Raw genomic sequence first — 191141 nt, 5'->3', positions numbered from 1 at the left:
ATGAAGATTGATGTGCTGCTCGGGCCGCATCCCGAGGTCTATGGCATGCAGGACAAGCGCGCGCAGCTATACGCAGCACCGCGCCGTCACGATGGTTAGCAGAACGTAGCTGCGGCTATTACGGATAGCTTGCGGCCGATAGGCCGGCCTCTGCCGGCTCATATCCTTAACGCCGCCTCACCAATGCACGCGACCGGAAACATTTGGCGGTAGCGTGCAACCTGCGCGGGCTTTTTGCGAGAAACCCATCTAACGCGGCCTTTACCCGAGCTGTGCAAGATCGCCCCCTTTTGAAGGGATCCGGGGCGCGTATTGCAATGCCTGTTGCCGATTTGAAGTCTTACCTCTCCGCCGCAGTGCGGCTGTTCCGCGTGCCGGCCGACAATCCGGACCTGACGCGCGCGCAGTTCGACGCCTTCTCCAAGCAGGTCCCGCTGCTCTACTTCATCCTGATCAGCAACACGATCGCGGTCGCCTATACGTATGTGAACGTGGCGCCGGACTGGCTGACGATGATCGTTCCGAGCGTGCTGACCGCGCTTGCAGCGCTTCGGACGTTCTGGTGGCTGCGCCAGCGTCATCTCGTGCGCAGCGACGCCGACATCCTGCGCAATCTGCGCGCCACCAACTGGATGACATTGCCGATCGGCGCCGGCTTCACGATCTGGTCCTTTGCGCTCTACCCTTACGGCGATCCCTTCGCCAAGAGCCAGGTCGCCTTCTACATGGCGGTGACCGTGATCGGCTGCATCTTCTCTCTGATGCATCTGCGCTCGGCAGCGCTGATCGTCACCCTGGTCGTCGACGTGCCCTATGTGCTGTTCTTCTGGGCTACCGGCGAGCCGACACTGAAAGCGATCGCGGTCAACAATCTGCTCGTCTCCGGCGCGATGGTGACGGTGCTGGTCATCTACTACCGCGACTTCGCCGATCTCGTTGCCAGCCGCAAATCGCTGCTCGCGCAGCAGGCAGCGACGCAAGCGCTCTCCGACGAGAATTTCCGCCTCGCCAATCTCGATTCCCTGACCGAGCTGCCGAACCGCCGCCGTTTCTTCGCCGAGCTGTCGAGCGCCTTTGGCGATGCCGAGCGCCGGGGCGTTCGGGTCGCCGTCGGCATTATCGACCTCGACGGCTTCAAGCCGATCAACGACAATTACGGCCATTCGGTTGGCGACCGTGTCCTGATCGAGGCCGGACGCCGCGTCCGCGAGGTCTGCGAGGGTTTTGGCCCACATCGCGTCGAGTTCGCACGCCTCGGCGGCGACGAGTTTGGTCTCGTAGTGAGCGGCGACCCTGACGATGACGATCTGATGCGGCTCGGTCAGTGCATCGGCGACCAGGTCAAGCTGCCTTATCAGGTCGACACCGCGCACACCGGCCTATCCTGCTCGATCGGCTTTGCGCAATTCCCGGACTCGGCGACGACGGCGGAAGCGCTCTATGAATGTGCGGACTATTCGCTCTATCACGCCAAGCGCCATCTGCGCGGCCGCACCGTGATCTTCTCGAGCGAGCTCGAGGCCGAGATCCGCAGCCGCGGCGTCATCGAAAATCTCTTGCGCACCTCCGATTTCGGCGCCGAGATGGAGCTGGTATTCCAGCCGATCGTCGATGCCATGAGCGAGCACACCGCGGGCTTCGAGGCGCTGGCGCGCTGGCAAAGCCCCCGCCTCGGCTGGGTTTCGCCGGCCGATTTCATTCCGGCCGCCGAGCGCATCGGCCTGATCCGTCCGCTGACGCAGGCGCTTCTGGTTCGCGCGCTGGCGGCCGCGAAGACCTGGCCAGACGATATCCACCTGTCGTTCAACCTCTCGGCCCACGACGTTTGCTCGTCCGAGGGCATCCTGCCGTTGATCACCATCATCGAGAAGAGCGGCGTGCCGCCGCGCCGGATCGATTTCGAGATCACCGAGACCGCCGTCACCTTCGACTTCGTGCGTGCACAGCAATCGATCGCTGCGCTGAAGGCGATGGGCTGCGGCATCTCGCTGGACGATTTCGGCACTGGCTATTCATCATTGAGCCACGTGCACCGCCTGCCGCTCGACAAGATCAAGGTCGATCGCAGCTTCGTCGCCGATATCAACGACAATCCGGTCAGCCACAAGATCATCAAGTCGCTCGCGGGCCTGTGCGACGACATGGAGATCGCCTGCGTCGTCGAGGGCGTCGAGACCCGCGCTCAGCTCGACAGCTTGCGCCGCCTGGGATGTGACTTCATCCAGGGCTATTATTTCGCAAAACCCATGCCGTGCGCCACGATCGACGGCTACCTCGCGAAGGAGCGGCAGCGCCTCCGGGAAACGACGGACGCGGCCAAAGTCGTGGCCTGAGATCGAACTACCTCGCCAGGCTCGGCAGATCGAGCCCGTTGGTGCCGGCACACTCGATCGCAGTCTCGTAGCCCGCGTCCGCATGGCGCATGACGCCGGTCGCCGGGTCGTTCCAGAGCACGCGCTCGATCCGGCGCGCGGCGTCCGGCGTGCCGTCGGCGACGATCACCATGCCGGCATGCTGGGAATAGCCGATGCCGACGCCACCGCCATGATGCAGCGACACCCAGGTCGCGCCGCTGGCGCAGTTCAAGAGAGCGTTGAGCAAGGGCCAGTCGGACACTGCATCCGAGCCATCGCGCATCGCTTCGGTCTCGCGGTTCGGGCTTGCCACCGAGCCGCTGTCGAGATGATCGCGGCCGATCACGACCGGCGCCTTCAGCTCACCACTCGCCACCATTTCGTTAAAGGCAAGACCGAGCCGATGGCGATCACCGAGGCCAACCCAGCAGATCCGCGCGGGCAAGCCCTGGAATTTGATGCGCGCCTTGGCCATGTCGAGCCAATTGTGCAGATGCTTGTCATCAGGCATCAGCTCCTTGACCTTGGCGTCGGTCTTGAAGATATCCTCGGGATCGCCCGAGAGCGCGGCCCAACGGAACGGACCGACACCGCGGCAGAACAAGGGACGGATATAGGCGGGAACGAAGCCCGGGAAATCGAAGGCGTTCTTCAGGCCCATGTCCTGCGCCATCTGACGAATGTTGTTGCCGTAGTCGAGCGTCGGGATTCCCTGCGCGTGGAAATCCAGCATTGCCTGGACGTGCTCAACCATCGAGGTTTTTGAGGCGCGCTCGACCGCCTTGGGATCGGCAGCGCGTTTCGCCTCCCATTCGGCCAGCGTCCAGCCCTTCGGCAGATACCCGTTGATCGGATCATGCGCGCTGGTCTGGTCGGTGACGATGTCGGGCTTGACGCCGCGACGCACCAGTTCGGGAAAGATCTCTGCGGCATTGCCGAGCAGGCCGACCGAGACCGCCTTCTTCGTCTGCGCGGCCTCCGCCATGATCGCGAGCGCTTCATCGAGCGTCGCGGCCTGGCGGTCAAGATAGCCCGTGCGCAGCCGCATCTCGATACGGCTCGGCTGGCATTCGACCGCGAGCATCGAGGCACCGGCCATGGTCGCAGCCAGCGGCTGCGCACCGCCCATGCCGCCGAGACCGGCGGTGAGAATCCATTTGCCGGCAAGGCTGCCGCCATAGTGCCGGCGCCCGACCTCGACAAAAGTCTCGTAGGTGCCCTGCACGATGCCCTGGCTGCCGATATAGATCCAGGAGCCGGCGGTCATCTGGCCATACATCATCAGGCCCTTGCGATCGAGCTCGTTGAAATGGTCGAGCGTGGCCCAATGCGGCACAAGATTGGAATTGGCGATCAGCACGCGCGGCGCATCCGCATGGGTGCGGAAGACGCCGACCGGCTTGCCGGACTGGACCAGCAAGGTCTGGTCGCCTTCGAGCGCGCGAAGCGATGCAACAATCCGGTCAAAGCTTTCCCAGTCGCGCGCGGCGCGGCCGATGCCGCCATAGACCACGAGCTCACTCGGGCGTTCGGCGACTTCCGGATCGAGATTGTTCATGAGCATGCGCAGCGGCGCCTCAGTCAGCCAGCTCTTGGCGCTGATGTCGCTGCCGCGGGGAGCGCGGATGGTGCGGTCGTTGTCCAGTCGGCGATTCATGAAGACCTCTTCGGGCAAGTCTTTTTTCAATCAAGTCTGGTTCAGTCAAGTCTCGGAAACGGATCGGTCGAAAGGGCAGCGATTACCACGGCCGGAAGCGCGTCTGCTTCGATCAACACGGCCGCCTTGGCGAGATCGCCGGCCATGTAGCGGTCGGCGCCGAGCGCGGGCACCTGCTCGCGCAACGCGGCAATGACGGCAACGAGCGGTGCGCTCGTCGCATGCGGGGCGCGCAGGGTGATGCCTTGGGCCGCGACCAGAAGCTCGATGCCAAGGATGGCGGCGAGATTGTCGGCCATATCGGACAGACGCCGCGCGGCATGCGCGGCCATCGAGACGTGGTCTTCCTGGTTGGCGCTGGTCGGCGTCGAGTCGATCGAGCAGGCAGCCGCACGCTGCTTGTTCTCGGCGTAGAGCGCCGCCGCCGTCACCTCGGCGATCATGAAGCCGGAATTGATACCGGGATCGGGCGTCAGGAACGGCGGGAGACCGAAATTCAGCGCGGGATCGACCAGCGTCGCAATGCGCCGCTCGCTGATCGCGCCGATCTCCGACAGCGCCAGCGCAATTGTGTCGGCGGCAAAGGCCACCGGCTCGGCGTGGAAATTGCCGCCGGAAACGATCTCGCTGGTTTCGACCAGAACGAGCGGATTGTCGGTGACGGCGTTGGCCTCAACGATCAACGTACGCGCCGCCTGCATGATCAGGTCGAGCGCAGCGCCCGCGACCTGCGGCTGGCAGCGCAGGCAATAGGGATCCTGCACGCGTTCGTCGCCTTCGAGATGCGACAGCCTGATATCGCTGCCGTCGAGCAGCGCCATCAGCGCTGTGGCCGCTGCAATCTGCCCGGCATGACCGCGCAGCGCCTGGATCTCGGGGCGGAACGGCACCGTCGACGCCATCGCCGCATCGACCGACAGCGCGCCGGTCACGAGCGCGGCGCGGGCCAGGCGAAATGCGCGCAGCACGCCGGAGATGGCATAAGCGGTCGAGAATTGCGTGCCGTTGATCAGCGCGAGCCCCTCCTTGGGGCCGAGCGTCAGCGGCGCGAGGCCGACGGCCGCCAGCGCATCGCTGCCGGACACGGTCTTGCCATCGACGATCGCCTGCCCCTCTCCGATCATCACCGCGGTCATGTGCGCGAGCGGCGCGAGATCGCCGGAAGCGCCGACCGAGCCCTGCTGCGGCACCAGCGGAAAGACGCGCCGCGCCAGCATGGCCTGCAACTGGTCGATTACCTCGCGGCGCACGCCGGAGGCGCCGCGGCCGAGCGAGACGATCTTCAACGCTATCATCAGCCGCACAATCGGCTCTGGCGTTGCCGGGCCAACGCCGCAGCAATGCGAGACGATGAGATTGCGCTGGAGCAACGCGGTCTGATCGGGCGGAATGCGCTTCGACGCCAGTTTCCCAAAGCCGGTATTGATGCCATAGACCGGCGCGTCGGCCTGCGCTGCCTTCGCAACGATCGCCGCAGCCGCTTCGACGCGCGGCCAGAACGAGGGATCAAGCACGACGCATTGCCCCGCAAGCACGCGCGCGAGATCGTCGAGACTGACCGTTCCCGGTTTGACGACGATTGCTGAGCCCCACTCCATCACTGTCCCCTCCACACCCGGCGGTGCAACGGATTGAAGCCGATACGGTAGACGAGCTCGGCGGGCCGCTCGATGTCCCAGATCGCGAGGTCGCACCATTTGCCGGCCTCCAGCGTGCCGGTCTCCCCCAGCAAGCCGAGCGCGCGCGCGCCTTCGCGGGTGACGCCGGCAAGACATTCGGCCACCGTCATCCGGAACAGCGTCGCCCCCATGTTCATGGTAAGCAGCAGCGAGGTCAGCGGCGAGCTGCCAGGGTTGCAGTCGGTCGCGAGCGCCATGGGAACGCCATGCTTGCGGAATGCCTCGACCGGCGGCTTTTGCGTTTCGCGAATGAAGTAGAACGCGCCGGGCAGCAGCACGGCCACCGTCCCGGCCTTCGCCATCGCGGCTGCACCGGCCTCATCAGTATGTTCGAGGTGATCGGCGGAGAGCGCGGAGAATTTTGCGGCGAGCGCCGCGCCGCCAAGATTCGACAATTGGTCGGCGTGGAGCTTGACCGGCAGCCCTAGCCCCTTCGCCGTCTCGAAGACTCTCGCCGTCTGCTCGCCGGAAAACGCAATGCCTTCCATGAAGGCATCGACGGCATCGGCGAGACCGGCCTTCGCTATCGCGGGCAGCATCTCCTTGCAGACGAGATCGATGTAGTGGTCCTTGTCGCCATCGGCCTCCGGCGGCAGCGCATGCGCGCCGAGAAAAGACGTGCGGATCGAAACCGGCCGCTGGCGACCGAGACTGCGGGCGGCCGCGAGCTGCCGCATTTCCGTCTCGGTATCGAGGCCATAGCCGGACTTGATCTCGACCGTGGTCGCGCCCTCGCCGATCAACGCATCGAGCCGCAGCAGCGCGCGCGCGACAAGCTCGTCCTCGCTCGCCTTGCGCGTCGCGGCCACCGTCGAGACGATGCCGCCGCCAGCGCGCGCGATTTCTTCATAGCTCGCGCCCTTCAGGCTCAGCTCGAACTCGTGCGCGCGGTTACCGCCATAGACGAGGTGGGTGTGGCAGTCGACGAGACCGGGCGTGATCCAGCGCCCCTCACAATCGATCCGCTTGATCGCATCCGCATCCGCCGGGAAGTCCGTCTCTGCGCCCGCATAGGCAATGTGGCCGCCGCGCGCGGCAATCACTCCATGCTCGATCTCGCCGAAATCGGAGCGGTCGGCCCGCATCGTGGCGAGCCGGACGTTATGCCAGATCCGGTCGAAGCGCTCTGCCATGCGGATGTCCCTTCGCAGTGGGATGCTTGACTTATATGTCTAGACATATAATCGTAAGGCGGTTCTGTCCAGCCGGCGTGTGATCATGACCCGACTGCATTTCGCCTCCGCGCTCCTGCCCTCGGGCTGGGCCAATGACGTGCAGGTGGTCGTCACCGACGGCGCGATCGCCGAGGTGACATCGGGCGTGGCGCCGGCCGCCGGCGACGAGCGCCATCAAATTGCGCTTCCGGGACTTGCGAGCCTGCACAGCCATGCGTTCCAGCGCGGCATGGCGGGGCTGGCCGAGCTGCGCGGCGACAGTACCGACACGTTCTGGACCTGGCGCGAGACAATGTATCGCTTTGCGCTGGCAATGACGCCGGATGACGTCGCCGCCGTCGCGACACTGCTTTATGTCGAGATGCTGGAGCAGGGTTTTACCCGCGTCGGCGAATTTCATTATCTGCATCACGATCGCGATGGCTCGCCTTACGCCGATCTCGGCGAAATGGCTGCGCGCATTGCCCAGGCGACTGAGGCGTCCGGCATCGCACTGACGCTGCTGCCGAGTTTTTATGCGCACGGCGGCTTCGGCGGCGCAGCGCCACATGACGGCCAGCGACGCTTCACCTGCTCGGTCGATCAGTTTGCTGCGCTGATGAACGCCTCGCGCAAAGCAATCAGCCCATTGCCGGGCGCCAATATCGGAATCGCGCCGCACAGCTTGCGCGCGGTGACCCCGGACGAGCTCACGGCTATCATCCCGCTCGCGGATGGCGGGCCGGTGCATATTCATGCCGCCGAGCAGGTCAAGGAAGTCGAAGACTGCCTGGCCTGGTCGGGGCGGCGGCCGGTGCAGTGGCTTCTGGAGCACGCGCCTGTCGATCAACGCTGGTGCCTCATTCACGCGACCCATACGACGAGCGAGGAAGTCGTCGCGTTCGCAAAGACCGGCGCGGTGGCGGGCCTTTGCCCTATCACCGAGGCAAGCCTCGGCGACGGCATTTTTCCGGCGCGAGAATTTCTCGACGCCGGCGGCCGGTTCGGCGTCGGCACCGATTCCAACGTGCTGATCGGTGTCGCCGACGAGCTGCGTCAGCTCGAATACGGTCAGCGCCTCAAGCATCGCGCGCGTAATGTGCTTTCCAGAGGCGCGGGCGCATCGACGGGGCGCACCCTGTTCGATCACGCGCTTGCGGGCGGCGCGCGGGCGCTGGGACAGCAGATCGTCGGCCTCGCGCCGGGCGCGCGCGCCGACATCGTCACGCTGGACGGCGCGCATCCGTCGCTGGCAGGACGTTCGCGCGATGCCGTCATCGACGGCTGGATCTTTGCCGCCGGCAGCGGCGCGATCGATTGCGTCTGGGCCGGCGGCAACAAGGTGGTCGCGGGCGGCCGGCACAGATTGCGCCAGACCGCACGCGAGCGTTTCAACGCATCGGTGCGGAGGCTTATCGCATGAGCCTCGCCACCGACGCAGCCGAGCCGACGCTCTACAAGCGGATCCGCGCCGACATCGAGAAGCGGATATTGACCGGCGAATGGCCGCCGGGTCACCGCATTCCGTTCGAGCACGAATTGGTGGTACGCTACGGCTGCTCGCGCATGACCGTGAACAAGGCGCTGTCCGAACTCGCACAGGCCGACCTGATCGAGCGGCGGCGGCGCGCCGGCTCGTTCGTGTGCCGGCCGCAGCATCAGTCGGCAGTGCTCAAGATCGCCGACATCCGCGCCGAGATCACCGCACTCGGCCGCAGCTATGGCTACGAGCTGATGCATCGCAAGCTGCGCGCCGCGACTGCCGCCGATCGCGATCGTCTTGGCGTCAAGAAGGCCGGCAAGGTGGTCGCGATCGCCTGCCGCCACAGCGCCGACAACGTGCCCTTTGCCGTCGAGGACAGGCTGATCGATCTGTCGTCCGTGCCGAATGCTGCGACCGCGGATTTCGCGCGCGAGCCGCCGGGCACATGGCTGCTTCATCATGTCCCATGGACAGAGGCCGAGCATACGATCAGCGCCATTGTTGCGGATGATCATGCGGCGGAAGCGCTCGACATCGCCGTCGGCGCGCCCTGCCTCGTGATCGACCGCTATACCTGGCGCGGCGCACGCACGATCACCGCGGTACGGCTGCTTTATCCCGGTGACTCTCACCGCCTTGTCGCCCGATTCAAGGGAGGCTGAGGGAGCAATGTCGGCACAAATCGTGCAACGGTTCGGGCAACGGTCCAGATGGGCCGACAGAGATCAACAGGACATCAATTCATCGATCGGCAAGAGGACGACTATCATGCGTAGTTCGAAAGTATTTGCGACAATCATTGCGCTCGCTGCCTCCACTCCGGTGCTCGCCGACGACGTCAAGGTCGGCGTCGGCATCTCCGGATGGACCGGCTTTGCGCCGCTGACACTCGCGAAGGAGGCTGGCATCTTCAAGAAGAACGGCCTCGACGTCACGATCAAGAAGATCCCGCAGAAGGACCGCCACCTCGCCATCGCCTCGGGCGACGTTCAATGCGCCGCGACGACGGTCGAGACTTGGATCTCCTGGAACGCCAACGGCGTCGCAACCAAGCAGATCTTCCAGCTCGACAAGAGTTTTGGCGCTGATGGCATGGCCGTGCGCATTGACGTCACTGCGATCAAGGAGTTGAAGGGCAAGACCGTCGCAGCGTCTGCGCCGGGCACCTCGCCCTATTTCGCACTGGCCTGGATGCTCAAGAAGAATGGCCTCACGGTGAAGGACGTCACCGTCGTCAATTTGGAGCCGGCAGCAGCGGCGCAGGCCTTCGTCTCCGGCCAGAACGACGCCGCGATGACCTATGAGCCGTATCTGTCGACCGTACGCGCCGCACCCGACAAGGGCAAGATCATCGCGACCACGTTGGACTACCCCATCGTCATGGACACCTTTGGCTGCACGCCAAAATTCCTGAGCGAGAACCCGAAGGCCGCGCAGGCGCTCGCCGACAGCTATTTCGAGGCGCTCGATATGATCGCCAAGGATCAGGCCAAGGCCTACGAGATCATGGGCGCCGACGTGAAGCAGACCGGCGAGGCGTTCGGCAACTCGGCAAAGTATCTGCGCTGGCAGGACAAGGCCGCGAACCAGAAGTTCTTCGCCGGCGATTTCCTGACCTTCAACAAGGAAGCCGCAGATCTCTTGCTCGAGATCGGCATCATCAAGGCCGCGCCGAAGGTCGAGGAGCTCTTCGACGCAAGCTACATCAAGTAACCCTCTCAGGAGCTGCCGGCCCCGTCTCGCGGCGGGGCCGCAGACTTGTCCACTTCCCGGATAGACAGTTTGATGCGCCCCCTGGATTCCGTGACATCGAGGCAGCGCGTGGCTTATGGCCTCGCGTTCTTCGTGCTGTTCGTCGCCCTCTGGTCCTGGGCAACGTTCGGCGGCCATGTGTCGAAGACCTTTCTCGCCAACCCGCTGACCATGGTGCAGGAGGGGTTTGACCTGCTGACAAAGCAGGGCTTCCTGTTCGACATCGGCATGACCGTCTGGCGCGTGGTCGGCGGCTTTGCGTTGGCGGCGATCGTCGCGGTGCCGCTCGGCGTGCTGATGGGGGCTTATAAGCCGGTCGAGGCGTTCCTCGAACCTTTCGTGTCCTTTGCGCGCTATCTGCCGGCGTCCGCATTCATTCCGCTGCTGATCCTGTGGGCCGGCATTGGCGAACTGCAAAAGTTGCTCGTCATCTTCATCGGCTCGGTGTTCCAGGTCATCCTGATGGTCGCCGTGACGGTCGGCGCGACCCGGCGCGATCTGGTGGAAGCGGCCTATACGTTGGGGGCCAGCGACCGCGGCATCATCCGCCGCGTGCTGCTGCCCTCCTCCGCGCCCGAGATCGCGGAGATCCTGCGGCTGGTGCTGGGCTGGGCCTGGACTTATGTCATCGTCGCCGAGCTGATCGGATCGTCCTCCGGCATCGGCCACATGATCACCGACAGCCAGGCGCTGCTCAACACCGGCCAGATCATCTTCGGCATCATCGTGATCGGCCTGATCGGCCTCGTCTCCGACTTCCTGTTCAAGGGCTTCAATGCCTGGCTGTTTCCTTGGAAGCTCGCATGACCACGCTGAAGATAGAGCAGGTCTCTCGAACCTTCCCCGCCCGCCACGGCAACGCGCCGACCAAGGCGCTGGAGCCGACCGATCTTGTCATCGGCAACAACGATTTTGTTACCATCCTCGGCCCCTCCGGCTGCGGCAAGTCCACGCTGCTCCGCATCGTCGCCGGCCTCGATCGTCCGACCGGTGGACGTGTTACGCTCGACGGACGCGGGGTGACCGGACCGGGCGCCGATCGCGGCATGGTGTTCCAGTCCTACACGCTGTTTCCTTGGCTGACCGTGCGCGAGAACATCGCCTTCGGCCTGCGCGAGCGCGGCGTTTCGCAAGACGAGCGGCACAGAATCGCCGATGCCTTCATCCGCCAGGTCGGATTGTCCGGCTTCGAAAACCACTGGCCAAAGCAGCTCTCCGGCGGCATGCAGCAGCGCACCGCCATTGCGCGTGCGCTCGCCAACGATCCCAAGATCCTGCTCCTCGACGAGCCCTTCGGTGCGCTCGACAACCAGACCCGCGCGCTGATGCAGGAGATGCTGCTCGCAATCTGGGAGCGCGACCAGAAGACCGTGCTGTTCGTCACGCACGATATCGAGGAGGCGATCTTCCTCGGCAGCCGCGTCGTCGTGATGAGCGCGCGTCCCGGCCGGATCAAGGCCGAGATCGCGGTGGACCTGCCGCATCCCCGCTCCTACAAGATCAAGACCACGCCCGAATTCGTCCAACTGAAGGAACGGTTGGTCGAGGAGATCCGCACCGAAGCGCTAAAGGTTGCCGAACATGCCTGACTCTCAGCCGCACGCCAATGGCGAGCGCGTTCTCGCCGATCTCAACGCGCTCCGTGCCGTGGGCGCCTACAAGACCGGTGTACACAAGCCGACCTTCTCCGAACCGCACAAGCAGTCGCTGGAGTGGCTGGCACAAAAGCTAGCCGAAGCTGGCCTCATCGCGACGATCGACGGCATTGGTAACGTTTTTGGGAAGAGTGCGAAGGCCGGGCCAAAACTTCTCGCGGGCTCGCATCTGGAGAGCCAGAACTACGCCGGCTGGCTCGATGGCCCGCTCGGCGTCGTCTACGCGCTCGAGGCCGCGCGCGTGCTCAATAACGATCCATTCGTGAAAGGCGCGGTCGAAGTCGCCGCGTGGTGTGACGAGGAAGGTCATTTCGGCAGCTTCCTCGGCTCGCGTTCCTATGTCGGGCAAGTGACCGAGGCCGAGATCGACGCGGCACGCGACCGCACCAATGGCCGCACCATGCGCGACGCACTCGGCGACATGGGGCTCGCCGGACGCGCGCGCATCACCGCCGAGCCGGGACGGCACGTCGGCTATCTGGAGGCGCATATCGAGCAGGGCGACACGCTCGAAAGCGGCAAGCTTGCGATCGGCGTCGTGACCTCCATCGTCGGCATCTGGCAGTACCGCATCAATTTCACCGGCGAGCAGAACCACGCCGGCACCACGCGCATGGCCGTGCGCAAGGATGCAGGCCTCGCGCTGGCCAAGTTCTGCGTGGCCATCGACGAGCGTTTCCCGGCTGCGTGCGGACCGCGCACGGTCTGGACCACCGGCCGCATCACGCTCGATCCGGGCGCGCCGAGCATCATTCCTGGTGGCGCCGAAATGCTGTTTCAGATCCGCGATGAAGATCCTTCCGTCATTGCGCGGCTTGAGGATCTGCTCCGGACCATGGCGGATGAGGTCAACGCGAGGGGCCCTTGCAACGCCTCCGTAGAGAAGCTGCGCACTGGTGCACCTGCGATGATGAACCCCGGCTTTCAGGATGCGATCGAGGCCGCGAGCAAGGCCTTGGCTGGTGGACGGTCCCTCCGTATGCCGAGCGGCGCCGGCCACGATGCGCAGATGCTCGCGAGCATCATGCCCGCAGGCATGCTGTTCGTGCCGTCGATCGGTGGCATCAGCCATCACTGGACCGAGAACACGAACGACGCGGATATCGCGACGGGCGCGCAGGTCTTCGTCGACGCGTGCCGGCGTATCCTCGGCGGTTAGGCGGACCGTCGTCATGGCCGCGAGCGAGTCTTATACCGAGCCGACAACCGGCTATTGGCAGGATCTGACGCCAGAGATTCCCGCACGCTTCTCGGCAACGCCTCCCTACCGCTTCGGCTATCCCGTGGCGCTGCCTTGCGGCCGCATCCTCGTCTTGCCGCTGCGCCGGTTGCCCGACGGCGATCGCGCTGTCGCTTCCCTCATCGCCAACCAGGCCTCAAATCTCGTTGTCGGGGCGCTGGCAGACCATATGGCGACACAGGCGCGCGCACTCGACGCCGCGATCATTGTCGGACTACCAACCCTCGGTCTTGCATTCGCGGCGCTGGTGGCCGAGCGGCTCGGACAGTCGCGCTATGTCCCGCTCGGATATTCGCGCAAATTCTGGTATGATGACGCGCTGTCCGAGCCTGTGACTTCAATCACCAGCCCCGAGGCTGGAAAAAAGTTGCGGCTGGATCCGAACCTGCTGCCCCTGATCGAAGGCCGCCGGGTGGTATTGGTCGATGATGCGATCTCCACCGGCGCGACCGCGATTGCCGCCATACGTCTGTTGCAGACAATCGGCGCCGAAATTGCCGGCATGGTCGTCGCCATGAAGCAAACCAATCGTTGGGAGGCATCTGCCGCGGCGCTTCCGGTTCGCGCGGTCTACGGGTGCCCGCTGTTCCAGCGTAGCGATGCCGGCTGGATGCCGCTGATCGAGACCCAGCCCACCATTCCCTGATTGATCGGGTATCGATCGTCGTCACGGAAGGCGGCGACTGCCGTCACGGCACAGTCAGCGGGGTCGGCGCTTCTATCTGCGCGCGGTGCGGGGATCGTTGAGGGCGAGGCCGGGCCTCGGCCAGTCCACCGCCATCAGCCGACCAGTGCCGGAGAGCGTGATGAAGGCAGTGCGCATGTCGGCGCCGCCGAAGCAGATGTTGGTGCAATAGACCTCGTCGGCTTCGCGGAATTCAAGCAGATCGCCGGCCGGCGAGAACACGCTGATCCCGCCGCGCACGAGCGTGGCGACGCAGATATTGCCGCTCTCCTCGACTGCGAGCGAATCGAAACGCTGATAGCCCGGCAGGCCGTGCAGCAGCCGGCCGCCATTGGGCGACGGCCAGGGCTCCTTTGCGACCTCGCCTTCGCCGACGATCGGGTAGCTCCAGATCCGGCTGGTCTCGGTCTCGGAGACGTAGAGTGTACGCCCATCCGGTGACAGCCCGACGCCGTTCGGCGTCATGATCGGAAAGATCGCCTCGCGGATCATCGAGCCGTCGGTCCGCGCATAGTAGACCGCGCCACGATCCATCAGCCGGCCATAGGTCTTGCCGAGATCGGTGAACCAGAAGCCGCCCTTCTCATCGAAAACGATGTCGTTCGGCCCCTTCAGGTGAACACCACCACAACTGTCGTAGAGGGTCTTGACCGCGCCGGTGTCGAGATCGACCTGCTCGATGCGGCCCGAGGTGTAATCCTCGGCGCGACCGGTCGGACGGACGAAGTTGCTTCTGTCCTTGTGCCAGGAGAAGCCGCCATTGTTGCAGACGTAGCATTTGCCGTCCGGACCCATGGCGGCGCCGTTCGGACCACCGCCAAGATGTGCGATGACCTCTTTCCGGCCGGACGGAAGCACGCGCGTGAGCCGGCCGCCCTCGATCTCGACGACGATGACGCTGCCGTCGGCGAGCGCGATCGGCCCTTCCGGAAACGCCAGCCCGTTCGCAATCTCTCTGCCCTCAAGAGGCATCTCGTCACTCCATGTCCTTATGCCGGCGTCGGCTGACCGGCACCCAGATAGGCTTCCACCACCTCAGCCCGGCTCGCCGCCGTGGCGAGGTCTGCCGCACTGCGATGGCCCACGATGGCGCCATTGCGGACGAAATAGAGCTCGTCGGCCACCTTCATCGTCATGCGGAAATTCTGCTCGACCAGCATGATGGCAAGCCCGGTGTCTTGCTTGATCGCCACCAGCCGCTCGAATACCCGCCGGATCAGCAGCGGCGCCAGTCCCAGCGAGGGCTCGTCGAGCAGAAGCAGCCGCGGCGCGCTCATCAGGCCGCGCCCGATCGCGAGCATCTGCTGCTCGCCGCCGCTCAGCATCCAGGCTGGCGACTTCAGGCGGTTGGCGATCTCCGGGAACAAGTCCAGCATGAGATCACGCCGCTGCCGCTGCATGCGCGCATCGAGAAAGAAGCCGCCAAGCAGGAGATTTTCGGCGACCGTCAGCGAGCCGACGATCTGGCGGCCCTCGGGAACATAGACGATGCCGCGCCGGACGCGCTGCCGCGCCGCGAGCGCGCCGATATCCTCGCCGGCAAAGCGCATCTCGCCGTGTGCCGGCACCAGGCCTGCGATGGCCTTGAGCACCGACGATTTGCCCGCGCCGTTGGCGCCGAGCAGCGCCACCACGCCCTTCTCTGGAACGGCAAGATCAATGTTCTCGACGACGCGCGCCGCACCGTAGCTGACCGAGAGTCCGCGCACGGAAAACAGCTCAGTCATCGGAATCGTCTCCGAGATAGACGCGGATCACGTCCGGATGCGCGCGAATTTCGGCGGGCGTCCCGCTCGCAATCATCTTGCCGAAGTTCAGCACATAGATCTGCTCGCAGAGTTCCATGATCAGGTCCATGTCGTGCTCGACGACGAGGAGCACGAGGTCGGGGCGCATCAGGCGCTTCAGGGCGCGCGTGAGGTCGCGCGTCTCGACCGCATTCAGCCCGGCGGCCGGCTCATCCAGCAGGATCGCTTTGGGCTCGCTGGCGATGGCGCGCGCGATTTCGGCGAGGCGCAACGTTCCCGGCGGCAGGTCCGACGGCTTGTCATGCGCCGCAGATGCGATGCCAAGCTCGTTCAGTGCCGCCATGGCGCGGCGCTCGGCCTCCTGCTGGTCGAGCCGTTGCGACGGTGTCGGCACGAAGGCGCTGAACCAGCCCGACCGCCGCTTCAAGGTGAGGCCGACGAGGACATTTTCGAGCAGCGACAGGTCGGGACACATCGCCAGATTCTGGAAGCTGCGGGTGATGCCGCATGCAGCCCGCTGCGCCGGGCCGAGCCCCTTCAACGACGCGCCAGCGAAGCTGCTGTGGCCGCGCTGGCCGTGGTAAAGCCCGCTCAGGCAGTTGAACAGGCTGGTCTTGCCCGCCCCGTTCGGTCCGATCAGCCCGGTAATCACGCCGGGCCGCAGAATCATCGAGACGTCGCTGAGCACCTGGAGCCCGCCGAAGGCAAGCGAGATGCCTTCCGCGACCAATCCGTCGCTGGAGACGACGTCCGTCATCGCGCTCTCCCGCGCGGCAGGAAGCGGCGCAGATCGCCGGCATTCGCCACCAGCGTCACCACGACGAGTGCCACGCCATAGAGGACCGGAACCCAGTCGCCGGCCTTCGCGAGATAGGTCGGCACCAGCGTGATGAAGGCGCCGCCGACGAGTGCGGCCGACAGCGACAGCCCGTTGAGGCTGACGACCGATCCGACGAGCAGGAAGACGCCGCTGAAAAAGGTGAAGCTGTTGGGCGAGACCGTCGAGGACGCAAAACCCGTCAAGGCGCCAGCGAGCGAGGCGAGCGCCGCGCTCAGCGTGAAGATGGAGACGCGCGCCCAGCTTCTTGTGATCCCCATGGCTTCGGCCGCACGCGGCTGCGCCTGCGCCATCAGCAACGCCAGCCCTTGCGCCGATTTGCGAAAATGCGCCAGCGCCAAGCTGACTGCCACCAGCACGGCGAGCGCGATGTAGTAGTGCTGCAACGCCTTCGAGACGCCGGGGATCAGGTCCTGCGCGATATAGAGGCCTTCGAAGCCACCGGTGAACTTCTCGAAGCCGATCAGGACTTCCGGCAGCGCCAGTGCGAGCGCCATAGTCGCCACCGCCAGATAGATTCCAGACAACCGTCGCGACGGAAATGCGAAGACGAAACCGGCGCCGGCGCCGAGCAATGCCGCCAGCGGCAGGCTCACGGCGATCGAGATACCCAGCCGGTGCTCGACGATCGCGACCGTATAGGCCCCGAGCGCCACGAAGAAGCTGTGCCCGATCGACACCTCGCCGCCATAGCGCACGAGCATGCTTACGGAGAGAACGGCAAGCGCGTTCGCAAAGCACAGCGACAGGCTGTAGAGCAGGAAGCCGCCGGCAAGGAGCGGCAGCAGCAACAGGGCCGCGACCAAGGCCAGCACAGACAGGCGCGCCAAATCGACGTGACCAGCGCGGGCCGGAACTCCGGCCTTGGAGACGTGCGCGAGGTCAGACACGGCCACCGATCGCCCTCTCCAAAAGCCCGTTGGGGAAGAAGTTCAGCGTCAGCAGGATCACGCCGAGCAGGAACGTATTCATGAACTCCGGCGAGACGTAGAACGAGAACATGTTCATGGCGATGCCGACTAGGATGCCGCCGACGGCCGCACCCGGCAGGCTGGAGAAGCCACCGACCACGGCGGCGGTGAAGGCCTGCAACATAAAGGACGGCACCGTCGTCGAGCTCAGGAACGTCGTCGGGACGATCAGCAATGCCGCGACGAGACCGAGGACGGCGCCCGCAAGCCAGGAGAACAGATGAACCGAGCGCAGGTTGAGCCCACAGACTTCGCAGGCGAACGGATTGGTCGACACCGCGCGGAACGCGACACCGAGCTTGGTGCGCTCGATGATCACGTACAGGCCGCCGACGATCGCGAGCGTGACGACAAGGACGGCGAGATCGTAGGAGGAGATGCGGATCGCGCCCAGGCTGAAATTGAAGCGTGGCACCGGCAGGTCGAGATTGACGATGTCGGCGCCGAAGATGAGCTGAACGGCGCCTTGCAGGATCAGCCCGACACCGAGCGTCGCGATCGTGGAGGCCAGATCGGACTTGAACACGATCGGCGCGATCAGGGCATAGCTTGCGACCGCAACCGCGCAGGCAATCCCGAGCGCCAGTGCAACCGCGCTGCCCCAGGACAGGCTCAGCAGACTGCCGCTGGACAAGCCATAAACCACGAAGGCGCCGAGACATGCGAGATTGCCGTGCGAGAAATTCACGACGCGCGAGCTCTTGAACACCATGACGAGACCGAGCGCGCCGACGCCGTAGAGACAGCCGGAGATGATGCCGGACCACAGCAGCGGCAGGATGTCCCTGAAAATTCCCGCCACGCTCACACCTTTGCCTGCCCATCGTCGGGAGCCCCGCCCTTCTCGATGAACTCGATCACGCCGGGGAAGTAGCGCCCCGAGAGCCCCTGCCGGCATGCGGCGTCATAGTAACGGCGCGCGAGCTCGGCGAGGGCCGGACGGACGCCGGTGTCTGCGGCGAGCTGGAGCACATAGTCGAGGTCCTTCAGCACGTATTCCGGCGGAAAGGCCTTTTCCGGAAAATTTCGCGGCAGCATCGCCTTGGTGCCGTGATTGCGCAGCACGAAGCTGTCGCCAGACCCTTTCGACACCGCGCTCAGCAACGTCTCCGGCTTCACGCCCGCGCGTTCGCCGATCACCATCATCTCGGCAAGCGCCAGCGTGTGCTCGAACACTAGCGCATTGTTGACCAGCTTGACGACCTGGCCGCAGCCGACCTCGCCGCAATGGGTTACGTCGGAGCCAATGTAGTGGAGCAGCGGCTTGACCCGCGCGAACACGGCCGCCTCGGCGCCGACCATGATGCTGAGCTCGCCGCGTTGCGCCGCTTCGCGCGTGCGCGCCACCGGCGCATCGGCGAAGTCGAGGCCTTTGGCCCTCAGGCGATCCGCCACGCTACGCGCCAAGGCAACGGGCGTGGTACTGAGATCGACGATCGTCGTCCCCGACCGTGCAGCCTGTGCAATCGCAGCCGAGACCGCTTCGACCTGCGGACCACCGGGCAGCGACAGGAAGATGACCTGGGCCTGTGCGGCGAGCGCCTCAAGTGACGTTGCCGCTTCCGCCTTGGTGTCGGAGAGCGCCGCGAGCGCGGCCGCATCGCGGTCGAGCATCAGCACGCGACCGGGATGTTTCTTCGCCATGTTGCGGCACATCGGACCGCCCATGACGCCAAGCCCGATGAAGCCGATGGTTTCTGCTGTGCTCATGGCGTCAGTCCATCAACATGCCGCCGTTGACGTCGAGCACCGTTCCGGTGATCCAGTTCGACGCCGGCGAGCAGAGGAAGAGAATGCTCTGTGCGATATCCTCGGGCTGGCCGAACCTTCCCAGAGGCACGTTGCCATTCGGCGACGGCGCGGCGCGGTCAGTGACCGTCGCCCACATCGGGGTCTCGACCGGACCGGGCGCAATGATGTTGGCATAGACGCCCTTGCCGGCACCGTTCTTGGCGACCCATTTCATCAGGCCGTGCACGGCCGATTTCGCCGCGACATAGGCCGGCCCCGAAGCGACGCCACCGATCTTGGCCGCGATCGAGCCGAGCGCCACGATCTTGCCGAAGCCACGCTCGGCCATAACGGGATAGAGCTTGCGGACGGGATTGACCGTGCCCATCAGATTGACGGCGAGGATCCTCTCCCACTCTTCGTCGGTCGACTGCGACAGCGGCGTATTGGCAATGTTGCCGGCACAGAGCACGAGAATGTCGATGTTGCCGCGCGCCTTCAGCTCCTCGTCAATCAGCTTCTCGGTGGCCACGCGATCCGTCACGTCGCAGCGACGATAGCTTGCTTTTTCGGGAAACTTGCCGCCATCGGCGACGATGTCGGTGGCAATGACGTCGGCGCCGGCTGCGCAGAAAACCGCAACCACGGCGCGGCCGATACCGCCGGCAGCTCCAGTGATGAGGGCAGTTTGTCCGTCGAGACGCGAGGGCCCGCTCAAGGGCGATCCAGCCATGTCGTATTTTCCTTGTTTTTCTTCGTAGTTAACACGAGCAGCGGGCGACCGCGTCTTGCGGCTACCCGCTGAAAAGTTCGGCTCAAGCCGGCTTGGCGTCGAAGGCCACGGCCGGATAGGGCTTGAAGTCACGCACCATGACGAAGGAGCCCTGCGCTTGCAGGATCGCTTCCTGCCGCGTGCCGCGATGATCGGAGCCGGTGAAGGTCACCTTGCGCGCGCCGCCGACCGAGGCATTGCTCAGCGTGTTGCCGGCCTCGACCAGATTGGCCCGCGTGATCGGCTTGCCGCTGTCGATCAGCGCGCCGAAAATGCTGCCGAACAGCGCGGCATTGCTCCAGCCGTTGAGGCCGAACACGCCGACCGGATCGCTCGGATAGTATTTCGTGACGGCTTCACGATAGGCCTTGATCTCGGGCTCGGCGCTGTCGACCGGAAGCAGCCACGACGAGAAGTAGACGCCGTTCAGGAGATCGCCGGTCAGCTTGTAGGTCGCGGGATCGGCGGTGAAGAAGGGCGCAAACCAGGTCAGCTTGACGCCCTGGCGGTCGGCCGCCTTCAGCGCGGCCGCGAGATTGGCATTGGAGCCGAACAGGATCGCCGCCTGCGCTTCCGAATTGGCGACACGGCGGATATGCGGCGTGAAGTCCGTGGTCTTCACCTCGAACGGAACCGACTCGGCCGCCGTGAGCTTGTTCGCCTCCATGAAGAGATCGAAGCCGCGCTTGGCCGAGCGGCCGAGCTCGTCATTCTCCCATAGCAGCGCGATCTTCTTCAGCTTCAGGTCGTTGACGGCAAACTCGGCATTCGAGGCGGCCGACCAGCCGTAGTCGGGCAGCAGCGGAAAAATATTGGGCTCGGCGAAGAAGGCACTGGCGCCACCGATCGGCCCGATCATCGCAAGGCCGCTTTCCTTCGCAAAGGGAATGACGGCGACGTTGGTTGCCGTCCCCACCGCGGCGACGAGCGCGAAGATGTGGTTGTCCTCGACGAGGCGCCGGACCGCGGCAACGCTGCGCGCGGGATCATAGCCGTCGTCGAGCGTCACATAGTTGATCTTCCAGCCCTTGATGCCGCCGGCCTCGTTGACGCTCTTGAAATAGGCGTCGGCCGCGTGGGTCAGGATGGCATAGAACGGGACGGGTCCCGTGACGGGGGTGAAGCCGCCGATGGTAATGGTCTTGGCGGCAACATCGACGCCGATCTCATCGGCGAGGACCGACGTGCCGGGATAAGCCGATGCCAATGCGGCAGCGCCCGACAGCCTGAGAAAGTCACGCCTCTTCATGGGCCCTCCCCGATATCTGTTCTTATCCATTGATCTTTAGAGGGACGAACTTACAGGGTCAAGAGAAAATGCATTATGCATTATATCGAAACCTACGCGCTTGAGAGGATCAGCTCGGCGCGCCGGATGACGGGTGCATCGATCATCTTGCCGTCGAGCGCCACCGCCCCGCCGCGCGCGCCGTCCGCAGCCTCCATCACACGGCGGGCCCAGGCGACCTCATCGGCGGTCGGCAGGAAGGCATCGTTGACCGGCTTGACCTGGGCCGGATGGATGCAAAGCTTGGCGCCGAAACCGAGCGCCTTGGCTCGACCGACCGCCGCGCCGAAGGCCGCAGGATCCGTCCACGACGTGGTCACGCCGTCGATCGGAGGCGGCAATCCGGCCAGCCGCGACTCCAGGGCGATTTGCAGCCTGACAGGGTCGAGCTCCTGCGTTGTCTCGGTCACGCCGGAATCGATGCCGAAATCGAGGTTGCCGAACGCGAGCTGCGAAACCAGCCCGCTCGCACCTATGCGCCTGAGCTCCGCGTAACCCCTGACTGTTTCGATCAGCGCGATGACATGGCGCGGTCCGTCCAGCGATGCCGCAAGACGCTCGATCGAGGCCGGCTCTGCTTTTGGCAGCATCAGCTTGGCCACGCCGGCGCGGCGCATCATCTCCATGTCGGCGGCAAAAAAAGTGCTGTCTGCGCCGTTCACGCGCACGACCGCGTCGGCCCGCCCGCTCCATTGCGCGACGAAGCCGCGCGCGACTTCCTTCTCGGCCGGTGCCACCGCATCTTCGAGGTCGAGAATGACCTGGTGGGCGCCTGAGGCTGCCGCCTTGTCGAAACGCTCGGGGCGGTTGGCAGGGACGAACAGGAAGGAGCGGGACAAAGAGCTGGACATCCGGCATCAACCTCGATTATGCATAATGCATTATCGTTTGTACTTCTACTCTCCTCCATAGGGCGCGTCTATGGTAGTCGCGGGGCAAATCGGTCACGGGCGGCGGCATTCAATGGAATATCGGACGAAAGAGGAGCAGGTCGCTGACTATCTCCGCGAGGGCATCATCTCGGGGCGACTGCCGCGCGGCGCCCGGCTGAAGCAGACCGAGATCGCGCAGGAACTCAAGATCAGCATCACGCCGGTTCGCGAGGCGCTGAAGCTGCTTGAGGCCGAGGGATATCTCGCAAGCGACTCCTATCGCGGCGCGACCGTGGCGCCGTTCGACGTCGAGGCGTCCACCGAGATCCTGAAGCTGCGGATCACGCTTGAGACCCAGCTGGTCGAAAGCGCCGTGCGTAACATCACCGCGGAGGAGATCGCGGAGCTGCGCCAGCTGGCGCGCCAGTTCGAGGACGCGGCGCTCGCCAACGACAGCACGGCGGCGCGCGGCATCAACTATCGCTTCCACCGGCGCATGTACGATTTCGCGCGGCTGCCGAAAACGTTACATTTCGTGCAGGTGCTGTGGGCGCAATATCCGTTCGACGTCATCAACCGCATCGGCGGCCGGGCGGTGCGCGCCGCCAAGGAGCACAACGAGCTCCTGAAGAGCGTGATCGAGGGCGACGCCGCAGGCGCGATGCTGACGATGCGGCAGCACATCGAGACCGGCTGGACCGAGCTTCGCAACAGCATGCCGGCAACCAGGTCCGAGCCTCCCGTCAAGTCGAAGAGCTCTGAGAAAGAGACGCTATGAAGCCGATGCTGCTCGTCATGGACATGCTGAACGACCTCGTCCACGAGAACGGAGGTGGAGCAAAAAGCTACGTTCCCTTGATGAAGGAGCGTGACGTGCTCGGCCGCACCAAGGCGGTGATCGCGAAAGCGCGCGCGGCCGGCGTGCTGATCGGCTATGTCCGCGTCGGATTTTCGCCCGACTACCGGGAATGCCCGCCCAATTCGCCGATCTTTTCTCGCGCCCGCGGCGCCGGGATGTTCAAGCTCGGCAGCTGGGGCACGGAAGTGCATCCCGACCTCACGCCGGAAGCCGGCGAATTCGACATCGTCAAGCACCGGGTCAGCCCGTTCTACGGCACGTCGCTGGAGCCGATCCTGCGCGCCCACGGCGTGACCGACTTGTTTCTCTCCGGCGTCTCCACCAACGGCGTGGTGCACACCGGCGCGCGCGAGGCCCACGACCGCGACTATGCCTGCACGGTGCTGGAAGACTGCTGCGCCGGCGGAACCACCGACGAGCACGACAGCGCCCTGCGCTGCCTCGGCCGCTTCGCCGCCATCAAGAACAGCGCCGATGTGAGCTTCGGCTGACGGTCTCCCTTCTCCCCCGGGAGGGAAGGCGAACTACGAAAGCCAGCGTGGATTGATCGCCTGCTGATAGGTGACGCCACGCACGGCGTCGCTGAACTTCTGCTCGAACTCCATGTTGTACGCAAATTGCTGCTCCGACAGTGTCGGCGGCACCGCGACGGTCATGCGTTGATCCGACACCGTGTGCTTGATCAGCGCGAGGTCAGTCTGCTGGAAATACCGATCGCGCAGCATCTGGCCGGCCGCATCGGGATCGCTGCGGATCAATTCCGACGCCCTGGTCATGCCGCGGACAAGCGATGCGACGACATCCGGGTTCTTTTCGAGAAAATCCGGCCTGCCGCACAGCACGGTGTAGAGAAAATTCTCGATGCCGGGCACCTCGCCATGCGACGGGCGCGCTGCCCAGACGGCAAGGCCCTCCTCCACCGCCTGGTTGTTCGCGGGTGCTGTGGTGTTGAAGCCGTCGATCTGGCCGGAGCGCAGTGCAAGATACATCTTGTCGAGCTTGACGACCGTGAGGCTCGCATCCTTCTCCGGATCAAGTCCGCCAAGCGACAGCAGATAGCGCCAGATCTTGTCGGTGCCGCTGCCGCGGCCGGAGATCGCGAGCGTCAGGCCCTTCATGCGGGCCATGCGTTCCTTCAGCGGCATCTCCGGTACAAGGCCGATCTTCTCGGCGGTCTTCCGGCTGATCACGGCATCGCTCGCATATTGCGACATCAAGGGAGCGAAGGCGTTGATCTTCTGGCCCTTGGCGACCGCAAGGATCACGTCGCTCATCACCAAGCCGGCGACGTCGACGCTGCCGCCGAGGATCGCCGCCATGCTGTTGGTGCCGCTGCCGGTATCGATCAGCGAGACGTCGAGGCCGGCGTCTCTCATGAATCCGGCCGCCGTCGCCACCAGCAACGGCAGATAGGCGAACGTGTAGCCGCCGATCGCGATCGTGACCGGCTTGCCGCCTGCACCTTGCGACAGGCTTCGCGTGGCCGAGCCGATCAACGCACCTCCGGCAATACCGCCCAGCATCGTGCGACGCGTGATCATGATGTCCTCCCTTGTTTCTTTGTTGTAGTCGCGTCTCCTTCAGCGCCAGCGAAAGATCCAGCTCTCCAATCTTCCGAGCGCTTCGTTCAGCAGGGTGGTCACAACCATCAGCGCAAACAGCGCGGCGAACACGCCGGCGGTATCGAGCTGGCCCGCTGAGTTCTGCGTGAGGTAGCCGATGCCGGCATTGGAGGCCATCATCTCGGCTGCGACCGCGCCGACGAAGCCGTAGGGCAAGCCGAGCTTTAACCCCGTAAACAACCACGGTAGCGCAGACGGGAAGATCACCATGCGCTGGGTCGCGAATTTACCTGCACCCATGGTGCGGAGCGCATCGACCATTTTCAGGTCGACCTCGCGCACACCGCGCAGGGTCGAGAAGAACACCAGGAAGAAGACGCTGATGGCGGCCAGCACGATCTTCGGCGCGAGCCCGATGCCGAACCACATGATGAAGAGCGGCGCGAGCGCGACCTTGGGTACGCCGTAGATCGCCGTGACGAAGGGATCGACGGTGCGATGCAAGGTGTCGTTCGCGCCGACCAGCAGCGCAAACAGAACGCCGGCCGTCGCTCCCAGCACGAATCCGGCAGCGGTTTCCTTGAAGGTGATCAGCAGGTGATAGCCGAGCTGGCCGCTCGCGGTCCATGCCACCAGCGTCCTGAATATGGCGGCTGGGCTGCTCACCCAGAACGGATCAAGCAGCGTTCCCGATGCGGACTGCCAGGCCGTCAGCATGACGACCACGAAGATCGCGCGATAGAGCCACACGCGACCGGATAGACCGAGCGTCGGTTCGGCTTGCGTCTCGGACAGCGCCTGTGTGCTCATGACGGCCGCCTCGCCGGCGGTTCGAGGGCTGTCCAGAGCCGCCGATAATGCTCCTCGAATGCGGGATGGAAGCGCACCTCGTGCACCTCGCGCGGTCGCGGAATGGCGATCGGCTCGTCGAGCCTGATCTGGCAAGGACGCGACGAGAACACCAGGACACGATCGGCGAGCGTGATGGCTTCGACGATGTCGTGGGTCACGAACACCACCGTCTTGCGATGCGCCGACCACAGCTTCAAAAGCTCGGCCTGGAGCGCCAGCTTGAGCTGGGCGTCGAGCGGCCCGAATGGCTCGTCCATCAGCAGCACCGGCGGATCGTAGATCAGCGTGCGGGCCAGCATCGCGCGCTTGCGCATGCCGCCCGAAAGCTGGCTCGGATAGTGCCGCTCAAAGCCTTCGAGGCCGACCTGCGCGATCAGGTCGCGCACGCGCGCAGCGATCTCCGTGCGGCCGATGTTGCGGAGCTCCAGCGGGACGGCGATGTTCTGCTCCACGGTTCGCCATGGCAGCAGACTGTCGTGCTGGGTGAGATAGCCGATCCCGGTATTGACCGCCGCGACCGGCTCGCCTCGGCAGAACACCGCACCAGAGGTCGGCTGATCGAGGCCCGCAAGCAGATTCAGCACCGTCGATTTGCCCGAACCGCTCGGACCGACGATGGCGAGAAATTCGCCGTCCTGGAGCGAGAGGTTCAGACCACGGAGGACCTCGACCTGGCCGGTGCGCGAGGTGAAGGTCTTGCCAACCCCGCGCAGCTCGACAGCGGACCGGCGCTGCGCCTCGCAACTTTGCGCGGAGACAACGGACAGGTGTACCGATCTCATTGCCTGGACCTCCCTTGTATCTTTTTCTTGTTCTTGATCCCGTCTCGATATCGTGTCGTCAGACTTGGGCCGCCGCACGCATCGCGAGCGCCGCGCCGAGACCGCCGGCCCAGAGGTCGAGCGCGCTCCCATCGCCCTTCCCTTCCAGCCTGAACGGCGAACTCACGAACAGCGGCGAGACGCCCCTGAACTCGAAGGATCTGAGCGGCTTTCCGGCATGCCGCTCAGCAAAGCCTTGCAGCAGCGTCGCGGTCAGCGGCCCATGCACGACCAGATCAGGATAGTTCTCCTCCGCTTGCGCGTAGGACTGGTCATAATGGATGCGATGTCCATTCGACGTCAGCGACGAATAGCGAAACAGCAGCACCGTGTCGGGACGAAACTCCTCCGACCAAACCGCGTCAGGCGGAGCCGGCGTGGCCGCAGGTGCTGGCGATCCTGGCGCGGCCGCTTCGCGATAGACGATGTCCTGTTCCTCAGTTACGCAGAGCGTGCCGTCGCAGGCGATGCTGTGGCTGACGGTCACGAACACCAGCTTTCCGGCCCGCCCGGATTTGGCTTCGACCTTCAGAATGGTGCTCTCGCGCACGCCTTCGCCACCGATGGTCAATGGCTTGTGGTAGGTGAGCCGCCCACCGGCCCACATGCGGCGCGGCAGCGACACCGGCGGCAGGAATCCGCCGCGTTTGGGATGTCCGTCCGTTCCCAGCTCGTGACGCGGCATGAACCGGTTGAAGAAGATCCAGTGCCACCCGGCCGGCAAGGTCGCGCCGGCCGCATAGTTTCCCTCGATGCCGAGCGTGGCACCGAGCGCTGCGACACGATCCGGCGCGATCCGCTCGCGGATCGTCTCCTTGCGGCCGACCCAGGCCTGCCAGTCCTCTCCGGCCAGTGCTGCGCTCTCGCTCATGACGGCAACTCCACTTCAAACGGTCAGTAAATCACCTGCTGGTCGATCAGGCTTTGGCGCTCCTCGCAGCTTAAGCCGAGCAGCTCGCCGAACACGTAATCCTCGTCTTCGCCAAGCCGAGGCGTACCGCGCGCCATCCCGGCATCGGACTTCGAGAAGCGGATCGGCACCTTCAGCGCGGCACGCTGATGCCCGGTCGTGTCCTCGACATCGACGACGGTCCCGCGATCACGCAGATGGCGGTCGTGCGCGATGTCCTCCATGTTGCAGGAGATATGTGCGGCGATCCCCGCGGCTTGAAGCATTCGCTCGGCTTCGCCCGCCTCGCATGTCATCGTCCAGTGCTCGATCTCGCCATGCAGCGTCCGCCGGTGCTCGTGGCGGCCCGCGGCAGACTGAAACCGCGGATCGGCCAGCAGATACGGAGCATCGATCAGCCTCACCAGGATCCGCCATTCGTCGTCCGAGCGCACCGCGATGGTCAGCCAGCGATCCTCGTCACGGGTCCGGAACACGCCATGCGGCGCCATCCGCAGATGATCATTGCCGATACGCGCGGGCTCGCCGCCGGAAGCTGCGAACAGCAGCGCCTCACCGACCAGCGAGCAGGCGACCTCGCGTGCGCTCACGTCGACATGGCCGCCACGTCCGGTACGGCGAAGGCGATAGACCGCGGCCACCGCCGCCATTGCCGCATTCATGCCGATGCTGTGGTCCATCACATGCCGCATCTCGACCGGCGGACCATCCTCGTATCCCGTGAGATAGCCGAGCGCGCCCCAGGCGCCGAACAGCGGCGCGTAGCCCGCAAAGTGCGAATCTGGTCCTCTCTGCCCCGACGACGAGACGGACACCATCACCACCGACGGTTTCAGCGCCGCCAGCGCCGCGTAGTCGAGACCGAGCCGCTCCATCACGCCGGGCCGGAAGCTTTCGCAGACGAGATCGCTGACGCCGACCAGCTTCTTGGCCAGTGCGACGCCCCTTGCATCCTTCAGGTTGATGCGCACCGAGAGCTTGTTGGACGCGACCTGGTCGAAGCTCGCAGGTCCCATCCGGCCGTAGACCGGATGCGGCTTGCGGAAGATGTCCGGCCGCGCTGCGCTTTCGATCTTGATGCACTCGGCGCCCAGTTGCGACAGCATGTGCGTGCAGAATGGCCCCGCGGCATGCAGCGTAAAATCGGCGATGCGAACTCCGGCGAGCGGCTTCATGACACCTCCGCGGTGACGGCCGGCTGGTCGCGACGACGCCTGGACGTGAGCAAATGTTGATGTTCGCCGAGCCGCGGCGGCCCGGCCTTCAGCGTCGGTGCCGCGCCATCGACATGGAATGGTGCCGACAACATTGGCAAACGATCCGCACCGGGAATCTCAACCGGCTGGAACAGGTGCCGCGCGCGCTCATGCGCACCGGAAAGCACCTCGGCGGGGCTCGCATATTTTGCCATGGGGACGCCCAGCGTTTGCGCCTGCGCCACGACATCGGCGGTCCGCTGTTCGAGCGCCCAGGCCCGAATAGCACGGTTAATCTCGGCACCGCGGCGGCTCCGCTCCAGCGAGTCCGCAAGCGCGGGATCCTGCATCCAGTCGGGACGCCCCATCAGCTCGACCAGGCCGCGCCATTGCCGCTCCTCGAGCGTCAGGAGCTCGACATAACCGTCGGCGCATTCGAGCACGCCGCCATATTTGAACGAGCGCGTGCGGCGGTGCTCCAGCGAGCCGTCACCAAGACGCTGGAGCGCGAATGCGCCCACGGCGAGCGCGGCATCCTGCACCGAGACGTCGACGCTTTCGGCGCCGCCGTGCTCTCGGCCGATCAGTGCAGACAGCGCTCCGAGCGCAGCGACCACGCCGCCCTGGTATTCGGCGAAGTGACCATAGACCTTCAGCGGCGGACGATCGGGAAAGCGTTCGGCAGCCAGTCCATTGGGCAGCAGGAAGCCCTCGCCGGATGCGTGGATCAGGTTGATCTCCTCGGCCTGCCAGCCGGCCTTCGGTCCGAAGGCGCCGAAGGGCAGCACCGAGACATCGACCAGCTTCGGGTAGCGCGCCCGGAGGCCCTCTTCGTCGAGCTCCAGCCTGATGCGCTCCTCAGGGCGGAGATCGTGAATGACAATTTCAGCCGCCGCCAACAAAGTGGACAACTCGGCCCGCCCGGCCGGCGTTTCGAAATCGCAAGCGACGCTCTTCTTCCCCGCCGCGAGGTAAGCGAACAGCGCGCTGGCCTCGTTGGTTGGAGGAAGCATCGGCGGCTCGTGACGAAGCGGATTGCCATCCCGCGGCTCGACGAGAATCGTCTCGGCGCCGAGCGTGGAGAGAAGACGGCCGGCATAGCCCGCAGCGACCCCGCGCGAGATTTCGACGATGGTCACTCCCGCCAACAGCGGCGCAACAGCCCTGTCCGTCATGGCAACGCTTCCCCTTGTTGTTATGGGCCGACGCCCGGGAGCATAATGTGCATGCTCCCGGATATTCTTTGCGTCCGCTTTAGCGGATCGTCGGCAGCTCGAGATTCAGCCCGGATCCATCGAAGAACACATTGTTTTTCACATCGCGCGACGGCAGCATCACGGTCGCAAGGCCCGGCGTGGTCAGTTCGCCGCGCTGGTTCTCGCCGCGGATGTCGAGATCGACCAGCGCAAAACCGTCCTTGACGTATTTTCTGGCGACCTTGCCCTTGCACCAGGTGGAATCGCCCATCGTGTTGAAGCGCCGCATCTCGGTCCGCACGCGCTTCAGGAAGGCGGCATCGCCCATCCAGTTGGAGACAAGGCTAGCGAGCCAGGACGAGCGTTGCGGGCCGTAATCGTAGGTGCCGGGGACGCCGACCTCCTTCGCCACCGACTCGCGGTGATGTCCGATGCCGGTATATTCGATGCCGCCGCCGGCCTCCGGATTGCGGAAGAAATGGCCGGGATGCTTGACCGCCGATTGCAGCACGATGCCGTGGGTGTGGCCGCGGCCGCAGCCGACCAGGAAGCCCATCGTGTCCATCAGCGAGAGCGGACCGCGCACGATCGGCGGTAACTCGTCGCCTTCGTTGACGTCCTCGAAATAGCGCATCGTGGCGCCGCGGATCCGCTCGTCCTCCTTCAGGATGGCTTCGTCGAGTGCGGCGAATTCATCGGCGGTGTATTCGTAAGGCTTGATGTCCTTGTACTTGCCGGCGTCGCGCGCGGCCTTGCGCTCGTGGCGCGTGCAAGTGCCGAGCGCGCGCGCCACCATCTCACCGCGCTGGTTGGAATAGGTCGCTTCGACATATTGCAGCACGAGGCGGCCGGAGAACTTGCTTTCCTTCTCCTCGATGCCGACAACGCGCTCGATCGCTGTGATGCGGTCACCGGGACGGATATGGCGGAACAGCTCCCAGTCGTTGCCGGCGTAGAAGCCGTGCACACCGGGAAGGCCCCAGCGGGTGCGGCCGATCCAGCCGAACGCCATCGGAAACATCGGATGAGCGACATTCGTGCCGTAACGGCTCTGGCGGCCATGCTCGGCGTCGCGATACAGCGGATTGAGATCGCCGATGCCGTTGCAGAAATTGCGGATGGTGTCTTCCGTTGCGTCCTGGAGATACGGCCCCTCGGGGCGAAGCTGAAGACCGATCATGCCGCGCGCCTGCGCGATCGCCTCGTCGGTGATCTTGCCCTCCGCCGGTGCGTGACCGACCTCTTTTTCCATCACGTCTGCCATTGTCGTCTCCAATCCCTGTACGAGTTGAGGTTTGCTAAGCTGCGGGTTTCATCGCGCGGGCCAGCGCTGTTGCGGCGGCGGAGGCAAGACCGTCCAGGTCGCGCGCGATCACGACGCCGGCGCGATCGAGCGCTGTGACCTTGGCGGACCAGCTCTCGGCGTGGGAGCCGATCATTGCGGCGGCATGCCCCATCTTCTTGCCGGCAGGTGCAGTGCGCCCCACAAGCAGCGCCGCCGAAGGCTTGGCGTCTGGACGTCCCGCATATTCAGCAAGCGCATATTCTTCCGAACCGCCGATCTCGCCGAGATAGATGATGGCGCGTGTCTCCGGATCGTCGTGGAACAGCGCGATCGCCTCCGCCGCGTTGACGCCGCGCACGGGATCGCCGCCGATGCCGATGACGCTGGTTTGGCCGAGGCCGGCCTGCGACAGGCGGAAGCATGCTTCATAGGACAGCGAGCCGCTGCGCGAGATCACGCCGATCGGTCCGGGCCTGTAGCAGAACGACGGCATGAAACCGAGTTTGGCTTTGCCGGGAGAAATCAGGCCCGGCGAGTTCGGGCCGATGAGATACGCGCCATGCGCAAGCGCGGCCGCGCGCATTTCCATCGCGTCCAGCACTGGCAGGCCATCACCGGGATAGGCGATCAGCGGACAACCGGCCTCGACCGTCTCCAGCACCGCATCGAGTGCGACGACGGCCGGCACATAGATCAGTGCGGCGTTAGCGTGCGTCTCGGTCATTGCAGCCGCGACGGAGGAGAACACTGGAACACCCGCGATGGTCTGACCACTGCGCCCGGGCGCCACACCGGCGACGACCTGGGTCTGGCTCTGCGCGAGGTCCTTGACCGAAAACGTTCCGAACTTGCCGGTAATGCCGACGATCAGTATGCGCGCATCGGCATCCAGGAGAATGCTCATCGCCGCACCTCCGCTACTCGCTTCACGATGTCGGCAACAGCCGCCTCCAGCGTGGCGTGGTTCTGATGCCCACCATCGCGAAGGATGGTCGTCGCGAGGTCGCTGCGCGTGCCATTGAGCCGCAAGGTCACCGGCTTTACCGACGTCCGCTTGCCGAGAAGCTCGACCAGGGTCTTGGCCACACGATCGGTGTGCAGTCCGCCGCCGAACATGCTGACGAGAATTCCCTTCACCTTCGGGGCGCGGTCCAGCAGATCGAAGGCGAGCCCGAAGCCCGCAGGCGTCGGATTGCCGCTGACGTCGAGAAAACAGGCGGGCTGCGCACCGGCGCTGTCGATCGCATCCATCGCGGCCATCGTCATGCCGGCCCCGCCCGAGATCAGGCCGATCTCGCCGTCGAGCCAGACCAGCATCAGATTGGCTTCCTCGCACAGCCTGATCCCGCGGTCGGCCTTTTCACGCGTCGTCGCGATCGCCGCGGCGGTCTCCGCCCTGCGGAAGGCCGCGGCCTCGTCGAGGACGATCTTGGCATCGGCCGCGACCAGTGCGCCGCTCTTGGCAACGACCAGCGGGTTGATCTCCACCGTCGTGCATTCGTTCGCCAGCGCGATGTCGAGCAGACGCCGCGCAACGGAGATCACGCGCTCGCGCACCCTGGCGTCGGGCTCGACCGGCTCGAGCAGACCGCGAAACACGTGGGCGCGGAAATTGCGCGCGAGCCCGACAGGGTAGCTTAGCGGTGGTGGCCCGTCCTCGATGTTGACGCCGCCGCGCGGCGAATACAGCACGTTGAAACCGCCGACGCGGCTGTCGATCGCGACCGCAAGATAGAGCTCACGTTCGATCTCGAGCCAGGTCTCGACCAGCACGGATGCCGGCGCCTCGCCGGCAAACCGCATCGCCATGATCGCGCCGAACGCCTCTTCGAGTTCGGCGGCCGAGCTCGCCTTGCGGATGCCGCCGGCCTTGCCGCGGCCGCCCGCGGCGACCTGCGCCTTCACGGCGACGGGAAGATCGATGCGACAGGCCCTGACCTCGTCGAGCGAGCGCAATTCCTGACTTGAAGGTGTGGCGACGGCAGCGGCGCGAAGCAGCACCTTGCCATGGGCTTCAGTGACTAACATAAAATGCATAATGCATTATCAAAATGCAGTGTCAACACGCCTTCCGTCCCAATTCTTAGGGAGCAGGCATCGTATTTTGTCGATTTAGCTGTGGTCGGGACCGAATCCGCTCATTTCGAGTGGAACCGGCACGCTTAATAATGCATTTTATTTGGTGAGTTCGACTCCCCCGCACCGGGATGCCGGAGATGGAGGCCGCCCACAACCGCTGGCTGCCCGGTCACCATTCAGAGCAATCAAGGAGCAGGCACGCGCATCCGCTGCGGCGTGCCTGACGCGAATGGCTAGCTCGCTCGACGTCGCGTTAGAACGACGTGCCGCCGCCGAACCTGAACTCCTGGACGATGTCGTATTTGCCCTTGGTGATCGGCACGGCGTAGTCGAAGCGCAGCGGTCCGAACGGCGAGGCCCAGATCAGGCCGACACCGACCGACGAGCGCACCACGCTGCTGTCGTCATATTGAAGGCCGCAGGTTGGGCAGGCCTTGGTGTTGACCTCGCCTGTCGCCGCCCAGGATGTCGGGCCCTGATAGCCCCAGAGCGAGCCCGCATCGGCATAGACCGCGCCCTTCAGGCCCACTTCCTTGGGCAGGAACCAGAACGGCATCTGCAACTCCATGGACGCGCCCCAGTACTTCGTGCCGCCGAGTGCATCACCGACCGCGCCGTAGCTCGCGTAGGTGATGTCACGCGGACCGATGCCGTTGGATGCGAAGCCACGCACCAGGTTCGGCCCCATCTGGAAATGATCCAGCATGCGTAAATCGTTATCGCCGATCTTGTTGAGAATGCCGCTCTGGAGGTGGATGACACCGACGATCTCGGACACCAGCGGCGTGTAGTACTTGGTGTCGACCGCGGTCTTCAGATTGGTCACGTCGCCGCCGACCCCCGCAAAATCCTGCCTGAAGTCGATCAGCAGGCCGTCGGTCGGGTTCTTGTTGTTGTCGAGCGTATTGTAGTTCAGCGTATAGCCCACTGCCGACGTCAAGGTCGGGCCGTTCGCCAGCTCCTTTCGAACCGGCAGTGTCGATTCGCCGTCGCCGTAGCAGCCGTAACCATAAACGCCCGAATCCGTGGCATTGGTCGGATCCACCCCGCCCAGGATATTCTTGATGTAGGCCGGCGTCGGATTGAAGGCCAGTGAGGTATTGGCCGCGTTGTTGTTACAATTGTTGTAGATGCTGGCGAGCGAGATGCTCTGCTGATAGAGCGAGTAGCGGAGCTGGAGCGAGAGATCTTCTCGCAGCGCGAAGCCGAGACGCGGCGAGAAACCCACCGTCGTCACGCCGTAGCTGGTGTAGCTGTTCGACAATTGCTGGCGCCAGTAGGTGTCGACTCCGAGCGCTATCCGGTAGTCGAGCAAATAAGGCTCGACGAAGGACAGCGATACCCCGCGGGCATATTGGCCGTAGGTCACTGACGCCTTGGCATAGAGTCCCTTGCCGAGAAGGTTGCGCTCGGAGACCGAGACTTCGGCGAGCGCACCGTCGGTCGTGGAGTAGCCGCCCGAGATCGAGAAGTCGCCGGTCGACTTCTCCTCCATCTCGACGATCAGGATCACGCGGTCGCTGGAAGAGCCGGGCTCCGTGGTGATCTTGACGCTCTTGAAGTAATCCAGGTTCTTCAGCCGGCGTTCGGCGCGGTCGACCAGTGCACGATTGTAGGCATCGCCCTCGGAGAGATCGAACTCGCGCCGGATCACATAATCGCGCGTGCGGGTGTTACCGCGGAGATTGATGCGCTCGATATAGGTGCGCGGCCCTTCATCGATGTTGAACACGACGGACACGGTGTGCGCTTCGAAATTGCGATCACCGCTCGGTCGAATCACAGCGAAAGAATAGCCGCGGCGCGAGGCCTCGATCTGCATCTCTTCGGTCGACTTCTCGAGCAATTCGACATTGTAGAGCGAGCCGACATTGACGCGCGAGAAGGTGCGCATCGAGTTTGCATCAAAATTGGCAATGCCGGAGCGGAAATCGACCGTGCCGACGCGATATTGCTGGCCTTCCTCGATCTTGAATGTGACGAGGAAACCTTTCTTGTCCGGATCATATTCAGTCAGCGCGGCCACGATCTGCGCGTCGGCAAAGCCGTTCTTGAGATAGAAGCGGCGGATCAGGTCACGGTCGGCCTCGACCCGGTCCGGATCGTAAATATCATTGTTGCCGAGGAAGGAGAGCAGATTGCTCTCATGCGTCTTGATCACGTCGCGCAGACGCGCGGCCGAGTAGGCGCTGTTGCCGATGAACTCGATCGATTTGACACCGGTCTTCACTCCCTCCTCGACCGTGAAGATGAGATCGACGCGGTTGCTCGGCTGCTCGATGATCTCGGGCGTGACACGCACGTCGTAGCGGCCTGAGCGACGATAGATCTCGGCGATCCGCAATGTGTCGGACTGCACCATCGCCCGCGAGTAGGTGCCGCGCGGCTTGGACTGGACTTCGGCCGAGAGCTGCTCGTCCTTGATCTTCTTGTTGCCCTCGAAGGCAACGCGGCCGATCACGGCGTTTTCCACCACCGACACCACAACGTGGCCGCCGGACCGACTGACCTTCACGTCCTGGAACAGCCCGGTCGCGATCAGCGCCTTGAGACCGTCGTCGATGGCCGCCTTATCGAGCTGCCCGCCGGCCTTGGGCGTGAAATAGGAGCGAACCGTCTCGGCCTCCACGCGGCGGTTGCCTTCAACCACGATCGCTTCCACGGCTTGCGCCGCCGCCGGCTGCGGCAACAGCACCAGGGGAAGTGAAGTTGCAATCGACACGCCACTCACGACGACCGCGACAAGCCAGGCCCGCAAAACCGACATTCCACACCTCAAGAGCACCTGACTGCTCTGAAACGAAACGGCTGTGGCCGTGGTGTGGCTTTGTGATTGCTGTACTGTTTCCGGGGATTGAGTTTGATTGAGCGGGCCGCCTTCGCCCATGCACCGAAAGCGGCATGTACGTCCCGTTTGCGCGATCGGCCAGCAACATCGCGTAAAACATGGCTTGTTTACAGACCGCAAGGTCGATGCGAGAGCGGTCGGCATCAGCCAACGCGCATGGAATGCCGCAATGAACCCGATCGTCACGACCAGACTGGCGCTGATCGCCGTCCTCGCCTCGACCGTAACGTGCAACGCCGACACAACCGGCAAGCACGATCGGCAGCAGACGGCACGTGGGGCAGTCTATGACTACGGCCCACGCGGCCCCAATCACTCGTACCAGTCCGGTCCGCATACGCGCATCTATGTCAGCAAGCGGTCGTGGCTGGACGGCGGGACCGAGGTCCTGCCCGGCGATCGGAAGTTCAGCGACTACGCCTTTCCGCCCGGCACATCGTTCGCCCGCCAGAACAACAATCGGCCGCTCGACCGGCAACCCCTCAGCCCGGCCTCGGACCTCGGCGGATTTGAGCAGAGACTCCCGCTGTCCTGGTGACCGGCTTGCGGCCAGCCTGGCGATCGTTGCAGGCGCGCGACGGCCGGCAATATCTTTTGACATTCAGCAACATTCGGCGGGTTGGAACACGGAGATCGAGCGCAAGCGGAGATCACGCCCTGGGCTGCGGGTATTCGCCATGCGCGCGACTGGAAGGCGCAGCATTTGGTCTTCGCACGAAAACGACTATATGGCGGAGTGGAACATCGACATCACAGGCGGCTTGTCGACGCCTTGACCGCGCGTGCGGCAACGTTCATAGCATTCTTCGCCCCTTTCCCCGGAATTCTCATGCTCTCTGCCGACCGGCCCGCGACACGTCTTGCGACGCGGCTCGCCTTCTTGGTTGCCGGTTTTGGCATCGCCTGCTGGGCGCCGCTGGTGCCATTCGCAAAAGCGCGTCTCGCCGTTGACGACGGCGTCCTCGGATTGCTCCTGCTCAGCCTCGGCATCGGGTCGGTCGTCGCGATGTTCCTGACTGGCGTCCTGAGCGCGCGCTATGGCAGCAAGCCGATCATCATCGCGGGCGGACTCGGTCTCGCTTTCATCCTGCCGCTCTTGGCGATCGCGAGCTCGCCCCTGACACTGGCACTGGCGCTTGCCGCGTTCGGCGCGGCGCTCGGTTCCATCGACGTCGCCATCAACATCCACGCGATCGAGGTGGAACGCGCCGCGAGACGCCCGCTGATGTCGGGCTTCCACGCGCTGTTCAGTATCGGCGGCTTCGCCGGATCCGCCGTGATGACCGCCTTGCTCTCGCTGCAACTGGATGCGTTCGCGTGCACCTTGATCTGTTCGGTCCTGATGCTGCTCGCAACGGTGGCGGCCTGGCCACGCCTGCTTCGTTCGACGCAGACGCCGGAGGGACCACTCTTCGTGCTGCCGCGCGGAACCGTGCTGTTGCTCGCGCTGCTCTGCGCGATCACCTTCCTCGTCGAAGGCGCAATGCTCGACTGGGGCGCGCTGCTCGTCATCGGCGCGGGCCTCGTCTCCGCGGCCCATGGTGGAATCGGCTATATCGTGTTCTCGATCGCGATGACCGTCGGCCGGCTGGCCGGAGATGCCGTCGTTGCCCGCATCGGGGATCGCGCGGCGCTGTTCTGGGGAAGCCTGATTGCAATCGGAGGCTTCATCGTCTTGTTGCTCGCTCCCGTTGCGGCCATCGCCATGACCGGCTTCCTGTTCATCGGCCTCGGGTCATCGAACCTCGTGCCGATCCTGTTCCGGCACGCGGCCACGCAAACTGTGATGCCCGTCGGTCTCGCCGTCGCAGCGATCACGACCGCGGGCTATGCCGGCATCCTCGTCGGTCCCGCCGGCGTCGGATTTGTCGCCCATGTTGCAGGACTCCCAACGGCGTTCTGGATCCTGGCCGCACTCATGGCGCTTGTCACGGTTTCGGCGCGCGTCGTGACGAGAGACCATCGCTAGCAGGTCTAGCTGCGAGAGACTTTTGCGATCAATCATCTGGGCAGCCAGCAGCAGACTGGCTCGGGGGCTAGCTAGCTCGTCAATGCGAGAGCATCGCGCATTTCCGGCACGGGAGACACAACGGCGCCACAGCGAAGAAATCCCTCGATATTGTCCAGAAGGAGCTTGGTCGAGACCGCATGGACTTCCGGCGCGAAGGCCGCAACATGCGGGGTCAGGATCACGTTGCTGAGGTCACGCAGAGCCAACGGAATGGACGGCTCCTCCTCGAAGACATCCAGCGCCGCGCCGGCAATGGTGCCGGACTTCAACGCCGTCACCAGCGCCGAGGTATCGACCAGGCTGCCGCGGCTGACATTCACCAGGAAGCCGTGCGGACCCAGCGCCGACAGAACCTGATCGTCGATGATGTGATAGGTCTCGCTGCCACCCGGCGCTGCCATGATGAGGCAATCGACGTTGTTCGCGAGCTGGAGGACGGACGGGTAGAATGTCCAGGGAAACTCGGCCTTCGCACTTCTGGCGTGATAGCTCACCTCCATGTCGAAAGCCTCCAGCCGTCGCGCAATCCGCTGTCCGATCGCGCCCATCCCGACCAAACCGGCTCGCTTACCGGTCGGAATCGGACGCGGCCCGAGATTTCCCCGCCACAGATCCCGTTTGGCGACGGTATCGAACATGTGCAGGTTGCGCATGATGGCGAGCAGCATGGCGACCGCATGGTCCGCCACCGCGGACGCGTTCGTTCCGGCGCCATGCGTGACGACCACGCCCCGCCGACGCGCAGCCGGAATATCGACATTCTCATATCCGGTCCCGATGCAGCAGATCAGCGACAGGTTCGGCATCATTCGGATGTCGTCCTCCGACGCACCGGCAAGTCCAGTCGTCACCAGGACCTTTGCTCTGGACAGGATTTCATCGCCCGGAGGCGGCCGATCCGACATCATGTCGTGGATGCTGTACTTTCCGTGCAGAGCGTCGCGGAACGCCTGTGCCTCCACCTTGAAGATCACATCGTTCAATCCCACCGGTTCCATTGCTCCTGTCCTGCTGTCATTGGCGCATGGCGACACCATTGGTGCTTCGGCCGCCTCGGTTGATTTGGTTGAATAAGCCCCTGCCCGAAGTGCGCTTACAAAGGCCGCGACGACCGCAACGGCCGCGCCGAGGAAAAGGCAGACCGAGGGCGCGCCATTCGGCCCAAATTCCGTGAGCATGATCGCGACGATGGCCGCCCCGAGCGATTGACCAACCAGCCGCGCCGAATTCAGGCTGCCGCTCGCAGCACCACTCCTGGCCGGAGGCGCTGCGCTGATCAGCGCCCAATTGTTGGGTGACTGAAACAGTCCGAAGCCAACGCCGCACACTGCCATGCTGCACGCGATGCGCAAGGGTGTCGCGCCGATGTCCAGAATGGCCAGCGAAGCGAGGCCAGCGGCAAGGAGCAACAGCCCTCCGGTGCAGAGCTGCGCCGCCGAAAACCGGTTCACCAGATTGCCGGCCACCAAGGCGGTAACAATGACCGCCGCGGGCCACGGCGTGATCAACAGGCCAATAACCGCCGGATCGTGATAGCCGATATGTTCGATGAAGAACGGCAGGACGAGGATCGCCGACATCTGCGCGATGAACGAGCAGATCGAGGTCAGCACCGCCATGCGAAACAGGGGGCGCTTGAACAGGTCGATCGGCAGGAGCGGCGTCGGCTTTTGTCCCTCGCGTTGCAGATAGGCCCACCAGAACACCCCCGTGCCGAGAACCAGGACGGCCAGGAGCCACCAGGACTGTTCGTGACCGAAGCCGTTGAATGTGAACAGCAACAAGCCAAAGGCTGTCGAGTAGAGAAATGCGCCGCCAAGATCGAATGGCCGAGCAAAGACCGGGGTCTGCGGGACCGAATAGAGCGCGACCAGAATGGCGACGATGCCGGTCGGTACGTTCACCGCGAACAGGCCGTGCCAGCCAAAATATTTGATGATCAGCGATCCGACCGGCGCGCCGGCGGTAAAGGCCGAGGCTGCCACGAACGAGTTGATGCCGATGCCCTTGCCAAGCTCATGCTTGGGATAGACGAACCTGATGAGCGCGATGTTGACGCTCAGAATGCCGGCCGCGCCAAGCCCCTGCATGCATCTCGCCAGCATGATGGTCAGGAAACTGTTGGACGCCGCCACGGCAGCCGACGAGATGGTGAAGAGCGCCAATCCGCAGAGATACACGCGGCGATAACCGAAAATCTCGCCGAGATTCGACAGCGGCAGAAGCGTCACTGCGAGCGCGATCTGATAGATGCTCACCAGCCAGATGGCACTGGCCGGCGGGATATTCAGGTCGCGCGCGACTGCGGGCAGCGCGACGTTGACCATGCTGTTGTCAAGGCTGCTCATGGTCACCGCCAGCGTGATCGTGGCGATTGACAGATATCTGAGAGGCGTAGGCACCCCATCGCTGAGGTCCACGCGATTCATCCAACCCGGCGTCACTTGTCTTGTCTTTCGTGTCTCGGCCGTTGCTATCAGGAGTCGAGCACGACCCGCGCGCGGTCGGCGGACCAGCTTGCGATCACGTCAGTCCCGGCGCCGAGGCTAGGGAGCAAGCGCGATGCCACCGTTCCGGACAGGTTGGACAGCAGCGTCGCCCCGTCGCGCATCCTCATGTGCACGTGGGTCGTCTGGCCCTTGAAGACGACGTGCTCGACCGTCGCGATGACCTCGTTCAGGCCGGGTGTCTCGCCGGGCGTGGCAACCCGCAGCATGACCGATTCAGGTCGTATTGAGAGAAGACGCTCGCCGTCGGTCACGCCTGTCTCGGACACGAGCGCTTCAGTTCCACACACCAATCTCATCTTTGTGCCCGTAGTGTCCGCGGCAACGACGGACCCTTGAATGAAGTTGGAAACGCCGATGAAGCTCGCCACGAAACGGCTGACGGGGCTTTCATAGACTTCCTTGGGTGTCCCGACCTGTTCAAGCCGTCCGTCCCGCATCACCACGACCCGATCGGCCATGGTCATCGCCTCTTCCTGATCGTGCGTGACCAGGACAGCGGTAATGCCCAGACGCTTCTGAATCTGCCGAACCTCGAACTGCATGTTCTCCCGCAAATTCTTGTCGAGCGCTCCCATCGGCTCGTCGAGCAGCAGCAGCGCCGGCTCGATCACCACCGCCCTTGCCAGCGCGACCCGCTGCTGCTGGCCGCCGGAGAGCGCCGCGGGAAGCCGGTCGGCATATTCCTTGAGTTGCACCATCGCCAGGGCCGTCTCGACTTTCTCTCGCAATTCGGATTGCCGCAGACGCCGCATCTGCAATCCGAAGGCGACGTTCTGCGCGACCGTCATATGCGGGAACAGGGCATAATTCTGGAACAGCATCCCGATGTTTCGCTTGTGCACGGGCACATGCGTGATGCGGGATCCTCCGATCAGGACTTCGCCTGACGTGGGCTGCACCAATCCTGCGATCATGCGCAAGGTGGTCGTTTTCCCGCACCCGCTCGGTCCGAGCAGCGCCACCAGCTCTCCAGCCGCGATCCGCAGCGTGACATTGTCCACCGCCGTGGACTCGCCAAACGACTTGACCAAACCGGACAGCGCCAGATCCATTGTGGGCGGTCGCATGGCTCAGGCTCCAAAAGTCTGGTTGTATTTCTCGATGATGGCGCCGCGCTGCGGATTGATCTTCTCCCAGTCGAGAAGAATCAGATTCTTGACCCGATCCTCGCCGTAGGGGATCGCCGCGGCGACTTCCTTCTTCAGGTCGACGTTCTTGATCGAAGGAGCCCCGTAAGTTTCCTCCGCCAAAATCTTCTGGACCTCGGGCGACAGCAGGCGATCGATGAAGGCCGCGCCGAGATCCGGCTCCGGCGCGCCCTTGACGAGCGTTACGCAGTTCACACCGGCGAACGATCCCTCCTTCGGGCGCGACTGCACGATGGGCGCACCCTTGAGGATGTAGGGCTGAACGACCTTGGAGAAATCCGGCCCGCCTGCGTCCGCCTGTCCCTGCGCTGCTTGCAGCAGCGCCGCACCGCTCGTGTCATAGACGGTCTGAACGTTGGGCTTCAACTCCGCCATCTTCGCCCATCCCTTGTCCAGCTCGTACTGGGCTTCCAGGATCGGCTTTCCCGTCGCAAGCGAGGCGGCCAAGGCGAGCAACTGCACGCTCTGCGACTGTTTTGGCGTGATCAGCATGAAGCGGCCCTTGAACCGGTCGCTCCACATGTCGGTCCAGCTTTCGATCGGCGGCGACAGCGAGCTCACATACCAGGGCGAAATCTCGGAGATTGCGAAGGCAACGCCATGGTCGTCATTGTAGATGAAGCGCGAGAACGCATTCTGCATGTTCGGGATCTTGTCGCGCGGCAGCTTGTCGATGAGGCCTTCCGCCTTTGCGATCGGGATGCCGAGATCGTCCATCATCATGACGGAGTAGTTGGGATTCGCCTTCTGCGTCCTGAGAATCGCGATGTTGCCGAGCGTCACGTTCTCGGTCTGGAAGACCTTGCAGTCGAAATCTGCCTGGAATTTCGGGATGACCTTTTCCTTGATGACCTGTCCCTGAATGGAGGTGTAGGTCCCGATGAAGAGGCTCTTTCCGGCCGCCCACGCGTTCTTCACGAAAAAATTCGGACTCGCGATACCGACGGCGGCTGCGCCCAGCAGAGTACGACGCGAAACCGGACGGATGATCCTATTTGTCATAACTCATACCCCTTTTGATCAGACACCCATTGCACGCCGAAGTCCGACGATCTTTTCCAGGCCGACGACGGCCAAAATTCCCGTGAGGATCATCAAGCTCGACGTCGCTGCAATCGACGGGTCGAACAGCCTCGTAAGGCTGTCATGCAGATAGACCGGCAACGGCACATATTCGGCGTCGCCGAGCCACATCGAGATCGGATAGTCGTCGAAGGAAATCATGAAGGCGAACAGGCAGCCCGCCGCGATACCCGGGACGAGCTGCGGCACCGTCACCCTCACGAAGGCGCGGACCGGAGATGCGCCCAGCGTCAGTGCGGCTTCTTCGAGGGTCCGATCGACCAGCTCGAGGCTCACCGTGATGGTACGCACCACATAAGGCAGCGTGACCAGGATGTGGCCGATGAGCAGATTGATGCTCGCATCGCGCATCCTGGTCTGCGAGAAAAGTTTGAGAAGGGCGAGGCCGGTGATCAGGATCGGCAGGATCATCGGGGACAGCAGAAGCGTCCGGATCACGCCTGCGCTCGGCACTTTCCATCGATCAAGCGCATAGGCCGCTGGAAGTCCCAGGCACAGCGATATCGTCGTCGCGCCCAAGGCGATCAAGATGCTGACGACGAAGGAATGCCGAAAAGCAGCGTCGGACAGCACCTTCGCGTACCAGGCAAGCGTAAAGCCCTTGGGCGGGAACGTCGCGAAGTTCAATTCCGAAACCGACAGGGCAACGATCACGGCGAGCGGCGCAACGATGAACAACAGAATTGCCATCGCCGCGGTGTAGGTGACGAAGCCGCCTCCGCCGGAGAGCCTGGCGCTCGTCATTTGCGGCCTCCCAGCTGGCCGCGCCGCGTCAACAGCCCGATGATCCAGGTCGATGCCGCATTCGAGCAGAGCGCGATCGCGACCATCACGGAGGCGATGGCCCCGGTCATCGGCCAGTCGAACACCGTCATGGCCTGTTGCTCGAGCAATATTCCGAGCATCGAGGCATTGGTGCCGCCGAGCATTTGTGGCGTCACGAACGACGACGCCGTGAGCGCGAACACGATGGTAACACCGGCCGTGAGTCCCGGCACGCTGAGCGGCAGCGTCACGCGCAAGAACGCTCGCCAGGGCGGCGCACCGAGCATCCGGGCGGCCTCAACGAGAGATGGGTTGATGCGGGCAAGCGACGTGGCGATCGGAAGGACGATCAAAGGCAAGAACACATGGACCGAGGCGATGATCACCGCCCATTCCGTGTACATCAGCTTGATCGTCGCCCGATTCCGGAAGACTAACGCGATCAGCCAGTTCAGCACGCCTGCGCGATTATTGCCGAGCAGCAGCTGCCAACCGTAGCATCGCACGATGACGCTCACCACGAGCGGCGCAACGACCAGGACCATCGTCAACCGGCTCAGCGACGGACGTCCATAGGCGATGACCATAGCAAGCGGGTACGCCAGCACGATCGAGATCAGCGATGTCCATACCGAGATGCTCATCGTTCGCAGGACGACCTTCTGATAGGCGGAGCTGAACAAGAGCCGGTCGTAGTTTGCGAAGGTCACGGGCAGTCCGATATCGCCGGACCCGGATTGCGTCAGAACACTGGCGCTCAACAGCGACAGTGAGGGAATGACGAGGAAAACAAGAAGAAAGCCGAGCGCCGGAAGCAGCAGGATCATCCCGATCGAAACCCGCAGCGCCTGGCGTCCGCGACGCGGCTTGGCGTTCGCCATGCTTTGATCCGCGGTCGACGCCAGCGTCATCGCCTGCGCTCCACCACTTCGGCGACCTGCTGCGCGCGGTTCCGCAATAGCTTCTCCAGGAAATGAATATCGATCCCGCCCCGCACGAAGTCGGCATTCTCAAGCACCACCTGGTGCAGCTCGCTATTGGTGCTGACGCCATCGACCCGGAGCCGGCCGAGCGCGGCCTTGAGGCGTTCGATGCATTGAGCCCTGTCGTCGGCACGAACGATCAGCTTACCAATCAGGGAGTCGTAATAGCTTGGCACGATCGCGCCGGCGCGCATGTGGCTGTCCATGCGGATGCCTTCGCCCGAGGGCACATCCCAGCCCGTGACCGTGCCTGCGGATGGAACGGACTCGAACGGCTGCTCGGCGTTGATGCGGCATTCGATCGCGTGGCCCGCGAAACTGACGTCCTTCTGTCGGATGCCGAGCGTCAGGCCTCCCGCGACCTTGATCTGCTCGCAGACGATATCCACCCCGGTGATCTCTTCGGTCACGGGATGCTCGACCTGGACGCGGGTGTTCATCTCGATGAAGGCGAAGGCGCCGTCCTGATAGAGAAACTCGAAGGTCCCGACACCGCGGTAGCCGAGCTCGCGGCAAACGTCGGCGCACCGCTCTCCCAACTCCGCGATGAGCGCGCGATCAATGCCGACGGCAGGCGCCTCTTCGATGACCTTTTGATGCCGCCGCTGCACGGAGCAGTCGCGCTCGCCAAGCCAGATGCAGTTGCCGAACTCGTCGCAGAGCACCTGGATCTCGATGTGCCGCGGGTGTTCCAGGAATTTTTCGATGTAGAGATTTCCGTCACCGAAGGCTTTTGCGGCAACGACCCGCGTGCTGGTGATCGCGGGCGCCAGTTCAGACTTGCTCCTCACGATGCTGATGCCGCGGCCGCCGCCACCGCCCGCGGCCTTCACGATCACGGGGTAGCCGATCTTGTCGGCGATGGCTTCGCAGGCCGCCATGTCCGCAGGCAAAGCGCCGACGCTGCCGGGAACGCATGGGATTCCGGCGCGCAGCATGGCCTCTTTTGCAGCGATCTTGTCTCCCATCAGCCTGATCGATCGCGAGCTGGGGCCGATCAAGGTCAACCCCGCGGCTTCGACCGCTTCCGCGAAGCCGCCGTTCTCCGACAGGAAGCCGTAGCCGGGGTGGATGGCTTCCGCGCCGGTCGCCTCCGCCGCGAGCAGAATGGCGCCGATGTCCAGATAACTCGCGGCAGCGGGAGCAGGACCGATGCAGACCGCACGGTCGGCGAGCTCCAGATAGCTCGCGCCACGGTCCGCCTCCGAATGGATGGCGACCGTTCTCAAGCCCAACCGCTTGCACGCGCGGATGATGCGCAGCGCGATCTCTCCGCGGTTGGCTATGAGAACGGTCTGGAACCGCATTGCGACGAGCTCCGCTGTCAGTTCGCCAATTCCGTCAAGGGGACGATCTTGCCGCCCCCCTTCTCGACAGTTGCGCGAACTGTCCTGGCAATCTCGAGCGCGCCGGCCGTGTCACTGTGAACGAGCACGCAGGCTGCTTCCATCTTGATGCGCTTGCCCGACATCGCGGTGATCGTGCTGTCGTTCATGAACTGGTCTATGCGCTGCCCGACCGCCGAAAGATCATTGATCAGCGCACCTGGCAGCTTGCGGCTGACGAGGTGACCCTCATCATCGTAGGCCCGGTCGGCGAAAATCTTGCCCACGGTCCTGAGACCGATCTTGCGGGCATATTTCATCGAGCTGCTGTTGGGTTGAAGGGCAACAATCAGGTTCTTGTCGAAGGCGGCAAAGACGTCGAGCATCATCTGGCCGTATTCCGGGTTGCGCTTGGACATGTCGCCGAGCGCGCCGTGAGAGCCGGCATGCGTCACCTCGTAGCCGCCGACCTTTGCGATCGCCACGAGCGCACCAAGCTGATACAGCGCGTGTTTCTGCCAGTCCTTTGGATTCATATCCATTGCGACACGGCCGAAACCGAGCAAGTCGGGCAATCCGGTGTGCGCGCCGAGAGCGACCTTGTTCTCCTTGGCCGCTTCCGTCATCCGCGTCATGATGACGGCATCGCCGGCGTGAAATCCGCAAGCGACATTGGCCGACGAGATCACCTTCATCAGGGCCTCGTCGTCTCCGCTCTTCCAGCGGCCAAAACCCTCGCCCAGGTCGGAATTGAGATCGATCTTCATGATGTTTCACTCCATGGCATCAGACGGCGTTGCCGCGCTTCAGAAGGAACAACGGGCGCGCGTGATCCACCACGTCACCCGGACTGGCCAGCCGCTTCACGATCGCGCCTGCGAATGGCGCGACGACTGGCCGGTAAATCCTGCCGCTCTGAATCAGAGCGACACATTCGCCTTCCCGCTTGGTCTCTCCGACTGCCGCGAGATCTCTCGACATCGCCGGATGTCTCGCAACAAACGTGCCAACTCCCGGCGACACGATCTCGACCAGGTCGGATTCAGCAATTGCAGGGGGCGTCAGTGCGTCACAAGCACCTGCACTGGCGATCGGTTCGAAGGTCCACTTGATGCTCTCGTCAGGGCTCGATAACTCGAACGCGCCGATCCCGTGCCTGCGCAACAGATCGACAATTGCCGTGATCCTGTGCAGCTTCTCGCTCATCGCCCCACCTGCATCCGGCAGTGGCTGCTGAAGCGAGCGAGCTCATTCAGGTACTGCGACACCTGTTGGCGCGCGCGGCTGGCGTCGTCGAGCGACACGACCGAGAAGCGCAGCGTGCGGCCCGGCGTCGACTGCGCCAGACGCCACAAATCCGACTGGAGGATATAAGCGATCTTGGGATATCCGCCCGCAGAGTTTCCATCGGCCAATTGCACGATGGGTTGCCCCGACGGTGGCACCTGAACCACACCCTGAACGATCGCCTGCGAGCGCATCTCGGTCGGGTCTGGTCGTCTCAGAGTGGGGCCCGCGAGCCGGTACCCCATGCGATTGCTCTGCGCCGTGATCGTCCAGGACGCCGTCTTGAATGCCTTGAGCGAAGCGTCATCGAACTGTGGCGCTTCGGATGCGAGGATCACGCGCAGGACGACCTCGTTCTCACCGGCCCAATCGTGCAGATTGGGCGTGAGCGCGGATTCCGGCGGCTCGATGCCGAAGCCGAAGGAGTCACGAAAGCGAAACGCCGCGTGCGGACCCGCTGAAAGAACATCGCCCGCGCTCAAATACCTCCCCGACAGCCCACCAAAAGCATCCCGCATCTGCGTGCTGCGCGAGCCGAGCACCTCCGGCACATCGATGCCTCCGGCGACGCAGAGATAGGTGCGGGCCCCGCGCATGGGCGCGGAGAGTTTCAAGGTCTGCCCCTCCCTCACCGGCAGCACCCACCAGGGCGGGATGGCCTTGTCATCAAGCGTCGCAGCGCAATCAGCGCCTGTCAGCGCAATGGCGGCGTCGCGCTGAAAGCAGATGGTCGCGGGGAACAACTGGAACTCCACGCCCGCCGCGTTCTGCGCATTTCCAAGGGCACGGTTTCCAGCCGCCAGCGCCAGACCATCCATCGCACCGGCGGTGCCGATGCCATAACGCCGGTATCCGAACCGGCCGAGGTCCTGGACCGTGTTGAGCGGAGATGTCTGACGGATCTCGATCATCGTTCGATCCGCTCCACGCGAAAGCGAATGCGATCGCCCAGCGACACGATGCTCATCGGATCGCGCGCGACATCGAACGGCATCGGCGCATCGGGCGCCCGGCCGATGACGTGCCATCCGGTCGGCGAGACGTCCGCACCACTCGGCTTCCTCGGCACACCCAGCATCGCTTGCGCCCCGGCCATCGACACCACACCGCCGACTTTTCTCATCACCGGAACGTTCCGGCGCGGAATGAAGAGACGACGATTGAGCCCGAACAGATATCCGAAACCAGGACCGGTGCCCGGCGCGAAGATCGTGTACTCCGCGTCCGAATGAAGCTTGACGACGTCCTCAATAGCGAGGCCGTGGTAGCGGGCGACGTCAGGCAGATCGAGCCCGCCCTCCCCGCCATAGACGACGCCGATCTCCAGCAACTGCCCTCGGCGTGTCGCACTCCGGCACTCCTTCCAGGCGCGAAGCAGCTTGTCCGCGCTTTCGACCAGGTCGCTTTCATCGGGATCGAGCAGCACCAGCAGGCTGTTCATGCCCGGCTGCGTATCCAGCACGCCCGGCCATTCGAGAACGCGGTCGTTGAGGGCCCAGATCCGTTCCTGCGTCGGCAGCGCCAGATCGCCTTCGGCTTCGAGCAGCAATCCCTGGTCGCCGCAATGCGTGACCCGAGGCTCGGCAAGAATGGCGATCCGGCCGCTCAAGCGGGCTCTCCTGTTGTCCCGATGGGCGCAACGCTCATGAGCGGCTGCCCGACTGAAACGTCCGCCGCGTTTTCGGCGTCAATCCGAATAATCGTCCCATCGATCGGCGAGACGACAGGTATGAACACCTTCATCGCTTCGAGAATGCCGATCTGCTGGTCCTTTGCGACGCTTGAGCCGACTTCGACAAACGGCTTCTCGCCCGGCGCCGACGCACGGTGAAATACGCCATGCATGAACGCCGATACGAGCTCTTCGGTCCTTGTCGGCGCGGGCCGTGGGATGACTGATGTGCTCGATGGCACTGATCCGGGCGCATTTGCCGCGGGCGAGACGATCCCGGGCCCTGCAGCAGCACCTCGGCGAAGCTTCACGCTGACGTCGCCGTCCCTGAACTCGAACTCCGTGGCACCCGACCTGTTGAAGAGATCGATGACGCCTTCGATGAAGCTGATCGATGGAACGGTCATGGCGTGGCCTCTGCTACCTCAGCGCCGAAATCGCCGACGTGATACGGCGGCAGGCCTCTTCCAGCCGCTCGAGCGACGTCGCGATGGATATCCGGAAGTGAGGCGAGAGGCCATAGGCTCCGCCATTGACGACCATGACTTTCGCGTACTCGACCAGGAACTCGGCGACATCCGTGTCGGCGGCAAGCACCTTGCCGTCCGGTGTGCGGCGCCCCAGCAAATCCGCACAGCCGACGAACAGGTAGAAGGCGCCTTGGGGACGGCTGCATGAAAGACCGGGTACCCAGTTCAGCTTCGCGATGACGCGATCGCGACGCGCCTGAAACGCCGCCGACCGCTCCAGGAGAAATTCCTGTGGCCCAGTCAGGGCCGCCACTGCGGCGGCTTGGCTGATCGAGGAGCTGCTGCCCAGGGACTGCGACTGAACACGCCTCATCGACTCGATCAGCTCGGCCGGTCCACCGGCGAACCCGGTTCTCCAGCCCGTCATGGCGTAGGCCTTGGACACGCCGTTGATCGTCAGCGTCCTGTTCTTGAGATCTGGCGCAACGGCCGCGAAGCTGTGGAACTTGAGCCCGTCGAAGATGATGTGCTCATAGATCTCGTCGGTCATGACGTGAAGGCGCGGATGCCGCCTGACCACCTCGGCCAGAGCTTCGAGCTCCTCCCGGCTGTAGATCGCGCCGGTCGGGTTGTTCGGCGTATTGAGGAGAAGCCACTTCGTTCGCGGCGTGATCGCCTTCTCGAGGCTTTCGGCGTCGAGCTTGTAGCCATTGTTGTGCGAGCAGCTGACGACGACCGGCGTGCCGCCGACCAGCACGGTCATGTCGGTATAAGACACCCAGTGAGGCGCCGGCACGATCACTTCGTCGCCGGCATCGAGACTCGCCATCAAGGCGAGGAACACGACGTTCTTCGCGCCCGAGCTCGCAAGGATTTCGTTGGGGGCATATTGGATATTGTTGTCGCGCTCGAACTTCGTCGCGATCGCGCGCTTGAGCTGGACGGTTCCGTCGGACGAGGTGTATCGCGTCTGGCCACCGCGCATTGCTGCGATCGCGGCTTCGATGACATGATCAGGCGTATCGAAATCGGGCTCGCCAGTCGCGAGCGAGATCAGGTCCACGCCTGCCGAGATAAGCTCGCGCGCCTTTCGTGATGCAGCTTCAGAGGCGGATGCTTTGACGCGAGACAGGCGGGCGGCAGTGAGTTGCATAAGACAGCTCCGGAATTCGTCGCCTTTCGAAGGCGCCGATAAGATCTCCCCCGTGCCGTTCCTCACCTCTGACGTCGCGGCCACTTCGTTGTGGCTCGCTATGACGAAATGATGCATCGTTCACGCGCCGGATCGCCAATTTATTCATTCCGTCATGCGATAAGTTCCTGCTAACACCCTGCCCCGATGCGACACATCCGCCTAAAAGAGGATCATCCCCTGCCTAATCTTAGGCACGTGCGCCTATTGACGCTCGTTTCGGAAGGGTTGAGCCTGCGCAAGGCCGCACAGCGTCTGCGACTGAGCCAACCTGCTGTGACGCTTGGACTTCGTGCGCTCGAAGAACACTATGGCGTGCACCTGTTCGAGCGACGCGCCACAGGATTGGTCGAGACGGAGTTTGGCGCTGCTCTGGTCAGACGCGCAGGGCGATGCATCTTTTACCTCACGCGCGCGCTGTCAAAATTCTGCCCGGACCCGGATCGGCCGTCGGTCGCACGCCTCGAACGCTTGCTCAATCTGTTGACGGTGTCACAGGTCCGCGCGCTGACCGCGATGGACGAGTCCGGCGGCTTCCGCAACGCCGCCGAGCACATCGGCTTGAGCGTGCCGTCCGTCCATCGCGCGATCGGCGGCCTTGAAGCTGCCGTCGGCGCCAAGCTGGTGCATCGGCAGAAATACGGCGGCTCACTCAATGATCTCGGCCACGAGATCGCAATCCTGTTCAGCCTGGCGCTGAGAGAGCTTCGCTTCGCCAATGCCGACATGAGTGCCCTCAATGGCCAGCTGCAAGGCACGATTGCGGTTGGTTGCGTTCGTGTCTCGGCATCCGTGCTGCTGCCGGCAACCATCCAGAAATGCGTTCACGCATTTCCCGGCATAAGCTTCGTGGTCGAGCAGGATCATTACGAAGACATGCTCGAGCATTTACGCGCCGGGCGGCTGGATTACCTCTGCACCACGGTGCGACCAGACATCCCGCGCGAGTTCAGGTCCGAAAAGCTGTTCGCGAGCGAGTTGTGCGTCGTCTGCGGACCGGATCATCCATTGGCCCGCGAAACCAACCTCGACGGTAAGACGCTTGCATCATATCCTTGGATCGGAGCCCAACCCGGCACCGGCGCTGCAGCGCGGATGGCGACGATGTTCGAGCTGGAAGGCATGGCTGCGCCGACCGCGGCCGTGACGACGCTGGAATTCTCGCTGGTCCGCTCACTGTTGTTTCAGACGAATTTCCTGGCGCTCACCACCCGCAGTACCCATGGGATCGACGACGCCCTGACGGGCCTCTGTATCCTCCCGAAGGCGGTGCCGAACTCACATCGCGACGTCTGGCTCCTGTCGCGGCGAGATCTGGAGCCAACGGCCATCCAGACGGAGTTCGTGCGGATCCTGCGCGCAACAGTCCACGAGACTCAATTGCAGCCGGCCATCGCCGCTGGCTGAACCATTTTCGCGTCCCGCAATCAACCTTGCCGGATGTACAAAAAAGCCCCGGCGGTTTCCCGCCGGGGCTCTCTGTTAGGTCGTTAGACCGATCTTACCAGTTGCGCTGAGCGCGGAGGATCAGGGCGAGCGAGTCCTGGTCCTTCAGCTCGTAGGTCGCGGTCGGCTTGGCGGTCGTGACGGCCGGGCTGATGCCAACCGTGCCAGCATACTTCTGGTCGAGATGGGTCCAGGAGAGGTCGGCCGAGAACGTCAAGTTCTTGACCGGGGTCCAGCGGGTGACGATACCCGCCTGGCCGATAGCGAAGTCCGGGTTACAGCTGGTCACACCCGCCAGGCCACCGAACACGCCGCCAGCACCGCCAGCGCCGCAGAGGGTGGTCTTGGCCAGCGTACCGAACTGGGCCTGAGCGTAGGCACCGTAGATCGCCGAGTTCCAGTAGGGATCCCAGTTGTGGGTGTAGGCGCCACGGAAGCCCCAGGTCTTGACGGTTTCCTGCGAGCTGCCGGTCACGAACACCGTGTCGGGAGCGTTGGCGAAGCCGAGGCTGCCGTAGGTGCCAGCAGCGCCCGAATTACCGTACAGCGCGTAGGAGCTGCCCGACAGATTCTGGAAGTTGTAGCGGGTCGCACCGTCGGTGTAGACGCCCTGGATGTTGATCGTATCACCCGCGCCGGTCGGGATGTTCTTGATCGAGAGAGCGAGCTGAACCGCCCAACCCCACTTGTCGTCGGGGTGGCCGGTGGTCTCGGTCGCACCGTAGTAGCCGACGTGGTTGTCATGCGCAGCCACCGACGCCTGGAAGAGGCCCCAGGCCTGGTCGACACGCACCGTACCGACGAGGTTCGGCGAACGCGAGCCGCCGATAGCGTTGGTGCCGTACGAGCCGCCGATCATGCCGCCCGCGGTCGCGCCGGTCATGTTGAGGTTGCCGGCCTGATAGTACTGGGTCGCATCTTCAGCCGAGAACGACGCCGTCACGCCCTGGCCGAAGTCAGCGGTGTAGGTGAACTGGACGACACCGGTGACGGTGCCGCTGCCGCCAACGAGGTTGTCGGTGATGTTGCCGGGATAGTTGGTCCAGGGCGCGTCGAACTGCGACACGGCCTTACCCATTGTGAAGCCAGCGAACTGGATGAAGGCGTAGTACACGCCGAGCGAACCGGCCGAGGTGTTGCCGTCGGTGCCGTTAACCGAGCCCGAACCGTTCGAACCGACGAGGCCGGTGCCCGCAGCGTTGAGACCGAGCGTACCGCTGTACTGGGTTCCGCCCGTTCCCGAACCGGTGGGGGTATAGTTGCCGGTCGTCCAGGAGAACACGCCGTCGAAGAAGGTGCGGACCACGCCGTACTCGGTCGCGGTGCGGGTGTCGATGTTGAGGTCTTCACGAGCGCGGAAGGTGTAGTAGTTCATCAGACGGTTGCGAGCACCGGCAGTACCGCCCTGGTTCGGGTTGAAGTCCGAATTGGTGCCCAGATTTGCGTCGGCACGCAGGTAACCACCCAGCTTGATGCAGGTGTCGGTGCCCGGGATGTAGTAGAATCCGGCGCCGTACAGCGAGCAGATCTTCACGTATTCGACCGCCTTGGCCTTCACGGGAAGATCGGCTGCGAACGCCCCGGAGACGGCCATCAGGCCGGCAGCCGAGCCGAGAAAGAGTGTCTTCGTCAACTTCATTAGTAAACCTCCAGGTCGGTTCAGGGGGCTCGCATCCTCGGTGGACGCCGCTTTACCCTCTCAATTTCCGTTCAATTCAGGTCCGCACTCGAGGTCCGGACTGAAACGACAGCGAGGTGCCCCCCCTCCGTCGTGGCTTCACATATAGTTTATAAAAACAATGGCCTCAATTTATTGATTTAGTGAATCGTAAGTTCCGGAGGCGATGTGACTTGAGAGCAACAGCTCACGGCCCGAGGGCCAAAATCAGCACGAATTCAGACGAAAAAAGCCCTCAGGGGGCATCCCGAGGGCTTCTTGGAGGTCTCACATCGCTGTCCATCGACAAGGTCAAGAGCAGCAAGATTGAGTGCGATAAGGCGTAATTTAATCAATTGTTTTTTGCAAGCAATAAATCCTCGGACGATTTCCACCGTTCGGTGTCTACCACTATCGTCGGTGCCCGATATTCGAGACGCCTCCCCAATATCCCATTAAAAGACTCGTCATAAACCAAACAGGGGGCAACATGATCGAGAAGAAACTCGACAGAGCAATTACCGACTTCATCTGGAACGTGGTCGAAATCCACTCTCAGATGGAGGACATCCACACCAGCTGGGCCGGACTGCTGGGCATTACCGAGCCACAATGGTTGATCCTGATGGCGATCACCGAACTGGACGAGGGGCGAGGCGTTGCCGGAACTGACATTGCGCACAAGTTGCGCGTTCACCCCGCCTTTGTGACCAACCAGACCAAGAACCTCGAAAAGAACGGCTTTCTATCGCGGCGACCGGGCGCTGACGACGCGCGCTTCGTCCTGATGTCGCTCACGACGAAGGCGACGGTGGAGATCGAAAAACTGTCCAAGAGAAAGCTCGCCTTGAACTCGACCATGTTCAACGATCTCGACGAGAAAACCTTGGCTGACCTCAACGCCGTCCTTGCAACGATCGCCAAGAACGCCCGATTGGCTGCACGATTATTGGCGCTAGACGTCTCGTAGCTTGAGCCGAGCCCGATTGGCCGGGCAACGCCTCTCACTCAGCTAGAGATAAGTTAGAGGATCGAGCTGACGGGCAGATCCGAGCTTGTCATCGAACCAGTCGAAAACGAAATCATCCACGGCAATAAAATTCTCGACCTCTCCCAGAGGATTCTGGATCGCGTTCGGGACGACAATCGAGCAATGAGCTCCGGATTGCCGGTAGCCGGCTTGCAGTTCGAGTGCGTCCTCCTCACGGACCATCGAGCGACTTCCGACCACCATGAGAATTGGACAAGGTATTGTGCGGGATATCCGCAAGGGGCGTATCGGGCTCCTGTCGGCCCCATGCGAGACGCCGGCTATCCAGCGAACCGACGCTTGACGTCGGTGCGACGCCCAAAGGCCCCCGTCGCACACGGCCGCGGCGATCCTGCGATCGGAAGAGGCGAGGCGAGACGCGTGGCTGGCGCCCGCCCCTTCGCCATAAACAGCGATCCGACTTGAATCGACATCCGGGCGGCCGTCCAAATAGTCCAACCAGCAACCAAGAGCATGCTCGGGCTTGGACGAGCGAAAAGCCGATGCATTGCGACCATCGATGAGCAGGAGCGACACTCTCCGGCAAAGTGCGACCGGAAACAACCGACTCAACATCGAGCTCAGAGTAACTTCCTCGTCGCCGACGCAGATGATCGCAGGGGCGGACGACTCATCGCAAGCAGCCGGCAGAAAAAGCCCCTCAAGCGGTCCTTGATCAAAACAGTCAATTTCCGCGCGCTCGATCGGCTTGGTGAAGCAATCTTCGAGCTTGCTCAGACTGAGGCCGATTTTGTCTGCGAGAACGATGCTTGCAGGATCTTCCGAGTACGACAGGCTTCTTGCGACCTCAAAGGCCGTCAGCGCGCACAGGTACGATTCGCCGACAACATGATCCGGACCAGCCCCGCCCGCGGATTCGGCGAGCAATAGGTAATCGTCCCCTACTCGCGTCCAATCTGATATCCATGATTTCCTCTGCGTCTCACGCACAAGGTCGGTGACCGATAGGCCCTCGAAGAATGCGGACGCACGCTTCCGCAGGCGCGCCAAGCTTCCACCAGCAACGTCAGAGAAGCCATGAGGCCAATATTCACAATCCATCTCCCGCCCCCTAAGCGGCGCAGTTAACGGCTACTCAGGGCTGCGGAATTCGCGTCCTCGACTGGTGTGCCCTTGGTCTGCACTCCAATCAGAGCAATTCCGATGCCAGATCCCCGTCGACTCGAGTAGGTCGTCATTTCCGCTCGCTCCATAGCTGCTACAAGTTGACGCACCCGCAAATGCCGCCACTTCGGTGGCCTTGCTCTCGGCACCGTTTGTCGCGGCCGACGAAAAAATTGAAACACGTTTGATGACAAAGGAAGGCACGACTGCAGTCTGCCGTCATAGCGGATTTTTATGACGCGAGATCGAGTGCCCTTTCTGCTGCATCTTGCGAGTTAGGGCGCCAGCTGCTTCGCCAAGAGCGATTGTTTCATGAGCGTGCTGCCCAAAGAACAAGCCCGAGCTGCGTCCAATCGACGCGCAGCGCAAATGCTGGAGAAATCTGACGGCGACCATCCCACGAACTTCTCGCGGAAGGTACTGCGAAGGAGCGGGAGCCGCATCCTGACCAGCGAGACCAAAATACGACTCTAGGGAGAAGGGTCCGCGATGCGCTCCAGTTTCTGCAAGCAACGTGTCGCGCGGACCACGGCCGGCATATCCTCGTCCGGAAAATTCGTCTTCCAATCGGTGACACCGACCTCGCCGATATAGAGGTCGCCCCTGGAATCCAGCGCGATGCCATGCGGCGCTAGAAATTTTCCGCTTGCTATCCCCGGACCGTCTTCACCGCCGAGCCGCGCGATACGCTTGCCCTTGGCGTCCACGATCGACAGCCGCGGACCGAGATTGGGCACCTTGCGGTTGACGGCCATGGCGGGACCGAGCTCACCGATGACGAAGGTGGGGCTCTTGCCGCCGCAACAACACAGCGCGCACGGCCGGTGCAGGTTGTTCCACTGCGTCTCGTATCTGCCATTGCCATCGAACACCTGCACGCGATGGTTCTCGCGGTCGGCGACGTAGACGAAGCCGTCGGCGTCGGTAGCGATGTTGTGCACGATGTTGAACTGGCCGGGATCAGTGCCAGGGCCGCCCCAACTCTTGATCAGCTTGCCGTCGGGCGTGAACTTGTGGACGCGGGCGTTGCCATAGCCGTCGGAGACGTAGATCTCGCCGTTTGGCGACAGCGCGGTGTGGGTGCAGCGGTGGAAGGGATCACCGTTCATGAACGGCGAGGGCTTCCCGGGGATGCCGATCGTCAGCAGTACTTTGCCATCGGTCGTGCATTTGCGCACGGTGTGGTCGCCATCGTCGGTGCAATAGAGATGATCGTCGGCGTCGATATGGAGGCCATGCGCGCGGGAGAACAGTCCCTCGCCCCAGCTCCGCAGGAAATTGCCCTCGCGGTCGAACACCACCATCGGATGAGCGCCGCGATTGAAGGCGTAAATGCGGTCCTTGCTGTCGACCGCGACGGAGGCGACGTCGGTGAGCTGCCAGCCGTCCGGCAGCTTCACCCAATTGTCGACGACGCGGTAGCGATGATTCCCCGAGCCGAGAATGGCTGCCACCTGATCTCCTATCGTTGCGCGGTCGCGGCGCGTGACCGCTCAGGCGAAGGTGCAGCCCTTGGACTCCAGCACCTTGCCGATGCCAGAGAGCTCGAGAATGTCGCCGCCAGCTTTGAGCGCCTTCATCACGCTGGCTTCCTTCTCCTCGCGCGCGGCCGACTTGACGCAAACGTCGGCAATGTTCTCCTTCGGCACAATCACCACGCCGTCGTCGTCGGCACTCACAATATCGCCAGGACGAACCGCAATGCCGCCGATGACGATCGGCTGATTGATGGTGCCAAGCGTCTCCTTGACGGTGCCCTTCATGCAGAGGCCGTAGGAGAAGACATTGAAGCCGGTGTCGCGCACCGCTGGGCCGTCGCGAACGCCGGCATCCGTGACCAGACCGACGATGCCCTTGGCGACGCAGGCCGTCGACAGCACCTCGCCGAACCCGCCCTGCTCGGGATGATCACCCGCACTCACAACGAGCACGTCACCCGGCTTGGCCAGCGAGATCGCGGTGATGAGCATCATGTTGTCGCCCGGATGGCAGCTGACCGTCAGCGCGGGCCCGCAGGCGCGCATGCCGGAATAGATCGGCTTGATGCGGGAGGTCAGTGCGCCCGATCGCCCCTGCGCTTCGTGCAGGGTGGACGGAGGAAACTGCTTGATACGCTCGACGAGATCTTTGGCAGGCCGATCGAATGTTCTGACAACGTGAACCATGGTCCCTCCGAGGGTCCGCAATCTAAGCTTCACCTGAGATAGTCGACCGTCTCACATCGGAGAATTTCAGATTTTAGGATTGCCGCATCGCGTTTCGTTATGGCTCGTCCTTCGGACCGTCCAGAGGCGATGTTGCGCCACCCGCAGCGATGGCAGCCGAGCCCGGGGGGCAATCGAACTGCCCCCAGTTCTTGACGATGATCTCGAGCAATATCTTGTAGACGGCGAATGCGGCATCGGACAGGGCAACGTTATCCGAAATGCATAGCGACATTTGCTGCGAGGCCGACGGCGCATTGATCCGCCGAATGCAGAGCTCATCCAGGTTCGGCAATGCCTTTGCGATGGAGATGGGCAGCACGGCCGCCCCCACGCCGGCTGCAATCGCCGAAGACAGGGTCGATTGGGAGTGGATCTCGGCGACGATGCGCGGGCGGAGTCCCACCTCGGCGCAGACCCGCTCGACCGTCTGTCGGAGGAAGGATTCCCGATATGGAAGCAGAAGGTCGAATTGAGCGACCTCCTCCGCCGAAACCTCCTCCGGAGGCATCTGCTCCGGGTACATGCTGCGGGGCGCCACAAGATAAAAATACTCGCGCATCAGCGGCTTGTAATCGAGACCCGTCACCGGACGATCGCCGTACAGGACGGCCATATCCATGCTCCCCTTCAGCATCATTTCGCTGAGCATGATCCCCGAGCTGTCGTAGATGTGTGGCACGATGCCGGGATAGCGTTCACGCACCTGCATCAGCAGCGGAGTCGCGAGCAATGCCGCCGAGCTGAGCGGCGCCAGGCCGATCGTGACGTTGCCGGTCAGCTCCGGCTTGTTGTCCAGAATGGTGCGCCGGGCTTCCTCGATCTGCCGCTGGATGGACTTGGCGTAGCGATAGAGGATCCGTCCGGCCTCGGTGGGCTTGACCCCGCGGGCGCTGCGATCGAGCAGCTTGCACTTGAAGTCCGCTTCCAGGCTCGCAATGTGCTGGCTCAAGGCCGGCTGCGCGACGTTCAGCACCTTTGCCGCGCTCGTCATGCTGCCGAGATCCACGACCTTCGTGAATGCCTCCAAACGTTTCGTATCCAATACGGCGCCTCCGGATATCCAGACAGGGAGCAATGCAGCAGCAATAGGCTGAAGCTATGGGATCAGAAGGAAATGTTCTTACCATCTGGAACCCGCAGGGCCTATAGGTAGCTCTGAACACGTCCGTCGCTCGCATCGCAGCCGACGCCATCGAGGGCTGGACGGTAGCAGAGGGAGCCCTGCGGATGGGATTTTCGGACTATCGAACGGCCCTGGTGACCGGTGCGTCCTCGGGGATCGGTGCGGCGACGGTGCGCCGCCTCAGTGCGGAAGGGCTCGAAGTCTACGCCGTGGCGCGCGACGCAGCCCGCTTGAGCGCCCTATCCGCGGAGACCGGATGCCGGCCCTGCGCCGTTGATATCAGCGACCTGGACGCGCTTGCGGCGCTGGCGAAGTCCGCCGAGTTCGACGTCCTGGTCAACAATGCCGGCCAATCCCGACGCGGGAATATCCTGGACACGACGCCGGAGGATGTCGACGCACTCATCGACGTCAATCTGCGTGCGGTGCTGCATCTGACACGGCTCGTCGTGCCGGGCATGGCGCACCGCGACCGCGGCCATATCGTCAACATCTCCTCCATCGCGGGCCACTACGCATTTGCCGGCGGAAACACCGTGTACCATGCCACCAAAGCGGGCATTCACTCGCTGTCGCAGCAATTGCGCGTTGATCTCTTCGGCACCAGGGTTCGCGTCACCGAGATATCACCGGCGCGGGTCGAGACTGAAGTCTTCGGGCGCCTTCTGGGCGACCTCGCCGAAGCCAAGCGCCGCTTCTTTGACGACTATGATGCACTCCAGCCTGAGGACATCGCCAACTCGATCACATTCGCGATCGGATCGCCGGCGCGCATGAATGTCGCGTTCATGGAGGTCTTGCCGACCCAGCAGGTTGTCGGCGGCCTCAATTTCGCACAAAAGGGCCCGCGGCCAGCAGAGTGATGCATGAACGCCCCGAACTCGACGTGCCGTCAACACAGAGCGTGACCGTGGATCTCCCTAAAATCGAACAGCTCGTGGATCTGGTTGCGAGGTCCTCCATCGCGGAACTCGAGCTTACGCAGGATGGAACACGCATCCGCATCCTCAAGCGACCGGATCAGGGAGCGCCCCAGGTCTCGGCACCTCTTGCAAGTGCAGGCAACTCGCAGGCTCCCGCCCTCGATCGCCAGGAAGGCCCTGCTCCCGACGCCCCCGCCTCGGCCATCACAAACATTGTCGTGCCCGCACCGATGCACGGCGTGTTCTACCGGGCAGCGGCGCCGGACGAGCCGCCGCTGGTCGAGGTCGGTGCACGGATCGAGGTCGGGCAGAAGATATGCATCATCGAGGCAATGAAGACCTTCATCGACGTCACAGCCGAAGCGCCGGGCGTCGTGCTTGCGATCCTCGCGGATGACGGTAACGAGATCGAAGCGGGACAAGCCCTGTTTCGGATCGGTCCTGCGGGTCCATCCTGATGTTCGACAAGGTCCTGATCGCCAACCGCGGCGAGATCGCGCTTCGTATCCAGCGCGCCTGTCGGGCCATGGGCCTCAAGACGGTCGTCATTCACTCGGAAGCGGACAACGACGCGCGCTATGTCGCGCTTGCAGACCAGGCACTCTGCATCGGGCCGGCACCGGCGAGCGGCACCTATCTCAACGCGGCGGCGATCCTGCTCGCGGCGGAGGTCAGCGGCGCCCAGGCAATTCACCCGGGCTACGGATTCCTCTCGGAGAGTGCGGAGTTCGCCGAGCGGGTCACGCGCGCCGGCCTCACCTTCATCGGCCCACCGGCGGATTGCATCCGGACCATGGGCGACAAGGTTGCAGCCAAGCGCACGATGCGAACGGCCGGCGTGCCTTGCGTGCCCGGGCCGGACAGCGCCCTGCCGGATGATCCGGCCGAAGTGCGCGCGCTCGCGCGGGACATTGGGTACCCCGTGATCATCAAGGCCGCCGGTGGCGGCGGCGGACGCGGCATGCGGATCGTGCGCAACGAAGACGCACTGGATCAGGCGCTCGCGCTGACGCGTGCGGAGGCGAGCAAGGCCTTCAAGAACGCTGCGGTCTACATCGAGAAATTCCTCGAAAAGCCCCGCCATATCGAGATTCAGGTGCTGTGCGATCAGCACGACAATCATCTCTGGCTCGGCGACCGCGACTGCTCGCTCCAACGCAGAAACCAGAAGGTCGTCGAGGAAGCTCCCGCACCCGGCATCGATCGCGCGCTGATCGAACAGGTGGGCTCAAGCTGCGTCGAAGCCTGCCGGCGGATCGGCTACCGCGGCGCAGGCACTTTCGAATTCCTCTACGAGGACGGGCAATTCTTCTTCATCGAGATGAACACGCGCGTCCAGGTCGAGCACCCCGTCACCGAGATGACGACCGGGATCGACATCGTCAAGGAGCAAATCCGGATCGCACAAGGCGAGCCGCTGCGGATCTCGCAAGCCGACATCGCGCGCGTTGGCCATGCGATCGAGTTTCGCATCAATGCCGAAGACCCCACCACCTTCGCGCCATCGCCCGGCACGGTGACGCGCTGGGACGTTCCCGGCGGGATCGGCATCCGCGTCGATTCCCACATCACCGCCGGTGCCACCGTTTCCCGTCACTATGACTCGCTGATCGGCAAGCTGATCGCCCATGGCAGCACCCGCGATGAAGCCATGGCACGCGCGCGCGTCGCCTTGTCTGAACTGCGCGCCGAAGGCATCCGAACCAATGTGCCGTTGCATCAGGCGATCCTGTCCGATCCGACGTTCTGCCGTGGCGGCTACGACATCCACCATCTCGAGCACTGGATGAGCGCGCGAGTGGCCGCGCAATGACGACGCCGGACCGACCGCGGATCAGCCTGCTCGGAACATCGGCGCTATTGTTCGAGGCCCCCGGCGCGTTCGACCTGCCGCATCAGCGGCGCATCTGGTCGCTGGCGGCCACCGCATCGGCATGGCCGGGAATCCGTGAGGCGATTCCCGGCATCACCAACCTGATGCTGACCTTCGAGACACCTCCCCGCGAGCTTAAGACCCTGATTACCGCCCTCAACGACGGCTGGGACGAGGCAGAAGGCATCGCCATCGGCGGTCGCGAGATCAAGCTGCCTGTCACCTATGGCGGCGAGATCGGATCGTCGCTCAAGTCCGTCGCCGATCATTGCGGCCTGTCAGTGGACGATGTCGTGTCGATCCATGCTGCGCCGCTCTACACGGTGTTCGCGCTGGGCAGCCATCCCGGCTATTGCTACCTCGGCGGCATGGACCCGCGGATCACCATGCCGCGGCGTCAGACGCCGCTGCAACGTTCCGCAGGTGGCTCGGTGTCCATCGGCGGATCACAGACCGGCGTCTCCGCATCACCTGGCCCCAGCGGCTGGCACGCCATCGGGCATACGGACTGGACGTTCTTCGATCCGTCCTGGCCTACACCGGCCGCGCTCGTACCCGGCGATATCATCCGCTTCGAGATCGAACGGGTGATCCGTTGATCGAGATCCTGTCAGTCACGGGTCCGGCCAGCGTCCAGGACCTGGGCCGGTTCGACCAATATCGCTTCGGGGTCGGCACATCGGGCGCGATGGACGACGTCGCCTTGCGCGCCGGCAACATCCTTCTCGGCAATGACGAGAATGCCGCCGGCATCGAAATCCCGATGCTGCCGTTCAAGCTCAGCTTCGGCCGGGACAGGGCCTTCGCGCTGACGGGCGCCGGGGTCGAGGCCGAAATCGCAGGACGCTCGATCCCGCCATGGTGGCGTTCGTACGCCCGCGCCGGAGATGTTCTAACCATCAAGGCGATGTCCCACGGCGCGCGATGCTATCTGACGGTCGGCGGCGGCATCGACGTGCCGATCGTGCTGGGATCGCGCAGCACGCAATTTCGCGGCGAATTCGGCGGTTTGCACGGACGACCGCTCCAGCCCGGCGATATCCTGCCCTGCGCCGCGTCCACCGCGACCATCGGCGAGCTCGGGATCGAGCCGGCCGATCTCACTCTGGCGCGGGCAAACGCATCCACGGACGAGACCATCGTCAGGGTCGTGATCGCGGGCGAATATGACGGATTCGACGGTCCCACGCAGGCGCTGTTCTGGCGTAGCAGCTGGAAGATCACGCCGCAAAGCAACCGCTACGGCTACCGTCTGCAAGGCCCGGCCGTGAAGCCGCGCGTGCCGATCGAGAAGCGCTCTCACGGCATCGTCCCCGGCGTCATCCAGATTCCACCCAACGGGCAACCCATCATCCAGATGCGCGACGCGCAGACGTCCGGCGGCTATCCGAAGATCGCAACCGTGATCAGGGCCGATCTCTGGCGCGTCGGGCAGGCGCGCCTCGGCGGAAAATTGCGGTTCGAGCAAACCGCTTATACCGATGCGCTTGCGGCCGAGGCCGAGATGTCCGCCTATCTCGATCGGCTGAGGACAAATGTGCGTCTTGTCGAGGAGATCAGAGCATGCCGATAGAGCTGACCGATATCGAACGCCTGGCGCAAATCCTCGAAAGGTCCGGCGTCGACGCGATCGAGATCGAGGAGTCGGGACAGTCGCTGAAGCTCGTCATGGATACAGGCGCCCGGATGGCTGCCTCTCCGATGCTGGCTGCTGCGGCCGGCCCAGCCGCAGACCACTCCGTCATTGCCAAGGCCGATGTCGCAGGACATTTCCTTGCGGCTCATCCCTGGCGGGACAAGCCGTTTGTTGCGCCCGGTCAGCGGATCGAGGCCGGCGCAATCGTCGGCCTGGTCAAGATCGGACTGCTCTATGCACCCGTCATTGCGCCGGCCGCTGGCACCGTCGATGCCGTGATCGCAGAGACGGGGGCAATGGTCGGCTACGGCACACCAATTGCGCGCATCCGCCCGCTCGGCAAGATCAGCCCGATCAGTTGAGCAATACGGTTGCGGGCGTGACTTCACCGCCGCCCTGCTCGATCACGCGGCGCACCGTGCCGGCGAGGTTGACCGATCCGGGGGTGTCGCTGTGGATCAGGATCGAGCGCGCCTCGATCTTGATCGACTTGCCTTCGATCGTCTTCACCGTTCCGCTATCAAGGAACCGCTGAACCCGCTCGGCCACGGCCTCGGGCGAGGTGATGACCGAATTGGGAAGCTTGCGGGACACCAGATGGGCATTCTCGTCGTAGGCCCGATCGGCCAGGAACAGCGTCAGGACACGCAGGCCGACCTTGCGCGCGGCCCGCACGATCTCGGCGCCGGGCTGCGAGAACACGATGAAATCGCGATTGATGGTCGCAATCGCACGCGCAACGATTTCGGCCATCTCGGGATCCGCATCCACCATGTTGCCCATCGCTGCATGGAAGCTGACATGGGTCACGCGGTGGCCTGCGTTGGCCGCGATCGCCTGTAACGCGCCGATCTGGTAGACCATGTGCTTCTCGAGCTCGGCGGCATCCATCTGGATCACGCGCCGGCCAAAACCGAGCAGATCCGGCAGGCCCGGATGGGCGCCGACCTCGACCCCCTTCTGCTTCGCCAGCCGGACCATGCGATCCATGATGATGGGATCGCCGGCGTGGAAACCACACGCGACATTGGCCGACGAGATGATGCCCATCAGCGCCTCATCGTCGCAGATGCGATAGTTGCCGAAACCTTCGCCCATGTCTGAATTGATGCCGATTTTCATGTTTGCACCCTGCTCTTGTTATTGTTGATGTCCACTCAAAGCGCTCGATAGAGATCCGCAGTCGCACGCAACTTCGCGAGGTAGCCGTTGACGGGCGCCATGGCCGCAACGGCCTCCTGGTAGCTGACCTCGCTGAAGGCGATGAACGATCCCGGCGCCGCCTGGCCGAGACGCCAGAGATCGGCCTGAATCACGGCAGCCATCTTCGGATAGCCGCCTGCCGTGTTGGCGTCGCTCATCTGGATGATCGGCTCGCCGGCCGGCGGCACCTGCACGACACCCGCCACGACGCCATGCGAACGCATCTCGACCGGCGCGTCCAATGTCAGTCTGCCTCCGGTGAGGCGGTATCCACCGCGGTCGCTGCGGGCACTGATCTTCCATGTCGTGGACCAGAACGCGGCCTGCATCGCCTCCGAAAACAGATCATATTCGCCGGCCCGCATGAGACGCACCCGCAGCACGCGGTCCTTCGATGGACCACGGCCCGCAATCGCCACATCGGGTGGTTCGACGCCGAAATCGAAGCGGCCGGCGGCCTCGCACCGTGTCTCGCCGACCGGCACGACGTCGCCTGCCTGCAAGGCGCGGCCCTCCATCCCGCCGAAGCCGGCGCGCAGATGGGTGCTGCGCGAGCCCAGCACGCGCGGCACATCGATGCCGCCTGCGAACGTCACGTAGACGCGCGTACCTCGCCTGGGCGCGCTGATTGAAAGGATATCGCCTGCCTTGGCCCGCCTACACCACCATGATGGAACAGTCGTGCCCGCCAATGTGGCATCGTGGTCGGCACCGGTTAGCGCGAATGTGGTGTCGGCCTCGAATCGCAGGCGGAAAGGAAACGTCTGGATCTCGATTCCGGCGGCATCGCGATCGTTACCAAGCAACGCGTTTCCGGCCTCGAGGGCGACGGGATCCATGGCGCCGGACGTGCTCACACCCAGGCGGCGCGCGCCGTTGCGGCCCTGATCCTGGATGGTATTGAACGCATTGCTGGTCAGTATCTCGATCACAGCTCGATCCGATCGATCCTGAACCTGACGCGGTCACCCGGCAGCATGAGAGACGGCTGGGTCCGCTCTGGATCGAACATCGCAACAGAGGCCCAGCCGATCGCATTCCATCCGTTCGGACTGGTCAAGACCGCGACGCCGGTCTGCATCCCGCCGATGGTCACTGAGCCCGCGCTCATGTTCAATGAAGGTACGGACTTTCGTGGCATGAAGATGCGCGGATCAAGGCCGTGGAGGTAACCGAACCCCGGCGAACTCGCGACCGCGCAAACCGTATATTCGCCGTCGCTGTGAATCCTGATCACCTCCCGCTCGGATAGTCCCGCGCGCGCGGCGACCGCGGGCAAGTCGAATCCTTGCTCACCGCCGTAGACGACGGGAATTTCGATGAGCTTGCCATCCGCCTGACGGCCCGGCAGACGATGCCACAGTTCGATGATCGAAGCGCTGAGCCCGCCGAGATCGTCAGGCGGTTGCTCAAATGCCAGCATCACGTTGGTGACGCCAATGACGGCCTCCTGGACATTTGGCCAGGACGAGAGTGCATCAGCCAGGGCCCAGATGCGTCCCTGCTGTACCAGGTCGAAGTCGCCGGGCGCTTCAATCAGCATCGCGAGTGTACCGATCAGGCTGACCTTCGGGCTTTTTTCGATCGCGCCGACAAAGGGAGCACTGGGATGATTAATCGACAAAAACGCCTCGCACGTCCAACGCCCACGGCGTCGTCAGCGTTAAATTTAGCCAGACAGCGGAAGTCGATCCAAGACGATGTTCGTCTGCGGGTATAAGGGATGTCGATTGCCCGCGAGCCTCAGTGGCGTGCGATGACGTGATTGCTCGGAGAGCCCCATCGCGCGACAACCTCTTCGCCCACGGTATATCGAAGTCCCGCTTGCTGCGACTGATTCTGCTCGAACACAATGATCTGCTCGCCGCCGCTCGTCTTCAGATAATAGTGACTGACGAACCCTCTATAGATGGCCTGGTCGACACGCGCAGCCACGCTGTTGACCTGTGGTGGCGCTGCGTTCTCGCCGGCCCTCTCGACGATGATCGACTCGGGCCGAATCGAGATCATCGCGTCGGTCGCGGATGCCGGCATCTCGTCGACCTCCAGGCTCAGCTCCGGCGAAACACGGATGAGCGCACCGCCGCCGCTTCTCTGTTCAACGTGTCCTTCGAACAGATTCGAAGCACCGATGAACTTCGCCACAAATTTCGACGTCGGGCGCTGGTAGATTTCGGTCGGCGAGCCGACCTGCTCGAGTTTGCCGTCGCGCATCACCACGATCTTGTCGGCCATGGTCAGGGCCTCGTCCTGATCATGGGTGACCATGATCGTGGTGAGACCCAGCCTGCGCTGCAAGGCGCGCAACTCGACCTGCATGCTTTCGCGCAGCCCCTTGTCGAGCGCTCCTAGCGGTTCATCGAGCAACAGCATCGCCGGCTCAATGACCAGCGCCCGTCCAAGCGCGACGCGCTGCTGCTGACCGCCCGACAACTGCGCCGGATACCGCTTTCCGAAGTTCGACAGCTGGACGAGGCTGAGTGCCGAAGCCACTTTCTTCGCGGCCTCGGCCTTCGCGATCCCGCGCACGTCGAGGCCGAATGCGATGTTCTCCTCGACGGTAAGATGCGGGAACAGAGCGTAGCTCTGAAACAGCATTCCGACGTTGCGGCGATGGACCGGAATGTCGGTCACTCTCTCGTCGTTCACGAAGACGTCGCCGGATGTCGGACGGATCAGGCCCGCGATCATGCGAAGGCAGGTGGTCTTGCCGCATCCGCTCGGACCGAGCAGCGCGATCAAATGGCCCGGCTCGATCGTGAGCGATACGTCGTCGACGGCAACCGTTCGGTTGTATTCCTTGCTGAGGCGATCAAGCCTGACTACGGACGACCTCATGGCACCCCCTGCTCAGCTCGTGAACACCTGATTATAGCGCTCAAGCCACGGACCGCGGCGCGGAACAATGAACTTCCAGTCCGGCGTGAACAGCCCGAGATCGGCCGCCTTGGTGTCGGGATAGGCCAGGAACTTGGCCGTTTCGGGCTTGAAATCGATTCCGCCGACCGACGGCGCGCTCAGCGTCTGCTCTGACAGCATTTTTGCGACCGACGGCTCCAGGATACGGTTGATGAGCGCACAGGCCAGCTCCGGCTCGGGCGCCTTCTTGACCAGCGTCATGCTGTTGATGCCGGTGAACGCACCCTCCTTGGGGAAGGTCATGTCGAGCGGCATGCCCTTCGCCGTATGGGGGTAGATCGCCTTGGAGTATTCGATGCCGCCGATGGTCGCCTGGCCTTGGGCAACCTGGAGCACCTGCGCCTCGCTGTCGTAGATCGTCAGCACGTTCGGCTTCAGCAGCGCAAGCTTGTCCCAGCCGCTGTCGACCAGATATTGCGCTTCCTTGAACGGCTTGCCGGTTACGAGTGACGTCGCGGCAATCAGCATCAGCACGCTCTGGGTGTTCTTGGGTGTGTTCAGCAGGATCTGCTTGCGGTACTTCGCATCGAAGATCTGCTCGTAGCTCTCGAGCGGCTTGGTCACTTGCGGATTGATGAACATCGCCGCGCTGGAGATCGAGAAGCCGACGCCATAGCCGTCCTCGAAGAGGTAGCGCGGATAGACCTTCTCGAGGTTGGGAATCTTGCTCGCGTCGAGCTTGTCGATCAATTCTTCCTGCTTGGCCTGGGGGATGCCGACGTCATCCATCATCATCATGCTGAAGCGCGGTGTATCGCGGGTCGCGCGGAGGGCCGCGATGTTGGAGAGGGTCGCCCCCTCGATCGTGAAGACGCGGCACTTGAACTCGGCCTCGAACTTGGGAATGACCTCCTTCTGGATCAGCTTGCCCAGCGCGGAGTTGTATACGCCGACATGCAGTTGCTTGACGTCCTGCGCCGACGCCCGGCTGATGATCGTGGGGAGCGCAATCGCGGATGCGCCGGCCTTGATGAGTGTCCTACGTGTCAGGCTCATGAGTCCAATCTCCTTCTATGAACAAACATCAGGCGGCCAGCGCGCGGCGCAGGCCCACCAGCTTCTCCAGCAGCAGAACACCGACCATCGCCATCAGGATGATGATCGTCGACATTGCAGGCACGGATGGATCAAAGACGTTGACCAACTGCCGCATCAGGACGAGCGGCACGGGGGAATATTCCGAGTTCGCCAGCCACATCGTGACCGGGTAGTTGTCAAAGGACACCATGAAGGCGAACAGTCCGCCGGCGGCGACGCCGGAGGCGATCTGCGGCAGCGTCACGCGCCAGAACGTCAGCAACCGGCTCGCGCCGAGCGTGCGCGCGGCATCCTCCAGATTCTCGTCCACCAGTTGAAGACTGGTGACGACGGTCCGGATAACATAGGGCGACGTCACGACGATGTGCCCGATCAGAAGATTCACCCGCGCATCCTGGGAGCCGAGCTTCGTGAGAATCTGAAGCAATGCCAGGCCTGTCACCAGCGCCGGGAAGATCAGCGGCGACAGCAAAAACCCCTTGATCGCGGCCAGGCCGAAGAAATTGCCGCGCACAAGCGCAAAGGCCGCCGGCACGCCGAACAGGAGCGATCCGACCGTCGTGCCGAGCGCGAGCAGGATGCTCAGCCGCATCGCTTCGAGGAAATCACGGTCTTGCAGAACCTTGGCGTACCACTTCAGAGTGAAGCCTTGCGGAGGAAACGTCACGAAATAGGTATCGGAGACCGACGCCGCCATGACCAGCAGGAGCGGTGCCAGGATGAAGATCATCATGCCGGCCGTGATCGTGTAGAGGATGAAGGCACCAAAGCCGGAAAACCGCTCGTCCATTAATCGGCCCTCCTGAGACGGCGGCCTTCCAGAAGCCACATCGAGACACCGTTGACTGCGAGGACGAGGCCGACGAGAACCACGGCGATGGCAGCGCCGAATGGCCAATCATAGACGACGAAGATCTGTTGCTCGATCAGATTGCCGAGCATGACCGCTGAAGCGCCGCCGAGGATCGCTGGAATGACGAAAGAACCGGCGGTGAGCGAAAATACCAGCGTGAAGCCCGCCACGAAGCCGGGCATGCTCAATGGCAGCGTCACCCGAAGGAACACCTTCCACCATGGCGCGCCAAGTGTGCGGGCAGCATCTTCGAGATTGGGATCGATCTTGCCGAGCGCCGACGCCAGCGGCAGGACCATCATCGGAAAGAATACGTGCAGCGATCCGATGACGACGGCCGTTTCGGTGTACAGAATCGACAACGGCTCATTGACGATGTGCAGGGTCATCAGGATCCAGTTCAACATCCCCTTCGGGCCGTTCTGAAGCACCAGCTGCCAGCCATATCCACGCACGACCACGCTGACGATCAAGGGCGCGATGACAATCAGCGTAATGCTCCGCGTGACGATCGGGCGGCTTTTGACCATGACCAACGCGACCGGATAGGCAAGCACCGTCGCGAGCACGGAGGTGATCGCGCTGATCCGAAGCGTCGTCCAAAGCACGCGGGCATAGAGTTCGACATCGATCAAGCGCGCATAGTGCGCAAGCGTGAACGGGCGACCAATGATTCCCAGGCTGTTCTGGGTCAGGATGCTGGAGAACAGCAGCCGTATCGCCGGATAGAAGAAGAAATAGGTCAGGAATGCCAACATCGGGACTGCGAGAAGTCCGACAGGCAAGGCCAGGCGCCACCGCGATCCCTGTCGGGCAACCGGTGGGGTTTCAACGCCCAAAACCGCCACCGCATCGTCGCTGGTGGTCATCGCTGGCCGTCCTGGACTGCGCGATACCAAGGCATACCCCTTCTTTGCTTAAAGCTTATGCGCCGGCATCCTACGGGGCCAAGAACATCTTCGTTTAGGGGCATTAGGATCGATTATGACAATTGGTGCGGCATACTGCTCCAATCTTGATCGGTAAGTGCTGCTGACAGCATCTTTGTCCTCCCCGGGGGTAAAGCCCGGCATCGGGATGTCCGGTCAGCGCAGGCTTTCGCAGAAGCTCGCGATGCGCCGACAGCCTTCCTTGAGCGACTCGGTGTCGGTCGCATAGGAGATACGAAAGTACGGGCTCATGCCATAGGCGCCGCCGGGCACGGCCGCGACATGCTGCTCTTCCAGCAGCGCGGAAATGAAGTCGGCATCGGTTTCCAGCCGCCGTCCCGCTTTCGTGGTCTTGCCGATACAGCCGGCGATGTTCGGAAACACATAGAAGGCCCCTTCCGGCTTGTGGCAGGTGATGCCGGGGATCTGATTGAGGAGCTTGACCACCAGATCGCGCCGGTCGCGATAGATGTCCGCGCGCTCCTTCAGGAAATCCTGCGGACCGTCCAGGACCGCGACTGCCGCCGCCTGGCTCACGGTGCAGATTCCGCCGGTCGCCTGACCGTGGACATTGTTCATGGCGGCGATCAGGTCCTTCGGACCGCCGCAATAGCCGACCCGCCAGCCCGTCATCGCATAGGCCTTGGACGCGCCGTTGACAGTCACGACACGATTCTTCAGCCTCGGCTCAACCTCCGCGATGGTGCAGAACTCGAAACCGTCATAGGTGAGGTGTTCGTAGATGTCGTCGGTGAGGATCCAGACGTCGGGATGGCTGAGCATGACGTCCGCGATCGCACGCATCTCCTCGCGCGTGCATGCCGCGCCGGTCGGATTGTTGGGAAAATTCAGGATCAGCCACTTGGTCCGAGGCGTGATCGCAGCGTCGAGGTCCGTAGGCCGCAGCTTGAACTGGTTGTTCTCCGGGCACGGCACCGCGACCGGCGTCGCCTCGGCAAAGCGCACGATGTCGGCATAGGTGATCCAGCCCGGTGCCGGAATGACGACCTCGTCGCCGGGATTGCAGGTGGCGAGCAGCGCGTTGAAGATGATCTGCTTGCCGCCATTGGCGACCAAGATCTCGTCGAGGGCATAGTCGAGATTGTTCTCGCGCTTGAACTTGCGCTGGACCGCGGTCCTCAGCGCGACGGTCCCCGGCTGCGCCGGATATTTGGTATCGCCCGCCAGCGCCGCCCGATGCGCAGCCTCGATCGCATGCGGTGGCGTCGGAAAATCGGGCTCACCGGACGACAGGCCGATGATCTTGACGCCTGCGGCGCGAAGTTCGCGCGCCTTGTCCGTCATCGCCGCCGAAGCCGATATCTTCACGGTCTTCAGGCGGTTTGCGAGTTCAGGCATTATCAGCTCCACTTATCACTTCAGTGCGTCGGACAGTCTCGGATCGGCTCGCGAATCGCAACTCGCCCACGACCTGGAACGTCGGCACGACCTCGATCATCGCCACGTTCATCCGCGCCGGCGATCCCACGGCGAACGCGATGGCTTCTGCGATGTCCTCGGACTGGAGCGTCTCGAACGCCCCCACGAAGCGCGCATCCGGGTTATCGGCAGCGTTCTGATTCTGGAAGATGCTCGTCGCGACGCGTCCTGGCGATACTTCTGTGACACGGACGCAGGTGCCATGGAGATCTACACGCAATTGCTGCGACAGCGAATGAACGCCTGCCTTCGTCGCGTGATAGGCGACGGATGAATTGAAGGTCGTCGCGTTCTCGCCGAAAGCATAGTGGCCGGCGATCGACGAGACGTTGACCACGTGGCCGCGATTGCGCCTCGCCATGCCGGGCACGACGAGCCGCGTCAGGTGCAGGACCGCGCGCAAATTGACGTCGACGAGTATGTCGACATCGTCGGTCGCGGTGTCCAGGATATTGCTGCGGCGCGACTGGCCGGCATTGTTGACGAGAATATCGAACGCGGCCGAGGTCGCGAGACGCGTCAGGGCCTCGAGGTCATTCACATCGACCTCGCCTATACGGCACCCGGTCTCCGCCGACAACCTCGCCAGCCGCTGCGCGTCACGGCCCAACGCATGAACCTCGAGCCCCTCGGCGCGGAGGCGACGAACCGTCGCAGCTCCGATGCCCGAGGACGCGCCCGTCACCAACGCCGTCCGATAGTCTGAAAATCCCATCCGCAAGGCTCTTTGCCGTCAAACAGAGCGACGGAAAACTACGTGCACGGGCGCACGCACGCATAGAGCGGATTTGTTCTGCCCTCATAAGGACATCCAATGTCCCCGACGGCGTCCTTCACCGGCGAGCCATAAGCACGCACAATGCCGGTAGAGCGAATTTTTCTTACTTGCTTCCCGTCGTGCCCCCTTACACTTTGAAACGGCTTTGCTCATCCCTGGGAGACGGAATCGAAATGTTGGAGGTCGACAATCGGATCGTGATGGTCTCGGGTGCTTCGCGCGGCATCGGACGCGCAGTCGTCGAGCGGCTGCTGGCGTCGGGTTTCCGGGTCTCCGCGGGGCTCCGCGATCCGAGCCGGCTCGCGGAGAGCGAGCGGCTGATGACGCATCGCTATGACGCCGAGGACGCCAAAAGCCCGCTCGCATGGGCCAATGCAACGGTTGCGCGATGGGGCGGCGTCGACGCCATCGTCAACGCGGCCGGAATCAATCCGAGGGTTCGCGTCTCCGACGAGGGCGAGAGCGAACTGGATGAGATGTGGCGCGTCAACGTCAAGGGCCCCCTGCGCCTTGTCAGAGCCACCCTCCCCCATCTGGCCGTCTGCGGTCATGGGCGGGTCATCAATCTGGGATCGCTGTCCGGGAAGCGCGTGGGCAGCAACGTCGGCTACGCGATGACGAAATTCGCCGTGGTCGCACTCACCCACGGCATTCGCCGGGAAGGGCGCGCGGCGGGCATTCGGGCGACCGTGATCTGCCCGGGCTATGTTGCCACCGACATGACCCTGAATGACGACGAGATTCCCCGCCACGAGATGAGCCAGCCCGGCGATATCGCCCGCCTGGCGGAAACAGCGCTCATGCTGCCGAACAACGCTTCGGTTTCCGAGATGCTCGTGCACTGCCAGTTCGAGCCGATGCTTTGAGCCTCGGGCGGAACGACTGCCAAATCACGGGCAGAGACTGAATCGATTGATGCCCCGAACAACGGCTTGAAGCGGCGCTGGCTCGCTGTTGGGTTTCTGGCCGCGCCGCTCCTACGACCCTGCCACGTCGCCCTTACCGAAACGCTGCTCGTATGCCTTGATGTAGGCTTCCGGCGAGGGTCTTAGATGCCGGCGGGTCAGTGAGATCAACTCGTCGCGACGTCCGCCGCGCAGCGCCTTAATCATCCGCAAATGATCAAGCCGCGCGCGATCGAGCGATTTCGGCGATGCATTGGCATAGAAGCGTATTCCGTGGACCTTTCGTGCCAACTGATCGATGGTCTCGATCAGGCAGGAATTGCCGCACAGGCCGAACAACGTCTGGTGAAAGCTCAGATTGCTGTAGAACACGGTGAGCAGATCACCGGATGCGACGGCCGCGCTGTGCTCGCGGTGAAGTTCTTCGAGCCGACTGATTTCGCGTGGTGCAACTGGGAACGGGATGATGCGCACCGCCATCACCTCCAGTTCCTCGCGGACGGCGTAGATCTCGCGCACCTCATGCGGCGTCAATCCGCGCACCATCGCGCCGCGATTGGGGATGCGATCGATCAATCCCTTTCTTTCCAGTTCGAACAGCGCAAGCCGCACGTCGCCGCGATGAGTCTGGAACAGATCGCAAAGGTCCTGCTCAATCAGACGCTCGCGCGGATGCCGTCGCCCTAGCACGATATCTTCCTCGATGCGCCGCGCGATCATCTCGGTCGCGGCCGGCGGCTGCGCCGGTCGGGCGGCGCCGTCGGCGGACTTGTCCAGAGCCTTCTCCGCGACCTTGGCGCCTACCTTCATTGGCTTGAGCGATTTCGCGGCCATTCTGTCCCGATCCGTCAACGCGCCCCGCGCAGGCGCAGCACCCTCTCCGCCGGATAATAATATTGCTAACGATATTGTAAACAATTTCGCGAGGGGTTACGCTCCTCGGCAAGACGGACGGCGGGCCCAAGGCCCAGCGACAGATCCGAACAGGGAGGAAACGGCATGAGCAGACGACGCCACAAATCCGTCCTCGATCGCGAGAGCGCACCGAAGCCCCTCCTCTCCAAGCAACACAGCCGCCGCAGATTCCTCATCAAGGCGGGCGGTGCATTGGCTGCCGGGGCCTTCGGCGCGGTGCCGCTCCGTGGTTACGCTGCTGATCCCGTCAATATCGGTGCGCTCTATCCCACCACCGGCAGCATGGCGCAGATCGGCGTCGGCTGCGTCGCCGCGGCAAAGCTTGCGGTGGAGATGATCAATGACGCCGGCGGCATCAAATCGCTCGGCGGTGCGAAGCTCAACCTCATCATCTCTGATGTGCAGAGCGATACCACCGTGACCCGGACCGAGACCGACCGGCTGATCACTGGCAATAAATTATCGGCGATCCACGGCTGCTTCGCCAGCGCGCTCACCTTGATCGCGAGCGAAGTCTGCGAGCGCGCCAAGATGCCGATCATTACCGGCTCGAGCTCCGACCAGCTCAACAAGGGCCGCAAGTTCACCTTCACGCCGTTCGCGCGCGCCTCGCAATTCGCCCGCGCGCAGCTCCAGATGTCCAAGCTCGTCAGTGACCAGCCGAAAGTGGCCGTGATCTTCGAGAACACGGCTTTCGGCACCTCCACCTCGAACGGCTTGAAGGAGCTGGCACCAGGCGAAGGCGTCGAGATCGTGATGTTCGAGCCCTATTCGGCGGGCTTCACGGATGCGGGTCCCCTGATCAACAAGGTGAAGGCTTCTGGGGCGAATGCGCTGTTTTCGGTCTCCTACCTCAACGATTTGATCCTGATCGTGCGCACGGTGAAGCAGGTCGGCCTCAACGTTGCGATCAATGGAGGCTCCGGCGGCTTTGTCATTCCGGATTTCTACAAGAATGTCGGCAAGCTTGCCGAAGGCCTGCAGGGGATCGCCCACTGGAATCACGACATGAGTCCGGATTGCCAAAAGGTGAACGAGGCCTACAAGAAAATCACCGGCGATTTCCTGTTTGAATATGCGGGCGGGCTGGTGGCACAGACCTTCATGCTGGCGGACGCGCTGGAGCGCGCCGCTTCCGCCGATCCGCAGAAGGTGCGAGAGGCGCTGTCGACGCTCGACCTATCCTCGGGTTATGCGGCGATGACGCCCGGCGGCAAGGTCAAGTTCGGGCCCGACGGCAAGAATGTCTATGGCCGCCCCGTGGGCGTGCAGTGGCAGAACGGCGACCTTGCAAGCGTCTTCCCCCAGGAAGACGCCCGCGCACCGCTCATCAAGAGCTGAAGACGCAAGAGCTGAAGACGAGAGGGTTCCGATGCTGGAGACAGTGGCCCAGGCCGTCATCAACGGCCTGCTCATCGGCGGCATCTACGCACTCGTCAGCATCGGCGTGACGCTGATCTTCGGCGTGGTCAAGATCGTCAATTTCGCCCAGGGCGAATTCGTGATGATCGGGATGTATGTCAGCTATTTCCTTGCCACCTATTTCGGCGTGGACCCGATCGTTTCGCTGCTCGTGTCGATGCCAGCCCTGTTCGTGATCGGCGTGCTGGTGCAGCATTTCCTGATCCGCAGGGTGCTGGGGCCGAACGACATGCCGCAGATCTTCCTGACCTTTGCGCTGTCGCTGCTGCTGCTCAATCTTGCGCTGTTGCTGTTCACCGCGAACTACCGCACGGTTCACACCTCCTATTCGGATGAAGCCTTTCACTTCGGCGGACTATACATTCCGGAGGCGAAGCTGATCGCCTTCGTGGTCGCGATGGCCCTGAGCGGCGCGTTGTGGGCCTTCCTGCGCGCGACCGATCTCGGCAAGGCGATGCGCGCGGCAGCGCAGAACCGCGATGTCGCGACGCTCATGGGCATCAACCCCAACCGCGTGTTCTGTGTCGCCTTCGGCGCCGCCCTGGCGCTTGCGGGCGCCGCGGGCTCGCTCCTGATGCCGTTTTATTCAGCCTATCCGTTCGTAGGCCAGGTGTTCGTGCTGATGGCCTTTGTTGCGGTCGTGCTGGGCACGCTCGGCAATGTGCTCGGCGCGTTGGTCGCGAGCCTGATGATGGGAATTGCAGAATCGCTTGGCGTCCAGTTCGTCGGCGCCGATTCCGGATTGATCGTGGTGTTTGCGATGCTGCTGCTGACGCTGGCGTTCAAGCCGCAAGGCCTCGGCGGTGGGAGAATGCGCTAGTGGGCAAGGACACTGACAACGCTGGCAAGTGGCAGGTGCTTGCGCTGGCCACGCTCGGCGTGATCCTGCTGTTGCTCCCGCAACTCGTCAGGAACGGATTCGCACTCGACATCTTCATCCGCATCCTCCTGTTTTCGTTCCTCGGAGTCGCCTGGAACCTGATGGGCGGCTATGCCAAGCAGCTGTCGCTCGGCCACGCTGCCTATTTCGGGCTCGGCGCCTATACCTCGACCATCATGCAGATCGATTTCGACATCTCGCCATGGATCGGCATGATCGCCGGCGGCTTCGTCGCGATGCTGGCGAGCCTGCCGGTCGGTTGGCTCTGCTTTCGCCTGCGCGGCCCCTATTTCACCATCGCCACCATCGCGACCGCACAGGCGTTGATGCTGATCTTCCTGAAATTCCGCGATCTCGCCTGGGGCGCCGAAGGCACCACCATTCCCAATCTCGGTAGCTCGCCCTTGATGATGCAGTTCGAGACCAAGGCGTCCTACTACTATGTGGTGCTCGGCCTGCTGGTGCTGGGGCTGGTGATCACCTGGCGCATCGAACGCTCATGGATGGGCTACTACCTCGTCGCCATCGGCGAGGATGAGGACGCAGCGGAAGCGATCGGCGTGAACGCGCCGCGCATCAAGCGCCACATCTACATGATCAGCGCATTCCTCACCGCGCTCGCCGGAACGTTCTACGTCCAGTACATCTATTTCATCGATCCCGCGACCGCCTTCAGTTTCAACATCTCGATCGAGGCTGCGCTGGTCTCGATCGTCGGGGGCATCGGCACGCTGTGGGGCCCGGTGGTCGGCACGGTGCTGCTGGAGACCACCTCGGCCCTGCTGCAGAGCTGGCTCGGCTCCTCGACCGGCGGCATCCAACTCACCGTCTACAGCCTGATCCTGATGGCGGTCATCCTGTGGCGACCGACCGGCTTGATGGGCCTGTTCAACGATATCTGGCAACGGCATCTCGACCGGCGCCCGGCGCGGGTGAGAACATCGCCATGACGGATGCGCTGGTGGTAAAGGGCCTGAGCAAGCGCTTCGGCGGCTTGCGCGCCGTGCAGGACGTCAGCTTCACCGTGAAGCAGAACGAGACGGTGGCGCTGATCGGGCCGAACGGCGCCGGCAAGACCACGAGCTTTCATCTCATCACCGGCTTTCATCGCGCCGATTCCGGCTCCGTGCTGGCCTTCGGGCAGGAAGTCGTGGGCCTGAAGCCGCACGACGTCTGTGCGCTGGGCCTCGCACGCACCTTCCAGGTCGCAAAGCCCTTCGGCGCGATGACGGTGCTTGCCAATGTCATGACCGGCGCCTTCCTGCGCGACCGCCACATTGTGGCCGCGCGCGAGAAGGCGCGCGAAGCCATCGACTTCGTCGGGCTCACCGCGCGCGAACAGACGCCGGCCAAGGACCTCACCACCATCGACCAGCGCCGGCTCGAAATGGCGCGCGCGCTGGCGACCCAGCCGCGCATCCTCCTGCTGGACGAGGTGATGGCGGGGCTCAACCCGGCAGAGATCGATCAGGCGGTTGCGCTGGTCGGCAAACTGTCGCAGCGCGGCTTGACGATCGTCATCGTCGAGCACGTGATGCGCGCGATCATGGCGGTTGCCCGTCATATCGTCGTGCTCGACCACGGCCAGAAGATCGCGGATGGCGCGCCGAAGGAGATTGTCGAGAATCCCGAGGTCATCCGCGCCTACCTCGGCTCCGGTTATGCAGGCGCAGGCGGAGGGGCTCATGCTTGAGCTCAAGGGCGTTAGCGCAGCCTACGGCGCGGTGCCGGCGATTTCCCAGGTCTCGATCAACGTCAACGCCGGTGAAGCCGTTGGCCTGTTGGGCGCGAACGGCGCCGGCAAGAGCACGACCTTGCGTGCCATCTCCGGACTCGTCCGCCTGACGTCGGGGGTCATCAGTTTCGACGGCATAGACCTGGCCTCGCTGCCACCTCACAAGATTCCGGAATTGGGTATCGCCCACGTCCCGGAAGGGCGCCAGGTTTTTCCGGAGATGACCGTGCAGGAAAATCTGGAAATCGGCGCCTTTGTGCCAAAGGCCAAGGCCGAGCGCAGCAAAACGATGGAGCTCGTCTATGAGATCTTTCCGCGGCTTGCCGAGCGCAAAAGGCAGCTCGCGGGTACGATGAGCGGCGGTGAGCAGCAGATGCTCGCGGTCGGCCGCGGCCTCATGCTGAAGCCACGGCTCTTGATGCTGGACGAGCCGTCACTCGGCCTGGCGCCGGTGATGACCGACGTCACGTTCGAGAAGATTGCAGAAATTCACAAAATGGGCACTGCAATCCTGCTGGTCGAGCAGAATGTCAGCCGCGCGCTGTCTCTGGTTGACCGCGCTTACGTGCTGGAGAGCGGGCGCGTGACCATGCAGGGAAAAAGCGACGAGCTTGCGAACAGCCAGCAAGTCCAAGCGGCGTATCTCGGAATTTGAGAGGCACCCCTCTAGACCTCTGCGACGATCCGGTTCTCGATGACTCCGATGCGGTCGATTTCGCATCGTACAGAGTCGCCCGCGAGCAGCGGTTTCGGAGGTTTAAAGCCGAAACCCACTCCGCCCGGAGTTCCCGTGAAAATCAGGTCTCCGGGCTCGAGGGTCATTGCGTGAGACAACTCTTCGATCTGGCGCCAAACATTGAAGACCAGATGGCGCGTGTTGGAATTCTGTCGCAACTCGCCATTGACGAACGCGCGAACCCCGAGCGAGTGCGGATCGCCAATTTCATCCGCGGTTACGATGCTCGGACCGAAGGGACAGTGCGTATCGAATGACTTCCCCAGCATCCATTGCGGCGTTTTGAACTGCCAGTCCCTGACCGTGACGTCGTTTCCGACACTGTATCCAAAGACGTGTTCGTGAGCGCGCTCGGCCGGGATGTGCCGTCCACTCTTGCCGACGACAACAACGAGTTCTACTTCGTAGTCGAGCTGGTTTGACACACGTGGCAACTGAACGTCGCCGAATGGCGCGTTGACAGACGTCGGCTGCTTGCAGAACCACACTTGTTCGGTGGGTATTTTGACCCCAGCCGCCTTCGATTCCTCGATGTGATCGGCGTAGTTGAGGCCGATCGCGAGAATCTTTCGGGGCCTCTCGATCGGGGCAAGCAACTTCACTCTGTTAAGAGCGATGCCGCTGGTCGCGGCGGCATTGGCTAGGGCGCCACGCAGCCCTTCCCAAGCCCCGATGACATCGAGGACATCGGTCGGCGCCCCCGGAGCTACGTCGGCCAACGGCACAACGCGATCGCCAATTAGAAGACCCAGCCTCGCCGAAGCGCCGTCGCTCAGATATCGTACCAGTTTCATATTAGCCTTCCTTTGCTATGGGGCGCATTGCACCGCTATCCTGCCCCCTCGACGGGAACGCCGTGCCGAATCCGACTAGCCCTGACCGAGGTTGAAGGCGAAGTCGGTTCCCCATGCGTTGAGCTCTGTGAGCTTCCAGGCGCGAGGCTTCATCGGGAAATGTTCGTGCCAGGGGCGCGCTTCGCACATGCCGAGTTCTGGAATGAAAACATCCATTTCGGTGTAGAGCTCGATCAGGACCTTGTCCGGGTCGTAGTGGTAACCTGCCAGATTGTGACCTGCCGTGTGGCGGCTCGGCCCCCATTCCGTTTTGATCCCTGCCCGACGGAGTTCATCGCAAGCGTTCGGGTGAGAGACGCTGTCCTTCAATTGAAAGGCGATGTGATGAACCCTCGATTCCGGAATGTCGACGATGTTGATGACGTGGTGATCGCGATTGCAGGTGAGAAACGTCGCTATGCCTTCAAACTCGTCGGTGTACCAAAATCCGAGGAATTCCTCGTAGAACTTCCGGAGCTTTGCCGCCTGGGGGCTGATCACCGCTACGTGGCCGAGGCGCAATGGCGCTACGCCGACGTTCTTGAAGCCAGGCGCCGGTGCTTCAATGTCGCGGTAGAACTGGACGGTGTGCCCGTCAGCGATTTCCACCTCGATTAACTTTGAGATTCCTGGCTGTGAATCGGACTTGACCGCGCTGCGCACACCGTACGCGTTCAGTTGCTTAGCGAAATCTGCAAGGTCTATGGCTGGCTTGAGCTGAAAGCCCAACTGCAGCAAGGATTTGTGAGCCGCCTTCGTAAGGATGACATTGTGATGTTCGTATCCCACTGAGGCATAGATTTCGCCGAGGTGTCCTTTCGCCGTCTCCGTCAGTCCGAGCGTCTCCATGTAGTATTGGGCCGAGCGCCCCAAATCCGTGCATCCCAGCCCGACGTACCCCAGCTGGAAGACTTTCGGATTAAACATCCTGCTCATTGCAACCTCCTGGTCGTATTGCTCGGCGTCTCTGTTTGGTGGCGGATCACTTTCGTGGTGCCCCTTCGATAGTTGGGCCAAATCGCACCCAGTTCCGTCCATCGAACTTCTGCAGTTGCATTTGCTCAATCGGGTAGTGATCGGTGGGCGAGGTGTTCAGCGCAATCTCGGGAAGCAGCATATCGAGATGAACCTGCTTCAAAGCCTCCGCCTGCTTCAGGACGTTGTCGCGCGTAAGGTCATCCCTGCACTGCTCAAGTACCGCAATCAGCGCCTGCGCAGCGTTGTATGCATAGACCACGTAAAAATTTCTCTTGTCCTCGCCCGGCAGGTATCTGGCGATGAAATCGGAAAACCTCTTCAGACCGGGGTCGTCCTTCCAAGCCGCGTCCGCAGGATCCTTGATGTAGCTCGCGGTGATGATGTCCCTGGCGTTTTCGAGGCCGGCAGGGCTCAGGACGGCGCTGATCGACTGCGAGTTTCCATGCAGGATATGCACGGGCTTCCAATCGATCTCGGCCGCTTTCTTGATGGCTTGCGCGGCGAATTTAGCGGAGGCGAAATTGACGAAGATGTTCGCGCCAGAGAATTTCAGCTTCACGAGTTCGGAATCGATCGTCGGCGCGCTCGTCTCGTAGGTGACTTCGGCGACGATATTCCCGGCCGCGTCGCCAAGACCATCTTTCAATCCCCTCACGTTGTCCCGTCCGAAGTCGTCATTGGACGAGAGAACGGCGATCTTTCCATTGGGATAATTATCGCGCAGGTACTTGCCGTAGATACGCGTTTCGCTCTGGTAGCTTGGCTGGAAGCCCATCGACCAAGGGTAAGTCTTATGATCGCCGACGACGGTTGCGCCCGCCGCGATGAACAGCTGCGGTACCTTTCTGGCGTTGACATATTTGATGACCGACATGGTGGTCGGCGTACCGAGTTGATTGAAAAGAAGGAGAACTTCGTCGCCTTCGATCAATTTTCGGGTCTGCTCCACGGTCTTCGGAGGACTATACGCATCGTCGTACGAAATGAACTCGATCTTGCGGCCACTGATCCCGCCTTGATCATTGATCATCTTGAAGTAGGCGGCCTCCGTCCTGGCGATGACACCATTCGAGGACAGCGGTCCACTATAGGGCGCAGTGTTGCCAATCTTGATCACAGTATCGGATGCGCCCGTATCGTACCGCTTCTCTTGAGCGATGCCAGGCGTCGAAATGGCCAACTCGCTAAACACCATCAGGGCGATACCCAAACGGGCGTAAGCGATTTCGAAAGCGCGGGTCATCGCTGTTCCTCCAGTGTCGGCGCGACGGCTTCTGCGTCGTAGCCGTAAAGCCTGTTCATTGCCTCAGGACTGCCGCGCACGCCTCGCGTGACAAAGATCTGATCCCTCTCGAGCTGCTGTGGTCCATCGTGCAGGTGGAAGCTTTTGGAGTTGGCGCGTGATCCTTCCTGCACCGCGGTTGCTCGCGGCTTGCGCAAGGCGACATAAGTCCGGAACGCTGCCGGAATGTCGAAGGCTGCCTGTTTCAGGCAGGCCGCCAGCGCCGCACCGTCCTCGATAGCCTGCGCGGCACCTTGCGCCATGAAGGGCAGCATGGGATGGCACGCGTCCCCCAGCAGTGCGACACGCCGCTCCGTCCATTCCGGAAACGGATTGCGATCGAACAGCGCCCACTTGAACGTCTCGTCGACCGCGTTGAGAATGGTCGCGATCTGCGGATGCCATCCTTCATAGATCTTCGCGGCATCGGAGATCGAACCGCGGTCAGACCACTGCTCTCGCGTCCATGTCGCTTCCTCGCTGACCGCCACGAAATTCAGAAAGCGACCGGCGGAAACGAAGTAGTGCACGAAGTGTCCGCCCGGCCCGACCCAGTTCGTGACATCGAGCGGAAGGTCGAGATGCGCGACGCGTTCCGCAGGCGCGAGCCCCCTATACGCGATCTGCCCCGAGAATCTTGGCTTTTCCTCGCCGAACAGGCGTTCGCGAACCCTGGAGTGTATTCCGTCGGCCCCGACCAGGAGATCGCCGCGCTCCGACGTGCCATCCTCGAAATGAGCAGTCACGCCGCTTTCGTCTTGCGCGACATCGATCAGACGACGTCCGAGCTTGATCTCTTTGGGACCGAACGCGTCCGCCAGAAGAGCGATGAGGTCGGCCCGGTGGAAATGATAGTACGGCGAACCGTAGCGGTTCTCGAGGGCATCACCCAATTCTTCGCGCCCTAGGACACGACCGTCCTGCCAGCGACGAAAGACGACCGCGGAGGGACGAACGGCAGCGCGTGCCATGGCATCGCCAAGCCCGTAGCGGCGGAGCAGCCGGGAGGCGTTGGGGCTAACCTGAATACCTGCGCCAGCCTCGCGTTGCGCCACCGTCTGCTCGAACAGGGACACGTCGAGGCCAGCCCGACGCAACGCTATCGCAGCCGCCGTGCCCCCGATGCCGGCGCCGATTACCAGGGCATGAAGCGGCTTCACCGCTCCGCCCCCCAGCCCAGAGCCGTCGCCAGGATTGCGTCTGCATTCGGCGTCTTTCTGCCTGTTCCGCGCCACGCAATGTGATGGTCGGGCCGCACGAGCAACATGTCCTGACCATAAACCCCCTTCAGATCGGGCTCGTCGAGCTGCAAGATCGCCAGCGGTATCCGTCGTCGCGCCGCAGCCTCGACAAAGGCCGACAGATCGCTTCCGCGGAAATCGATCAGGGTGAAGTGCGTGCCGAGCCGATCATAGAGCGCCGTCCCATCTTTCAAGAATGTGCTGGGCAGGCGGGCGCCAGGCGTGGTCGTCGGCTTGTATACGACAGGATCAAACGGAAAGGGAGCGGCCGGCCCGTCGGCGAGGATCGGCGATCCTTCATAGATAAAGCCGTGCTCGATCCCGAAACACTCGTTCTCTATGTTGCCAAGCTTGGCAAGCTCTGCGCCGACTTCTGCCCGTCGCACGGGATTTTCGCTGTTGCCGCCTTCCAGCAGGTTTCCGTAGGCTTCGGCAATCTGCATCCGCACCTGCATGTGGCGGCCGGATGCGTCGCGATTTCGGACCGCAACGGGACGCCGTTCAATTTCGTATGACGCAAGAAGGTCAGGCCCACCGAAGCCCTACAAGGTTGCAGCCAGTTTCCAGCCGAGGTCGATGGCGTCGCCGACGCCCGAATTCATTCCATAGCCGCCCGTCGGGATGAACTGGTGCGCGGAGTCGCCTGCGAGGAGGACGCGTCCCCTACCATAGGATTCGGCAACGAGCAGGTGCGGCGTCCACGCATTCGCGACCAGGATCTCGAACGGGAATGACCGGCCGGCATAGGCCTCGACAAGCGCGCGCGGATCGAGCTTGGTTGAGTCTTGGCTGGGAAAAACGGGAACATGAACGGTCCAGATATCATCGTCATTCTGGGCAATCATTGTTCCAAGTGGCGATTGGTAGTGCCAGGCGACACCCCAGCGCTGCAGCAGATCACGCTCGGTTGACCGAAAGTGGATCATGTAGAGTTCGCCGACGCGCGCTTGTCCCTCGAGCTGGATGCCCAGCCCCGCCCGAACACGGCTCGAACCGCCATCGCAACCGATGAGATATTGACAGGTGACGTGCTCTTGCGCGCCACTTCCCTGCTCCCGCAGGACCGCGACGACATGATCGTTCTTCTCTTCGAAACGTTCGAAGGCAACGCCGAACCGCACCTCGACTTCCGGACGGGCGTCGATGGCTTTCTTCAGAACGGGCTCGATCTCGACCTGTGAAACGCGCATCGGAGGCTCGAGCGGCTGGGTGCCGTCGTTCTTGACACGGATGCGCTTTCGAAACTCGCTCGGGGTCAGATATCGAAAACGATGCAGCTCATATCCGGCGAGGCTCGTGATCCAGGCGACGTCGAAGGGATGATCTTCCGGCACCGCGACTTTACGCAATGCATCCGACAGTCCAAACCGGCGGAAAAGCTCCATGCTGCGGCTGTTGGTGATGTCCATCTTCGGGTGGCGGGTCGTGGTCGTGTTCGTCTCCACCAGCATGGAGCGGATTCCGAAATAGGCCAGGACGTTCGCAAGCGTCATCCCGACCGGACCACCCCCTGCAATCAAAACCGGAACCGATTTCATTCCTTCCTCCCAATACGACGCGCGAAGAATTTTATGTTTTTGTGCGCTTGCGCATGACGCCCGATCAGAGCTGGAACTGCTCAACTCCAAGATCAGGCAGTGCACACGCGCGGGCAGCGACGTAACCTTCGCTCTGATCCCGTCTTGATCGGCCGCTGCGAGGTTGCGGCTTCCGTTTCTTTCGTAAGCGATGAAACGCGCGGGGCGTTTCCTCCAAGTGCGAACTCACCATAACATATAAAATGCATATTACAATGGAATATGCATAATTCTAAAAGCGTGCATATTATGGCTGACTTGTGGCATCGCGCGTGTTATCGGAGAAAATCATGGAATCGCCGACAAGCCTGACCCAAGGAGCCTATGTGGAGCTTCGGTCCGAACTGCTCGCGTGCCGCTTTGCTCCCGGAGAGAAGCTGAAGATCGATGACTTGTGCCGTCGCTTTGCGGTCGGCTCGAGCGCCGTCCGTGAGGCCCTTTCACGTCTCGCATCGGAAGGGTTTGTCGTCAGCGAACCTCAGCGAGGTTTTCGTGTCGCGCCATTGTCCATCGAAGCCCTTCGCGACCTCACAAACGTTCGGTGCAACATCGAGGGGCTGTGCCTTCAGGGGGCCATCGAGAAGGGTGGTATCGAGTGGCAGTCGCAGGTCGTCGCGGCACTGCATCGCCTATCGCACACGCCGGTATGGGCAGATAAGGCCGCGCGCCGCTACAGCAACGAATATGCGAAGGCTCACGAGATTTTCCATGAAGTCCTCGCGGCGGGATGCGACAGCCCCTGGCTCCTTCATTTGCGGGAGATGCTTTTCAATCACTCTGAACGCTACCGCTGGTTTTCGGGCCCCTTTTCCAAGGTGGAAAGGGACCTCGACAGGGAGCATCGCGAGATTGCAGAGGCCGCTTTGGCGCGGGACAGTAAACGCGCAGTCGCGCTGATGAACGAACATTTGCAAAAGACCGCAAGCGTCATCCTCGACTCTTCGTTGTCCGAGCGCGAGCAGGCGCCGAAATCCGCAAAGCCGCGCGCCGTCTCTGGTTGACCGCGCTTACGTGCTGGAGAGCGGGCGCGTGACCATGCAGGGAAAAAACGACGAGCTTGCAAACAGCAAACAAGTCCAAGCGGCGTATCTCGGAATTTGAGAGCAATTCGAGCCCGGCTCTCGACCAGCCTTCAGAACGGATCAGACCGGCCTTCCAACCAAAAGGTCCGCTCTGATTCAGAAGCGTCCGCAATGATTGATCTTATTTGGTGGGCGCACCAGGGCTCGAACCTGGGACCCGCTGATTAAGAGTCTCATTTTTCAGAAGCAATTACAAATACTTAGATGTAAAAGGCTACCGTAATAGCGCTATCGAAATCAATAGGTTACAGACCAACTGTAAATTGCTCGGCCGCGCCTTCAACACCTGCGACCTCTGCGTCCTGAACGGATTGCCTTCAGAGCGTAGGCTTGAAATTGCGCAACTTTTCGGCCTTTGTCCCCGACTATTTTCCACTTTTGTTCATGGCCATTCTTGGGCGCTCCTTGGGCTGAAGCTCAAGGATCTGCGTTCGTTCGCTCCGCCGAGAGGCGGGCGCTAAAAGCGACAAGTTCTCTGAAACAACCAGGGGTGGGGCGGAACTTAAGCCCACGGCTAAGAGGCCGACATTGGCCGCGGCTCCTGTGCAGTCTTTTAGCTGGCCAGCGGCCCGGAGGCTATCGTGGGAACGGAAACGAATGGAAAGCCAACACTCGGTTGCCGTCAGTGCGGCTTGACCCTTGACGACATTGAATGACGTGGAAGCGTTTCTGGGTTGATGGCACTGGGCGGTTCGAGCAGGACCTGCTTGAGATTGGTGCCGGACAGAACCACGATCACAAAATTCAACTTGCCGGCTTCGCTCACCAGTCCGCCGCTGACCGCCTTTCCTGACGTGTTATCCTCAGCGACAGAGACTGCATCTGCAAGCTCTTGCCGGACAGATTGCATAGCGATCAAGTTGAGGCGATCCTCCAGGTTCACCTCACTCATGGATAATACTCTAGCATTGCCCGCAACCTGCCCCGTTTTGGCGTCGATAGTATCTTCCCAAATGCGATCCTGCCGAAACATCTTCACGCGATAAACGGATGAGCCGGAGCCGCCATCAAAACTGACATCGACGATCCTCGAGCCGGGGTGAAGGCTGTCAGCTATCTTCAGCGCTTGGCGCAATGATACTTCCGCGCCTCGGAACAACTTAAGTTCACGGCTTATCGCCTCTTCGGCGAGCTCATTGCTCGTTGCATCCTGTTCTTGAGCCGCGCCGGTTTCGCCATCCGGCGTGGCGCCGGCATAGGAGGGTGCGCAGATTAGAAGCGATATTAGGGCTACGACTAATTGCTTCTTTGACATTGCCCCACTCATTTAGATCGACGAGGAACGGTTTGCTGAAGAGAGACGCTGGCCAGCAGGATGATGCCGTTCCAACCATAAGCCATTAACCGACACAAAGACTGCTTTGCGGATTTTCCAATCGTTGGCGCGGCGCGGGTCCCGGTCACGGTGAGACGCCGATGCCCGCGCTCGCGCCGCCGCGCTCCCAACGGTGGGATTTGCTTACACCAATTCCTTCCAATACTCGCTTACATCATACCTCCGCACCTCCTCCACACAGGTCGTCTCTACGCCTTGTCGCGGAATTAACCGACTATAGAAGTCGGGAGCGTCTCTGCGTTGATAGAGAATGCCGCAGGCGATGCGATCCTGAACCTGCGTAGCGAGCGCCCTCGCCTGCTGCAGATTGCCCGGGTCGTGACCATCGGCATTTGCATCGAAGTACCTGTCCAACAGATACTCGTGCGTCGCGAAGTGATTGTATGTCGGGCACGCCTGGAGCATCTCGACGAAGGCAAAGCCGCGGTGCTGAATGGCGGCTTTGAGAATACGAGTCATCAGTTTGATGTCGCCGCTGAAGCCACGGGCAACGAACGTGGGATTGAGTGAGAAAACCAGGTCCATGCTCGCCAACGTGTGCTCGGGGATCCCGTTGGGGCTTGTGTTCATGGCCTGGCCCTGTGGCGTGAGCGAACTCGCCTGCCCGGTCGTTAGCCCGAAGTTTGTATTGTTGTGCAGGACGAACGTGATGGGATAATTGCTCCTCACGCCATGGATCAAATGCCCGATACCTTCCGAGAAAGTCGCGCCGTCACCGCCGAAGGCGATGACCGGAACCTTCATGTTTGCAAGCTTCGCGCCTGCCGCAAACGGGATGACCCGACCGTGGAGCCCGTGGAAGCGGTAGCCCTCAATCTTGTCCGAGCCGTTGCCGTTACAGCCGACATCGTAGCAAAGGCAAACCTGCCAAGGATACAAATTCAGTTCTACCAGGGAATACTTCACGGCCGTCCAAATGCCGTAGTTGCCGCAGCCGTCACACCAGATGCATTTGGTCTCCGAATAGTAGTCGGAAAGAGCGGGCGGCTGGGTCTGCAGAGCGATATTCATGATGGGCTACCCGCATGTTCTAAACCGGGAGACGTCTTTTCGTTTTCCGAGGTGCTCGCACATCTCTCAATCACCGATGACAGAAGCTCATCGTAGAAAAATGGTCGACCATCGTACTTGAGAATTTTATCCGGGATATCCAGGCCGCATTCCATTCTGATCAGCATGCCCAATTGCCCCTGATAGTTCTGCTCGACCAGGACGATGTGTTTCGACCGCTTTGCCAGTCTCTGAAGCTCCTGGGTGCGGAGCGGCCAGAGATACGTGAAGTGCAGATACGCGATCTTCCGCCCTCGCAGTTCATCGCTGCGCATGACGTCCTGAAACACGTCACCGGTGCTTCCCCAGCCGATCGCGAGCAACTCGATTTCGTCGCCTGTATCAATCCAGTCGCTCGTCTCTACGCTGCGACCGCCGATACTCAAGTGAGGTGCGGGAAGCCCTGCCTTTAATCCGTGACACTTCCGCAGCCTCTTCTCTATCTGCAACTTTGTGTTGAGACTGGACTCATCCACCGCGCCGATGGAATTGTGTTCATCACCTTGCGCGCAATAGGTCGCCGCGCGGCTGCCGGGAAGCCATCGCAACGAAACGCCGCCCTGGGCGTGCGGGTTAAATCGATCAGAAGATTTCAGGAGTTTCAGCTTCTCGGGATCGACGACGAGCCTGCCACGATCAATTTCAGTCTTTTCCTGATCGTAAGGATGTTGCGTGTACAGCGCCTCGGCGATCTGCTTGTCGGTGAGGACAATGACACTGATCTGGTACTGCTCCGCCAGGTTGAATGCGACCGGCATCAAGTCGAAGGCATCCTGGCTGTTGCTCACCGAGATTACGCAGCGCGTGAATTCACCGGCAGAGCAGTTCGCGGCCTGTAAGAGACTTCCTTGAGCCGTCCAGGTCGGCAGGCCGGTGGCCGGACCAGGGCGTTGTGCCAGCACAAACACCGTCGGGTTCTCGATCATGGCATTCAGCGACAGTGTCTCGCTCATAAGATCAAATCCGACGCCGGAGGTGGCGGTAAGCGCGCGCGTTCCCATGTACATCGCCCCACTCACGATCTGGGCCGCGGTGATTTCGTCTTCCGCCTGCTTGACCACCATGTGGGTCTTGTTTTCGAGCTCGGCGATGAATGACAGCAGCGGGCTGGAGGGTGTCATCGGGTAGCCGGCATAGAGCCTCACCCCGGCATGAACCGCGCCTAGTCCCATTGCTTGACTGCCGGTAATAAGGAGGTGGCCGGCGAAGCCTTTGTCAGGCGGCGGCAAAGCGACGGAGATCGCCCCCTGCTCGGGATCGACAAAAGAATATCCCTCATCGATACATCGTATGTTCAATTCGAGGAGAGCTTTCTTCTTCGCAAACGTCTCTCCGACGAGGGACTTGAGGGCATCGATATCCTGGTCCAGCATGGACCAGACAAAGGCGGTCAGCAGCACATTCGACAGAATTGCCCTTGCGCCGAGGCGATTGAGCATATCATCAACCGGGAAATAGATGATGCGAAGGCTTCGCTCCGCGATCAGCTTCCGATGGTGCTCCGGAAACTGCCACCCGGGCGTCACGTGCAGCACGATCCCGCCCTGTTTCAGCTCCTCCATGTTCAGCTCGAGGCCGTGATGGTTCAGCGCGACAAGCACGTCCACTTTCGTTTCGGTACTGCAAATGCGTTCATTCGAGACGTCCAGTTGATAGCTAGCGTGCCCGCCCTTTATCAGGGAGGGATACTCGCGGTAGCCAAACACGCAGTAGCCGGATCTTTTGAGACCCTTAGCGATGATCGCGCCAATGGAATTTATTCCCTGTCCCGAAGCGCCGACGATTTTGAGAGAGATGCGGGGCATCGCCTAACACCGATCTGCCGGATTCAAGACATCAACCAACTGTTTGCCCCAGGTTCCTATGGTCTCCTCCTGGCCGTAGGGCTCGTCTATGATTTTAAGCGTTGGAACGATCAGCCGGCCATAGTGGGCCTCAACGTAGTGGTCCAAATGATCCGCCGCCCGAGCCGTGTAAAAGTATCGGTGGTCCCCGAGTCCGATGCATGCACACGGTTTTCCGGCCAAATCCAGAGTCTGCGCCTTGTCTTGGAGCAGCACCGACATATGCGGATTCAATTGTCCCTCGATGCCCCCTGTATTCCAGGTCGCGGAGGCAAGCAGGAGAACATCAACGCTCAGCAAATCCTGTGGTTGCGCTTTCTCGGCCGTCGTTGCCTCGATCTCCCAACCTAGGACGCTGTTCTTCAAGGAATCGATCAGCGCACCCACCACGTACTCCGTGTGACCGCTGGTGGAGGCAAAGACGATATGAAGGAGTCGACGCTGAGCGAACTGTAGGACCGCTCCCGCGGGATTGGCAATGTTGTTCAAGAGTTACCTCCGCTTTCCAGTGACGGTTCCCGGCCGACTTATCTTGACGCCTCCAGCCGCCGTGGGCGGCCCATCTTTTTCTGCTTCAAAACATCATGGGTCGCGCCGGCGGCACGCTTCTCGGCCTCAGTCAACGGAAAGGTGAGAAGGAAGGAGGATCCTTCGGCGGCGCAAGACGTATGAACGCGGCCCCCCAGACTGCTAGCCAACTCGCTGACGATCGTAAGCCCTCGGCCGCGCCGGATGGGTTCAGGTGCCGACCCATTGTCAGAGACCCCGCACCTTACGACGTCGCCTACAAGCATCAACTTCACTCGCAATTCTGGATGATTAGCTCCGAATTCTACATGTCGTGCCACATTGGTCAGTAGCTCGGATACAATCAGTCCGAGCTTCCAGCAGCGCTCTCCTTCAAGCCTCAGATCATCCGCTGAATACAAGACGCGTATTGCCAGGCAATCCAGTCGGTATTTCGTCATGGCGAAGCAAAGCTGCTGGAGGTAGCTTGCGGCATCGGTGAGGCGCCTTTGATCTGGCATGTGCAGCGCGCGATGAACGTCGGCCCATTGATGTAGGAAGTCCACGACGTCGAACAGCGCGGCCTTGACCGCGGCACTATCGGACTGCACCGCTTTGGCTGAAACTGCGCATATCGCGGACGTTAATTCGTTTTTCACTCTGTGATCCAACTCGCGAAGAAGCAACGATCCGTCGGGATCCGGCAACTGTGCGACGCGCTCGGTCATTTCGTGCTCCAACGAGTTGTTGTCTCTGACCAAAAGCGTTCTCCACGATTTCGTTTGGATCGTAATGCCTTTCCAAACAGCTCTCGCAGCGAATGGTTTCGGACAGCAGCCCTCATAGCTCGGCGCCGCGACGCTCCAACTCGGCCTCAATCGCGTCAAAGACAATCTCGGGATTTCGTCGCCTCTTGATGCTGTAAGGAATAACGGATGTACTTCTGTCGGTCTTGTACGTTGCTGATTTATTTGGATGGTTGATGCTCACTTCCGTGCCCACCTGTCGAAATCCGTCGTCTTTCAAGTTCTGCCGATCGATCGCGCGTCAATCCAAGGGCCATGACGACGCAGCCCGCTTGGGCGGCATAGCATTCGAGCTTGTTTGACCGCCATCAACCCACCCGAACTGGCAACAGTCCCTGCTCGTTACTATTCGGCGGTGTGTAACAGGACCCCTCGCTAAGCGCCTCGGTCGAGTGGTCCTTTCCACGCGGTGCTTGGATTGCAGGGTTGGATGATTGATGGCGACCGGCTGTGTGTCTGGCTTTAGCAAGCCCGTGGCTTCAAGATTCGAATGATCCAGCGAATTGACAGACGGTAGCGGACTCGACGACTGGATCGTGAGAGCGTCCGTGACAACGGGAGGTGTGATGGTCAGCTGACTGGTGTCAAAGATGACCTTCTCCGGCCATTTGTGGGCGGACTTGATCCGGATAACCGCTCTATCGACGGCGACGGACTGATCAGCGAACGCCGCTGGTGGGTTCGGCAGAAACCGGCTGGAGATGAGTAACAAAGCCGCAAGCGTGCTTCCGACGAAGATAAAATAGCGGGCTACGGGCACTCCTTATCGCTCTCGATTAGAACTCTCGATTGTCCTTTGGGAGATACCCGAATCGTCGGACGCATCACTGAGCCTGCGTCTGCTCGATCAGCGAGGGCGCTGCAATGATGGGAACTGGCCTTACTTTGCTCACGAACGCCACGAAGCACAGCACCACGATGGCGAATGTAGCCAGGCTCAATACGCTCCTCATATCGTCTCCTGTGCACTGTCCGTTCGCGCCGATGCAGCCGACTTTACTTTCGTTGACTCGCCGCGTCGCACGACCCTTTTTCTACGACGGTATCGGTACGCGGCTGGGGGAGCCGGTGAGTGCCGTCGGCGCGGAGGGCGAGGCTACTCCGCCGCTATCATGTTCGATTTCAAATCGATGCCCAGCGCCTTCGCGATGCCCGCGCCGTAGGCAGGATCTGCCTTGGCGCAGTTAGCGACATGACGCTCCTGAATCTGCTTGGCAGCGGAGCCGACCTGACGAGCCGTATTGTCGAACAGTATTTGCTGCTGGGCAGGAGTCATCTTGCGAAAAAGGTCGCCTGGCTGCTGGTAGTGATCGTCATCGACACGATGGTCCCAATGTGCTGCGGCGCCTCCGAGTTCCAGCGCCGGCTCGTTCAGCTGCGGCTGGTCAACCCACTCGCCCAGGCTATTGGGGAAGTAGGTAACAGTTCCGCCGAGATTGCCGTCAGTGCGCATGGCGCCGTCGCGATGATAGCTGTGGAACGGGCATTTTGGCGCGTTGACCGGGATGTGATGATGATTGACGCCCAGGCGGTAGCGCTGTGCATCTCCATAGGAGAAGAGCCGCCCCTGCAGCATCTTATCCGGCGAGTAGCTGATGCCCGGCACGATGTTGGCGGGAGAGAACGCTGCCTGTTCGACTTCGGCGAAGACGTTCTCGGGGTTCCGGTTGAGTTCGAAATATCCAACCTCGATCAGCGGAAAGTCGCCCTTTGGCCAGACCTTGGTCAGGTCGAAAGGATTGAATGGGAATGCCTTCGCCTGCGCGTCTGTCATCACCTGGATGAACAGGGTCCAGCGCGGGAAATTGCCGGCCTCGATATTTTCGAACAGATCGCGCTGGTGGCTTTCGCGATCCTTGCCGACGAGGGCTTCGGCTTCCGCATCCGTCAGATTCTGGATGCCCTGCTGGGTACAGAAGTGGAATTTGACCCAGATGCGCTCGTTCGCGACATTGAGGAAGCTGTACGCGTGGCTGCCGAAGCCATGCATGTGACGGAGGCTTCTCGGAATGCCTCGATCGCTCATGACGATTGTGACCTGATGCAGTGCTTCAGGGAGCAGCGTCCAGAAGTCCAAGTTGTTGTCGGCGTTACGCATGCCGGTGCGCGGATCGCGCTTGATGGCGTGATTGAGATCGGGAAAGCGCAGCGGATCGCGGAAGAAAAACACCGGCGTGTTGTTGCCGACGACGTCCCAGTTGCCCTCTTCAGTATAGAATTTCAGGGCAAAGCCGCGGATATCGCGCTCGGCATCAGCGGCGCCACGCTCGCCCGCAACCGTCGAGAAGCGAGCGAACATCGGGGTCTGTTTGCCGATCTCGGAGAACATCCTGGCCTTGGTGTAGCGCGTGATGTCATGCGTGACGGTGAAGGTACCGTGGGCGCCGGAACCCTTGGCGTGCATGCGGCGCTCGGGGATCACTTCGCGGGCGAAATGGGCGAGCTTCTCGATCAGCCAGACATCCTGCAGCAGGGCGGGACCGCGCGGCCCCGCGGTCTGAATGTTGAAATTATCCGTGACTGGGGTGCCGGATGCATGGGCCAACGGCGATCGTTTGGATAGGTCGCTCAAGGGTAGGCTCCGGTGGACAGAGTTGGACGTGCCGAGTGCTCAATGCTTCATCATCTAGAACGAGAGCTGTCGTGTTGAGTTGGAACAGCGTCTCGAAGCCGGCACCCAATATGCCTTCTCGCTACCAGTTGCGATTGAACGCTACTGCGGGATTAGCGCCAATCATGCTCAAAACTGTCAGCTGACGAATTCGGATCTATAGACGCGCGGGGCAACCGCACGATTTTCAGGATAGTTCGCGCAGGCAACAAGCGGGCCACATAAGCTCTCCCCAAGGCAGATCGGTGCGGAGCTCGCGATAGCCGGTTGGGCGCCCGATTCTGCTGACGAGCACCGTAGCGAACGGCATCACGGCTCCCTGATTGTTATGGCTACGACCATGGGGCTGATCCGTAAGCGCCCACTGTTCAAGCGCTTGCGATCGACGCGAACATGAAAACGGCGTGAACGTTCCATGCACCGCAGCGTCGTTCAAGAAGAGCCGTCACACTTCCCATATCCATAGCAGAGACCGAGTCGCCTTCGGATCGAAGGAGTTTCCATGACGACAGTTCTGACCGAATCGCTTCCGCAAGAAGAGCCGCCGGCAACAAAGGCGGTCTTAGATAAGAAACGCGTCCTGATCGTCGGCGGAGGCTTCGCCGGCATCGCGGCTGCACGCGCGCTCAAGCGAGCCAATGTCGAAATAACGCTGATCGATCGGCGCAATCATCATATTTTCCAGCCGCTCCTGTACCAAGTCGCCACCGCTGTCTTGGCGCCATCCGAGATAGCGGCGCCAATCCGGCAGCTCGAGGCGAAACAGAAGAATCTCAGCGTATTGCTGGCCGAGGTTAAGGGCATCAACTCGGGAACGCGGACCGTCGACGTATATTGCCCGGGAATAGGTTCTCTGAAACTCGAGTACGACTTCCTCGTGATCGCCGCCGGAATGCATCCGAGCTATTTTGGTCATGACGAGTTCGCGCGCTTTGCGCCAGGTCTCAAGAGCCTCAACGACGCTGAGACGATCCGGACCAGGATCCTGAGTGCGTTTGAATTGGCGGAATCCACCGATGATGAGAAGGAGCGCGCGCGCCAAATGACCTTCGTGTTGGTGGGTGCCGGCCCAACCGGCGTCGAGCTTGCCGCTTCGATCGCTCAACTGGCCTCGGTGACTCTGCGCAACAACTTCCGCAAGATCGACCCCGCCAAGAGCCGAATTCTGCTACTGGACGGAGGCGCGCGTATTCTTCCGACCTTTTCAGAATCTCTGTCACGAAAGGCAGCAAGGCGACTAAGCAAGCTCGGCGTTGAAGTTTCGACGGGCGTAAAGGTCGAGAAGGTTGACGACCAGGGCGTGATCGCGGCCGGCAACCGCATTCCGAGCGCCACCGTGCTTTGGACGGCAGGCGTCAGCGCCTCGCCTGTCATAAAAATGCTGGGGACGAAAATGGACCGCGCTGGGCGCGCCTTCGTCGGCGCTTTCATGGACATCCCTGAGGCGCCCAATGTCTTTGTCGCGGGAGATGCGGCCACGATGACCCAGGATGGGAACCCCGTCCCCGGAGTGGCGCAGGCAGCCATTCAACAGGGCCGATTTGTCGGGCATGTCATCGCGAACCGTGTCAGAGGGCGCAAGGATGGTCGACCGTTTCGATACCGCAACAAGGGCAATATGGCGGTGGTTGGCAAGAACTTCGCCATCCTCGAGTCCGGCCATTTGCGTAGCAGCGGCTTTCTGACCTGGCTGGTGTGGGCCGCGTTGCACATACTATCCCTGCCGCAACTTCAAAACCGGTTCCGCGTCCAAACGCAATGGCTCTGGTCTTATCTGTCGGGGCAGCGGAGCTCACGGTTGATTTCCGAAGGATCGCGGTCGTCCGCCTCATAGTCGTGGTCAGGCCCGGTGGTCATCACTGCCGGATGCTTTAAGCTGGTTTGGGATAGCCCTGTGCTTCAATATTGAACCACAAGCGTCACCTTACGCCACTTCGGGGGCTTAGCCCTGCCACGGAGAGAACGCTAGGCCCCAGGGTGGTCTTTGGAAAGCTTAACAGCCGTCCCCGGAATTGGAGAGCGGTATCGATACGAAGCGCGTCATACGCCCAAAGAGCGACCGGAGCCAATTGCTGATTTCGGCAGCCTCTTCACCAATTGCGAAAGAGGCCCCCGCCAGCACCGCTACTCGTCGTCAGGGACGGAAATCGCAAAGCCGTTCAGTGTCATTGAAATGAAGCAATAGTGTCCGACAAGGTATACGATCTCGCGGGTTCCCTCCCCACCGAAGACGGCGATGGCGCGTTCCCAGATCGGTGACGCCAGCATGCCGCCGCCCAATAACGCGCTAGCCATGTCGTAGCCAATTGCCTCCTCGCTCGTCAGGTCCGCCGGTCGAAGACCCGCGGCAATGGTTGCGAGGCGCTCGGCACTCATTCCATTCGCCAGAGCGACAGCGCCGTGTGCGTAGATCTCATAGGCCGCGCCGAACCTTGCACCTACCGTAAGGATCACGATCTGCCGAACCATTTCCGGCAAGTGCCGGAATCGCGTCATTCCTTTTGTGGCGCCCCAGAGCGCGTGACCAAGATCGGGATCATGCAGCCATGCGCTCCATGGCCCGAGTATCGCCCCGTCCGGTCGCATGGTCTTGAAGGTGCTGTATTTCGCGGCAATGCCGGCCTTCATATCGTCGTAGAGCAGCTTCTGTTCCGGCGAGAGTTCGGCCGGCGGAATGAACGGCAAACGCATGAGCGTTACTCCTTACAGGATCATACTCACACCCGGCGGCAGGTAGCTCTGCATCCCGACGGGCGTGGACAGGATCATTCTCATCGTGGTGTCCTAGCTTTCCTGCTCAAGGCGAGTTCGAATTCGAGCGACTTCTTAGTTGCGGGCGGCACGAACGTCGGCCGCCGTAACCTTGCCTTGCTTGCCGCCGAAATGCCCTATGACATAATTACTGACGGCAGCGATCTCCGCGTCGGAATAGGCAGCGGCGAACGAAGGCATCAAGTTGTCGCCCCTGTGCGACCCGATCTTGACCCCTTCGAGCACGACGCGGACGAGATTGACGCCCGACGGGTCGTTCACCGCGGGTGAGCCGAGAAATTCTGCGTGTTCCGTCTGTTGACCGGCTCCGTCCCAGCCGTGGCAACTGGCGCAAGCCGACGCGAAAATCTGAAACCCGATACTTTCGTTGCGATCCGGTCCCGGCGACCAGGCCGTGGCACGGTTCAACGTGGCCGGATGATGATCGATCCGGACCGCGAGCTCCGATGGTTGTGCCGGAATGGATCTCAGATATCGGGTCAGCGCTGCGATGTCTTCGGAGGAGAGATGACGAAGACTGAGATCGATTGCCTCTCCCATCCCACCTCCGGCGCTGCCGCGCGCGGGCGCGTGCCCGGAGGATAGATACTGCGCTATGTCGGCGTCGGACCAAGCACCTATGCCGCTCTCACGGTCAGACGTGATGTTGTAGGCCTTCCATCCGTCAACGACCGCCCCGGCGTACTTCCTGCCTCTCTTTGTCGCGAACATCAGATTGCGGGGTGTATGGCATTCGCCGCAATGCGCGAGCGCTTCGGCAAGGTACGCTCCACGATTCCACGGCGCGTCGTGAGCCGTGGACGGCTCCCATGGCCTGGTCGGCACAAACAGGAGCTTCCAGGCTCTCAGCGAGTACCGCTGGTTGAATGGGAAAACGAGTGTGTTGTCGGTGTTCCGCAGTGACACTGGTCGCACAGTTGAAAGGTAGGCACGGATGGCAAGGACGTCGTCGGTCGAAAGAAGGGCATAGGCTGTGTACGGAAAGGCAGGATAGAGATCCTCTCCGTTCTTCCCGATTCCCCTGTGCACGGCTCTTACGAATTCCGCATCGCTCCATCTGCCAATCCCTGTTTCCCCGTCCGGCGTGATATTGCTCGAGTAGATCGTTCCAAACGGAAGCCTGAAGGCGCGACCACCGGCAAACGGCTGCCCTCCCGGAGCGGTGTGGCAGGCGACGCAATCGGCCGCTTTGGTCAGATACTCGCCTTTTGCAACGAGTGCGTATCCAGTTGGTTGCGCCTGCGTAGCTTGGACCGCTTCGATCGAGGCGGGCCAAAAGAAAAAGCATGCGGCCACGATCGCGATGACGACACCGAGAGCGCATACAGCGACAAGGATGCGCTTCATGCGTTCTCCCGTTTGGAAAGCAGGCTTCGGTCGATCGGCAGGCGGCGGATGCGGACCCCGGTTGCTGCGAAGATTGCATTCCCGAGTGCTGGGGCCGCAGACACCGTTCCTACCTCGCCGAGGCCACCGGGACTCTCGTTACTTTCCAGGAGGTGGACCTCGATCGGCGGCGTCTCGTTGATGCGAAGTTGTCGGTAATCGTTGAAGTTGCCCTGTTCGACCCGTCCTTCGTCGAAGGTAATGCCGTTGAACAGGGCGGCCGACAGTCCGAACAGGACACCGCCTTCGATCTGCGCACGGATCGTATCGGGATTGATCTGGATGCCACAGTCGACGGCGGCCACGATCTTATTCAGCGAAATCTCGCCTGAGATAGCCACCGCGACTTCGATGACCAGAGCGGCGTAGCTTCCGAAGTTCTGATGCAGCGACACCCCGCGCCCGGACCTTGGCTCCAACGACTTATGCCAGCCGGCGGCGTCGGCAACCTTGTCCAGCACGGCCATTGCGCGCGGATTGGCATCGAGCAACGCCCGCCTGTAGGCGATCGGATCCTGTCCTGCGGTATGCGCCAACTCGTCCAGGAAGCTCTCGACCACGAAGACGTTGTGCGTAGGGCCGACGCCGCGCCACCAGTTCAGCTTGACTGGCGGATCGTGCCTGACCCAGTCGACCCTGATGGCTGGGAACGCATAGGGGCTGTCCCAAGCGCCATCGACGGCATCCTTGTCGAGCTTTCCTTCCGGCCAGCCGTCTTCAGCGAAATAACGCCTGACCGTTCCCGATATGGTGCGATGGGTCCAGACCAGGGGCCGGCCTTGCTCGTCCAGACCAGCTGCTATCCTGTCGAGATAACAGGGGCGGAAGCGATCGTGCCGGATATCCTGCTCGCGCGTCCAGATGATCTTCAGGGGATAGGGGACCTGCTTGGCAAAATGAACGGCCTGCTCGATCGTATCAGCCTGGAGTCTGCGCCCGAATCCACCTCCGATGAGATGATTGTGCAAGGCCACCTTGTCGACCGGAAGTCCCGTGATCCTGGCCGCATGCTTCTGGGCTACCACGGGCGTCTGAGTGCCGACCCAGATATCGCAACCATTGGGACGGACATGAACGGTCGTATTGATCGGCTCCATTGTCGCGTGAGCCAGAAACGGAAGTTCGTATTCGGCGGTCACCCGCTTCGTCGCATTCTTGAAGCTAGTCTCGACGTCACCGCGTTCGAGAGCCTTGATCGGCGTCCCCTCGTCGGCCGCTTTGACGGCTTCGGCGCGGATCGATGCGGTGGTCAGTTTCGTGTTCGGTCCCAGCTCCCAATCGATATCCAGTGCCTCAACGCCGGCGCGAGCGACCCAATAGTGTTCGCCGACCACTGCGACCGCGTCGTCGATGCGCAAGACGTCGATGACGCCCGGGATCTTTCGCGCACGGTTGTCATCGACCGATTTCAGCCTGCCTCCGTCCACGGGGCTGATCGCCACGGCCGCGGTCTTCATTCCATCGACCATCACATCGATCCCGTAGACCGCGCTCCCGTTCACCTTGGCCGACGTATCGATCCGACGTTGGGATTTGCCGATGATCCTAAACTCTTCGCGCGACTTCAGCTTCGGATCTTCGGGCATCGGCAGGGTCGCGGCCGATTCAGCGACCTCTTCATATTTTAGGACGCGGCCCGTCGATGAATGCAGGATCGTGCCATCCTTCGTGGAGCATTCGTTCGGATGCACTCCCCAAGCCTGCGCCGCCGCGGCAACGAGCATGGATCGCGCGGCCGCCCCCGCCTGCCGAAGAGGGGTCCAGAACCCGCGGATCGAGGTGGACCCACCCGTCATCTGAGCCTTGAAGAGAGGCTGCGCGTAAAGCGATCCGTCGGGAGGAGCGGCAAACGCCACGATCTGGTCGAGGCGGACGTCGAGTTCCTCGGCCAGCAAAGCCGCTTCCGCGGTGTAGATACCCTGACCCATCTCGACACTCGGCATCACCAGCGATATGCCTCCCTCCGGCGAGATGCGAACGAAACCGCCGATCGCGCTCGGACTTGTCACTTCGGACGTTGCGGCTCTTGCCCGGGCGCTAGAGGCGAAGGCGACCATGAGGCCGCCTACGATCAACTGGCGACGGGAAATCGACAGGTGCCCGGTCATTTGCGGGAGGCCGACTTGATCGCGGCGCGTATGCGCGCGTAGGTCGCGCAACGACAGATATTTCCGGCCATCGCCGCATCGATCTCAGCATCGTCGGGAGCGGGATTGCGCTCGATGAGAGCCGCCGCGGCCATGATCTGGCCCGACTGGCAGTAGCCGCATTGGACGACCTCGAGTTCGAGCCATGCCTGTTGAATCCTGCGCCCGCTGTCCTTTTGCCCGATGGCCTCGATTGTCGTCACCTCGCGCGGGCCGACGTTCGCGGCCGGCAACATGCAGGATCGAACGGGCCGGCCGTCCACATGCACGGTACAAGCGCCGCATTGCGCGATTCCGCATCCGAATTTTGTCCCCTTGAGGTTCAGGAGATCGCGCAGAACCCAGAGTAATGGCATGTCATCGGGAGCCTGCACGGAATAGTCGCGCCCGTTGATGTTGAGCGATATCATTTGTCCTCTCAGTCGATGCGGACGGAGCATTGTCCAGTGGGGAAGACCTTTTCTTGTCTGAGTTCAACACGCATTGGATGTTCTTGCTGTATCCGCGCTGCGGTTCGACCGGCCCATCCGTCGAGAAAGTCGAGAAGCAGCCTGTTGACGGCTTCCGGTTGCTCCTCCTGCGGAAGATGGCCGCAGCGTTCGATCGGAGCTACTGAGAGGTTTTCTGCCATCTCGCTCCAGACCGCCTTCATGTCGAATAGGCGGCCGACGGCACCGAAATCCGCGCCCCAAAGCGAAAGCACGGGGCACCCGATCTTCCGCTCGGCATCCTCGAGGTCCTGCGCGACGTCTTCTGCACTGGCACGATAGTCGGACATCGCGCCCCGTACGGCGCCGGGGGCGCTGTAGGCTTTCACATAGGTCTCGAACGCTTCGCCGGAGATCGTCATCGGATCGTGGCACCAGTCGGAAAAGAAGTGACGAAGCCAGATGTCCTCGCGTCCAGCGATCAACGCCTCCGGCAGATCAAGAATCTGGTGGAACGTGAAGAACCAGTATTCGCGGGCGACCTTCGCGTTCATTTCGCGCGCGACGATGCGGGTCGGAACATTGTCCATGACGACCAGGCGATCGACAACATCCGGGTGGTCCTTGGCAAGGCGAGTCGCGACCCGCGCGCCGCGATCGTGCCCAACCAGTGCGACACGCCCAACGCCGAGCGTCTTCAAGAGCTCGACGATGTCGTTGGCCATTGTCCTCTGGTCGTAGCCTCTCGACGGCTTGTCGGTCTCGCCGTATCCACGCAGGTCCGGAACGATCACGCGATAGCGTGTGGCAAGCGCCGGAATCTGGAAACGCCAGCCGAAGCTGGTCTCCGGAAAGCCACGTAAGAGGACCACAGGCGGGCCGGACCCCGCCTCCAGGTAGAATTGGCGGATGCCGTTTGCATGGCACGTGGCTCGACGGATGGCGATCATCGATCTCGTTCCTCCGGGGGCGCTAGGTTTTCGGATTGCCATCGTACTACGCTTGATTTGCGGGGGTTGGATGATCGATCAGACGGGCTCGGCTACCAGGGCGGGTGCGCGCGTGCACATAATTGAGAACAACCGCGCGAACGCCGATCAGTTCGTGTGTGATCAACGCAAGAACGACGAGGATTACGACCAAGGCTAGTACAGGCAACGAAAGCCAGTCGGATGCAGCTTTTCGGTCTGACGTCGCGAGCGACAGGACCGATGCGGCGAAATACAGGCTCAGCGGGATGACCGCGATCGCCGTCAAGCGCTGCAATCCCCATTCGCGCAACCCATCGCGCGCACTGCCGAACTGGCGGACACGGCGGGACACCACCTCGTCGCGCAATTCCGTCTTATCCGATCGAGAGGTGGCCTTTGTCATCGAGGTCTCCTAGACCAAAGAACCAGGTAATGGCTGCCGGGGCGGCTCCCTCGCCGCCCCCGACAGTGTCGTCACGCTAGGCCGCGTGTCCCTTTGCTTTCGGAATGGCACCGCTCGCATGGAAACCGTCGATTTCGGCCACGCTGAATCCGAGCTGCCGGAGAACTTCCTCGTTGTGTTCTCCAATCTTTGGGGCGCGCTTCGCGGGCACCTTGGCGACGCCATGCACCTGAAGCGGGCTGCTGATAGTGGAGGTCAGCTTGCCGCCGGCGCCATTGAGCGGAACGATGATGTCGTTCGCCTGGAGCTGGGGATCATTGATCACCTCTTGCGGTCCTCGCACGGCTCCGAACGTCACATGGGCACCATTGAACACCTCGTACCAATGGGCCATCGGCTCGGCCCTGAAGATCTCGTCGAGGATCGCGGTGAGCTGCGGCATATTCGCCATCAGCTTCGCCGGATCGGAGAAACGGGGATCAGTCAAAAGGTCCGGACGGCCGATGGCCTTGGCGACGGCTGCCAGCTTGTCGGGCGTGATGAGGAGAACGAACCAGGTGTCATCCTTGGCGCGCCAGACGTTCATCGCCGCATTCGCAGGGTTCTTGCGATCGTGAAGCCCGAAGAATTTCGCACCGCACAGCGCTGCCTGGATCGAGACACTGGCGGACCACACGCCTTCGGCAAGCAGCGAGGTCGTGACGCGCGCACCTTCCCCCGTGCGCTCGCGACGATACAAGGCCGTGACGATTGCCGAATAGAGCCCTACGGCGGTGGCATTGTCACCACTGCCGGCCACCGGCCAGGTCGGCGGCGCTCCGGCATCGCGCGTCATCGACAGCAACCCACTGCGGGCCCAGTACGACGTGATGTCGAAGCCGGGGAGATCCGCATCCGGTCCCTTGTCGCCGAAGCCCGTGACGTCGGCGTAGATCAGGCGCGGGTTCCACCCCACCACATCTTCATATTCGAGTTTCAATTTCTTGCGCGCCGGGTGCGGTGTATTGACGATGAGAACGTCGGCCCATTTGACGAGCTTTTCGAGAACCTGATGGGCGCTCGGCGACTTTAGATCAAGCGCCATACCCCGCTTGTTGCGATTGGCGAGGTGCCAGGGGTAGGCATCCTCGGCGACTGGCTGCGGTGGCAGGTGGTTCGCGATTCGCCACAGGTCGCCGTGCGGTGGCTCCACCTTGATGACGTCAGCGCCGAAATCCGACAGGATAACCGCGGCGCTCGGGCCTGCGATAAAGCTCGCCAGATCCACCACTTTCAGTCCAGAGAAAATATTGTCGCTTGTCATAGTCGTCCTTTCTAGATCGCCGTGTGCGGCGGTCGCTTCAGCGACCGTGGAACTGCGGTGCACGTTTCTCGAGGAAGGCAGCAGTGCCTTCCTTCTTGTCTTCGGTGGCGGCGCAGATGCCGAAGAAGGAGGCTTCCAGCGCGAGGCCTTCGCCTTGGCTCGTCTCCAGCCCCTTGTTGGCGGCTTCCAGCGAGAACTTCACGGCGATCGGAGCATTGGCCGCGATCTGCTTCAGGATCGTCTCGGCACGCTCAATCAGGCTGGCGGCCGGAACGACTTCGTTAACGAGGCCGATGCGATAGGCCTCCTGCGCAGAAATCGTTTCGCCCGTGAGGATTAGCTGTAACGCACGACCTTTTCCCACTAGGCGCGGCAAACGCTGCGTTCCGCCGCCGCCGGGCAACAGGCCCAGCTTGACCTCGGGTTGCCCGAATTTGGCGTGCTCCGCTGCGATCCTGATGGTGCAGGCCATCGCGGTCTCGCAGCCGCCGCCAAGCACAAAACCATTGACCGCCGCGATCACGGGTTTGCCGAGATTTTCGATCAGATCGAGGACGTCTTGCCCAAAGCGGCTGGACTTTTCCGCTTCATAGGCATCGACATGCGCGAGTTCACTGATGTCGGCACCGGCGATGAAAGCCTTGTCACCAGCGCCGGTGAGGATCACACCGTGCACGGAAGCGTCGGCCTTCGCATCCTCGAAAGCGGCCCGCAAATCGGTCCAAGTCGGGGTGTTGAGCGCGTTGAGCACCTTGGGCCGATTGACCGTGACGTAGGCGATCGCCCCCTTTTTCTCGTACTGAACGTTCGCAAGGGCCAAGGCCGCCCTGGGCAATGGGTTGGATACGGTTACAGACGATGCAGCTTGCGAAATCATAATCATGTCTCCTTGACCGGGGACGGCCGGCCTCCGAGCGCCGGCCGCTGGAATGTCACACGAAGGCGCCGTGGCCGGTGATCGCTTTGCCGACGATCAGATTTTGCATCTGATAGGTGCCCTCGTAGGAGTACAGCGCCTCGGCATCGGCGAAAAAGCGCGCGAGGTTGTAGTCGGCAACGATGCCGTTGCCGCCCAGGATCTCGCGGCCCCATGCGACCGTCTCGCGCGATTTCGCCGTACAGAACGCCTTCGCCAGCGCCGCATGATGATCGTCGAGCTTGCCTTCGTCATCGAGCTGCGCCAGCCGGAGCATCAAGCACTGGCACGCGGTCAGATTGGCGAGCATCTTTGCGAGCAGATCCTGAATCATCTGGAACGACGCGATCGGCTTGCCGAATTGCAGTCGTTCCTGGGCGTATTTGAGGGTTGCTTCGAATGCGCCCATCTGGATTCCGGTCGACGCCCAACCGACCATGTACCGCGTCATCCGGAGCACGCGTGCGGTATCGCGGAATGAATTGCCACCCTGCAGGCGGTTCGCTTCGGGCACACGTACGTCCTTGAGGGTGATCTGTCCGTTCTGGACCACCTTGAGCGCAATCTTGTGCTCGATCTTCTCGACGCTGAAGCCTGGCGTCGACTTGTTCTCGACGATAAAGCCCTTGACCTGATTGTCCGCCAGATCCCGCGCCCAGATGATCGAAACGTCGCACCAAGTCGAATTCCCGATCCACCGCTTCTGGCCATTGAGAATCCAGGCGTCGCCCTCGCGCTTGGCGGTCGTGGTCAGCCCGCCGCTCGCTCCCGAACCAACCAGCGGCTCGGTCAACCCGAAACACCCGATCTTTTCGTAACGGGCCATTTGCGGCAGCCATTTCTGCTTCTGCTCCTCGGAGCCATCGAGATAGATCGAGCCCATCGCCAAGCCGCTGTGGACGCCCCAGAACGTGCAGATCGACGCGTCGACGCGCGCGATCTCCATCGTGACGAAGCCGTACAGTTTCTGGCTGCCGCCGGCGCAGCCGTAACCCTCGTAGCCGAGCCCGCCGATGCCGATTTCCTTGAACGAAGGCAGCAGTTCGAACGGAAACGCGTCATCGGACCAGTACTTGTTGATGATCGGCTGGACCTTGGTCTGCATATAGGTCCGCACTCTTGTGACGACCGCTTTCTCCTCGGGCGTGAGCATCTCGATCAGCTGATAGAAGTCGGCGTTCGGTAGGGGGACCGGCTTCGACGCGAAGGTCTTGCTTGCTGCGGTTGTGGTGGACATTTGGTACTCCTGATGCTGTGGGTTGAAAATCGGAATAGTCGAAGGATTTATGATTGATCTCGCCGCGGCGCCTGGTCTCAGGCGACTGTCGCCGTCACTTTCGCTTGGCTCGACTCGGCAACCCTGTTGCGTAACTCAAGCAACCCGAGCAAGACTTCATCGCGTTCCGCTGCGAGTTCGTCGATCGAACGCGATCCGACCTCGGCATGGACGCTGTCGATGAGCGTCTTTTGCACGTCCGGCGTTAGCGCCGGCGAGCCGAGGGTCTTCCACCAAGCTGTCATCGGGCCGGCGAACTGCTGGAAGAAGTGCTCGATGCCGCCCGGACCGCCGCCGAGGTGGTTGAGCATCATGTTGCCCATGATGCCCCAGCGCAGGCCCGGGCCCCAAGACAGGGCGGTGTCGACGTCGGCGGCGCTCACGACACCCTCGGCGACAAGGTAGTAGACCTCGCGTGCCAGTGCGGCCTGCAGGCGGTTGGCGACGTGGCCAGGCATCTCCTTGTTGACGCGCACCGTCCGTTGCCCGATCGAGGTGTAGAATTCTGCTGCGCGCCGGATCGTGGCTTCCGAGGTCTTTGCCCCGCCGACTATCTCAACCAGCGGGATCAAGTGGGGAGGATTGAACGGATGGCCGATCACGCAGCGTTCAGGATGCATCTCGCACGCCGACTGGATCTCGCTCATCGTCAAGCCCGACGAACTTGAGGCGATGATGACGCTGGGATGCAGTAATTCATCCAGCTGACGATAGAGCGTTTTCTTGAACTCGATCTTCTCAGGTCCGTTTTCCTGGACCAGATCGGCATCCTTGACAGCATCCGGCAGGGCCGCGGTGAATCCCAGCCTGTTCTGGGAAGCGCCGGGTGCGAGGCCAAGCCGCCGCAGTGCCGGCCAGGCCGCGGCGACAAAGCGCTTCAATGCCGCTTCCGCGCCCGGCGCAACGTCTGTCGCCACTACGTCAAGGCCTTTGGCAAGGAAGAGTGAGGCCCAGCTTGCGCCGATGACACCCGTGCCGATGATGGCAACTCGACGAATAGGCTTGTTTTGCGACATGTCACTTCACCTTCGGTATTTCGGCATATGCGATGCCGGTGAGGTTGCCCTGGGCTTCGAGGACATTTTTTTCACTGGATCCATCGAGCCGTGCGGAGAAAACTGAGCCGGCGAAATCGGTAACGAACATGCGGTCGTTTGGAACGTCGAGCGCGATACCGATCCCCTCCATGAGGTGGGTCATCACGATCTCCGGCTCGACAGGCTTGTCGTCGATCGAGGCCCGGTTCACCGTGTTGCCGCGCGGAGGGTCACCGCGGTCGGTCCAGTAGAGGATCCGATTCTTGTGGTCGAGCTCGAGATCGATCGGCTCCGGCAGGCCGTCGTAGAAGATCTCGATGTCGGACCGGGTGGCTACGGTATGGCCGGCGGGGATTTCGACATTGGCGCGGAAGATACGGCCGAGCCCGGCATTGTCTGGGCCTTTCTGGCTCCAGTAGAGATGTCCAAACTTCGGGTCGATCGTCAGCCCAACGCACCAGCGTGTCGCATCACGGCTGTCAGCCTCGCCACGGCCTGCTTCGATGAGCGTCTCCAGCTTGGTGCCGTCGAGATTGCAGCGCATGACGCGCATGCCCTCGCGGTCGCACCAATAGAGCTTGCCAGCCTTCTTATCGAGGATGATCTGCTTCGGGCTGTGGGTATCTCCTTGCGCGACGATTGTCTTGCGGTTCTTGCCGTCGATGTCGGCCCGCTCGACCGAGCCGTCGTTCAGGCTCGGGATGCCCATGTTGGTCCAGTAGATATGGCCAGCGTCAACGTCGACGACGATGCCGTCGGGTAAATGGCAACCCGACACGATGGTCTGACGGTCGGAGCCATCGGTATTCATCGAGTGAATGCGGCCGGCATTCAGCTCAAGAACAAAAAGGCGTTGGATAGCCGCCCTCGCAACAGCGTCTTGAGACGATTTCAGTAGCGGCCTCGACATGTCGTACCTCTTTGCGATCGGGATCGTGCTAACTCAAAGCTCGATCGTGATCATGCCGCGCAGGCCGATGATTATCTTTGATCAGACTGTCGTCTCTGGAACGGTTCTGCTTCCAACTTCACTTCTGAAGAACACGACGCTCTAAGAGCAATCGCGAACCGGGTCGAGTGCAGCAGTTGAAACGGTTCGCGCGACCGTTGGCGGAATTCTAGCGCCACGGTCCAACAACCGCGAACTCCCGCTCAGCGTTGATTGGGGGCGCACCAATCGGCCTCTTTGCCGGTCGCGAGTAACGTCCTCTCGCGGCTCTGGAGATCTTTTTCGAGGGCTTACTTGTCTATATCATGGGCTGGTTCGAACTGTTGCGAGCCCACCAGCAGGGTCGCATCCAGGTCGATGAGGCGCCCGGCCTATGCGCGCGGGCCTGCCGTTGGATCATTCGGATCACTGGGATCGCGCTCGATATTGCCCGATCCGCTTTCTTGAACGGTCCTGAGAACCCGACGCCACGCGCCCGGACTTACGCCAACCGCCTGTCTGAAAATTCGCGTGAGGTGGCTTTGGTCGCTGAAGCCGCACTCCGCGGCCACATCCGATAGCGACATCCCGTTATCGCGCAGCTTTTCCTTGGATAGCTCGATGCGCTGCTCAGTGAGCCATTTGTGCGGCGCCACTCCCAGCGTGCGACGAAAGGCGTGCGAAAAATAGCCCACTGACATGCCGCACTCTCGCGCCACCTCCTTGAGCGTCACACGGCGCTTGATGTTGGCGCGCAGAATATCCTTCGCGCGTCGCTCCTGCCATGGCGCGAGCCCACCCCGGGTCAGCCGCGACATTGGCCGCATGCCTCCATAGGTCTGAGCGACATGCACCCCGACCGCCAGCAAGACGTGGTCGATAAACAAAGGGTTAGCTTGGTCCGGATGGCTGAGGGCGGGCAGCAGCAAGCGTCCCAGGCCGGAAATCGTGACGTCGTTGACGCCCGCACCGGGCTGATAGCTCAGATCGCGAATTCGCGGCGCGTTGGCCTCGTCAGCGATCGCGTCAAGCGCCGCGCGCGGCAGATAGAATACCAAAGTGTGATAGGGCTGATCGAGGAGAACGGTGGGAGCCCGTTTCAGGTCATGGAGACAACTCTCGCCAGCCCGCAAGTCGCACACTGGCGTCAGTCGGCCATCCTCCCAATATTTGTGAGCGGGAAAATCACGGAGTTTCAAACCGACGACAAACGCATCTTCACGCTGAATCGGACCGGTCATCTCCGGCAGCGGATTATCGCATCGAATTTCCGTGACCGCGATATCACCTGTACGCAATGCTCCGCTGACGATCGCTGGTGCGTTCCCGACTCGAAATCTCTCACCAAGCCGTTGTCCAAAAGCCTCGGTCATGACCCAATCAATCGCTCGAGGGGGCCAAACAGCTGGTCCGCATTTTGTAGCTCCCTGATCTGACTGACCAGACGCGATCAAGCAGTTCCTGCTTTGCCATTGACTCGCCCGGAGGCTCGGCAAGATAGATTGGGATGTCGAGCGCCCCGCTACCAAGGGGCAGCATCACACCTTCGCGCCGAAGCGCTCTCTCTTCGCCTGAAAGCTCAAAAGAACCCAAACGCAGATTTCTATGGAGACCGTCCGCCATGGCTATCCTCCTGCTGATTCAGTCACCTTGGTCCAGTGGCGCGGCTGGCTCGGAGTTCGGGGCTCGCGGCTCAAGCGTGCTCGCCATCCATCGCGCTATATGAGGACCAACGAGCAACAGCACGATCATCCTGACAGTTTGCATGGCCATGACGAAGGGTGTGTCTACTTTGGTAGAGGCAGCGATGATCGCGGCAGCGTCGACGCCACCGGGGCTGGTGGCGAGGTAGGCGGTAAGTGGGTCAATGTGGAAGAAAGCTGTCAGCGTCCCAGCGAGTATGCCGCAAAACGCCATCAGCAGTACGATGGCCACCAGACACTGAGGAAGAGCCCGGGCCGCAGCGGCCAGAACGTCTTGGGTGAATCGCAATCCAATATTCCAGCCAATGAGCGCGAAGCTGGCGACAAGGACGACAGGGGGCAGCTCGATGTTCACCCAGCCGAACACGTTGAGCACCGCTCCGAGCACCAGCGGACCAAGAAGCGCGCCGGCCGGTATCCGCAGGCCGAGACCGATGCTACCGCCGATCACAGCAAGAATTGCCGTCGCCGTAAGGTCCAGCAGGCTGATCGGCGGGAAATAGCCGCTGGAGAAGCGGCCACCGCCACTGGGGACGAATATCAGCGAAACCAGGGAGGCTACGGCCGCCACCATTACGACGCGCAGATACTGCATGAAGGCGACGAGCCGAAAATCGGCGCCATAAGCCTCAGCCATCAACATCATTACCGGAGCGCCTCCTGGAAGCATGCCCCATACCGCGGTCGTGCCAGGAATGACGCGAAAGCGACTCATGACCCAGCCAACTCCCGCGCTCGCGATGATCGACAGCGCCACAACGCCGAGGAACAGAGGCCAATGAATGATGAAGCCTCCGACGATCGAAGAGGTGATCGAGCGGGCGACGAGACAACCCATGATCGCCTGCGCTGCTATGAGCAGGACGCGCGGAACTCTTACTGCGCCACCCGAGGCCTGCACCAGCGCGGCAGCCGCGAGCGGCCCGAGCATCGCAGCGGCCGGGAGCCGGGCGCACTGGAGGACTGCCGCCGCCACGGCGGATAGTGCGATGAGCACAACCCAACGTTCCGCCGTGGATAAGCGTTGCAGCGGGAGAGCCCGTTTCGCCGACGGCTCGCTCACCTCTGCAACTCGATATCGTCGGCTTTCGCCACACGACCCAGCATCGGGAAAATCTGCTCGAACGCGAAACTATGCATCTCGGCCGACCGGCCTGCGGCGGCGTCCTCGGGCAATACAACGGCATAGCCGTGTTCATGCGCCGCCCGGGCGGTCGACTCCACGCCCATATTGGTTGCTATCCCGCCGATCACCACCGAGGTCACTCCGCGGCGGCGGAGTTGCAGATCCAATTCGGTGCCATGGAATGCACCCCATTGGCGCTTTGTGATTGTCAGATCGGACGGTTCGGCCAGGCCGTCGGCCAGCTCGGTCCAACCTTCCGGCAAGCCGCCGGGTGGCAACGCCGGTGGGCGATCGACCGGCATCTTCAGGGCGTCGCTGAAATCGAGAGCGAAGGCGACATTGACGAGCATGACCGGTGCCCGAGCGGCCCGGAAGCGCCGAGCCAACTCTTTTCCTTTGGCGAGCACCGCTTCGCCAGAATAAGGAGCCGTTGGCATTCCGACGATGCCCTTCTGCAAATCGATCAAGATCAATGCAGTCGAAGCGGCGGGAAGAATTATCATCGGAGTGTCCTTTCGAGTTCGAGATTTGTTGTCTTCGCCTGTTGCCCAACGCGGAGCGGTTCCGCTATATATTTGAGGACATACTCAAGCAGGATTACTATTTGAGCAAATCCTCAAATTCGTCAAGCCCCAATCGACGGTCGCTGGAACCTCAGCGGGATGTCGGCCGCCAACGCGTCGCGGACTTGATGCAAGCGGCGGCGGCCGTGATTCAGGAACGGGGATACGAGGCCGCCACCATGGCGGAGATCGCGGCGCGGGCCGATGCAAGGATAGGTTCGCTCTACCGCTTCTTCCCGAGCAAAGAGGCAGTGGGCGATGCTCTCATGCAGCGATACGCTGAAATCCTGCAGGCAGAATATGACGCGATCCACGCGCGGGCTGCGGTGATCACGCCCGAGGAGCTCGCCGACGCCCTCATCGATCTCTTTGTGAAACTCCATCCGCAAGCGCAAGCCGTGACGGCATTCCTTGAGTTCCGAGCCGACTGGACGGTCGTCCGTCAACGTTTCCGAGCCCAGGCGCTCACTGGCGTTAGAACGGCGCTAACTGTCTGTGCGCCCGATCTCGATGACAATCTGGCCGACGACGTCGCCGCCGTCGTTCTGAACAACATGAAGACGATGGTAGGCATGGCCAACAAGGAAGCACCTACCAGCCTTGGCGCACCGGACGAACTCAGATTGATGAACCGCCTCTATCTGGCAGCGAAGCTCAAAACTGGAGCGCCGCGTAAAAGGAAAAAGAGCGGCAACTGAATTAATCTGGTCTTTATCCTTACGGTAGCGCGAGAGTTATGCTCGAGACGAGCGAGTGCAATCGAAGCGATTAGTGATCTGGAAGAAATGACTGGTTGCTCCGGTTGTTGCCCGCATCGACGAAATCAACGGGCCCCGTCTGTGGGCTTGCAAGCCGTCATTGCGCAGCCACCTGATTTCCGATGTCAATCGGCCGCAAGAACGTCTCATGATCATCCGCAAAGGTGAATGTGCCAGCCGTGTAGCGGTAACGCGTGGCTTGGTCGTGCAATCGTGAATAAAGTACAGCAACACTGACGAACTGGTCGTGCCCCAGATCGTCGTGCTTTGCGAGCCTCGAAATGTCGACGATTTGAACTCTTTCCGTCAGGGCGGCCGCCCGCACAACGGGATCGTCTACGTTGATATCACCAGCACGCGCAATGCCACCGTCAAGAAAACTGGACAGTCGAAGCGCACCATCATCCTTGGAAACTAGAACCAACAAAGGTGGCTTGAGCGGACCGATGGCTTGTACCTGAGCACGGAACGTTTCCGCGTTGATGTCGGGCGCCGCCAGCACAACACGGCCTAGCCTGGCGATCACTCGGTCTTTGCCTTCGATACGAAGCTGGCGCAGAGCGTCAACTGTCAACATAGCACCCATGCTGTGGGCAACCACTACAATGTCTCCGACCTCGGAGCTGCTGCTTAACATTTCTAGTAAAGCCATCAGATAGTCGCGAGAATAGCTTGCCGATTGTTTGTCTGTTTCATAGGCAGCTACCTGACCTTGCGATGGCCAGGAGAACAGGATCGGAATCCCGTCGATTTTGATGTCCGCCTGCAATTGGGCGAGTCGGAACAGCGACTCCTGGAAGTTGCTATTGAACCCGTGCACGAAAACGAAGGCTTTGTGCTTTTTTCTCCGAGTATCGCCTTGCGGAGCGACGGCTTTGCGAAAATCGGCTTCGCTCATCACGGCCTGATCCACCACAGCAAAGCTGCTCCGTGGATCGGGGGTTGCGGTCGGCATTTCAACATTGCCTGACCTGTGATTGGGCGGCACCGAGACGACAAACTTTGCAAAGTTGAGCGCATTGGCCTGGTTCGCGGTGAACACGTTCCCCGACGAACTCTCGCGCGCACGCGTGGTCGCCACATAGATCTGCAGCGCCTTTTCGCCAGACGAGGCAGCCACGGGCGTCAGCACCTCTGGGCCAGGTCTGGCAGCGCAACCGACCAAAATGAAGGAAATTAGAACAGCGATTGCCCAATCCAGCCTGCGATAACGAAAGCTACTCCACATGGCAACTGACTTCCCCATCAAGGCAACACGCACTGATCTACTCGTTTGCTATCGCTGGAGAGCCCGACGCCACGCGCCCGGACTTACGCCGACCGCCTGTCTGAAAATTCGCGTGAGGTGACTTTGGTCGCTGAAGCCGCACTCAGCGGCCACATCCGATAGCGACAGCCCATCATCGCGCAGCTTTTCCTTGGATAGCTCGACGCGCTGCTCAGTGAGCCACTTGTGCGGCGCCACTCCCAGCGTGCGACGAAAGGCGTGTGAGAAATAGCCCACAGAGAGGCCGCACTCTCGCGCCACCTCCTTGAGCGCCACACCGTGCTTGATGTTGGCTTGAAGAATTTCTCTCGCGCGTCGCTCCTGCCATGGCGTCAGCCCACCCCGGGCCGGCCGCGACATCGGCCGCATGCCCCCATAGGTATGCGCGACATGCGCCCCGACCGCGAGCAGGACGTGATCGACAAATAACTGGTTAGCTTGGTCGGGATGGTTGAGGGCGGGAAGCAGCAAACTCCCCAGGCCGGATATCGTGACGTCGTTGACGCCCGCGCCGGGCTCATAGCTCAAATCGCAAATGCGCGGCGCGTTGGCCTCGTCTGCAATCGCGTCCAGCGCCGCACGCGGCAGATAGAAAGCCAGAGAGTGATAGGGCTTGTCGAATAAAACGGTGGGAACTCGCTTCAGGTCATGGAGACAACTCTCGCCGGCCCGTATGTCGCACACCGACGCTCGTCGGCCACGCTCCCAATATTCGCGATTGGGAAAATCGCGAAGGTATAAACCGACGAGAAAGGCGTCTTCGTACTGAATCGGATTGCACATTTCGAGCAACGGACTGTCACATCGAATCTCCGTGACTGCTATGTCCGCTGTGCGTAATGCGTGAGTAACGATCACCGGTGCGTTCTCGACTCGAAATCGCTCCGCAAGTCGCTGTCCATAAGCCTCGGTCATCACTCGCTCAATAGCTCAAAGCGCCGAACTATAGATCCGCAATTTGCAGCTCCTTGGATCTGACGTCGCGACTGGCACCGGAAACGATCATCGTCGATGAGGCTGCCCCATCGCATGAGCGTCAACTGTCAGTCCAGCCGCGACGATCCCGGAGTTGCTCAAGTAATTCTTGAACGGACGTGATCCCAGCTGTCTGCCTATGCTCTTTTGGGGCGTGGCCGGGTTCACATGGATGCGAGCCAGACGAAGGCTGGAGATCAAGTTTTGTTGAGGTCGGTTTCGCAAGTCGTTGCTGTCACCGAATTCTCGATATCAGCCGGGCTGGCCGTACCGCCGGCGTTGTTGACGATTTGGCGTGTCAGGCGGCATGTAGCCCGAGCAGGGATTTCGGCTCGAGAAACGCCTCGAGCCCGAAGTCGCCGTATTCGCGGCCGATGCCGGATTGCTTGAACCCGCCGAACGGTGCCATCGGCTCGTGGGCCAGCGTGTTGATCAGCACGCGACCGGCAACGATCCGGTCGGCCACTCGTCGCGCACGAGCCATGTCGCCGGACAGAACATACGCTTGCAGGCCATAGACCGTGTCGTTGGCGATGGCGATCGCCTCTTCGTCGTCCGCGTAGGGAATGATCGACAGCACCGGCCCGAAGATCTCCTCGCGCGCAATGGTCATGTCGTTGCGGACGTTGGTGAACAGCGTCGGCCGCACGAACCAGCCGTCGAGCCCGTCCGGCCTGCCCTCGCCGCCGGCAAGCAGCGTGCCCTCGTCGATCCCGATACGGATATAACGTTGAACACGATCCCATTGCTTCTGGCTGACCATCGGGCCGACGGTCGTTGAGGGATCGCGCGGATCGCCGGTCTTGACCTGTCCGACCGTCGCCTTCGCGAGCTCTTCCACCTCACCGAGTCTGCTCCGTGGCACGAGGATGCGCGTGCCGGCGATACAAGCCTGTCCGCTGTTCATGAAGCCCGCACCGATGGCCAACGGAATCGCCTGGGCCAGATTGGCATCGTCCAGGATCACGGTGGGAGACTTGCCGCCAAGTTCGAGCGTGATCCTTTTCATCGTCTCCGCGCCGGCGCGCAGGATTGCCTTGCCGACTGCGGTCGAACCGGTGAAGGAGATCTTCGCGACATCGGGGTGGCTCGTAATCTCGGTGCCGACGACGTCGCCCCGGCCGGTGACGATGTTGAACACGCCGGCCGGCAATCCGGCCTCGTGTAGGGCTTCGCTTACCACCTGCGTCTGGATCGCGCTCATCTCGCTCGGCTTGACGACCGCCGTGCAACCAGCAGCGATTGCGGCAGCGAGCTTGCCGCAAATGAAGCCGGCATCGCTGTTCCACGGCGTGATGAGGCCGGCGACACCCAAGGGCTCCATCATCACCTCTGCCGTGCCAACCCGACGCGTAAAGCGATAGTCCTCCAGCACCCGGGCCATATCGAGCAGGACGCCTGCCGGATGGTCGGCCATGAAGCCGGCACGCGAGACGGGAGCGCCATACTCTTCGAGGATGGCTTCCAACAGTTTTTCGCGGCGCGCCTTGATGGCGGCGTGCATCCGCCTCAGCAGGGCGATGCGTTCGGCCTTGCTCGTGCGCGCGAAGGCCGGGAAAGCGCGCTTGGCGGCTGCAATAGCGGTGCGCGCGTCCTCCTCGTCAGCGAGGCGCACCCGGCCGATGACCTGCGCCGTCGCAGGATTGTACAGGTCGAACAGCTCCGTCCCGTGTGGTGTGACGAAGCTGCCGTCGATATAGATCTTGTCGATGAAGCGCATGGCACTCTCTCCCGGAGAAACTTGGATGAACCGGGAAATAGGGCACTTTCGTTGGCCCGATAAGGTGTATAATTCTGCATGATCTGGTGCAGGAATCCGGACAATGAGGTCATCGGGACTGATCGAACTGGACGCGGTGCTGGCGGTGGCGCGCCACCGCGGCTTCCGAGCGGCCGCTACCGAACTCGGCATGTCACGCTCGGCGTTGAGCCATGCCGTCGCCGCGCTGGAGGCGAAACTCGGCGTGCGCCTATTCCACCGAACGACGCGAAGCGTGTCGCTGACCGAGGCCGGTGAGCAGTTCGTTTCCGGCATTGCTCCGGCGCTTGGCCAGATTAGAGAAGCGATGGAGCTGGCGGGAAGTCATCGCGTGACGCCGGCCGGCACACTGCGCATCAACACGTCGGCGGGTGCGGCACGGCAGATGGAGCCGATCGTGTTCGAGTATCTGCGCCGCTATCCCGACATGACGGTCGACATCGTCACGGAAGGACGGCTGGTCGACATTGTCGTCGATGGGTTCGACGCCGGCGTGCGGCTGGCTGAACAGGTGCCGCAGGACATGATCTCCGTGCCGCTGGGGCCCACCCAATGTTTCGCAGTCGTGGGATCGGCGTCCTATTTCAAGCAGCATCCGAAGCCGCGCACGCCTGCCGATCTCTCCCGGCATCGCTGCATCCGCAGCCGACTGCCGAGCGGTGGCATCTATCGTTGGGAGTTCGAGCGCCACGGCGAAGCGCTGGCGATCGACGGTGAAGGGCCGCTGATCCTCGACGAGCCCAATTTAATGCTGGCGGCGGCGCGGGCCGGGTTCGGCATCGCCTATCTCACCGAATGGAATGTCGCGGCCGACCTCGCGGCCGGCTCGCTGGTTCGCGTGCTGGATGAATGGACACCGCCCTTTCGAGGCCTGTCGCTCTATTATCCCGGACGTCGGCATGTGCCCGCCGCCCTGCGCGCCATGATCGATCTGATCCGGGAAAAAGCAGTGATTTGATAGTTTTGTTGGCGCTGCGCGACGCATGATCAAATCGGAATCCGACTGGAGGTTATATTGCAATTTCAGTTGTATTTGAGTTCGCAATTTTATCCTGAATGGTGCGCCACCGTTGCTAGTGTCACGCAGCGCAAGCGCCGCCTTTTGCGGTTCGTCGGGCCGTAGTCCTGAATTCGCTCCCATCAGGCTCATCGCGCCGTAGCTCCCTACGCGCCACTGGATCACTTCGGTACAAGTTCTTGAGCAGCTAAACTGGGACTGGCGATGTCGCGCAATTTGACGGCAATATCCATGCTCACAATCCGCAGAAGGTTGGCACGGAGTTCGGGTCTGCTCGCTGCGAATTCGCGCAAGTGCTGCAGGTCCCACTTTGCGAGAATGCCGGGACCACGAGCCACTACCTGCACCGGACTGGCCAAGCCGCTGTAGGCGCTTACATCCCCAATAAGTTGACCAGATCGAAGCGCCATTCTGGAGTTGCCGCTAAGAATAGCTTCGAGATCCCCGGCCATGACGACGATGGCCTCAGATATGTGCTGCCCCTTTTCGAGAATAATTTCCCCGGGCGAGCAGTCGACCCATCGAGCAAGGCTGACCAGCCTTAAGAATTCTCGCTTGTCGATCGAGCTGAAAGCGACGCGGTAGAGCTGCTCTTCCTTGTTGCTGAGAACCACCGGCCGCCGCTCCAAGGCGATCGCCACGATGCGGATCGCGTTGACGATCATGAACGCAACTCCCCAGAAAATCGGCGGCCACAATTTTTCGCCCTGGAAATAGTAATACGGCAGGGTCAGCCCCTCACCGACGATCGCCAATATGCGCAGCTTGAGCACGTCTCGTACCGAGAACGCCACGAGAAACACAATATTTGACAAGTTAATCAGACCGTTGATCCCAAGACTCTGATCCACTACGAACTCATACATAACGACTCCCACGATGCTTCAGACTCGCGACCAACGCCAGGCACGAGCCCGCTCGAGCAGTAGGTCGCGACAGCGATTTGACGATGTCAGCAATGTGTGGCTGGCGAAGGCCCGAGATGCAGCGGATCAACCATCCGATAGTCTAGCGGTCGCACCCGGAATGACGCGGCGACCATATCGTTGCTCAATCTACGTACGAATTCGATTGGGAAGGCGACTCATCGGTATAAGAACAACATAAAGGCGGTTGAGGGTCGCGGTGCGTGCAGTTAGGAAATTTCCGCTCCTGCCCAAGCGCTTATCCTTGACGAATATTCTCGTCCCTGCCGGTTCTTAAGATAACCTCCCCAGGTGTCCCGCGCTCGCGTCGCCAACTGGCCGGGCTTTGGCCAAAGGCCCGCCTGAACAGCCTGCACAGATGTGCTTTATCCGAAACGCCAGCGCTCAAGGCTATTTCACTCAGTGACGCCGCTCCTGTGATCATCAGGAGGCTGGCTCGCTCCAGACGCCTTCTCACTACGTAGGCATGTGGCGAATCGCCAACGGCCAGTTTGAACTTACGTGAGAAATGCGCTGGGCTTCGACGCGCTATAGTGCTGAGATCCCGGATGTGAATGGTGTGGTGCAAATTGCTGTCAATGTAAGCTCGCACGCGTGAGATCTGCCAAGCCGCTAGGCCACCCCTTTTGGAGCCACTAGCGCCCGAACAGCGCTCGATCTCCGACTGCAGGATGTTCGATGCTGTCGCCAGCGACGCCTTGACCGCCTCCTGGTCGCGCCCCAACTCTCGTCTTGCAGTTTCCACCAGCTTGGCCAAGCTGCTCGCAACCAGGTGGAACTGCTTATCGGCCGCAGCGAAAGGCTCTGGTGCGGTGGCTTGAAGTCCTTCCATGGTCACTCCCTCGATAAGGTATCCGAGGCTTCGGATGCGCGAGAGCGTGCAGCGCGGGGCGCCTTTTTGGCTTGTTAATCAACGTTATGGAAGGTTAGTTGCTCGGCACAACGAAGCGGATCGAGTGTTGAATATCCGCGCCTTCGCTTCCGGAAGGTTGAGTAAGCCCATCACGATTTATGCCCAGGCGACCGAGAGATTGTCGGTGATCGACACCGCGAGCTCGTTGACAACAAAGCCGGCCGCAGTTGAGTTGGTCGACGTGTGCCGAGTTGTACATGCCTGCGGAAATGTCGTGGGTCCGAAGCGGCATTCCACTCACGATGCGGCAGCCGGATGAGCCGGCGCAGTGAAACGAAAGATCGCGCCACGTGGCACATTAGGGCTCGCCGACAATTGTCCGTTATGCGCTTCGATGATCGATCGGCAGATCGATAGCCCAAGCCCCAAACCGCCTGGCTTCGTGGTGTAGAACGCCTCGAACACCCGCCCAAGATCCGTCTGCGCGAAGCCCGGACCTGAATCGCGTACCTCGACCGACACGCCATCCGGCTCGTTACGGCTTCTGATGAGCAATTCCCGCTCCCCTTCGCCGACGTCGCGCATCGCTTCGATGGCATTGATGATCAGGTTAAGCAGTACCTGCTGCAGCTGGACCCGATCCCCTCGGATATGCGGTAACCCCTCCGCCAACTGCGTCCGCACCGAGGCGTTATTTTCGGCGGCCTCGGTACGGGTGAGAGCAATAACCTCGAGGATGGCATCGTTGATCACTACAGCGTCTTTTCGTGGGGGCGCCTTCCTGATCAGTGCGCGGATTCGCCCGACGACCTCGCCTGCGCGATTCCCCTCCTTGACGATAAGTGAGAGCGCATTATCTACCTCGCGATAATTTGGTGGCTTCGCGCTCAGGAAACGCCGAGCGGCTGAGGCGTACGTGACTGCCGCGGCGATCGGCTGGTTGACTTCATGGGCGATCGAGGCCGTCAACTGGCCCATCGTCGCGACGCGGTTGGCGTGCGCGAGCTCCAGTTGCGTCTCGCGGTAGCGCCGCTCGCTTTCGCGTGCTTCTGCCTCCACGAGTTTGCGCTCAGTCAAATCAAGCACGAAGGCAACGCCATGATCTTGCTGTTCGTCGAACGCGGCCGAACCGATCAGCACAGGCACGCGGCTGCCGTCCTTGCGCAAGTACTCCCTTTCATAAGGTTGGACCGCGCCAGTCGTGTCTATGCCCACCAGAGAGCGGGCGGCGCTGGCCCGCCATTCCGGCGGCGTCAGGTCGGCCAAGCGCATATTGCCCGCGGCGATATCCTCCCGGTCGTATCCCATCATCTTGAGGAACGCGTCGTTGGCTTCGATGATTCCACCCTTCCGACTCGAGATGAAAATCCCAATGATGTTGGCATCGACCAGTCGCCTGATTTTCGCCTCGCGCTCTGCGACGTCGCCGTACAACCGGGCGTTCTCCAACGCGATTGCCGCCTGCGAGGCGAGCAACTTCAGCACCGCGATACGCCCCGGCGTGAACACATGCGACGCCAGACTGTTTTCGAGGTATAGCACGCCGATTAGTTCGGTCTGTTTCAGCAACGGCAGGCAAAGAAGCGACCGTGCCTGTTTGCGACCGATGTATTCATCCTCGGCAAACGCGTTCTTTTCGCGGGCGTCATCCAGAATTACCTGACTCTTAGTGCGGATGACTCGTTCAAGGACGCACACGGGCAATTCAGACGACGTCACCGGTGTTCCGAGAAGATGGACCCTGACACCATCGCGACCGCTCCTCGCGACCGCCTCCATCCGACTTTCGCCGCCGTGTGGGAGAATCAGGAGGCCGCGGTCGGCCCCGGCATGCTCGACCGCAATAGCCATCAGCGTCTGGATTAACCTCTCGAGGACGATTTCGCCGGCCACGGCTTCCGACATCTTGATGACCGTAGCCAGATCCAACCGCTCGGCAGACGTCTCGATGGTGGGCTTTGCGGCCAATGATACCGGTTGTCGGATCCGGGGGTGGGTCTTGTCGAGTTGAGCGACCTTCGCCCAGGCGCCCCAGCGAACGTAACAGTCGCGGGCTTCGTCCAAAAAAGTATCAGCCACCTTTTCGAGACCACGAAGGCGGTAGAATCGAGCCGCCAATTCGCTGGCGAGCGCCTGGTCCTGGAGGAAGCCGCGCTCCGCCGCCAAGCGAATTGCCTGCTGGTACAGCCGCATGGCCTCAATGTCCCCTCCTTCGAGGCGCGCCCATTCCGCCGAGATCAACGCGTGTTTGTGCGCGAACGTCGCCGGGCCACTCTCAGCCCATCGCTGAAACGAACCCAGGTGTGCGATGAACTCCTCACGAAGATCTGCTCGTCTCTCCGGCGAAGACGCCGGGAAGACCGCGGCAATGGCAAGAGAATGATAAAAGCAGTAATCCATCGACTGAAGATTGAAACGAGCCGACCAGAGAACTGGCTTCGCCCTGGCAGCAAACTCAAGGGCTCTCTCCGCGTTGCCCAGCAAGAAGTGCCGCTGCAATTGCAGGATCCAATGAAAGCAGGCAACGATTGGCACGCCGCCCCGGAGCACCCGCGCTTCCAGCGCCGTCTCGTCAAGGGGGGCGCCGCTTCCCGCTCCTCCGCGAAGACTTTGAACAAAACCCTGAATGCTCAAGATGACCAACTGACCAAATTTGTATTTGCGGACGAAATCCAGGGCATCTACCGACTCGAGCCATACCTGGTCGAGAGGATCGCCGCGTGCCATCAGATCGGTGACGCGATGTTGACGGTTCCAGCAGGCGTAGACCATCTCGCCGGTTTCCGCGACAGATCGAGCCGCGGCCTCGAGGCAGGTCAGAGCCTCTTCAATTGGACGCGTCCACAGGACCGCCATTTGCATGAGGAAATGTGCGCCTGCCTTCTGCGCGGTGAACCCGTATCGTTCGGCGACCGCGACTGCCAATCGTGCAAACGCCTCTCCGTCTGCGAAGCAATGGAACACCGGGCCAAGAGCTACGGAGATTCCGGCGTAGCCGATCGTAGAGTACCCGCTTGTTCCATACCGACAGGACAGCCTGACCATCCTTAAGCAATTCATCTGGAACAGCTCGCCGTCGGCGTGATAGGCCAATTCGCCCATTGAACTGCAGAGCTTCATGACCGCCTGCGTCTCCGGGTCCTCCATCATCGGCAGATCAATCAGGCTCTCGATCGGGCGCCCGTCGAGGGCCCGGCGCATCTCCTCGTATTCTGCCCGCACTTGTTCCGGCGTCGGAGCATCCGGCAGATCGACGCCGAACGTTCGCAGGCATTCGAGCGCCGTGCGCACAGCGGGGCTGTAGTTGCCTTGCCTCAATTGAAGCATGATGCGCAGACGACAGATCTCGGCATTATCGATCTTGGACCGCGCCTTGATGAGTAGCACCTCCACGAGTCCCGCCGCCTGCTCCAGGTTCGAGTTGAGAATCTCGCATTCTGTCCGCTCCAGGAACAGGTTCAACGTCAAGTCATAGGTTCTCTGCCACCCGTCGTCCGAGAGAACGGCGATACCGGCTGCGAGGTAGGTGGAGGCCGCAGCATAGGCGGTCGAAGCTTTCGCCTTCCGGCCTGCAACAAAATTGAGTTCGGCCGCGCGCACCTTCTCGGGCCACTCGGAAATGAGAGCCGTGCCAAGATTCAGCTGGTTGACGAGGTCGTAGATCTTCTCCGCGACGCTCTCTTGCGTGGTCTCCGCGACAAGGAGACGTGCGATCCGCAGATGGAGTTCGGCACGACCTTCCGTCGGAATCAGAGCATAGGCGGCCTCCTGAACCCGATCATGGAAGAACCGGTAGCTTCCTTCGCGGGGAACAGCGGCGCCGGCACGGACCGCGTCGCGAAAACTTGCGTGCATCGCTTCGTCGGACTCGGTGCGCAGCTTTGCCAAAGTCGCAAAGTCGGCGTGATTGCCGAGGCAGGCGAGCAGCTTCAACGCCTCCTGGGCCGCCGGAGCAAGACGCCGTAACCTGCCAATCATCAGGTCCACTGGATTGTCGCTGAACCTGTTGTTGTCGACGATAGCGTCCAAATCCCATGTCCACGACCGCGAGAGCGGGTCGAACTCGATCAGCCGTTCTTCGGCGAGGCTGGTGAGGAACTGTCCTGCGAAAAAGGGATTGCCGCCGCCGCTTCTCTTGTGCACCAGCTCGGCTAACGGCCGCATCTCGGCGGGCGCACTCCGCAACGTGTCACACAGCAGTTGGTTGATGTCGTCGACCGAGAGCGGGCCGAGGACGATCCGATCGACTTTCGCGCCGGCTTGGCGCAGATCCTCCAGCTTGAGCATCAGCGGATGTGCCGGGTCGACCTCGTTGTCGCGATAGGCACCGATGAGCAACAGGTGACGCGTGTCGGGATGGAGGAGGAGATATTCGATGAGCGTCAGCGTGGCCGGATCGAGCCATTGCAGGTCATCGACGAAAATGACGAGCGGATGTTCCGCCCTCGCAAAGACGCCGACAAACCGCCGGAACACGGTCTGAAACCGCAGTTGGGCGTCGACCGGCGAGAGGACTGCCACGGTCGGCTGTGGGCCGATCAGTCGAACGAGGTTGGGAATGAGGTCGGTCAGCAGGCGGCCCTGACTGCCGACAGCTTCCTTGATCGCTTCTCGCCAGAAAGCGATGTCGTTCACCTGGCCGTTCAGCAGTTGTTGAATCAATCCCTGAAAAGCCTGAGCCAGGGTCGCATGAGGGGTATCGCGGAGCCGCTGGTCGAATTTTCCCGAAATGAAGATACCGCGAGGCAGCACGATGACCTTGTGCAGCTCGTTGACGACCGACGACTTGCCGATGCCCGAGTAGCCAGAGACCAGAACGAGCTCCGAGCCGCCATGCTTCACGACACGATCGAAGGCAACGAGCAGGGTGGCGATCTCGTCCTCGCGTCCGTACAGCTTCTCCGGGATCATCAGCCGGTCCGACGCGTCCTGCAGACCAAGCGAGAGCGGGTCGATCCGCCCGAACGACTCCCAGGCAGTCAGGCACTTGCGCAGGTCCGCCTCGACCCCTGCTGCGGTCTGGTAGCGCTCCTCGGCTGTCTTCGCGAGAAGCTTCATGACGATCATCGAGAGCGGAGCCGGCAGCGCGCTTACAAGTTCGTGCGGCGGGACAGGCTCTCGCGCGATGTGACAGTGGATCAACTCGATCGGGTCAGCGGCGGTAAAGGGCAACGCGCCTGTCAAAAGCTCGTAAAAGGTAACCCCCAGCGCGTACAGGTCGCTTCGGGAGTCGACCGAGCGGTTCATCCGGCCTGTCTGCTCCGGCGCCATGTAGGCGAGTGTACCGGTGATAGTCTCCGGCGGCTCTGGCGCCTGGCGCTCGCGCGGCAGACGCGAAGCGATGCCGAACCCCGTCAGCCACACGCCGCTACTTGCCGATTCCACCAGAATATTTGCAGGCTTGATGTCCTTATGGATGAGGCCTCGCTCATGCACATGGCGGAGCGCGCCCGCGAGCGGGATCGCGATGCGCAGGAAATGCGATACATCCAGTGGCTGGCCAAGCAGTTGATCGAGCGGCGTACCGCCGGGATCCTCAAGCACCAGCGTTATACGGCCGTTATCGTGCGTAAGCGCAACAGGTCGCGCGGCCCACTCGGCGTCAAGTTCGGACTTGAACGCATATTCGCGCTCAAGTCGCTCGACGCAACCGGGCGAGGTTTCCTCTGCAGCAACAAGCAGGATAGGCGTCAAGCCGTTGCCAGAGCCTCGGGATAGAGCGATGCCGCCTTCCCGCAGCGACGAGAACACGTAACCCGAGAGCCCGTTCATGAAGGTTCCTGGTGGAAGTGCTTTGAGGCTTGCCCCGTAATCACACGCGTTACGGCCTGTACAGTCGCGCGGTCACCAATTCGTAACGCGCTTACCGAAGACGTTAGCCGTTTCGTTACTTCCATTGACTGTTCTGGTTGCTTCCATCTGGAACCTTTTCCGGGACTTGCACCTACTGGAAAGCGCCGCCCTGTTGGCTGCCTACTCTCACCCGCCCCGGGAACGTATCCGCACCAAACTTAGACGGGCAGGTGGCTGGCCGCTTGAAGGAACGTGTGGCGACTTGTCGGCTCCTATTGCCAACAGCGCAACTCGTTGCGATTCGAGGCAGCCAGCGACGTATTCCCCATGCCGGCGGAGGACTACGTCGACTTCGGCATGCTCCTCTAGTTTTTCGAGTGCATATGCCCGCGTCGTATCTAGCAACCGATACTGTCCCTGCGTTTCGTCGATCTGAGTTGCTATTAACGACTTCTCAACCAGGCCGGCGATCGCGTCAAAGATGTCTCCGGTGCCCATGCCGAGTTCGCCAGCGACATACCGCGCGCCGTCAAGGGTGAATTGACCAACGAAAGGGGCGATACGTCGAAGAACAGTCCTTTCCCCGTCAGACAGCAGATTGTAGCTCCAATCCAATGTCGCTTTCAGCGTCTGATGTCTGGCGACCGCCGATCGATGGGCCAGTTTCAGCAGCTCCAGCCGAGCGAGGGTGTTCTTGAGGCCGAGGGCGGCCACCTGACCTGCCGCCAACTCAATTGCCAAGGGTATGCCATCCAGCTTCCGGCACATTTCTGCGACAAACGGCGCCTCCCCATCGGTGAGAATGAAGCTTCCCGCCCTCGCCGCCACGCGTCGTGCGAGCAACTGCACCGCAGGAAATCGAAGCACGGCATTTGCCGTTTGCTCCGAGCCATCTGGTGGAAAATCAAGGGGAAGAACCCGCCAACAATGCTCGCCTCCTACCTTCAGCAATTCGCGACTCGTGGTCAGAAGATAGATCTGCTCCGATTCCTGATAGAGTTGCTCGGCGAGCAGCGCGACCGCCTCGATTACATGCTCACAGTTATCGAGAATGATAAGACACTTCCGCGAACGAACCAGATCGACCAGCTCCAGACCGGGATCTTTCGATGTGAGCGCAAGTCCAAGGGATGTCGCGACGGCGCCTGCAACATGCCGCGGATCCGCAAGGCTTTCCAGGTCGACAAAATGGACTTCCCCGCCAAACTCCTCGGCAGCGGCGCGGCCAACGGCCAGGGCAATGGTCGTCTTGCCAATACCGCCGGGGCCGAGCAGAGTTACGAACCGCTCATTTCGAAGTTTCTGGCTAACCTCGCTGACAACCGTTTCTCGCCCAACCATCACGATCGGTCTGACGGGGAGCCTGCCCTGGTGGGAGAACTTGGCGTTCCTGCTTTCCGTGCCGCCAACCAGCGGGATGACGGTGCCGACGAACGAATAGCCCCGTCCTTTGATGTTTGCGATGTATCGATTGCCGAATTGGCCGTCACGAAGAGCCTTGCGGATTGCGGCCACGTGGACCCGGAGGCTTCCCTCTTCAACGGTGACCTCTGTCCAGACGTGATCCATCAGCTCCTGCTTCGCGATGACCTCGCCTGGGCGGTCGGCAAGATAGGTCAGAATATCCAACGCCCGATCCCCGAGCGAAAGCTCTCGACCGTCGCGCCGAAGCGCCCTCTCGCCAATCGAAAGTTCAAAAGGGCCAAACCTCAGCTTCTTGTGAACGACGGTGCCATGCATACTTGTCAGCCAAATGTTGGATCTCCCCGGCTCTGCATGCGTATCGTCGGTGGGCAAACGCCGCAATTGTGCGCGCGTAAAGCTGACCCCGACGAAGCTCGTAGTCTTTCCCTCACCTTTGGAAAGCAGGAACTACACCTTGGTATAACTCAATCACCCTCAGCACTGAGTTGGGCCGCACCCCGCCGCTACGACCGCAATGATGGGCAGGGATGGCGAGCGGAGGCGACCTGTCGCATGCCTAGCGGCCATTGATGCGACGTAGGCACGCTAAGGCGCGCCTCCATTTCCCTTGATGCGATCCAGCGCAGCCTGAATGCAATTCAGGAGGTCACTCTCATCGAACGGCTTGGGCAGATAGCAGATGACCCCGGCCTGAAGTGCCCGGGCGCGGATATCATCGCTCGGATAGGCAGTTATCAGTACGGTGGGAATCTCATTGCCCAATCGAGACAAATTGTTGTGCAAATCGAGGCCATTCATCTTGGGCATGTCGTAGTCGACAACCAAGCAGCCGGTGCGGCTCAGTTCGGGTGACCGCAGGAACTCCTCTCCGGACGAAAATGCCTTGGCGATCAATCCCACCGAACGCATTAAAACTTCGATTGCATTTCCAACCGCGTTGTCGTCATCGACTATGGCAACTATTGGTCTGGTATTTGGCACTTGGCACGACCGGTAACCGCGAGCAGCGCTTGGAGAAACGAATGTCGTCCACACACTCTTGCTCATCCAACCTAGGCGCAACCGCTACGTGCTTCGATTATACGATTGTATAGTAACTCGACCGGAAATCTTGTGGTCCATGGAACAAGCTGCGTCACAAGCACCGACTTTCATATCGCCCTTGCTCTGTTAACTCACAAAAAGTCCCTCCAGCCTGGACCAGGCTGGAGGGGGCAAGGGGAGGCCGCAGGGAGTGATCGGCCTCGGGAGAGAACTCGACCATAGCGGCACGCATCGGCGCTCACTATTGAACTAGCGGAAAGATCGAGTACCAAATGGGAATGTGCGCACTATACAAAGGTTGCGCCCTGCCGGCGCTAGTCGGTTCGACTTGGGTGGGCAGGTGGCTTCCTGACGCAAAATACTGGCCCGACTTCAACAAGCCAGTTCACCGATGAGTGCAAACCGTGGAGAGTAAATTGGGCTGATGGTCTCCTCTATCGTCCACGCGATAATCTCGCTATGCTAGGTCGCGGACTAGAAAAGCTGATGCGCATGTCAACGAGGCACATGTGGTAGAGCAACCGCCAACAGTGATGGTCATCGACGATGATCCGGGAGTGCGGGACTCCATAAGTATGCTGCTTCGATCGGCGGGCTTTCGGGTCAGCCTATTCGGGTCGGTGAGCGAATTTTGCGCGGCGGATCTGCCAGAAGGACCCACTTGCCTGGTGCTTGACGTGCGGCTTCCCGGCCAGAGCGGACTCGAACTGCAGCGCGAACTGGCAGGCGCCAAAAGACGGCTGCCTATCATCTTCATCACCGGACATGGCGACATTCCAATGTCGGTGCAGGCGATGAAGGGTGGCGCTATCGAATTCCTGACAAAGCCGTTCCGGGAGCAGGATTTGCTTGAAGCGATTCAACTCGGTCACGCCCGTGATCGAGCGCAGCTTGAGCAGGAACAAGCTTTGGCAGGGCTGAAAGCTCGTTTCGAAACCTTGACGCCCCGGGAGCGCGAGGTCATGGCGTTCGTGGTGACCGGGCGGCTGAACAAGCAGATCGCAGCCGACCTCGGCGTTAGCGAAATCACGATAAAAGTTCATCGTGGCCAAGTGATGCGCAAGATGCGGGCATCGTCCTTACCTGATTTGGCGCGCATGGCCGACCAGTTGCAACTGACGCCGACAAAGCCGCATAACCCGGGTCGCGTTGCCTAGAAGCGGGCACTTCATTCACAATGCGGCGGCCGAATGAGTCGGCACAGTGAAGCGAAAGATAGCGCCACGTGGCACGTTAGGGCTCGCCCACAGACGCCCGTTATGCGCTTCGATAATCGACCGGCAAATCGACAGCCCAAGTCCCAAACCGTCCGATTTCGTGGTGTAGAAAGCCTCGAATGCGCGCTCAAGCGCCGCCGACGCGAAGCCTGGACCTGAATCTCGTACCTCGACTGACACGCCATCCGGTTCGTTACGGGTGCCAATGAGCAATTCCCGCTCCTCTTCGTCGATCTCGCGCATCGCTTCGATGGCATTGATGATCAAGTTAAGCAGCACCTGTTGCAGCTGGACCCGATCACCCTGGACACGAGGCAAGCCCTCCGCTAACTGCGTCCGCACCGAGATGCCATTGTTTGCGGCCTCCCTACGGGTGAGCGCAATAACCTCGAGGATGGCATCGTTGATCTCTACGGCGTCTTTTCGCGCGGGCGCCTTCTTGATGAGCGCGCGGACTCGCCCGACAACCTCGCCTGCACGATTCCCCTCCTTGACAATAAGAGAAAGCGCTTCATCCACCTCACGAAGATTCGGTGGCTTGGCGCTCAGGAAACGCCGCGCGGCTAACGCGTATGTGACTGCCGCCGTAATCGGTTGGTTCACTTCATGGGTGATCGAGGCCGTCAATTGGCCCATTGTCGCGACGCGATTGGCGTGCGCGAGCTCCAGCAGCGCCTCGCGATATGCTTCTTCGGCCCGCTTCTGGTCATCGATGTCGTGACCTGCGCCATACCAGTTCACGATCGCACCGTTCGCGTCGCGCAACGGCACGCGCCTGCTGCGGTGCCAGCGATACACGCCGTCGGCGCGGCGCAGCCGCATTTCGATGTCGTATGGCTCTGCCGCTGCAACATGCATGTCCCAGTCGCGCGAGCGTTCCGGGTAATCTTCCGGATGCACCACGCTTCCTAGGTTGTCGAACCCGACCCCTGGACCGACGAATTCACTAAAAGTCCGATTCATGAAATCGGCTGCGCCGTCCGGCTGATAACGCACGACATGGGCCGGTATCGTATCGATGATTTGACGGAGCTTGTGTTCGCTTTCCCGCAGCGCATCTTCGGCGCGCTTGCGATCCTCGATGTCATAGGCGGTCCCGTACCACTTAATGATCTTGCCGTTCTCGTCGCGCGCAGCGACACGATCGATACAGAACCAGCGATACTGTCCGTCGGCACGCCGGACGCGCTCCTCGGTATGCCACGGCTCGCCGGTGGCAAGGGCGTCACGCCACATTTTATCGCCTCCCGCGATGTCGTCGGGATGCGCCACGACGGACCATTTCGTGCCGAGCGCAGCCTCGTCCGAGAGGCCCGTGTATTGTTTCCAGGCGGCGTTGACGAAGTCGCGCCTGGCGTCTGCCGAATAGCTCGCCACCGGGATTGGGATGGTATCGATCATCTGCCGCAACTCGCGCCGCGCCGCAGCGAGTTGAATCTCTCTCTCGCGCAGCGCATCCTCCACGCGCTTGCGCTCCGTCAAATCGAGCACGAATGCAACGCCCTGATTACCGCCCTCTTCAAATGTTGCCCCACCTATCAGTATGGGCACACGGCTACCGTCTTTTCTCGTGAATTCTTTCTCGAATGGCTCGAACCGGCCGCCACTTTTCTGCTGTTCGATCCTTGCGTTATTCCTGTCGCGCCAATCGGGCGGCGTCAGGTCCGCCCACCTTATGCAGCCCGAAGCCAGGTCTTCGCGATCGTAGCTCACCATGCGAAGAAATTCGTCGTTGGCCTCGAGAATGCGAGACCGTCGAAATCCCAGACGAAAATCCCGATGATGTTGGAATCGACCAGGCGCCGGATCTTCGCTTCGCTTTCGCGCAATGCTTCCTCGGCGTGTTTGCGCTCCGTCACGTCGATTTGTGTAGCGACCACCTCGACCAGTTCCCCATTTGTCGAGAACACAGGTTGGCCGATTGACTCGAGGTGTTTCACCGTTCCATCGGGCAGTACGATTCTGTACGCGGCCGAGTAACGTTTCTTCTCACCCAGCGCGCGCTCAACCACTGCGTTCAGCCGGTCACGGTCGTCGGGGTGGATCCGTTGCAGCACGGCTTTGCGGCTTGGAACACCCTGCGCCGGATCAAACCCCCAGATGCGGTAAATCTCTTCCGATCCATAGAAAACCGTCGAGCCCTTGTAGGCCGTCACACCGCAGTGGCTTAGCCTCTGTGCTTCCGCCAGATAGGCTTCGCTGCGGCGTAAGCTGGCGGTGCGTTCCGCCACCGTGGCCTCGAGCTCCTCGTGGGTCCAACGAAGCTCCTGCTCTGCCCGCCGTCGCACAGCGCTGACCCAGCCGACAGCCGAAGCGCAAAATATGCAAAAGGCCAGATAAACAAAATCGGCATAGCTGATTGGGCTGAAGGAAAAAACGGGAGACAGGAAGAAGTAATTGAGACTGAGCACTGACAGGACAATTGCGAGCACACCCGGCCCGGTTCCTGCGTACCAAACGGTCGCGGCGACCGCGAACAGGTACGGCGTCAAAACGGCCTCGAACTGCCGCAGCACGAAGAAATCCAGTACGACTGCGATTGCTACGGACAGGACTGCAATGCCGTAGCGGAGAATCGTCGGCATAGGTGTTGGCGATAAAGGGTCCCGACGCGCCATTGCTTGCCTCATTCGTGAGCCAGCCTCCCAACGAGGAGCTATGCACGAAAGTTTTCGGCCCCTCGCCCTTTGCGAGACAAGGTCATCTCCATCGCCGGCTTCAGGGCTCGACGTCTGCTGCGCCGCGGATCCAAAGCCGCACTCCACTCATCATACGGCGGCCGGATGAGAACCTCCACAGGGTCGTTCGCCACCGCGGCAGAGCCCAGCTGTAGAGCCTCTTCGGCGTTATTGCAGTCGATCTCTTGCGCTTTCAGTGTCCTACCGCAGTCGTCGAGCGTGAAGATATAGCAGCGCATCGAAGTTTCGCGTTGGTTGTTCAGTCGGGAATTCCGACGCAGGCCTAGACGTTCCTTCTTGGGCATTCACCGGCTCGGTACCTTCCCGTGCGGCCTATCGGTTCCCGAATTAACTTCCAGCGAGGAGATCAAGCTTAATTTGAAGCTTTGATTGCGGCGACGCATCGGTGGGGTAGCTTTGCGCACCGGACATTGCCCCGTCCGGGTTCACCATGGCGAAGTCGTCGCGCCAAGATACTCGGCGCGGCGGCTTCGTTTATCCGCCACAAAGGTATGAGCTTCATTTGGCGAATAAGCCCGACGATGACCGGTTCGATCTCGTTGAGATGCGACGACAGATCACGAACTTGCGCTCGCAACACTCTGACAATCTTCTCGTCACACCGCGATTGAACCGCTTCCTCGTGAAGATTGCTTTTCTCTCAGAGCCAAAAGATGCGGCGCACGCTCGACATCTTCGGTCTGAACTCGCGCGGACCCTGCAAACTGATGAAGCGATCGTCGCGCGGGACCAATCCGTCACGCCCTCAGGCACCGTTAAGCGGCCCAAGTAACACTAACGCGCGGATGTTCTTGCGCCGGCCGACAGCGGACCCGATGCTGGATGCAGTCGCGAAGTCGTCCTCGTCTCGCGTAACGGCGCCTTCGCGGCGAGGGGTCGCCGCCCCTCGGTCGGCGGCCCCGCCATGTGATGCTGCTAGCCTCGGGGGGCAAAGTGTCTGTTGAATGGACGGGTGTTGAACGGCGACGCGTCACACGCAAGACGGTCGACCAGACAGTTACCGTGGACCGAGCAGATCGCCCAGCTGGTCGAACTGGATCTAGATGGGGGCCTCGACCAGGCGATTGAGGAACTTGCCGATCTGAGCGAGACATCAGCGTGAAATAGACCATCGCACCAATGCAAGGACGAACGGCAAGTTTTTGCTCAGTGACGCGCCGACTAAGCAGGCCGCTAAACAAAACAAAGGATCGAGACCATCAACATTCAAACAAACAATTATTTTGCCGAGCTTTCCCCCCGTCCAGTTCCTATTCCCTGCGACGTGAAGACGTTGCACTGGCGCAACAGCCCTTATGTTCCGCTTCGGAACAAATGCTTTCGACTCAACCCCCGAGCCAAGTTCTGAAATCATCACTGTAACCGGGGCTGGAAGTGCTCATTCCGTAAACAATCAATTTTCCCGGACAGGCCGCAGGATCCACTTCAGATCCTGCGGCCTTTTCATGTCAGCGGCGCCTGGGCGGTATGGGGAAACAGGTACACCGTAAAGTATGGCAAACGACGAGACAAAGAGGCCGCCCCCGGACGGAGGAGTCCTGACGCCGCCGCCTGCTGGACCCTCGCGGCGCTTGTGTCAAACATCGCGATCGGCCCCAGCGTGGCGCGCGTCAGAAGCACTGGATCAAGGTGAAGCACCCGCCATAGCGGCCCTCGGCTCTTTGTGAACTGCTTCACACGTCCGACACTGTTGGCCTGCTAGGCTTACTGCGTTGGGAATTTCAGGGGCCCGGCTGAAATAAACGCCGCCAGGACGCTGTATTTCGAGCCGGGCGGCGTAAGCTTGAGTGACCAGATCCTAGCCGGTGAGGCCACAGGTCCGGCGAGGCATGGGGAAGCAGCGAGGCTTCGGAGTGCATGAAAGAGGCCAGTGTGAGATGCCGACGATTGAAGCTGAGCAATCGGCTCGAACACAAGCTCGTCACAACAACATCCAACGATACCGCCGCTTATTGCGAACCCGCCTGACCGAATTTGAGCGGAAGTTTATCGAGAAGCGTTTGAGCGAAGAGCGATCAGAGCTGGAGAGATTAGCCAACGCTCTTTCAAACGAGCTTCAATCAGACGGCCCTCCCTAGGGACCGAGCTCGAACGAACGCACGACCAAGTGCGTGGCTACTGAGTCTTAGCCATATCTGCATTGCATCAGGGGTCTCGCTCGGAATCAGTTCTCGAGAACGCTATCGTTTCCCTTCGATCCCGCGATGGTCTGACGCTCGGGTATCTGCTGCGGCTGATAGCGCGACTCGCGCTCACGGGGGGGCGGGCGTTCGGACGGATCGCGGCTGATCTTAGCTCGGAGCTCGATAAGATCGGTGAACACGTCGGCCTGGCGGCGCAGCTCGTCGGCGATCATCGGCGGTGGGTTGGCGATCGTGGAAATAACAGTGACCCGAACGCCGCGGCGCTGTACCGCCTCGACCAGGCGCCGGAAGTCTCCGTCACCCGAGAACAGCACCATCTGGTCGATATGGGCGGCGAGCTCCATGGCACTGACAGCGAGCTCAATATCCATGTTGCCCTTGACCTTGCGCCGACCGCCGGCGTCAATGAACTCCTTGGTTGGCTTAGTGACGACGGTGTAGCCATTATAGTCAAGCCAGTCGATCAGCGGACGGATCGAGGAGTACTCTTGGTCCTCGATAATGGCAGTGTAATAGAAGGCGCGCAGAAGCGTACCGCGGCTCTGAAATTCGCTCAGCAGGCGTTTGTAATCGATATCGAAGCCGAGCGTCTTCGCTGTGGCGTAGAGATTGGCTCCGTCGATAAAGAGCGCAATCCTGTTGGGAGACGACATATCGTATCTCGGAAGCACGAAGTGCCATGCTGCGGGGAATACGAACCCGCCAATGAGGCGGCACTTCCAAAGCTTTCATCAAAGCCGGATTTTCTGATGCTATACCGGGGTCCTTTAACCTTCAAACAGTTTTGCTCCGGCCAAAATTAATTCGTAACACCGCCGGACTACGAAAAGTCCTACGCGGCGGCGTAGAGGGGTATGTCCGCCCGTGGTGGATTGGTCGGCTGGTTCGGCTATTCTCGACCTGTCCGCAATTTTGTGCAGCGCAATGCCTGACCAATTCGAAATCTCTGATATCACCGTGCAACGGCGAGGCCGACGATGGACTTGGCGCGTGTGGACCAGCGAACAGAGAACCGTGATGTCAGGACGGGGCGACAGTGTGCCGCTGCCAGATACTACGCGGCTAGGGGGCTTTCCAGATGCTCCTCGCGGCGCCCTACCGATCTACAATATCGAAAGCCTCTAACAGAGGTCCGGCTCAACGAGCAAGTCACTCAGTCCAAGGCAGCTAACGGAAATTTGGGTCCAGATGCTGGACATAATCGATGTGGATCAAATATCAGCCACCATTGCGCGCGATTGTTCCGAGCTCTGAGGGCTCGGCAGCCGGGCCCTGTCAGCTGAGACAACAACTGACGCCCCCGAGCCCGTGCCCACTTTCGCTTGGTTGCCCTGAGTTAGTACGTCGCTACCAGCAAGGTTGCGCTATGCTGAAACACTTGCTCATTGAAGTCATTGGTCACGTTTCCGGTCTCAGCGACGCGCAGCTTGAACAAATTGAGCGGTCATTGCCAGCGACCAAGGCGCTGATCGATCTTCTCAGTAAGGCACATCCGATCATCGAACAGGCGGGAACGCTCTATGATGAGGCGCAGCCGCTGATCGATCAAGCTAGGAAAGAATGGCAAACGGTCGGCCCTGCAGCGCAAATTTTGATTGATGTGATCTCACATCATCTCGACAAAGGCAGTTCGCCGGCGGAGGCCGCTGAGGCAGTGCCCGCGGCGCTCGGCGGGTCAATACAGAACGTCGCACAGGATCGCGGGATGGACCGGGGAATGAACCGCGTGACCGTGTTTGGGGGGACCGGCTTTGTTGGTCGTCGCGTTGTGCGCCATTTGAGCGTCTCCACCGTTACGGTGCGTACAGCCTCACGGCATCCTGCGCGGGCCGAGGGCGACAACGCGGAACAGGTCATCGCTGATGCACATGACGAGCGCTCTGTAGAGGCCGCCGTTATGGGTGCCGACGGCGTCGTCAACGCGATCAGCCTTTACGCCGAGCATGGAGGCGACACATTTCATTCGGTGCACGTCGAAGCGGCCGCCAGGATCGCTAGAGTGGCACGGCGGGCCGAGATCAAACGGTTTGTACACCTATCGGGAATAGGCGCTGACCCCACATCGCCTTCGCCCTATATTCGCAATCGCGGCGAGGGCGAGGTGGCTGTGCAAGCGGCATTCCCTGGCGCAGTCGTTATCCGCCCGGCTGTAATGTTCGCGCCGGACGACGCCTTTCTCACGACAATTCTTGGGCTGCTTCGGACCCTGCCGGCTTATCCGCTATTCGGCGACGGCAGGACGAGGCTTCAGCCGGTGTACGTGGACGACGTCGCCGCGGCGATCGCACAGGTCCTGCGGCAAACACAAAGACCGTTTCCTATCTACGAACTGGCCGGCCCGCGCGTTTACTCATACGGGGAGCTGTTGCGGACCATTGCGCGCACCGCCGGATTGCGGCCAATGCTGGTGCGAGTACCCTTTGCTTTCTGGAATGCCGCCGCCGGCCTCGCTGAGATCCTGCCGCACCCGCCGCTCACGCGCAATCAGGTTGAGCTTATGCAGATCGACACAATGGTCTCGGGCAGCCGACCGGGATTTGGTTTACTCGGAATTTCGCCGCGATCGCTCGAAGAAGAACTCAAAGCGATGCTCAAGCATACAAACGAGGAAACTCATAACACAAATAAGGCTCGGACCAGGTAGGGCTAGACTTCGTTACCGTGTCACCATGTGACTACTGATGTCGGGAAGCGGCTTGCCTCCGAGGTCGCGCACTAGGCGCGATAGATCGATGGTCAGCTCAGGGGTCAATAGCGTCGGTTTGGCGCTCGGTTACGAACTTCCGGTCTGCCCCTATGAGCCGACATGTGGCTGTGCCGCGTCAACGGAAGCGATGGGCCAACAGCGGAAGTCAACAACCCTTCAAAGATATCTATTCCTCGCTGACCCTCGGTGACGCACGAAGATCAACCGGTGAAGCTGTCACCGAACATTGGCAGACCGCTCTTCGACTCCGCGCGAGCCGCCTCATCCTGGAGAACGTCCCAGTGTTCGGCCAACACCCCGTCGGCAATGCGCACGATGTCGGCGGCAATCCAGTTTCTTGGTAGTCCAATGCCAGAGAATCGCCCGTGGACGATGACAAAATCGCCTTCGGCCAAGATCAGGCCCGGCTCATATTTGAGGGACGCGGGAGAGGCCTTGATGAGGTTGAAGAGACCTTCGCGGCCCGGTTCGATGTGGGCGCTGTGCTGCGTGTATTTGTCGGACCAGAAGCGGGATGCTGCGTCGTAGTCACGTTTGTTGAACAGCGTGTCGAATGCTTCGAGCACGAGTGCCTTGTTTTGCTCCGGTGTGGTCCTGATCATGTGTTGTCCTTCGCTTTTCGACGGAATAGCAATCTGGATCGATCCGGCGCGGTCATCGCGACCAAAGCGACCGTGATCACGCTGAACAGGGAGATCACGCCCGCGCCGAGGTTGACGGCGAAACCGAGCCCGTGCGCGGTCGCCACCGCACCGAGAAGCAGCGAGACGGCACCCAACGACACATAAGCCAGCAAATAGATTGCCGAGAGCACGCCGCCGCGGTGCTCGACCGGCGCGGCGCTGTTGATCGTCTGCAGGCCGCCGAAAAACAGCAGACTATATCCGGCGCCGGAGATCGCCGTAGCGGCGAGGAAAACTGGCAAATGATGATGAGCGACCGCCGCCGCCAGCAGCACCATGCCTAGTGCGGATGCGGCGACGCCACCGGTCATCGCGGCCCGAGGTTGCAGCCTCCTCGCGCCAATCCCGACCACGGCCGAGGCGATTGCGAATAGGGAAAGAGCCGCGCCGTTCACGAGCGCGTTGGGCGATCCAACGAGATCGCGGGCAACCTGACTTCCGAGCGATAGGATCAGTACGCCGTGCGTGTAGGCAGTAGTTACCGCCGCCGCCGCGACCGCGAAAGCGTTGCGCAAATGGTTCGGTATGAAGGGGGTTTTGGGACGCCAGCGGCCCTGGGCTTCGGTGCCGGTATGGCGCGGCAGGAACCATGCCGCGGCAAACAGCGCAGCCAGGACTGCGGACAGCACCCAAAAGTTCAGCCGCGTGGGCAGCGGAGCATATTGAATGAGAGCACCGCCGAGCAGCAGGGCCGCGGCAAAACCGACGGCTTGAGCGATGGTTGTGATCGTGGCGGCGCGCTTCGCCGCTCCTTGGCCGCTGAACTCCACCATTGCGGCGGTCGAGGGGCCTGCCGTGAGGCCGACGCCGATGCCCATGAAGGCGCGCCCCGCAAACAGCCAGAGCACATCGGGCGCCAGCGCCAAGAGCAGAGTGCCAAAGAGCGAAGCGCCGACACCCCACAGGATTGCGGCGCGACGGCCGACATAATCGGACACATCACCGAAGCCGACCAGAACGGCGGCTACGACAATAGGATAGATGGCGAAGACTCCGGTCGTAACCGTGTGGGTGAGATGCCACTCCTCGGCAAACAGGGGATAGGTCATCGCCGGCGCAGCGCTGGTCCACAAGGTGTGCGCGACCACGCCGGCCGCAACCCAGAAGCTTGTGCGTTGCCCAAGCTCGCACGGTGCGGAGTTTCGCTGGGTACAGCAGCCGCGTTGGTGAGGCCCGCAAGCGGCTAGAGACAGAGGAGGACCCTTGATCATCGCTTTACTCCCGGCGCTCCCGGCATTCCAACTTCAGAGCTTCGAGCCGCCATCGACGCGGATGATATCGCCGGTGATCCATCGGGCATCTTCGGATGCCAGGAAGGCGATAACCCCGCCGATGTCGTCGGGCTGCGCGAGGCGCTTCATTGCCTGAATGCCCAGCGCGAAGTCGCGGCCCGCGTCTATCCTGGTGAAGTTCAACATGTCCGTCTCGACGACACCGGGCGCGACGGCATTGACGCGGATACCGCGCGCGCCAAGCATCGAGGCGAAATGCTTCACCAGGGTGTCGACGGCACCCTTGGTTGCCGCATACGCGGGTTCCGTTCCAACAACGGCGCGCGCCGCGAGCGATGAGAGGAAAACGATGCTGCTTCCCTTGCACATAATCGGAAGCAGCTGCTGCACAAGAAAGAACGGTGCGCGGACGTTGACTGCGAACAGCCTGTCGAAATCCTCGACCGTCGTTTCCTCGATGGTGGCCGCTTTCAAGACCCCTGCATTGGCAACAAGGATGTCGAGGCGATCTCCGACAATACTGCGGACCTGCCTCGCAAGCTTGCCGGCGCCGTCCGCGGCGGCAAGGTCCGTCGCTATGGCATCCGCTCGGCCGCCGGCTTCGGCGATCTGCGCGACAACCTCGTCGGCTTCCTTCGCGCCGCGGCCGTAATGCACGAGAACCTGGGCGCCGGCGGCGGCAAGCGCGATTGCGCTGGCGCGTCCTATGCCGCGCGAACCGCCGGTAACGAGCGCGGTTTTGCCGGTCAGAGTAGCCATGATCATCGTCCTGGTTGTTGCTGCCGATTAGGTGACCGCTTTGGAATTCACTCGCACCGATGCTCGTGCTCCGACAGGAACATCGAGACATGACGGACGAAGAGTTCGGGATACTGGTACTGCGAGCCGTGATTTGCGTCGGGATAGAGAATGAGCTCGGCGTTCGGCAGGTGCTGCTGCAGGATGAACGAGTTCACGGAGTAGATGATCACGTCATTGCCGCCGTTCACCACCAGCGTCGGCTGCCGGATTGACTTCAGGTAGTCGTACGACCCTTTGAACCGAATGCCCCATTTGCCTAATGCTTCGAGTTGTGCGGTTGCCACCTTTTCATTGACCTCGGGGTCTCGGTTTTCTTTGCGCAGGCGGAACCGCTTGAGGAAACCGCGGCCAGCCGCCTGGCTTGCTTGCGACCTGGTGAAATGGACGGCGAGCCAGAGGTGGTCAGGGTCCTCGTAGCTTGCGCCGAAAATTTGCTGCGCCTCGGGCGTCAGATTGGCCATACCCTCGCCACCGCGTGGTCCGGTCCCGACAAGGATCAACTTGCGAACGAGGCCAGGCGCTTGGCCGGCGATCTCCTGAGCGACGAAGCCACCGATGGAGAAACCCAACACGTCGACCTTTGAAAGACCCAGCGCTCCGATAAAGGCAATGGCGTTGGCGGCCATACCCTCGATCGAAGTTGGCACTTGCCCTGAACTGCTGGAGACGCCGGCATTATTGAACAGAACGACTTCGCGGTCCTTGGCGAAACCGTCGGTCACGGCTGGATCCCAATGGTCCATCGTCCCGGTGAAGTGCTGGTTGAAGACGAGTGGCACGCCGCCGGCCTTGCCGTATCGGCGATAAGCTAAGCGGATTCCGTTCGCTTCGACGAACTGCGTCGGCGCGGTCTGGTGGGTATGAACCATCTGGTCGGGCCTTTTCACTCAGTGGGTACCGCATCCGGTAGGAGCGCTAGGGCCGCTCTCGCGCAATCGATGTCGTTCTGCACCATGGGCGCTCCGCTCACCCCGATCGCCCCGACAACCTCGCCGTTCACCTTGATGGGAAACCCGCCACCCCACGCCGCTACACGCGCAAGCGTGGGGATGCCGGCCAAAAGCGACGGGTCGCCCTGGATAAAGTTGAAAAAGTCCTGAGTGGAGACGCCGAATAGAGCGGTGTACGCCTTCTTCTGCGCAATCTCGATGGTAGGCATCGAGGCCCCATCCATCCGGCTAAAGGCCTTGAGATTGCCGCCGTCATCGAGGATCGCCACGTTCTCGCTAACGCCAAGTTCGCTGGCTTTTGCCACAGCTGCATCCACCATTTTCTGTGCCAGCCCAGAAGAGATGCTGTGTTTCTTCACAACGTTAGCCATTGGGTTCACTCCTCACTTGATATGCACTGCATATGCACTGCGCGTTGATCCGGTGTAGGTCGCAATGAATCGACTCTCTTGCGTATCCCTGGTGGTTGTCGGTGGTCATGATCGGGCTCCGAAGATATGAAGATGAAAATCCCGGCAGCATCAGCTTGCCGCGAGCGATCACATGGCGGTTTTGCCGCCGTTGATCCTGATAATCTGGCCGGTGACGAAGGACGCTTTGTCTGAAGCGAGGAACACGATCGCGTCGGCTATCTCTTCCGGCTTCGCACCGCGCTTAAGCGGTATGGCAGCATAGAACGCCGCTTTTTTGTCGGGGGTCCCGGTCAGACGATCGAGCATCGCGGTCTCGGTCGGACCAGGGGCGACTGCATTGACGCGGACGCCCGAAGGAGCGGCTTCGAGAGCGGCGGATTTCGTGAGACCTTCCACCGCGTGCTTGCTTGCGGTGTAGAGCGCTAAATTCGCCGCACCGCGCTCGCCCATGGTCGAAGAAATATTGATGATGCTGCCTGAGCCTTGCGGCTGCATGACCCGCAGTTCGTGCTTCAAGCTCAGGAGCGTGCCAAGCACATTGGTGTCGAACATCCCTGCATAGCTCTCGGACGTCTGCTCGGCCAGCGGGCCAGGTTTTCCTTCGGTACCGGCATTGTTGACCGCGACATCCAGGCAGCCGAAGCGCGCGACAGTCTGTTCGACAAGGTTGCGCACGTCGTCTTCGTGGCGCACGTCCGCCAGAATGAAAGCGGCTTCAGCGCCGAGGCTACGAAGCTCGGCTTCGAGTGCCTTGCCTTCGGCCTCGCGGCGGCCGGACGCAACGACCGTTGCGCCTTCCTTGGCAAAGGCAAATGCGGTGGCACGACCGATGCCGGTCAGAGCGCCGGTAATGAGGATAACAGGAGCGCCCATAGCGGTCGTCCTCTGAATCTTGTTGTTGACCTAAAACGCATTCGAAGCCGTGGCTTTCGGGCGCGGAGCAAACCTCGCGCCCGGACATGGTCAGTTGGCGCTGTGTCCGCCGTCGACGTTGAGGACGTGGCCGGTGATGAACCTGCCTTCGTCCGAACCGAGGAACACGATGCCGTCGGCGACCTCCTCGGAGAGGACGAGCCGACCGAGCGGAACCTGGGTCACCAGGGCCGCCTTGTTCTCCGCCGTGCCAGTAAAGCGGGTCAGCATGCCGGTGTCCGTGGGGCCAGGCCCGACAGCGTTCACGCGAATCCCCGATTTGGCGAGTTCGAGCGCCACCGACTTGGTAATGCCTTCGACGGCATGCTTGGCGCCGACGTAGATCGAGGCATAGGGCGCGCCCCTATGCCCATAGGTCGAGGAGATATTGATGATGCTGCCGCTGCCCTGGGCCTGCATGGCGCGCACTTCGTGCTTCATGCTCAGGACCACGCCGAGAACGTTGGTCTCGAAGGTCGCGGCAAAGCTTTCCGCGGTCTGGTCTGTGATCGGGCCGACCGCACCTTCGGTGGCGGCATTGTTCACCGCGACATCGAGACGGCCAAACCGTGCGACGGTCTTGTCGACCATAGCGCGGACGTCATCCTCCTTGCGGACGTCGGTGTTGATGAACTCGGCCTCGGAACCGAACGAGCGCAGCTCCTTGACGAGCGCCTGGCCGGCCTCATCGCGCCGGCCGGCAACGACCACCTTCGCGCCCTTCTTGGCGAAGGCGACGGCAGCGGCGCGACCAATGCCGGTCAAGGCACCCGTGATCAATACGACTGAGTTACTCATTTGTGATCCTCGCAATTTACTGCCCTACCGGGAGAGCATGGAACCGGAAACTTATGGCCGCGGCTTTTAAGACCGAGAACAGTCTCAGGTGCTTTCCCTGAAAGCCATGTAGGCTCCGCTGGCACCCCCGAAAAAGACTTTGTAAGTTGGCGGGCATGCCTTGGAGATATGGAGGGAGCGTTATGGAGCTACGGCACCTTCGCTATTTCATCGCGGTCGCCGAGGAAGGCAGCCTGACGGTCGCGGCTGAGAAAAGGCTGCACACGGCGCAGCCTTCCCTCAGCCGCCAAATCCGCGATCTCGAATACGAGGTTGGCGTCGAGTTGATGAGCCGTAGCGTGCACGGCATCGAATTGACCGCCGCTGGCAAGGCCTTTCTCGACCATGCACGGCTGGCGCTCACCCAGGCAGAGGCAGCCAAGGAAGCAGCGCGGCGGGCGGCTCAACCCGCCAAGCCGTCCTTCGCTCTAGGGTGTCTCACGGGGAAGGAAATAGAATGGTTGCCTGAAGCGATGCGCATCCTTCACGATGAACTGTCCAATATAGAGGTCACAGTCTTTAGCCAGAATTCCCCGGACCTCGCGGACGCCTTGATACGGGGCAGGCTTGACGCCGCGTTCATGCGGCCGGAAGAGCGGGCGGACGATCTGATTTACAGGGGTGTGATTACGGAGCCATTCGTCGTCGTGTTCCCCAGCGACCACCGCCTTGCCGGGCATGACGCCATCGATCTGCGAGAGATCGTGGGCGAAACATTCATCATACCATCGAAGACGGCCCCGACCTCGCGCGCTGTGATCGAGGACTACTTGAAGCGGTCCGGACTGGCTATCGTTCCGGCTCGCGAAGTGGACAACATTACCCATGCGATATCCATGATCGCGTCGACCGGTGCCGTAGCGCTTCTGCCTGCCTATTCAAATATTCTTCTTCCTTGGTCCGTAACCAGCCGTCCGATCCGAGGAGATGCCCCAACGATCGACTTGGTTGTCGGCTACAACAAGGCGAATAGATCGCCGATCCTGAAACTATTCCTTTCGAGAATCGATGACTTGAGCGCCCAGATGTCCAGCAGGGGCCGGAAGGCTCCGTGACTAGATCGGCATCGCATCCCATCCTTTGTCTGAGGCCGATTACAGGGCACGGCCGCGCGGGGCTGGCGCGCGAATTCGGATCGGCTAGAGCATCCGTCAGCTAAGCTGAAGCGTATCCGTCATGGCGGAAGTAGTTTTGGCATTCCTGAGGCGAGAAGTCGTCGATGAGGACGGCGATTCTTCGCCAGAGATCATCGACGGTTCGTTCTGCTGCCTTTCGTAGTCCATTTTTGAACTTGGCGAAGGCCAGTTCGATGGGGTTTAGGTCTGGGGAATAGGGCGGCAGATACAGAAGCTTTGCGCCGGCGGCCTCGATCGCTTCACGCACACCGGCAACTTTGTGGCTGGCGAGGTTGTCGATGATGACTGTATCACCTTGCGAAAGGGTCGGAACGAGCACCTTCTCGATGTAGACACGGAACGCATCGCCCGTCATAGGACCTTCCAGGACCCAGGGTGCGACCAGGCCGTCACAGCGTAGGCCGCATGTGAATGTTGTGGTCTTCCAATGGCCCCACGGGGTCTTGCAGACGAGCCGCTTGCCCCTCGAACATCGCCCATAGGCGCGGACCATCTTGGTGTTGGCGCCGGTCTCGTCGACGAACACCAGTTTGGTGGGGTCAAGGCTTGCCTGGCCGAGCTGCCAGCGTTCGCGAGCCTGCGATACGTCGGGCCGATCCTGCTCCGCCGCGTGCAGCGTTTTTTTTGAAGGTGATTGCATGCCGCTTGAAGAAGCGGCGAACCGCCGCCTCTGAAGTCTTCAGACCAACACCGGCCAGCAAACGTTGCACGATCGCTTCCAGCGTCAGGTCCGGCTCAGCCGCGGTCAAGTCCAGTAGCCAGACCGCATGCGGCTCTAACGGGGAGCGGCTCTTGCCGCCGCGCGCCCGAGGATGAACGCTGCCGGTTTGGCTGTGTAGCTGAACCCAGCGGACGGCCGACGCCGCGCTCACCTTGAACCGTTCCGCGGCTTGTCGCCGCGAAACTCCCGCCAAAATCTCCTCGACAACACGCGATCTAAGATCGTCCGAATGCGCAGTCGTTCCCATCGCCAGCCTCCGAATCAGAGACCTCATGGACTCACAACGATCGGCGTGCCGGAAGCCATCTCTAAATCACTTTTGATTCAACTCTGTCGTCGGATGCTCTAGTGACCTTGAGGACTGCATTGGTGAAGATTTGCTACCCACGCGCTGCGCGCATGTGATCTGTCCGTACTCGCCCAACAGCGGACATCAGGCACCAGGGCCGCCACTTCCGAAAAGGGCCACCAGTCGACCGCGGCTCGCCAGCTCGAAGATGTCTGCTTTGGGCCAACAGCCGACGTCTGCGATAGCCTGTCTATTGCGGTCGAGCCATCTCCAATCGGCTTGCGTTCAGCAGACTTCATTCGACGCGATGAGGCGTAATCCCGAGCTTTGCCATCGCCTCGCGCTCAGCCACGCGCGAGCCCTTGGGGTTGCAACCGTCGCCGACTGAGGCATAGCGGCCGTGGTCACCGCGTGGGTTTGACGGCACTCCATTAAGATCGATATCCCAATAGTACGATACGCAAACCCGCTCTTCGGACGGCACCGTGGTGCAAGTTCTTGGAGGGCCGGCATTGCAGAGCATCCGGTCCTGGTAGAAGGAAATCGGCACGCCTTCGCAGCTTACATGCCATTTCCAGAAAGACCTCTCAATCGAGCAGGTATCGGGATGAAGCACGAATGCGGTTGTAAGCTCTGGCAGACCAAGTTCCTTGAGCGATCCAAGCATGGCTTCCTGACTGGATGGCGCACGGGCCGCTTTAAAGACCACAAAGGCGACACACAGCAGAGCAATCGCGCCCAATACAGGGCGCCAGAAGGGCCTCAGTCTATTCTCATCGGTCATGCAAGCCGCCTCTCGCCGCACACTCTGCTCGAAGCCCTCCTATAGCATCCCGGCTGACATCGTGGTGAACGTCTGCTTCGGGTCATTAGCAAACATCAGCACCTGCACTCGTCAATGCCCGCTTATGCCAAGATAGCTGCCGTGCCGGGCGATAGTCAGCCCTTCCCAAGTCCGTCGCCGAATCTAGGTGTGTGCAGCGAGGGTCGCACTCGCCTCCGACAACCGCCTTTTTCGTAATCCCTGGTTGCCAACGGTCGGAGGCGCCATTCCGCACGCGAGACTGATAAGCTTTGTGTAATTACCTTATCAGTCGGCCAACTGACTCCATTTGGGACCAAATCTTATCAGTTCGCGAGCTGGCTCCATTACGGGTAAACCACTGGGTGATGAGGCTGCGCGATAGCGCTCCCAAGCGCGTACGCCCAAGCAGACACAGCTCGACTGGGGCACCTTAGATAGTCAGTAGAACGGATAAGCTGCTCGATGGAGCGGGTGAAGCGCTCCGACCGAAATTTTTCATTCTGTTTGTGAAAGCAATATCGACCACTTATTCGTGTGTGCTAATTTTCCTGTTGGACGAATTATTGAACTCCTTCGCCGCTCAACTCGCATCGTAGTGCCACTCAAAGGCCGCTGTGCTGCGGAATTTTGGGCTCGGGTGATCTGCACCACAGGGTCGCGGATCCGAGTTGAATCCGCTGCGAGGTGCCGACGGAACACAAAGCGGCGGATCATTTAACCCGCAGTTGTTCCTGATGTGCCTTTACGAGGTCCAGCATACTGTCGAATTTGAAATCGACGTGTGGCATCTGGCCCGGATTCATGGTGGCCCCAAAACCTTGTTGCTCGTGTCGCCGGTAGATCCAGCACGACTTTAACCCGCGACCGTTTGCGGGCTTGTGGTCGTGGAACATGCTTTCGGCGGTGTGCAGGATCTTCTCCTTGCCGATCCCAATCTCTTCCATCTTCTCGATCATGTAGTCGAAATTGCGAGCTGAAGGCTTGTACGACCCGATGTCTTCCGCTGTGTAGATCGCGTCGAACTCCACCTGCAATCGTCGATTGCTCGCCTGGAAGCTCTCGTTGTCGACGTTGGAAAGGATCACGAGCTTGAAATACTTCTTGAGATACTGGAGTGCGCCCGGAGAGTCCTCGAACGCGGGCCAGTTTCCGACGGAACGACCGTACTCGACACAGTCTTCGTGAGTGACGAGGACACCCCACTCTTCGGCCAGACGCTTGTAGACGATCGGAAGCAGATCCCGATATCGTTTCGCTGGCGTGTAGCGTTGTTGGCTGGATTCGTGACGCGCATGCGCCTCAAGAATCTGGTCGCGGGTGAGCGGCCGTTTGGCCCGATCGGAGAGGCTTTTCAGGGCCTCGACCATTCCGGTTTCCCAATCGATAAGGGTGCCGTAGCAGTCGAATGTGAGAGCATCGAAATCCGTGAGCAACATAGCGATTTCTCCTCGTTTGCTGGATCAGCCTATGGACGTTGAATGGCAAGGTCGCCGGCGATTCCGCTGTCCTCTCCGCAGAGACGATCGCTTTTGCACCTTCTATCAGCACAATCTGCTGCAGAGGTTATCGGCCCGCGATAGATCGCTTGATGGATCATCAATGATCTCCTCGGGAGCAGCAGCAGCTCCGCGTTGGAGAAGATGAATACAAGGCAACGACGGTGCAAACTGCCGAACGTACCGATATTTCGGCATTGGCTTTTTCGAAGCCCGGGCCGAACAGCAAGCAATGTCGTGTCGACGCGCGACAATGGTCCCCCAACAGCCCGGAGCAGGATCATGTCGCCGTCGGACCACGTTCAGGCCTTTCGCGATCTCTTGGGCGCCGTCGGCGTCGTCGACGACCCACAGCGGCTTGCGACGTACACCACGGATCAGCGCCAGCTCTTCACCGGATCGACGCTCGCCGTCCTGAAGCCGGTAACGACGAAGCAGGTCTCCGACGTCGTGACACTGGCGGCACGGCTCGGAATCGGGCTCGTCCCCCAAGGAGGCAACACGAGCTATTGCGGCGGCGCGACGCCGGATGCTTCGGGACGCCAGGTTGTCGTAAGTCTGGAACGCATGGACGCGATCCGAGAGGTCGATCCGCTGTCCATGAGTATCTCCGTCGACGCAGGTGCCATCCTGAAGAGGGTACAGGAAGCCGCCGCGAGTGCCGGTCTGCTGCTGCCGCTTAGCCTCGGCGCCGAGGGAAGTTGCCGGATCGGCGGCAACATTGGCACCAACGCGGGCGGGTTGTCCGTCGTCCGGTATGGCATGACACGCGATCTGCTGCTCGGCATCGAGGCCGTTCTGCCGGACGGGACCATCGTCTCCGACATGCGCAAGCTTCGGAAGAACAACACCGGCTATGACGTCAAACAATGCTTCGTGGGAAGCGAGGGAACGCTCGGCATCGTCACCGGTGCGGTGCTGCGCCTTGCTCCTTTGCCAGTGCGACGTGCGACAGCCTGGCTGAAACTCGCGAAGGCCGCGCCGCTCGCCGAACTGCTCGCGCTGGTGCGTCGCGAATCCGGCGAACTGCTGACCACGTTCGAATTCATGACTGCGCGATCGATTGCGCTCGCGACCGCCGCGATGGCGAGCCCGCCCTCCGTCGGCCCCGGCTCCGGCGGCGCGATCCTCCTCGAATTCGCCTCCTCCTCCCGGCATCTCGACCTTGATAGCCTCATGGAAACCATCCTTGCGGAAACCGTAGAGTACGAATGGGTCGAGGACGCCTTCCTCGCCCAGAGCGGGGCTCAACGTGCGTCCATGTGGGAGCTGCGCGAGACGATCCCGGAAGGCGAAAAGCGGTGGGGCGGTTCGGTCAAGCACGACATATCCGTGCCGTTGTCCTGCGCGTTCACGCAGCTTATTGAAGCGAGCCTGTCTCTCCGTCTGTACGACGCGGCGGCGGCTCTCGGGGGTACGTTCAGCGCGGAGCATGGCGTCGGTCGCTTCAAGCGGCATCTTCTGGAGAAGTACGGAGACGCGGGCCGCGTCGCAGTAATGCGGCGTATCAAAACCGCCTTCGATCCGGCAGACATCATGAACGCTGGCGCCGTGGTTCGCCCGGTCAATGCGGAGCCGGCCTATTGATCCCGTTGCGACGTCGAGCGGCACGTTCCATCACCTGCTGAGTTTCGTCTTGCTCAGGCGGCTTGCCTCTTCGAGCGCTTTACGACGGGCTTGATGTCTTCCGGATAGTCGGCCGAAAGGGCGGTCAGCTCGGCCAAGTCGATGTCCCGCGCGATGATCACGATGCCTCGCCTGGTGGAGTGATCCAACTCCATCCAACGAGGTTCAGCGAAGGTGGCGCCTACGCCGTCGATCAAGAGGCATTTTGGCGTGCCGGCGACCGCGACGAGACCTTTGGCGCGGAGCAATCGATCGCCGCAGAGACCCGCGAGGTCCTCGAGCCAATCGGTCAGATCGCCCCACGCAACGTCGGTTGGCCACTCGGCAAAGAAGACTCCCAGCCGCGAATGATCAGTGGCCGCGATCGCCTCGAATTGACTTATCGGCATCGCGGTTTCGGTATACATCGGATCGAAGACGGCGCGCGCGCGCGCCGTTCTGTCCGCCACGACGATCCGGCAGGCGGCCGGATTGAACTGCTTCGCGACGCATCCGGCAGCCGTGACCTGGTCGGTCCCCGCCCGATCCAGTTTCGTGAAGACGATGGATCTGGCGGCCGTCAATTGCGCGGATCTGATCGGAAACGTCACCTCGTCAGCCATCGGAGCCAAAGCGTCCAATGTGGAGACGATGCGTAGTCGGTATTCGGCCCGGTCGTAGCGCATCAGCGAACGCAGGATAGGGCCCGGCATCGCGAGCCCGCTCGTTTCCAGGACGATCCTGCGGAAGCCGCCGGCACCGGACTGGCGGCGCACGGCCAGCAATTCGTCGATCGCGGAATGCAGATCGTCGCCGAGCGAGCAGCAGACGCAGCCGTTGCCCAACAGTGTCATCGGCAAATCGCGGCGCGCGGACGACACGATGGCGCCGTCGATATTGATCTCGCCGGCCTCGTTTACGATCACACCGGTGTCGGCCGACTCGGGCAGCGAAAGATAGTCGCACAGTAATGTTGTCTTGCCGCTACCGAGGCTGCCGGTCAGCAAGACAAATTCCGGGACTACTTCCCGAGTTCCGACGATCCCCGTCAAGCCGCCCTCCGTCGCGCCGACACCATTTCCTCGACATCGTCGAGCAATTCGGCCGGATCGAACACCGAGCCTTCCTTGATGACGGTCGAGATGCTGCGAGCCCAAATCACCGAGGCGGTCGGGTCGTCGAGGCGCATCGCCCCGGTACCGTAGAGAAGCTTGAAGTCGTTGAGCGGATTTTCGTCGTGGACAAGGATGTCGGCCAGCTTTCCGACCTCCAAAGTTCCGACGTCTTCTTCGATGCCGAGAAGCTCGGCCCCCCACGTTGTGGCGGCCCGAAGCACTTCCAGAGGCGTAAAGCCCGCCTCCTGCAGGAGCTCAAGTTCGCGGACGAGGCCGAACCCGTATGTCTGGAACATGAAGCCGGAATCGGAGCCGACGCAGACGCGCCCGCCGAGATTCTTGTAGTCGTTGACGAACCGCATCCAGAGCCGGAACGTTTCACGCCATTCCACCTCATTCGTCGTGGACCAGCGGTACCAATAGGCGCCATGCCCTCCCCGCTGCGGCTGAAAGTAGGCCCAGAGAGTCGGGTCGGTGAAGCGATCGTGCCAATCCGCGCGGCGGGTGCGCATCAGATCGCGATTGCCATCGTAGACGTTGAACGTGGGGACGAAGGTGTGTCCGGCCGCGAGGAACGCCTGGAGCACCTCGTTCCACTTCTGCGACTCCGGTTTGGCCGCCTGGAGAAATGTTTGGCCCGCCGTCGAGAACCGCAGATATTCGTCGTTGTAGTCGTACTCCGGCGGAAACGCCTGAAGTGTCTGCCCGTCTAGCAGCGCCTCCGGAATCCCGTAGGAGTGTTCGGTACTCGTCAGCCCCCATTGGGCGGTCCGTAGCGAGTTCATTCGGCCTACCGCCAGTTGGGCATGATGGCAGCATGTACGCAGTCCAAGGCTTCGACACTGCTCCAGAGCGGCTTTCATCATGGCCGGCGGAGCCCCGAAGAACTTGATCCCGTCGGCGCCGCGCTCCTTGACCGCCTGAAGCCATCTGCGCGCATCTTCCGGGGTATGGATGGTCTTCACATAGTCGTTCGTGCCAGGAAACGGCGCGTAGGCCAGAATGCGGGGTGCATCGATGCGGTGGTCCGCAGCCGCCCGCTTCTGTTGCAACGTCCACTGCAATCCGTTGAAGCACCCTGTCTCGCGAACGGTTGTGACGCCGTGCGCCAGCCACAGCTTGTAGACGTAGTCGGCATTCGGCATGGGCCCGTTCTCGGCGTGGAACGGCGCGCCGATGTGGGCATGACAGTCCACCAGCCCGGGCGTCAGAAACTTGCCGGTGCAATCGATCTCGAAATCGCCAGCAGGCGGACGGCGGTCAGGGTTGATCGGCAGCTTTGGCGTGCCGACCTTCTTCAACACCGTTATCCGGCCGCCCTCGACTACCAGATCGGCGGGGCACCACGGCGGGGCACCGGTACCGTCGACGATCGAAGCCCCGCGCAGCACTAGTCGCTTGAACGGCCCACGCCCGCGAGTCCGCGCCGTCGCCGCCTCGACCCGGGGAAGGCCAGCAGCGGCGAACATCCTGGCGAACTCCTCCCCGATGCTCTCCAAGTCAGGTTGCGTCATCGACTATCGCTCGCTTTCCGTAGCAAGATTCCGAAGCGGCGCGCGAGGCGCTCAGACCAGAACGTTCGTTGGTCATCCGGAACGCGCCCTCGGGCCGCAATTGCATGACGAGGATCAAAGTGAGGGCGATCGCGAACTCGCGGAGCGATGCGATCTGCACCGCATCGAGCCCCGGGATCGCTGCGGCGATGAAGCGTGACGCCTCCAGCAGCGCAACCAGAGCTATCGAGCCGACCACGGCGCCGGCAAGGCGCGTCTGACCACCGACGGTGACCGCCAAAAAGATGTAGATCGTCAGTTGGACGATGAAGACGTCGGGTGCGATGTAGCTGGTGAAGTGTGCATAGAGCGCGCCAGCGAGCCCGGAGAGTGCCGCACCGATTCCGAACGCCTGCAGCTTCAGCCGGAGCACGGATTTTCCGGCAACAGCCGCGATCTGCTCGTCGTCACGTACTGCGCGCAGCGCTCGTCCAAAGGGGCTCCGAAGAAGGCAACCGAGCAGGAAAGCGACGATACCGACGAGCGTCCAGGTCATAATGAGATAGAAGAAGGGAAAGGATTCTCCGAGATCGCTCTTGAGCGGCGCCACGATCCCCGATATCCCGTCGCTTCCCTTCGTCAACCACTTCTCGTTGGTTTCCGCCAGCCGCAGGATCTCTGCGAACCCAAGGGTCACGATCGCAAGGTAGTCGCCGCGTAGGTTGCGGACGACGAAACACAGAGCCACGCCTACCGCGGCCGAAACCACAGCGGCTGCGATCCAGTCGATCCAGATAGGAAATCCCGCTCCTGACAGCAGTGCGGAGGTATAGGCGCCGAGGCCTACGAACCCTACGAGGCCGAGATTCACCAGACCACCCTGCCCCCATGCCGTGACCAGGCCGAGGGATAGCAGAGCGTAGAACCCGGCGATCGTGCCGGCGAACACAAGATAGGAAATCATTTTCTTACCCCCGAGGCGCCGGAGAAGATGCCGCTCGGTCTCGCGAGCAAGGTGATCAGAATCGCGACAAAGGCGGTCAGGGACTGGTAGGCCGGCGGAAGGACCAGAAGGCCCAACTCGCCGATGACCCCCATCAGAAGGGCACCGGCGACAGCTCCCGGCAGGCTCGTCAAGCCTCCGACGACGCTGCCGGCGAAGATCAAAAGTATCAGCCTGGATCCCGTCGATGGATCCACGCTGGTGTCGATCGCCAGGAGAGCGCCACCGACGCCCGCGAGTCCCATGCCGATGAACGTGGCGAGATTGGCGAGACGGACCGGTTCGATACCCTTGAGCCGCGCGAGATCGACGTTGTCGGCCACGGCGCGCATGGCCTTGCCCAGTTTGGTGAGCGAGAAGAACAGCGCGAGAAGAACGGCAAGCCCGATCGCGATCTCGAGGTTGTGCAACTGCTGAAGCCCGATGCGGATGCCGCCGACTTTCATGTCGCGGGCGATCGGCATGTCGAAGCTGTTCAGGCCGCTACCGAAGGAGAAGCGACAGGCGTTCTCGAGCGCCATGTTCAGGGCGATCGAGACGACCGCCACCATCAACGGCGTCCGCGCGCTCGGTTTGCGTCGTATCGGAGCGAGCGCAATGCGGTCCGTCACGACGCCCAGAGCCCCTGCGACGAGGAATGCGATGATCAGGACCGGCACCAGCGATAGTTTAAGAGTCGTATTCGCCAGCCAGCCGGCGTAGCCGCCGGCCGTGAGTTGCGCAGCTACGCTGAAATTGACGAAACCCAGCACGCTGAAGATCAACGTCAGACCGAGCGCCGGCAACGCTATGAGCGCGCCGACGATCAGTCCGTTCACCAGATACTGCAGCAGGTCGGTCAACATGGCGTCCGCTTTCGTTCTCTGCTTCAGCCGACCTTGCGGACCACGAGCTTGCCGCCCTCGATCTGCTCATAACGGAAGAACACCCCCTTCACGTCGCCGTTGTCGGCGAATTCGAGCGGGCCGCTCGGTCCGTCGTAATTCACCTGTCCGCCAACGACGACCGCCTTCAGGGCCTCGGCCGCGTCGTCGAGCCGCTTGCCCTCCCCCTCGGAGATCGCGCGAAGATTGTCGCGGACCGCCGTTCCGTTCGCCTGCCCGGACGTCGCGCGAGCAAGCGCCAGCGACGTCAGCACGACGTGATCGTAGACCTGGCAGGAGTAGCTATCGAGCGAAGGCCGCTTCATCTTGCTGATGAGCCGCTTGTAGGCTTCCGAGTTTTCCGCGGCCGACGGAACGAGCGAATAGGCGCCTTCGGAAACCTCGGCAGGAACGGCTTTCGTTAGGGCGTCGTTGATGCCGAAGGAGAAGCCGATCTTCTTGCCCGAATAGCCTGCACGGTACAGGTCCTTCAGCACGACCGAGGTGTCGGGGACGTAGCCGCCGAGTACGATGACATCCGGCGACTCTTTCAGAGCCTGGTCTACTTCCGATCTGTAGCTCGACTTCTTGTCTTCGTAGACAAGCCCGCTGCCGGTACCGCCCGCGGCTTTGAATATCCCCGAGATGATGTCGATGTACGACTGCGCAAAGGGGGTTTGCGGACCGAGGAAAAACATCTTCTTGGCGCCGAGCTCGACTGCATATTTTCCGACGCTGGTGCCCTGGAGCGTGACGGTGGGCGAAGTCCTGAAGATGTACCCGTCATGCGGCAGCTTGGTGATGCTGTCCGCTCCCGACGAGGTGAGCAGCACGGTCTTTCCGTCCCAGCACAGCGGCGCGATGGCCGACGTGACCGCCGACGCGTAAGAACCTCCGATTGCTACGACCTTGTCCACGTCGATCAGCTTGTGCGCCGCACGGACGGCCGCCTCCGGATTGCTCTGATCGTCCTCAACGACGATCTGGATCGGACGCCCGCGAACGCCGCCGGCGGCGTTGATCTCGGTTTCGGCGACCTTTGCAGCCTGAGCCATCGTCGCCCCAAACTGGCTGGTCGCTCCGGTGAGCGGGATGATCAGGCCGATCTTGATCGGATCGCCTTGTTGCGCCCAGGAGCGTGAAAGGCTCGATGACAGCATTAGCCCGCCAACTCCAAGGCCAGCCTGCAGGAAAGTACGTCTGGCCAGATTCGACATGTTCAACTCCTCACCCTTCGTCAGTGGTCATGTTTCAATGTCGGTGCGGGGCCGCCGGAGCGGCCCGCCCGAGGAACAGATGCCTGATCTCGTCGTCCTCGATCATGGAGGCTGCCGCGTCGTCGCGGACTTTCTTGCCGGCGACGAGAACGACGCCGCGCGTGCCGTACTCCAGCGCCAGAAGCGCGTTCTGCTCGACCATGAGGATCGCCAGACCGCTCGCCGCGAGATCGCGGATGAGCACGAAGATCTCCTTCGCCGCCGCGGGCGAGAGGCCCGCCGTGGGCTCGTCCAGCAACAGGACGCTCGGATTGGTCATCAGGGCGACCGCTACCGCCAGCACCTGGCGTTGACCGCCCGAAAGATTGCCCGCCTTTTCGCGAAGCCGTCCGCGCAGCATCGGAAAGCGGTTCAGTTGCTCCTCGATTCGGCTCTTCAATCCTGAGCGCAGCAGGTAGCCGCCCATCTCGAGGTTTTCCTGGACCGAAAGGCTTCCGAACACGTTCCGCTCCTGCGGCACGAAGCTGACGCCGCGCTCGCAGGCGGCATGCGCGTCGCCGGCGGGAAGAGCGGTCCCGTCGATCGAGACGTCGCCGGTCCGCTTCGGCAGAAGGCCGGCGAGCAGCTTCAGGAACGTCGACTTTCCGGCGCCGTTGGGGCCGATGATGACGGCAAGATCCTTGGGCGCTATCGTGATATCCACGCCCTTCACGATGAAATCGGCGGTCGCGTAGCCGCCGCAAATAGCGCTTGCGCTCAGCGTCGTCATTGCAGCTGCACTCCGAGATAGCATTCCTGCACGCGACGATCGCCCGTCACTTCGTCGAAGGCGCCCCTCGTCAAGAACTTTCCTTCAGCCATGACGATGACGTCGTCGCAGAGCCGCTCGATGAGCTCCATCTCATGCTCAATCAGCAGAATGGTGACGCCCGACTCTCCGATTGCGGCAAGCTGCTCGGCGATCTCGCCGACGAGAGTTGGATTAACCCCGGCCATCGGCTCGTCGAGCAGGACCATCTTGGGCTCCGCGAGCAGTACCCGCCCGATTTCCAGCAGCTTCTTTTGGCCTCCGGACAAGGCGGTGACGAGGTTGTCGAGCACATGGTCTAGCCGGAGACGCTCGGCGATCGCATAAGAGCGCTCGCGCAACTCTTCTTCCTGCCGGCGGACCGCACCGGGGCTCGCCAGAGCTCGGAACACGCCCTCGCCCACCTGCCGCGGCCCGTACAGCATGAGATGCTCGAACACTGTCATGAGCGGGCACCCGCGCGCGAGTTGAAACGAGCGCACCAGACCGGATCGGGAAACGACTTCGGGACGCGCACGGGCGATATCGGCACCGTCGAAGCGCACGGCGCCCGAGAAGCCGTCGACGAGACCGGAGATGCAATTGAAGATGGTCGTCTTGCCGGCTCCGTTGGGGCCGATCAGACCGGTGATGGTGCCCGCTTCGACGGAGAAGGACGCGCCATCGAGAGCGCGGACACCGCCGAAACTCGCCCTGATATCGCTCACCTCAAGCAACGACCCTGTCGTCGTCATCGGGACACCTCGTGACGTTCCATCGGACGGATAAAGGGTTCGGCCCGCCTTTGCGCCGTACCCGCCGGACTTTCCGGGCATTTCTATTTAACTGTTTCCACCCGTCACCTATTGGCATAGGTTAATAACACGTAGGCACTTAATGCTATAGGTGTTGAACACTTAAGTGTCCGAGCCGCCGCGGTCGGGGAGAGATCATGAGAAATGCAATTGCTGCAGAGATCGACTACCGTCGCGCGTTCCAGGACGCGCCGGTGGGACAAGCCATCGCGAATAAGCGGATGATAAGAGCCTGCAACAAGGCGTTTGCCGATATCTTCCGCGGCAAACCCGGCGAATTCACCGGAACAACATTCGAGCGGCTTTATCCGACACATAACCATTTTGAAAGCGCCGGTCTGCGGGTCGGTGCGATGCTCACGCAGGATCGCGCGTTCTCGGACGACCGCGTCATGCGCCGTCTCGATGGCGAACTGTTCTGGGTTCACGTCCGCGGATTCACCTACACGCCCAAAGACCCGCACCGAAACACGTTGTGGGTATTCACCGAACTATCCAGTCGACAGGCGAAGAGCGACACGATCCGCGGATCGCTGACGCCAAGAGAGCGAGACATTGCAGCTTTGCTGATCGAGGGAAAGACGGGAAAGGAAGCGGCGCTTTCACTCGGCATCAGTCCGAGAACAGTCGACATCTACAAGACGCGCCTGCTGCGCAAGTACAGCGTGACGAACACGCCGGACCTGGTTCAAAGGCTGCTGACTGGCTAGGCATCCCTACGCAATCCGCCCGAAGTCGATCTGGCACTGCCCGCTTTCGCTTCCGAAATCTCAGCAGACCAGGCAAGCGCCCACAGCGCCGCAAAGGGCCGGACAATCAGCGCGTGCTCCCGATTGAACCAGCGGGCTTCGTGAAGGAGGTTGATGCTTTCCAGGCTTGCCGGGTATCCGTGACCGGAACGTTCAGCACAGCTCCGCAGCCGAGCGTTCGTCTAGACATCAAATCTCCTAAGCGAAACAGGACCGGGCCAGGAGAGGCGAGCCAATTTTGCCGTCAGATCCGTAGCGAGATGCTGCCATCATGGCTGGGCCCGAATTACGGAGCGGTTAGGCTACCGATGTGGAAGGCCTTGATTTCCAAGTATTCCTCGATGCCGAATTTGGAGCCCTCCCGACCGATGCCCGACTGTTTGATGCCGCCAAAGGGCGCGACCTCAAGCGACACCGAGCCCGTGTTCAGACCGACCATGCCGAACTCCAATCTTTCCGCCACCCGCCAGGAACGGTTGAGATTGGACGTATAGAAGTATGACGCAAGGCCGTAGGGGGTGGCGTTTGCGATCTGGATCGCCTCGTCTTCGTGCTTGAACCGGAACAGTGGAGCGACGGGTCCGAAGGTCTCCTCGTTCGCCAGTTGCATGTTCACGGTGGCGTTAGCGAGTACCGTCGGGTCCACAAACTGATCCTTCGATCCAGTCTTGCCGCCGAGCATAAGCACTGCACCGTTCGAAAGGGCGTCGTCGATGTGACGACGGACCTTATCGACAGCAGCACGGTTGATCAGTGGGCCGATCGTGACGCCCTCGCGCAATCCGCTGCCGACGACGAGCTTCGAGGTCTCCGCCAGAAGGCGGTCGGCGAACCTTTCATAGATTCCGTCCTGCACCAGCACCCGGTTCGCGCAGACGCAGGTCTGGCCGCCGTTGCGGAATTTGCTCGCCATCAATCCCGCCACAGCGAGATCGACATCTGCGTCATCGAACACGATGAAGGGAGCGTTGCCTCCCAACTCGAAGCTGACGCGCTTGATGGTGCTTGCCGACTGTTGCATCAGGAGCTGTCCGACGCGGGTGGATCCGGTGAACGAGAGCTTGCGGACGGATGGACTCGACGTGAGCTCGGCGCCGACCGCTTGGGGCATGCCCGTCACCACCGAGAAGACCCCCTTCGGAATGCCAGCTCGTTCGGCGAGGACGGCCAACGCCAGGGCCGAAAATGGCGTCAATTCCGACGGCTTCGCGATGATCGGGCAGCCGGCCGCCAGCGCCGGGCCCGCCTTGCGGGTAATCATGGCGTTCGGAAAATTCCACGGAGTGATCGCCGCGGAAACGCCCACCGGTTCCCTCAGAACCAGGATGCGCCGATCCCCGGTGGGGGCCGGAATGGTGTCGCCGTAGACTCGGCGCGGCTCTTCCGAAAACCACTTGATGAAACCTGCCCCGTACCGGATCTCGCCGGCAGCTTCCGCAAGCGGCTTCCCCTGCTCCATCGTCATAATGAGCGCGAGGTCGTCGATGTTTTCAAGCATCAGCCGATACCATTCCTCGAGCAAGCGGCCTCGCTCGCTGCCGGGAAGCGCGCGCCAGGCCGGCCAGACTTCTTCGGCCACCTTGATGGCGCGTCTGGTTTCTTCGGCACCAAGGGCCGGCACGGTACCGATCTCGGCACCGGTCGCCGGGTCCGTGACGACGACGGTCGCGCCGCCATCGGCATCGACCCATGCGCCGGCGACAAAAGCCTGCTCGCGGAACAGACGCGGATCTCTTAGACGTTCGCTTAGCATCGTCGAGGCCTCCGAAGGTAAGGCCCGCACCATCGCATTTTTGGTCAGCAGGCCCTGCCGATGAAGGCCGCCGAAGACGCAAAAATTGCCGTCCCGCCGGTTCTTACGGAATGTCCTGCTGCTGCCACATGTTCTAATGATCGCCGAAAAGCACGCCCATCCTGACCGAGGTCCGCGATATGACGCAACTGAAGGCCCAAACTACCTACGACGACTTCGCCCCTCTCGACATCCGGATTGGCAGGGTCGTCGAGGTCGAACCCTTTACCAGGGCGCGCAATCCTTCCTATAAGGTAGGCGTCGATGTCGGAGCCGAACGAACCATGTGGTCGAGCGCTCAGATCACCAACTACGAACCGGAGGCGCTGGTCGGCTCGCTCGTCGTCTGCATCTGCAATCTCGGCCCGAAGAATATCGCGGGCTTCACTTCCGAATTGCTCATTCTGGGCGCGAAGAATGCCGACCGGAATGTGATCGTGCTTGGCCCCCGCAGCAAGGTCGCGGTCGGAGAGCCGATCTTCTAGCTGAAGGCACTACCCCTTCACTCTCGGCGCAGCACGGCAGCACGCCCTGCGGTTTGGAACTCCGACGACGATAGAGCTTGCTGTCTGTGTCTCGTCTTCGGCAATTTGATCGGGGCGGCGCGGGTAGGATTTCTGCAAGGCCAGCGCCCGGTGGCGAGGCCGATACACCAGCAAGGGATCCAGCCATGTCAGCCGCTCAAACCGCCGTCGAGCTTGCCGCACTGCGTAACGCCAATATCGCGCGCGGCGTCCTCACCGCCCATCCGATCACCATCGCGCGCGCGGAAGGCGCGTTGGTTTGGGACGTGGAAGGTAAAGAGTATCTCGACTTCGTCGCAGGCATCGGCGTGCTCAACGTCGGACACAACCATCCGCGAGTCGTGGCCGCGGTCGAGAAGCAGCTCAAGAGCGTCACCCATATGGCCTTCCAGGTCGCGGCCTACCGGCCGTATCTGGATCTCGCCGAGAAGCTGAACCGCCTGGTCGGCAAGGGTGAGGCCTACAAGAGCATCTTCCTTACTTCGGGTGCCGAAGCGGTCGAGAACGCCGTCAAGATCGCTCGCGCCTACACCAACCGCTCCGCCGTGATCGCGTTCAGGGGCGGCTTTCATGGCCGCACGATGCTCGGCATAAGCCTCACCGGCATGAGCCAGCCCTATAAGCAGAACTTCGGACCGTTCGCTTCCGAGATCTTCCACACAGCCTTCCCGGACTCCTATCGCGACATGACGACCGAGCGCGCGCTCGAAGCGCTCGATGAGGTGTTCGCAACCGAGATCGCTCCGGATCGTGTCGCCGCGATCATTATTGAGCCGGTGCAGGGAGATGGAGGCTTCCTGCCCGCCCCGGCTCCATTCCTCAAGGCGCTGCGCGAGATCGCCAAGCGCCACGGCATCGTGCTCATCGCTGACGAGATCCAGACCGGCTTCGGACGGACCGGAAAACTTTTCGGCTTCGAGCACTCCGGGATCCAACCCGATCTGGTGACCGTCGCTAAAAGCCTCGCCGGTGGATTTCCCTTGTCGGGCGTCATCGGGCGAGCCGAGATCATGGACGCTCCCCTCCCCGGCGGTCTCGGTGGCACCTACGGCGGCAACGCCATCGGCTGTGCCGCCGCACTCGCGGTTCTGGAGGCCTTCGAACAGGACAAGCTGCTCGATCGTGCGGAGCGTCTCGGCCAGAGGCTCGAAGCAGGCCTCCGCGAACTCGCTCGGAGGCACGCGATCATCGGCGACGTGCGAGGGCTGGGCTTCATGCAGGCCATCGAGTTGGTCAAGGACCGCAAGACCAAGACGCCCGACCCGGACCGCGCGCAACGCGTCATCGATCAAGCCCGTCAGTGCGGACTCCTGGTGATCAAGTGCGGTGTCCACCGTAACGTGATCCGCTTTCTGGCGCCCCTGGTTGTCTCGGACGAGAACCTGGACAAGGCTCTCGTTATCATCGACGCGGCGCTGTCGGCCGAAAGCGCAAAGGCGGTCGCGTAGGCTGTGGGCGCTAGGCCGGACACTTAAGTGTCCGGCCATCTCGCGAGGGACGCTGTAGCGCTTATAATATTGCCGTCCGAGCGCCGCCATCCGGTGCGGCCCGGACCGCCTGCCAGTCGAGCAAAACGCCGCGGCGCGACGCGGACCTGCCCGGCTGCTCTACGGACTTGTCGTGCCGCCTGGCTAGCGCTGGCGAACCGTAGCAGCGGAGGAAATCCCACCGGCAACATGGAGACGATTCTTTGAACGGCGTCCCGAAGCTCGATCGGATTGACTTGAACATCCTCGTCCAGTTGCAGAACGACGGGAGGATGACCAACGCCAATCTGGCTGAGGCAGTTGGCCTTTCGGCGAGCCCGTGTCTGCAACGCGTCAAGCGGCTGGAATCGGCCGGGTACATCACTGGCTACGGCTCGCAAATTAACCTTGCGAAGCTAACCGAGAGCATAAGCGTCTTCACCGAAATCACGTTGGTCGACCATCGCAAGGAGGACTTCGTGAAATTCGAGGCCAGTATGCGCAAGGTAGACGAGCTGATGGAGTGTCACCTTGTCAGCGGCGGCTACGACTATTTGCTGCGTTTCGTGTGCCGCAACATCAGCCACTACCAGGAGGGAATGGAACACCTGCTCGAACGCAACATCGGGATCGAGAAATACTTCAGCTACATCGTGCTGAAATCGCCCATAGTGAAAAGTGTTCTTCCGCTCAAAACGCTGCTCGATCCCCCGCAATGAGCCAAGCAACCGCATCGCTGCTGGCGCTCCAATTGGCCCAGGCAGCAAGCGGCGATCCTCTTTGTCTTTGGATCTCCGCCCAACGGCTTTTGCAAGAAGGGGCCAGCGCGGCGGTTCGAGAGTCGGCATTGAAACGGAACGCTAAGAGGGATGAGCCGAAATCGCCAGCGCAAGCCCTTCTCGGAAGGCCGAGGCGGAGGATCAGCTAATCCTACGTGACGCGCACAGTGCTGATTGCACTCGTCTCAAGCGGCATCGCGGCCAATGCTCCGGCAGCTCTGTCCCAGAATGCGGTGAGTTGTCTACTATCTTCCGCAGGAAAGCGCACAAAATCGTAGTTTGGAGTGCAAAATCGCTGGCTTGGTAGCGGGAGCGCGACTCGAACTCGTCGCCGCCAGACTGATAAGCTTTCGGCAAAAACCTTATCAGTCGCGAACTGACTCCATTTTGTTAGAAACCTTATCAGTCCAAGAACTGACCCCCATTGCGACCAGGGCTTTATCAGATGAAGGCTGCCTGCAATAGCGGTCAGAGTTTCAGGCAGAAAGCGGAAGGACCCGACAAGTGGTCTTCGATGCCGACGACGAACCGCAATAAATTCAGCGGATTGGCTATCAACATGTGCACAGCCGCTTCTGGCCCTGGGCGCATCAATCCCGATGTCGGGATGAGCGCGTCCCGGAATACATGCAATGATGGTAAGGACTCTGCACACATATCTAGCGGCAATCAAAATTGGTGGCCCTCTCCAACGCCCCCATCGCTTTGAAATTCGTGAGTCTCAAAGCCAGAAAAATTTAACATTGATGCTGTCGCGCAAATGGCAACTTTGCGAACAGCAGGACGACAGCAATGCCGATCGCGCCCCCAAGTATCGTCTCCCATCCCCTGGCGACGAGGACAGCGGCCGGATATTCTCCGCTCGCGCCCATGGTGACAACGAGTGCGAACGCATAGGCCCCACAAGCGACCTCATAGTGTTCGGGCAGCGCCATCGAATAGATGATCATGGCAAAGGCGGCCGCTACCCACACTATCAATGGCGCGTGAGCTGCAATCGGCAGGCAAGCAAGTCCCAGTGGCACGCCGACCAACGTACCCGCAACGCGCCGCCGGATGCGATCGATGGTGCCGGCAAGCGAGCCTGTCACAACGTAGGTGCACGCCGCAATTGCCCAGGCGGACTCCGTAAGTCCTAGAGCTTGTCCGAGAACTACGATGATGAGCGAGGCGAACGCGGCTTGCAGACCCATGACCGATTCAGTGAAGGCAATGTCGCCATCGGCTGGAATGTCAACTCGCGGCGAGAGCGCCGGCTTTTCAGCCGGTCCGCTCAGCAGCCGAGGCACGATTGCGGCAAGCCCGGCAAGGGAGGTGGCCAACGCGATTGTCCCGAGGTCCTGGAGCGCCGCACCGGAGGTGAAAGCCAGGAGCTGTCCAATGAAGATCTGTGATCCGACGCCAGCACCGAGAACTCCGTAGCGCCTGAGATACCCGACGCAGAAAGCTCCTGTAACCAACGTCAATTCGTCCCAAACGGGACCGAGCACAGGCCGTACAGCAACAAAGATTGCGGCACCAATGCCTGCCGCGAGACAAAGAATCAGGAGATCGCGGGCCGATTCGTATCTGGTCGCCTGCGACTCCGACACGCTTGCCCATAGCGCAAAGCCGGCCGCGAATACGCCAAGCAGCGGCCCCCGCCCCTCCGCGATGCCCGGCATGGTTGCCAGCATCGCGGCGAGGCCAAAGGCGGTCGCCAAGCGTAATCCCTTGACGCGCCTATGCGCACCCGGATCAATCCGGTCGAGCCAGGCACCGCGCTTGAAATCGACCATGATCGGCCTGCTACATGCCGTAGAGAATCTTTAGATCCCCGCTGGCTCGCAGCGCGATGACGATGCCATCTGCAGGCAAATAGACCTTTTCGAGCTTCGCCGAGGACAGATGCCCTTCCATACGGAAGCCATCCTTCAACGGCCTGGAGAGCCTAGAATTGGCGGCATTCAGCAGATTCTCGTAGGCAATCCCATAGTCGACATTTGCTTTCGATCCGAGCTCTGCCGCAATCGGCTCGACCAGCGGAGCCAGTGCTTCGTCACCCGAGATGACTGAGAGATTGGACAGACTGACGGCATGACCGTCGGCGTCGACCTGGATTCCGCCGGTGAGATAGATCCAGTTGCCGGCGTTAGCATCCGTCTCCGATGCCTTTGTGACGCGCAAGCCGATCACTAGTTTGCCGGATGACGGGTAGATTTCGACGTCACGAACCGAGATGCCCGGCAGCGCGGGCATCGCCGCGATCGCCTGCTTCAGTCTGTCCTTGATCGTGTCGTAGCCGATCTTGACCGGAAGAATGACGTCGAACGTGCCGGGAGCATCGACGTCGTGGCCCAGGGGCGGCAGCGGCGCTGCCGTGACAGCCGGCGGAGCCTGGCCTACGATGGTCGTAGCCGTCCCGGACAACTCGAGCGATCCCCGCAAGACCTTTGTATCGGCACGGACACCCGCGAAAGCGGCATTCTGCGGCGTGATCTGCAGCCACACGGCGGGATTGTCGGAGAGCTGGATCGGCTCAAAAGCGTGCCGCCAGGCGGCGACCGCCTTGTCGTGAAGATCGAGACGTCGCGCGGCCGCAAGTGCATGCGACCTGACGATACCAAGCTGGGTGTGGATGCGAGGTTCGGCATATTTCGCCAATGGTATCTCGCGGCCCATCACACGCAGCACCGGCGGCTCGCTCCAGTGAAAGCCGTCGCTGAAGTTCAGATCGAGCGACCAGTCGCGGCCAAGCTGCGGATGCGCCTCGGCCTCGATCGTCGCGCTGGCCTCCGTTTCGCCGTGGATGCGCGCAGTGAACCTGTTGGCGCCCTGCCCTTCGAGCACGCCATGAATCGGAACCAAGCCGTAGACGCGGTCGCCGCGGCCGTAGAGAGAGACCGGACCGGAGCGTTCGACATACCCCCAGATATCGCAATTGGCGTTGACGCGGAAGAACAGCACGCGTCGATGCACACAGCTGACCCGCTCATCGATGCTTGCAAGACGTCGTGGAATATCCTTACCGATATCCGCGGCAAGCGCAGGCAGCCCGAGCTCGATACTCGCCGAGATGCGAGAATCGGCGCTGAACGGCGCTACGGTGTCGGGAGCCAGAGGCGGCTTGTCGGCAGCCGAGGCGACGGACGTCAATCCGAAGAGACTGAGAACAGCGAGCGTCGCGCGCGCGGAACGCCGAATGGCGTAGCAACTGGCTTGATGGTTCGTTTTCATGATGGGTCTCCATCTCTAGGTCGTGAAATTCAGGACAAACTGGCGCGCCGGGCTCAAAGGCGATGACGGCCGCCACCGAAATGATCGGCAAACCCGCCGTCATCACCAAAGGCCCGAGGCTCGCGCCGGAACATCTCGGCGCGCGGACGGTCGAACTGGGGGCGTGCCTCGGCCATCGGGCGATCCAGATTGCGCCGCGGCATCGCGCGGTTCGCCTGTCTCGGCGCAATCCTCGGAGCGGTAGGTTTGACGAGATCGGGAATGCGCTTGGCTGCTCCAGCCGCGTCCATGACTTTGGCCGCCTCGCCTGCGCCGTCGAACTTACGGTCGGCCTCGCGAGGCAGATCCAGACGTCCGTTTCCGATACGATTGTTCAGTGCCTCACGCGCCGCGACGGTGTTGCCGCGGCCGAAGCGCTCGGCCACAGCGGCGTTGTGGTATGGCACGTCACCGCGATGGGCTGGGTTATGGACCCAGATATTGTTCGTGATGTCTGTGCGATTGAATGTGTTGAAGCGATTGACGTTGATGATCACGTTGTTGTGCCACCAATCGCATCCGCCCCAGATCGCAGCGCCGACGGTGACGCCCGCGGCGAACGAAACGATGTTGCTGGCGATGAACCCCGGCGGCGACCAGTAGAAGGGCGGATTGGCCGGATATCCCCACTGGCCGTAGGCCACGCTCGGATCGTAAACCGGAACATAATAGACATCGGGATTGACCGGTTCGACCACGATCGCCTGCTGCCGCGATGGCGCCGCGACGTCCGCGGGCGCCGGCTCGGAGGTGACGCGCTGCTGCGCGTTCGATTGCAGATTCCCCGTCGCCTGCGCCTCCGCGCGCAACGTCTGCACGGCCGCCATGACGTCCTGTTGCTGCGCAAGAAAGGCATCGCCGAGTTGTTGCGTCCAGTCGAGCTTGTCGCTCATCATCTGAAGGGTCTGCGGCACAGCCGCAAGCGCCTTGACGCTTGGATCCCAGGGCTGGCTCTGCATCGCGCTCTGCAGCTCGGAGCCGGTCACACCAGGATTATCGTGCGACCAGCGCGCGGCCTCGACGACCTCGAGTGGATAGGTCGTTGCCATCAGCACCTGCGTCAGCAGAGGATCAGGGTAGAGCGCGATGGGGGCGACGAGCTGTTCGAGCTGGCCCTCGGAAAGCCTGGACGGCGCCTGGCTCTGGGTTTGAGCCTGTGGCGCAGTGGCGTCCTGTGCTTGCGCCGGTGCGCCGGCGAAACTCAGTGCGATCACGACGGCCGCGCCGGCGATGTTGAAGCGCCTGCGCGCCGAGAAAGTCTTGTTTGTCACGGTTGTTGTCCTGTCGTCAGTTCGCGCAAAGCGCCTTCGGTTTATGGGCAGATGCGCTGGTTGTTGCGCCAGTAGCAGGTGGATCCACGCCGATAGGCGTAGACATTGCCGTAACGGCCGACCGCGACTGCGCCATTGCGATTGAAGGCGACGCCTCCGCGCGGGCCGACGCAACCGGCGCCGATCGCGCTTCGGCCGCAGGAAAAGGCTTGCGCCTGGGTGGCGCTGAACAGGCCGGCCAGCGCCGCAATGGTCAGGGCAGCGCAGGTGGAGATAGATGCTCTCAAAACGAACTTTGTTGTTAATTTACAATCTTTACGGGAATTTATGTCCAAGGTCGTTGTCATGTCTTGTTGTCCTTTGTCGGTGTGAGAAAAAGATCTTCGTGGGCGGCGGTTGGCCCGCTCTCAACGCGATGAACACATGCGCCTGGACGCCTTCGAATACAAATACCGCTTCAATATGCGGGTATCGGCGCGCGATATATCCGGCGACGGGACCGTTGACCACATCCGGAAGCTTGCCTAGCGCTGGTATCCTTCGTCGGGCGCGACTCCGCCAAGCGCCAGTCGGTTGACCTCACCGAGGCCACGGCCCTCCAGATCGGCAAGCACCGCCGCGTCGGATAGCGGGAGCTTTTTCGACCGCTTCCAGTCGCGCTCGACGGTCGCGATCAGACGCTGCACCACATGGTCCGATCCAGTTTCGATTGCCAACTCGCGCCGATCGTCAAAACTGCCGGGACTGAGATTGATCGAGCCGACGATGGCGCGGCTGCCGTCCGCTACCATGATCTTGCCATGCAGCTTCAGATGCCGCAGCGTCCGAACCTTGGCGCCGACGTCATGCACGATTCGCAGCCCGCTGACGCCTTCGAACAGCTTCTTGTGCTTCAGCTTGTGAAGCGCGCGGGACATGATCCGGACCTTGACGCCCCGATTCACCGCCCGCACAAGCCGCTCGATGATCACCATGTCCTGGTAGCGCTCATTCTGGAGCCAGAGCGTTTCCTTCGCGCCATCGATGAAATCCGCGATGCGCTGGCGACCGTTGTTCGGACACCAGATCAAATGAGACGCCGGGTCGGGCGAGAATTTCTGCTCGGCCCAGTCGGCATCGAAACAACGGACCATCTCGGCAACTTCCGACATCTTGGTGGTCTCGACCGCGTAGTCCCGCGTCTCCGTGAGGTCACGCGTCTCCCAGTTGAGGGATTCGATGAAGCCTACCCGACCGTCGATCACCATCGACTTCTGATGCGTCACGGCAAATTCCGTGCTGCTGTCTTTTACCGAGACACCTGCCGTGAGAAGGGTTTCGCGGGCGACGTCGTTGTCGCTCGTTCCGTCTCGCCGCGCCGGGTTGAGCATGACGCGAACATTCACGCCGCGGCGACGGGCCGCGACCACGGCCTCGAGCAACGCCGGGTCGGTGAACAGGAACATCCTGATGTTAAGGCTATGTTTGGCGGCATCGATGGGTGCGACGATCGCATCGGCGCCGTCATCGGGAAGAACGATCAGCCTGTGTGACATGGTGCTTGCTCTTTCTTGCTGGGTTCAGGCCGCATCGGCGGCGTGAGACGGCGCAGTCTGATGCTGGATCCGGCTCAACTCGGCAAAGTCACCGCCGCGCGCGATCAGTTCGTCGTAGCCGCCTTCTTCGGCCACTACCCCATCCCTGAGCACAATGATTTTGTCGGCATTGACCAGCGTGTTCAGGCGGTGGGCGATCATAAGCACCGTCCGCCCTTTCATCAGGCGATGAAGCGCATCGATGACAAGCCGTTCGGACTGCGGATCCAGCGCCGCAGTCGGCTCATCCAGCACGAGAATGGGGCTGTTGCGTACGACAGCGCGCGCGATCGCGATACGCTGACGTTGACCGCCCGACAGGGTGCTTCCGTGCTCGCCGACAAGGGTATCGTAACCATGCGGCATGCGCGCGATGAAATCATCGGCATTGGCGACATGGGCGGCAGCCAAAATCTCCGCTTCGTTCGCGTCAGGACGGCCATAAGCGATGTTCTCGCGGATCGTTCCGGGAAACAGGACCGTATCCTGGAGCACGAAGCCGATCTGTGCACGCAGGGACGCGATCTTGTAGTCTGCGACATCGACGCCATCGATCAGGATGCGGCCGAGCCGCGGATCGTAAAAGCGGGGCAACAGGCTCAGCAGCGTCGATTTGCCCGACCCAGTCGGACCGACGAAACCGACGACCTGGCCGGGCTGAATATCGAACGACACTTCGTTCAGGATCTGCTCGCCCGTCTCGTAGCCGAAGCTGACCCCATCGAAGCTGATGGCGCCTCGTACCCGGCCGGTGTCAACCGCGCCAGCGCGCTCGTCGATCACCTCGTCTGCGGACAGGATGGTCTGGATGCGTTCCAGCGCGACGGTGGTCTGCGCGATCGTGCTGGTCATGCTGGCGAGGTCCTTCACGGGTTTGAAGAACCTCTTGAGGTAGGCAAGGTACACGGTCAGAGCGCCGGCGGTCATGGTTCCCGCCACGATCAGTGCCGTGCCTTTCCAGAGCACGATGGCAGTGCAGATCGCCACTACGATGCTCACGAGAGGCGACATCAATGACTTGATCTTTCGGGCGCGGAGCGCGGCCTCGACAGTGGCGCGGCTCGCCGCTTCCAGATTGGCAAGCTCGAGATCCTGCCGTCCGAACGCCTTGGTGACCCTGATCGTGCTCAGGCCGCGCTGAACGATAGAAAGGACCTCGCTCTGGCGCACACGGACCGCGCGGGTCGCCTCCTTCACCGCCCACTTGAAGCGGAATACGAACAGCAGAAGAACCGGTGTGAAGGCGACCGCGATGAGCGTGAAGTCCCAGTCCAGCCAGAACATCAGTCCGACCATGAAGACAATGGTCAGCAGATCGATCACGATGTCGAGCGTCGACGACGACGCGAAATCCTGGATGGTTGCGACGTCGCTGGTGATCGTCGAGACCAGTGTTCCGATCCGGGCATGGTCGTAATAGCGCAACGACAGCCGATGAAGATGCTCGTAGATTCGCAGGCGCAGATCGTTGGCAACCCACTGCCCTACGCTCGTCGTATAATAATTATCGATGTAGCCCGCGATCGCACCGACCACGGCGATGGCCAGCGTCGCTACGCCCGCGAATAGCGCGACGCCGAGCGTGTGCTTGCCGAAACCGTAGTCATGCGCCCATTCCAGCCAATGCGGAAGGTGATGGTTTCCGAGCGCATCGTCGATCACGAGTTTCAGCGGCCAAGGGGCTGCGAGACCGACCACGATCTCGATCAGCATGGCGATGAAGACGATGGCGAGCCAGCCGCGATAGGGCCGGAGCAGGTCGAGCACCAGGCGTGACATTGGTGGGCGCTCCTATCGGGCCGAGGCTTCGGCCGGAGCCATCGCGGGCGCCGGCTTGCCGCAGTCGCTGGGCGCGGGCCGGCCCGCGAAGCGGTCCATCATCCAGCTCACCGCGGCTTCGGCGCTGTCGCGTGCGACGAAGCCATGCCCGACGCCCGGAACCGACATCATGGCGACCTTGCCGCCGGCCTCGCATTGCCGCTGCATGTACGCGCGCGTAGTCTCGGGACGGACGATGTTGTCGGTGCTGCCCTGCGCGAGGAACAGCGGAATCTGCGGCGAGAGAGCGACCGGCGTGTTGCGAACGGCCAGCGAGCGCCACGGTTCGACCGTTGCGATGCTCGCGACCGACAGGAACGCCTGCTCGAGCGGCTTTTCAGTCTGGCGCCGCTCCATGATGTCGAAGATTGACTCGATGCACTCGTTCGAGAGCCGGTCGACGGTCGGCATCGCCTGAGGCAAAACGACCTTGTCGATCGGCGCCCCATAGACGCGCGACCAGGACCACAAGGTCATCGCCGTTAGATTCTTGCCGCCGGACGTCTTGAAGTCGTCGCCCATCAGGGTCACAAGCGACGTCGCCGGCGCCGCGGCGGCGACACCAACCAGGTGCAACTCCGGAGCATAGGTCCCGGCGATCAGCCCGGTGTAGAGCGACGCCTGGCCGCCTTGCGAATGCCCCCACACGGCAAAGCTGTTGCCTTCGCCGACCCCGGGAAAGCTGCGCGCGGCACGCACCGAATCGATCACCGCACGCGCTTCGCTGTCACCGACGAGATAAGGATGCGGGCCGGCCGTCCCGAGGCCGGGATAATCGGTCGCGGCAACCACCGCGCCCTGCTCGACGAGCTGGCGGAGCCCCGCCATCTGCTGAAATGCGAAGATTGCGAGCGATGGCGCACAATGCGGTACGACGCCGGTGGTCGGATGTGCCCAGGCCACGATCGGTCGGCCGCCGGAAGGCATAGGACCGGGCGGCACCACGATGATGCCGGATACGGCGATTGGCTCGCCGTGCATACCGACCGAACGGTACAGCACGCGATAGGCTTGCGCTCCCGCGGGCGCGAACATCATCGGCTCGGAGCGGATCAGGCTGCCGGGCGGTCCTGCGAGTTCCCGGGGCGACGCTTCGTAAAACGCCGTCTGCGCCTGCGCGTTCATGGATGGCAGCGACATCGTCACGGCACAAAGCAGCGCGCTGAACCAGCGAGCCAGCCGAGGCGCAACGGCCCGGGACTTCATGAGATTCTTCATCATAGCCTCGTCATGGATCAAACGATGGAAGAGAACGCACGCCGCGCGGCATCACGGGGCGCACCGTCGACGGAAGGGCTCAGCGGAGCTCGCCAGATCGGGCGCGCGCGGCTTGTTCGTAGCCACCTTGGTCGACATGGCCAGGGAACATGACATCGTGACACGGTTCGCTCAGACTTGCCGCGTTGTCCTGAAGGCACGCGACGATCGCACCGACATTCGGGATGTAGCTGCCGCACAGCCTGAAAACGTCCGGCCTGCAGGCATTCTGCTGTTGCATGGTGCCTTGGGCGAAGGCGCTCGTGCCGATCGTGGTAACCGACAAGGCGATGGCAAAGGCTTTGGTCAATCGGGGCAGCATTATCGATCTCCAATGACGTTTGAATTTGGGTGCAAACATTCTTAGGTTGTCAAAACGAGCACATGTCTCCTGAGCAGCTGACCCTGCTGGCTTGGAACGCCTCAGATCACTTCGTATGCGAAAAGCGTGGCTACCAGCGTGATTCCGACTAGGCCGCAGAGGAAGATCAAGTCTGCGATCTGCTCGATCCAAAGGCTAAGCCTGGCGCGGTTAAACCAGCGGATCGACAGATAGGATGTCAGGGCGCTGGCGAGGAAGGTCACAGCCACGATCGCCGCATATTCATCGACATGCGACGTGCCGTGCTTGGCTTCAGCGAGCTTGACCAACCCGATCATGGTTGCACACACGCCGATCATCGTTCCCGAGACCGGCAGGATGTGCGACGCCAGACTGTCGCCTCTCGCGTGGATAGCTAATCGGTTGGACATCGAATTATCGGCTCGGTTCTGGTGCACGGATCATGCGAGAAGACGCGAGCCGCGCGACGGGAGGATTGATCGCGCGGCCAAAGGTGCGCTCTTTATTTCCAGCCGCCGCCAGGAAGACGGCCGTGATACGCCGTGTCGCGGCAGTGACCCCAGGGACCGTGCCAATAGCCGGGAGGGCAGCCGTTATCGGCCATGCGCGGTCCGTAGAACCCGCCCGGGTAAGGACCAGTGCCGAACATGTGGCAAGCACCACCCGGCCCGCGGTAGCGGTTGGCTCCGCAGCCATCCCGCGCTTCCGCGGGCTGTGTGGCGGCGAGTGCTGCCGCGAGGACGACGGCGATCATAGCCGCGGCACTGAAGCAAGTTTTGAACACAATGTTTCTCCTGTTCATCAATTGTGAGGATCGTTAGAAATCGCCGATCGCGCGTTGCCGCGAGAACGCGGCAACCCATCACGAATGGTCTGCTTTGCGAATGATCGGACGATTGGGCGGCTTTAGAACGAAGACGCCCTGCCCAGGGCGGCCGCGTAGATCGGAATGCTCAAATGCTCAATAGCGGCTTGCTGCTGGGCGCCGAACACGTCCCGTTCGTCCATCGACGCCGAGATGTTCGGCCGGTCGATGGAAATCTTGATAGCGTTGCAGGTATCGACGAAGAACGTGCCCACCACGCGGTCGAGTGGGACATTCAGGATCTTCGCGATCTGCTCCCTTGCGAATACGTTCGAGTGAAGCGAGGCCTCGTAACTCTCGGCCGACGCGAAGATGACATCGAACGTCAGGCGGTTGATTCCCGCGTCCTTGCTGCGAATGACCACGGCCATGTCGATGAGCCGTTGCGTGCCGACAGGCGCACCTGCTGGGGCATGATCTGCGATCACCGACAGTGTGCGATCGTCGATATTGCCGTAGTAGCCGGTCTCGCCGATGTCGAAATAATTGGGCCTGGCAGTGCTCTCTTCTGCCCATTCCGCGCCGCTGGCACGGTAATAGGTGATGGGGAACATCGTGTTCTTGATGACGTCCTCGTTCTGAAGCAGATGGTAGAGCGACCAGACATAGGCGTCGGGTGCGTCCAGGTTCAGCCGCGAATTCGTCTTCGGAGTCGCAACGCTGGTGATCCGTTCGATCTCTTGCCGGTGCCGCGACGCGAGCTCGACCGGATCATGGCCGACGCTACGCAGCAGGATCGCAGGGTTCGCGGCATCGGCCTCGGTGATGGTGAACCTGGCGTTCGCAAGCGCGTCAGGAAACTCCTGCGCGATTAACCCAATCACCGCCTCCTTGATGCGCGGATAGTTCGCAAAGAACACGGGATCGCGGGTGCCGCTCGGGACAATGGCTCCGAACTGACCGTCGTCGCGCTTGAAACTGATCAAATTCGGCGACAGTGGATAGGCGATATTTCCGGCGGTCGCTTTCCGCCCGGCATAGCCGTAGTGAATGAGATAATGCGTGAGGAGGCTCGCCAGCAAGGTGGCAGCCTCCTGCGTCGGCGCTGCAGTCTCGATGATGATGCCGAGTTCACGCTTGGAGGCTTCTACCGGCGTCGCCTGTACGCCGTTGCGGCCATAAACCAGCACCTCGGACGGGATCCTGGGCAGCGCGGCAGGATCGATGTAGATCAGCGACACCTTGCGCGTACCCAGATGGCGGGCTCCTTCAAGCTTGATGCTCCACGGCCAGGGTTTGCTCGACCGAACGAACCGGCTGCCGCGAATGCCCGCGGTCCAGCTATCCTTGGAGAAGAACTGGGTCTTCTCCAGAGCCAAAACACCTTCGGGGTAGAACTGAAGTTGCGGGTGGCTTTCCTCGTAGAGCGAGTGAGCCGCAATTGAGTAGGCAGTACAGCGCCGCGTGGGGTTCGGTGCGCTGAACAACGCGCTGCCGTCATCGTAGATCTCTGCGACCAGACAGTCGGACGGCGAACCGGGATCGCAGGCCAGGGCGCCGCATTCGAGCACGTGCCCGACGTGGTAGGCCAATCCGGCGTCGATGCCGCGGCGGATCATGTCGGATGCAAACAAGGCAACGTCGCAGGAACGGCCCGCCAGGATATACTGCGCGCCGGCTTCGATCGCCGTGATGAGCGGATGAACTCCCATCTGTCCGACGATGACGCTCTCGCGCAGCGACTGCTCGTCGAGATCGGGCCCAAGGCCGGTCGGGCGCAGCGCGCCATTGCGGAATTCCTGGATGACGATCTCGGGATCGAGCTCGGACCTGATGACGGCGACCTTGGCGCCTTCAACTTTCAGCTCGGCGAACACTTCCTTGGCGACCGCGATCATCCAATCGAGGTTTCGGTTGCCGCCTGCCATGCCGCTGCTGCCGAGAATGACGGGGCAGCCAATTTGCTTGCCCGCCGCCACCATGTGCCGATAGTCGGCCTTGACCGCCTCGCGCTCGAAATATTCGGTGCCTGTCCCGAGATAATAGGGGCCTGCATCCATCGAACCGCCATCGCAAATGATGGCGTCGACGCGTCCCTTCAGGGCCGCCTGCAGCGACTCCTTGGGATAGCCATAACCGAGCGCCCCACAGGCCGCGACAACACGATAGATGAGGTTGGACATCGAAAAGCACTCTCAAAGCGAAGGGCAATCCGATGTGGGCCGCCCGTGAACGCGGCGGAGCAATGAGCCCGAGGGGCATCGAAAACAAATATGGCTTCGATATAGAGTTATCGGCTTCGGCTATGGCTGTCCGGATCTCGTCTCATCCGGAAGTCAGCCGTCTGCCGCGGGCTCGTCGGAAATAGCGCGATTGGTCAAGGGGTTGTTAGCCTACAAACGATGCGGCTTCAGCCTTGCGCAGCGCGGGCCTGAGCGCTCTTGAGGCCTGTCATTCACGTGTCTGTTATCGCTCAACGAGCCGGCGTCGCGGTCTGTAATCCCCGAAGTCCAGCCGCGAATCCCAACGAGATAGGCCTTCGATCGATGCCTGTCGGACCGTGCCGCGTCGCTATCGGCGTTCGCTATATCTGCATACTGAGACCGTATTTGCGCGACGCATGCCTTTCGCCGATTGAAGCGGCGCACAGAACGGCCTGCATCCATCGCTGACCGATTCAAGAACTGCTGCATTTCACTTCTGACAACGAAAGGACACATCATGTTTGATTCAAAGATCACGCGTCGCGGCTTTGCAACCGCTGCAGCCCCCGGCGTTGCCGCCATCGGGCTCGTCGGCGCGAGCGTGGATTCTGCCGATGCTTATCAGGGCAACATGGAGCGCGCTCTGGCTTCGCTCTACCAGGCGCTCGGCGAACTGCGGCAGGCAACCTCCAACAAGGGCGGCCATCGCGTGAAGGCCATGGAGCTGGTCAGCCAGGCGGTCGCCGAAACGCAAGCCGGCATCGAGTTCGCCGATGAACACGGCGGCGGCTAGCGCCTTCGGGCAGTTGTCGCCGTCATCGCGACATCTGCCCGCGGCTCTCTGCGTTGTCTTCATCACCAGATCCACATTGGAAAGAACAATGAACCTCACAACACTGGCATGGCTCGGAATGGCCGCTTATGCGGTGCACATTCTGGAAGAATACACATTCGACTGGCGTAACTGGGCGCGCAACGCGCTCGCGCTCCCCGTGGAATGGAACGACTTCTACGTCACCAACTGCATCGTCGTCGCACTCGGCATCGCCCAGGCGATGCTGGCCGAGACGCTGCCCATCGCCCCTCTCGCCTATGCGGGCCTGATGCTCATCAACGCCGTCCTGTTTCACATCGTGCCGGTGATCAGGTTCAAGGGACGCTTCTCGCCTGGGCTCGTTACCGCGGTGCTGTTGTTTCTGCCGGTCGGAATCGCCACCTACTGGACCGCGCTCGACAGTGGAAAGGTCGGCGTCTCGACCGCAATTGCGGGCTTACTGATCGGCGGCCTGGTCATGGCCTATCCCATCGTCATGCTACGGCTGAGGTCGAAGCCATATTTCATACAGGCCGATCCGGAGGCGCCCGCTGCGCTAAATGGTCCGGTCCAGGCCAGGAGACCTGCCGCCTGAGTATCGGCGCCGACCACTCGCACAAGAGAGCTTTTTCACGGCTTCGCGCGCCTCGTAGCGATCCATTCGACGCCTGGCGCTCGCGTCTTGTTCAGAGTGGTCTCGATAAACTCGGTAAAGAGCTCACGCACCGCCTCCCCCGCATTGGCGAGAGGAAAATTGCCCGACGAAATCATCGAACACGTAAGGTAAATCGGTGGTTCGATGGGCTCGGGCTCGCCGAGATCATCGCCCGACATGTCGGACAGATCGCCCTTCGGCAACACGGAGGCGCCTACTCCTGCCCGCACAGCCGCAATGATGTCTGCCACAATATCGGCTTCCATAACGACGTTTGGTGAAAGTTTTGCTGCGGCGAAAGCGCGATCAAGCGCGGTGCGCGTAATGTTCGGTGATGGCGGGAGGATCAACGGCAACGACACGAGATCGGCAAGCTTCATCGGCTTGCCTTTCGATATCGCATCAGGGCGTATTAGAAACAGCCGCTGACGGAACAACGGCTGGCGGGCGAAAGTCGGCGCGAGGTCATCTTCCAGCACCAGACCAAGATCGAGTTCGTGCGCGATCACCCGCCGCTTGACTGTCGGGCTGTCGGAGATTGCCATCCTGAGGGCGACATTCGGCAACGAAGCCCTGCATTGCTCGATGAATGCGACAGGCGCTGTGGGCATAACGGTTGAAGACATCCCAAGCCGAACAAGGCCTTCCGCGGCCCCGGTGCCGGACCGCACGATGCCGGGAAGCTGCTCCAGCCGCTTCAAAATGGAAGACGCCTCGCGATACAGCACCTCACCTGCGGCGGTCGGGCGAACGCCGCGCACGCTACGCAAGAGCAGGCTCACGCCGAGTTGCTCCTCGAGTTGCGCGATCTGTTGGCTGAGCGCGGGCTGCGCGATGTGGATCGTAGATGCGGCGCGCGAAAAGCTTCCGGCCTCGACCACGCTGATAAAGTAATGCAGGTGGCGGTACTGCATCATGCGATCAGTTCCGCGCCTGGCCGCGTATTCTTGGTGATTTGATCCTTCACAAAGCGGATCAGCACGTCTTTCACGGCCTCGCCGGCATGGGTGAGTGGGAAATCGCTTGAAGACACGAGTGAACACGTGAGGGAGATCGGCGGCTCAATGAGCAACGGCGGGGCGAACGCACCCGGATAGACATTCTCGAACGTCCCGGCGTTGAAGATCGAACTTCCGACACCGGACCGAACCGCGGACAGCTCGCTGAGCGCAGCATCGGCTTCGGCGACGATGTTCGGCGTCAACCCCGCCTCCGCGAAGGCGCGATCGATGACGACGCGCCGATGCTTGGGAAGCGGTGGCAGCACGAGGGGCAGCTTCGCGACCTGTTCGAGCGAAACCACGCCCTGACACCCCGCCAGGGGCTCGCGCCGGACTAGGTAAAGACGCTGCCTGAAAATGGGAAGCCGCGAGAAATTCGGCACGAAGTCGTCTTCGAACACCAGGGCCATGTCGAGTGTTTGCGCCTCGATCCGGGCTTGAAGCACATCACTGTCAGCGTCGGAGAATTTCAACGTCACCTTTGGCAGTGCTTCCTTACACGCCGCGACGGCAGAGCCTGCGATACCGCCTGCAAGAGCTACCGTAATTCCGAAATTGACGATGCCTTCGACCTCGCCGCTGGTCGACCGCACAAGACCGGGAAGCTGTTCGAGCTGATGAAGGATTTCGGAGGCCTCGCGAAATACGATCTGGCCGGCGGCAGTGGGGCGAACGCCGCGCGAGCTTCGCTCAAGCAGGGTGAAGCCGAGCCGTTCTTCAAGCTCCCCAACCTGCTGGCTGAGCGCAGGCTGCGCGACGTGGATTTCTGTGGCAGCACGCGAAAAGCTGCCCGCCTCGACAACTTTCACGAAATAGCGCAGATGGCGAAACTGCATGACCACGTTCCTCCCCGCCACTTTCTTGTGCGGGTTTTGGAGCCACTCGGCTCATTTCAGACGAACAACCGACCGTAATTTTGCACAGGGTATGCGACTTCGCACCATCAAAGTTGTCGCGACCTCACCGGAGAATTGTAGGAACAACTCTCGTCTTTTCAGATGATTAGAGAGAACGACGGAGGAAGGGACGATCGCAGCGCCCACGAGGGCAATCGGTAGTGGTCAAGCGCCTCAACTGACACGCCCCCGCATTCATGAGCTACTCTGCGGCGTTCTGCACTAGGCGGGTTCAACGCCCCGCTAACATAGCTCCGCTCGGCTTGCTCGCAGTCGCCAGATTATTTCGCTTCCCGCTCACATTTCGATCTTGCCGCTGCTGATGGTCGTGACTTGATGTCCGCTTTTGAGACCTTAGTTGACCTCCTATGCTCACAGCCGCTGTCTGCATTCGAGCAGAGCAGAGTCCAGTCTCAACTGATAAGGTTTGTCGGCTTTCCTTATCAGTCCGCAGACTGACTCCATTTGCGACCATTCCTTATCAGTCGCGAATGACGAGGACGCGCCGCTTGGCGCCACAGCGGGTAGTCGCCCATCCGTTGTTATGGAATATAGACCAGGCAAGCATACGCAACAGTGAATTCTATGCCGATCTCACAGGTCGATAAAATCGATCCGATTTTCTTGCAGCGACCTGGCAAGATCGGCGACATGCCTATGATGCGTAAACAAAATAATCTGCCGCTTCTGTCCTGCCGCCGCCAGTAGCCGAAGCGCCGCCAACGTCCGGGCTTCGTCGAAGCTCGTCAACAGGTCGTCTCCTATGAATGGAATCGGTTCAGATGTGCGGCGTTCAAGCAACGCGAGGCGCAGCGCTAAGAATAGTTGGTCGCGCGTTCCTTCGCTGAGCCCAACGACCTGCACTCGCTCTCTGTTGAGGCGCCGGGCAACTAACATCGGCTGATCGTCATCCCCATAGTCGATGCCAAGTCCGGCGAAGGCGTCACCCGTTGCCGCCGCGAACAATACGCTGGCGCGAGCGACCAGCGGATCTTGCGCTATGGCGCGATGGCGCCGTGAGCTTCGAGAAGCGAATCAACCAACCCGCATTTCCATTTCTGGATCATTCGTTTGTTCGGGTGCCGGCGCATCAGTGCGAAATGCTAGTCCAAACGGTTCAACCCGCCAGCGCTCGCTGCGCCATCACCTTGATCAGGTGGGCGCGATAGTCCGAGGAGCCATGAAGATCGTTGAACAAGCCGTCGTCTGAGATCGCGACATCGTCGAGTGCGGCCGCCGACCAGTCCGCCTGCAAGGCCGACTCTACGGCCGTTACTCGCAGGACGCCGCTTTGCGAAGCTCCCGTCACGGCAACACGAACCTCGCCCGATTTGGTCTTAGCCACGAACACACCGACCAATGCAAAACGCGAGGCCGGATGAGGAAATTTGGCATAGCCGGCCTTCGCCGGGACCGGGAAAGACACGGCGGTGATGATCTCGCCCTCCTCCAGCGCGGTTGCGAACAAGCCCTCGAAGAAATCATCTGCCGCAATTGAGCGCTTGTTGGTCTTGATGGTGGCGCCCATCGCCAGAACCGCGGCCGGATAATCTGCGGCGGGATCGTTGTTGGCGAGCGAGCCGCCGATGGTGCCACGATGTCGCACGGCCGGATCACCGATCAGCGAAGCGAGGTACGCCAGCGCCGGAATAGCCGTTTGCACAGTCTTGCTGGTAGCCACATCGCAGTGAGTCGTCGCTGCCTTGACCGTCACCGCGTCACCTGACGCTTCGATGCCGATGAGTTCCTTGATCCTTCCGAGATCGATAATGTCGGAGGGCGACGCTAGACGCTGCTTCATGACGGGAATCAGCGTATGGCCGCCGGCAAGGTATTTCGATTCCGAGCCTTTAGTGAACATCGTAGCGGCTTCGTCAACGCTGGAGGCGCGGTGGTAAGTTGTCTCGTACATGGCAATGCTCCCTATCGCGCTTTGCCGTGAATGGCGTGCCAGACTCGATTGGGCGTCGCCGGCATTTCGAGTTTGTTGTTGTCGATGGCATCCGTGATCGCGTTGATCACGGCGGCAGATGCGCCGATCGCGCCGGCCTCGCCGCAGCCCTTGACGCCGAGCGGATTGCCCGGACACAGCGTGGTGGTGTGGCTCAACTGGAACGACGGCAAGTCGTCGGCGCGCGGCATAGCGTAGTCCATAAATGACGCCGTCACGGGCTGCCCGTTGGTATCATAGACGGCGTGCTCGAGCAGCGCTTGGCCGATACCTTGCGCAAGCCCACCATGGACCTGGCCCTCGACGATCATCGGGTTGATCAACCGGCCGAAATCATCGGCCGCAACAAAATTGACAAACGAAGTCTTTCCAGTGCCGGCATCGACCTCGAGCTCGCAGATATAGGTGCCCGCCGGGAAGGTGAAGTTGGTCGGGTCGTAGAAGGCGGTTTCTTTCAGACCAGGCTCCATGCCGTCAGGCAGGTTGTGCGCGGTATAAGCGGCAAGCGCCACCATCGGTAGCGCGATCGACTTGTCGGTGCCGGCAACCTTGAACTCACCGTTCTCGATCACGATGTCGCCCTCGGAAGCCTCCAGCGCGTGGGCTGCGATCTTCTTGGCCTTGGCCTCGACCTTCTCCATCGCCTTGATGATGGCCGTCCCACCGACCGCGAGCGAGCGCGAACCGTAGGTGCCCATACCGAACTGCACCTTGTCGGTGTCGCCGTGGATGATCTGTACCTGGCTGATCGGGACGCCCAAGCGCTCGGAAATCAACTGCGCGAACGTCGTCTCATGACCCTGGCCGTGGCTGTGCGATCCTGTGAGGATCTCGATGGTCCCGACCGGATTGACGCGGACTTCCGCCGATTCCCACAAGCCGACACCGGCGCCCAGGCTGCCTACTGCCTTTGACGGTGCGATGCCGCAGGCCTCGATGTAGCAGGAGACGCCAATGCCGCGCAGCTTGCCTTCCGACTTGGCTTTGGCCTTGCGGCCCGCGAAGCCAGCGTAATCGATCGCTTTCATCGCGGCATCGAGCGAAGCGCCGAAATCGCCGATGTCATAGGCCATGATCACAGGCGTCTGATACGGAAACGTCGTAATGAAGTTCTTACGACGCAGTTCAGTCGGATCGACCTTCAACTGACGCGCCGCGGTTTCCATCATGCGCTCCAGCAGATAGCTCGCCTCGGGCCTCCCCGCACCTCTGTAGGCATCGACCGGCGTGGTGTTGGTGTAGACACCCATCACCTCGGCATAGATGGCCGGGATCATGTACTGGCCGGACAACAGCGTTGCATAGAGATAGGTCGGTACCGCTGACGAGAACAGCGACATGTAGGCGCCGAAATTGGCGTGGGTCTTGACCCGAAGCCCCAGGATCTTGTTGTCCTTGTCGAACGCCATCTCCGCCTTCGAGATATGGTCGCGGCCATGGTGATCGGTGAGGAAGGCTTCGGTCCGATCACTGGTCCACTTCACCGGGCGGCCGACCTTCTTCGACGCCCACAGCGCCACCATCTCTTCCGGATAGATGTAGATCTTGGAGCCGAAGCCCCCGCCGACGTCAGGCGCAATAACCCGCAGCTTGTGCTCGGGCGCGATGTTGTAGAAGGCCGACAGAACGAGACGGGCGACATGCGGATTCTGCGAAGTCGTGTAGAGCGTGTAGTGCTCTTCGGCCGTGTCGTAGTCGGCGATCGCCGAGCGCGGTTCCATCGGGTTCGGCGCAAGGCGGTTGTTGGTGAGGTCCATTTCCACCACGTTCGCGGCCTTGGCAAAGGCGCCTTTTACCGCGGCCTCGTCGCCGATATGCCAGTCGTAGACCACATTGCCCGGCGCTTCCGGATGCAACTGCGGCGCGCCCCGCTTGATGGCGGCGCGGATATCGGGCACGGCCTCAAGCTCTTCATAATCGACGACGACGGCCTCCGCGGCGTCCTTAGCCTGATTCTTGGTTTCGGCGATTACGACAGCGACCGCCTGCCCCACGAAGCGCACAGTCTCCGGCGCCATCGCCGGCCACGCCCCCATCTTCATCGGCGAGCCGTCTTTCGACGTGATGGCCCAGCCGCAGATCAAATTGCCGACCTTGTCATCGACGATTTGCTGGCCGGTGAGCACCGCGACCACGCCGGGCATCTTCATCGCTTCGGATGAATCGATGCCCTTGACCTTGGCATGCGCGTGTGGACTACGGGTGAAATGCGCGTGTATCAGGCCCACCAACTTGATGTCGTCAACGTAGCGGCCCTTGCCGGTAATAAAGCGGCGGTCTTCCTTACGTTTGACGCTTGCGCCAATGCCCTCAACGCCCATGTCCTGTCCTCCCGACCGGAGTTATTGTTTCTGCGGTTTCCATCGAAACGCAGCGGTCATCAATTCAAGCCGATGGTCTGCGGCAGCTATTCCGCCGCCTGCGAGACCTTCATGCGGCCGGCCGCGTCCAGCACCGATTTGACGATATTGTGGTATCCGGTGCAGCGGCAGATGTTGCCTTCGAGCTCGTGCCGGACGGTCGTCTCGTCTAGTTTGCCGCCATAGCGGTTCACGATGTCGATTGACGACATGATCATGCCCGGGGTGCAGTAGCCGCACTGCAGGCCGTGGTTGTCGCGGAACGCAGCCTGCATCGGGTGCAGCTCGTCGCCGTTGGCAATGCCTTCAATGGTGGTGACGTCGCAGCCTGCGGCCTGTCCCGCCAGCATGGTGCAGGATTTTACCGCTCGCCCGTCGACATGGACGACGCAGGCGCCGCACTGGCTGGTATCACAGCCGACATGGGTGCCGGTCAGATTGAGGTTTTCGCGCAAGACGTGAACAAGGAGGGTTCTATCCTCAACGTCTACAGATACAGCCTTCCCGTTGATCGTCAAATCGACTGTCGGCACGCCTGAACCTCCCGCCCTTTCACTTCCGAGCACCTCTCGCGAGATAGCACACGGAAGTCCGCACATTGGTTTGCGGATACAAACTGTCAGTATCGCTGCGTCACTATCGTAACGCGAATACGCGAGGTGCGAGATAGACCACGACACCTCGCACATACGGTCTGGGTCTACGCATCATCCAAAACCTTGCGAGCGTCGGTTCGGCTCCACACCGCAACAGCCGCAGCTGTTCGTCAGTTTTATTTGAACGCATAAAGCGGCCATAGCTCCGGTCGATATGAAATCAGTGGTACCAGACTGCTCAATAACAGCGATGTACCACTTCAACCACTCGTTGGAAGCATTCTCCAACCGTGAGACTGGAAGCCCGGCCGACAAAAATGTCGCGAGGCCCGCCGCTTGAGCATGTCACCTTCGGCATCCTATGCATATTCAGTCGATCGCGTCATCGATTCCCAAGCATCGATCTCGTGTCGAAGCGATTCCAGTTTTTGGCGAACCAGCTTCAGGGCATCGGTACCAAGGAGAAGATGCACCGGCGGGTCCTCGGCTTCCACGACCCTCAGCAGCGCTCGCGCGGCCTGGACGGGATCTCCAGATTGGTTTCCACTCTTTTCCGCGCGGGCTTGCCGGACAGGATCAAAGAGTGAGTCGTAATCGGTTATGCTCCGCGGACTCCGAACCATCGACCGCCCTGCCCAGTCGGTTCGGAAGGAGCCTGGCGCGATCGCCGTTACCCGGATGCCGAGGTGACGAACCTCCTTCGCCAGCACCTCGGAGATACCCTCGAGAGCGAACTTACTCCCCGCGTAGTAGGCGATGCCCGCCAAACCCACGTATCCGGCCATCGAAGTGATGTTGATGACATGTCCACGGCGCCTCCCGCGCATGCTTGGCAGCACAGCCTTCATCATCGCAACTGCGCCGAACACGTTTACGTCGAATTGACGCTTAATCTCCTCCAGCGGAGACTCTTCGAGAATACCTTCGTGCCCATATCCGGCATTATTCACGAGAACATCGATCGGAGCAATTTCGCTTTCAACCTTCGCCACCGCAGAACCGATTGCCGCGAAGTCGGTGACGTCGAGTAGCAAGGCCCGGGCTCGCGACGGATGCATTGCCTCGAAGGCCAACCTGGCCTCCTCGCTCCGCACCGTCCCTACGACCGAGTGTCCGGATGAAAGCGCCTCAGTTGCAAATGCTCTCCCCAACCCGGAGCCAGCGCCGGTAATCAGGATGCTGCGCCTAGCATGCGTCGTCATAAACTTCTCCGTGGTCGCGCGCGGCGCGGATTGCCGGCAGCGGGTATGTATTGTTGCGAGCGAGAAACCTCGCACTCGCTGAGATCCTCACCATGACCGCCAACGCCCATCCGGACCATCAACCCTCGCGATCTCCTACGCGACACCGAGAAGCGCCCAGTGACAGCACGAAAATGGCAATCAAGCTCACCATCTTCAGAAGACGCCGGTCCTGATCGTCGTTGCAGCGATATGCCAACCGCATGGGCCCGTTGCGTTGCAGGATTCGATCTCGCTATCCGACGGCAGGGGAAACGCAGGCGAACTCGACCCGGGTACCGCCCGGCTCTCGCACCATAAAGTGCACCTTCGGGCCCTTGCCAGATCGTTCCGGCGCAAACTCAACCACGATGCCGGGCCATGCTGCGACACGGGCGTGCAATGCGTCAAGCGCGCTGCGGTCCACAACCTTCAGAGCAAGATGATGCAAGCCAATGTTGCGACGGCGGTCGAACGGGACGCATGTCTCGGGATCCTCGACTTGCCAGAGCGTTACGATTCCATTTCCGTCGGACACGAACGCCGCAGGATAATTCTGGTTTTCGCCAACGACTCTCCAGCCAAGGCAATCACAAAAGAAGCCACGCGCAAGCGCCAGATCCTTCACGGCAAGTCCGACGTGATCGACGCCGGCCGTCAACGGGACACTATCCTGCATAGTTCATCTCCTGGCACTCGCGCGCGTTGGTGAAGCATTTCTCATTCAAGCGGTAGCCGAACACACCGGTCGATCGAATTAGGTCCGAGATTCTGGCGGGCCCCTTCAATTCGCGGAACCGGCCGAGGCCTGCACGGTGGTCAGATAGGCATACATGTTGTCGAAATCCTCGTCGGTAAAGACGTCTTTCCAGGCCGGCATGCCTTTCGAAGGACGCCCCTCGTGGACAGTTGTCCAGAACGTCGAGCGCGCATTCTCGCCGTAACGAAGCTGCAATCTTCGGAGATCGATCCGACGCTCGCCCTGCACTGCGTCGGTCCCGTGGCAATGGGCGCACGTTGAATTGAAGATTTCCCTGCCCGCCTCGGTACTGGCGGAGTCACCTGCATGTGCTTTCGAGTCCTTCGATGTAACCGAGGGGGAGTGCGCAGCAGAAGGAACCTCTGTCGCGGCGGTCGGAGGGACGAGGAGACTCGGCGAGTTTTCGGATACCAGGAGCCTAGTCGACGTGTCGCTTGGCAAACCATATTTTGTGGCCAGATCACCGATTGTCTGATCGAGGTCCGGCAAGACCGCATCGACCTGATCGCGGAGTTCTACCGAGGTTTTTGCAAATCCGATCGCGGCGTCCCAAGATAAACCCTTCCCTTCGACGGTGCGGATCTTGTAGCGGTTTTGGTATTGCGTCTTGTTAAGCCAGCCGGCAGTTGGCCCCCAGACAAAGGCGACCTCCGCCGTACCGAGATCCAGCGCCTTCATGCCTTCGTCCGGGCTCATTACGGTGACTTTTTCGATATCATCCCGAAGAGCGAGCAGGTTTTGTGGTGTCGTTTGGTACTGGACCGCCACCCGCTTCCCCCTCAGATCGTCAATGCTGCCGACGACTAGCTCTTTCCCCGTGACGAGGGCGTAGGCCTGCTCCGAAATCTTTCGAGAGAAGATAACCGAAGGCCCCATGAAGTCGTCGGAGAGTGGCAAGCCCATCATTGCGTCGCATTTCTTTCCCAGCAAGGTGACGCGCACGCTGCGCTTGCCAAAATAGGTCTTGTACCAATTGTAAGTCACAGGACGGCCCAGCGCCTTTCCGATCGCCTGACCGACCTCGAGGTAGAATCCTGGCTCGGAAGCATCATCGCTGGAGTACGGTAGATTAGTCGGATCTGCGCATAAGCGCAGCGGCTTGACGTCGTCCGCATCGACGCTGAAGCTCGCACCAACCGGCGCAAGAATAGCTATCAACGCAAGAGGACTCGCTCGCAAGAGTACGTAGACTTTTCCGCATGATACCTTGAAGTTGCCCGTGACGTTCACTGACATCCACGGTTCCCCTCTGTTGTGCACGACGTCCGTCACACAGCGCGCTGGTGCGACGGACGATGCCCGATTGGTCGGCTATTGAACGGCAAATACGAAGAGCGAGCCACCTTCAGGTGCAGCTGCCGTCATCTTCTTTCCGATCTCTCCCAGGAATGCGGGAATGGAAGCCGTACGACCAACGACGACGGCGACATATTGCTTGCCATCGACAGCGTAGGTCACGGGGCCGGCTCCGATGCCGGAACCAAGGTTCTTCTTCCAAAGGATTTTGCCGTTGGCGGCATCAATTGCGTGGAAGTCACCGTGCAGGTTGCCGTAGAAGACCAGATTTCCACCGGTGGTCAACGTGCCGCCGTTGAACGGTAGGTCCTGCTTGATTGACCACACCTTCTTGTTATTGACCGGGTCCCACGCAATCAACTCACCAAGGAACCCCCCCGGACCTTCTTTGGCTGGGAAATCGGCGCCCAGATAGAACAGGCCGCGCTTATACGAGACATCGGTGTTTGAAAAGTCCATGCAGAAATTGTTGGACGGAATATAGACCAGCCCGGACTGCGGATTGAATGACATCGGCTGCCAGTTCTTGCCGCCGATCACGTTCGGGCAGATGTCCTTGACTGGATGGCCAGGTCCCGGACGTTTGTCGGGATTCTCGACAGCGCGCAACGTCGCGACGTCCCACTTTTCCGCCCAATTGGCGAAGACGAACTTCTCGGCCGACAGAAGCTTACCGGTTTCGCGATTGGCGACGAAGAAGAAGCCGTTGCGGTCAGCTTTCATCAAAGCGGGAACCGTGCTGCCGCCGATGCTCAGGTCGGCCAGAACATTCTCATTAACGCCGTCGTAGTCCCACGCGTCGGCCGGGGTACTCTGAATATGCCACTTGATCTTGCCGGTATTCGGATCAAGCGCAAGCGTCGAGGATGTGTACAAGTTTGTCAGTTTTCCGAAATTTCCGTCGCCGGTAGAACGGACGCTAGTATTCCACGGGCCCGCGTTGCTGGTACCCCAATAGACGGTATCGGTCTTAGCATCGTACGAGCCGACCAGCCACGGAACTCCGCCGCCCCTCAATCCTGTGTCACCTTTCCAGGTTTCGCTCGCGGGCTCCCCCGGCGCCGGGACGGTAAATGTTTTCCAGACCTGCCTACCCGTATTCAAATCGAACGCCTGAAGCGCACCGCGAACACCATATTCGCCGCCACCGAAGCCAGTAATCACCTTGTCGCGCACGACCAGCGGAGGAGAAGTGATGACTGACCCTTGCTTGTAGTCGACGACCTCAGTCGTCCAGAGTTCCACACCTGTTTCTGCGTTGAGCGCCGTCAACTTGCCGTCGAGCCGGCCAACGAAAATCTTTCCATCCGCAAAGGTGACGCCGCGGTTGTCCACGTCGCAGCAGGCGTACTGCAACACATCGTCCGGAATCTCCGGCTCATAGGTCCACTTGCGTGCGCCGGTCGCGGCGTCGAGCGCGTAAACATATTTCGGACCCCATGAGGTCGAGACATACAGCGTGTTTCCGATCACGATCGGCGACGACTCGTTCGACCGCAGCGAACCGAGCGAAAACGAATAGGCCAGGGACAGTTTGCTGGCGTTGTCAGAATTGATCTGACTGAGAGGACTGAAGCGCGTATTGCCGTAGTCGTGGCCGGCGATCGCCCACTGATCGGTATTCGCGACGGCCTTGACGACCGAGTCGTTGGCACCGGCAACGGACGCTGCGGCAGCCGCACCGATGGCGATCGAAATGGCCGCAATGAACTTTCTGCCCGTCATTCGTTTCCTCCTGGACATTGTTATCGCCTGCTCGACAAGTGGCGACGCGCGTACCGACGCGCAGCCGTCGATTCTGGACGCTAGTGTACGACGATTGCTGCGGGTTCGAAGATCTCCCGCTAGAAAGACACTGTCCCTTCAAGCGAAACAACGGCAGGACCGGCCGACCATTCGCAGCCGAAAAACCTGGACGAACGGTCCGCACACATCCGCGATATGTTTGCATGCTGCCGGCCATGTTGTGCGTGTCAACGTTACCTGGACGGCGGAACGACGCTTTGACCTTTCGATCAACGATCGCGGAACTGTCGGCGAATTTGAAGAGCTGGCGGTTCACAACAAGTCAGTCATAAAATGCCGGCAGCAACTTAAGGCCGTCGGTTTGCTTCTTGTCGTGATCGATGAACATTGTGGCATCGTAGGTCTTGATGATCTGCCTGATCTTGTCCATCGATTCGACGGATGCCTGTTTATCCGTATTGAGCGAAGGAACCCTGCTCTTGGCGAAATTCTCTTCGAGATGGACGACATCGCCCGACAGTATGATGAAGCCGGAATTTCTGAGGTGGACGAGCAGCGACTGGCTACCGGGTGTATGTCCCGGGGTGGATATGAGCGTAACACTTCCGTCATCGAATACGTCGAGATCTCCGTCAAGCAGTCGCATACCCCTGGGATTTCCAAGCAGGCGGCGCGCCAGCGCCATCAGCTGATTCACGTTTTCGTTTGGCCCATTGCTTCCATGGATCCACTCATACTCCGCGCGCTGCATTAGGATCCTCGCATCAGGAAACAGGCCGACATTACCGATGTGGTCCCCGTGGGTGTGGGAAATGGCGACATAGGCGACGTCGGATGGCTTGAGACCGATCTCCGCAAGCTGACTCGTTAGAGTCTTGTCCAAGCGATAGACGATCAGCTTAGGCAGTGTCGACCAACCGTTCGGATCGTTAACCGTCGCCTCCGGCACTCCAGTATCCCAGAGCAACCATTGGTTTCCGCGTTTAATCAGCCAGCAGGTTGATGAAAACTCGATGCTGCGCCCTTGGTTTTCGCCCGGAGTCCAAACCGATTGATCGTTGGCAAGCGAGTGCCCGCAATCCAGCCTGTAGAGCTTCTCCACGAAACCGGCGCTACTCGTGTCCGGCAACTCTCGCGAAGAAACATTCTTGGTACCCACGGAGACAGATAGTACCAGGAGCAACAACACACCTGCGTAAACAAGATAGCGCCTGAGAAGCATGTTTCTATCCGTCGATCGCTGAAAAGAACTCAACTTCGGACTCGGAAGCTCCGAACTACGTCGGCATCAGGGTCGAATCCCAGACCAGGCCCTTGGGGAACGACAATCGTTCCGTTCCTCGGCCGCATTGCATCGCCATATAGCTGTGCCTCAAGGTCGAAGTACCGCCACTCCACCAGCGAGTCTTTCGAGCCTAGTGCGGCGCTTGCGTGTACACTCGCGAGCAACCCGGGGCCATCATAGAACGAGTGGACCATCACCTCGGTCGCGCTTGCCGCCGCAAGCGAGAACACTTTCTGAAGTTCCGAGATGCCTCCCATCTTGGCCGGGCTGGGCTGAACGAAGTCGACCGCGCCAGCCGAAAGCATTTGTTGGAACTCCACCAACGTTGAAACATTTTCCCCTGCCGCAATGGGTATTCCACCCTCACGACGCAATCGAGCCAAACCGCCAAAGTTCTCTGGAGGCCAAATGGGTTCTTCCAGCCAGCGCAGATTGAAAGGTCGCAGCTTAGCGCTCATATCGAGGGCCTGACGCACGGTCCATGGGCAGTTGACGTCCAGCGTGATTTCCACGTTATCGCCAGCAGCTTTTCGTGCCTCCCGAACTGCATCCACGGTGATCTCATGGAGCTTCAAATGGGAGAAGCCATCGGCCAGAGCTCGATCGACGTTCGCGACGAGAAGCTGCGGGTCAGTATAGCGAACAAGACTTGCGTAACAGGTCAGCTCGGATGCTGCTGAGCCACCCAAAAGCCGGTGGAGGGGTTGGCCGGTTGCCTTTCCCAGGATATCCCATAACGCAATATCGATCGCGGAAATCCCGAACATGATGGCGCCGCTTCGCCCGAATATGTGAAGGCGCTTCTGAACGTCGAGCATCAACGATCCGATGTTCAGCGCGCTGAGGCCGATACACAAGGGAGCGATAACCTGTTCTATCGCAGCTTTGACGGCGGGAATTGCAGTGAAGCCGAACGCCTCGCCCCAGCCGATAATTCCGCCCTCGGTCGTTACCTTGACCAGCAATGAGTCGGCGCTCCCGGCATTCTTTCTTCCCCAGGCCGATTCGGCTGACTTACTGCCTCCTGCGAACGGGATACTGACTACAATGACCTCGATCATTGCAATCTTCACATCTCGGTCTGCAGTTTCCTGGTCAAGTGGCACCGTAGCTCTCCATTGACCTCGTCTCGTATGCGGCAGGCGCGCCGGCCTCGCGTAATGCGAGGACATCGGCAATGGCCCGAAAGCTCCGCACCATGGGCGTTCCCAACCGCAACAACCTCCCGCATGACGTCGTGCAGGAACGCCCGTGTCTGCCGATTCTCCCGGATCGGACCGATCGCACTTCGTATAGCGGTAGTGGTTTCCGTCCTTGCGACGATCCAGTCCTCTTTGAGGCCGTGTTTCCTTGGTAAGGGCACAACGCCGATCCGAAAAACGAATAATTCAGATTGCACTTATCTCGGCTGCAGATTGTGAACAGGCCGGCGGGCTGTGCCCATAAGTCAAAACTGCCCGCGAACGCGCATCCCGCCGTGTCAGCGGGCTGAAACGGACTGATCTAACTAAGTAAGTCGACGATAGGACGGATCCATCGCTTCCAAACATACAACGTCGATCTCACTCGATCGCTCAACGAAACAGTGTGCACCGGACAACGGACATTCACGTTCGTACGAAGGAGACATAAGCTAAAGTGTAAGCATCCGGCGAAGACCGCGCGCGGGTCATTTTCGGCTCAGGCGGCTTGATCAACGTTCCGGATGGCAGAGCGCCAATTCCATGGCAGCAGTTCGTCGAGCCTTTGGACGGGATGCTCGGCGATGCGCGCCAGAACGTCGGCGAGCCAGGCTTGCGGATCGACGTCGTTCATCTTGGCGGTGACGATCAGGCTGTACATCACCGCCGCCCGCTCGCCGCCGCGATCCGAGCCGCAGAACAACCACGACTTCCGACCTAAAGCGATGCCGCGCACGCCACGCTCCGCCGCATTGTTGGACAGGCAGATGCGGCCGTCATCGAGGAAGCGGGTAAATGCGCTCCAGCGCTTGAGCATGTAGTCCATGGCCTTGGCGACATCGTTGCTGCGCGAGAGCTTGGCGCGTTGTGTGCGCATCCAGGCTTCCAGATCGGCCACGAGCGGCGCGCTGAGTTCCCGGCGAACTGCCTGGCGCCTTTCGGCGCTCTGACCGTTGATGGTCCGCTCGATCTCGAACAGGGCGTCGATCCGGCGGACTGTTTCCAGCGCCAGCGGCGAGATCACTGCCGGCCTCTTGCCCTGAGCCTTGCGACGCGCATTCTCGGCCAGATCAGCCATCACGAAGAACGGCCGCCGGGCATGGACCCAGCACGCGGCTTCCAGGATCGGACCTGCGTTGCGGCCCGGTTCGTAAAGCCTGCCATAGCCGCCATAGGCATCGGCCTGGAAGATTCCGCTGTAGTTGGCCAAGTGAGCCTGGGGATGCTCGCCGGCCCGATCGCGCGAGTAATAGAACACCGCGCCCGGCGGGGCCTGCCCTCCAAAAGGCTTGTCGTCGCGCACATAGACCCAGATCCGGCCGGTGTCGGTCTTGCCTTTGGCCAGGACCGGAACCGTGGTGTCGTCCCCGTGCAATCGCTCGGCGCTCAGTACGTAGGCCTCGAGGCGCTTGAACAAAGGTGCCAGCGCCGCGGTGCAGCCGCCGACCTGGTCGGCCAGGGTCGACAGACTGATCGGCACGCCCTCCTTGGCATAGCGCTCCGCTTGCCGGTTCAGCGGCTGATGTTGACCAAACTTCTCGAACAGCACCATCGCCAGCAGGCTTGGCCCCGCCCAGCCGCGGGCAAGCACATGGAACGGCGCCGGAGCCTGGCTGATCTTCTCGCAATCACGGCAAGTAAACTTCTCGCGGACGTGCTGGATCACTTTCCAGGATTTCGGGATCACCTCCAGCGTCTCGGTGATGTCCTCGCCGAGCTTGGACAGCCGCGCGCCGCCACAGCAGGCGCACGCCACAGGTCCCGGCACGATCACCCGCTCGCGAGGTAGATGCTCCGGGAACGGCTGGCGTGACGGCCGCTTGCGCGTGAACGACGCCACCTTCGTGGTTTTGGCCGCGGCCATTTCGGCGGCGAGTTCGTCCTCCGTCGCCGAACTCTCCAGCTCCTCCAGCGTCAGTTCAAGCTGATCCAATAGCCGCGCGGTACGCTCCGAGCGCGGACCATGGCGGTCGCGGTTGAGTTTCTCGATCTGCAGCTTCAGATGGGCGATCAACGCCTGGTCGTCGGACTGCCGGGCACGGGCGGCCGCAGCCTCCGCCCGAGCAACGATCAATGCCGCTTGCAGCGTTTCGATGTCGTCTGGCAGCGATTCAAGGCCGTCACCCATGGCCCCGATGGAATCACAAAAGAGGCGATTTGAGGCGTCTTTTCTTCCGCACCTCAGAACTTTTTTGAGCCTATCCTGCGCTCTGTGGCCGCCACGTGTGCTGCGGATTGCGCCAGTCGATCGCCTCCAGCAGATAACTCATCTGCGCCGCGCTCAGCCCCACCACACCGCCCACCGTCGCCGGCCAGACAAAACGGCCACGGTCCAACCGCTTCGCGTAGAGCGACAATCCAATTCCATCGTGCCACAAGGCCTTGATCAGCGAACCGCCGCGTCCGCGGAACACGAAGACATCTCCGGCGAACGGATCGCGACCAAGGCTTTCCTGCACCAATAATGACAAACCCTGCATGCCCTTGCGCATGTCAGTGTAGCCGGTCGCAATCCAGATGCGTGCGCTCGAAGAGACTGGGATCATCGACGCTCCAGAACCTGCAGCACCCGCGCCAGGGCGGCCGCATCGACGCCCGCATCGACAATCACCCGACGATCCCGGCCAACGACGATCACCATCTGCCCGCTCGTCGCTGTGGCAGCAACCGCCGGCTCGACCTCAGCGGCAAGGACGACCCGCGCAAAGCCGGATTGCTCGCTTTGAGGGCTGATCGGCTCGGGACCGAACGAGCGCCGCCATGTCATCAGCAACGAACGTGATATGCCATGGCGTCTTGCTGTCGACGATATCGCGCGCGGCGCTTGAAAGCTTTCGGTCACGATCCGCAGCTTTTCGTCATCCGACCAGCGTCGCCGGCGACCAGTCTCGACCACCTCAAGCCGTTCAAGCTGAGTACTGCGCTTATGGCTGTCCATAAGGACTGTTACGCACCAATTGGACTAATCCAACA

Annotated in this window: 173 protein-coding genes; 40 read left to right on the top strand and 133 right to left on the bottom strand. The window is 61.5% G+C overall.

Features of this window, described 5'->3' with window-relative positions:
• Nucleotides 1-317: 317 nt before the first annotated feature.
• A complete protein-coding gene (locus UB31_RS38050) occupies nucleotides 318-2333 on the top strand; it encodes a putative bifunctional diguanylate cyclase/phosphodiesterase (RefSeq protein ID WP_045014501.1) in 2016 nt (671 codons plus the stop codon).
• Between the two features lie 7 nt (nucleotides 2334-2340).
• Here UB31_RS38050 and hutU read toward each other — a convergent pair whose 3' ends face one another.
• Genes hutU through hutI form a run of 3 tightly spaced genes read right to left on the bottom strand, consistent with a single transcriptional unit; the run spans nucleotide 2341 to nucleotide 6823 of the window.
• A complete protein-coding gene (gene hutU, locus UB31_RS38045) occupies nucleotides 2341-4011 on the bottom strand; it encodes a urocanate hydratase (protein ID WP_045014733.1) in 1671 nt (556 codons plus the stop codon).
• 41 nt (nucleotides 4012-4052) lie between these two features.
• Nucleotides 4053-5609: a histidine ammonia-lyase gene (gene hutH / locus UB31_RS38040; RefSeq protein WP_502691321.1), complete on the bottom strand. Its 1557-nt coding sequence runs from the start codon at nucleotides 5607-5609 to the stop codon at nucleotides 4053-4055.
• On the bottom strand, nucleotides 5609-6823 hold the full coding sequence (hutI, locus tag UB31_RS38035) for an imidazolonepropionase (protein ID WP_045014499.1): 1215 nt from the start codon (nucleotides 6821-6823) through the stop codon (nucleotides 5609-5611). The genes hutH and hutI overlap by 1 nt, the downstream gene beginning before the upstream one ends.
• 85 nt (nucleotides 6824-6908) lie before the next feature.
• Here hutI and UB31_RS38030 point away from each other — a divergent pair, with 85 nt between their 5' ends.
• From UB31_RS38030 to UB31_RS38000, 7 genes are all read left to right on the top strand, one after another.
• Nucleotides 6909-8267 carry a formimidoylglutamate deiminase gene (locus UB31_RS38030; RefSeq protein ID WP_045014498.1) on the top strand — a complete coding sequence of 453 codons (1359 nt, stop codon included), beginning with the start codon at nucleotides 6909-6911 and terminating at the stop codon, nucleotides 8265-8267.
• A complete protein-coding gene (gene hutC / locus UB31_RS38025) occupies nucleotides 8264-8989 on the top strand; it encodes a histidine utilization transcriptional repressor HutC (protein ID WP_045014497.1) in 726 nt (241 codons plus the stop codon). Before UB31_RS38030 ends, hutC begins: the two co-directional genes overlap by 4 nt.
• Before the next feature lie 106 nt (nucleotides 8990-9095).
• Nucleotides 9096-10040: an ABC transporter substrate-binding protein gene (locus tag UB31_RS38020; RefSeq protein WP_045014496.1), complete on the top strand. Its 945-nt coding sequence runs from the start codon at nucleotides 9096-9098 to the stop codon at nucleotides 10038-10040.
• Nucleotides 10041-10112: 72 nt separating this feature from the next.
• Nucleotides 10113-10886, top strand: coding sequence for an ABC transporter permease (locus UB31_RS38015; RefSeq protein ID WP_045006781.1), 774 nt, complete (start codon nucleotides 10113-10115; stop codon nucleotides 10884-10886).
• A complete protein-coding gene (locus tag UB31_RS38010) occupies nucleotides 10883-11668 on the top strand; it encodes an ABC transporter ATP-binding protein (RefSeq protein ID WP_045006782.1) in 786 nt (261 codons plus the stop codon). Before UB31_RS38015 ends, UB31_RS38010 begins: the two co-directional genes overlap by 4 nt.
• Nucleotides 11661-12893 carry a Zn-dependent hydrolase gene (locus UB31_RS38005; protein WP_045014495.1) on the top strand — a complete coding sequence of 411 codons (1233 nt, stop codon included), beginning with the start codon at nucleotides 11661-11663 and terminating at the stop codon, nucleotides 12891-12893. Before UB31_RS38010 ends, UB31_RS38005 begins: the two co-directional genes overlap by 8 nt.
• Before the next feature lie 13 nt (nucleotides 12894-12906).
• Nucleotides 12907-13620 carry a phosphoribosyltransferase gene (locus tag UB31_RS38000; protein WP_045014494.1) on the top strand — a complete coding sequence of 238 codons (714 nt, stop codon included), beginning with the start codon at nucleotides 12907-12909 and terminating at the stop codon, nucleotides 13618-13620.
• A 72-nt stretch (nucleotides 13621-13692) separates the two neighbouring features.
• Here UB31_RS38000 and UB31_RS37995 read toward each other — a convergent pair whose 3' ends face one another.
• The 9 genes from UB31_RS37995 to UB31_RS37955 form a co-directional block, all read right to left on the bottom strand.
• Nucleotides 13693-14631 (bottom strand): SMP-30/gluconolactonase/LRE family protein, encoded by a 939-nt coding sequence (locus tag UB31_RS37995; protein WP_045014493.1) that lies wholly within the window; start codon nucleotides 14629-14631, stop codon nucleotides 13693-13695.
• Between the two features lie 17 nt (nucleotides 14632-14648).
• Entirely contained in the window at nucleotides 14649-15386 is a 738-nt protein-coding gene (locus UB31_RS37990; RefSeq protein WP_045006786.1) for an ABC transporter ATP-binding protein, read from the bottom strand.
• On the bottom strand, nucleotides 15379-16164 hold the full coding sequence (locus tag UB31_RS37985) for an ABC transporter ATP-binding protein (protein ID WP_050044944.1): 786 nt from the start codon (nucleotides 16162-16164) through the stop codon (nucleotides 15379-15381). The genes UB31_RS37990 and UB31_RS37985 overlap by 8 nt, the downstream gene beginning before the upstream one ends.
• Complete coding sequence (locus UB31_RS37980; protein WP_045014492.1) at nucleotides 16161-17141, bottom strand: branched-chain amino acid ABC transporter permease; 981 nt, start codon at nucleotides 17139-17141, stop codon at nucleotides 16161-16163. The genes UB31_RS37985 and UB31_RS37980 overlap by 4 nt, the downstream gene beginning before the upstream one ends.
• Nucleotides 17128-18018: a branched-chain amino acid ABC transporter permease gene (locus UB31_RS37975; protein ID WP_245306138.1), complete on the bottom strand. Its 891-nt coding sequence runs from the start codon at nucleotides 18016-18018 to the stop codon at nucleotides 17128-17130. The genes UB31_RS37980 and UB31_RS37975 overlap by 14 nt, the downstream gene beginning before the upstream one ends.
• Nucleotides 18019-18020: 2 nt before the next feature.
• On the bottom strand, nucleotides 18021-18926 hold the full coding sequence (locus UB31_RS37970) for an NAD(P)-dependent oxidoreductase (RefSeq protein ID WP_045014490.1): 906 nt from the start codon (nucleotides 18924-18926) through the stop codon (nucleotides 18021-18023).
• A 4-nt stretch (nucleotides 18927-18930) separates the two neighbouring features.
• Nucleotides 18931-19680, bottom strand: a complete 750-nt coding sequence (locus UB31_RS37965; RefSeq protein ID WP_045014489.1) for an SDR family NAD(P)-dependent oxidoreductase — start codon at nucleotides 19678-19680, stop codon at nucleotides 18931-18933.
• Nucleotides 19681-19762: 82 nt separating this feature from the next.
• The gene (locus tag UB31_RS37960) at nucleotides 19763-20968 is read right to left on the bottom strand and encodes an ABC transporter substrate-binding protein (protein WP_045014488.1); all 1206 of its coding nucleotides are present in this window, start codon (nucleotides 20966-20968) and stop codon (nucleotides 19763-19765) included.
• A 92-nt stretch (nucleotides 20969-21060) separates the two neighbouring features.
• Nucleotides 21061-21858 (bottom strand): HpcH/HpaI aldolase/citrate lyase family protein, encoded by a 798-nt coding sequence (locus tag UB31_RS37955; RefSeq protein WP_045014487.1) that lies wholly within the window; start codon nucleotides 21856-21858, stop codon nucleotides 21061-21063.
• A 112-nt stretch (nucleotides 21859-21970) separates the two neighbouring features.
• Between UB31_RS37955 and UB31_RS37950 the strand changes: the two genes are divergently transcribed.
• The gene (locus tag UB31_RS37950; protein ID WP_045006793.1) at nucleotides 21971-22657 is read left to right on the top strand and encodes a GntR family transcriptional regulator; all 687 of its coding nucleotides are present in this window, start codon (nucleotides 21971-21973) and stop codon (nucleotides 22655-22657) included.
• Nucleotides 22654-23229, top strand: coding sequence for a cysteine hydrolase family protein (locus UB31_RS37945; RefSeq protein WP_045006794.1), 576 nt, complete (start codon nucleotides 22654-22656; stop codon nucleotides 23227-23229). The genes UB31_RS37950 and UB31_RS37945 overlap by 4 nt, the downstream gene beginning before the upstream one ends.
• A gap of 33 nt (nucleotides 23230-23262) precedes the next feature.
• Here UB31_RS37945 and UB31_RS37940 read toward each other — a convergent pair whose 3' ends face one another.
• The 10 genes from UB31_RS37940 to bamA all read right to left on the bottom strand — a co-directional run bounded on the left by UB31_RS37940 (nucleotide 23263) and on the right by bamA (nucleotide 35406).
• A complete protein-coding gene (locus tag UB31_RS37940; protein WP_045014486.1) occupies nucleotides 23263-24279 on the bottom strand; it encodes an ABC transporter substrate-binding protein in 1017 nt (338 codons plus the stop codon).
• Between the two features lie 39 nt (nucleotides 24280-24318).
• Complete coding sequence (locus UB31_RS37935) at nucleotides 24319-25110, bottom strand: ABC transporter permease (RefSeq protein WP_045014485.1); 792 nt, start codon at nucleotides 25108-25110, stop codon at nucleotides 24319-24321.
• Nucleotides 25107-25934: an ABC transporter ATP-binding protein gene (locus tag UB31_RS37930; protein ID WP_082078788.1), complete on the bottom strand. Its 828-nt coding sequence runs from the start codon at nucleotides 25932-25934 to the stop codon at nucleotides 25107-25109. The genes UB31_RS37935 and UB31_RS37930 overlap by 4 nt, the downstream gene beginning before the upstream one ends.
• A 58-nt stretch (nucleotides 25935-25992) precedes the next feature.
• Complete coding sequence (locus UB31_RS37925) at nucleotides 25993-26844, bottom strand: HTD2 family dehydratase (protein ID WP_045014484.1); 852 nt, start codon at nucleotides 26842-26844, stop codon at nucleotides 25993-25995.
• Between the two features lie 23 nt (nucleotides 26845-26867).
• Nucleotides 26868-28058 carry a CaiB/BaiF CoA transferase family protein gene (locus tag UB31_RS37920; protein ID WP_045014483.1) on the bottom strand — a complete coding sequence of 397 codons (1191 nt, stop codon included), beginning with the start codon at nucleotides 28056-28058 and terminating at the stop codon, nucleotides 26868-26870.
• Nucleotides 28055-29254 carry a CaiB/BaiF CoA transferase family protein gene (locus tag UB31_RS37915; protein ID WP_045014482.1) on the bottom strand — a complete coding sequence of 400 codons (1200 nt, stop codon included), beginning with the start codon at nucleotides 29252-29254 and terminating at the stop codon, nucleotides 28055-28057. The genes UB31_RS37920 and UB31_RS37915 overlap by 4 nt, the downstream gene beginning before the upstream one ends.
• 79 nt (nucleotides 29255-29333) lie before the next feature.
• On the bottom strand, nucleotides 29334-30539 hold the full coding sequence (locus UB31_RS37910) for an FAS1-like dehydratase domain-containing protein (protein WP_045006800.1): 1206 nt from the start codon (nucleotides 30537-30539) through the stop codon (nucleotides 29334-29336).
• Nucleotides 30540-30573: 34 nt separating this feature from the next.
• On the bottom strand, nucleotides 30574-31464 hold the full coding sequence (locus tag UB31_RS37905; protein WP_045014481.1) for a succinate--CoA ligase subunit alpha: 891 nt from the start codon (nucleotides 31462-31464) through the stop codon (nucleotides 30574-30576).
• Nucleotides 31461-32597 (bottom strand): ATP-grasp domain-containing protein, encoded by a 1137-nt coding sequence (locus UB31_RS37900; protein WP_045014480.1) that lies wholly within the window; start codon nucleotides 32595-32597, stop codon nucleotides 31461-31463. The genes UB31_RS37905 and UB31_RS37900 overlap by 4 nt, the downstream gene beginning before the upstream one ends.
• A 295-nt stretch (nucleotides 32598-32892) precedes the next feature.
• The gene (bamA, locus tag UB31_RS37895; RefSeq protein ID WP_045014479.1) at nucleotides 32893-35406 is read right to left on the bottom strand and encodes an outer membrane protein assembly factor BamA; all 2514 of its coding nucleotides are present in this window, start codon (nucleotides 35404-35406) and stop codon (nucleotides 32893-32895) included.
• 250 nt (nucleotides 35407-35656) lie between these two features.
• Here bamA and UB31_RS37890 point away from each other — a divergent pair, with 250 nt between their 5' ends.
• Together UB31_RS37890 and UB31_RS37885 are read left to right on the top strand one after the other, a co-directional pair.
• Nucleotides 35657-36025: a hypothetical protein gene (locus UB31_RS37890; RefSeq protein ID WP_045014730.1), complete on the top strand. Its 369-nt coding sequence runs from the start codon at nucleotides 35657-35659 to the stop codon at nucleotides 36023-36025.
• A gap of 291 nt (nucleotides 36026-36316) precedes the next feature.
• Nucleotides 36317-37456 carry an MFS transporter gene (locus UB31_RS37885; RefSeq protein ID WP_045014478.1) on the top strand — a complete coding sequence of 380 codons (1140 nt, stop codon included), beginning with the start codon at nucleotides 36317-36319 and terminating at the stop codon, nucleotides 37454-37456.
• 71 nt (nucleotides 37457-37527) lie between these two features.
• Here UB31_RS37885 and UB31_RS40025 read toward each other — a convergent pair whose 3' ends face one another.
• The 12 genes from UB31_RS40025 to UB31_RS37825 form a co-directional block, all read right to left on the bottom strand.
• Nucleotides 37528-39927: an MFS transporter gene (locus UB31_RS40025; RefSeq protein ID WP_050044943.1), complete on the bottom strand. Its 2400-nt coding sequence runs from the start codon at nucleotides 39925-39927 to the stop codon at nucleotides 37528-37530.
• A gap of 47 nt (nucleotides 39928-39974) precedes the next feature.
• Nucleotides 39975-41060: an ABC transporter ATP-binding protein gene (locus tag UB31_RS37875; protein WP_050044942.1), complete on the bottom strand. Its 1086-nt coding sequence runs from the start codon at nucleotides 41058-41060 to the stop codon at nucleotides 39975-39977.
• A gap of 18 nt (nucleotides 41061-41078) precedes the next feature.
• A complete protein-coding gene (locus UB31_RS37870; RefSeq protein WP_197090913.1) occupies nucleotides 41079-42074 on the bottom strand; it encodes an extracellular solute-binding protein in 996 nt (331 codons plus the stop codon).
• 102 nt (nucleotides 42075-42176) lie between these two features.
• The gene (locus tag UB31_RS37865; protein ID WP_045014475.1) at nucleotides 42177-42983 is read right to left on the bottom strand and encodes an ABC transporter permease; all 807 of its coding nucleotides are present in this window, start codon (nucleotides 42981-42983) and stop codon (nucleotides 42177-42179) included.
• The gene (locus UB31_RS37860; protein ID WP_045014728.1) at nucleotides 42980-43885 is read right to left on the bottom strand and encodes an ABC transporter permease; all 906 of its coding nucleotides are present in this window, start codon (nucleotides 43883-43885) and stop codon (nucleotides 42980-42982) included. The genes UB31_RS37865 and UB31_RS37860 overlap by 4 nt, the downstream gene beginning before the upstream one ends.
• A gap of 26 nt (nucleotides 43886-43911) precedes the next feature.
• Nucleotides 43912-45294 (bottom strand): acetyl-CoA carboxylase biotin carboxylase subunit, encoded by a 1383-nt coding sequence (gene accC / locus UB31_RS37855; RefSeq protein ID WP_045014474.1) that lies wholly within the window; start codon nucleotides 45292-45294, stop codon nucleotides 43912-43914.
• A 17-nt stretch (nucleotides 45295-45311) separates the two neighbouring features.
• The gene (locus tag UB31_RS37850) at nucleotides 45312-46079 is read right to left on the bottom strand and encodes a LamB/YcsF family protein (protein WP_045014473.1); all 768 of its coding nucleotides are present in this window, start codon (nucleotides 46077-46079) and stop codon (nucleotides 45312-45314) included.
• A gap of 19 nt (nucleotides 46080-46098) precedes the next feature.
• Nucleotides 46099-46518 carry an acetyl-CoA carboxylase biotin carboxyl carrier protein gene (locus tag UB31_RS37845; RefSeq protein WP_045014472.1) on the bottom strand — a complete coding sequence of 140 codons (420 nt, stop codon included), beginning with the start codon at nucleotides 46516-46518 and terminating at the stop codon, nucleotides 46099-46101.
• Nucleotides 46515-47510: a 5-oxoprolinase subunit C family protein gene (locus UB31_RS37840; protein WP_045014471.1), complete on the bottom strand. Its 996-nt coding sequence runs from the start codon at nucleotides 47508-47510 to the stop codon at nucleotides 46515-46517. The genes UB31_RS37845 and UB31_RS37840 overlap by 4 nt, the downstream gene beginning before the upstream one ends.
• Entirely contained in the window at nucleotides 47507-48208 is a 702-nt protein-coding gene (locus UB31_RS37835) for a 5-oxoprolinase subunit B family protein (protein ID WP_045014470.1), read from the bottom strand. The genes UB31_RS37840 and UB31_RS37835 overlap by 4 nt, the downstream gene beginning before the upstream one ends.
• Nucleotides 48205-48678, bottom strand: coding sequence for an acetyl-CoA carboxylase biotin carboxyl carrier protein (locus UB31_RS37830; RefSeq protein ID WP_050044940.1), 474 nt, complete (start codon nucleotides 48676-48678; stop codon nucleotides 48205-48207). The genes UB31_RS37835 and UB31_RS37830 overlap by 4 nt, the downstream gene beginning before the upstream one ends.
• Nucleotides 48679-48691: 13 nt before the next feature.
• On the bottom strand, nucleotides 48692-49894 hold the full coding sequence (locus tag UB31_RS37825; RefSeq protein WP_045014469.1) for an aminotransferase class I/II-fold pyridoxal phosphate-dependent enzyme: 1203 nt from the start codon (nucleotides 49892-49894) through the stop codon (nucleotides 48692-48694).
• A gap of 186 nt (nucleotides 49895-50080) precedes the next feature.
• On the opposite strand from UB31_RS37825, the gene UB31_RS37820 reads away from it, so the two are divergent.
• On the top strand, nucleotides 50081-51340 hold the full coding sequence (locus tag UB31_RS37820) for a LysR family transcriptional regulator (RefSeq protein WP_082078786.1): 1260 nt from the start codon (nucleotides 50081-50083) through the stop codon (nucleotides 51338-51340).
• 94 nt (nucleotides 51341-51434) lie between these two features.
• Here the strand turns inward: UB31_RS37820 and UB31_RS37815 are convergent, their stop codons facing one another.
• Nucleotides 51435-53018 (bottom strand): porin, encoded by a 1584-nt coding sequence (locus tag UB31_RS37815; RefSeq protein WP_045006815.1) that lies wholly within the window; start codon nucleotides 53016-53018, stop codon nucleotides 51435-51437.
• 508 nt (nucleotides 53019-53526) lie between these two features.
• Here UB31_RS37815 and UB31_RS37810 point away from each other — a divergent pair.
• Complete coding sequence (locus UB31_RS37810; RefSeq protein ID WP_045006816.1) at nucleotides 53527-54006, top strand: MarR family winged helix-turn-helix transcriptional regulator; 480 nt, start codon at nucleotides 53527-53529, stop codon at nucleotides 54004-54006.
• A 42-nt stretch (nucleotides 54007-54048) separates the two neighbouring features.
• On the opposite strand, the gene UB31_RS37805 is transcribed toward UB31_RS37810, so the two are convergent.
• From UB31_RS37805 to UB31_RS37790, 4 genes are all read right to left on the bottom strand, one after another.
• Nucleotides 54049-54954, bottom strand: a complete 906-nt coding sequence (locus UB31_RS37805; protein ID WP_349509940.1) for an alpha/beta hydrolase family protein — start codon at nucleotides 54952-54954, stop codon at nucleotides 54049-54051.
• 707 nt (nucleotides 54955-55661) lie between these two features.
• Complete coding sequence (locus tag UB31_RS37800) at nucleotides 55662-56645, bottom strand: peptidyl-alpha-hydroxyglycine alpha-amidating lyase family protein (protein ID WP_045014468.1); 984 nt, start codon at nucleotides 56643-56645, stop codon at nucleotides 55662-55664.
• A 39-nt stretch (nucleotides 56646-56684) separates the two neighbouring features.
• The gene (locus tag UB31_RS37795) at nucleotides 56685-57356 is read right to left on the bottom strand and encodes a 4-carboxy-4-hydroxy-2-oxoadipate aldolase/oxaloacetate decarboxylase (protein WP_045006819.1); all 672 of its coding nucleotides are present in this window, start codon (nucleotides 57354-57356) and stop codon (nucleotides 56685-56687) included.
• 97 nt (nucleotides 57357-57453) lie between these two features.
• A complete protein-coding gene (locus UB31_RS37790; RefSeq protein ID WP_197090911.1) occupies nucleotides 57454-58440 on the bottom strand; it encodes a LysR substrate-binding domain-containing protein in 987 nt (328 codons plus the stop codon).
• Between the two features lie 185 nt (nucleotides 58441-58625).
• Here UB31_RS37790 and UB31_RS37785 point away from each other — a divergent pair, with 185 nt between their 5' ends.
• Genes UB31_RS37785 through UB31_RS37760 form a run of 6 tightly spaced genes read left to right on the top strand, consistent with a single transcriptional unit; the run spans nucleotide 58626 to nucleotide 63315 of the window.
• Nucleotides 58626-59384, top strand: a complete 759-nt coding sequence (locus UB31_RS37785; RefSeq protein ID WP_045006820.1) for an SDR family oxidoreductase — start codon at nucleotides 58626-58628, stop codon at nucleotides 59382-59384.
• 47 nt (nucleotides 59385-59431) lie between these two features.
• The gene (locus tag UB31_RS37780) at nucleotides 59432-59902 is read left to right on the top strand and encodes an acetyl-CoA carboxylase biotin carboxyl carrier protein (protein WP_045006908.1); all 471 of its coding nucleotides are present in this window, start codon (nucleotides 59432-59434) and stop codon (nucleotides 59900-59902) included.
• Nucleotides 59902-61257, top strand: a complete 1356-nt coding sequence (accC, locus tag UB31_RS37775; protein ID WP_045006821.1) for an acetyl-CoA carboxylase biotin carboxylase subunit — start codon at nucleotides 59902-59904, stop codon at nucleotides 61255-61257. Before UB31_RS37780 ends, accC (UB31_RS37775) begins: the two co-directional genes overlap by 1 nt.
• Nucleotides 61254-61916, top strand: coding sequence for a 5-oxoprolinase subunit PxpB (gene pxpB, locus UB31_RS37770; RefSeq protein WP_045006822.1), 663 nt, complete (start codon nucleotides 61254-61256; stop codon nucleotides 61914-61916). Before accC (UB31_RS37775) ends, pxpB (UB31_RS37770) begins: the two co-directional genes overlap by 4 nt.
• Nucleotides 61913-62890 (top strand): 5-oxoprolinase subunit C family protein, encoded by a 978-nt coding sequence (locus UB31_RS37765; protein WP_045006823.1) that lies wholly within the window; start codon nucleotides 61913-61915, stop codon nucleotides 62888-62890. The genes pxpB (UB31_RS37770) and UB31_RS37765 overlap by 4 nt, the downstream gene beginning before the upstream one ends.
• Entirely contained in the window at nucleotides 62881-63315 is a 435-nt protein-coding gene (locus tag UB31_RS37760; RefSeq protein ID WP_045006824.1) for an acetyl-CoA carboxylase biotin carboxyl carrier protein, read from the top strand. The genes UB31_RS37765 and UB31_RS37760 overlap by 10 nt, the downstream gene beginning before the upstream one ends.
• On the opposite strand, the gene UB31_RS37755 is transcribed toward UB31_RS37760, so the two are convergent.
• From UB31_RS37755 to UB31_RS37715, 9 genes are all read right to left on the bottom strand, one after another.
• Nucleotides 63308-64075 carry a LamB/YcsF family protein gene (locus tag UB31_RS37755; protein ID WP_045006825.1) on the bottom strand — a complete coding sequence of 256 codons (768 nt, stop codon included), beginning with the start codon at nucleotides 64073-64075 and terminating at the stop codon, nucleotides 63308-63310. The two genes, UB31_RS37760 and UB31_RS37755, sit on opposite strands and share 8 nt — an antisense overlap.
• A 35-nt stretch (nucleotides 64076-64110) precedes the next feature.
• Complete coding sequence (locus UB31_RS37750; RefSeq protein ID WP_045006826.1) at nucleotides 64111-65088, bottom strand: 5-oxoprolinase subunit C family protein; 978 nt, start codon at nucleotides 65086-65088, stop codon at nucleotides 64111-64113.
• Nucleotides 65085-65780, bottom strand: coding sequence for a 5-oxoprolinase subunit PxpB (gene pxpB / locus UB31_RS37745; RefSeq protein ID WP_045006827.1), 696 nt, complete (start codon nucleotides 65778-65780; stop codon nucleotides 65085-65087). Before pxpB (UB31_RS37745) ends, UB31_RS37750 begins: the two co-directional genes overlap by 4 nt.
• Nucleotides 65781-65899: 119 nt before the next feature.
• The gene (locus UB31_RS37740; protein ID WP_045006828.1) at nucleotides 65900-66994 is read right to left on the bottom strand and encodes an ABC transporter ATP-binding protein; all 1095 of its coding nucleotides are present in this window, start codon (nucleotides 66992-66994) and stop codon (nucleotides 65900-65902) included.
• A gap of 12 nt (nucleotides 66995-67006) precedes the next feature.
• Nucleotides 67007-68071 carry an extracellular solute-binding protein gene (locus UB31_RS37735; RefSeq protein ID WP_045006829.1) on the bottom strand — a complete coding sequence of 355 codons (1065 nt, stop codon included), beginning with the start codon at nucleotides 68069-68071 and terminating at the stop codon, nucleotides 67007-67009.
• 28 nt (nucleotides 68072-68099) lie between these two features.
• Nucleotides 68100-68903 (bottom strand): ABC transporter permease, encoded by an 804-nt coding sequence (locus tag UB31_RS37730; RefSeq protein ID WP_045006830.1) that lies wholly within the window; start codon nucleotides 68901-68903, stop codon nucleotides 68100-68102.
• Complete coding sequence (locus UB31_RS37725; protein WP_245306137.1) at nucleotides 68903-69724, bottom strand: ABC transporter permease; 822 nt, start codon at nucleotides 69722-69724, stop codon at nucleotides 68903-68905. Before UB31_RS37725 ends, UB31_RS37730 begins: the two co-directional genes overlap by 1 nt.
• A 327-nt stretch (nucleotides 69725-70051) precedes the next feature.
• The gene (locus UB31_RS37720) at nucleotides 70052-71254 is read right to left on the bottom strand and encodes a pyridoxal phosphate-dependent aminotransferase (RefSeq protein ID WP_045006832.1); all 1203 of its coding nucleotides are present in this window, start codon (nucleotides 71252-71254) and stop codon (nucleotides 70052-70054) included.
• Nucleotides 71247-72050, bottom strand: a complete 804-nt coding sequence (locus UB31_RS37715; RefSeq protein WP_045006833.1) for an SDR family oxidoreductase — start codon at nucleotides 72048-72050, stop codon at nucleotides 71247-71249. The genes UB31_RS37720 and UB31_RS37715 overlap by 8 nt, the downstream gene beginning before the upstream one ends.
• 236 nt (nucleotides 72051-72286) lie before the next feature.
• Between UB31_RS37715 and UB31_RS37710 the strand changes: the two genes are divergently transcribed.
• The gene (locus UB31_RS37710; RefSeq protein WP_045006834.1) at nucleotides 72287-72979 is read left to right on the top strand and encodes an SDR family NAD(P)-dependent oxidoreductase; all 693 of its coding nucleotides are present in this window, start codon (nucleotides 72287-72289) and stop codon (nucleotides 72977-72979) included.
• A gap of 111 nt (nucleotides 72980-73090) precedes the next feature.
• Here the strand turns inward: UB31_RS37710 and UB31_RS37705 are convergent, their stop codons facing one another.
• Complete coding sequence (locus UB31_RS37705; protein ID WP_245306136.1) at nucleotides 73091-73852, bottom strand: GntR family transcriptional regulator; 762 nt, start codon at nucleotides 73850-73852, stop codon at nucleotides 73091-73093.
• Nucleotides 73853-74017: 165 nt separating this feature from the next.
• On the opposite strand from UB31_RS37705, the gene UB31_RS37700 reads away from it, so the two are divergent.
• From UB31_RS37700 to UB31_RS37680, 5 genes are read left to right on the top strand one after another with little or no spacing between them, the layout of a single operon-like run.
• Nucleotides 74018-75274: an ABC transporter substrate-binding protein gene (locus UB31_RS37700; RefSeq protein ID WP_045006835.1), complete on the top strand. Its 1257-nt coding sequence runs from the start codon at nucleotides 74018-74020 to the stop codon at nucleotides 75272-75274.
• Between the two features lie 31 nt (nucleotides 75275-75305).
• Nucleotides 75306-76175, top strand: coding sequence for a branched-chain amino acid ABC transporter permease (locus UB31_RS37695; protein ID WP_045006836.1), 870 nt, complete (start codon nucleotides 75306-75308; stop codon nucleotides 76173-76175).
• Complete coding sequence (locus UB31_RS37690) at nucleotides 76175-77185, top strand: branched-chain amino acid ABC transporter permease (RefSeq protein WP_045006837.1); 1011 nt, start codon at nucleotides 76175-76177, stop codon at nucleotides 77183-77185. The genes UB31_RS37695 and UB31_RS37690 overlap by 1 nt, the downstream gene beginning before the upstream one ends.
• Complete coding sequence (locus UB31_RS37685; protein WP_045006838.1) at nucleotides 77182-77928, top strand: ABC transporter ATP-binding protein; 747 nt, start codon at nucleotides 77182-77184, stop codon at nucleotides 77926-77928. Before UB31_RS37690 ends, UB31_RS37685 begins: the two co-directional genes overlap by 4 nt.
• A complete protein-coding gene (locus UB31_RS37680; protein ID WP_045006910.1) occupies nucleotides 77921-78625 on the top strand; it encodes an ABC transporter ATP-binding protein in 705 nt (234 codons plus the stop codon). The genes UB31_RS37685 and UB31_RS37680 overlap by 8 nt, the downstream gene beginning before the upstream one ends.
• 11 nt (nucleotides 78626-78636) lie before the next feature.
• On the opposite strand, the gene UB31_RS37675 is transcribed toward UB31_RS37680, so the two are convergent.
• The 6 genes from UB31_RS37675 to UB31_RS41940 form a co-directional block, all read right to left on the bottom strand.
• Complete coding sequence (locus UB31_RS37675) at nucleotides 78637-79500, bottom strand: fumarylacetoacetate hydrolase family protein (protein WP_045014467.1); 864 nt, start codon at nucleotides 79498-79500, stop codon at nucleotides 78637-78639.
• Between the two features lie 75 nt (nucleotides 79501-79575).
• Nucleotides 79576-80475: a VOC family protein gene (locus tag UB31_RS37670; protein WP_045006840.1), complete on the bottom strand. Its 900-nt coding sequence runs from the start codon at nucleotides 80473-80475 to the stop codon at nucleotides 79576-79578.
• A 46-nt stretch (nucleotides 80476-80521) separates the two neighbouring features.
• Nucleotides 80522-81760, bottom strand: a complete 1239-nt coding sequence (locus tag UB31_RS37665; protein WP_045014466.1) for an ABC transporter substrate-binding protein — start codon at nucleotides 81758-81760, stop codon at nucleotides 80522-80524.
• Nucleotides 81757-82959, bottom strand: a complete 1203-nt coding sequence (locus tag UB31_RS37660) for an FAD-dependent monooxygenase (protein WP_045014465.1) — start codon at nucleotides 82957-82959, stop codon at nucleotides 81757-81759. The genes UB31_RS37665 and UB31_RS37660 overlap by 4 nt, the downstream gene beginning before the upstream one ends.
• Complete coding sequence (locus UB31_RS41945; protein ID WP_156175743.1) at nucleotides 82956-83483, bottom strand: aromatic-ring hydroxylase C-terminal domain-containing protein; 528 nt, start codon at nucleotides 83481-83483, stop codon at nucleotides 82956-82958. Before UB31_RS41945 ends, UB31_RS37660 begins: the two co-directional genes overlap by 4 nt.
• Nucleotides 83484-83582: 99 nt before the next feature.
• Complete coding sequence (locus UB31_RS41940; RefSeq protein WP_156175742.1) at nucleotides 83583-84662, bottom strand: FAD-dependent monooxygenase; 1080 nt, start codon at nucleotides 84660-84662, stop codon at nucleotides 83583-83585.
• 245 nt (nucleotides 84663-84907) lie between these two features.
• Here UB31_RS41940 and UB31_RS37650 point away from each other — a divergent pair, with 245 nt between their 5' ends.
• The gene (locus tag UB31_RS37650) at nucleotides 84908-85618 is read left to right on the top strand and encodes an FCD domain-containing protein (protein ID WP_045014464.1); all 711 of its coding nucleotides are present in this window, start codon (nucleotides 84908-84910) and stop codon (nucleotides 85616-85618) included.
• Between the two features lie 703 nt (nucleotides 85619-86321).
• On the opposite strand, the gene UB31_RS37645 is transcribed toward UB31_RS37650, so the two are convergent.
• From UB31_RS37645 to UB31_RS37620, 7 genes are all read right to left on the bottom strand, one after another.
• Complete coding sequence (locus UB31_RS37645) at nucleotides 86322-86954, bottom strand: PepSY domain-containing protein (RefSeq protein ID WP_050032114.1); 633 nt, start codon at nucleotides 86952-86954, stop codon at nucleotides 86322-86324.
• 204 nt (nucleotides 86955-87158) lie between these two features.
• Nucleotides 87159-88046 (bottom strand): thiamine pyrophosphate-dependent enzyme, encoded by an 888-nt coding sequence (locus UB31_RS37640; RefSeq protein ID WP_050044939.1) that lies wholly within the window; start codon nucleotides 88044-88046, stop codon nucleotides 87159-87161.
• Entirely contained in the window at nucleotides 88043-89890 is a 1848-nt protein-coding gene (locus tag UB31_RS37635; protein WP_045006845.1) for a 2-oxoacid:acceptor oxidoreductase subunit alpha, read from the bottom strand. The genes UB31_RS37640 and UB31_RS37635 overlap by 4 nt, the downstream gene beginning before the upstream one ends.
• Nucleotides 89891-89893: 3 nt before the next feature.
• Nucleotides 89894-90418, bottom strand: a complete 525-nt coding sequence (locus UB31_RS37630) for a flavodoxin domain-containing protein (RefSeq protein WP_045006846.1) — start codon at nucleotides 90416-90418, stop codon at nucleotides 89894-89896.
• Between the two features lie 38 nt (nucleotides 90419-90456).
• Nucleotides 90457-91164 carry an ATP-binding protein gene (locus UB31_RS37625; RefSeq protein WP_156163264.1) on the bottom strand — a complete coding sequence of 236 codons (708 nt, stop codon included), beginning with the start codon at nucleotides 91162-91164 and terminating at the stop codon, nucleotides 90457-90459.
• 902 nt (nucleotides 91165-92066) lie between these two features.
• Nucleotides 92067-92195, bottom strand: coding sequence for a hypothetical protein (locus UB31_RS42915; protein WP_283806043.1), 129 nt, complete (start codon nucleotides 92193-92195; stop codon nucleotides 92067-92069).
• Nucleotides 92196-92338: 143 nt separating this feature from the next.
• Complete coding sequence (locus UB31_RS37620; RefSeq protein ID WP_045014463.1) at nucleotides 92339-93814, bottom strand: catalase; 1476 nt, start codon at nucleotides 93812-93814, stop codon at nucleotides 92339-92341.
• A gap of 541 nt (nucleotides 93815-94355) precedes the next feature.
• On the opposite strand from UB31_RS37620, the gene UB31_RS37615 reads away from it, so the two are divergent.
• Nucleotides 94356-95687: an NAD(P)/FAD-dependent oxidoreductase gene (locus UB31_RS37615; RefSeq protein WP_045006848.1), complete on the top strand. Its 1332-nt coding sequence runs from the start codon at nucleotides 94356-94358 to the stop codon at nucleotides 95685-95687.
• Nucleotides 95688-95977: 290 nt separating this feature from the next.
• Here the strand turns inward: UB31_RS37615 and UB31_RS37610 are convergent, their stop codons facing one another.
• The 14 genes from UB31_RS37610 to UB31_RS37545 form a co-directional block, all read right to left on the bottom strand.
• Entirely contained in the window at nucleotides 95978-96544 is a 567-nt protein-coding gene (locus tag UB31_RS37610; RefSeq protein WP_045006849.1) for a carboxymuconolactone decarboxylase family protein, read from the bottom strand.
• A gap of 135 nt (nucleotides 96545-96679) precedes the next feature.
• A complete protein-coding gene (locus tag UB31_RS37605) occupies nucleotides 96680-97972 on the bottom strand; it encodes a c-type cytochrome (RefSeq protein ID WP_045006850.1) in 1293 nt (430 codons plus the stop codon).
• Nucleotides 97969-100020, bottom strand: a complete 2052-nt coding sequence (locus UB31_RS37600; RefSeq protein ID WP_245306135.1) for a xanthine dehydrogenase family protein molybdopterin-binding subunit — start codon at nucleotides 100018-100020, stop codon at nucleotides 97969-97971. The genes UB31_RS37605 and UB31_RS37600 overlap by 4 nt, the downstream gene beginning before the upstream one ends.
• Before the next feature lie 95 nt (nucleotides 100021-100115).
• Entirely contained in the window at nucleotides 100116-100568 is a 453-nt protein-coding gene (locus UB31_RS37595; RefSeq protein ID WP_045006852.1) for a (2Fe-2S)-binding protein, read from the bottom strand.
• 8 nt (nucleotides 100569-100576) lie between these two features.
• Nucleotides 100577-101536, bottom strand: a complete 960-nt coding sequence (locus UB31_RS37590) for an alpha/beta fold hydrolase (protein ID WP_082078784.1) — start codon at nucleotides 101534-101536, stop codon at nucleotides 100577-100579.
• A gap of 46 nt (nucleotides 101537-101582) precedes the next feature.
• A complete protein-coding gene (sdhD, locus tag UB31_RS41015) occupies nucleotides 101583-101960 on the bottom strand; it encodes a succinate dehydrogenase, hydrophobic membrane anchor protein (protein ID WP_082078782.1) in 378 nt (125 codons plus the stop codon).
• Between the two features lie 76 nt (nucleotides 101961-102036).
• On the bottom strand, nucleotides 102037-103263 hold the full coding sequence (locus UB31_RS37580) for a CaiB/BaiF CoA transferase family protein (protein ID WP_045006853.1): 1227 nt from the start codon (nucleotides 103261-103263) through the stop codon (nucleotides 102037-102039).
• Between the two features lie 37 nt (nucleotides 103264-103300).
• A complete protein-coding gene (locus tag UB31_RS37575) occupies nucleotides 103301-104083 on the bottom strand; it encodes an enoyl-CoA hydratase-related protein (RefSeq protein ID WP_245305558.1) in 783 nt (260 codons plus the stop codon).
• Between the two features lie 112 nt (nucleotides 104084-104195).
• A complete protein-coding gene (locus UB31_RS37570) occupies nucleotides 104196-105416 on the bottom strand; it encodes an acyl-CoA dehydrogenase family protein (protein ID WP_045006855.1) in 1221 nt (406 codons plus the stop codon).
• A 77-nt stretch (nucleotides 105417-105493) separates the two neighbouring features.
• A complete protein-coding gene (locus UB31_RS37565) occupies nucleotides 105494-106471 on the bottom strand; it encodes a 3-hydroxyacyl-CoA dehydrogenase NAD-binding domain-containing protein (RefSeq protein WP_045006856.1) in 978 nt (325 codons plus the stop codon).
• Between the two features lies 1 nt (nucleotide 106472).
• Nucleotides 106473-107303, bottom strand: a complete 831-nt coding sequence (locus UB31_RS37560; protein ID WP_245305559.1) for an NHL repeat-containing protein — start codon at nucleotides 107301-107303, stop codon at nucleotides 106473-106475.
• Between the two features lie 509 nt (nucleotides 107304-107812).
• Nucleotides 107813-108793: a helix-turn-helix domain-containing protein gene (locus UB31_RS37555; protein ID WP_045006858.1), complete on the bottom strand. Its 981-nt coding sequence runs from the start codon at nucleotides 108791-108793 to the stop codon at nucleotides 107813-107815.
• Between the two features lie 268 nt (nucleotides 108794-109061).
• Entirely contained in the window at nucleotides 109062-110186 is a 1125-nt protein-coding gene (locus tag UB31_RS37550) for an AbrB family transcriptional regulator (protein WP_045006859.1), read from the bottom strand.
• Nucleotides 110183-110752 carry a hydrolase gene (locus UB31_RS37545; protein ID WP_045006860.1) on the bottom strand — a complete coding sequence of 190 codons (570 nt, stop codon included), beginning with the start codon at nucleotides 110750-110752 and terminating at the stop codon, nucleotides 110183-110185. The genes UB31_RS37550 and UB31_RS37545 overlap by 4 nt, the downstream gene beginning before the upstream one ends.
• 101 nt (nucleotides 110753-110853) lie before the next feature.
• Here UB31_RS37545 and UB31_RS37540 point away from each other — a divergent pair, with 101 nt between their 5' ends.
• A complete protein-coding gene (locus tag UB31_RS37540; protein ID WP_045006915.1) occupies nucleotides 110854-111510 on the top strand; it encodes a TetR/AcrR family transcriptional regulator in 657 nt (218 codons plus the stop codon).
• Between the two features lie 157 nt (nucleotides 111511-111667).
• Here the strand turns inward: UB31_RS37540 and UB31_RS37535 are convergent, their stop codons facing one another.
• The 3 genes from UB31_RS37535 to UB31_RS37525 form a co-directional block, all read right to left on the bottom strand.
• Nucleotides 111668-112831, bottom strand: coding sequence for an alpha/beta hydrolase (locus UB31_RS37535; protein ID WP_156163266.1), 1164 nt, complete (start codon nucleotides 112829-112831; stop codon nucleotides 111668-111670).
• Between the two features lie 15 nt (nucleotides 112832-112846).
• Nucleotides 112847-113752, bottom strand: a complete 906-nt coding sequence (locus UB31_RS37530) for a helix-turn-helix domain-containing protein (RefSeq protein WP_045006861.1) — start codon at nucleotides 113750-113752, stop codon at nucleotides 112847-112849.
• A 358-nt stretch (nucleotides 113753-114110) separates the two neighbouring features.
• Complete coding sequence (locus UB31_RS37525) at nucleotides 114111-115532, bottom strand: aldehyde dehydrogenase family protein (protein WP_045006862.1); 1422 nt, start codon at nucleotides 115530-115532, stop codon at nucleotides 114111-114113.
• A gap of 103 nt (nucleotides 115533-115635) precedes the next feature.
• Here UB31_RS37525 and UB31_RS37520 point away from each other — a divergent pair, with 103 nt between their 5' ends.
• The gene (locus UB31_RS37520; RefSeq protein WP_045006863.1) at nucleotides 115636-116529 is read left to right on the top strand and encodes a LysR family transcriptional regulator; all 894 of its coding nucleotides are present in this window, start codon (nucleotides 115636-115638) and stop codon (nucleotides 116527-116529) included.
• Between the two features lie 221 nt (nucleotides 116530-116750).
• Here UB31_RS37520 and UB31_RS37515 read toward each other — a convergent pair whose 3' ends face one another.
• The 5 genes from UB31_RS37515 to UB31_RS37495 form a co-directional block, all read right to left on the bottom strand.
• Complete coding sequence (locus UB31_RS37515; protein ID WP_045006864.1) at nucleotides 116751-117455, bottom strand: Crp/Fnr family transcriptional regulator; 705 nt, start codon at nucleotides 117453-117455, stop codon at nucleotides 116751-116753.
• Between the two features lie 298 nt (nucleotides 117456-117753).
• On the bottom strand, nucleotides 117754-118347 hold the full coding sequence (locus UB31_RS37510; protein ID WP_050032126.1) for a helix-turn-helix domain-containing protein: 594 nt from the start codon (nucleotides 118345-118347) through the stop codon (nucleotides 117754-117756).
• A 318-nt stretch (nucleotides 118348-118665) separates the two neighbouring features.
• On the bottom strand, nucleotides 118666-124140 hold the full coding sequence (locus UB31_RS37505; RefSeq protein ID WP_050044938.1) for a trifunctional serine/threonine-protein kinase/ATP-binding protein/sensor histidine kinase: 5475 nt from the start codon (nucleotides 124138-124140) through the stop codon (nucleotides 118666-118668).
• Nucleotides 124141-124347: 207 nt separating this feature from the next.
• The gene (locus UB31_RS37500; protein ID WP_050032129.1) at nucleotides 124348-125901 is read right to left on the bottom strand and encodes an ATP-binding protein; all 1554 of its coding nucleotides are present in this window, start codon (nucleotides 125899-125901) and stop codon (nucleotides 124348-124350) included.
• 270 nt (nucleotides 125902-126171) lie between these two features.
• The gene (locus UB31_RS37495; RefSeq protein WP_045006919.1) at nucleotides 126172-126567 is read right to left on the bottom strand and encodes a response regulator transcription factor; all 396 of its coding nucleotides are present in this window, start codon (nucleotides 126565-126567) and stop codon (nucleotides 126172-126174) included.
• Nucleotides 126568-127139: 572 nt separating this feature from the next.
• Here UB31_RS37495 and UB31_RS37490 point away from each other — a divergent pair.
• A complete protein-coding gene (locus UB31_RS37490; RefSeq protein WP_045006865.1) occupies nucleotides 127140-127787 on the top strand; it encodes a response regulator transcription factor in 648 nt (215 codons plus the stop codon).
• A 15-nt stretch (nucleotides 127788-127802) separates the two neighbouring features.
• Here UB31_RS37490 and UB31_RS37485 read toward each other — a convergent pair whose 3' ends face one another.
• From UB31_RS37485 to UB31_RS37465, 4 genes are all read right to left on the bottom strand, one after another.
• Nucleotides 127803-129563, bottom strand: a complete 1761-nt coding sequence (locus UB31_RS37485) for a PAS domain-containing sensor histidine kinase (protein WP_050044937.1) — start codon at nucleotides 129561-129563, stop codon at nucleotides 127803-127805.
• Entirely contained in the window at nucleotides 129557-130432 is an 876-nt protein-coding gene (locus tag UB31_RS37480; RefSeq protein ID WP_045014460.1) for a PAS domain-containing protein, read from the bottom strand. The genes UB31_RS37485 and UB31_RS37480 overlap by 7 nt, the downstream gene beginning before the upstream one ends.
• Before the next feature lie 71 nt (nucleotides 130433-130503).
• The gene (locus tag UB31_RS37475; RefSeq protein ID WP_156163269.1) at nucleotides 130504-130830 is read right to left on the bottom strand and encodes a hypothetical protein; all 327 of its coding nucleotides are present in this window, start codon (nucleotides 130828-130830) and stop codon (nucleotides 130504-130506) included.
• Nucleotides 130831-132710: 1880 nt separating this feature from the next.
• Nucleotides 132711-133343 (bottom strand): LabA-like NYN domain-containing protein, encoded by a 633-nt coding sequence (locus tag UB31_RS37465; RefSeq protein ID WP_045014459.1) that lies wholly within the window; start codon nucleotides 133341-133343, stop codon nucleotides 132711-132713.
• Nucleotides 133344-134056: 713 nt separating this feature from the next.
• On the opposite strand from UB31_RS37465, the gene UB31_RS37460 reads away from it, so the two are divergent.
• Nucleotides 134057-135334, top strand: a complete 1278-nt coding sequence (locus UB31_RS37460; RefSeq protein ID WP_245306134.1) for a complex I NDUFA9 subunit family protein — start codon at nucleotides 134057-134059, stop codon at nucleotides 135332-135334.
• Nucleotides 135335-135597: 263 nt separating this feature from the next.
• On the opposite strand, the gene UB31_RS37455 is transcribed toward UB31_RS37460, so the two are convergent.
• The 7 genes from UB31_RS37455 to UB31_RS37425 all read right to left on the bottom strand — a co-directional run bounded on the left by UB31_RS37455 (nucleotide 135598) and on the right by UB31_RS37425 (nucleotide 141186).
• Nucleotides 135598-135999, bottom strand: coding sequence for a nuclear transport factor 2 family protein (locus tag UB31_RS37455; RefSeq protein WP_045006868.1), 402 nt, complete (start codon nucleotides 135997-135999; stop codon nucleotides 135598-135600).
• A complete protein-coding gene (locus tag UB31_RS37450) occupies nucleotides 135996-137291 on the bottom strand; it encodes an MFS transporter (protein WP_082078778.1) in 1296 nt (431 codons plus the stop codon). Before UB31_RS37450 ends, UB31_RS37455 begins: the two co-directional genes overlap by 4 nt.
• 33 nt (nucleotides 137292-137324) lie before the next feature.
• A complete protein-coding gene (locus UB31_RS37445) occupies nucleotides 137325-138071 on the bottom strand; it encodes an SDR family NAD(P)-dependent oxidoreductase (protein ID WP_045006922.1) in 747 nt (248 codons plus the stop codon).
• 47 nt (nucleotides 138072-138118) lie between these two features.
• Nucleotides 138119-138982 carry an alpha/beta fold hydrolase gene (locus tag UB31_RS37440; protein ID WP_045006870.1) on the bottom strand — a complete coding sequence of 288 codons (864 nt, stop codon included), beginning with the start codon at nucleotides 138980-138982 and terminating at the stop codon, nucleotides 138119-138121.
• 14 nt (nucleotides 138983-138996) lie between these two features.
• A complete protein-coding gene (locus tag UB31_RS37435; protein ID WP_045006871.1) occupies nucleotides 138997-139434 on the bottom strand; it encodes a GlcG/HbpS family heme-binding protein in 438 nt (145 codons plus the stop codon).
• A gap of 168 nt (nucleotides 139435-139602) precedes the next feature.
• Nucleotides 139603-140349, bottom strand: a complete 747-nt coding sequence (locus UB31_RS37430) for an SDR family NAD(P)-dependent oxidoreductase (RefSeq protein ID WP_045006872.1) — start codon at nucleotides 140347-140349, stop codon at nucleotides 139603-139605.
• 90 nt (nucleotides 140350-140439) lie between these two features.
• Nucleotides 140440-141186 (bottom strand): SDR family NAD(P)-dependent oxidoreductase, encoded by a 747-nt coding sequence (locus UB31_RS37425; protein WP_045006873.1) that lies wholly within the window; start codon nucleotides 141184-141186, stop codon nucleotides 140440-140442.
• A 182-nt stretch (nucleotides 141187-141368) separates the two neighbouring features.
• Between UB31_RS37425 and UB31_RS37420 the strand changes: the two genes are divergently transcribed.
• On the top strand, nucleotides 141369-142280 hold the full coding sequence (locus UB31_RS37420) for a LysR family transcriptional regulator (protein WP_045006874.1): 912 nt from the start codon (nucleotides 141369-141371) through the stop codon (nucleotides 142278-142280).
• A 100-nt stretch (nucleotides 142281-142380) separates the two neighbouring features.
• Here the strand turns inward: UB31_RS37420 and UB31_RS37415 are convergent.
• From UB31_RS37415 to UB31_RS37410, 3 genes are all read right to left on the bottom strand, one after another.
• A protein-coding gene (locus UB31_RS37415) for an IS630 family transposase (RefSeq protein ID WP_156175740.1) occupies nucleotides 142381-143329 on the bottom strand; the annotation gives its coding sequence in 2 pieces (ribosomal slippage) (nucleotides 142381-142990 and nucleotides 142989-143329; 951 coding nt in all).
• 337 nt (nucleotides 143330-143666) lie between these two features.
• Nucleotides 143667-144155 carry a hypothetical protein gene (locus UB31_RS41935; protein WP_156175739.1) on the bottom strand — a complete coding sequence of 163 codons (489 nt, stop codon included), beginning with the start codon at nucleotides 144153-144155 and terminating at the stop codon, nucleotides 143667-143669.
• Nucleotides 144156-144886: 731 nt separating this feature from the next.
• Entirely contained in the window at nucleotides 144887-145612 is a 726-nt protein-coding gene (locus UB31_RS37410) for a haloacid dehalogenase type II (RefSeq protein WP_045014456.1), read from the bottom strand.
• Between the two features lie 297 nt (nucleotides 145613-145909).
• Here UB31_RS37410 and UB31_RS37405 point away from each other — a divergent pair, with 297 nt between their 5' ends.
• Entirely contained in the window at nucleotides 145910-147259 is a 1350-nt protein-coding gene (locus tag UB31_RS37405; protein ID WP_245306133.1) for an FAD-binding oxidoreductase, read from the top strand.
• A gap of 53 nt (nucleotides 147260-147312) precedes the next feature.
• Here the strand turns inward: UB31_RS37405 and UB31_RS37400 are convergent, their stop codons facing one another.
• The 7 genes from UB31_RS37400 to UB31_RS37370 are packed head-to-tail and all read right to left on the bottom strand — an operon-like array spanning nucleotide 147313 to nucleotide 154510.
• Entirely contained in the window at nucleotides 147313-148284 is a 972-nt protein-coding gene (locus tag UB31_RS37400) for a CobW family GTP-binding protein (RefSeq protein ID WP_050044936.1), read from the bottom strand.
• A gap of 41 nt (nucleotides 148285-148325) precedes the next feature.
• On the bottom strand, nucleotides 148326-149906 hold the full coding sequence (locus UB31_RS37395; RefSeq protein WP_045014454.1) for an amidohydrolase family protein: 1581 nt from the start codon (nucleotides 149904-149906) through the stop codon (nucleotides 148326-148328).
• A complete protein-coding gene (locus UB31_RS37390) occupies nucleotides 149893-150834 on the bottom strand; it encodes a branched-chain amino acid ABC transporter permease (protein WP_245305547.1) in 942 nt (313 codons plus the stop codon). The genes UB31_RS37395 and UB31_RS37390 overlap by 14 nt, the downstream gene beginning before the upstream one ends.
• An 11-nt stretch (nucleotides 150835-150845) precedes the next feature.
• Complete coding sequence (locus tag UB31_RS37385; RefSeq protein ID WP_045014453.1) at nucleotides 150846-151733, bottom strand: branched-chain amino acid ABC transporter permease; 888 nt, start codon at nucleotides 151731-151733, stop codon at nucleotides 150846-150848.
• Nucleotides 151734-151756: 23 nt separating this feature from the next.
• Nucleotides 151757-152968: an ABC transporter substrate-binding protein gene (locus UB31_RS37380; protein ID WP_050032066.1), complete on the bottom strand. Its 1212-nt coding sequence runs from the start codon at nucleotides 152966-152968 to the stop codon at nucleotides 151757-151759.
• Nucleotides 152969-153002: 34 nt separating this feature from the next.
• Nucleotides 153003-153737 (bottom strand): ABC transporter ATP-binding protein, encoded by a 735-nt coding sequence (locus UB31_RS37375; protein WP_045006589.1) that lies wholly within the window; start codon nucleotides 153735-153737, stop codon nucleotides 153003-153005.
• Nucleotides 153734-154510, bottom strand: a complete 777-nt coding sequence (locus UB31_RS37370) for an ABC transporter ATP-binding protein (protein ID WP_045006590.1) — start codon at nucleotides 154508-154510, stop codon at nucleotides 153734-153736. Before UB31_RS37370 ends, UB31_RS37375 begins: the two co-directional genes overlap by 4 nt.
• A 197-nt stretch (nucleotides 154511-154707) precedes the next feature.
• On the opposite strand from UB31_RS37370, the gene UB31_RS37365 reads away from it, so the two are divergent.
• Nucleotides 154708-155280: a PAS and helix-turn-helix domain-containing protein gene (locus UB31_RS37365; protein ID WP_045006591.1), complete on the top strand. Its 573-nt coding sequence runs from the start codon at nucleotides 154708-154710 to the stop codon at nucleotides 155278-155280.
• A gap of 325 nt (nucleotides 155281-155605) precedes the next feature.
• On the opposite strand, the gene UB31_RS37360 is transcribed toward UB31_RS37365, so the two are convergent.
• Nucleotides 155606-157072 (bottom strand): NAD-dependent succinate-semialdehyde dehydrogenase, encoded by a 1467-nt coding sequence (locus UB31_RS37360; protein ID WP_045014720.1) that lies wholly within the window; start codon nucleotides 157070-157072, stop codon nucleotides 155606-155608.
• A 179-nt stretch (nucleotides 157073-157251) separates the two neighbouring features.
• Here UB31_RS37360 and UB31_RS37355 point away from each other — a divergent pair, with 179 nt between their 5' ends.
• From UB31_RS37355 to UB31_RS37345, 3 genes are all read left to right on the top strand, one after another.
• Nucleotides 157252-157596, top strand: coding sequence for a tRNA-binding protein (locus UB31_RS37355; protein ID WP_045006592.1), 345 nt, complete (start codon nucleotides 157252-157254; stop codon nucleotides 157594-157596).
• Nucleotides 157597-157781: 185 nt separating this feature from the next.
• Entirely contained in the window at nucleotides 157782-159083 is a 1302-nt protein-coding gene (gene gabT / locus UB31_RS37350; protein ID WP_045006593.1) for a 4-aminobutyrate--2-oxoglutarate transaminase, read from the top strand.
• A gap of 242 nt (nucleotides 159084-159325) precedes the next feature.
• Nucleotides 159326-159820, top strand: a complete 495-nt coding sequence (locus tag UB31_RS37345; protein WP_045006594.1) for an Lrp/AsnC family transcriptional regulator — start codon at nucleotides 159326-159328, stop codon at nucleotides 159818-159820.
• Nucleotides 159821-160617: 797 nt separating this feature from the next.
• Here the strand turns inward: UB31_RS37345 and UB31_RS37340 are convergent.
• From UB31_RS37340 to UB31_RS40020, 11 genes are all read right to left on the bottom strand, one after another.
• Nucleotides 160618-161658, bottom strand: coding sequence for an FUSC family protein (locus UB31_RS37340; RefSeq protein ID WP_050032051.1), 1041 nt, complete (start codon nucleotides 161656-161658; stop codon nucleotides 160618-160620).
• Nucleotides 161659-161668: 10 nt separating this feature from the next.
• Complete coding sequence (locus UB31_RS37335) at nucleotides 161669-163096, bottom strand: DUF4403 family protein (protein ID WP_082078774.1); 1428 nt, start codon at nucleotides 163094-163096, stop codon at nucleotides 161669-161671.
• A 53-nt stretch (nucleotides 163097-163149) separates the two neighbouring features.
• Nucleotides 163150-164406 (bottom strand): DUF3300 domain-containing protein, encoded by a 1257-nt coding sequence (locus UB31_RS37330; RefSeq protein ID WP_050032054.1) that lies wholly within the window; start codon nucleotides 164404-164406, stop codon nucleotides 163150-163152.
• Nucleotides 164407-164447: 41 nt separating this feature from the next.
• Nucleotides 164448-164753 (bottom strand): hypothetical protein, encoded by a 306-nt coding sequence (locus tag UB31_RS37325; protein WP_156163239.1) that lies wholly within the window; start codon nucleotides 164751-164753, stop codon nucleotides 164448-164450.
• 177 nt (nucleotides 164754-164930) lie between these two features.
• On the bottom strand, nucleotides 164931-165941 hold the full coding sequence (locus UB31_RS37320; RefSeq protein ID WP_045006596.1) for a phospholipase D-like domain-containing protein: 1011 nt from the start codon (nucleotides 165939-165941) through the stop codon (nucleotides 164931-164933).
• Nucleotides 165942-165965: 24 nt separating this feature from the next.
• On the bottom strand, nucleotides 165966-167759 hold the full coding sequence (locus UB31_RS37315; RefSeq protein ID WP_045006597.1) for an ABC transporter ATP-binding protein: 1794 nt from the start codon (nucleotides 167757-167759) through the stop codon (nucleotides 165966-165968).
• A gap of 12 nt (nucleotides 167760-167771) precedes the next feature.
• Nucleotides 167772-169004: an alpha/beta fold hydrolase gene (locus UB31_RS37310; protein ID WP_045006627.1), complete on the bottom strand. Its 1233-nt coding sequence runs from the start codon at nucleotides 169002-169004 to the stop codon at nucleotides 167772-167774.
• A 91-nt stretch (nucleotides 169005-169095) separates the two neighbouring features.
• Nucleotides 169096-169377, bottom strand: a complete 282-nt coding sequence (locus UB31_RS37305; protein WP_045006598.1) for a hypothetical protein — start codon at nucleotides 169375-169377, stop codon at nucleotides 169096-169098.
• A gap of 101 nt (nucleotides 169378-169478) precedes the next feature.
• Entirely contained in the window at nucleotides 169479-169808 is a 330-nt protein-coding gene (locus UB31_RS37300) for a hypothetical protein (protein WP_045006599.1), read from the bottom strand.
• Nucleotides 169809-169900: 92 nt separating this feature from the next.
• Entirely contained in the window at nucleotides 169901-170152 is a 252-nt protein-coding gene (locus UB31_RS41005; protein WP_082078772.1) for a hypothetical protein, read from the bottom strand.
• Nucleotides 170153-170304: 152 nt separating this feature from the next.
• On the bottom strand, nucleotides 170305-172386 hold the full coding sequence (locus tag UB31_RS40020; protein ID WP_050044935.1) for a DUF4387 family protein: 2082 nt from the start codon (nucleotides 172384-172386) through the stop codon (nucleotides 170305-170307).
• 538 nt (nucleotides 172387-172924) lie between these two features.
• Between UB31_RS40020 and UB31_RS37290 the strand changes: the two genes are divergently transcribed.
• Nucleotides 172925-173200, top strand: a complete 276-nt coding sequence (locus UB31_RS37290; protein WP_045014452.1) for a hypothetical protein — start codon at nucleotides 172925-172927, stop codon at nucleotides 173198-173200.
• Nucleotides 173201-173288: 88 nt separating this feature from the next.
• Nucleotides 173289-173816: an HXXEE domain-containing protein gene (locus UB31_RS37285; RefSeq protein ID WP_045006600.1), complete on the top strand. Its 528-nt coding sequence runs from the start codon at nucleotides 173289-173291 to the stop codon at nucleotides 173814-173816.
• A 35-nt stretch (nucleotides 173817-173851) separates the two neighbouring features.
• On the opposite strand, the gene UB31_RS37280 is transcribed toward UB31_RS37285, so the two are convergent.
• From UB31_RS37280 to tnpA, 16 genes are all read right to left on the bottom strand, one after another.
• Nucleotides 173852-174793, bottom strand: coding sequence for a LysR substrate-binding domain-containing protein (locus tag UB31_RS37280; protein ID WP_156163240.1), 942 nt, complete (start codon nucleotides 174791-174793; stop codon nucleotides 173852-173854).
• Nucleotides 174790-175713 carry a LysR family transcriptional regulator gene (locus tag UB31_RS37275; RefSeq protein ID WP_045006601.1) on the bottom strand — a complete coding sequence of 308 codons (924 nt, stop codon included), beginning with the start codon at nucleotides 175711-175713 and terminating at the stop codon, nucleotides 174790-174792. Before UB31_RS37275 ends, UB31_RS37280 begins: the two co-directional genes overlap by 4 nt.
• 654 nt (nucleotides 175714-176367) lie before the next feature.
• The gene (locus tag UB31_RS37270) at nucleotides 176368-176739 is read right to left on the bottom strand and encodes a hypothetical protein (RefSeq protein WP_045006602.1); all 372 of its coding nucleotides are present in this window, start codon (nucleotides 176737-176739) and stop codon (nucleotides 176368-176370) included.
• A gap of 151 nt (nucleotides 176740-176890) precedes the next feature.
• Nucleotides 176891-177685 carry an FAD binding domain-containing protein gene (locus UB31_RS37265; RefSeq protein WP_045014451.1) on the bottom strand — a complete coding sequence of 265 codons (795 nt, stop codon included), beginning with the start codon at nucleotides 177683-177685 and terminating at the stop codon, nucleotides 176891-176893.
• An 11-nt stretch (nucleotides 177686-177696) separates the two neighbouring features.
• A complete protein-coding gene (locus UB31_RS37260) occupies nucleotides 177697-180045 on the bottom strand; it encodes a xanthine dehydrogenase family protein molybdopterin-binding subunit (protein ID WP_045014450.1) in 2349 nt (782 codons plus the stop codon).
• 86 nt (nucleotides 180046-180131) lie between these two features.
• Nucleotides 180132-180617 carry a (2Fe-2S)-binding protein gene (locus UB31_RS37255; RefSeq protein WP_045006605.1) on the bottom strand — a complete coding sequence of 162 codons (486 nt, stop codon included), beginning with the start codon at nucleotides 180615-180617 and terminating at the stop codon, nucleotides 180132-180134.
• Nucleotides 180618-181039: 422 nt separating this feature from the next.
• Nucleotides 181040-181882 (bottom strand): oxidoreductase, encoded by an 843-nt coding sequence (locus tag UB31_RS37250; RefSeq protein WP_045006606.1) that lies wholly within the window; start codon nucleotides 181880-181882, stop codon nucleotides 181040-181042.
• Between the two features lie 274 nt (nucleotides 181883-182156).
• Complete coding sequence (locus UB31_RS37245) at nucleotides 182157-182561, bottom strand: VOC family protein (RefSeq protein ID WP_245305548.1); 405 nt, start codon at nucleotides 182559-182561, stop codon at nucleotides 182157-182159.
• Between the two features lie 123 nt (nucleotides 182562-182684).
• Nucleotides 182685-183896, bottom strand: a complete 1212-nt coding sequence (locus UB31_RS37240) for a c-type cytochrome (protein WP_050032068.1) — start codon at nucleotides 183894-183896, stop codon at nucleotides 182685-182687.
• Nucleotides 183897-183971: 75 nt separating this feature from the next.
• Complete coding sequence (locus UB31_RS37235; RefSeq protein WP_082078770.1) at nucleotides 183972-185681, bottom strand: PQQ-dependent dehydrogenase, methanol/ethanol family; 1710 nt, start codon at nucleotides 185679-185681, stop codon at nucleotides 183972-183974.
• Between the two features lie 343 nt (nucleotides 185682-186024).
• Entirely contained in the window at nucleotides 186025-186924 is a 900-nt protein-coding gene (locus tag UB31_RS37230) for an N-acyl homoserine lactonase family protein (protein ID WP_050032061.1), read from the bottom strand.
• Nucleotides 186925-186953: 29 nt separating this feature from the next.
• On the bottom strand, nucleotides 186954-188048 hold the full coding sequence (locus UB31_RS37225; protein WP_197087386.1) for a mandelate racemase/muconate lactonizing enzyme family protein: 1095 nt from the start codon (nucleotides 188046-188048) through the stop codon (nucleotides 186954-186956).
• A gap of 8 nt (nucleotides 188049-188056) precedes the next feature.
• Entirely contained in the window at nucleotides 188057-188350 is a 294-nt protein-coding gene (locus tag UB31_RS43080; protein ID WP_502691327.1) for a ketopantoate reductase C-terminal domain-containing protein, read from the bottom strand.
• 317 nt (nucleotides 188351-188667) lie between these two features.
• Nucleotides 188668-190296, bottom strand: a complete 1629-nt coding sequence (gene tnpC / locus UB31_RS37220) for an IS66 family transposase (protein WP_044999807.1) — start codon at nucleotides 190294-190296, stop codon at nucleotides 188668-188670.
• A 70-nt stretch (nucleotides 190297-190366) separates the two neighbouring features.
• Complete coding sequence (gene tnpB, locus UB31_RS37215; RefSeq protein ID WP_044999806.1) at nucleotides 190367-190714, bottom strand: IS66 family insertion sequence element accessory protein TnpB; 348 nt, start codon at nucleotides 190712-190714, stop codon at nucleotides 190367-190369.
• The gene (tnpA, locus tag UB31_RS37210) at nucleotides 190711-191106 is read right to left on the bottom strand and encodes an IS66-like element accessory protein TnpA (protein WP_044999804.1); all 396 of its coding nucleotides are present in this window, start codon (nucleotides 191104-191106) and stop codon (nucleotides 190711-190713) included. The genes tnpB and tnpA overlap by 4 nt, the downstream gene beginning before the upstream one ends.
• Nucleotides 191107-191141 lie beyond the last annotated feature (35 nt).

Source organism: Bradyrhizobium sp. LTSP849, from assembly GCF_000938255.1.
In the GTDB taxonomy this organism is placed as follows: Bacteria; Pseudomonadota; Alphaproteobacteria; order Rhizobiales; family Xanthobacteraceae; genus Bradyrhizobium.
Note: the sequence above shows the minus strand (reverse complement) of the source record. Positions and strands in the feature narration are given on the sequence as shown.

Coding starts and splice junctions, on each gene's coding strand:
- UB31_RS38050 (WP_045014501.1), top strand. CDS start 318: ATGCCTGTTGCCGATTTGAAGTCTTACCTCTCCGCCGCAGTGCGGCTG.
- hutU (WP_045014733.1), bottom strand. CDS start 4,011: ATGAATCGCCGACTGGACAACGACCGCACCATCCGCGCTCCCCGCGGC.
- hutH (WP_502691321.1), bottom strand. CDS start 5,609: ATGGAGTGGGGCTCAGCAATCGTCGTCAAACCGGGAACGGTCAGTCTC.
- hutI (WP_045014499.1), bottom strand. CDS start 6,823: ATGGCAGAGCGCTTCGACCGGATCTGGCATAACGTCCGGCTCGCCACG.
- UB31_RS38030 (WP_045014498.1), top strand. CDS start 6,909: ATGACCCGACTGCATTTCGCCTCCGCGCTCCTGCCCTCGGGCTGGGCC.
- hutC (WP_045014497.1), top strand. CDS start 8,264: ATGAGCCTCGCCACCGACGCAGCCGAGCCGACGCTCTACAAGCGGATC.
- UB31_RS38020 (WP_045014496.1), top strand. CDS start 9,096: ATGCGTAGTTCGAAAGTATTTGCGACAATCATTGCGCTCGCTGCCTCC.
- UB31_RS38015 (WP_045006781.1), top strand. CDS start 10,113: ATGCGCCCCCTGGATTCCGTGACATCGAGGCAGCGCGTGGCTTATGGC.
- UB31_RS38010 (WP_045006782.1), top strand. CDS start 10,883: ATGACCACGCTGAAGATAGAGCAGGTCTCTCGAACCTTCCCCGCCCGC.
- UB31_RS38005 (WP_045014495.1), top strand. CDS start 11,661: ATGCCTGACTCTCAGCCGCACGCCAATGGCGAGCGCGTTCTCGCCGAT.
- UB31_RS38000 (WP_045014494.1), top strand. CDS start 12,907: ATGGCCGCGAGCGAGTCTTATACCGAGCCGACAACCGGCTATTGGCAG.
- UB31_RS37995 (WP_045014493.1), bottom strand. CDS start 14,631: ATGCCTCTTGAGGGCAGAGAGATTGCGAACGGGCTGGCGTTTCCGGAA.
- UB31_RS37990 (WP_045006786.1), bottom strand. CDS start 15,386: ATGACTGAGCTGTTTTCCGTGCGCGGACTCTCGGTCAGCTACGGTGCG.
- UB31_RS37985 (WP_050044944.1), bottom strand. CDS start 16,164: ATGACGGACGTCGTCTCCAGCGACGGATTGGTCGCGGAAGGCATCTCG.
- UB31_RS37970 (WP_045014490.1), bottom strand. CDS start 18,926: ATGAGCACAGCAGAAACCATCGGCTTCATCGGGCTTGGCGTCATGGGC.
- UB31_RS37965 (WP_045014489.1), bottom strand. CDS start 19,680: ATGGCTGGATCGCCCTTGAGCGGGCCCTCGCGTCTCGACGGACAAACT.
- UB31_RS37960 (WP_045014488.1), bottom strand. CDS start 20,968: ATGAAGAGGCGTGACTTTCTCAGGCTGTCGGGCGCTGCCGCATTGGCA.
- UB31_RS37955 (WP_045014487.1), bottom strand. CDS start 21,858: ATGTCCAGCTCTTTGTCCCGCTCCTTCCTGTTCGTCCCTGCCAACCGC.
- UB31_RS37950 (WP_045006793.1), top strand. CDS start 21,971: ATGGAATATCGGACGAAAGAGGAGCAGGTCGCTGACTATCTCCGCGAG.
- UB31_RS37945 (WP_045006794.1), top strand. CDS start 22,654: ATGAAGCCGATGCTGCTCGTCATGGACATGCTGAACGACCTCGTCCAC.
- UB31_RS37940 (WP_045014486.1), bottom strand. CDS start 24,279: ATGATCACGCGTCGCACGATGCTGGGCGGTATTGCCGGAGGTGCGTTG.
- UB31_RS37935 (WP_045014485.1), bottom strand. CDS start 25,110: ATGAGCACACAGGCGCTGTCCGAGACGCAAGCCGAACCGACGCTCGGT.
- UB31_RS37930 (WP_082078788.1), bottom strand. CDS start 25,934: ATGAGATCGGTACACCTGTCCGTTGTCTCCGCGCAAAGTTGCGAGGCG.
- UB31_RS37925 (WP_045014484.1), bottom strand. CDS start 26,844: ATGAGCGAGAGCGCAGCACTGGCCGGAGAGGACTGGCAGGCCTGGGTC.
- UB31_RS37920 (WP_045014483.1), bottom strand. CDS start 28,058: ATGAAGCCGCTCGCCGGAGTTCGCATCGCCGATTTTACGCTGCATGCC.
- UB31_RS37915 (WP_045014482.1), bottom strand. CDS start 29,254: ATGACGGACAGGGCTGTTGCGCCGCTGTTGGCGGGAGTGACCATCGTC.
- UB31_RS37910 (WP_045006800.1), bottom strand. CDS start 30,539: ATGGCAGACGTGATGGAAAAAGAGGTCGGTCACGCACCGGCGGAGGGC.
- UB31_RS37905 (WP_045014481.1), bottom strand. CDS start 31,464: ATGAGCATTCTCCTGGATGCCGATGCGCGCATACTGATCGTCGGCATT.
- UB31_RS37900 (WP_045014480.1), bottom strand. CDS start 32,597: ATGCATTTTATGTTAGTCACTGAAGCCCATGGCAAGGTGCTGCTTCGC.
- bamA (WP_045014479.1), bottom strand. CDS start 35,406: ATGTCGGTTTTGCGGGCCTGGCTTGTCGCGGTCGTCGTGAGTGGCGTG.
- UB31_RS37890 (WP_045014730.1), top strand. CDS start 35,657: ATGAACCCGATCGTCACGACCAGACTGGCGCTGATCGCCGTCCTCGCC.
- UB31_RS37885 (WP_045014478.1), top strand. CDS start 36,317: ATGCTCTCTGCCGACCGGCCCGCGACACGTCTTGCGACGCGGCTCGCC.
- UB31_RS40025 (WP_050044943.1), bottom strand. CDS start 39,927: ATGAATCGCGTGGACCTCAGCGATGGGGTGCCTACGCCTCTCAGATAT.
- UB31_RS37875 (WP_050044942.1), bottom strand. CDS start 41,060: ATGGATCTGGCGCTGTCCGGTTTGGTCAAGTCGTTTGGCGAGTCCACG.
- UB31_RS37865 (WP_045014475.1), bottom strand. CDS start 42,983: ATGACGAGCGCCAGGCTCTCCGGCGGAGGCGGCTTCGTCACCTACACC.
- UB31_RS37860 (WP_045014728.1), bottom strand. CDS start 43,885: ATGGCGAACGCCAAGCCGCGTCGCGGACGCCAGGCGCTGCGGGTTTCG.
- accC (WP_045014474.1), bottom strand. CDS start 45,294: ATGCGGTTCCAGACCGTTCTCATAGCCAACCGCGGAGAGATCGCGCTG.
- UB31_RS37850 (WP_045014473.1), bottom strand. CDS start 46,079: ATGAAGATCGATCTCAATTCCGACCTGGGCGAGGGTTTTGGCCGCTGG.
- UB31_RS37845 (WP_045014472.1), bottom strand. CDS start 46,518: ATGAGCGAGAAGCTGCACAGGATCACGGCAATTGTCGATCTGTTGCGC.
- UB31_RS37840 (WP_045014471.1), bottom strand. CDS start 47,510: ATGATCGAGATCCGTCAGACATCTCCGCTCAACACGGTCCAGGACCTC.
- UB31_RS37830 (WP_050044940.1), bottom strand. CDS start 48,678: ATGACCGTTCCATCGATCAGCTTCATCGAAGGCGTCATCGATCTCTTC.
- UB31_RS37825 (WP_045014469.1), bottom strand. CDS start 49,894: ATGCAACTCACTGCCGCCCGCCTGTCTCGCGTCAAAGCATCCGCCTCT.
- UB31_RS37820 (WP_082078786.1), top strand. CDS start 50,081: ATGCGACACATCCGCCTAAAAGAGGATCATCCCCTGCCTAATCTTAGG.
- UB31_RS37815 (WP_045006815.1), bottom strand. CDS start 53,018: ATGAAGTTGACGAAGACACTCTTTCTCGGCTCGGCTGCCGGCCTGATG.
- UB31_RS37810 (WP_045006816.1), top strand. CDS start 53,527: ATGATCGAGAAGAAACTCGACAGAGCAATTACCGACTTCATCTGGAAC.
- UB31_RS37795 (WP_045006819.1), bottom strand. CDS start 57,356: ATGGTTCACGTTGTCAGAACATTCGATCGGCCTGCCAAAGATCTCGTC.
- UB31_RS37785 (WP_045006820.1), top strand. CDS start 58,626: ATGGGATTTTCGGACTATCGAACGGCCCTGGTGACCGGTGCGTCCTCG.
- accC (WP_045006821.1), top strand. CDS start 59,902: ATGTTCGACAAGGTCCTGATCGCCAACCGCGGCGAGATCGCGCTTCGT.
- pxpB (WP_045006822.1), top strand. CDS start 61,254: ATGACGACGCCGGACCGACCGCGGATCAGCCTGCTCGGAACATCGGCG.
- UB31_RS37760 (WP_045006824.1), top strand. CDS start 62,881: ATGCCGATAGAGCTGACCGATATCGAACGCCTGGCGCAAATCCTCGAA.
- UB31_RS37755 (WP_045006825.1), bottom strand. CDS start 64,075: ATGAAAATCGGCATCAATTCAGACATGGGCGAAGGTTTCGGCAACTAT.
- UB31_RS37740 (WP_045006828.1), bottom strand. CDS start 66,994: ATGAGGTCGTCCGTAGTCAGGCTTGATCGCCTCAGCAAGGAATACAAC.
- UB31_RS37735 (WP_045006829.1), bottom strand. CDS start 68,071: ATGAGCCTGACACGTAGGACACTCATCAAGGCCGGCGCATCCGCGATT.
- UB31_RS37730 (WP_045006830.1), bottom strand. CDS start 68,903: ATGGACGAGCGGTTTTCCGGCTTTGGTGCCTTCATCCTCTACACGATC.
- UB31_RS37725 (WP_245306137.1), bottom strand. CDS start 69,724: ATGTTGGCATTCCTGACCTATTTCTTCTTCTATCCGGCGATACGGCTG.
- UB31_RS37720 (WP_045006832.1), bottom strand. CDS start 71,254: ATGCCTGAACTCGCAAACCGCCTGAAGACCGTGAAGATATCGGCTTCG.
- UB31_RS37715 (WP_045006833.1), bottom strand. CDS start 72,050: ATGGGATTTTCAGACTATCGGACGGCGTTGGTGACGGGCGCGTCCTCG.
- UB31_RS37710 (WP_045006834.1), top strand. CDS start 72,287: ATGTTGGAGGTCGACAATCGGATCGTGATGGTCTCGGGTGCTTCGCGC.
- UB31_RS37705 (WP_245306136.1), bottom strand. CDS start 73,852: ATGGCCGCGAAATCGCTCAAGCCAATGAAGGTAGGCGCCAAGGTCGCG.
- UB31_RS37700 (WP_045006835.1), top strand. CDS start 74,018: ATGAGCAGACGACGCCACAAATCCGTCCTCGATCGCGAGAGCGCACCG.
- UB31_RS37695 (WP_045006836.1), top strand. CDS start 75,306: ATGCTGGAGACAGTGGCCCAGGCCGTCATCAACGGCCTGCTCATCGGC.
- UB31_RS37685 (WP_045006838.1), top strand. CDS start 77,182: ATGACGGATGCGCTGGTGGTAAAGGGCCTGAGCAAGCGCTTCGGCGGC.
- UB31_RS37680 (WP_045006910.1), top strand. CDS start 77,921: ATGCTTGAGCTCAAGGGCGTTAGCGCAGCCTACGGCGCGGTGCCGGCG.
- UB31_RS37675 (WP_045014467.1), bottom strand. CDS start 79,500: ATGAAACTGGTACGATATCTGAGCGACGGCGCTTCGGCGAGGCTGGGT.
- UB31_RS37670 (WP_045006840.1), bottom strand. CDS start 80,475: ATGAGCAGGATGTTTAATCCGAAAGTCTTCCAGCTGGGGTACGTCGGG.
- UB31_RS37665 (WP_045014466.1), bottom strand. CDS start 81,760: ATGACCCGCGCTTTCGAAATCGCTTACGCCCGTTTGGGTATCGCCCTG.
- UB31_RS41945 (WP_156175743.1), bottom strand. CDS start 83,483: ATGCAGATTGCCGAAGCCTACGGAAACCTGCTGGAAGGCGGCAACAGC.
- UB31_RS37650 (WP_045014464.1), top strand. CDS start 84,908: ATGGAATCGCCGACAAGCCTGACCCAAGGAGCCTATGTGGAGCTTCGG.
- UB31_RS37645 (WP_050032114.1), bottom strand. CDS start 86,954: ATGTCAAAGAAGCAATTAGTCGTAGCCCTAATATCGCTTCTAATCTGC.
- UB31_RS37640 (WP_050044939.1), bottom strand. CDS start 88,046: ATGAATATCGCTCTGCAGACCCAGCCGCCCGCTCTTTCCGACTACTAT.
- UB31_RS37635 (WP_045006845.1), bottom strand. CDS start 89,890: ATGCCCCGCATCTCTCTCAAAATCGTCGGCGCTTCGGGACAGGGAATA.
- UB31_RS37625 (WP_156163264.1), bottom strand. CDS start 91,164: ATGACCGAGCGCGTCGCACAGTTGCCGGATCCCGACGGATCGTTGCTT.
- UB31_RS42915 (WP_283806043.1), bottom strand. CDS start 92,195: ATGAGGAGCGTATTGAGCCTGGCTACATTCGCCATCGTGGTGCTGTGC.
- UB31_RS37615 (WP_045006848.1), top strand. CDS start 94,356: ATGACGACAGTTCTGACCGAATCGCTTCCGCAAGAAGAGCCGCCGGCA.
- UB31_RS37610 (WP_045006849.1), bottom strand. CDS start 96,544: ATGCGTTTGCCGTTCATTCCGCCGGCCGAACTCTCGCCGGAACAGAAG.
- UB31_RS37605 (WP_045006850.1), bottom strand. CDS start 97,972: ATGAAGCGCATCCTTGTCGCTGTATGCGCTCTCGGTGTCGTCATCGCG.
- UB31_RS37595 (WP_045006852.1), bottom strand. CDS start 100,568: ATGATATCGCTCAACATCAACGGGCGCGACTATTCCGTGCAGGCTCCC.
- UB31_RS37590 (WP_082078784.1), bottom strand. CDS start 101,536: ATGATCGCCATCCGTCGAGCCACGTGCCATGCAAACGGCATCCGCCAA.
- sdhD (WP_082078782.1), bottom strand. CDS start 101,960: ATGACAAAGGCCACCTCTCGATCGGATAAGACGGAATTGCGCGACGAG.
- UB31_RS37580 (WP_045006853.1), bottom strand. CDS start 103,263: ATGACAAGCGACAATATTTTCTCTGGACTGAAAGTGGTGGATCTGGCG.
- UB31_RS37570 (WP_045006855.1), bottom strand. CDS start 105,416: ATGTCCACCACAACCGCAGCAAGCAAGACCTTCGCGTCGAAGCCGGTC.
- UB31_RS37565 (WP_045006856.1), bottom strand. CDS start 106,471: ATGTCGCAAAACAAGCCTATTCGTCGAGTTGCCATCATCGGCACGGGT.
- UB31_RS37560 (WP_245305559.1), bottom strand. CDS start 107,303: ATGAATACCGATGGCTCCGACCGTCAGACCATCGTGTCGGGTTGCCAT.
- UB31_RS37555 (WP_045006858.1), bottom strand. CDS start 108,793: ATGACCGAGGCTTTTGGACAACGGCTTGGTGAGAGATTTCGAGTCGGG.
- UB31_RS37545 (WP_045006860.1), bottom strand. CDS start 110,752: ATGATAATTCTTCCCGCCGCTTCGACTGCATTGATCTTGATCGATTTG.
- UB31_RS37530 (WP_045006861.1), bottom strand. CDS start 113,752: ATGACCGAGGCTTATGGACAGCGACTTGCGGAGCGATTTCGAGTCGAG.
- UB31_RS37525 (WP_045006862.1), bottom strand. CDS start 115,532: ATGCGCTTCATCGACAAGATCTATATCGACGGCAGCTTCGTCACACCA.
- UB31_RS37520 (WP_045006863.1), top strand. CDS start 115,636: ATGAGGTCATCGGGACTGATCGAACTGGACGCGGTGCTGGCGGTGGCG.
- UB31_RS37515 (WP_045006864.1), bottom strand. CDS start 117,455: ATGTATGAGTTCGTAGTGGATCAGAGTCTTGGGATCAACGGTCTGATT.
- UB31_RS37510 (WP_050032126.1), bottom strand. CDS start 118,347: ATGGAAGGACTTCAAGCCACCGCACCAGAGCCTTTCGCTGCGGCCGAT.
- UB31_RS37505 (WP_050044938.1), bottom strand. CDS start 124,140: ATGAACGGGCTCTCGGGTTACGTGTTCTCGTCGCTGCGGGAAGGCGGC.
- UB31_RS37500 (WP_050032129.1), bottom strand. CDS start 125,901: ATGCATGGCACCGTCGTTCACAAGAAGCTGAGGTTTGGCCCTTTTGAA.
- UB31_RS37485 (WP_050044937.1), bottom strand. CDS start 129,563: ATGGTGAGCTACGATCGCGAAGACCTGGCTTCGGGCTGCATAAGGTGG.
- UB31_RS37480 (WP_045014460.1), bottom strand. CDS start 130,432: ATGCCGACGATTCTCCGCTACGGCATTGCAGTCCTGTCCGTAGCAATC.
- UB31_RS37475 (WP_156163269.1), bottom strand. CDS start 130,830: ATGCCCAAGAAGGAACGTCTAGGCCTGCGTCGGAATTCCCGACTGAAC.
- UB31_RS37465 (WP_045014459.1), bottom strand. CDS start 133,343: ATGTCGTCTCCCAACAGGATTGCGCTCTTTATCGACGGAGCCAATCTC.
- UB31_RS37460 (WP_245306134.1), top strand. CDS start 134,057: ATGCTGAAACACTTGCTCATTGAAGTCATTGGTCACGTTTCCGGTCTC.
- UB31_RS37455 (WP_045006868.1), bottom strand. CDS start 135,999: ATGATCAGGACCACACCGGAGCAAAACAAGGCACTCGTGCTCGAAGCA.
- UB31_RS37450 (WP_082078778.1), bottom strand. CDS start 137,291: ATGATCAAGGGTCCTCCTCTGTCTCTAGCCGCTTGCGGGCCTCACCAA.
- UB31_RS37445 (WP_045006922.1), bottom strand. CDS start 138,071: ATGGCTACTCTGACCGGCAAAACCGCGCTCGTTACCGGCGGTTCGCGC.
- UB31_RS37440 (WP_045006870.1), bottom strand. CDS start 138,982: ATGGTTCATACCCACCAGACCGCGCCGACGCAGTTCGTCGAAGCGAAC.
- UB31_RS37435 (WP_045006871.1), bottom strand. CDS start 139,434: ATGGCTAACGTTGTGAAGAAACACAGCATCTCTTCTGGGCTGGCACAG.
- UB31_RS37430 (WP_045006872.1), bottom strand. CDS start 140,349: ATGGGCGCTCCTGTTATCCTCATTACCGGCGCTCTGACCGGCATCGGT.
- UB31_RS37425 (WP_045006873.1), bottom strand. CDS start 141,186: ATGAGTAACTCAGTCGTATTGATCACGGGTGCCTTGACCGGCATTGGT.
- UB31_RS37420 (WP_045006874.1), top strand. CDS start 141,369: ATGGAGCTACGGCACCTTCGCTATTTCATCGCGGTCGCCGAGGAAGGC.
- UB31_RS41935 (WP_156175739.1), bottom strand. CDS start 144,155: ATGACCGATGAGAATAGACTGAGGCCCTTCTGGCGCCCTGTATTGGGC.
- UB31_RS37410 (WP_045014456.1), bottom strand. CDS start 145,612: ATGTTGCTCACGGATTTCGATGCTCTCACATTCGACTGCTACGGCACC.
- UB31_RS37395 (WP_045014454.1), bottom strand. CDS start 149,906: ATGACGCAACCTGACTTGGAGAGCATCGGGGAGGAGTTCGCCAGGATG.
- UB31_RS37385 (WP_045014453.1), bottom strand. CDS start 151,733: ATGTTGACCGACCTGCTGCAGTATCTGGTGAACGGACTGATCGTCGGC.
- UB31_RS37380 (WP_050032066.1), bottom strand. CDS start 152,968: ATGTCGAATCTGGCCAGACGTACTTTCCTGCAGGCTGGCCTTGGAGTT.
- UB31_RS37375 (WP_045006589.1), bottom strand. CDS start 153,737: ATGACGACGCTGAGCGCAAGCGCTATTTGCGGCGGCTACGCGACCGCC.
- UB31_RS37370 (WP_045006590.1), bottom strand. CDS start 154,510: ATGACGACGACAGGGTCGTTGCTTGAGGTGAGCGATATCAGGGCGAGT.
- UB31_RS37365 (WP_045006591.1), top strand. CDS start 154,708: ATGAGAAATGCAATTGCTGCAGAGATCGACTACCGTCGCGCGTTCCAG.
- UB31_RS37360 (WP_045014720.1), bottom strand. CDS start 157,072: ATGCTAAGCGAACGTCTAAGAGATCCGCGTCTGTTCCGCGAGCAGGCT.
- UB31_RS37355 (WP_045006592.1), top strand. CDS start 157,252: ATGACGCAACTGAAGGCCCAAACTACCTACGACGACTTCGCCCCTCTC.
- gabT (WP_045006593.1), top strand. CDS start 157,782: ATGTCAGCCGCTCAAACCGCCGTCGAGCTTGCCGCACTGCGTAACGCC.
- UB31_RS37340 (WP_050032051.1), bottom strand. CDS start 161,658: ATGGTCGATTTCAAGCGCGGTGCCTGGCTCGACCGGATTGATCCGGGT.
- UB31_RS37335 (WP_082078774.1), bottom strand. CDS start 163,096: ATGAAAACGAACCATCAAGCCAGTTGCTACGCCATTCGGCGTTCCGCG.
- UB31_RS37325 (WP_156163239.1), bottom strand. CDS start 164,753: ATGACAACGACCTTGGACATAAATTCCCGTAAAGATTGTAAATTAACA.
- UB31_RS37320 (WP_045006596.1), bottom strand. CDS start 165,941: ATGTCACACAGGCTGATCGTTCTTCCCGATGACGGCGCCGATGCGATC.
- UB31_RS37315 (WP_045006597.1), bottom strand. CDS start 167,759: ATGTCACGCCTGGTGCTCGACCTGCTCCGGCCCTATCGCGGCTGGCTC.
- UB31_RS37310 (WP_045006627.1), bottom strand. CDS start 169,004: ATGAAGTCCCGGGCCGTTGCGCCTCGGCTGGCTCGCTGGTTCAGCGCG.
- UB31_RS37305 (WP_045006598.1), bottom strand. CDS start 169,377: ATGCTGCCCCGATTGACCAAAGCCTTTGCCATCGCCTTGTCGGTTACC.
- UB31_RS37300 (WP_045006599.1), bottom strand. CDS start 169,808: ATGTCCAACCGATTAGCTATCCACGCGAGAGGCGACAGTCTGGCGTCG.
- UB31_RS41005 (WP_082078772.1), bottom strand. CDS start 170,152: ATGATCGCCGTCGTCCTCGCGGCAGCACTCGCCGCCACACAGCCCGCG.
- UB31_RS40020 (WP_050044935.1), bottom strand. CDS start 172,386: ATGTCCAACCTCATCTATCGTGTTGTCGCGGCCTGTGGGGCGCTCGGT.
- UB31_RS37290 (WP_045014452.1), top strand. CDS start 172,925: ATGTTTGATTCAAAGATCACGCGTCGCGGCTTTGCAACCGCTGCAGCC.
- UB31_RS37285 (WP_045006600.1), top strand. CDS start 173,289: ATGAACCTCACAACACTGGCATGGCTCGGAATGGCCGCTTATGCGGTG.
- UB31_RS37280 (WP_156163240.1), bottom strand. CDS start 174,793: ATGATGCAGTACCGCCACCTGCATTACTTTATCAGCGTGGTCGAGGCC.
- UB31_RS37275 (WP_045006601.1), bottom strand. CDS start 175,713: ATGCAGTTTCGCCATCTGCGCTATTTCGTGAAAGTTGTCGAGGCGGGC.
- UB31_RS37265 (WP_045014451.1), bottom strand. CDS start 177,685: ATGTACGAGACAACTTACCACCGCGCCTCCAGCGTTGACGAAGCCGCT.
- UB31_RS37260 (WP_045014450.1), bottom strand. CDS start 180,045: ATGGGCGTTGAGGGCATTGGCGCAAGCGTCAAACGTAAGGAAGACCGC.
- UB31_RS37250 (WP_045006606.1), bottom strand. CDS start 181,882: ATGACGACGCATGCTAGGCGCAGCATCCTGATTACCGGCGCTGGCTCC.
- UB31_RS37240 (WP_050032068.1), bottom strand. CDS start 183,896: ATGTCAGTGAACGTCACGGGCAACTTCAAGGTATCATGCGGAAAAGTC.
- UB31_RS37235 (WP_082078770.1), bottom strand. CDS start 185,681: ATGACGGGCAGAAAGTTCATTGCGGCCATTTCGATCGCCATCGGTGCG.
- UB31_RS37230 (WP_050032061.1), bottom strand. CDS start 186,924: ATGCTTCTCAGGCGCTATCTTGTTTACGCAGGTGTGTTGTTGCTCCTG.
- UB31_RS37225 (WP_197087386.1), bottom strand. CDS start 188,048: ATGATCGAGGTCATTGTAGTCAGTATCCCGTTCGCAGGAGGCAGTAAG.
- tnpC (WP_044999807.1), bottom strand. CDS start 190,296: ATGGGTGACGGCCTTGAATCGCTGCCAGACGACATCGAAACGCTGCAA.
- tnpB (WP_044999806.1), bottom strand. CDS start 190,714: ATGATCCCAGTCTCTTCGAGCGCACGCATCTGGATTGCGACCGGCTAC.
- tnpA (WP_044999804.1), bottom strand. CDS start 191,106: ATGGACAGCCATAAGCGCAGTACTCAGCTTGAACGGCTTGAGGTGGTC.